Here is a 230,686-nt window from a genome sequence, read left to right as displayed (position 1 = left end):
GTGCAGATCTTGGAGGGCTTCGGAGATTTCCTCCCGGGTTTCTCCCATGCCGAGAATCAGGTTGGATTTGGTGATCATCCCGTGGTTGCGGCCCTGGGTCAGCACATCCATGGACCGCTCGTACCGGAATGCGGGGCGGATCCTGCGGAAGATCCGCGGCACAGTTTCCACGTTATGGGCGAAGACCTCCGGCTTGGCCTCACAGATTGCGGCGATGTTCTCCGGTTTGCCGGAGAAGTCGGGGATCAGGATCTCGACTCCCGTGCCCGGGTTCAGCTGGTGGATCTGGCGGATGGTCTCGGCATAGAGCCACACCCCTCCATCGGGAAGGTCATCGCGAGCCACCCCCGTGACCGTGGCGTAGCGCAGCTGCATCTCGCGGACCGACTCTGCCACCTGCAGCGGCTCTGCCTCATCCAGCGGAGCTGGGCGGCCTGTGTCGATCTCGCAGAAGTCGCACCGGCGTGTACAGGCTGAGCCGCCTATGAGGAAGGTCGCTTCGCGGTCCTCCCAGCACTCAAAGATATTGGGGCAGCCGGCTTCCTCACAGACCGTGTGGAGCCCCTTGCCGCCGACACGTTTCTTCATATCGGCGAATTCGGGACCCATCTTCACTTTGGTGCGCATCCATTCAGGCTTGCGCTCGACCGGCACGGCCGCGTTTTTCGCCTCCACCCGAAGCATTCTGCGGCCTTCGGGGGCGATGGTTCCTGTTCCTGCCGCAGCTGGGGCGCATCCACTCAACGTGAGACCTCTTCCTTGGGCGTTGACTCTCGGCCAGCGGTGTCCATGGCGCAGGGGCCGACACTGACCGCCGGCTCCCCTGACGAGATGTAACGCGGCAGCACCGACTCCAATTCCTCAGTCACCCGTGGGGCGATGTCGGCAGGGGTGACCGTCCGTCCCAGCTCTGCGCTGATAGTGGTGGTCCCCGCGTCGCTGATGCCGCAGGGAATGATGTTCCCGAAGGGCGCAAGGTCATTGGAGCAGTTCAGCGCAAAGCCGTGCATTGTCACCGAGCGATGCACGCGGATGCCGATCGCGGCGATCTTGCGCACGTCCCCGCCGTCGGTGAGCCACACTCCCGAGCGGCCCTCGACGCGGCTTGCGCCGATGCCGTAGTCCTCGGCCAGGATACGGATCAGAGTATTCTCCAGGGCGCACACATAGTCCTTGACGGCGCTGCGGTCCCGCAGCCGCAGCAGTGGGTAGCCGACCAGCTGCCCCCGACCGTGCCAGGTGAGTTTCCCACCCCGGTCTACGTCAATGACCGGGGTGCCGTCCTGCGGACGATCCTGGGGCTCAGTGCGCTTCCCAGCGGTGTACACGTCGGCGTGCTCGAGCATCAGCAGTGTCGAGTCTGCCGCACCGGTGAGAATCTGGGAATGCAGCTGGCGCTGCAACTCCCAGGCGTGCTCGTAGTCGACAAGCTCAGGATCGAAACCAAGGTACCGAGTCTGCATTGCGGTCATGTGCATAGCCTACGCCTATCCGCGCCTTGACAAGGCGCACTACCGGCTGCCCCCGCTGTTGTGGATAACTTCTGCGGTCCCGGCGAATTCGGTGCATTCTGAGGAGATGCACCACGACCTCACCCCCGGCTGGACGTCTCATACAGCTCCGATACCTCCGCGGGTCGCCGGTATGGTCACCGAGCGGCTGCTGGGAATTGGGGGTCGCAGCGCCGTCTGGCTGGTCCAGTGCCGTCTGCCCAGCGCATCGGCCATCATATGGGCGGGCCCGAACCCGCCGGACAGGCTCGCCCTGAAGGTGCCGTTGTCCACCGGGCGGAGCTCACCGCCGCTGCGCTCGGCACAGCGCGAGCTGGAGGCAATGCTCCCACTGGTCCATGAGTTTATGGTCCGACCCTGGGGCCTGGTGACCACTGCCGAGAATCAGACGGCTCTGCTGCTGGAGGCCTGCACAGCGGGGTCGCTGGGTCAGCTGCGCCGCTCGGCGGGGCCCCTGAGCCCCGGCCAGTGCGTGACTGCCCTGACCCCGGTGGCGCAGGCGTTGGCTCATCTGCACGAACGCGGAGCCGCACACGGGGACGTCACTGCGGCGAACATTCTGCTCACACCGGAGGGTCGTCCCGCGTTGGGGGACCTGGGGGACGCGGTGCTGCTGGGCATGGACGCTGCCTATGGCACGGCCGAAGACGATGTCAGAGCGCTCGGGTCTGTGGCATGGGGCTGCCTTACCGGCAGAGAGCCGGAACCAGCACCACGCCGAGTACCGCTGCAGAGCCTGGTCCCGGGAGCCGGGGACGAGCTCACAGAACTTCTCGAAGCCTCGCTCAGTCCCCATCCGGCGGATCGGCCCCTGGCCGGAGAGTTTGCCGCTGAGCTCTACTCAGCGGTGCGCGCGGACCCGTTGGACCTGCTGCCAGCAGTCGACGACGCCACGCTGGCGGAGTTGCCGACGGTGCTGACCGGATCCGGTACTGGCAGGAACGGGGAGCGCTTTGCTGGACGCGTTGCCGACCTGTGGCACCGGGTGCGGCGGTGCCTGCGCAGAAGGCGGTGAGGACCCCGACTTCTGGGGCCCTCACCGCCTCGCAGGATTGGGTCAGTGCTACAGGCCCAGCTGGGCTTCGAAGCTGCCTTCCTCCAGCCGGCTCTTCAGCGTCTGCAGGAACCTCCCGGCGTCTGCTCCGTCGACGATCCGGTGATCGTAGGTCAGAGACAGGTACATCATGTGCCGGATGCCGATGCTTTCTTGTCCGTCAGCATCGGTGACGACCATAGGTCGCTTCACGATGGCCCCTGGGCCGAGGATGGCAACCTGTGGCTGATTGATGATCGGAGTGTCAAACAGGGCGCCGAAGGAACCAAGATTGGTGATGGTGAAGGTCCCGCCGGAGAGCTCCTCCGGACCGATCTTGTTTTCCCGGGTCCGTTTGGCCACATCCGCGATCTTCTTGGCCATGCCAGCCAGGGACAGGTCTCCGGCATCGGCGATGACGGGAACCATCAGTCCCTTCTCCGTGTCCACGGCGAAGCTGAGGTGCTCGGCGTCGTGGTATGTGATCTGTTTCTGGTCCTGGCTGTACTCGGCGTTCAGCACGGGGTGCTGCTTGAGCGCCTCGGTCACGGCCACGGCGATGAAAGCCAGATAGGTCAGGTTCGCGCCGTTGTTTTCCTTGAACGCGTCCTTCGCCTTGGCACGCAGATTCACGATTCGGGTCATATCGACCTCGTGGACCTGGGTCAGCTGCGCGGATACCTCCAAGGACTCGTTCATGCGCTGCGCGATGACCTGTCGAATGCGCGGGGCCTTCTCAGTGGTCCCACGCTTGACAGTGTCGACCTTGCCCTGCGGCGTGGCACTGGAGGCGGACGGTGCCGCAGCAGCCGTATCATCGGTCTTCTTGGCCTTGGCTGCGTCGAGCACGTCCTGCTTCCGGATGCGGCCTCCGACTCCGGTGCCGGAGACGTCGGACAGGTCCACACCTTCCTGCTTCGCCAGGCGCCGCACGATGGGGGTGACATATCCCTCGGCTGAGGTGTCCTCAGCGGCAGGTGCGGACTTCGCCGACTGCTCGCCCGTCGGCTGCGACTCAGGCTCCGGCGTCGATGGTTTCGCGGGCTCGCTCTCTGGTTCCGGCTCAGGGGACTTCTCCGGCTCCGGCTCTGCGGCTTCCTCGGCTTCGGGCGTCGGCTCTTCGGACTCCGCTGCCGGTGCGGCGCCGGAGCCGACCAGCGCCAGCACTGCACCGACCTCGACGGTCTCGTCCTCGGCGACCTTCAGCTCCTGGACCGTGCCGGCCACGGGGGAGGGGACCTCTGTGTCCACCTTGTCAGTGGACACTTCCAGCAGCGGTTGATCGACCTCCACCTCGTCACCGACATCCACCAACCAGCGGGTGACTGTTCCTTCGGTCACCGACTCGCCCAGGGCCGGCAGTGTGACCTCTTGGGAGTCGCCGCCGGTGTCACTGGCGGGACTCTGCTCCTCCGGAGTGGCCTCACTGCCACCAGATTCACCGGCGGCCGGCACGGGTGCCTCCTCCTCGGCCGCCTGTTCGGTCTGCTCGGGCTCCTCAGCCTCAGTGGCCGCCTCTTCAGCCTCGGCGTCGTCGCTGTCAGCTGATTGGCCCGAGTCGCCGCCGGAGCCGTCTCCGATCTTGATCAGGGGTGCGCCCACCTCCACGGTCTCATCTTCGGCGGCCAGCAGTTCGTCGACTGTGCCTGCCACCGGTGAGGGGACTTCAGTGTCCACTTTGTCAGTGGAGACCTCAACAATTGGCTGGTCTACCTCCACCTGATCACCGACCTCGACGAGCCAGCGGGTGATAGTGCCTTCGGTGACTGACTCACCGAGTGCGGGAAGATTGACGGTCTCAGACATTGGTCCGGCTCCTACTCATGAATTCTCGTGGATGCTTCTCAGCCGTGGAGGGGGTGGCCGAAGAGCGCCATGGCGGCCTCTCCGAGGGCCTCGTTCTGGGTGGGGTGTGCGTGAACCAGCGTCGCCACGTCCTCAGGGTAGGCCTCCCAATTGACGATCAGCTGCGCTTCACCGATCTGCTCGCCGATGCGGGTGCCAATGCCGTGCACTCCGACAATCGGACCGTCCTTGACCGAGATCATCTTGATGATTCCGGCGGTGCCGAGAATGGAGGACTTGCCGTTGCCGGCCAGGTTGTACTCGATCACATCGATGCCGTCTTTGCCGAACTTCTCCTCAGCCATGGGCTGGGTGTAGCCGATGGACATGATTTCCGGCTCCGAGTAGGTGACTTTGGGGATGTTGATGTCCTCCACGGGGATCGGATTGTTTCCTGCGATCTCCTCCGCCACAAAGATCCCGTGCTGGTACCCGCGGTGCGCCAGCTGCAGGCCTGGAACGATGTCGCCGACGGCGTAGATGTTGCCCACGCCGGTGTGCAGACGCTTATCCGTCATCACGAAGCCGCGGTCCAGGGTGATGCCCTGATCCTCCAGGCCCAAGCCCTCGGTGACGGGGCCGCGGCCGACGGCCACGAGGCAGATCTCGGCCTCGAACGTCTTGCCGTCCTCGAGAGTCACTTTGACGCCGTCGGAGGTCTCTTCCACATCTTTGAAGAAGGTGCCGACGTTGAACTTGATGCCGCGCTTCTTGAAGCTGCGCTCCATCACCTTGATGATCGAAGGGTCCTCATTGGGCACCAGATGAGGCAGACCTTCAATGATGGTCACCTCCACGCCGTAGGACCTCCACGCGGATGCGAACTCCGAGCCGATCACCCCTCCGCCGAGCACGATGGCTGATTTCGGCGTGTGCTCGAGCTCCAGGGCCTGTGTGGAAGTGATGATCTTCTCCGACAGCGGCAGCCCGAAGGTCTTCGAGGTCGAACCGGTGGCAAGCACAATGTTCTTCGCCTTGTAGGTGGTGCCTCCCACCTCTACCTCGTTCTTGGAGACTAGCTTGCCCTCGCCCTCGATGACCTGGACCTTGCGCATTTTCAGCAGCCCGGTCAGGCCCTTGAACTTCCCGGCGACGATACCGTCCTTGTACTCCTTGATCTTGGCCATATCGACGCCGTTGAAATCAACATCGACCCCGTACTTCTGGGAGGAGCGGGCCTCGTCGGCGATCTCGGCGGCGTGCAAATACGCCTTGGTCGGGATGCATCCGGTGTGCAGACACGTGCCGCCCAGTTTGCTCTTCTCGACGAGGGCGACGGAATAGCCGTGCTGGACGCTGCGCAGCGCTGCCGCATAACCGGCACTGCCACCTCCGAGGACCAGTACGTCAAATTCTTCAGACACGAGTCAGGCTCCTTTGTGGGTGAGAGGTTAGTGGCTTCATTGCTTGCTCGTCAGACTATCAGCGGCCCAGACCCTCAAGGTAGGAGATCAGGGTGCGCACGGTCACACCGGTGCCGCCCTTCGGCACGTAGTGATAGGCGGACTTGTCGTTGAAGGCGGGACCAGCCAAGTCGATGTGCGCCCACGGAATCCGCTGGGAGTCGGCGTCGAGCGCGTCCTTATCGGCATCGGCCCGGTTCGGAACGAATTCCCGGAGGAAGGCTGCCGCGTTGAGCATCCCGCCCTCTCGGGCGCCGAGGTTGGTCAGGTCCGCCACGGTGGACTCGAACCCGCTCAGGGCCTCTTCAGGAATGGGCATGGCCCAGTGTGACTCTCCGGCGCTCTCTGATGCTGCGACAATGCTTTCGCGCAACTGGTCCTGGCCCATGACTCCCACGGTGCGCAGTCCCAAGGCAATCATCTGCGCCCCCGTCAGGGTGGCGACGTCGATGATCGCATCTGGGTTCTCCTCGCCGGCGGCGACAATGCCGTCAGCCATCACCAGGCGACCCTCGGCGTCAGTGTTGAGCACCTCCACGGTCTTGCCGCCGTAGATAGTGATCACGTCCTCCGGGCGCTGCGCGGTGGAGGAAGGCATGTTCTCCGCCAGGCAGAGCCACCCAGTGACTTTCACCGGCAGATCCAAGTCTGCTGCTGCCCGGACGACGGCGGCCACCGTGGCGGCCCCCGCCATGTCCAGCTTCATGGTGGTCATGGCATTCGAGGGCTTCAGTGAGATGCCACCGGTGTCAAAGGTGATGCCCTTGCCGACCAGCGCCACGTGCGCCACCGGGCGGGACGGGGCGTGCTCGACCCGCACCAGCCGTGGTTTGCGGGCGGAGCCGTTCCCCACCCCCAGGAGGCCGCCGAAGCCCTCCTTCTCCAGCTCCTTGTGGTCCCACACTTTGATCTTGAGTTTGGTGCCCTTTGCGTTGGCCTTGACCTCATCGGCGAAGGACTCCGGGTAGAGGTGGCTGGGGGGAGTGTTGACCAAGTCGCGGGTGGCGCGCACCGCGGCTGCGACGACCCCGGCGCGTGCCACTGCCGACTTCGTATGCTTCTCTCGAAGCTCGGTCAGCACCGTGATGTGCGAAACCGGGGTTTTTGTCCTGTCTGATTCCGATCCCTTGAAATGTGGGAAGTTGTAGGCACCGAGCGCGGCACCTTCAGCGATCGCGGCGACCTGCTCCACGGTGGAGGCAGGCAGGGCGAAGGCGACAGAGTCGGCGGCGGAAAGCTGCCGGACCGCCGAACCAGCGGCGCGACGCAGCGCCTCAGCCGAGACACCGCCGTCGGGCTCGCCGGTGAGCTTTCCCACTCCCACCAGAACCAGCGTCTCCGACTGGTAGCCGTCCACCCCGGGCAGGCGCAGCAATTGATCGGCGGCACCTGACGCCCCCAGGGCCTGCAGCGAGTCCGACACCCCCTTGGCGGCCTTCTCAGCCAACGGGTTGGGCAGCAGCACTGGCCCGTCGGGGCCCTTCGCGACGCCCAAGACCAGAGCGTCAGCGTCAACTTTCTGAACTGCGGAGGATACGGCGGTCACTGTGGGGACGAATTCACTAATCACGGATCCGATCCTATCCGGATTCGCGGACTGCATGTCGTTCCGGCCGGGAATGCGATGCTATGGAGAAACTGTTATCCCACTGATAGCGCTGCACACACCGAACACACCACCGCACGCAAGGGGAGGATCCACAGCCGGTGAACGATCCCTATGAGTTTGATCTGCTGCACCTGCACACCGAGGATTCCGACAACGACCCGGGGGCCGAGTCCTCCGCGACCGATGTCGTTCTCCACGGTGAACACCGTGCTGGCCCGCGGCTGCCGATGGTGGTTTCCGTAGCAGGGCACACCGATGCCGGTTCCCTCTCCGAGCAGCTGGCCGAGGGGCTCCTGGGCACGCTCAACCATCGACAGGTGGCCAGTTTTGATGTGGACGAGCTTTTCGACTATCGCTCCCGGCGGCCGCAGGTCACTTTCACTGAGAACAGGTTCTCCGACTACCGCGGGCCCCGGCTGGACATCTTCGAGGTGCGCGACGCCATGGACCGTCCATTCCTCCTGCTCACCGGTGACGAACCGGACTTCCAGTGGGAGAGAGTGGCCGAGACGGTGCTGAAGCTGATCCAGCAGCTGGACGTCAGTCTCGTGGTCACGGTGGATTCGCTGGGTCTGCCCACACCGCACACCCGGCCGGTGGGGGTCACCGCCCACGGGAACCGGCGAGACCTCATCGAAGGCATATCAACCTGGTCGCCCAATGCTCAGATTGAAGCTGGTCTGTCGCAGATGCTGGAGCTGCGGGTTGATGAGGCCGGCCGCGACGTCGTCGGCTACACGATGCATGTGCCGCACTATCTGGCCTCCGGCCGTTATCCGCAGGTGGCGGTGGCGGCCTTGGAGTACGCGGGGGCAGCGTGTGAGCTGATGCTGCCCACAGATGAGCTGCGTGAGGCAGCGCGAACGGTGGAGGCCGACATCTCGCGCCAGGTGGAGCAGGCTCCTGAGATCGCCCAGCTGGTCCAGAAGCTGGAGGCCAACTTTGACCAGTTCTCCTCCACTGCCCAGCGCTCCCTGCTGGTCAAACACGACGACGTGGTGCCCGACGCTGAAGAACTGGGCGCAGCCGTCGAGGAGTTTCTGCGCAGCCGGCCCGAAGATGTCAAGCCCGGCACCGAAGAGCAAATACCGCCCCCGGGGGCGGACGACGACGGCGACACCCCCGGGCAGCCGAGCGGCTAGGTTCTCCCCAGCGACCCGTGCGGCACCACGACCCGCCGGAGATTGCACAGCAGGGCCGTCCTGTGCGGCGGCGGGCGCCGGCCCTCCAGAATCCTGGAGGTCATGAGCGATGCACCTAGACCACATGACTCCCACCAAGCAGATCCGGGCCACCCGGCACCTCCCGCTGCGCCACCGCTGAATATTGAGCGTCCCGGGGACGCACTGGCGCTGGTGCAGCACACGTTCGGGCGCCTACCCGCTGACTCACTGGTCATCATCGGCTTCCGTGCCGGGATCACCGGCGGACACCTGCGAGTCGACCTCGCTTCGGTACGTCAGCGGCCGGAACAGATGGGAGAACAGTGCGCAGAATGGATCGCCGGACCGGCGGCAGAGCCGGTTCCGAACGCAGCCATGGCACTCATCTTCGACACCGCACCGGCCGTATCGGATGCGGCCGACCGGTACATGCCCATGCTGAGGGCCTTGCAAGCCGGTCTGCTGGAACGTGCGGAGGCGCCACTGGTTCAGGTGTGGCACATTGAACAAGGCTATATCCGTGACTATCACACCGGTGCCGATAAGCGCAGTGGCGGCCCGTCAGGGGAGCACGCGGAGTCGGCCCTGAATCAGACGCTGCAGCGGATTCCGAGCCTGGAGACCACCCGTGCCCGCAGTCCCCAGGAGGCACTGACGCGGTTCCTCGCCCCCAACCCGCTGGCAGCAGCCGAGCAGCAGACACGGGTCCGGCAGCATCAGGCACCGCCTCCCACCAGGGGAGAGGCCGTGATCGCGCTCTGGGAAGCAGCTCTGGGGCGGTCTCTGCGTGAGGGGACAACCCACCACGCCGCCGACGCCGGGTGGATCCATCACTCCCCGGAGCAGGCGGCGGCTCTGCTGCGCACTTTGGAGGACCCTGATCATGTGGAGCTGCTGATGGCGCTGACGGTCACCAACGTTGAGGCCGTGGGGCGCATCCACCAGCGGGGCAAAGCCGATCCGGGTGCTGGCGCGCTCATCGATGCAGCCTGGGGGGTGGCCGGGGCACCGCCGCAGTGGCCCCGGGTGGAGTCCCTGGTGGCATTGCTGCGCCAACTTCTGCCTTATGCCCAGCAGCTGCAGCGCGCACAGCTCTTAGGTCTGCGCGCCTGGGTGGAATGGCTGCGCGGAAGCGGGAGCACTGCCTCGGCGTTCGCCGAGACGGTGCGCGAGCAGCACCCAGAGTTGTGGCGCAGCACTACCGCGCCGCCGCTGGCCCGCAGCGTGCTGGCCTGCATCAGTGCCCTCGGGGTGTGCCCATGGGCTCAGGACAAAGCCTCCAGTTACTCCTGGTGGTCTTCTCGGCAATAAGATTTTTCCGCGCCGGGGGAATGTATCGGGCACTGGCGGCGTTGGACCCCGTGTAAGACCCTGCAACCTGGGGCGGATTCTGTTCCGACCCGGTACTTGACAGGGTCATAGGCGCGTTGAGCGCCTGCACCTTTAGTAAACGAGACGGAAGGTCATCGTGCCCACTACTGCGTCGAAGTCCACCAAAAAGACTGCCGCCGCTGAGGAGTCCGAGAAGCCCGCCGCCAAGAAGTCGACTCGCAAGACCACGAGCAAGAAGACTTCACAGGCCGGCGGCGCATCTGGTTCAGCCTCCGCTAAGAACACCCCTGCACCGACGTCCACTCCAGCGAAGAAGACTGGCGGACGGAAGAAAGCCGCTGATCCCGTCGATGAAATCCTCGCCGAGGAAGAGCACTCGCCCACCGAGGCTCTGGAGTCAGCTGTGGCTAAAGCTGAAGAGTCCGGTGAGGACGCCGAGAAGATCATGGAGCCGAAGTCCGGTGCCAATGAGGAAGACGGTTCGGGCCGCGGCTTTGTCATTTCGAACGCCGACGACGACGACGCTCCGGCTGTTCAAGTCGTCTCCGCTGGTGCCACAGCAGACCCGGTCAAGGACTACCTCAAGCAGATCGGTAAGGTCGCGCTGCTCAACGCCGAACAGGAAGTTGACCTGGCGCTGCGCATTGAAGCCGGCCTCTTCGCTGAGCACAAGTTGAAAAACGAAGCCATTGAGGACAAACGGCTCAGACGAGACTACGAGCTGGTAGTTGCCGATGGGCGCAAGGCCAAGAACCACCTGCTGGAGGCAAACCTGCGGCTAGTGGTCTCCCTGGCAAAGCGCTACACCGGCCGCGGAATGCTTTTCCTGGACCTCATCCAGGAAGGCAACCTGGGTCTGATCCGAGCGGTGGAGAAGTTCGACTACACCAAAGGCTTCAAGTTCTCCACCTACGCCACCTGGTGGATCCGACAAGCCATCACCCGTGCGATGGCTGACCAAGCTCGGACGATCCGTATCCCGGTGCATATGGTGGAAGTCATCAACAAGTTGGCCCGGGTGCAGCGTCAGATGCTCCAAGACCTCGGGCGCGAGCCCGCACCTGAGGAGCTGGCAGCCGAGCTGGACATGACCCCTGAAAAGGTGGTGGAAGTCCAGAAATACGGTCGTGAACCGATCTCCCTGCACACGCCGCTGGGCGAAGACGGCGACTCCGAGTTCGGGGACCTCATCGAAGACTCCGAAGCAGTGGTGCCCTCGGACGCGGTGAGCTTCACCTTGCTGCAGGAGCAGCTGCACTCGGTCCTGGACACCCTGGCCGAGCGGGAAGCAGGAGTGGTCGCCATGCGCTTCGGCCTCACCGACGGCCAGCCGAAGACTTTAGACGAAATCGGAAAAGTCTATGGGGTGACTCGTGAGCGTATAAGGCAGATCGAGTCCAAGACCATGTCGAAGCTGCGCCATCCAAGCCGCAGCCAGGTGCTCAGAGATTACCTGGACTGATCCCCATGGTCGTGGTGAGGCCCGCGTCTCACCGGCTTAGCAGGCCCGGACAACTGAAAACAGACAACTGAACACAGATGAAGAGATCCCCCGGAGTTTTCCTCCGGGGGATCTCTTCATCTGGGCGGACACCGAGGCCGCCGCGCGTCAGTTGATTCGGGCCGACTCGTCAATCCACTCGACAGTCTGCGGACGAAGGCTCGCCTCCACATCACGGCCATGGTGATTGCAGAAGATGAGCGCCCCTCCGGAGGCGAGCACAGCACGAATATAGGCCTGAGCCCCGCAGCGATCGCAGCGGTCAAGGGCAGTCAGCGTGGGGGTGACATCGAGGGTGCTGGATGAAGCTGTCATGCTCGTCGCCTCCTAGCGTTGCGTGATGGTCTTACCTATACAACCACGCCGGGAGGCAGTACATTCACGTTTTGTGTGCCACAGGCGCGCCTTTCGCCACCGGCGAATGCCCGCAGGCCCCGGCGGCGCTTCTGCGAGCGGACGGGCAGGCGGCGTCGTAGCCTGGTATCAAGTTCTGTTCACCCAACCCTGGAGGCATCTGTTGGCTCAGCGCGACGAGTACAGCGCCCGGCACCTATCGGTCCTGGAAGGTCTGGAAGCAGTGCGGAAACGCCCCGGAATGTACATCGGCTCCACCGACTCACGGGGTTTGATGCACTGCGTGTGGGAAATCATTGACAACGCCGTCGATGAGGCGCTGGCCGGGCACGCCTCCAATATCCGCATCACTCTCCACCCGGACGACTCTGTCGAAGTCACCGATGACGGTCGAGGGATCCCAGTCGACATTGAGCCGCGTACCGGGCTCTCTGGATTGGAGGTGGTCTTCACCAAACTCCACGCCGGCGGAAAATTCGGCGGCGGCTCCTACAACGCGGTGGGAGGTCTGCACGGGGTCGGGGCCTCGGTGGTCAATGCACTGTCCGCTCGGCTGGATGCCCACGTCACCCGCGGTGGGAAGATCCACACGATGAGCTTCCGGAGGGGGGAGCCGGGCACATTCTCCGGCAATAAGCCGGCCGACGCATTCACCCCGGCCGAAGAGGGCTCACCGCTGGAAGTCACCGGACGGGCCAAGCGGGGCCAGACTGGGACCACCGTCCGCTACTGGGCAGACCGGGAGATTTTCACTCCCGAAGCCCAGTTCCTGGAGCAGGAGCTGGTAGATCGGGCCAGACAGACCGCCTTCCTGGTCCCGGGTCTGCGAATTGTCATCCATGACCGTCGCGGTGCTGAGCACCTGGAGGAGGTTTTTCATTACGACGGTGGCATCAGCGAGTTCGTCGACCACCTCAGCACGGACTCACCGGTGACCGATATCTGGCGGATCCAGGGCCACGGGAGATTTTCCGAACGCATCTCCGTGGAGGGGGTGATGACCGATGTGGAACGTGACTGCGAGGTAGATATCGCGTTGCGTTGGGGCGTCGGTTACGACACCACGCTGAAATCATTCGTCAACATCATTGCCACGCCCAAAGGCGGCACACATGTCACCGGATTTGAACAGGCTCTGGTCAAGGTGTTCCGGAAAGTCATCGAGGCGAACACCCGGCGTCTGAAGGCCGGCAATGACAAAGTCGACAAAGACGACGTTCTGGCAGGCCTGACTGCCGTGATGACCGTCCGCATCGCAGAGCCGCAGTTTGAGGGCCAGACCAAGGAGATCCTCGGCACCCCGGCGGCGAAGCAGATTGTCAACAAGGTGGTCTCCGAGGCGCTGGAGCAGCGCCTGACCTCATCCAAACGGGCCGACAAGCACCAAGCCACCGCAGTGCTGGAGAAGGTGGTGGCCGAGATGAAGTCCCGCATCGCGGCCCGCCAGCACAAGGAGACGCAGCGGCGGAAGAACGCGCTGGAGAATTCGACTATGCCAGCCAAACTGGTGGAGTGCCGAAACAAGGACGTCAGCTCCAGTGAGCTGTTCATTGTGGAGGGCGACTCCGCACTTGGCACCGCCAAGCTCGCACGCACCTCAGACTTCCAGGCGCTGCTTCCTATCCGCGGCAAGATCCTCAATGTTCAGAAGGCGTCTGTGGCCGATATGCTCTCCAATACCGAGTGCGCGGCTCTGCTGCAAGTCATCGGAGCAGGCTCAGGCCGCACCTTTGACCTGGAACTGGCACGTTACGGCAAGGTGGTGCTGATGACCGACGCCGACGTCGACGGAGCCCACATCCGCACTCTGCTGCTGACGCTGTTCTTCCGGTACATGCGACCAATGATTGAGGCAGGGCGAGTCTTTGCGGCAGTGCCTCCGCTGCACCGCGTAGAGATCATCAATTCTGGCAGACAGCCCAACGAGGTCCGCTACACCTACTCTGAGAGTGAGCTTGTGACACTGCTGTCGGATCTGGAGAGGTCCGACCGGCGCTATAAGGAGCCTATCCAGCGGTACAAGGGACTCGGGGAGATGGATGCCGACCAATTGTCCGAGACGACCATGGACCCTGTCCACCGATCCTTGCGCCGGATCCGCGTGGAGGATGCCGAGGCAGCCGAGCGGGTGTTTGATCTCCTCATGGGCTCAGTGGTGGCCCCCCGCAAGGAGTTCATCATTGACGGTGCCGCAGCGTTGGACCGCGAGAAGATTGATGCGTAACTCCGCCGGCCTCAATTTCTACGCGTGGTAGAACAAGGTAGACTGTCCCAGTGACCGATTTGAGCACTCGTATGCCTGGCGACCCAGCTGCTGCGACGGCCGCGACGCCAGGGAAGCGACTCGGTTTCAAACGCAAGGCTGCGGCGTATCTGTCGCTCACCAAGCCCCGCGTCATTGAGCTGCTCTTGGTCACCACGCTGCCCACGATGTTCTTCGCCCAGGGTGGGTTGCCGAACTTCTGGCTGGCATTGGCGACAATGGTCGGCGGCGCGTTCGCCGCCGGGTCCGCAGGAGCGTTCAACTGCTATCTCGACCGGGACATGGACCGGCTGATGAACCGGACCAAGAAACGACCACTGGTCACCGGGGAGCTCACTCCGCGAGAGGCAGTGGTTTTCGCCTCAGTCCTCGGGGTGGCTGCGCTGACGGTGCTGTGGGTCGGAGCGAACCCGCTGGCCGCGGGTCTCGGGGCACTGGCCATGTTCTTCTACGTGGTGATCTACACCATGGTGTTGAAGCGCCGGACGGAGCAGAACATTATTTGGGGGGGCTTAGCGGGGTGCTTCCCAGTGCTCATTGCCTGGGCGGCTGTCCGCGAGGCTGTCGAATGGCCTGCTGTAGTGCTGTTCTTCATCATCTTCCTGTGGACCCCGCCTCACTACTGGCCGCTCTCGATGAAGTACCGCACGGATTACCAGACCGCGGAGGTGCCGATGCTGGGCGCCATCGCTTCGGCAAAGACAGTCTCGGTGCAAGTGGTGCTCTACTCCTGGGCCACTGTGGCGTGTTCGCTGCTGCTCATCCCGCTGGGCTGGGCCGGCGTCACCTACACGGCGTTCGCCCTCGTGGCGGGGGCGTGGTTCATCTATGAATCTCACGTGCTCTACCGGCGGGCGCAGAACGAATCGCTGACGGACAAGCGTGCTATGAAGCTTTTCCACTTATCCATCCTTTACCTCACGATGCTCTTTATTGGACTCTGGATCGACCCATTCGTGGGTAGTCCGCTGATGGGCTGATGTCAGACTTCGCCGTTGCGTGCCGCGAGCGCGGTGTCTCGGCAAACGGCCCTGTCCTGTTGCCTGAGACCACGTGTAGAGTCAGGGCACCTGCGCTTATCGCACTGACCGGGGCCAACGGCACTGGGAAGTCGGCGCTGCTGTAGTCTCTCGCCAGACGCCAGCTGCCCAGCACCGGGGGCTGTCTGATCAAGTTACAGGCACCCTACGAGGTTGCACCAATGTTCCGGGCCTCAGGGGCCTCGCTGATCGACCTCCCTCGATGGCCCGTGATATGACTTTTCTGGAGTAGCTGGCTCTGGTGCAGGTCTCTTGGCGGCGCAACGACGCGGAGGCCTTCAGCTCCGCAGAAGACACTCTGAACAGCTGGCCATTTCGGTCCTGGGCGAAGTTTCCCCATGAGCTCTCCGCGGGTCAGCTCCAGGTCTTCGCAGTCGCGCTTGGAGGATAGGAGTGGTTGGCACTTCGGGTCCGGTGGGTTGTGTGTGATCTCGTGACTTCGTGGACGCCGAATCTCATCTCTTCGTGGGTGGAATCTAGTGGTTGTTGCAACGGTCTGAATTTCACGAGTTGCAATGGTAAGTGGCTATTCACCGTTGAGCGTGGAATCCTTGGTGGTGGTGGTGGATCCTGCGGCGTCGGCGTGTCTGCCTCATTCTGGTGCCGAGGATACGCGACTGATAGCTGCGTTGGTTCCGGAATCCTCGGCCAGTGTGCTTGATCTGTTTGATCCCCGTATTCGCCGCTTCTGTCCTCGCATTGGTAACCGGGGCGCGGACGAAGACTTTGATTTCGGTCCACCACTTCGCGACGGTGGCCGCGAGCTTATCGGTCTCTACCATATCGGCTGCAGCCACGGCCATTTCGAAGTCGATCCTTGCGTTCTGGGCTGGCGGGATGTCTGTGGCGGCCACGACGCGGCGTAGATGTTCTTTCACTACCCAGGCGGCAGCGACCTGCTCGGCATCGTTGGCGGATAGCGTGAGTGGGTAGCGCTAGTCCGCGTACCTGGTTGCGCGATTCTGGGTATCTGGTTGCGGTTGTGGACTGCTTAGGAGTGGCGGCGCCGGTCAGCGCCGGTTTTCCTATAAAGGAGGGTGGCCACGTATGGCTGACTACAGGGCGATTATGTCCTTGCTGTTGGAGTCTCGTTCGTATCGGCAGACCGTTGATCGCGGTGGTCTGCCTGTCACACACTGGGAANATCGGCAGACCGTTGATCGCGGTGGTCTGCCTGTCACACACTGGGAAACCATGACCATTACAGAGAATCCAGAACGTGATGAACGTGCTGCTCGGCAGGAAGAGATCGCGGATCAGCTGAAGCTCTCTGCAGCGTTGAATGAGATCTTCGCGAAGATGGATGCAGGCCAACCTCCCACCGGCGATGATGGGAGCCGGAGGGCAGCCCACAGATCAAGCTAAGGACAGACCCCAAGTCACTGGGGTCGTCCGTCAAATCGAGAGTCACTCCGACTTGACTCGTGCCATTTTTCCTTAGATCGGTTGGCAGCTGCCGTGGATCCGCATGAGGGCGGCGACGAGCTGTGAAATGTAGGCACTAATTGGGTAGCTCTGTTTGCGCTTCCGGGCCTGCTCAGTGGTGCAGGAAAGCCCTTCAGGTTGCTGCAGGGACGTGATGCTATAAGGAAGTTGAGCCCTTGAAGAGCGAAGACGGTGAGCCCCCTGGTTTTGAGCACCACCGGCCACCGCGAGGTCTCCGGAACGTGCCCGTGATTTCACAAAGGCATGGTGGCCCACCGCGAGCGGTTCGATGAGTAGTATTGGTAGACATCAGTACCGGTGGTAGGAGGGTTGCAGGCCGTAGACCGGAGTGTCCAGACCTTCATACCTGGCCTTGAGCTGAATGGCAAGGTACTTCGAATAGTGTCGTGACTGATGCAGGTTCCCACCGTGGAACCAGAGATTCTGCACATTAGTCGGTTTCCACATATTCCGCAGCTCGCCCTCCCAGGGGCCGGGGTCCCGTGTGGTGTCTGAGCCATAACCCCAGCACTTGCCCACCTCTTCGGCGACCTCAGCAGAGATGATATCGCGCAGCCACTCGTTCATGGACCCGTAGCCGGTGGCGTACACCACGAGGTCGGCAGGAAGTTCGGTGCCATCCTCCAGGACAACAGCATTCTTGGTCAGACGATCCACCTGTCCTGCAGCCAAGTTGATCTCACCGTCAATGACCAGCTGAGACGCTCCCACATCGATGTAGTATCCCGAACCTCGGCGCAGATACTTTACGAAGAGTCCTGAGCCGTCCTCTCCAAAGTCCAGCTCAAACCCAGCCTTCTCCAGCTCTCGGTAGAAATCGGAGTCCCGCTCGCGGATAGCGTCGAACGCCTCGCGCTGCACATCTGGAAGAAGCCGGTACGGCCAGGAGGCGAAGAGCCGGTCCGCCCGGTGCGCGTCGACGCCCTGGGCCACAGCATCCTCCGAGTACAGCGGACCCAAAACCACATCCATCAGCGAGTCGCTTCTTACGATATGGGTGGACGAGCGCTGCACCATGGTGACCTCCGCGCCCTGCTCCCAGAGTGAGGCGCAGATGTCGTGGGCGGAGTTGTTGGAGCCGACCACCACGGCGCGCTTGTTTCGGTACTGCACGCCTCCGCGGTGGGCCGAGGAATGGTGCTGTTCACCCCGGAACTCGTCCTGCCCGGGAAACTCTGGAGTTCGTGGGTATCCGGAGACGCCGAGGGCAAAAATCAGGTGGGTGGGGGTCAGGGTCACATGCTCCCCAGCACGGTCGACGTGCACTCGCCAATGTCCGGCCTGGTCATCCCACTGTGCGTCAGTGCAGGTGGTTTTGGACCAATAGTTGAGCTCCATGAGGTCCACATAGTGCTTCAACCAGTCGGCAACTTTGTCCTTGGACGGGAACACCGGCCAATTGTCGGGAAAGTTCAGATAGGGAAGGTGGTCGTACCACACCGGATCGTGCAGATGCAGAGACTTGTAACGGTTCCGCCAGGCATCGCCGGGAGCCTCGTAACGGTCGACTACCAGGGTAGGAACGCCTACATTGTGCAACCGGGCTGCGAGCCCGATGCCGCCCTGGCCGCCGCCGACCACCAAGGCATAGGGCTGTTGACTGTGACCCATGGACGCATGCTGCTGGGACCGCTGTTCCAGCCAGGTCTTGCGCCCCCGGTGTATGCGGTGCTGCACACCGAGCGGCCGCCGTGGGCCGACGGGCTCCTCATAACCGGTGAGTTCTTCAGCCAGGGTCAGGAGGGTCCAAGCCCGACCGTCACGGACCCGTACCAGGCCCATGCCCCGTACCGTCTCAGTGTCGAACCCCAACCAGGCGGTGACCGTGCCGTCGTCATCCTCTTCTGCCGGTTCAAGCAACTGCCAGCTTCCCGCCCCAGTGCGTTGGGCAGTTGCGACGGCCAGGTCCTGGATCTCCGCAGTCCCTTCTGCAGTGTACAGATTCCAGGTGAAGGCAACGAAGTCCCGCCAGAACCCATTTGGTTCGAAACACTTCGCCGCTGCCTCGGCGTCGTCGTTCTCCAGCGCGACGCTGAAATTGTCCAACCAGTCTTGGGCGATGCTGTCCGCTGTCTTCATAGTGTTGTTCCTTCCAGTCAGAGATCGATTTTCCCTGTTCACCTGCACTGTTCTTAGTGCCGCACAGCACGTAAGGTGTGATGTGCACCACTTGTAGGGATACACTATGGGCAGGAGGGTCGCATGTCCGTTGCAGCTCAGGTGGGGGAGAACCCGACGGCCTGGGATCGGTGCCGCAGAGCGGGTGTGAGCAGGGAGCTGACCGCCCCCCTGCGTTTCAGCTCCGCATCTGAGACCGAAGAACGACGACGCCGCAACCCGCTGAGCTCTGTTGCCGCCCCGGTGAGCAACGCTCTCAGGTTGGCGACGAGCCGTGATCATGTGCTGATTCTCACCGACGCCATAGGCAATGTGATCACTCGATCCGGCACTGCAATCGCTCTGGATGCCGCTGGCCGCATCGGGTTTGAAGAGGGTGCGCAGTGGTCAGAGGCCAGTGTGGGGACAAATGCCATCTCCGAAGCACTTCGGCTCAGCGAAGCGGCATATGTTTCAGGCGAAGGGCATTTCGCCTATTCGCATGCCAGCTGGACCTGTATGGCTGCGCCAATCTATAGCCCGGGCACTGGTGCGCTGCTTGGTGTTCTTGATGTTTCAGGTCCGCGGGACCAGCTTGATCAGGATGTGGTGTCCATGGTGCGGATGACTGCACAACTGACCCAAGAGATGCTTCGAGTTGTCCTGCCTGACCAGCAGAGCTCAGACACAGTTCGCCTGCGGCTGCTGGGCGCCCGGCCTTCCGTGCGCATAGGAGGCCGAGCGTGGCAGAAACTTTCGCTGCGTTCGGCGGAGATCCTGGCGCTGCTCTGCTCCCGGACGCGTGGGTTCACCTCAGCTGAGCTTGCCCATGAGCTCTACGGTGACGAAGGAAGGCCCGGCACTGTCAGGGCGGAGCTGCACCGTCTGCGCAAACGACTGGGACCGGTTATCAGCTCGGAGCCGTATCGGTTCGCCGAGGCTTTCTGCGCGGTCTCCGATGTCCATGATGTGGAGGACGCGTTGGCCCGGCAGGACATGGAGGCACTTCTGGACTGCTATACCCAACCGCTGCTGCCCGCCTCAGCTGGCGAGCAGCTGATCCGATGGCGGGCCCTGCTGGACAGCCAAGCGAATCAGCTGCTCGCCGACTACGGCAGTGCCACTCAGCGCGCACAATGGGCGCAGACGGAGATGGCGTGGAAGCCGACGGCCTGAGGCTTGGGGGTTATGCGCCGTAGTCGATGACTACCCGCCCGTCGATCTTGCCGTGATGCATTTCGTCCAGCACCGCGTTGACGTCCCCCAAGGGGCGCTTGGAGTATGTGGGGTGGATCAGGCCGCGGGCGTAGAAGTCCAGTGCCTCGACCATGTCCTGACGTGTTCCGACAATTGAACCGCGGATGGTCAGACCCTTGAGCACAATGTCGAAGATCGGCGCCGGGAACTCGCCCGGAGGCAGTCCGTTGAAGACGATAGTTCCCCCGCGGCGGGTCATGTTGATCGCCTGGCCGAAGGCACTGGGGTGGACCGCTGTGACCAGTACGCCGTGCGTGCCGCCGACCTGCTCCTGAATCTCGTGGGCGGGGTCCGTGCCTTTCGCGTTCAGGGCGACCTCGGCACCGTGCTTCTTGGCAAGTGCAAGTTTGTCATCGGCGATATCCACAGCGACCACGCGCATCCCCATGGCTACTGCATACTGAACGGCAATGTGGCCCAGCCCGCCGATGCCGGAGATGGCCACCCACTGTCCGGGGCGAACGCCAGTCATCTTCAGCGCCTTGTAGACGGTAACCCCGGCGCAGAGCAGCGGGGCGATCTCGTGGGGATCTGCGCCATCTGGAATCGCTGCCGCATAACGAGCATCAACCAACATGTACTGCCCGAAGGACCCGTCGGTGGAGTACCCGCCGTTGAGCTGATCTTCGCAGAGCGTCTCCCAGCCGGTGCGGCAGTACTCACAGGAACCGCAAGCGGTCCACAGCCATGCATTGCCGACTGTTTGTCCCACGTGGAGGTTTGTGACATCCTCACCGAGCTTCTCGACAATGCCGACTCCTTCGTGCCCTGGAATGAACGGTGGTGAGGGCTTCACCGGCCAGTCCCCGTCCCTGGCATGCAGGTCGGTGTGGCATACCCCAGAGGCGATAAGCTTCACCAAGGCCTGCTGCGGGCCGGGCTCCGGAAGTGGGACATCCGCGGTGACGTTCAACTCCTGGCCGAAGTCCTCGACGACGGCTGCTGTCATGGTGCTCATAGCTGCTCCTCAGTTCGTAGGGGTGGGGAGAATCTGTGCACCTGTGATGCTAGTCACTGCGGCGTAACATCACCGTTGCATCCGGGCAACCAGAGCGGCCCGGCGGGGCGACTCTGCCGGCAGGACGTCCAGGGCCGTATAGATGACCTCCTCATCGGAGGCCGACTCTGCGAGCTGCAGGTATCGCCAGATCTCATCACCTGAACCGTCAGAGAGTATCGTTTCTCGCAGCAGGGTGCTCAGCTGATGCCGAAGATCCCGGATTCCAGGGGCCTCTGACTCAGGAAGAAGCGCCCCGCCGTAGGCATCCAGGGCGGAGCTGCGATCTCCTGCGGTCAGCGTCTGCACCACCCGCAGTGCGTCAAGATCCACCTCTCGGGAAAGCCGGTACGGCTTTGAGTGCAGTTCGATCTGGCGAGCCGTCGGGATGTCGGCAAGCATCCGGCGCAGGCGCGACATCTCGACCCGGAGTGTCACCTCATGGCCGGTGGCACCGTAGAGCATCTCTGAAAGCTCCGCGGCGGTCAAACCCTCACCGCGCCGGTGCTGCTGCCAGGCCAGCAGAGTCAGTATCTCCGCGTGGCGCAGGCTCAGGGCCCCGGAGGCGGTCGCATTCCTCAGCTGCGGATGCCGCGTGCCCAGGGTCACCAGTTGGGGCCGTGTAGTATCCAGCGGCAGCACTTTCAGTTCGGCCTCTGCCGCTGAGACGGCGGCATAGATCAGCGGGAGCGCATGAGTGGCTACTGCACGTTCATCTCCGGTGAGATCCACCACGCCCAGCAGTTCGCCGTTGTGCGGGTTGTGAATAGGTGCCGCGGAGCAGGAGAACTGGTGGACCGTATAGGCAAAGTGCTCCTCCTGATGCACTTGTACGCCGCGATTGGTGGCCAGCGCCATCCCCGGGGCCGAGGTTCCGATCGCCTCCTCGGACCACAGCGCACCGGGCTGGAACGCGGAGGATTCTGCCCGACGCAGAGTGGAGCGGTCGCCGTCGACCCACAGCAGCCGGCCCGAGGCATCACCGATCCCGATAATGAGTCCGGCATCGGCTGCCGGCTGTCTCAGCAGACGGTCAAAGATGGGAAAGACCAGGCGAAGCGGATGCTCACTGCGGTAGGCGTCGAGGTCGGCGTCCCCCAGCTCGACCGGTGCCAAGGCAGTTCCCGGATCCTGTAGAAACTGGGCCGAACGGTGCCAGGAAGCCCGCAACTCGGGGTTGAGCGCACTCCAAGTATGCGGCTGGTCAGGGACAGCTCTCATATCCACTCCCTTCGACGACTAGGAGTGTGCCTGGGGTCACAGTTGCCCTCACTATAGGCCACCACGCACTCTTTCGGCTATGCAACGGTGCTGCAACCTCGCGGAGGATACGGTTATCCTGTACGTGACGCCAATCACATTTTGCAGAGGAGTTTTCATGACCGTCTATGCACAGCCGGGAACCGAAGGCAGCGTTGTCACCTTCAAGTCCCGCTACGAGAACTACATCGGCGGCGAGTGGGTTGCGCCGGTTAAGGGCCAGTACTTCGAGAACCCGTCGCCCGTCACGGGCAAGGCATTCACGGAGGTTGCCCGGTCCACAGCCGAGGATATCGAGGCGGCTCTCGATGCCGCCCATAAGGCCGCGCCCGCATGGGGCAAGACCTCGGTGGCCGAGCGAGCGGTGATCCTCAACAAGATTGCTGACCGTATCGAAGAGAACCTTGAGATGCTCGCTGTGGTGGAAACATGGGACAACGGAAAGGCGATTCGGGAGCCTCTGGCAGCCGACCTGCCGCTGGCGGTCGATCACTTCCGCTATTTCGCGGGTGCGATTCGAGCGCAGGAGGGCGGCAACAGCGAGATTGACGCCACCACTGTGGCCTATCACTTCCATGAGCCGCTGGGGGTTGTGGGCCAGATCATTCCGTGGAACTTCCCGATCCTGATGGCAGTCTGGAAGCTCGCACCGGCCCTGGCCGCCGGAAACGCTGTGATCCTGAAACCTGCTGAGCAGACGCCGGCTTCGATCCTGGTGCTGATGGAGATTGTCGGAGACCTCCTTCCGGCTGGGGTGGTCAACGTCGTCAACGGATTCGGAACAGAGGCGGGGGCGCCGCTGGCCTCCAGCCCGCGCGTCCGAAAGATCGCGTTCACAGGAGAGACCACGACCGGACGGCTGATCATGCAGTACGCCAGTCAGAACCTCATTCCGGTCACACTGGAGCTCGGCGGTAAGTCTCCCAACATCTTCTTCGAGGACGTGGCAGCTCGCGACGACGCCTTCTATGACAAGGCTCTGGAAGGCTTCACGATGTTCGCCCTCAATCAGGGCGAGGTGTGCACCTGCCCCTCCCGGGCGCTCATCCAGTCCACCATCATTGATGACTTCCTCGATGCCGCGGTGGAGCGCACCCGAGCGGTGGTCCAGGGCAATCCGCTGGACACTGACACTCAGGTGGGCGCGCAGGCGTCGAATGACCAGCTGGAGAAGATCCTCTCCTATCTTGATATCGGTCAGAAGGAGGGCGCAGAGGTCCTCATTGGCGGGCATCAGGCGAAGCTCGACGGCGACCTCGCCGAAGGGTACTACGTGGAGCCGACGATCTTCCGAGGTGAGAACTCCATGCGGATCTTCCAGGAGGAGATCTTCGGGCCCGTGGTCTCTGTCACGGACTTCTCCGACTACGACGACGCCATCTCGCTCGCCAATGACACGCTGTACGGCCTCGGAGCCGGAGTGTGGTCCAGGGAGCAGAACATCGCTTACCGGGCAGGACGGGATATCCAGGCCGGGCGGGTCTGGACCAACTGTTATCACCAGTACCCGGCCCACGCAGCATTCGGCGGGTATAAGCAGTCAGGCATCGGAAGGGAGAACCACCTGATGATGCTCGATCACTATCAGCAGACCAAGAACCTGCTGGTGAGCTATTCCGAGGACAAACTCGGATTCTTCTAAACCTCCCGTAGTGACCCACCTGAGAGAAGGGAGCCCGCCATGGGTGCTGAGCGTGTTGCAGTGACAGATGATGCTGCCGCTCTGCTCCGTCAGCTTCGTGACGAGCACGGCCAGCCGCTGATGTTCCACCAATCCGGAGGATGCTGCGACGGCTCAGCACCCATGTGCTACACCCAGGGCACATTCATGACTGGGCCTCAGGACGTCCTGCTGGGGGAGCTTGAGCCCGGCACTCCGGAACCTGTGCCGGTGTGGATCTCCAAACCGCAGTTCGAGTACTGGTCCCACACCCACATCACCATCGATGTCACCAAGGGTCGCGGCTCAGGATTCAGCATCGAGGTCCCGACGGGGAACAGGTTCATCGTGCGCTCCCGCCTCTTCACCGAGGAGGAGACGGACAGCCTCGCACCTGTGACGCACGGTTCACTGATGTGATGACCGCCCGGGGTCAGATGACTCCCTGGGCGAGCATAGCGTCTGCCACCTGGATGAAGCCGGCGATATTGGCACCCGTCACGTAGTCACCCGGAGCTCCGTACTCGTCAGCGGTCTCGGCGCATCGGCTATGGATATTCTCCATGATCTCGAACAGTCGCTGCTCGGTGTATTCACCTGTCCAGGTATCACGACTAGCGTTCTGCTGCATCTCCAGCGCAGAGGTCGCCACCCCGCCGGCATTAGCCGCCTTGCCTGGTCCGAACAGGACGCCAGCCTCCTGCAGCGCATCGATCGCACTCGGTGTGGTGGGCATGTTCGCGCCCTCAGCTACTGCACGCACCCCACCCGCGATCAGGATGGCGGCGTCGTCCTTATCGAGCTCGTTCTGTGTGGCGCACGGCAGCGCGACGTCCACCGGCAGCCTCTCGGCCACGGACCAGACGTTCCTACCCTCCAGGTACTCGGCGCTGGCACGCCGGTCGGCGTACTCACTGATGCGGCCGCGCCGTTCCTGCTTGATCTCCTGCAGCAGGGGCAGATCGATGCCCTCAGCGTCATAGATGCTGCCGGAGGAGTCCGATGCTGCCACTACTGTGCCGCCCAGTTCGTGGACCTTCTCAATGGCGTAGATCGCCACATTGCCGGACCCGGAGACCAGCACCGTTCTGTCCTCGAATCCGCGCCCAGTGGCCCGGAGCATGTGCTCGGTGAAGAAGACGGTGCCGTAGCCGGTGGCCTCGGTGCGCAGCAGCGACCCGCCCCAGGTGACCCCCTTGCCGGTGATTACACCCGCCTCATACCGGTTGGCGATGCGCTTGTACTGGCCGAAGAGGTATCCGATTTCACGGCGTCCGACGCCGATGTCTCCGGCCGGGACATCCAGTTTGTCACCCAAGTGCCGGTAGGCCTCAGTCATGAACGACTGACAGAACCGCATGATCTCGGCGTCGCTGCGGCCCTTGGGGTCGAAGTCGCTGCCGCCTTTGCCGCCGCCGATGGGCAGGCCGGTCAGCGCGTTCTTGAACACCTGCTCGAACCCGAGGAACTTCACCGTGCCAAGCAGCACATCGGGGTGGAAGCGCAGCCCGCCCTTGTAGGGGCCCAGCGCCGAGTTGTACTGGACCCGGAATCCGCGGTTGATCCTTACCGTGCCGTCGTCTTCGGTCCACGGCACCCGGAAGATGATTTGGCGCTCAGGTTCGCACAGCCGCTCCAGGATCGAGGCCTCCACATACTCGGGGTGCCGAGTCAGCAGCTGGGGCAGCGAGTCGAAGACCTCTCTGACAGCTTGATGGAACTCGTGTTCCCCCGGGTTGCGGCTGGTGACCTGCTTAAAAACTGCTTCGATCCGCTGGCGGCTGGGACTCACTGGTGCCCTCTCTGGACGTTTCCATAAACAAAGGGCCATGCTATCCGCTGCGCTCGGAGGCCGATCAGATGTGACGCCAGAAGCGACCGGGAGGGTGCCTTACCGCTGGGGCAGCACTACACCTGGTAAGTGCCAGATTGCACAGCTCGGTCCCTGGGCGCGCAGCTGCACACCCGTGGCGGAGGTGATCAGTTCGGCGGTTCCCCAGAGTCGCGTGGCCGTCTGCGCCCCGGGCAGCTCCTCGGCCAGGTCCACGCAGTGGAGTTCACCGGCGGAGGGGGCTGCCGCAAAGACCACCAGTGATTCCGCGCTGGACTCCCGGAGGAATGCCACGCTGTGGTCATCGGTGTGCAGCCAGCGCATCCCGCCGTCGCGCAGCGCGCGGTGCTGTTTCCGCAGACTGATCAGCTCGCGGTAGAGCTCCATCCGGTGGCATAGATCGGGTGCGTTCAGCTGGGTCCACGGCAGGGGAGTGCGGCTGAGTTCACCGTCTGCCCCACGAAGGCCGAACTCGTCACCGGCGAAGACCGTCGGCAGCCCAGGCAGCGTCATTTGCAGGGCCACGGCAGTCGGCGCTGTGCCTGGGGCGGCGTGCTGCGCAAAGCGGGCGGTGTCGTGGGTGTCCAGCGGGTTCATATTCGCCAGCCGGACCCGCCAGGGGATGGGAGCGTTGAACGTGTCGACAGCGGAGGCGAAGTCTGCGGCCGTGCCCGCTGGGATTCCGCCGGCTGGCTGGCCGAAGAACCACGGCACAGTCTCCTCGGTGTTTTCTGCCGTACGGTACGGGGTCGGCTGGGGTGCGGAGAGCCATTGCCAGAGCGGTCGGGTGAAGGACGGGTAGGTCATTGCGCCGTGCCAGGCGTCTCCTGTCAGATCACTGGTGGCGTCATTGGTGGATTCGGCCAGCAGCGCTGAATCGGGCTTGACCTGCTCCATGGTGCGCCGCAGAAGCGTTCTGACCTCCTGGTTGAGATCCACCTCGCGCAGCCGCCCGGTCATATTTGCCACGTCGATGCGCCACCCGTCGAGGTTGAACGGCGGTTGCAGCCATTTCGCCACCACGGAGCCGGGGCCGTCGATGAACGCCTCACGCAGTTGCGGGGACGCCCAGTTGAATTTGGGCAGTGACGCCGTGCCCAACCAGGATTCATACTGAGCATCGGCGGTCTCATCAGAGAAGTAGTAGAAGCTGCGCTCCGGAGCCGAAGGATCGCGGCGGGCGCGCTGAAACCACTCGTGACCGTTCCCAGAGTGGTTCAGCGTCAGGTCTCCGATGACCTTGATGCCCCGGTGGTGGGCGGCGTCGATGAGGCGGATCAAGGCCTCATCCCCGCCCAGGTGTGGATCCACGGTGGTGAAGCTGGCGGCGTCGTAGCGGTGATTCGACGCTGCAGGGAAGAAGGGCGTGAGGTAGATGATCCCCACCCCCAAGTTCTCCAGGTACCCCAGCTTCTCGGTGATCCCGTCGAGCTCACCTCCGTAGAACTGGCGGACGCGGGAGGGCATCACCGGATCGACAGGATCCTGCCAGTCTGCTGGCTCGGCCCAGGCCGGGTCGGAGCGGGTGGGTCCACGTGCTGAGGTGGCGAAGCGGTCCGGGAAGATCTGGTACATGACCGAATGGGTCAGCCAGTCCGGCGGGCCGGGGCGGGTCACGAGACTGAAATCCGCGGCGTCGAGCACTTCGCCGGTGTGCACCCCAGCCTGATTGACCCATTCCACCTCTGGGGCGCTGACCGTGGCGGAGCGGACCAGCATCCAGCGGTAGCCGTGCCGGGGGTTGGCCACCGTGATCTGAGCCTCCCACCACTGCCAGCCGTCTACGCTTCCAAGGTCGTGGGCGGAGTCCCAGTGCGGCTCGTGGTCAGGATTGGAGCGCACCAGCACGCTGTCCAGCGCAGGGTAGCTGTCCGGGACCCGCAGGCGGAGGGTCACCGTTTCTCCCAGCGCTGGCTCCTGCGTGGAGACATAGAGTGCGGAGCCGTCATGGTGCGGCTGCGGCGGGCGGGTCACTTCACGCTCCCGGCGGTGAGCCCGGAGACGATGTAGCGCTGCAGCAGCAGGAACAGAGCCACCGGGATCACGGCGGCGAGCACCGCACCGGCAGCAAAGACTGACCAGTTCTGCGAGGTCTCCTGGGAGATGAACTGAAAGAGGCCCACCGCAAGGGTCTGCCGCTCCGGGTCGCGCAGCAGCACCGAGGCGATGACGAACTCGCTGAGTGTGGCCACCAGGGAGAGCAGGGCCACGACCGCCAGGATCGGTGATACCAGGGGGAGAATGATGGTGAAGAAGATCCTCGCGTGGCCGGCACCGTCAATGTGTGCGGCCTCGTCAATAGAGGTGGGGACGGTGTTGAAGAATCCGTACATCAGGTACGTGTTGACCCCCAGTGCCCCGCCGAGATAAACCATGATCAGACCGATTTGGCTGTTGAGCCCGAGCCCGGGGAAGACCTCGCTGATGCCCATCATCAACAGAAAGATCGCCACCATCGCCAGCAGCTGCGGGAACATCTGCACCAGCACCAGCGTGATCAGTCCCATCCGCCGCCCGGTGAAACGCATCCGGGAGAACGCGTAGGCGGCCAGTGCTCCCAGCAGCACCGATCCTGCCGACGCCGAGAGCCCAATGACCAGCGTATTGAGGAACCACGCCGCATAGGGCTGTTGCGGCCGGTTGAACAGTTCCACATAGCTGCCCAGGCTGACGTTGCTGAACAGTGAGTTCGCAGAGATCAGTGTCCCACCCGGGTTCAACGACGCGGAGAGCACGTACACCAGGGGGAAGACGGAGAAGACCACGACAGCTGCCCCGACTAAGTGCCGCCACCCCGTCTCGCGCCACCACTTCCTGAACGGACGCCGCGTCAGCGGCGCACTTTCGGAGGTGCGCTTCCGATACCAGCGCCGGCTCTCGGGGCCGCTGGGCTGAGCAGGCGCGGCGGCGGGGAGCGTGGATCCAGGAGCTGTCACGGCCATATCAGTTCAGCTCCTCCAGGGCTTTGGTTCTGCGGAATGCCACCACCGAAATGGTGCCGACAATGATGAAGATCAGGATCGAGAAGGCGCTGGCGAGCCCGTAGTCTGCTTGAGCGCCGACGAAGGCCACCTTGTAGACCATGGAGATCAGGATGTCGGTGGAGCCCACACTGACTCCGGCCGAGACATCCCGGGGACCGCCACCGGTAAGCATGTAGACCAGATTGAAGTTGTTGAAGTTGAAGGCGAAGGAGCTGATCAGCAGCGGAGCCAGCGCGGTCAGGAGTAGGGGAAGTTTGATGCTGCGGAAGGCCTGGAACGGTTTCGCCCCATCCACCTGAGCAGCTTCGCTGAGCTCCTCCGGAATGGACTGCAGCGCGCCGGTGCAGACCAGGAACATATACGGAAATCCCAGCCACAGGTTGACGATGAGGATGCTGATCTTGGCCAGCCAGGGGTCTGTCAGCCAGGGAATGGCGGCTCCGCCGAAGAGGACATTGTTCAGAAAGCCGAACTCCTGATTCATCATGCCCGCCCAGACCAGGGCGGAGAGGAAGCCGGGGAAGGCGTAGGGCAGGATCATCACCAGGCGGTAGTACTTCCGGGAGGTCATTCGCTTGTCGTTGAACACCATGGCCAGGAACAGGCCCAGCGCAAAGGTGGTGGCCACCGACAGGAAGGCGAAGGCAAAGGTCCACAATGTCACGTAGATCAGGGGGCCGCGGATGGACTCCTCCGTCACGGCGCGAACGAAGTTGTCCATGCCGACATTGATCCGCCACCCCGGCAGTAGCTGGTCACCGTCTTCGGCGATGAATGCTCCTTCACCCGTGTCACGGTAGACCGTACCGGTCTCCGAACTGGTCATGGTGTCGGCAGCTTCGTCGTAGATATACCTCGACGTGTAGACGTAGGCCCGCTGACCGTCCTGGGTTCGCAGGTATCCGTCGTTGGGATCCTCGCTGATCGCTACGGAGAGGTCGGTGATCTCAGTCTGGCGCTCGAGCAGCTGATGGAACTCCAGGACCTCGAAACCCTCCGCGGCGACCACGCGCCCGTCCTCCACGGTGGCCTGGTCCGTCGGCTCCAGCGGCTGCTCCGCACTGCCGATCAGGATCTCGTCATCGGCGGAGACCACCGCCAGATACAGCTGGTCGGTGGTCAGAAGCTCTCCTGCCTCCTCCAGCACCGACACCTGATAGGTGGGGGAGTCCGGGACCCGGTCCTGGGACTGGAGCATGATGGCTTGGATGGCGTGATCTTTGGTGGAGTTGTGACCGGTGCCGTAGTTGGTGAAAGCTACGTAACCGGAATAGAGCACCACGAAGATCTGAAAGATGAGCAGAAAGACCAGCCCCGGCGCGAGGTACTTGGCTGGAAGCACGCCGCGCTTGAGGTAGATCCAAGTCAGCGCGGCGGCTCCGATGATGACCAGCGAGCCCACCAGCCACCGCTCAATCATGAACAGCACAAGCGCCGCGTAGACGGCAGTGGCGCAGAGCAGGCTGAGCACAACGATCTTGAACAGCATCAGCTTCCACCCGGAGGAGGTCGCTTCAATGAGGGTTGAGGCCTGCTTCTGCCGACGGGCCCGCCTCCGTGACGTCTCCCGCACTGGCCTGCTGGTGGTGGACCCGTCAGCCATGGACTACTCCGTGGCCTCGGCGATGTCCTCAGCCATCTGCTCCCACAGCTGCGCTGGGTCACCCTCACCATTGATGATGGCTGCCTGGCTGGCGCCCCAGTAGTCCCACACGGCACCCATTTCTGGGATTGCCGGCATCGGCACCGCCTCGGCTCCGACTGCGCCGAAGCCGGCCACGATCTCATCGTCAGCCATCGCGGCGTCGAAGGCCTCCGTCAGGGCCGGGGCACGGCCGCCGACCTCGTAGAGCGACTGTTGGATCTCGGGGGAACCGACGTAGTCGACCAAGAAGGTGGTGGCGGCCAGCGTGTTCTCACTCTGGGCTGAGAGGAAGAATCCCTGGACCCCAGCAAAGGGCTGAGCATCTTCCTCTCCAGCGGCTGGGATGGGATCGACCGCAAGATTGATGCCCGCTTCCTCGGCCGCAGGAACGTTCCACGGTCCGGTGAGCAGGAAGGGGGACTCCCCGTCGATGAAGTTTTCCCGTGCCAGGTCTCCGTCGATGTTGGTGCTCAGGGTCCCTGCCTCGCCCTGGTCAGCGAGCCACTCGGCAAATTCGATGCCGCCCTCGTTGCCGATCGTCAGCTCCTCGGCGTTGTAGCTGCCGTCGCTGTTCTGTCCGAACACCGGTGCACCAAAGGACATCTGGAATGGGTAGAGGTGGTAGGGGTCCGCCGTCTGGGCATCGAGCCCGACCAGGAAGGGGTAGGTGGCTCCGGAGGTTTCACCGAGTTCGATCATCTCGTCGAAGGAGCCGGGTGCCTCGTTCACCAGGTCAGCGTTGCGCAGCAGGGCGATGTTCTCAATGGAGTAGGGGACTCCGTAGACCTGCCCGTCGTAGGTCCAGGCTTCAATCGCGACGTCTTCAAAGTCTTCAGCTGCATCACCGAGCTCCACCGGGGCGACGACCCCGTTGGTCACCAGTACTCCGAGCCAGTCGTGAGCGCCGACGGCGATGTCGGGGCCCTCCCCGGTGGGGACTTGAGAGACGAATTGGTCGCGCACCTCAGCGAAGTCCTGCTGCACCAGGTTGACGGTGATGCCAGTGTCGGCTTCAAAGTCTGCGGCGGCCTCGGCCAGCACATCGGCACGGTCGGAGTCGACCCACACGCTCAGCTCCCCAGAGGCTTCCGGGGCCGCAGCGCCGTCGTCGCCTGCTTCCTCATCCGCGCTGGCAGCGTCATCTGCGCCGCCACAGCCAGTGAGCGCCAGTGCAGCCACGCTGAGTACTGCAGAGAACCGGAAAATGTCTGGGGCGGGTGTCTTCATGATGTGCCTCTCGTGAGTGGGTGGTGACGCCTCGGCCGTACTCGGCGCGTGCAAGCGCTTCCAGTATGAACACTGAATGTGATCTATGCAACTCTCATTGGCATGAAACGTTAGGCGGGAAAACCCAAGCGCATGAAGGATGAGAGTGCACTGAGGGACGATAGGTGGTGTATGGAATCGCTTCCATATATGGTGTAAAGATGACCTCACCGTATGACGAGCATCACACCGCCGAATCTGGACCAGGCCATGAGTGGTGGCGCAGTGCAGTGATCTATCAGATCTACCCCCGGTCATTTACTGATGCCAGCGGCAACGGCGTCGGGGACTTGGCGGGGGCTACTGCGCGGCTTCCCGAGCTGCGGGAGCTCGGCATCGATGCCATCTGGCTGAGCCCCTTCATGACCTCGCCTCAGAAAGACGCCGGATACGACGTCGCCGACTACTGCGACGTGGACCCGATTTTCGGCACCTTGGCAGATTTCGACACCCTGCTGGCCCAGGCGCATGCCCACGGCATTCGGATCATTGTGGACTTGGTGCCGAACCACTCCTCTGATCAGCATCCGTGGTTCCAGGAAGCGCTCAACTCGGTACCGGGAAGCCCCGCCCGGAATCGCTACATTTTCCGCGACGGTACCGGTGAACAGGGGGAGCACCCGCCGAACAATTGGCAGTCGATCTTTGGCGGGGCGGCGTGGACCCGCGTGCGCGAAGCTGACGGATCCCCCGGGCAGTGGTACCTGCACCTGTTCGACTCCAGCCAGCCCGACTTTGACTGGTCGAATGAGGAGGTCAAGGCAGAATTTCGCAGAATTTTGCGTTTCTGGCTCGACAGGGGAGTGGACGGCTTCCGGGTCGACGTCGCCCACGGACTCGTCAAGGACCAGGACTTGCCAAACTATTCGCCGGACGAGGCGACGGCTTCCATGGGCGGGGAAGCGGAACCCGCTCCGTATTTCGAGCAGCCAGCGGTCCACGACGTGTATCGGGACTGGCGAACTGTGCTCGAGGAGTATGACGGCGACCGGGCGCTCTGCGGTGAGGCATGGGTCTCTTCGGTGGAGAAGATGGCGCTGTGGGTCCGACCCGACGAGATGCACCAAACGTTCAACTTCGAGTACCTTCTGGCCCCGTGGGACGCCGCAGAGCTGCGTTCGATCATTACTCGGTCGATTGCGGCATTTGCAGAGGTCGGCGCACCGGGGACGTGGGTGCTGTCCAATCATGACGTGGTGCGTCACGCCACGCGATTGTCGCTGCAGGAGGATAATCCGCAGGGCAGCGGCATCGGTCCGGACTTCCCGGGTGTCCCCTCCCGCGAGGCGGCCCTGCCCCGGGCGCAGGCAGCCACCGCACTGATGCTGGCGCTGCCCGGCTCGGCGTACTTGTACCAGGGCGAGGAGCTCGGGCTCGACGAGGTCCACGATCTGCCTGCGCAGGCGCGTCAGGACCCCACGTGGTTCCGCACCCAGGGACAGAAATATGGCCGCGATGGCTGCCGGGTCCCGCTGCCGTGGGAAGCTGACCAGCCCGCCTTTGGCTTCAGTGCCACCGGCCGCAGCTGGCTGCCCCAGCCAGAACGCTGGCGAGAAGCTGCCCGCGACCTCCAGCGCCAGGATGAGACCTCCCCCTTGCAGCTGTACCGGAAGCTGTTGCGGCTTCGGGCGCAGTACAGTCTGGGAGGCGGCACACTGGATTGGGAGCCGGGCTACCCGGACGGTGTGGTGGCGTTCCGCAACGGCCGCGTGCTGGTGCTGGCCAACGTCAGTGCAGCCGCAGTCCTCTTGCCAAGTGAGGCGCGCACACTGATCTCCAGCCGGCCTCTCAGCGGCGATCATGTGCCAGCAGACACCACGGTATGGTTAGAGCTTCCGGGTAAGAGCTGAAGGGACGGCGCCGCTGTGGTCAGTCTGGATGAAGTCGCCCAAGCGGCAGGCGTCTCGCCGGCGACCGCCTCACGAGCGCTCAGTGGGCGGGGCCACGTCTCCCCGGCGACCCGCCAGCGAGTCAGCGACGCAGCGGAGCAGCTTGGCTACGTGGTCTCTTCTGCTGCCTCCACCCTGGCGTCTGGGCGCAGCAGAAGCATTGGGGTGATGATCCCCGACCTTCACCGCTGGTTCTTCAATACCGTGCTCACCGGCATCTCAGACACGCTGACTCGTTCAGGATACGACCTGACCCTCTACAACGTCACTGGCGATGTTCAGCTCCGTCGGGAGATCTTTCGTGCGTTTCTCCGTCGACGGCGGGTCGATGGAGTCATCGTGATCGCCTTGGAGCTCGACGCATGGGAGACCCAGCAGCTCAAGGACCTGGGCCTGCCCGTGATTGTGCTTGGAGGCTCACTCCCGGATTTGCCGAGCATGGCCATTGACGATCGCGCGGTGACCCAGTTGGCCACTGAGCACCTTGTGGCCCTGGGCCACCGTCATATCGGCTACATTGGCGGCGAAGCGGCGTTCGACGTCGACTACCACGTGCCCAGCAGACGACGTGAGGGGTTCCTGTGGGGACTACGGCAGCACGGCATCACCCCTGATGAGTCCTTGGTGCAGGAAGCAGACTTCACCATTGCAGGAGGATACGCCGCGGCCAAACAGCTCTACGGCTCACCGGCCAACCAGATGACAGCGTTGGTGGCCGCATCCGACGAGATGGCCATCGGTGCGCTGTTGGCCGCCAGGGATCTGGGGATCGCCGTGCCGCAGCAGATGTCTGTGGTCGGTATCGACGGTCACGAATTGGGCGGACTGTTTCAGCTCACTACGGTGGACCAGCAGCCAGCCAGTCAGGGGCGCACCGCGGCCGAGCATATGCTCAGACGCGTGGAAAGCGATGAGGAGTTCACCATCGATCTCCCCTATACGCTGCTGGTGCGCGGCAGCACGGCGGCGCCAACGCATTCCGTACCGAGTTCAGACTAGTCCGCCACACCTGCCCGGCGGCGTGTAGTCCGATTGGCATGATGCGAATAGCGCGGCAGCCAGCGCTGCATGCCAGCTGCCGCCAACGGGCCTACGGCTGCCGCGGCCCACACGCCGGCGGCCAGCGAGCCAGCCGCAGCGCCCGCAGCCAGAATCAGCGGGCCGGCACCGAGACCAATGTCCGTCAACAGCCGCCAAGCCCCCAAGAATTGCGGCCGGGCCTCAGCGGGCGAGACGTCGGACGAGATGGTCATCATGATGCCTGAGCCCCAGCCATTGGCAAATCCCAGCAGCATCGCAACACCAGCCAGTCCCGCGCCGGTCGAGGTCAGCGGAAACAGCGCCATGGAGATGCCCAACATGGTCATAGCCGGCACCCCGACCCACAGCCGTCCCCACCGGTCCATCACTCTGCCGGCCGGGTAGAACAGCAGCATGTCAATGCCCCCAGCCAGGCCGAACAGCAACGAGATGGTGGTGGGGTCGAGGCCAATGTACTCACCCCACAGCGGGATCACCTGCTGACGGGCGCCGCGTATGGCGCCCACTAGCATGCCCACCGAGCCCAAGGTCGCGAGCATGGCGCGGTGGTCGCCCAAGACTTTCCAGAATCTGGGCTTCGTGATCTCCTGGGTGGCCGAGCTCACGGCGCCCTGAGGTTGTTCAGGCCGAGGCGTGCGAGCCAGCCAGACAGTCACGGTGGCGGCCAGAGCAGTGGCTGCGGCAAGATAAAATACTGCACCCATCGCAGAGAAGTGAATGACGCCTGCACCCAGAAACGGGCCGACAAACTGCCCGATGCGGTGCACGCCCCCGAGAGTCGACAGGACCGTCGCCCGGTTACCCACCGGGGTCACGGCGGTGAGATAGGAGTGCCGAGCCAGGTGGAAGACGGCGTTGCACGCCCCGACCAACAGCACCGCGATGGCCAGGGTGATCACCGATGGTGCCAGTGCCGCGCTGAGGAACCCCAGTGCGGCCACGGACCCAGCGGCGAGCATGGCCCGGCGGTCTCCGATCTTCGCCGCGAGTTGACCCGCCGGCAGATCAGCCAGGATCTGTCCCACCGGCAGCATGGCGGCGACCACCCCAGCGGTGGCGAGGGTGGCGCCGCGCTCCACGCTGTAGGGTGCCAGGATTGGCAGCAGAGCACCGATGCCCGTGCTGAAGATGAACGCCGGGATCAGAGCGCCCAGCACCACCTCGCGGAAGGGAAAGGTGGGGGTCATGGAGGAGCGCTTCACGGCAATCCACAATACTCCTCACCGGGCTGGGCGCAGCTGGCGGCCTCAGAGCCGCCTGTCAGCTGGGAATGAATTTTCAAGAGCGGGCTTCAGCCTGCGGTTAGGCTGTCAGGAGAGGAAGCCGACCCTGGCTCCGAGACACGGCTGAAGGAGGGAACCGAGACCGCTATGAGTTCACCGGCCCAGCGCTACGCAGAATCCCGACGACGCGCGGCGGAGGCCAAGACGGAGCTGGGCGCGTTCAAGTCGAGACAATCCTTTGAGCTCGACGAGTTCCAGCTTCAGGCCTGCCGACACCTCGAGGCCGGAAAAGCGGTGCTGGTGGCAGCTCCCACCGGGGCAGGTAAGACCATTGTGGGGGAATTCGCCGTCCATCTTGCCCTGGCCCTGGGGAAAAAGGCCTTCTACACCACGCCTATTAAGGCGCTGAGCAACCAGAAGTTCCAGGAGTTGCGTGACATCTACGGCCCGGAACGTGTGGGCCTGCTCACCGGGGACACCTCAATTAACTCCGAGGCTGAGGTGGTGGTCATGACTACCGAGGTGCTGCGGAATATGCTGTACCAGGATTCCTTGACCCTCGAAGACTTGGGCTTCGTGGTCATGGACGAAGTCCACTACCTGGCTGATCGTTTCCGCGGTGCGGTATGGGAGGAAGTGATCATTCACCTTCCTGAGGCGGTGCAGGTCGCAGCCCTGTCGGCCACAGTGTCCAACGCCGAAGAGTTCGGCGCGTGGCTGGATACGGTGCGCGGCGAGACTGCGGTGGTGGTATCTGAGCACCGTCCGGTTCCGCTGTGGCAGCACATGATGGTCGACTACCAGCTTCACGACCTGTTCGTACTGGACTCGCCGCATGACAGCGCTGATCCTGGGCCTGAGCGTGGAGGGGCGCCGGAGGCGCCAGTCCAGGCCCAACTTGTCAATCCGGAACTCCAACGGCTGGCCCACTTCGCCCAGGCTCCTGCCTCTCGGCGTTCGGGGGGACATCGGGGACGGGGCCGGGGCCGTCGCGATCGGCGTGCAGGCGCTGGCCCTGCTGGCCAGCAGGCTGGGGGAGAGGTCTCACGTCTCTCCGGCTCGCCCAAGGGGGCGCCCCGCCTGAGCCGTCCACGCATGATCCGGGCACTGGACCGCGATGGACTGCTGCCGTGCATCACATTTATCTTTTCCCGGGCAGGATGTGAGGCGGCCGTGGAGCAGTGCCTGCATCACGGCATCCGACTGACCAACTCTCAGGAGTCGAAGGAAATCGCCTCCCGGGTTGAGGAGATGGGATGGGAGCTGCCCGCGGAGGACCTGTCCGTGCTCGGCTTTGACAGTTTCCGGCAGGCCCTGATCAACGGCGTCGCCGCCCATCATGCTGGCATGCTCCCCCCTTTCAAAGAGCTGGTGGAGAATCTCTACGCTGAAGGTCTGCTGAAAATTGTCTTCGCCACCGAGACTCTCGCATTGGGGATCAACATGCCCGCCCGAACGGTGGTGCTGGAGAAGCTGGACAAGTTCAACGGGGAAAGCCACCAAGACATTACGCCGGGGGAGTACACCCAGCTCACAGGTCGCGCCGGACGCCGCGGAATCGACGTGGAGGGCCACGCGGTGGTGATCTGGCAGCCTGGCATGGACCCCCGCCAAGTGGCCGGGCTGGCCTCCAAACGCACCTACCCGCTGAACTCCAGCTTCAGCCCCAGCTACAACATGGCAGTCAATCTCACCGCCCAATTCGGGCGCCGACGAGCCCGCACCATCCTGGAGTCCTCATTCGCGCAGTTCCAAGCTGACCGGGCTGTCGTCGGACTGGCCCGAGACGTGGCCAAACGTGAGGCCTCACTGGCCGGCTACCAGGAGTCCATGACGTGTCACCTGGGCTCCTTCGTGGAGTACGACGAGCTGCGCAGGAAGCTCAACGCCCAGCAGAAGGACCAGGCGAAGGCCCGGTCCCGCCAGCGACGCAGAGAGGTCGTTCGCGTGCTCAGCGCACTGGAGCCCGGAGACGTCATCGAGGTGGGCGGTCGCCGCCGCCTGGGCGAGTGCCTGGTGGTCCATTCCGCTCCGGAACACGACCCGCGCCCCGGTGTCATCACCTCCGATGGGAAGCTGCGCAGCGTCACCGTCGAAGATTTTTCCCAGCCGCCTGAAGTGCTGACCAGCATCCGACTGCCCCGGAAGCCCCAGGTGAAGGTGCCGAAAATCCGGCGGGATCTGGCCTCTGCCATGCGCAGCGCACTGCGGGACCGCAGACCCCCACGCAGCAGCGCACCGCAGCCGGGCTTCAGCTTCAGCGAGGACCGAGGCAGCGAGGATGGTCTCGAGGTGGAAGAGCTGCAGGCGAACCTGCGCCGGCACCCGTGCCATTCGTGCCCAGATCGGGAAACGCACGCCCGGTGGGCCGACCGATGGTGGAAGCTGCGCCGGGAGACCGACCAGTTGAAGGCCAAGATCGACAGGCGCACTGGGTCTATCGCCAAGACCTTTGACCGAGTGTGCGGCGTACTCTTCGAACTGGGCCACCTCCAGGCCGCTGATCAGGACATGCTGCCAGCCGCTGATCCCTTGCCGGAGGAGTTCGACGCTGAGGAATTTCTGGTCACGGAGCGCGGACAGCGGCTTCGCCGGATCTACGGCGAACGTGACCTCTTGACCGAGTTACTGATGGATCGAGGAGTGCTCAGCCAGCTCAGCGCCGAGGAGCTGGCGTCCTACTCCACTCTGCTGGTCTACCAAGCCAAGCGGGAGGACGAAGGGGCGATGCCGCAGCTGCCCTCGAAGAAACTCGCTCAGGCGGTGCGGGCCGGGATTGAAGTTCACGCTGAGCTTGAATCCCTGGAGAAACGGCACCATCTTGAGCCGACTGCCGCCCCGGAGCTGGGGCTCGCAGTGCCGATGTACCACTGGGCGGCCGGTGAGAGCCTTCGAACGGCGCTGAGTGACTCTCCCCTTGCCGCGGGTGATTTTGTCCGCTGGGCCAAGCAGTGCATTGATGTGCTGGACCAACTGTCTGCGGTGCCCACCGCGAGTGCGAAATTCGCGAATCGATGCCGGGAAGCCGTTGACCTGATTTCCAGAGGAGTGGTCTCATACTCCTCGGTGACCTATCAATCCATTGAGGAAGATTTTGACGACGATAACTTCGACAGTTTCTGAGCCTGCACCTCACCCCCCGCAGCTGCTGTTCAACGCCACCGTTCACTCCACGGCGGAACCGTATGCCGAGGCGATGATGGTGGAAAGGGGCCAGGTTGCTTGGTTGGGGTCCGACGAGACTGCTGAGCAGATGCAGCACGCGGGCCTGGTCACCTCTGATCTAGATCGCGGGTTCCTCGCTCCCGGGTTCGTGGGGGTGGCCGGGCTGACGCTCGGTGAGCTCAGCCCCGGGACTGTAGCTGACGTGCTTGATGTCGCCGCTCACCACCTCGGCTATTCGGCATTGCGCCTGCGCATTGACCTGACGGTTGAGGACATTACCGCCGAACGCAGTGCCATCACAGGCCAGCACCTGGTAGAGGCACTCCAGGTTGCTGCCGGGCACCCGGTGGAAGTGTGGCCGGTGCTGCACCTCCACCGGGTAGAAGCCGACGGAGGTGCCCCCTCCATCGGTCCGGTCAATACACTCCTGGACCTCCTCGAGGCATGGGAGCTGCCGGGCCGCTCACCGGCAGTTCAGCTGACTTTCGGGGAAATCCTGCCCAACCTGTTAGGAGTGCGCTCATGGTGTGCCGAAGCAGGACGGCAGCTGCTGCTGGAATGTACCGCCACCGAGCCCAGCGTCGTCGTCGACGCGACAGTCACCTCGCAGAAACACCTTCGGGAGCTGAAACAAGGACCCTCGCCTGCCACTCCGACGGTTCTGGTGGGATTCGACACCGCCGACCGCGCCCAGTGGGAAGGCCTGCTCAACACTGGAGTTCACGTATTGCTCACAGGCCCGGGGCACTTGGCCACAGCCCTCAGCGTCGGCGTGCCGACCTCAGCTGCCCCACCTGAGGGGCAGAACCCATGGCAGCTGGTGACAGATCACGTTTACCAACCGAGCGATCCCGTGTCTGCGCGAGCCGGGTTCAACGCTCAGACCAGGGGTGCATACCGTTCACTGCCGGATGCGCCGCCGCTGGGCGGCCAGCTCAGTCTCGGCGCCGAAGCCACTTATTGCGTCTGGGAGGTCGAGCAGCTCTCAGTCCAGACCCCGGGATCCACCATCTCGGCGTGGAGCACGGACACTCGAGCACGCACACCGCTGCTGCCGCACCTGGACGGAGAAACGCTTCCCCGACTGGTCAGCACTGTCATCCAGGGGCGGTAAATTGGAAACCATGAAGCCCTTGACCATCATCCCCACCTACAACGAGATCGACTCCCTTCCCACTGTGGTGGACCGGCTGCGGGCAGCCGTGCCGGAGTCTGATGTGCTGATCGTCGATGACAACAGCCCCGACGGCACGGGGGAGCTGGCTGACCAGATGAGTGCACAGGATGCTCAGATTCACGTCCTGCACCGAACCCAGAAGAACGGTTTAGGCGGGGCATACCTCGCGGGCTTCTCCTGGGGGCTGGCCCGCGAGTACGACGTATTCGTGGAGCTCGACGCCGACGGCTCACACCAGCCTGAACAGTTGCCGGACCTGCTGGGTGCGGTGGATGAGGCCGACTTGGTGATCGGTTCGCGGTGGGTCAGCGGCGGCTCTGTGGTGAACTGGCCCCTCCACCGAGAGCTGATCTCACGGGCTGGAAGCACGTATTCGAGAGTTCTCCTCGGGCTGCGGGTGCGCGACATCACCGCCGGGTTCCGGGTCTTCCGCCGCAGTCTCTTGGAGGAGATCGACCTCGGCGCTATCGAGTCGGTGGGCTACGGCTTCCAGGTGGATATGACGTTCCGCACTGCCCGGCTGGGAAAGACCATCAAGGAAGTGCCGATTACCTTTGTGGAGCGGACGCTGGGAGAGTCCAAGATGAGCGGAGATATTGTGGCCGAAGCGGTGCTCAATGTCACCAAGTGGGGGCTCTCCGCGCGCGCAAAGGCCCTGGCCGCAAGAGCCAGGGCCTTCAGCCGATAGCGCGTGATCAGACTTTTTCGCCGCGTTTTCCGCGCAGGATCTTCAGCCGATCGTTGAGAATCTCCTCAAGCTCCTCCTCGCTGCGGCGCTCCAGGAGCATGTCCCAGTGGGTGCGCACGGGCTTATCCGGCTCTGCGGCAGGGGCCTCACCCTCAGCGAGCACCCCGACTTTCCCCGCAGAGGACGTCCAAGTGGCCGGAATATCAGCGTCTGCGGCGAAGGTGACGGTAATCTTCTCACCGTCTTCACAGACGTAATCGACGTTCTGTCGGGGTGCCGGTTCGACACCGGACTCGGTCTCCATGGACTGGGCGCCCAGGCGCATTCCGCGCAGGCTGCGGTCGCTCATGGCTGCTCCTTCTGACTTAGCTGGACAGGGCTGTACTCTTTCCGTCCCAACGGCGTCGGCGGCTCAGTTATTCCGCTCGTGGGAGGTGGCAGGGCCGTCCTCGGGCTCCTCCGGGAGGTGGTCCGGATCGAGATCAGGCTCCTCCACCGGGGGAGCGGTCTCCGCTACGCGCCGCAGGGCTGCTGCACTGTCCTCTTCCAGCCCCGGCACGCCGGAGCCTCGGGCCGCGCTGGCATTGCCGTGCTCGGCCTTCCGGGCTTCCTCCTCGAGCTCTTTGGAGCTCAAGTAGCTCGAATGGTCATCCGTCACCGAGGTGGACCGGGCTGATTCGGCAAGATCAGCGATCGCTGAAGAGATCCCAGGCCTGCCGGTGGCACCAGAGGCTTCTTCCGTGCGACGTTTCCGCAGACGCTCAGCACGGGATTCCAGTGCCTTTTCGCGCTCTTCGAAGGAGAGGCCGCTGCTGTCGTCTTTGCTGCCGAAAGCGCCCGACAGTGACTTCAGGGCTTCGCCGAACTCACCCGGGATGACAAACATCGTATTGGACTCGGACTTGGCCATCTCTGGCAGTGTCTGCAGGTACTGATAGGAGAGCAGCTCCGGGCTTGGCTCAGAGGCGTGCACTGCGTTGAAGACCGTCTCGATGGCCTGGGCCTCCGCATTGGCGGCCAGGATTCTTGACTGCGCGTCACCCTCAGCCTGCAGAATCGCGGCCTGACGCTCACCCTCAGCGTTGAGGATGGAGGACTGCTTGTTGCCTTCTGCGGTGAGAATGGCGGCGCGGCGACTGCGCTCCGCCCGCATCTGCTGCTCCATGGAGTCCTGGATGCTGTGCGGGGGGTCAATAGCCTTCAGCTCCACTCGGGCGACTCGGATGCCCCAGCGTCCTGTGACCTTGTCCAGCTCACCGCGCAGCATCGAGTTGATCTGGTCCCGCGAGGTCAGGGCTTCTTCGAGGTTCATCCCGCCCACCACATTGCGCAGCGTGGTCGTGGTCAGCTGTTCCACGGCAACGATGTAGTTCTGGATCTCATAGGTGGCGGCCTTGGGGTCAGTGATCTGGAAGTAGACGACCGTGTCGATGGAGACCACCAGGTTGTCCTCAGTGATCACAGGCTGGGGCGGGAAGGAGACCACCTGTTCGCGCATGTCCAACATCGGAAGCAGCCGGTCGATGAACGGCACCAGCAGCGTAAGGCCGGGACCCTGGGTGCGCTGGTACTTTCCGAGCCGTTCGATAATGCCAGCCCGGGCCTGGGGAACGATGCGGACGCTTTGAGCGAGCACCACCACCACGAAGGCCACGAGCGCCAGGAGTACCACGATTACGACAATTTCAGGCATGTCTGCCATCCGTCCTTTTGGGTTGCGGGTCAGTCTTCACGGGTCTGGGGATCATCCCACTGAATGCTGGAGGTCGGCTTCAGGTAGACGGTGGCTCCGTCCACCGATTCCACCACTGCGGGGGTGCCAGGCTCAATCTGGAACGGTCCGGCCGCGCGGGCTGTCCATGTATCACCGTCAACCTCGGCCAGCCCGGATAGCTCCGTGACGGCTTCCAGGGCCTGAGCTTCCATGCCCGCCATGCGGTCAATATTGGTCAGCTGCTCGGCCGAGCCCTTCTTCAGGTGCTTCAGAGCAATGGGCCGCACCGCACCCAACATCAGCAGAGCGGTCACCGAGCCCACCACCACCTGCATCCAGAGTTCGCCACCGGCCAGTGAGACCATCATGGCGGCCAGTGCGCCCACCGCGAGCATGAGGAACATCAGGTCCAGCAGAAAAGACTCGACGACGGCGAGCACGAACGTCAGTGCCAGCCACGCCGCCCAGAGGTTTTCGCCGAACCACTCGATCATGCTCAACCTCCCGGTTCTGCGGTCCCGGCGTACTCCCAGACCTTGTCCACCAACTGTAGCGAGCAGAACCGGGCAACGTCGAGGTTGTCCCTGCGCGGTGGGCAGACCGGACCTTCGGCGGGCGGCCCCGCCACCATACATTAGTCCGATAATCTACATTATGTCAGGTTGTCGGGAGGGCGAGGGCGATCATTCGCAGTATGGAACCGAGGGCACACAACCTCGACAAGGTTTTTTGGTGTGGCCGAGGCGTCGTCGACCGTGACTGTAATCTGGCTGCATGGTCTCCGCTGCACTCTTGCTTACCGATGCCGTGCTGGTGGTGCTGTTCGCGATCGCCGGCAATTACGCGCATGACAGTGGGCTCTCGGCAGCGGCCGTCAGCGGCACCGCCTGGCCGTTCCTGGCCGGACTTGTCCTGGCCTGGCTGCTGAGCTCATCGTGGACGCGGCCCTCTCAGGTCTGGCCCGCCGGGGTGGTCGCAGTAATCCTTACCGTGGTGGTGGGCCTGTCGCTGCGGGTGCTCTTCACCGACGGTGGTGCTGAGCTCTCCTTCATCCTGGTGGCCACGGGCACACTGGGCGTTCTTCTGCTGGCCCGTCGGCTGGTCACCGCGCGCTGGCTGGCTGCGGCGCAGCCCGAGGCCGCGGACCCTCGGTGACTCTGCCCAAACCTTCGGCTTATGTCCAGAGAGTCTCCAGGCAGATGTCGCTAACGTAGGAATGGTTCGAAGCACGCCGCGTCAACCTCACCGTTCAAGGAGGACGCCATGAAAGCTGTGACCTGGCAAGGAACCCGCAAAGCCTCTGTCGAGACCGTTCCGGACCCCACCATCCAACGGCCCAATGACGCCATTATCGAAGTCACCTCCACCGCTATCTGCGGCTCCGACATTCACCTCTTCGAAGTCCTGGGTCCCTTTATGACTCCAGGAGACATTGTTGGCCATGAGCCGATGGGTCGCGTGGTGGAGGCGGGGCCGGACAGCAATCTCCGGCCGGACGACCGAGTGGTGGTTCCCTTCCAGATCGCCTGCGGCGACTGCTTTTTCTGCGCCAAGGGGCTGCAGACCCAGTGCGAGACCACCCAGGTCCGCGACCAAGGCTCCGGGGCACCGCTGTTCGGGTACTCCCAGCTGTACGGCTCCGTCCCCGGGGCACAGGCCCAGTACCTGCGTGTGCCGCATGCCGACTATGGCCCGATCAAGGTCAGTGATGAGCTGCCGGACCACCGGTATCTGTTTCTCTCCGACGTCCTGCCCACCGCCTGGCAAGCCGTGGCCTACGCTCACCGCTCCCCCGGAGACTCGGTGGCGGTACTGGGGCTGGGCCCCATCGGACAGTTCGCCGCACGCATCGCGCAGCATCAGGGACTGACCGTCTACGCCATTGATCCGGTGCCCGAACGCCGGGAGATGGCAGCCCGGCAGGGCATCCTGGTCCATGACAATACTGACGCCTCACTGACCGCGATCCGTGAGGCTACCCAGGGCCGCGGCCCCGACGCCGTGATCGATGCTGTGGGGATGGAAGCCCACGGCGACGCGCAGTCCGCTTTTGCGAAGTTCGCCCAACGGACAGTGCAGTACCTGCCCGACAAGCTCGGGCAGTCAGTGATGGGCAAAGCTGGAATGGACCGACTGGCTGCGCTGTACACCGGAATTGATCTGGTCCGCCGCGGAGGCACATTGAGTCTTTCCGGGGTCTACGGGGGTCAAGCCTCCCCCCTGCCGATGCTTTCGCTGTTCGACAAGCAGATCCAGATCACTATGGGCCAGGCCAACGTCAAACGGTGGGTGGACGATCTCCTCCCGCTGGTTGAGGACCCCCGTGATCCGCTCGGGGTGGACGATTTCGTGACCCACCGTCTCCCCCTGGACCGAGCCCCGGAGGCCTACGAGATGTTCCAGAAGAAGGCAGACGGGTGCATCAAGGTCGTCCTGGAACCACAACCCGTGCGCTGAGACCGCCGCCGCTGACATCAAAGGAGCATTATGACTGACAAAGCACAGCACGACCCCCGGACCAAACATCACGACCATGACCTACCCGCCCATGCCGACACCGGCCAGCCAGGGCTGACCTCAGAGATGAGCCCCCGGCCCGACCACGGTGAAGACAGCTATGTGGGCTCCGGCCGACTGAAGGGCAAACGGGCCCTCATCACCGGAGGCGACTCCGGAATCGGACGCGCGGTGGCCCTGGCTTATGCCCGCGAGGGCGCTGATGTGGCCATTGGCTACCTCCCTCAGGAGCAGGCAGACGCTGAGACTTCAGCGGACCTCATTCGTGAAGCGGGACAGAAGCCGGCACTGTGTCCGGGGGACCTCACTGAGCAGGGGGCGGCCGAGAAGCTGGTCCAGACCGCGGTTGAGGAACTGGGCGGGCTCGACGTCGTGGTGCTCAATGCGGCCTATCAGCGCGCGCGCACTGACTTTGCCGACACCCCTATGGCAGAGGTCGAGAAGGTCTTCGGCACCAACTTGGTCTCGCATATCGCCGTAGCCCAAGCCGCGGTGCCCCACTTGCAGCCGGGTGCCTCGATTATTACGACCACCTCGATCCAGGCTGCCGGGCCTGCTCCCCCGCTCTTCGACTACGCCATGACGAAGGCCGCCCAAGTTGCCTTCACCGAAGTGCTGGCCACCGAGCTGGGCACCAAAGGCATCCGGGTCAACGCGGTGGCTCCGGGGCCCATCTGGACTCCCCTGATTCCAGCCACAGGTTTTCCTGAGGACAAAGTGCAGGAATTCGGGCAGGACACCCCCACCGGCCGACCGGGTCAACCGGCCGAGCTTGCTGGGGCCTACGTGTACCTGGCCTCGGAGCAGGCCAGCTACACCTCTGGCGCGGTGATTCCGGTCACCGGGGGCAAACCATTTACAGGAGGATGAGAATTATGGCTGAGCAGAAACGTTCCAGCGTCAAGGACGAAGAGCTCTATGAAAAGCTCCGCGAGGAGCAGGGGTATTCCAAGGAGAAGGCCGCACGCATCGCCAACTCCGCGAATCAGGAGGGGCGCTCCACCCAAGGGAAGAAGGGAGGCACGTCCCCTCAGTACGAGGACTGGACGGTGGAGGAGCTCCGCGATCGAGCCAAGGAGCTCGACCTCACCGGCTACTCCCAAAAGAACAAGGATGAGCTGATCGACATGTTGCGCAACCACTGACTCTGCGTCAGTTACGGCAATGGGAGCGGATTCAGATGCGAGACCGCCAGGTTTCCGTTCCGTGAGTCCAAGTAGTAAAGCTGTGCGACCACCGGCTTATCGGACTCGACCATGAGCCCGTAGGGACGGTCGAGGCGGACCGCTTCCGGGTCGATCAGATCATTGATGCGCTGGTGCTTGACGCGCTGGGAATCGACCAGAATCTCGTAGGGTCCCACCGGCTCCGCGTCCTCGTAGTACACGGTGAGCTCTACGCAGGCTGGCTCGTTCCCCGTGTTGAGCAGGCACAGCGTATTCCGTGAGGTGAAGTCCGGTTCGAACCCGGTGCTTCGACTGGGGGTGAACCCGGCTGAAAACACCCACCTCCTGCCTCCCCAGCCGCTGGCAGCGTCGTTCTCGTTCTTCCACGACAGGGCCATCACATCTCCTCACCGAACAGCTCGCGCAGGTAGTCGTTCATGTACACAGCTTCGGGGTCCAAAGTCTTGCGGATGGCCTGAAATGAGTCCCACTGCGGATACAGCGCCGCCAGCTCAGGCCCCTTGAGCCGGTGCTTCTTCCCCCAATGAGGGCGACCTTCGAACCTCCAGAACAGGGGTTCAACGTCATCGAAGTACCGCTGGAACGGCAGGGTGTTGTTTTGCAGCAGAGCGATCGTCATTGACGGCGCTCCCCGCCGGTACTCCGCCTCAGTATTCGACAGCATTGCGTGATCAGGGGCAATTGTGCGCACCAGCACCCGCCAACCCACCTCAGCGCGGTGCGCTGATTTCACCCGTTCCCGTACATAACGGAAGGCCGTAAGTTCCGGATCGAACGGGAGCATGTACTCCATCTCCTCAAAGCGGAGCATCCGATCGTTGGGAATAATTTCATAATTGGGTCCGGTGACGTCCTTCTTCAGTTCGCTGTAGGGCTCGCCCCGCGGCGTCAGCTCCGGCTCATCGCCGGGCTTATTAAGAGTGCGCACCTGGGCGAGGTCGCTGCGCGGATACCAATAGAAATCCATGCTGCGATTCGTGCTGACCAGCTCGGCGTAGTTCTCCAGCACCCAATCAATGTGGGTGATCCAGTTCAGCCGGTGAAGGTGATGAGCTTCCTCCACCCGTAGGGTCAGGGAGGTCAGGACGCCCAGCGACCCCAACGAGACCTGCACGGCACGCAGCAGCTGGTCGGCATCCAGGTCCTCACGCGGGACGCCGGCGTCGAGGCCGAAGGGCATCTCCACTCCCCTGCCATTGACCAGGAGGCCGCCCAGGACAGTCGAGGAGAGATTTCCCAGCGTAATGCCCGACCCATGAGTACCAGTGGAGACGGCGCCAGCGATGGACTGATAGTCCACATCACCGAGGTTCTCCATGGCCAATCCATGCTGGGCCAGCTGCTCCCCCAGGTCCCGCAGACCTGTCCCCGGTAGCACTTTGGCCCAGCCGGCCTCGGCATCGACCTCGGTCATCCCCGTCAGCTTGTCCAAGGAGAGCAGCACATCCGCGGTGCTGAAAATGGGGGTCGAGGAATGACCCGATCCCACCGGACGCACCGTCGCCCCGCGGCTGGCGGCCCGTGTGACCACAGTGCGCAGCTGCTTGACGCTCTTCGGGGCAGCGATGGTCGCCGGAGTGCAGCTGATCGACCCGGACCAGTTCCTAAATTCCTGTGCCACTCATCACTCCCCCGCCTAGGACTGAGCGGCTGCGTCTGCTGTCGCTTTGTCTTTGGTGTACTCCAGCTGACCCAAGCTGCCGGACAGCACATCCTCCGCGGTGACCTGATGGTCCTTCACCGAAGAGGTCCATCCGCCCCACTGAGCAGCATCCAAGGAGTCGCCGTTGTGGCCGAGACTCTTCAGCCGCTGGTTTTCGGCATCAGTGAAGTCCTGGGCAGCTAGGGGCTTGAGGTGGGCCACGTCGGCGGCGGAGAGTCCCAGTTGCTCCCCGACCCGCTTGCCGTAATCGTCATGAACCATGAAGAAGTGCCACACCATGCGTTGCTGGACATCGGGCTCGCAATCTGAGAGCAGCGTGCCCATGACCGTGACAAGCTCATCGCGCTCCCAATCTTCGATGGTGCTGTACCGCCCACGAGCCTGGACGTAATCGTTGGTGCGCTCAATGGTGGACTGCTGGACTTGGCCACTGACCTGGGGCGGATTGTGCGGCTTTCTTGGCGCCTCCTGAAGCCCGTTGTGCATGCTGGGTTCGTAGTTGACATGGGAATTCTGCCCCGGTGCTATATCCGTGTGGTAACTCATCGGACCACCGCGTTGGTGAGTGTGGACTTTTCCGTTAACGCCCTGGGGGAAATTCACCGGAAGCTGCAGGTAGTTCGGGCCCACTCGGTAGCGCTGGGTATCGGAGTAACTGAAAGTGCGACCAACCAGCATCTTGTCGTCTGAAAAGTCCAGGCCGTCCACTAGGACGCCGGTGCCCATGGCGATCTGCTCGTTCTCATTGTGAAAGTCCTGAATATTCCTATTCAGGGTCATCGTTCCGACGTGTCTCAGCGGGAAATCGTCTTCGGGCCAGATCTTGGTGTCGTCCAGCGGGTCCCACTCAAGTTCTGGGTGGGCGTGGTCCTCCATGAGCTGCACATACAGATCCCACTGTGGGAAGTCCCCGCGTTCGATGGCTTCGTAGAGGTCCTTCGATGCCGATCCCAGTTCCTGGGCCTGGACATTGGCCGCCTCACCCTCGGTCAGTGAGGCCACCCCTTGGCGGGGCAACCAGTGATATTTCACCAGGACGGTCTCACCCTGATTGTTGACCATCTTGTAGGTGTTGACACCGAAACCTTCCATATGACGGTAGGTCGCTGGTATCCCCCGGGGGCTGAACAGATGCGTGAGCATGTGCATTGACTCTGGAGATTGGCTCATGAAGTCAAAGATGCGGTTGGGCTCCTGCCGAAAGGTGATCGGATCGGGCTTCAACGAGTGGATCACATCGGGGAACTTCAGGGCGTCCCGGATGAAGAACACCGGCAGATTGTTGCCCACCAGGTCCCAGTTCCCGTCCTCGGTGTAGAACTTCACGGCGAAACCGCGCGGATCCCGGGCGACTTCTGTGGAGTCCCGGCCACCAATGACAGTAGAGAAGCGAACCGCCAGTTCCGTGGTCTTCCCTGGTTCCTGAAAGAGTCGAGCCCGGGTGTAAGTCGATGCTGGCTCATCACCGATCTTGCCGGTGGCCTCGAACTCGCCGTAGGCCACGAACCCGCGGGCGTGAACCACACGTTCCGGGATGCGTTCGCGATCGAAGTGGCTGATCTTCTCCAGGAAATGGTAGTTCTCCAGCGTGGCCGGCCCTCGAGAGCCGACCGTGCGCTGATCTTGGTTGTTCGGCACCGGGTGACCCTGGCGGGTAGTGAGTATTGGGTCGTCAGTCATAGCACTCCTTTGTTCCCCATGTGGTGGGACGGACATCCTCAGCCTAACCTTTTTACGAGTATCTCAAAAAAGTGATAGCCCCTGATGAGGCAGCCTCCGCCGCGGTCGAAGCTGAAGGGAGACCGTGGCTCACTCCTCGGACAGCGTTGCATGGTCGGTGCGGAAGACTCTGGGGCGAGCATAGGCATGAACCCGATGCAAATGCTCCCGCTGGTCATCCGCAGCCTCGATCAGCTGCTCGAACACTGCACGATCCACTCCGAGCTCCGCAGCATAGTCAGAAAGCACCTCCCACCCTTGACGCTTGGCGGTGACAGCTCCCAACATCAACTCGGTCTCCAGCACCAAAGCCGCCGGAGACCGCTTCAACGGCCTGGCATAGGGTTTGACCCTGCTCAGCCGCTCCCCCAGCCACAGCGCCGGGGCGGCCACTGCCGGGCGCGAAAACCCCTGACTCTGGATAAGCCGGCTCAGCCACTGATGTTCTGAGCCGACAGCTTCTGCCACCTGGGACAGCTCCGGGTAGACAGGCGTGTCCTCAAAAGCGGCTGCCATCGCTTGGATGCGATTCAGTCCTGCGGTCGCACCTGCCAGATGATCAGCCATGTAGCTGCGCAGCAGGCCGGTATCGATCCCGGAGGGAAGCTGATGGTCCTCAGCCGGCAGCGGGTGTTCGGTCAAGGCGGATATGCTGCGGGGGCGCAGCGGGATCGAGCCGCGTCCGGCTCCGTCTGCCATAGCCTCCAACATCTCGCTCAAAGCCTCGGTGCCGGAGTATTCCGGATTCCATCCCAATGTGGACCGGGCACGTGAGATGTCCATAATCGGTGCCCGGCGTGCCATTTCCAGCCACCCCTCATCCATGGGCAGCAGCCGTGCGCGGTGAAGTGATCTGACCAGCGGCTTCAGTGGCGCAAACGGTACAGTGATGCTGGCTTTACCCTCGCGACCCGAAATCACAGAGGCGAGTGCTTCACCGGTGAGCACATCATCGGCGGCAATATTGAATGCGCCCCGAGCGCCCTGAATGACCGCTTCGGCATAGGCCTTGGCGACGTCGCGGGCGTGTACTGCCTGAGCTCGGATGCCGCTGGGCATAGGCACCACCGGTGGCCGCACCATGGTCAAAAGTTGCACCGGGGCCAGGTGTCCCAGGAAGTAGCGCTGAATCTCCGATCCCGACCCGGCCTGGAAGATCAGTCCGGGACGGAGCCGCGCCAGGGCTGTTCCCGGATGCTGCGCCTCAAACGCATCCATCACTCGCTCTTGGGCTGCTTTGTCCTCGCTGTAGTGCGAGCCGGGGATGCCCTCCGTGGGCCAAGATTCGTCACGTGGGTGATCATCCTCCACTGGAGAATAGGCCCCCACGGAGGAGGCCACCGCTATTCTCTCCACACCAGCCTCGGCTGCGGCCTGAAGGACGTGCTTAGTCCCGTGGACATTCACCCGGCGCAGCAGCTCCCGCTGGGAATTTGGCTGAATCAGCCACGCCAGATGGATCACCGCATCTGCACCGGAGAAAAGCTCGGTCAGGGCTGCTGTGGACTCCGGGTGCTGGATATCCACGCTGTCCCACTCCGCATGGCAGAACGGTTCAGCCTCAGCATCCGGCAGACGTCGGGCAAGCCCAAGAATTGAGGTGATCTCCGAGCGGACAGAGAGTTCCTCCAGCACGGCAGAACCGACGTTTCCAGTAGCTCCCACAACAACGACGCGCATATGCTCTCCTCCCCTGGCGTGTTTGCTCTCTTATTCAGCCGACCACGCTGACCTGAGCTTTCCCCGGACAGCGGCTGCGTGTGTGGTGCCTGCAGAGGGAATGGGAGCGTCTCCAGGGTGGGACATAAGCTCTGCATTGCTATCGAATCTATGTTCGAATACGATGGGTGCTCCGCGCTTCCCATCAGGTTCGCGCCATGATGCTAGGAGCCTGACAATGACAGCACATCTTCATTCTCCCTCCGCACCGTTGGAGCTGCGGCAACGCTTCGGCTCACCTCCTACGGTGACACGGTTGGTCTCGGCAGAAACAGCTGCGGCCTATGCACAGAGGAGGTCATCCGAAGAGGTCACCGAACCGTCTGCAGAGCGGATCACCGAGCATGTGGACGTGGTCCTCAGTGAGCGGGGCCTTCCGGTGCACTTGTGGTGGCGCGAACGTGGTTATGACGTGATCGCCGAACCTCTCCGCTGGTTCGCACGCCGCCGTTGGTGGGCTGAGGACGCCCGCGCCGAACGAGGACGGGCCGGTTTGGTGTCCCAGGAGGTGTGGCGGATTCAAATACAGGACCCGTGCACCGCGGAGCGGAGCACCGTGGATCTTGGCAGAAGTGTGCCGGCTGAGCGGTGGCGGCTGCTGCGCATCCACGCGTCTCCGCAGGAGACCGAGGCGGTGGAATGACCTTCACCCACCTCCATGTGGCAAGCTGCTTCTCGAGCCATTACGGCACAGCCACCCCTGGGGAGCTGGCAGCGGCCGCAGCCGCCGGAGGAGCCGAAGCCTTGGCCCTGACCGACCGGGACGGCCTCTATGGGGCAGTCCAACATATTGATGCCTGCACTGAGCACGGATTGAAGCCCCTTCTGGGAGCAGACCTTGCGGTGAAGGATCATGGACGTGTCACTGTGTTGGCCCATGGCAGCAAAGCCGGTTACACCGCGCTGTGTCAGGCCGTCTCAGCCGCCCATGAGGGCACCTCGGCGGTCACCAGCGGCCCGGAAGTGGCACTTTCCCGTGCGCGCCTGGCACAGCTGTCACTGCCTGCCAGCTCTGAGTCACCTCGGCTGTTCATCCTTTTGGGGGTCGAATCCGATATTGGCAGACTGGCGGCGGCCCGAGACTACCGTGGAGCCAGGACAGCACTGCGGCAATGGCGCCAGGCACTCGGGGCGGCGGTCTATGTGGAACTTGTCTCTCATCTGGCTCCCCCGGGTGAGGAACTCTCCACCGCCCATGCCGCCCGCATGCTCTCGGCTGCGGCCGCCTGCCGGGTCCCCACAGTACTGACCAATGCGGTACGGCTGCGCCGTGCCGATGAAGCGGCCACAGCAGATGTGCTGGATGCGGTGCGTGTACTCAGCAGTTTGGATTCCGCGCCCTTACAGCCCAATGACCAGGGCTGGCTCAAACCTGAAGCTGAGATGCACCGCCTCGCCGCAGAGATCTGTGATGCCAGTACAGTGGCTGCCGATCCGGAAGACATTCTCTCTGTCACCGAGGAATTGGCCCGCAGCTGCCAGCTCGACCCCACAGAACATATGACATACGGGGTGCCGAAGATCCCGGAGGCACACGTGATCGGCATTGCGCGGCCTGCAGATGAGGAACTGCGGTTTCGGTGCGAACAGGGTCTCGGCCAGCGGCTGGCGGAACCTCAGGTTCGTCAGCGGCTGGAACACGAGTTGGCGATCATCGAAGAGCTGGGATTCTCCTCCTATTTCCTCACTGTCGCGGAGGTCGTGCGGCTCATCCATGAGCTCGGTGTGCGGTGTGCAGCCCGCGGCTCTGGGGTCTCCTCCCTGGTGGTCCATGCTTTGGGGATCAGCCCTATCGACCCTCTCTCACATGGGCTGATCTTTGAGCGGTTTCTCTCCCAGCGCCGTGCCACGCTGCCCGATATTGACATTGACGTGGAGTCTGCGCGACGCCACGAGATCTATCAGCGAGTCTTTGACCGGTTCGGCAGAGAACGAGTGACTCTGATGAGCATGCAGAATGCTTATCGGATCCGCGGAGCGGTCCGTGATGCGGGCATGGCGCTGGGGCTTCCTGATGAGGAGCTTGATCAGCTGGCAGAAATCATGTGGCGCTTCCCCGCCCGGGAGTTCCGGCAGGCATTGGAAGAGAAGCCGGAATTGAAACAGCTGGCTCAACGCATTGAGACCGAACGGGTCTCCGGGCGGACGCAGTTGGATCTGCTGGTGGATCTCACCGAACGTCTCGACCGCCTCCCCCGGCACATCTCCACCCATCCCTGTGGGGTGATCCTGGGTGACAAAGACCTGCTGCGGCTCACACCTGTGCAGCCCAGCGGTGTCACCGGCCTGCCGATGAGCCAATTCGGCAAAGATGATATGGATTCGGCAGGCTTCATCAAACTCGATATCTTGGGTGTGCGCATGCAGTCGGCCATCGCGCACTGCCTGAGCGAGATAGAACGCACCAGCGGTGAACACATCGATCTCAATACGATCAGTTTTCAGGATCAGAGGACCTTTGACCTGATCCAATCCACCCACACCCTGGGTTGTTTCCAAATTGAGTCGCCGGGTCAGCGGGAGCTGATTGGGAAACTCATTCCAGCCTCCCTGGAGGACCTGATCCTCGATATCTCCCTCTTTCGCCCCGGACCCATGGGGGCAGGGATGGTCAGGCCGTTTCTCGAGCGACGCCACGGCTTTGAATCCATTCGCTATCCACATCCCGATCTCATCCACATCTTGGAGGAGACCTGTGGCGTCATCGTCTATCACGAGCAGGTGCTGCGTATCTTCGACACCATGACCGACTGTGGCTTGGCCACTGCGGATGTGCTGCGTCGCGCATTGTCCCAGGAGCACACAAGCGCCGAGGTGGAGTCTTATTTCCGCACCAGGACAGCAGCGCGCGGGTATGGACAGGAGGTGATCGATCAGGTGTGGCGTCAGTTGGCCAGCTTCGGCTCGTTCGGTTTCTGCAAGGCCCATGCTGCTGCGTTCGCTGTCCCCACCTACCAGTCCGCATGGCTGAAAACCCATTATCCGGCTGCTTTTATGACCGGGCTGTTTGAACATGACCCTGGGATGTATCCCCTGCGGCTGCTGGTCGCGGAGGCGCGCCGCCTCCAGATTCCCCTGCTTCCGATGGACGTGAACCGATCGAAGGGGCACTACCGGCTGGAGAAGCTTCCGACGACCCCTCCCCTGGAGCCCCCGGCAGATCCCACCTGGGGGATTCGCATGGCGCTGACGACGCTCAAAGGGATCTCCGCCGCTGAGATACGGCGCCTCGAAAAAGAACAGCCCTTCCACTCACTGGCCGATCTGCGGGACCGCGCCAAGCCACGGTTCAACACCATGAAGTCTCTGGCAAAAGTGGGGGCGCTGGACTCTTTCCTCTCCGCGGGAACAGCTCGCAACCGGCGCAATGACCTCTTCGCGTGGATCGAGCGCACTGGCCAGCGGAAAGCTCAGCAGAGACGCCCCCCTCTTGCGGCGGGGCAGCTGGCTCTGCCACTGACAGATACGGAGACCAGCAACCTTCCTGCCAGCCGACCGGGCCCGACTGACACCGAAGTGCTGGCCACCGAACTGGACCTGACCAGTGTGGACCTCACAGATCATGTGATGAGCGTGCACTGGGAGCAGCTGACCCGCGCAGGTGTCACCTTTGCTAAGGATCTGCTGCACCAGCGCAGTGGTGCCACTGTGTGCGTGGCGGGGATCCGAGTCGCTACCCAAACGCCTCCGATGGCCTCAGGCAAACGAGTGGTCTTCATCTCCTTGGACGACGGTACCGGGGTGGTGGACTTGTCCTTCTTCGAAGAAGGTCAGGCTCACACAGGCGAGGCCCTGTTCGCAGCCAGAATGCTCATGGCGGAGGGCACGATACGCCGCACCGGCCCCCGAGCGGTCACCGTTCAGGCCACCCGGGCCTGGGACTTGCAGGAGTCCAGCAGCTGAGCCTTGACGAACACGCTGATGCTCTCCCTCACACACGCAGGCGCCCCACCTGGCCGCAGCCAGACGGGGCGCCTGCGTGTGATGCTAGGGCGAGGGCCGGACCTCTAATGTCCGGGGTCGGCCCGCCCGCAGGTTCAGCCGGTCACTTGCTGTCGACCAGCTGCCGAAGCACATACTGGAGAATGCCGCCGTTGCGATAGTAATTGGCCTCACCGGGAGTATCGATGCGAACCACTGCATCGAACTCCACAGCAGAACCGTCTTCCCGAGAAGCGGTCACATGCACCGTCTCCGGGATCTCACCGTCGTTGAGCTTGGTGATGTTGGAGATGCTGAAGGTCTCGAAACCGGTCAGTCCCAGCGTCTCTGCAGACTCCCCTTCGGGGAACTGCAGCGGCAGCACACCCATACCAATCAGGTTCGAGCGGTGGATCCGTTCGAAGGACTCCACGATCACCGCCCGGACCCCCAGCAGGCTGGTGCCTTTGGCGGCCCAGTCGCGGGATGAGCCGGAGCCGTACTCCTTGCCGCCCAGGACCACCAGCGGAATGCCAGCCTCCTGGTAGTTCATCGCCGCATCGTAGACGTAGGCCTGCTCACCGTCCTTGGTGAAGTCACGGGTGAAACCGCCTTCGACGCCGTCGAGCAGCTCGTTCTTGATCCGGATGTTGGCGAAAGTGCCGCGGATCATGACCTCATGGTTGCCGCGCCGCGAGCCGTAGGAGTTGAAGTCTTTGCGCTCCACGCCGTTCTCCAGCAGGTACCGCCCCGCAGGAGTGTCAGACTTGAAGGACCCAGCCGGGGAGATGTGGTCGGTGGTCACCGAATCGCCCAGCTTCAGCAGCACCCGAGCTCCTTCAATGTCGCTCACTGGTGCCGGCTCCAGCTCCAAGCCCTCGAAGTAGGGGGCTTTGCGCACATAGGTGGAGTTCTCATCCCAGGTGAACGTGTCTCCCTCCGGGGTGTCCAGTGACTGCCACCGGTGGTCGCCGTCGAAGATCGAGCCGTACTTGGAGGTGAACATCTCCGTGTCGATGGAGTCCTCAATGATCTTCTCGACCTCAATGGGGTCGGGCCAGATATCGCGCAGATACACATCTTCTCCCTCCGAGTTCTGACCGAGTGGGTCGTTCTCAAAGTCGAAGTCCATAGTGCCTGCCAGAGCGTAGGCCACCACCAGCGGAGGTGAGGCCAGGTAATTCATCTTCACATCGGGGTTGATTCGACCTTCGAAGTTGCGGTTGCCCGAGAGCACCGAGGTCACAGCCAAGTCCTGCTCCTGTACGGTCTTGGAGATCTCTTCCTCCAGCGGACCGGAGTTGCCGATGCAGGTAGTGCAGCCGTATCCCACCACGAAGAACCCGATCTTCTCGAGGTACTCAATCAGCCCGGACTTTTCGTAGTAGTCGGTGACCACCTTGGATCCGGGTGCGATCGATGTTTTCACCCATGGCTTCTGCGTCAGCCCTTGGGCGACCGCGTTGCGCGCCAGGACTCCGGCTGCCAGCATCACGTTCGGGTTGGAAGTATTGGTGCAGGAGGTGATCGAGGCGATCGACACCGCACCGTGGTCCAGATTGAACTCGCGCCCATCGGGCATCGCCACCGGGACGGGATTCGACGGACGGCCCACCACAGGTTCAGCATTGGGGTCCATCTGCCGCGGCTTATCCGCCGGGTCCTGAGTCTCATCCGGGGTGTGGGAGGGAGCGTCAGAGCCGGGGAAAGACTCCGCTGACGCTTCGTCGGCCTTGCCGTTGATCGCGTCGCTGACGGCGGCGGTCTCTTCGGCGACGTAGTTGTGGATGTCCTTGCGGAACTGTTCCTTGGCATCGGTGAGCTCAATGCGGTCCTGAGGACGCTTCGGGCCCGCGATGGAGGGCACCACAGTGGAGAGGTCCAGCTTCAGCTGCTCGGAGAAGCGAAGCTTCCGCGCCGGGTCGTGCCACATCCCCTGCTCTTTGGCGTAGGCCTCGACCAGTGAGAGCTCCTCCTCGGTGCGTCCGGTCAGCCGCAGGTAGTTGATGGTGACCTCATCGATCGGGAACATCGCCGCAGTGGAACCGAACTCCGGAGACATGTTTCCGATGGTGGCACGGTTGGCCAGTGGCACCTCGGCCACACCCTCGCCGAAGAACTCGACAAACTTGCCCACCACGCCATGCTCACGGAGCATCTGGGTGATAGTGAGCACCACGTCGGTGGCGGTGGCGCCAGCAGGTATCTGGCCGGAGAGCTCAAAGCCCACCACACGAGGGATGAGCATCGAGATTGGCTGACCGAGCATAGCGGCCTCAGCCTCGATGCCGCCGACTCCCCAGCCCAGCACGCCGAGGCCGTTTTCCATGGTGGTGTGCGAGTCGGTTCCGACGCAGGTGTCCGGGTACGCCCGCAGCGACCCGCCGACCTCCCGGGTCATCACCACGCGGGCCAGGGACTCGATGTTCACCTGGTGCACGATGCCCATACCGGGAGGGACGACTTTGAAATCGTCAAACGCGGTCTGACCCCAGCGCAGGAACTGGTAGCGCTCTCCATTGCGCTGGTACTCGATATCCATGTTGCGTTCAATGGCATCGGCGTTGCCGAAGGAGTCAATCTGAACGGAGTGGTCGATGACCATCTCAGCCGGTGCCAAAGGGTTGATCTTGGCTGGGTCGCCGCCGAGATCAGCCACGGCCTCACGCATGGTGGCCAAGTCCACCACGCAGGGCACGCCGGTGAAGTCCTGCATCAGGACCCGCCCGGGGGTGAACTGGATCTCGGTGTTTGGCTGGGCTGTCTCGTCCCACTGCCCGAGGGCTTTGATGTGCTCAGCGGTGACATTCTCACCGTCTTCAGTGCGCAGGAGATTCTCCAGCAGCACCTTCAAGCTGTACGGGAGGGATTCGTGACCCTCAACCGTGTTGAGTCGAAAGATTTCATAATCGGCGCCGTCGACGTTGAGTACGCCTTGTGCTCCGAAACTGTCCACTGTGCTCACGCTTAGACTCCTTAGTCTTGTTGGAGGGCTGCCACAGCGCTTGGGTGCGCGCTCATCGCTCACCATCCTACTCATACCGCTGGGCCGGGCGGCTTAGGTGAGGCTCACCGCCGACACACACCCTTCAGGAGCGTTCGAACAGGGCGACCGATTCCATGTGGTGGGTGTTCGGGTAGAGGTCCAGCAGCGCAATATCCTTCAGGACCCATCCGAGGTCACAGAGTGCTTTGGCATCGCGGGCAAAGGACGCCGGGTCACAGGAGACATAAATGATCTGTCCCGGGTTTGCGGCGTCGATCCCGGTCAGGACTCGCTTATCGGCACCGGCACGCGGCGGATCCAGCACCACCAGATCGGTAGTGGTCAGTCGGCTGGCAGTGCTCTCGGCGGTCGCCTGCACGACCTCCACGTGGCTCATGCCGGCGAACAGTGCCCGCGCGGCGTCGGAGGTCGGCGATGCGGCCTCTACCGAGAGGACCTGACCTGCTGGTCCCGTCCTGGAGGCGGCCCAGGCAGTGAAGAGCCCGGCACCGGCGTAAAGGTCGATGGCCGATCCGCCAGGTGGCAACTGCGCCATGCGGTCCACGGTGCTCACCAGAGCACTGGGCGCGCTGCGGTGAATCTGCCAGAAGCCTTCCGGCGCCAAGGTCACCGCGGCGCGGCCGTTGACCGGGGTCGGCAGCGGTTCTTCGATCGTGGGCTCCCCGGTGAGCACGCGATAGTCTATGAGCGCCGGCTGCAGCTGATTGTACCGACGTGGTTTGCGGGCAGAGGCCCGTTCGGAAGCCAGAATGATGCTGGCGATGCCGGGTGTGGAATCAGCGAGGTCCAGCAGCCGTCGCTCGAGACCCGCGGCGGCCTCCGAATCGCTCGCCCCCTCCAGTCGGACGACCAGCGCCAGCGGCTGGTCCCCCCCGGGGGCCACCACATCGACGCTGCGGGCCCCGGCAAAGCTCCAGGAGAAGATGCCCGAGGCGCCCACCGACTCCACTGCCAACGGCATAGACCGCAGCGGAATCAGTTCGTGCGACCGGCTGGGTTTCATGGCCAGTGACCCCCCGGAGACACTGAAACTTGCCCGGGTGCGCCAATGCATCCCAGCGGCATCCGTCCCAGGCAGGTGCTCCACGGTGAGGTCACCTTCGGGACCCATATGCTCAGTGTCGAGAGTGGTGATATCGATGCCGCCGATCCGCTGCATGGTGCTGCGGAAGACCTGGGACTTCAGCCGTCGCTGATGGATGTCAGTGATGTGACCGTAGTCGGCACCACCCACCGGCGGCTGACCGTGATCATAGGCGCGCAGCGCGTCGGCCTGCTTCCACGGGTGGCGGCGGCGATGATCCGAGGCATCCAGCACGTCGACCGCATCGGCACGCCAGAAGCGCGAGGAGCTGGTCCCATCGGTCACCACCGCCCGCACCGTCTCCCCCGGAACCGCATGGCGGACAAAAACAACTCTGCCTTCATGCCGGGCGACACAGTGACCGCCGTGGGACATCTGTCCCACCGTCAGCGTCAGTATCTGGTGTCCGGTCATTGGGCTCGGCTCGGCTCGCGTTCCCGGGTGATCATCCATCCCAACCACAGGGCGAAGGCGTACAGCGGGACCCCCATGACGACACGGGTGACACCCAGAGCTGTCTCGTGATCAGCGAAGTACAGCGGCAGCTGCACCGCCAGGCGAGAGGCCAGCACCGCGGTGATGAGCCACGTGGCCACCGCATAGCTGCGCCGGCGCAGGGCGTCCTGCCGCCACTGCATACCCTCACCCCGGATGACGCCGAAGACCACACCCATCAGCGGCCACTTCACCGCAATGGAGGTCACCAGCGCCACAATGTAAGCGACGTTGATGAAGAATCCTGGGACGTAGTACCCGCGGGCCTCACCCGAAAAGTGCGCAAAGGCAGCGCAGATCAGCACCCCGGCCAGGCCGGAGAGAGATTGCACAAGGCTCCCCCGCTGCGCAATGCGCACCACTGCAAAGAGCACACCCACGGCGATGGCAAGAATGATGGCAAGGGGGAGGTCGCCAACAACGAGGTATGCGGTGAGGAAGCTGGTGGCAGGCAGTGCAGCCTCAATGATGCCTCGCCAGCCGCCCACCGAACCCATGACGTCGAGTGAGCCGTCCTCGCGGGTGCTCAGCCTGCGCGCTGCCGAATCCGACAGCTGCTGCCCCAGGGGTTCCTGCGAGGTCATGGGTTCTTGCCGTCGCGGGACGCGCCGGAGTCACCGCCCTGCCCGGCCGCAGCGACCCCATTTGCGCGGTTCCGCTGTGCGCTGGCGGCCACGCGCTTTGCCCCCTCCGGTGACTTAAGTTTCAGAAGTTCGCGCGGCGGGAGCGGGTCCTCCCCGCGGACCACCACGATGCGGGAGAAGAGCTCTTCGACTCCGGCGGAGGCTTTGCGGTCCAATGCCCCGCGGCCCCCGATGACCCCGCGCAGGAACCACCGGCTGCCTTCGCTGCCGATGAAGCGCGCTGCCCGCCACCCCTGACGCCCATCCTTGAGCACCGTCGGCACGCGTGCGTGCAGCTCCTTGCCGAACCGGCCCTCGAGTACTCGGGCGCGACCCTTCTGCTTGGTCACCGACTCCTGAATCTGCTCGCGCACGTCCTTCCAGACTCCGCCCGACTTAGGCGCCGAGAAGGCCTGCAGCTGAATACTGGCCTGGCCGATGGTGATGGTCAGCGACACCACGCGTTTGGTCTTCTGGTCGATGTCCAGCCGGATCTTCTGTCCCCGGGCGGCCGGAACCAGGATGGCGCCAAAGTCGAGGTAACCCTTTGAGGTGTCCACCTCCTTGGCGTCGTGTGGGCCTTGGCCCGGTGTGAACGTCGAGGCAGGGGGGCGGTTCTGCTGGGCAGGCTCTTCCGCAGCGGAGTCGGTCACTGCCTCCTGATCGCCGGTGACCGCGTCACCGTTGTCAGTGACCTCAGCTTCGGTAATCTCGACCTCAGACTCGTCAGCGTCCGACTCGGAGGCGAGGGCTTCCTTGATGGTCGCCGGCTGCTGCGGCTGATCCTTCTTCTTCTTGCCGAAGAGCATGAAACTCCTTATCGCTGGTGGGCGTACTGGTCTGGGGCCGAACTCAGGCCGCTGGATCCGAAACCGCCCACGCCGCGGGAGGTCTCGGGCAGCGTGTCGACGGGAATGAATTGTGCCTGTGCCACTTCTTGGAGGACGAGCTGGGCGATGCGATCTCCGCGGGTGAAGCTGACCGACTCGGACGGGTCGGTGTTGATCATCAGTATCTTCAGCTCACCACGGTAGCCGGAGTCCACCGTGCCCGGTGCGTTGACAATGCTGATTCCGTGCCGGGCTGCCAATCCGCTGCGCGGGTGCACCAGGCCAACCCAGCCGGAGGGTATCGCGACGGCGAGCCCTGTGGGCACCATTCGCCGCTGCCCCGGGGCCAGGGTGAAGTCTTCCGCGGTGACCAGATCAGCGCCTGCGTCGTCGGCGTGGGCGTAGTACGGCAGAGGCAGCTGGGGGTCGAGCTGCTGCAGCGGGACTGGAATGCTTTTCACGTTGTATGAGTCTACCGTCAAGCCTGCCACTCATTCTGTGGCGGACCTCAATTCCATGCGACGATAGAGCCTATGAGTGATTCGGTGCACTACGTCGAAAAGTTGTGGCCAGCGTGGTGGATCTGGGCAGCCGGGGTGATCATCGGCGCATCGTTCTCCACCATCTTCTTTCCCATTGGCACCGGCCCAGGTGTGGTGGCGCTGTTCGCGGGAGTCGCCGTCTGCACAGCGGCGCTGTGGGCAGTGACTCCTCGCATCGAAGTCACGGAGCACACACTCAAAGTAGGCCGCGCCCAGATCGAGCGCCGCTTCTTGGGGCACGTGGTCGCCCACCGCGGCGGCGCCGCCCGGGAGCAGCTGGGACCAGGGTTCGACGCGCGCAGCTACCAGTGCATACGCGGATGGATCGATCCGGTCGTCACCGCCCAGATCACCGATGATCGGGACGCGACGCCCTATTGGCTGTTTTCTACTCGACAGCCGGAGAGGCTCCTGGCGGCTCTGGGATCCGAGGAGCCGGTGCAGACCAGCGGCGTCTCAGTCAGTGAAGACTGAGTCAGTAACAGACTGAGCGCCGCCGCGGTCTTGCCGCCGGGAAGGAGGCGCGCTCAGTCCTCGCAGTCTTTGCAGACCAGGCCGTTGGGGCCCTGGATGGCCTGCGACCGGTGCCTGACCAGGAAGCAGGAGGTACAGGTGAACTCGTCGGACTGGGCGGGAAGCACACGCACCTGAAGCTCTTCGTCTGAGAGGTCGGCACCGGGCAGCTCGAATCCTTCGGCGGCCTCGGTCTCATCCTCGTCCACCACAGCGGACTGGCGGTTGGTGGAGCGGTTCTTCAGCTCTTCGATCGAGTCTTCATTGACGTCGTCGTCGTTCTTGCGCGGGGCATCGTAATCGGTCGCCATATCAGGTGCTCCAATGGTGGTTTGTGCGTGTTTCTCCCAGGTCGGTGCAGGCCCGGCACACGAGTGAGGTCGCACAGATTGTGTCGTATCACGACTCTTGTGACAAGTCGGAGTCACCAGGTTACGGGTTCCATCCTTCCAGGTGGGGTTGAGCTGCGCCCCCTTCAACTGGGGTGCACCGCGATACAGTGGCCCCAACAAGTGACCACACCACCGATTTCACACGGAGGACACTGCTGATGCAGGATCTGCGGATCGTGGGGGTCGACCCTGGGACGCAACACCAGACACCCCGGCTGCTGCTCTCTGACGGGTCCGACGCCGAGTACGGCCTCCCGGTGGATGAATCGCTGCGTGCCGCTTTGGCCCGCGCCTCCGCTCCCCGCGATCCGAAGGCGGAACCGCCGGCCCTCTCCCCGCGCGCCATTCAGGCCAGGCTCCGTGGCGGAGCCACCGTGGAGGAGGTGGTGGCAGATTCGGGGCTGAGCCGGGAGCACATCCTGCGCTACGCCGGGCCGGTGACCGATGAGCGGGCCTACCGCGCCGCGCGGGCAAGGGAAACGGTGGTGGCACGGGCCTCCACAGCTGAGCAGCATAGGTTGGCTTTCGGCGATGCGCCGGCGACCTTGGAGGCGATGGTGATGGTGCGGCTGCGTGCGATGGGGGTGACACTGGAGTCGATGAGCTGGGACGCGTGGCGGCGGGAGGACGGCCGATGGGCGGTCACCTGCAACTTTGATGCGGCCTCCTCGGAGACTCATGCCGCTGGCATCGGCCAGCAGCCACCGGCGGAGTGGACCTTCGACCCCGCAGCGCGCACGGTGCGCCCGGAGAACAAATGGGCCGAGTCGCTCAGCGCGCTGCCGCCGACCACGCGCGCCGCCGCCAGCTCCCGGCGGCTGGCCGCGGTGGACAAGCCATTCAATGTTGATGATCACCAGACCTCCCCGACTCCCGGCACTCCGGAACCGCCAGCGCAACCGGTGCCGTCCACCGGCGACGGCGCCGACCACGAGGACCTGCTAGACATTCTGCGCGCGCGCCGGGGTCAGCGGCTGGGAACCGATGCCTCGGGCGATGACAAGCTCGCCACCCTACTGACCCGTGACGAGCAACCGGTCCGTCCGCCGGCCGAGGAGCAACGCACCGACACCCTTCCCGGTCTGGAGGAGGACACAGCGGAGCCGGTGACTACCGATGACGACGGCGAGACCGACAGCACTGATGCGTGGGGATTCAGCTACGACGAAAACTCGGCAGAGGCGCCGGGTCCCTCCGCCGAGTCGGATGAGGAGGAGGCTGATCCGCCGCGGCGGAAAAAGCGCAGCTCCTCCCGGCGCCCGACGATGCCCCGGTGGGACGATATTCTCTTCGGCCACAAGGAGTAAGCCCCCTTGAGGTTTTTCAGCTGACGAATCCCCGGCCGGTGAGCTCCAGCAGCGGCACCCGCCGCTCAGCCTCAGTGAGCGAACCGTGCTGGCCCACCATCTTCAGCGGCCCCGGGCCGGTCCGTGTGGTGTGGAACAGCGCCAGCGGGGCGTGCGCCGCGACTAGCACGTCACCGATGCGATCACCCACCTGCTCCTCCACGGTGCCGAACCACCCCTTGGCGATCGCCTCCTGCCGAGTCAGCACCCAGGCCTGCTCGCCGTAGGCGTCCCGCCAGCGATCCGCGATGCCCTCCGGGTGGGCTCCCTGAGCCGCGTAGAGGTGCAGAAAACGAGGCTCGCCGCCGGTGTGCGCCACACCAGCCAAGAGGTCAGTGCGCGCGCTGAAGTCGATCCGGAACTCTTCAGCGATATTGACCATCCCGTGATCGGCGGTGAGCAGCACGGTGACCTGCTGCCCGAAATCGTGGGCGAGCCTCTGGCAGAACCGTGACGCTGCAGCGTCGAGGGCCTCCAAAGCTGTGAGCCATGCATCGGACCCTGCCCCGGTGCGGTGACCGGTCTTATCCAGCTCGTCGACGTAAAGGTACACCAGCAGCGGATCAGCGCGCCCGCGCTGCAGCCTCCCTGGGCCAGGGCGGTGGCTGCGGATCCAGTCCGCTGCCAGGGCGAACCGCTGCTCCAGGGCCTGCGCGCCGGCAAAGTCGCCCCCTCGCAGGGCCGCGTGCGTCAAGGCAGAGTCACGGAACTGTGGCCGCGAGGAGGTCACGACCCGCACCCCGGAAGCAGCGGCACGCTCAAACACGGTGGGATGGGGCTGCCACTGGAGTGGATCAAGGTCGTGGTCCCACTGACCCAGCATGTTGACCACTCGGCCCAGTTCAGGTGCGAAGACGTCATAGCCGACCAAGCCGTGCTGGCCGGTGGCCAGACCGGTGCCGAGGCTGGCCAGTGAGGCCGCCGTGGTGGTCGGTGCTCCGGTGTCCAGAACCTGGGCAGCGCGGGGGTTCCGCCAGGCGGAGGCCAGGAACCGCGCGTGCCCGGAGTGCGCCGCCAGAAGCTGGTCACCCAGCCCGTCGGCCAACACCACCACGGCGATGCTGGCCGGCGGGAGGCCAAGCCGATCAGTGAAAGGCTCCACCCCCAGCGCAGCGGCGGCCGAGGTCATCACATGCCGCAGATGCCCCCCGGCGCTCTCTGGGGGCAGCGGCACGGAACTCATCGGCACCCTCAGCGTGAGTACTTCACGGTGGCTCGGCGCAGGGCCCGCACAAAGCTGCGCGCCTCATCCACCGCGGTGTCACCCTCAGCGGTCGCGGCGATGCGCAGGCTGACATCTTCAGGGACCACCGTGCCAGTCTCCCCGTGATCGGCCACGCACTCCGGATTGCCGCAGTCTGCCGGCATCGCATCAAACCGGGCGCTGCCGGTCCAGTTGATGTTCAGCGACACCTCGGCAAGGCCGCGGTCGGGACGGAACTCATCGGGACGGCGGTGAACCTCCGAGAGAATCAGGGAGCGCAGCCGCACCACCGGAACGACTTCAGTGGAGATGCGTGCCACGACCTCCGAGGGACCGGAGGGACCGGAGTCCTCATGCTGAAACGGGCGGTCCTCCTCAGCGTCATGGTCGTCCAGGTGCGCGACCACCATGACGTCTTCAGCCAGGACCAGGACTGTGATGTGCCGGTGGACCTCTTCGAAGTCGAAATGGGTGTCAACGTGAACGATCTGCTGTTCGGGGGGACGGCCGTCGAGGGCCTCCGTTACGGTGTGGTGGACCAGGGTCGGATAAAACCCGCCGCGGTCGATGGCCTCTTTCAGAGAGACAGTGGATGTGCCCATAGCCCTCCATAGTATCGTTGGCGGCCCTGCGCATTTCCGCAGCCCCCAGGTTTCGATTCGCAGCTGACTGCCGGATTCTGGATAATGGACCGGTGCTTGAATACCAGAGCGACGGAAACGCGACATTCCATCACCGCAATGCCGCGCTGCTGTCCGTAGCCGAGGTTGAGGCGCCGGAGGTGCTGACCTCCAAACAGCTTGATCAGCGGCTCGCCGACGCTCTGAAGAGACTCAGGCTGCCCACCGGTCTGCTGCAGCGGGTGGCCGGTGTGCGCGCCCGGCGGAACTGGCGCGCAGATGGTGATGTACGTGCCGGAACGGTCCAAGCGGGGCGCAAAGCCCTCGACGCCGCGGGCGTGAACCCCGCTGAGGTGTCGATGATGATCAACACCTCAGTCAGCCGAGAGCACCTGGAGCCCTCGGTGGCCGTGGGCCTGCACCATGACTTAGGGCTGCCGAGTTCGGCCATGAACTTTGACATCACCAACGCCTGTCTGGGATTCGTCAACGCCATCACGCTGGCCAGCTCCCTTATTGATGCCGGTCAGGTCAAGTACGTGCTGATTGTCAATGGCGAAGACGCGCGTAAGGTCCAGGACGCCACCATCGCCCGGATCAACTCCCTGGAGGAGGGCCTCTCCCGCGAGGATTTCATGAGCGAGTTCGCCTCGCTGACGCTGGGCTGCGGTGCCGCCGCCGCGGTGGTCGGCCCGGCTGATGCACACCCGGAAGGGCACCGGATCATCGGCGGAGTCACCCGTGCGGCCACCCAGCACCACGGCCTCTGCGTCGGCGACCACCGGGGGATGTTCACCGACGCCCGCGGGCTGCTGGATGGAGGTCTGGAATTGGTCATGGATGCCTGGAAGGACGCCAAGGCACACTTCGACTGGCAGCAGATGGACTCCTACGTCACCCATCAGGTCTCCCAGCTGCACACCTCCTCGATCATCAAGGCCGCCAAGCTCGACAAGAAGCGTGTGCCGGTGACCTATCCCGAACTCGGCAATGTGGGCCCGGCTTCCCTGCCGATCACTCTCGCCCGCGAAGCGGATGCCGGCAGTTTGTCCGCAGGAGCCCGGGTGTTGTGCATGGGGGTCGGCTCAGGGCTCAACACCGCCATGGTTGAGATCCAATGGTGAACTGGTGGCGTCCCCTCCCGGCCCGGAGTGCGCGCCTTCCCGCGGACACGCTGACAACGACGCCGCTGCCGGGTCTGGACTCGCACTGGTCCCGCCTGGTCACCACCCAGTCCTCTGACGGCGAGCACATTTTTCACGTCCTGGACACCGGTCCGGTGCTGGAGGCTCGCGGCATCCGACCCACCGGAACCATCCTCGCCGTGCACGGCAACCCCACCTGGTCCTACCTGTGGCGAGGGGTTCTGGAGGCCTCCGTGGAGCAGGCTGGGCCGCATGCTGCCTGGAGGGTGATCGCGCCGGATCAGCTGGATATGGGGTTCTCCGACCGGCTGGCTCACCCCGAGCCGCCGTCCCCGGAAGCCTCCAGCTACCGAAGGTTCGGCCAGCGACTTGACGACCTCGACGCGCTGGGCGAGGCGCTGAACATTGACACCGACCAGCCAGTGGTGACGCTCGGCCACGACTGGGGCGGCACCATCTCCCTGGCCTGGGCGGTGCGCAACAGCGCCGTGGTGGACGCCGTGGTCACACTCAACACTGCCGTGGACCACCCGGTGCAGGAGTCGGTGCCGCCGGCGCTGCGTGCCGCAATGGCCCCCGGGGTGCTGCCCAGCTCCACGGTGCTCAGCGACGCCTTCCTTCGGGTGACGCTGGGCCTGGCCGAGGGTGGATTGCCCCAGGAAGTGGCCGCAGCGTACCGCGCTCCGTACGTCTCCCGCTACGGCCGGGGTGGCATCGGCGGATTCGTCGCTGACATTCCCGCCGCCGCCGACCACGCCTCGCGGCCGGTACTCGACGAGTATTCAGCGGGACTGCGCCGGTGGAACAAACCCGCGTTACTGATGTGGGGCCCCAAAGATCCCGTCTTCCGGGACCGCTATCTCCACGACCTCATGGACCGCCTCCCAGAGGCTGACCTGCACCGCTTCGAGGGAGCCGGGCACCTGCTGGCAGAGGACCGCGACATTGCGAAGGTGCTTTTCACCTGGTTGGGTGACACATTTCACACCACCGCTGCAGACAGCGCAGCCTCAGCTCCGGCAGCCGAAGCCAGCACCGGGCTGCACCAGCAGCTGGAGCAGATGGCGGTCTCGTGGCGGCGCGACTCCCCCGCTGTGGTGCAGCTGGCAGCCGATGGGACAGACCAACTTACGTGGGCGCAGCTGAAGTCGCAGGTCGACTCGCTGGCCACCGGGTTCTACGAACAAGGCATGCGCAGCGGCGATCGGGTGAGCCTGCTGGTGCAGCCGGGAAACCAGCTGACCGCCATTCTCTACGCTTGCCTGCGGCTCGGAGCAGTGGCCGTGGTCGCTGACGCCGGCCTAGGGCTGAAGGGCATGACCCGGGCTGTCCGCAGCGCCTGGCCCGATTGGGTCATCGGGGAAAAACCCGGCCTTGCCGTGGCCAGGGCCCTGCACTGGCCCGGCCGGCGGATCAGCGTGCAGGCCCTGGGCCCCCGAACAGCACGACTCGTCCGCGCCGAGGCGTCGGTGGAGCGGCTGCTGCGCCGCGGGACCTCACACGCATTGCAGGAGATCCCGGTACCGGGCCCGGAGGCAGCGGCGGCCATCCTGTTCACCTCCGGCTCCACCGGTCCGGCCAAAGGCGTGATCTACACCCACAGTCGGCTCGGTGCTCTGGTGGCGCTGCTGCGGCGTACCTTCGCGGTCCACCCGGGGTCGTCCCTGATCGCTGGCTTCGCTCCCTTCGCCCTGTTGGGACCCGCCATTGGGGCGACGTCGGTGACCCCGGATATGACGGTCACCAAACCCGCCACCCTGACCGCCCGCGCCGTGGCTTCGGCCGCCGCAGCCGGGGAGGCCACCATGTTTTTCGGCTCCCCTGCAGCACTGGCCAACGTGGTGGCCACTTCCGAGGAGCTGACCGCCGAGCAGACCGCGGCACTGCGCCGGATCCGGCTCGTGCTCTCCGCCGGGGCCCCCGTGCCGGTGGAACTGCTGGACCAGGTGCAGCAGCTGTTTCCCGAGGCCGAGCTGCACACCCCGTACGGGATGACCGAAGGGCTGCTGCAGACCGACATCACCCGAGAACGGATTCACACCGCAAAGGAAACCCAGCAGCACGGCGTCTGTGTGGGCCAACCTGTCGAGGGGGTGGAGTTCGCCGTGGCGCCGCTGGACGAGCTCGGCAGAGCGGCAGAAGACCTCAGCGATCCGGACAACGCGCCCGGTGTGCTCAGTGAGATCGTGGTCTCCGCGGCGCACCTGAAGGCGGGCTACGACCGCCTGTGGCTCACCGACCGGGAGTCCCGCCGTGACCGGCACCGCGGGCTGCTGTGGCACCGCACCGGGGATATCGGCCACTTCGACACCTCTGGCAGGCTATGGATCCAGGGCAGGCTCCACCATGTCATCACCACGCCTGCAGGCCCTATCGGTCCCGGAGTCGTCGAAACCGCAGTGGACGCGCTGACGGAGGTGTCACGTTCAGCAGCCGTTGGCGTGGGCCCGCGCGGAACCCAAGCCGTCGTCGTCATCCTTGAGCCCGCCCCCGGGTGCAGCCTCTCCGTGGGGGCTTCCCCGCTGGCTGTGCCGGAGGTGAGCCGTGCGGTACGCAACGCAGTGGGCGACGTCGTAGTGGCCGCGGTGTTAGTGGTGGACAGCCTTCCCACCGACATCCGGCACAATTCCAAGATTGACCGCACCGCTCTGGCTGCGTGGGCCGAAGCCGTGCTGGCCGGCGAGAGGGCGGCAGCACCATGACACGCTCACTTCCCGCTGAGGTCCTCCCCCCGTCCCGAGTTCTGGTCACGGGGGCCTCCGGTCTGCTGGGACGAAGCGTCGCCGCCCGGCTGGCCGCACTGGGCTACCAGGTGACCACCTTCCAGCGCAGTGCCTCCGCACTGCCGGAGGTCCGCGAGGTCCGCGGATCGCTCACCGATGCCCACGCTGTGCAGGAGGCGGTGGAAGGTCAGGATGCCATCATTCATATGGCCGCCAAAGTCTCGGTGTCCGGTCCCCGGGAAGACTTCGACCGGATCAACATTCTGGGCACCGAACACCTCTTCAACGCCGCGTGGGCGGCGGGGGTGGACAATGTGCTGCATGTGTCCTCGCCTTCAGTCGCCCATTCCGGAAGCTCACTTGTCGGCGCGCAGGCAGGAGTCGCCGACCCTGAACACGCCGTCGGCCACTATGCGCGGACCAAAGCGGAAGCGGAGCTGATTGCCGAAGCCCGCGGCTCGGTGGGCATCAACGTCCTCATCATGCGGCCTCACCTGGTGTGGGGCCCCGGCGACGGACAGCTGACCAAACGCATCGTTGACCGAGCCAAGGCCGGCCGGCTGCCGTTGTTGGGCACCGGAGCCGCCCTGGTCGACACTCTCTACATCGACAACGCAGTTGACGCCTTTGTCGCAGGACTGCGCCGCCTTCCTCAGATTGCGGCGCTGCCCGCCGCTGACCGCCGACTGGTGGTCACCAACGGAGAACCCCGACCAATCGGTGAGCTGATGATGGGGATCGCCGAAGCCGGTGGTGCCCGCCGACCGTCGCTGCGGGTACCCCCTGGTCTAGCCAAAGCGGCGGGGTCTGTGGTGGAGAAGGTCTGGGCAATGACCGGGCCGCACGACGACGAGCCGCCGATGACCAAATTCCTGGCAGAGCAGCTCTCCACCGCCCACTGGTTCGATCAGCGGCATACTCGCACGGTGCTCGACTGGGCGCCTCGGGTGAGCATCGACCAAGGACTGGACAATCTCGCCAGACACGTGGAACGGACCGGCGGGGTCCTGTGAGCTCCCACGTTCAGTAGCGCGAAATCGCGCGCCGCGCGGAATCGGTGCGCTGCTGCGGATTGGCGATATCCACGGTGGCGTGGAGGATGCTGACCCCCTCCGGAGAGGCCAGCAGCGGAGAGAGTTGGATGTTGGCTACCTGAGGGTGGTTGTCCTTCAACGTCGCGACCCGCTGCACGGTTTCACCCAGTGCGTCGAAGTCGACACCGGGCACGCCCTGGTAGCCGAAGAGCTTCTTCGCCGCTTTGGGCGTGCCCAGCAGGCGGGAGATGTCCCGGTCGGTCAGCGGAGGGACCGCGTGCGCCCAGTCGTCGAGCAGATCCACCGCATCTCCGGACATGCCGAAGGACAGCACCGGCCCGATCATGGGATCTTCGATCGCGCGGACAATGCAACCTTGCCCGGTGGGGGCCATGGACTGCACCTCCAGCCCCGGGCTGCCGTACTTGGCCAGCTGCCGGCGCATATCGGAGATCACCCGGCGCAGCATTGCTTCCGAATCGATGTTCAACTGGACCCCACCCAGGTCAAGCCTGTGGCGGAGATAGACATTGGTGGACTTCACCGCCACCGGATAGCCCAGCTCCTGCGCTGCTGCGGCGGCTGCGTCGGGAGTGTCTGAGGACTTCGACGGCAGCACCGAGAGTCCGTAGGGAGCCAGTAGCTGCTGAGTCTCCGCCTGGGTGAGTCGGCGCAGGGCCGCGCCCTCGACGCTCTCCAGCCAACCGGAAAGCAGCGCATCCGCGGTCCGGGCAGCTTTGGTCCCTTCCAGCCCCTCGGGTATGAGGGTCTCCCCCACCCCCTGGGCACGCCACGTCTGGTAGCGCACGATCTTTGCCAGCGCAGAGATGGATCGCGCCGGTGAGGAGAAGATCGGCACCCCCTGCTGCAGCGCTGAGGTTTCCAGCACCGGCCCGGCGTGGCCGATGTAGTTCAGCGGCACGTCGGCGTCGAGCGTCCCGATCAGTGACATCACCATCGGTTTGGCATACTTCTGGGCGGTCAGGGAGATGGCCCTGGAATGATCCTGGTGCTCTCCGGTAATGGTGGGTTGGAGGCAGACTGCCACGGAGTCGACCTCCTCGTCCTCAAAGAGTTGCTCCAGTGCGGTGGTGAGACTCTGCTCTGCTCGAGGCCGTGGCTGGTCCAGATTCAGATCACCGATCACCGTGGTGGGTTTCAGTCCGTTGGCCTCTCCCGCATCCGCCAGCAGCCGAGACACCGCCGGGGAATTGGACAGGATGCCCAGGGCATGGCCCACCGGCAGCGGCTGTGTCGCCAGCACCTCCAGGACATCCATCAGCGAGTCGTGATTGCCCGTCTGGATGACCCCGGAATTGGTCAGCATCGCATCCACGGCGCTCAGCGGAGCCCGGGAGAGGCGCACCTCGTGCCCGGGGGGCAAGCGGTGGCCCATCAGATCGGTGGTGGCGACGACGACAGGTTTGGTCAGCGAGAGCCTGCGGGCGATCCGTGAGAACTTCCGCGGATTCCCGAAGGACTCCAAGTAGATCCCCACCGCCCGGGTGGCGTCGTCGTCCTCGAAGTACTGCATGGCGTCATTGCCGGAGAGGTCGGCGCGATTGCCAGCTGAGATGACTGCCGAAAGGCCCAGCTGCCGACGGTGGGCTTGAGCATAGAGCGAAATCCCCATCGACGCCGACTGACTGAACAGGCCCACCCCGCCGGCCACCGGCATCACCGGAGACAGCGATGCGTTAAGCGAGACGGCCGCCGAGGTATTGATCAGCCCTGCGGAGGCTGGTCCGATGACTCGCATCCCCCACCGGCGCGCCAATCGCACCACTTCTCGCTGCTGGTCGGTATCGGTACTGGTGACGATAAGCATCCCCTTGACCCCGCGGCGGCCGCAGTCAGCGACCACCTCGAGCAGCTCCTCGGGCGGGACAGCGACCACCGCCAGATCAATGTCCTGTTTGATGTGGGCCAAGGAGGAAAAGGCCGGAGCCCCGGCAACTTCGAATGCCTCGGGATTAACCGAATGCACGCCGCCGGTGAAACGCCCTTCGATGATGTTCTGCACCAAGTGATGGCCCACGGAGCCGTACTCGCGTGACGCGCCGATGACCGCCACATGCTGGGGGGCCAGCAGCTCCCCCACGCTGCGGGCTTCCGCCCGGTGTTCGCGGGCTTCCATCACAGCCCGGGAGCGGTCGGTGGGGTCGATCGGGAACTCCAGCAACACCACCCCGTCCTCATACTTGCGCTGGACCTCATAGCCGGCTTCGGAGAAGACCGCGAGCATCTTCCGATTCTCTGGCAGGACCTCGGCAGAGAACCGCTCCAGGCCACGTTCGCGGCCGGCTGCGGCCAGGTGCTCCAACAGCACCGACCCCAGTCCTCTGCCCTGATGGCGGTCCGAGATGTTGAAGGAGACCTCTGCCTCCGTGGTGTCCCCAATGGTGTCGAATCCCCCTACGCCGATGATCTCGTCATCGAGCAGGACTACCATCGATACCCGGCGGACATGATCCACATTGGTGAAACGTTCGAGTTCTTTATCTGTCAAAGTGGACTTATAGGTGAAGTACCGCAGGTAAATGGACGATTCCGACTGGGCGGCGTGCATCCGCTGTAGGCGCTCCGCGTCCTGAGGACCCACCGGTCGCAGATGCGCCGCTGCCCCATCGCGAAGCACAACATCTGCTTCCCAATGGGCCGGATATCCGCTGACTTTCGGCTTATCACCCATAAGATCAAGACTAACCAGATAACTGCCCGCATACGAGACGAAGGACAGCCTCCACTTCTTATGGCTCGTCGCCCTGCTGCCGCTGCGCCCGTGACGCCTCCGGAAAACATCACCGATATCGACGTCTCTTCGGAGATGGAGACCTCGTTCCTGGAGTACGCCTATTCGGTGATCTACTCGCGCGCGTTGCCGGACGCGCGGGACGGGCTGAAGCCGGTTCAGCGGAGAATCCTCTACATGATGGCGCAGATGGGCCTGCGCCCCGAGAAGGGGCATGTGAAATCGGCTCGCGTGGTCGGTGAAGTCATGGGAAAGCTGCACCCGCATGGGGACTCGGCCATCTACGATGCCTTGGTCCGGATGGCTCAGTCGTGGGCGCTGCGCCTGCCGTTGGTGGACGGTCACGGCAATTTCGGGTCTCTCGACGACGGCCCCGCCGCCCCGCGCTACACCGAGGCGCGGATGGCACAGGCAGCCCTGGCCATGACCGCGGACCTCGATGAGGACGTGGTGGACTTCGAACCCAACTACGACAACCAGTTCACTCAGCCGGAAGTCCTGCCCTCAGCTTTTCCGAACCTGCTGGTCAACGGTGCCTCCGGGATCGCAGTGGGGATGGCCACCAATATGGCGCCGCACAATCTGCGTGAGGTGGTCAGCGGCGCCCGGCACCTGATTCTCCATCCGGAAGCCACGCTGGAAGACATCATGACCCATATCCCAGGGCCGGATATGCCCTCCGGGGGTCGGATCACTGGGCTGGACGGGGTGTACGAGGCCTACCGGACAGGCCGGGGCAGCTTCCGGATCCGGGCGAAGGCGAGCATCGAGCAGGTCACGGCCCGCCGCAGCGGAATTGTCATCACCGAGCTGCCGTATATGGTCGGCCCCGAAACCATCATCGCCAAGATCAAAGAGGCCGCGCAGGCCAAGAAACTTGTCGGCATCTCCGATGTGTTGGACCTCACCGACCGTAAGCACGGCACGCGAATGGTGATTGAGCTCAAGGCAGGCTTTGATCCGAAAGCGGTGCTCGCCCAGCTCTATCGGTACACGCCGCTGGAAACCAATTTCGGCATCAATAACGTGGCACTTGTCAATGATCAGCCGCGCACACTGGGATTGCTGGAACTGCTCCAGGTGTACGTCGACCACCGAATCAAGGTGGTGCGGCGGCGCACCAGCCACCGATTGAGCAAGCGCCAGCATCGGCTTCACCTGGTGGAGGGCCTGCTGGTCGCCATCCTGGACATCGACCAGGTCATCCAGATTATTCGTGCGGCTGACAACTCGGCAGCAGCGCGTACGCGGCTGATGACCATCTTCGACCTCACGGAGCTCCAGGCGGACCACATCCTGGAGCTGCGCCTGCGCCAGCTGACCCGATATTCGACCCTGGAGTTGGAGCAGGAGCAGCAGAAGCTCCAGGAGGAAATCGCTCAGCTGACCGCCATCCTGGACTCCGATGCTCTGCTTCGCACCACAGTGGCTGATGAGCTCCAAGAGGTCGCTGACCGCCACGGCGACGACCGGCGCACTGAGCTCCTCGACGCCGAGGCGGAGCCCGCGGTGACAGCCTCCACCGGACCGACGTCAGGGAAGAGCCCGGCCGAGTCGGATTCGCTTGAGATTCCCGATGCGCCATGCTGGGTGATGCTTTCGGACTCCGGAATGCTGGCCCGGACCACCGATCGTGCTTCACTGCTGCACCCCTCGCGCCGGCGCCGGCATGATGTGCTCCGCTCCCTGGTGGCCACTACCTCCCGAGGGCAGGTCGGTGCGGTCACCAGCGACGGCCGGATGGTCCGCCTGCCCGTGATGGAGATGCCTCCTGTGGAGGTGGTGGGCGGGACTGTGAACCTCAACCAGGGCGGCAAGATCAAGGACTTCATGGCCGGGAGCCTGCAACTGCAGAAGAAGGAGCAGGTGGTCGCACTTGTGCCGCTGGACCGGGTGGTGGCGGTGGCCACCGCCGCTGGCCGGGTCAAACGGGTCAATCCGGACTATCCGCTGAACCGGGAACAGTGGGAGATCATCACGCTGAAGGATCAGGACCAGGTGGTCGGCGCCTCGGTCGCCGCCGAGGACGACGATGAGCTGGTGTTCCTCTCGGGTGCCGCGCAGCTGCTGCGCTTCCCAGCCTCACACGTCCGTCCTCAGGGACGCACGGGCTCGGGGGTGGCCGGAATGAAACTGAGCGCCGCCGATGCCGTCATTGGTTTCAGCGTGGTACCTGCAGCCGCCGCAGCGACGCCCGCAGGTGCGGTCGTGGTCACCTGCTCCTCCGGTGCAGAGACTCTTGAAGGGCTGGGCCAGGCCACAGTGAAGGTCACCGACCTCGCTGAGTTCCCGGCCAAGGGCCGCGCCACCGGAGGCGTCCGAGCGCACCGCTTCCTCCGCGGCGAGGACCACCTCACACTGGGGTCGGCGGTGCTGGCACCTGCGTTAGCAGCCGATCGCCGGGGTGCTGCGCGGACCCTGCCTGCGGAACTGGTTCGCCGCGACGGGTCCGGAATAATGGTGGATCAGCCCATCGATGCCGTGGGCTCCAGCCCGGAGGCACTGTCATCGGCGGCGCTGAGCTGGGCCGACGCGTAAGCGCGACGCGCCGCCACACTTCTACGGCGTGTAGAAACTTCACGTCGATGGGAGTATCCTGGTCCAATAATGACTCGGTCCAAAAGGAGCACAAACAGCATGGCTTCACTCGGTGAGCTTGAGCGTTCAGTCATGAGTCTCCTCTGGGACTCGGCGCAGCCGCTGAGCGCCAATGAGGTCTGTGAGCTGTTGGATGAGGACTTGGCCGTCACCACCGTGCTGACTGTACTGGCCCGGTTGGAGAAGAAAGGCATGGTCCGCCGTGAGCGCGCCTCCCGGCCCCACCGGTACGCTGCGGTGGCCTCCCGGGAGGAGCACACCGTGGAGATGCTCAATGAGGTCCTTGGCACGGTTCCAGACCGGGAAGTGGTCCTCGCCCGTTTTATCGGCAGCGTCTCCGACTCCGAAGCTGCGGCACTGCGCCGAATCCTCGGCTGAAGTGTGCCGATTCCGCCTGCCAAATAGACTGGTGCGGTGGAAGCTCTAGCATTGTTCCTGGCCGCCCTAGCGGCTGTCCTTGCAGTGCCTGTGCCGAAGTTTCTCCACACGGCCTCATTCCGAGCCCGTTCCCCATGGGTAGCCATGGTCCTCTGGCAAGCGATCGCCCTGGCCGGGGGCCTGTCTATGGTGGGCGCACCAATCGTCTATGGTCTCGCGCCCTTGGGTGCAAGCGTCCCGGAGAGCCTCGGAGCCGCCGCTACACTCGCGTTGGCAGAGAATACGGCCGCAGCAGCCCCGCCAGAGCTGCGTGCCTGGCACATCTTCGCACTCTGCGCGGGTGTGCTGCTGGCCGGGCACCTCCTGCTGACTCTGGCTCGCACGTACTTCCGTGTACTGGGTGCCCGTCGCAGGCATCGGCAACTGGTGGACCTGCTCTCGACTCCCCTGACCAATACCCGAGATGAGGCGGACACTCAGGTCATTGAGCACCAGACGCCGCTGGCCTACTGCCTGCCCGGCCGCACCCACGCCAGCTCGGTCACGGTGCTGTCTCGAGGTCTGCTGGAGACGCTGAGCGCCCCGGAACTGGAGGCGGTGGTCGCGCATGAACAGACACACCTCAGGCAGCGCCACCATCTGCTGACCATGGCCTTTGAAGCGTGGTACCGGGCGCTGCCGTGGCTGCCGACGAACCGGTACGGCCGGGAGGCGGTGCTGGAGTTGACCGAGATGCTCGCCGACGACGGTGCGCTGCGTCATTGCTCCCCGGAGACTCTCCTGCGGTCATTGGCCCTGAGCTCCGTGGAGGCGCCGCAACAGCCGGAGGCACCCATCGGGGAAAGCAGGGACTGCTCCGATGGGCCTGGCACCCCCGCGGCGCTGATCACCGGTGCCCGGCTGCAGCGGCTGCTGGCACCTCCGGCACCGCTGGGGCCGCTGGCGACCTCCAGCACACTGCTCGCCTCAGCAGCGCTGTTGGGTGTCCCCACCGGTCTGCTCCTGCTGAGCTAGCCGTCATGACCTGTCACGTTGGTCGATATGGTGGCGGCAGGCTGGTGCCGCAGCGGGCATCGCCCTCCCCTTGGTCAGTGTGCGATGACATCGCTCCATCTCACCGCGGGTCTGCGGGGTGTGTGGCCGAGTCCGGCAGTGCCTGATCCCGAGCTCGTCGCATATGACCGCAGCCCGGGTCAGCACCGCAGCGGCTGTCGCGGCAGTCTCATCGTCGTGGACCTCGGCCTCGGCCACACGGGACCGGTCTCGACGTGCAGCAGCTCCCCGAACCGCGCCATCAGCGACAGATCTCACATCCGACGCTCTTAGGCACGAGGGTGGGGTGGAGAACGCACGGAAATGACAGTCGTCGGCGTGCCAGTGTTCAGATGCACGGATCACACTGCCTCAACCCACGTGCTCGATGGGTACAGCTAGCCGACCGACCCGCCCCAGCTCTGCTCAGCGGGAGCGGGCCAAGAAGTCTTCGGCGCCGCCCACCAGTTCCGTATGAGCCTGCTCCAAGCCAGGCTTGCCGACCATCGCCGCAATCTCAGCAGCGAACTCTTCCACCGAATACAGCTTGCCGGCAGCCTCCCGGCGAGCCTCGATCGCACCCGGCTCAGCTCGGTTGAGCAGGGTCGCGGTAATCGTTCCTTCAATCATGTCTCCGGAGACCACCGTCAGGATGATGCCGCGCTCGTCCAACTCAGGGACCATCTCGCGCAACGCGTCCTCGCCGGCGCGCTTGGAACGGGCCACCGGTTCATAGGCGTCCATCGTGGAGACATCGTGAATGAAATGCGCCTGGTGGCTGGTGACGAAGATGATCTGCCCGCCGCGTGGCATCACCTGCATCGCCGCCTTGACCATGTTGACCTGAGCGTCACGGTTCAGACTCAGCGCATAGTTTTCGCCACGGTCAGTTTCCATACCGCCTGAGGCGTTCAGAATCAGCAGGTCCAGGGAGCCGAAGTGCTCGACGGCAGCGTTGATCAGCGCATCAGTGCCCTCCTGCTCTGTGAGGTCCGCCTGAACGGCAACGGCCTGGCCGCCGGCCTCCTGAATTCCTTTGACCACCTTGTTGGCGCGCGGGGCCTTTGCCCGGTAGTTCACCACCACACCGGCTCCCCGTTGTCCGATGAGTTGGGCGGTGGCTGCGCCGATCCCCCGGGAAGAACCGGTGATGATGGCACCTTTGCCTGCAAGGTCTCTGGTTCCCATAACGTCCTCTTTCTGCTTGCGGAATGACATCGGTGTGCTCAGTGGCCCATGCCCAGGCCGCCGTCGACCGGGATGACAGCGCCGGAGATGTAACCCGCCTCGTCCCCGGAGAGCCAGCGGACCACCTTGGCCACCTCCTCGACCTCAGCAAAGCGTCCCGCGGGAATGTTGCCCAGGTACTTCTGCTGAGTCTGCTCGTCCAGGGCATCGGTCATATCGGAGCGGACGAAACCGGGGGCGACGACGTTGGCGGTGATGCCTCTGCCGCCCAGCTCCCGCGTCAGCGAGCGGGCCATTCCTACCAGCGCCGACTTCGACGCGGAGTAGTTGATCTGCCCGGGGGACCCATAAAGCCCCACCACAGATCCGATGAGAATGACGCGACCCCGCCGCAGCCGCAGCATACCTTTCGAAGCCCGTTTCAGTACCCGGAAAGCACCGGTGAGGTTCGTGTCGAGGACATCGGTGAAATCGTCCTCGCTCATGCGCAGCAGCAGCCCATCCCGAGTGATTCCTGCGTTGGCGACCAGCACCTCCACCGGTCCATGGGCTTCCTCCACGGTCTTAAAGGCGGCGTCGATGCTGGCCGAGTCGGTCACATCGGCCGCGACGCCCAGCGCGCCTTCCGGGGCCTCGCCGGTGCGGGTGGTGACAGCCACTTTGTCACCATTGGCAAGAAACTCCTCAGCGATGGCGCGGCCTATACCGCGGTTGCCGCCGGTCACCAGTACAGATCGTTCACTCATGGGGACTCCTCATCCAGTGCAGAATTACTCGCCCACCACCCTACGTGAGACTGGAACCTACCCACTGGTACGCCGCGGAGAGCCGCGTGCAGCTGGAGACTCTGACAGCCCGTTCTACAGCGCGTAGAATGAGAAGATGACCAAACCGGTCCACTCCATCACGGACGCGCCGCTGAAGCACAGTGTAGAGCAGCGTTCCCGGATGGTCCGCTACTCGGTAGCCATGTCGATCCGCATCGTCTGCTTTATCCTGGCGGCGGTGGTCGGCGTCGTATGGCAGAGCTGGTGGGCGGTTGCCTTCGTGGTCGCCGCCGCCGTGCTGCCCTATGTGGCGGTGGTCAACGCCAATGCTGGGGGCGACCGCTACATGGCGCAGCGGGAAGCTGCTGGATTGGATCAGCGCCCTAGGCTGACCGCTGGCCGGGAGGATCCCCTGATGTGGTGGGAAGAAGGCGAGACAGAGCCCCCACAGCCGCGCAGCGACCACCCGGACGTGATCCCCGGACAGCTCGACACAATCGACAGCGACCAGGAGGAGCAGCGCTGATGGACCTCTTAGGTGCATTGAGCTCCGATCAGCAGGGCCCCGAGGTGCCGCAGTGCTCCCGCAAAGGGTGTGTGGCACCGGCCGACTGGCAGGTGAAGTGGAACAACCCCAAGATCCACAGCCCGGAGCGGCGCAAGATCTGGCTCGCCTGCCACGAGCACCGCCCCTGGCTGGAGTCATTCCTGCAAGCCCGGCTGTTCTGGCGTAGCACCGACCCCCTCAAACACGCCCCTGGTGGGGCCGAGGCCAACCTGTGAGGGCCCGGTACGCGTTCCTGCTGTCTCCGGTGTGGATGGGCTGGCTCGCCGTGTGCGTCCTGTTCTGCGTCGCCTGCTACATGCTGGGCCAGTGGCAGCTGGACCGCCGTGATGCAGCGCTGGAGGAGATCAACCGGGTGGTCGCCAATTATGACGAGGACCCAGTCCCCTACGCTCAGGCCCGCGACCTATTCGCCGCCGGTGACGCCGGTGATGAGTGGACAGTGGTGCAGCTGCGCGGGCAGTACCTGGAGGAGGACTCACTCTTGGCCCGCAACCGCGGCCACGGCGGCCAGGTGGGGTACGAGCAGCTTGTCCCTTTCCGGGACTCGACAACGGGCGACGTCGTCATCATCTCCCGCGGTTGGCTGCCCACCTCAAGCGCCGATGGGTCCGTCCCAGCATCCAACCCGGACCCGCCCGGCGGGGACGTGGAGGTCACGGCGCGGCTGAAGCCTGGTGAACCGGACATCGACCGTGGAGCCCCCGCCGGCCAACTGGCATCGATCGACCTCACCGAGTATCAGGAACAGGTTAGTTATCCGCTGGTTCAGGGCGCCTACGCCCTCATGGCTGCGGAAACCCCGGAACCGGCTGAAGCCCCCCACCAGTTGGCCCGCCCCAGCCTGGACGAAGGTCCGCACCTGAGCTACTCCATGCAGTGGGTGGCCTTCGGCTTGCTCAGCTTCGTCGGGTGGGGCTACGCCGCCCGCGTTCATCGGCGCAACCTGGACCTCGACGAGCACCAGGAGTCCGCAGACGAGGACGATTATGGTGCCTCGCCGGATGCGCGGTTGGAGAGGCTGGAGCGTGCCCGGCGTGCCAAGGAGCTGCGCCGTCGGCAGACTGGCCGCTACTCAGATGAGGATGCCGAAGACGCCTGGGTCGATAGTCGGCTCACGCCAAGGTGACCAGGTCCTCATACTCTTTGGTGTAGAGGTCCTCGACCCCGTCCGGGAGCAGCACCACTCGCTCCGGGTCCAGGGCCTCGACCGCCCCGGGATCGTGCGAGACCAGCACCACAGCACCCTCATAGGTGCGCAGGGCGGCAAGAATCTCGTCACGCGAGGCGGGGTCGAGGTTGTTGGTCGGTTCGTCCAGCACCAGGACATTCGCGCTGGAGGCGACGAGTGTCGCCAGGGCCAACCGCGTCTTTTCACCTCCAGAGAGTACTCCGGCAGGTTTGGCGACGTCGTCGCCGGAAAAGAGGAAGGAGCCCAGGATTTTGCGCTGCTCCGTGTCAGTGAGGAATGGCGCAGCGGTCTTCATGTTCTCCAACACGGAGCGGCTGGTGTCCAAGGTGTCGTGCTCCTGGGCGAAGTAGCCCAGCTTCAGCCCGTGCCCGGAGATGATACGGCCTGAGTCCGGCTCGGAGACCCCTGCCAGCATCCGTAGCAAGGTGGTCTTGCCGGCACCGTTGTAACCGAGCACCACCACGCGTGAACCCCGATCGATTGCCAGGTCGAGTCCCGTGAAGATTTCCAGCGAGCCGTAGGACTTGGAGAGCGCCTCGGCCATCAGAGGGGTCTTGCCGCACGGCTGTGGTTTCGGGAAACGGATATTGGCGATCCGATCTGCCTGCCGCTCACCCTCGAGGCCCGCCATCATGCGGTCTGCCCGTTTGAACATCGACTGAGCGGCAGTCGCCTTCGTGGCCTTTGCGCGCATCTTTTCCGCCTGGGCGCGCAGCGCTGTGGCCTTCTTCTCTGCATTGGCAAATTCCCGCTTGCGGCGGGCCTCGTCCTGCTCACGCTGCACCAGATACTTCCGCCAGCCCATGTTGTACTCATCGACGGTCATGCGCATCGCATCCAGATACAGCACCTTGTTCACGGTGGACTCGATCAGCTCCACATCGTGGGAGATGATCAGTACACCGCCGTGGAAACGCTGCAGATAGTCCCGGAGCCAGACGATGGAGTCAGCGTCCAAGTGGTTGGTCGGCTCATCCAACAGCAGGGTGTCAGCATCGGAGAAAAGGATCCTGGCCAGTTCCACCCGACGACGCTGCCCACCGGAGAGGGTGTGCAGCGGCTGCAGCAGAATCCGGTCGGGAAGGTCCAGATTCTTGCAGATGATCGCCGCCTCAGATTCAGCAGTGTAGCCTCCTGCTGCCTGAAACCGCGCTTGGAGATTGTCATACCGGCGCATGGCCTTCTGCTGGACGGCCTCATTGGCCGAGGTCATATCCTCTTCGGCCTGGAGAAGTTTGGCCGAGACCACGTCGAGTTCCCGAGCGGACAAAATCCTGTCCCGGGCCGTCTGGTCCATGTTCTCCACTCGAGGGTCCTGCGGCAGGTAGCCGATGGATCCACGGCGCTCGATGTGCCCGGCGGCAGGCTGGGCGGCACCGGCCATGACCTTGGTCATGGTGGTTTTTCCGGCGCCGTTGCGGCCCACCAAGCCGATCTTGTCCCCGGGGTCGATACGGAAGCTGACCCCATCCATCAGTAGACGGGCGCCGGCACGCAGCTCGAGATTGGAAACGCTGATCAACGGTGAGGGGTCCTCTGTGCAGAAAATGGGTGGTGACAGATGGCACAGCACGTCGGAGACGCCCGCCCGGGGCATCTCCGAAACGTGTGCAGTGTGCGGTGGTTCAGATGTTGAACCCGAGAGCTCTCATCTGCTCCTTGCCATCGTCAGTGATCTTCTCCGGGCCCCACGGCGGCATCCATACCCAATTCAGGCGCCACTCGTCGACCATGGTGCCGACATGCTGGCCCACCTGCTCCTCCAGTACATCCGTGAGGGGGCAGGCAGCGGTGGTCAGCGTCATATCAATGACCAGTGCGCCGTCGTCCTCATAGCGCAGACCGTAGAGCAGCCCGAGGTCGACAATATTGATCCCCAGCTCGGGGTCAATGACCTCTTTGAGCGCCTCTTCGACGTCCTCCAGCGGGGCCTGGGTGGTAGTTTCACTCATCGATTCTTCCTTCCCGTGGTGTCTACGGGCGTTAACGTTGGTTTGGTCTCCACTATGCCTGAGTCTGCGGTGGCTGGCCAGAGGCGCCGGTGTGGTGCCGGGCCTGGGCGAGGGCTTCGCGCAGGGCCATCCACCCAAGCAGTGCGCACTTGACGCGCGCTGAGTACCGTCCTACTCCGGTGAAGGCGCTCAGATCCTCCAGCAGCTCCATCTTCTCCGGGGTGAGCTCATGGCCGCGGTTATGGATGAGTTCACGGAACGTCTCCCCCAACTGCTCGGCCTGCTCCAGCGGCTCGCCGTCCACCATCTCGTACATCAGCGACAGCGAGGCTTGGGAGATCGAGCAGCCTTTGCCGCTCCAAGCCAGCTGGGCCAAGCGCTGGCCCTCGAGGCTGACCTGGACTGTGCATTCGTCCCCACAGGTCGGGTTGACCTGGAATGACGCTCCGTGGGGGGAGTCCAGCTCTCCCTCCCCCGAGCGAGCTTTGGAGTGATCGAGGATGACCTGCTGGTAGAGCTGCTCCATGGCGCTGGAGCCTGCCGAATTAGGCAAAGAACTTCACCACCTGGTGCAACCCCTTGACGAAGGCCTCAACGTCCGCCGTCGTCGTGTAGACACCCGCAGAGGCGCGGGTGGAGGCGTGGACTCCGAACCTCCGGTGCACCGGCTGGGCGCAGTGATGGCCCACACGCACTGCGATGCCCTGGTCGTCGAGCACCTGGCCGACATCATGGGGGTGGACCCCGGGGACGTCAAAGGCGATCACGGCAAGCCGCTGTGCGCTGCTGGTTGGGCCCAGGAGGCGGACTCCGGGAACCTCCGCGAGGCCCTCGAGCAGCAGCTGGCCCATATGGTCCTCGTGCGCTGCGAGGCGCTCCATGCCGACGGCACTGAGATAGTCGACAGCTGCGTGCATCCCCACCGTCTGGGCGACCATCTGGGTGCCCGCTTCGAAGCGCTGGGGTGGGGGCATGAACGTGGTCTCCTCCATAGTGACCACTTCCACCATGGAACCTCCGGTGAGAAACGGCGGCAGAGCCTGCAGGAGCTCCTCGCGACCGTAGAGCGCGCCGACCCCGGTGGGGCCCAGCATCTTGTGACCGGAGAAGGCTGCGAAGTCCACACCCAGATCATGGAGGTCCACGGGCATGTGAGCTGCCGACTGGCAAGCGTCGAGTACCGTGTAGGCGCCCACCGACTTCGCGCGCTCCACGACGGGGGCGACCTCGGTGACCGCCCCGGTCACGTTGGAGGCGTGAGTGAAGGCGACCACCCGGGTCCGGTCAGTGATGACCGAGAGCTGCTCCAGGTCCAATCGGCCCTCGGGTGTGACGGGGATCCACCTCAGCTTCGCACCGGTCTTCGCTGCCAGTTCCTGCCACGGCACCAGATTCGCGTGGTGTTCCAGCTCCGTGACGACGATCTCGTCACCGGGCGCCAACTTGAAGCGGGCGGCGTCGGCACCGCCCCGACCCAGGGAGGCGTTGAGAAACCCGTGGGACACCAAGTTGAGCGCTTCGGTGGCGTTCTTGGTCCAGACAATCTCACCGAAGTCTGCCCCCACAAAAGCGGCCACGGCGGAGCGGGCAGATTCGAACGCCTCAGTGGCCTCTTCAGCAATCTGGTGAGCGCCGCGGTGCACTGCCGCATTATGCCGCTCATTGAAGGCCCGCTCGGCGTCGAGCACTTGGCCCGGCTTCTGACTGGTGGCTCCGGTGTCCAAGTACACCAGCGGCTTCCCCTCCCGCACCGTCCGGCTCAGGAGGGGAAAGTCACCTGCGAGATCAAGCAGATCAGTCACAGTGGGGAAACCTCAGACCGAGGCCGCAGCAGAAGCCAGGAAACGGTCGTACCCGTTGGCTTCGAGCTCGTCGGCCAGTTCAGGACCACCCTGCTCGGCGACCTTGCCGTCCACGAACACGTGGACGAAGCTGGGCTTGATGTAGTTGAGGATGCGGGTGTAGTGGGTGATCAGCAGGGTGCCCATATTGTTTTCCTGGTGCGCCCGGTTCACTCCTTCAGAAACCACCCGGAGGGCGTCGATGTCGAGGCCGGAGTCGGTCTCGTCCAGAACGGCGAACTTGGGCTTGAACAGCTCCAGCTGCAGGATCTCCACGCGCTTCTTCTCGCCGCCGGAGAACCCTTCGTTGACGTTGCGGTTGGCGAAGTCGGCATCGATGCGCAGCGTCTCCATGGCCTGCTTGACCTCTTTGGTCCAGGTCCGGAGTTTGGGCGCTTCACCGTCGATCGCGGTCTTGGCGGTGCGCAGAAAGTTCGTCATGGTGACGCCCGGCACCTCAACCGGGTACTGCATAGCCAGGAAGAGGCCCGCCTGGGCGCGCTCATCGGGTCCCATCTCCAGGACGTCTTCGCCGTCCAAGAGAATTTCGCCCTTGGTGACCTCATACCGCGGGTGACCCGCGATGGTGGAGGCAAGGGTGGACTTCCCAGAGCCGTTGGGGCCCATGATGGCGTGAATCTCGCCGGAATTGATTGTCAGTGAGACTCCCTTGAGGATGTCCTTGGTTCCCTGGTCGGTCTCAATGGAGACGTGCAGGTCCTTGATCTCGAGAGTAGACATTGGTGTTCGGGTCCTTTGCTTGAAAGTTCTTCGTTAAAGGGGCAGGGCGGGCTCAGTGACCTGAGATGCGCAGTTCACGTTCCAGGTCATCGGCCAGGGACTCCCTGATGGAAGGCACCTCAATCTTCTGCACGATCTCGTTCAGGAACCCGCGCACCACTAGCTGACGGGCGATGTCCTCGGGAATTCCACGAGACATGAGGTAGAAGAGGTGGTTGTCGTCGAACCGACCGGTGGATGAGGCGTGTCCGGCGCCTTCGATAAGGCCGGTTTCGATCTCCAGGTTGGGGACTGAGTCAGCGCGAGCCCCGTCGGTCAGCACCAGGTTCTGGTTCTTCTCGTAGGAGTCGGTGCCTTCGGCTTCCTTGCGGATGAGCACATCGCCGACCCACACACTGCGGGCGGTCGCGCCCTGCAGTGCGCCCTTGTACAGCACATCAGAGCTGTTGCGCGGAGAGTTGTGATCCACAAAAGTGCGGTGTTCGATGTGCTGACCGGCATCTGCGAAGTAGAGACCGTACATCTGCGCAGTAGCGCCCTCAGCGGCGTAGCGGAAGTTGGTGTTGAGCCGGACGGTGCTGCCACCCAGGGTGACAGCGACGTGCTTGTACGTGGCGTCCTTGCCGACCTCAGCGTCGTGCTGGCCGACGTGGACGGCGTCATCCTCCCACCGCTGGAGGGAGATCAGGCTCACAGTCGCACCGTCGCCGACCTTGACCTCCACATTGCCGTTGAAGTCGGCGCTGCCGCGGTGTTCGAGGACCACGACGGCGCGGGAGTGGGGCTCCGCCTCGATCACGATGTGCCCGTTGGCGCGGGCACCGGCTGCTCGTCCGGTGATGTCAACACGAATGGGTTCAGCCACTTCTGTATTCTGCGTGACCTTCAGGTGCAGGGCGCGTTCTGCGTTCCTGTACCCGACCACCGCGGCACGGTCTGCCGGTTGCAGCACGTCACCGCGCGGAGCATCACCATGGCCGAGGGAGGAGACCTCCACGCCCTCGACTGTGCCGCTGACCTGGTAGTTCACGGCTTCCTGGTCTGTCCCGGCGCCCTGAGTGGGAGTATCGCTGAGTACACCGGCGAGCTTCTTCAAGGGTGTGAAGCGCCACTCCTCTTCGCGTCCGGTGGGCTCCGGGAAGTGGGCCAAGTCGAACCCGGTGTGCCGGTTAGCGCGCGAGCCCGCTCCGGCAGTGACCTCCTTGGGCTTGCCCAGCCCACCGTGACTGTGGTCGGCAGCGGAATTTGTCTCAGCGGCGAGGTTTTCGCCTTCTTCGGTGAACCCGGGAATGGAGATGCGGCGTTGGCCGACCTCCACTCCGGCGACCTTCTCAGGGGTTTCTGTCATGTGTTCTCTGATCCCTTTGTTTTCTCTTCAGGCAGGACTGTATACGGCGACATCGAGTAAGCGCAGCGCGCGAACTAGCCGACGGAGCCTTCCATCTGCAGCTCGATAAGACGGTTGAGCTCCAGCGCGTACTCCATGGGCAGCTCCCGGGCGATCGGTTCGATGAAGCCGCGCACGATCATGGCCATGGCTTCGTCTTCGGCCAGCCCGCGGGACATGAGGTAGAACAGCTGGTCCTCGGAGACCTTGGAGACGGTCGCCTCATGGCCGAGGGTGACGTCATCCTCACGAATATCGATATAGGGGTAGGTGTCCGTCTTGGAGATGGTGTCCACCAGGAGGGCGTCACAGACCACCGAATTCGCCGACCCCTTGGCCTCGGGGTTGATCTGGACCAGCCCACGGTAGGAGGCGCGGCCGCCAGATCGTGCCACTGACTTGGACACGATGGAGCTGGAGGTGTTCGGGGCCATATGGACCATCTTGGAGCCGGTGTCCTGATGCTGGCCGGCACCGGCAAACGCGACCGAAAGGGTCTCCCCCTTGGCATGTTCGCCAGTGAGGTACACCGCCGGGTACTTCATAGTGACTTTGGACCCGATGTTGCCGTCGATCCACTCCATCGTCCCGCCGGCGTCCACCACCGCGCGCTTGGTGACGAGGTTGTAGACGTTGGTGGACCAGTTCTGGATGGTCGTGTAACGCACGCGGGCGTTCTTCTTTACAATGATTTCCACCACAGCGGAGTGCAGTGAATCAGTGTTGTAGATCGGGGCCGTGCAGCCTTCGATGTAGTGGACGTAGGAGTCCTCATCGGCGATGATCAGGGTCCGCTCAAACTGACCCATGTTCTCGGTGTTGATCCGGAAGTAGGCCTGCAGTGGGATCTCCACATGAACACCCTTGGGCACGTAGACGAAGCTGCCTCCGGACCATACCGCGGTGTTCAGTGCGGCGAACTTATTGTCCCCGACAGGAATCACCGAGCCGAAGTACTCCTCGAAGAATTCGGGGTGCTCCTTCAGGGCGGTGTCGGTGTCCATAAAGATGACACCCTGCTCCTCAAGATCCTCGCGAATCTGGTGGTAGACCACTTCTGACTCGTATTGAGCCGCCACGCCGGAGACCAGCCGCTCGCGCTCAGCTTCGGGGATACCGAGCTTCTCGTAGGTGTTCCGGATGTCCTCCGGCAGATCTTCCCAGGTCTGGGCCTGCTTCTCGGTGGAACGAACGAAGTACTTGATGTTGTCAAAGTCAATGTCTGACAGGTCGGCACCCCAGGTGGGCTGGGGCTTGCGCTCGAAGTACCGCAGACCCTTCTTCCGCAGCTTCAGCATCCACTCCGGCTCGGACTTCTTGCTTGAGATGTCTTCGACGACACTGGTGTCGATTCCGCGCCGCGCTGCGGCGCCGGCGGTGTCCGAATCGGCCCAACCATACTCGTAGGTGCCCAGACCCTTCAGCTCAGGGTTGTCATCCAGCACCTTCTGAATGACGCTGGGATCCTCGGTGTGACGCAGAACTTCCTCTGCTCGTGCAATCTGCTCGGTCATGACAACCTCTCTTGTTGACGCGGGGAAATCACGATTCTCTTACGACCGGCGGTACGTCCGGTCTGTGAAGTCTCTTGTGCACCGGCTCGGGCGCTGTCTGCGCGGGCGGCGGCTAGCCGTTCGCGGCCTACCGGCACATGTGTGGTGCATACGTGGGCCCCGGCGGCCTGGGTGGAGAGCCTGCGCACATCGACATCCAGCAGCCGAGCGATCATCGCAGTCTCCTCTTCACAGAACACCGGATGGGCGGCAGCTATTTCCCGCACCGGGCAGTGCCCTTGGCACAACTGGGTCGACTGCATGGCCAGCAGCGGGTTGTCCCGGCCCACCAAACGTGTGAAGCCGGCGAAGCCATCAGCGCTGAACAGGGTGGACAGTTTTTCAGTCCGCTCATCCAGATCTTGGATCTGCTCAAGCTGCGGAGCGTAGCGCTGCTCGAAATCAGCGAAGTATGCCTCTGCCAGCGATTTCGCCGCGGCATCTTTGTCATCGTCATCGATGACGGCCAGCGCGGTGCGCACTAGGCGGAGGTAGTCGTCACCGAGCTCTTGCTGGCCACGGGAGGAGATCACGTAACGGCGAGAGGGTCGCCCCGCGCCCTGGCGCCGGCTGGAGACTGCCTTGATCTCCACGAGGCCCTGTTCCGTCATCGCATCCAGGTGTCGCCGCACTGCTGCCGCGGTGAGATCCAGCTCGCGGCCCAGCTGGGCGGCGCTGATCGGCCCTTTTTCCACGACGAGCTGCAGCACCCGCTGCCGCGTGGTGCCGTCGAGCTCCCGCGCGTCCGCATCGGGCGCAGCGGAAGCAGCGTCGCCGTCGAATTTCATGACTCAATTGTGACCTATTCAGAACTAGCGGTCTAGCAAGGCCACCCTAAAGAGCGTGCTGATCCGCTTCTGCTGCCACGTATCTGTCCAGGTCCCCGGATTCTACGGCGCGTAGAAAACGTTAGACTATGGCGGTGTCCTTCTCCCCCGCCTGTTTGCATCTCGCCAACGTGCGCTATGCCGTCGGCACCGCCTCCTCCGCCCGGGGAGTGACAGAGATCCTCGCAGGCGTGGATCTGACTGCTCGGCAGGGTGAAGTGACTGTGATCATCGGACCCAACGGTGCAGGCAAGACCACGACCCTCTCCTGCGCCCAGGGTCTACTGCGACCTTCGGCGGGAACCGTGCAGCTGCTCGGCCAGGACCCTTACCGGGCCGGGGCCCAGCTGCGCGCCCGCGTAGGTGTCATGCTCCAAGACGGTGGCCTCCCCCAGTCGGTCAAACCGCGCACCCTGCTGAAGCATGTGGCTACCCTCCACCGCGATCCCTGGCCGTTGGAAGACCTGATCGAACGTCTGGACCTCTCCGCGTTCTTGGGCACCACCATCCGGCGCCTCTCCGGCGGACAGAAGCAGCGGGTGGCGCTGGCCGCGGCCCTGATCGGCGACCCCGAGCTGGTTTTCCTCGACGAACCGTCTGCCGGGCTGGACCCACAGTCGCGACAACTGGTCTTTGCGCTCATTGAGCACCTGCGCAGCAGCGGAATCGGGATCGTGCTCACCACGCATCTTCTGGAAGAGGCTCAGCACTTGGCGGATGCCGTGTACATCCTCAAAGACGGTGCCGTGGTGCGCCACGGGACCGTCTCCGAACTCACCGGCTCCGCAGGGGAACAGCACAGCAGTGCGGTGCGCCGGTTGAGCTTTGCCGCGCCCCGGGCCGTGACCCGCGCAGAGCTCGACGACGCGCCCTTCGCCCTCGAGCTTGACAGCCACGCCAACCGGGCAGGAGCCCGCTGGGGGGTCCCGTCAATCACCTCGCCAGCGGACCTGACCGAACTGGCTCGATGGTGGGAGCGCAACGGCCTGTTTCCCGCTGAGATAAGCTTCGAAGCCCGCACGCTGGAGGACGTCTTCTGGGAGGTGTCGTCACCGTGAGTGCCCCTGACACCGAGGCACAGCGCCGTTCCCAGCCAGCTGCAGCGCACCGCCGGATTCTTGCACATGGTCTCTACGAAGCGCGCCTGACCCTTCGCAACGGCGAACAGCTCCTCGTCTCCCTGATCCTGCCGCTGCTGGTGCTCTTGGGACTGCACCGGGCTCACGCCGTCACCGACGTCGTTCCCGGAATCGACATCATCACCCCGGGGGTGCTGAGTCTGGCGGTGATGGCCTCGGCGTTCACCGGCGCGGCCATCGCCACCGGCTTCGAACGCCAGTATGGTGTGCTGGCCTATCTGGCGACCACTCCCCTGGGGGCCACCGGCCTGATCCTGGGGAAGTCCCTCGCAGTCCTGTGCGTCATCGCTGTCCAGGTGGTGGTGCTCGGTGCCTCAGGAGCGGTTTTGGGCTGGTCCCCAGAACCGCTGGGCATCCTGTGGCTTGCGGTCGTACTCGTCATCGGCGCCGCGGCCTTCACCGCGTTGGGCCTGCTGCTGGCCGGGACGGTCCGCGCGGAGGCCACCCTGGCTCTGGCGAATGTGGCCTGGGTGCTCATGGGAGCCGCCGGGGGCGCTGTGCTGCCGCTGGACCACCACGGCGCGGGCGCGCTGCTGCTGGCGCTGCCCTCTGCGGCGCTGGGTGAGGCCGTCCGCGGCGCAACTGTGGACGGTCACCTGGCCGCAGTTCCTGTCCTGATCCTCGCCACCTGGGCACTGGTGGCAATAGCCGCAGCACGGAAGTGGTTCACATGGAAGTAATCCGCCGCCGCCTCCCCGGGCGTATCTCCCGACTGACGAAGGCTCTTGCCTGGGCCACTTTGATCTCCAACATCGGCATCATCCTCACCGGCGGGGCAGTCCGGCTCACCGATTCCGGGCTGGGATGCCCCGAGTGGCCGCGCTGCACTGCTGACTCCTGGGTCTCAACTCCTGAAATGGGCATCCACGGCGCCATCGAGTTCGGGAACCGTCTCCTGACCTATGTGCTGATCCTGATCAGCGTCGCCATGTTTCTGGCCGTTATCAGACTCTGGTCCAGCCACCGGGCGCTGGTGGTACGCACGATCATCATCGGATTCGGCATTCCGCTGCAGGGCATCATCGGGGGAATCACCGTCTGGACGAACCTCAACCCCTGGGTGGTGGCGCTGCACTTCCTGGCATCTGCCGGCCTGGTGCTGATCGCCACTCAGCTACTGACCAGGATCAACGCTGAACTGGCCCACCGCGGTGAGCCGGGACATCCCATTGTCGACGGGCAAACCAGCAACCTGACTCGCTCCATGGCCGGTGTCGTGCTGGTCACCGCGTGGGTGTCCCTAGTGCTGGGCACAATCGTCACCGGGACCGGACCGCATGCCGGCGACCCGAACTCTCCGCGGCACAACTTCGAACTGCATCTGGTCACCCAGCTGCATGTGGTCCCGGTCTACATGCTCTGCGCCGCTGCGGTCGTCATTGTGGTGGCCCAGACCCGTCTGAAGACCTCCACCCACCAGCACCGAGCGGCATGGTTCCTCATAGCGATCATTGTGACCCAGGGCGCATTGGGTTACTGGCAGTACTTTGCTGGCCTCCCCATCGGCTTAGTCTGGCTGCATATGCTGGGCTCCGCCCTCACGATGGTCGCCGCAACCCAGGTGTTCGATCGTTACCGCGCCCGTTACCTCACCCGTGGCCTGCGACCGTCCGGAACTGCGGACTATCGCAGCGCGGTGTCGTCGAAGACCGTAATGCTGCCGGAGTAATTGGCCACCCATACACTCCCGGTCGATGCATCGTAGGTGACGCCGATCGGCCGGTGCCCGGTGCTGCGCCGGTCGATCTCCTCCAGAGTGCCAGCGTCGAACTTGGAGACGGTGTCCTCAAAGTAATTCACCACGTACAGGGCGGTGCCGTCTGCGGAGATGTCCATGGTCCGTGCTTCGCGCCCGGTGTCGGCAGTGTGGATCACTTCGTCCGTGCTGGTGTCGAAGGCCAGCAGCAGGTCTGAACGGCTGAAGGTCACATAGAGCACATCAGATTCAGGTGACAGGACCAGATGACGCGGTAGCTCGGCGCCGCGGTGAATGACCTCAGCGCTGCCGGTGTCTAGGTCCACCTTCCACAACTCGTTGGCATACATGGCCGCCACGTACGCGGTGCGATTGTCCGGCATCACCGCGATCCCGCGGGGCTGGGAGCTCAGCGGCACGCGCCGTTCCTCCACCCCAGTGGCCGTCTCGATCACCGAGAGGTCGAAGTCGCACCAGTTCGTCACCAGCAGCCGCGACTCATCCGGCGTCAGCGCCTGGGCCTTGGGTACCCGGCCCACCTCGATGAACTGGTCCCATCCTTCCTCCTGGACGCTGTACCGGAAGACTGCCGAGGGAGCCACGGCCGAGCCATTGCGGCAGTCGTCGTAGGCCGCGGCTCCCAACCCGGCCAGACGATACTGCGAGACGTAGGCGTACTCTCCGTCGGCTGTCCACGTGGCTTCCACGGGCGCACCCTGCACAGTGTCGGGGTAGCCTTCCAGGCCGAAGCTGCTCGGACTGACGCTGCCGGGCAGTTCCTGGATCAGGTCACCGGTCCGCGTGTCATACACCGTCACGGAGTTGTGATACATCATGTTATTGGCGATGGCCAGACCGTGATCGTTGGCCACCACTGATTTCGGGCTCATGGCGGGTTCACTGATCGTGCCCACGGGCTCAAGCGAGGTGCTGCTGGCACGGGGCAGCTCCGCAGGGTGGGCTTCCGTCAAGGAGGTCTCCCCAGGTTCTTGATCCGCAGGCGCATCTCCGGTGGGGCTGCCGGTGTCATATTCTGCCTCCGGCACCGCAACGGTCATCGGTGCGCTCTGCGGCTCAGGCGCCTCGGGGGCCACCGCGCAGGAACTGGTCACGAGGACTCCCATAAACCCTAAAGCGCCTACGGTTCGCCTCATGAAGTGCCTCACATGATGACCTGTACTGTCCCCGTCATTCTGTCATGCAACCCGCGCCCATCTGGGGAGATCACCAGCGCCGGGATGACCAGCAGCAGCAGGAGCCCCCGCAATGAGGCCCAGTGCGGCCCTGGGACTGTTGCGGCCTGGCTCTTGTGGAGGCGGACCACCTGCAGCCGAACCAGCCGCTTGCCCGGGGAGACCCCGAGGAAGCCCACCATCAGTGCGTGGAACAGCAGGAAGACACCGAGGGTGACCCAGACATCGGAGTTGAACCAGGCCAAAGAGATGACGGAGGCAATGCCCCAGTCGATGAACAGCGCCAAGACCCGCCGCCCCCATGGGGCCAGTGCCCCGGGGCCAGATGGTGGGAGCCCCAGCGTGTCCCCCGGGTACCCGGAGGAGGCCCCGTCGTTCTGAAATCCCTTCGTACTCACAACGCACCAGTCTACGGCCAGGACCAGCGTGAAGACTCTGTAACATGTTCGAAACATTTGTGTGACGGGCGAGAAACTCAAACCTCTGTAGGGTAAGTACCGGTAACCCCGTACGCGAACTCGCCGAAGGAGCTCATCGCTCATGTTCTCAAGCCCTCAGGAAGTCCTGGATTTCATCGAGAAGGAGGGCGTCCAATTCGTCGATGTCCGCTTCACCGATCTGCCCGGTCTGCAGCACCACTTCAACGTACCTGCACACACCGTGGACCTCGACTTCTTCGAAGACGGCCAGCTCTTTGACGGGTCCTCCATCCGTGGCTTCCAGGGCATTCAGGACTCTGATATGCAGCTGATCCCGGACCCCTCGACTGCCTATGTGGACGAGTACCGCCAAGCCAAGACCCTGATCATGACGTTCTCCATCGTCAACCCCCGCACAGGTGACCCCTATGCGCGCGATCCCCGTGGTGTGGCTCAGAAGGCGGAGGAGTACCTGGCCTCTTCCGGCATTGCCGACACCGCCTTCTTCGGCCCCGAGGCCGAATTCTTCCTCTTCGACAAAGTGGCGTTCAAGTCATCGCCGGAGCACTCCTTCTACTCCCTCGACTCCAAGGAAGCGATCTGGGGGTCAGCAGACGAGTTCGCCGAAGGACCCGGCGGACACAAGATGGCCACCAAGGGTGGGTACTACCCGGTCTCCCCGCAGGACCAGTCGGCTGAGGTCCGCGACGAGATCGTGCTGGCCCTGGAGCGCGCAGGCCTGTCTGTGGAGCGTTCACATCATGAGGTCGGCGGCCCCGGGCAGCAGGAGATCAACTACAAGTTCAACACCCTGACTCTCTCAGCTGACGACGTCCAAAAGTTCAAGTACGTGGTGAAGAACACTGCTGCGAACTACGGCATGGCTGCCACGTTTATGCCTAAGCCCATCTTCGGCGAGAATGGCTCAGGGATGCACGTCCACCAGTCCCTGTGGTCCGAGGGCGAGCCGCTGTTCTTCTCCGAGACCGGATACGCGAACCTCTCTGACACCGCACGGTGGTACATCGGCGGACTGCTCAAGCATGCCCACGCACTGCTGGCCTTCACCAATCCCACGGTCAACTCATACAAGCGCCTGGTGAAGGGCTATGAGGCCCCGGTTTCACTGGTGTACTCCCAGGGGAACCGCTCGGCTGCGATTCGTATCCCGATCACTGGCTCGAACCCCAAGGCGAAGCGCCTGGAGTTCCGTGCACCGGACGCCTCGGGCAACCCGTACCTGGCCTTCTCTGCCATGCTCATGGCCGGGCTGGACGGCATCAAGAACCGGATTGAGCCGCACGAGCCGGTGGACAAAGACCTCTACGAGCTCCCCCCGGAGGAGCTGAAGAACATTCCGCAGGCTCCGGCCACCCTGGATGAGGCATTGGCAGCCCTGGAGGCCGACCACGACTTCCTGCTTGAAGGCGGCGTGTTCACTGCTGAACTGATCGAGGCCTGGATCGAGTACAAGCGGGAAGAAGAGATTGAGCCGCTGAATCTGCGCCCGAATCCCTACGAATTCGAGCTCTACTTCAGCGTGTGACCCACTTGCGCCTAAGTGCCCCGCGCAGCAAGCAGTGATGCAGTTGCTGCGCGGGGCACTTGGTGTCTGGCCTCAGTTGTCAACCTCCGCCTCCTGCTCATCCTTCGTCTCCGTGGAGTGAGGATCGTGTGCCTCGGCAATGTCCCCCTGCGCGTCCTGAACCGGGGCAGCGCCATCTTCGGTGTCGCGACCGGTCCAGACCTTGATGACCCCCCAGGCCGCGGCCGCCAGCGGGACCGCGAGTACGGCACCCACAATGCCGCTCAGTACCGTGCCGCCGGTCAGCGCCATCAGGATCACCAATGCGTGCAGGTGCAGAGTCTGGGCCATGACCACCGGCTGCAGGAAGTTGCTCTCCAGCTGTTGGACCACGATGACCACCGCCAGCACGATCAGCGCAACTACCGGGCCATTGGCGACCAGGGCCACCAGGGTCGCAAGCGCACCTGCGACGGTGGCACCGACGATCGGGATAAAGCCGCCAAGGAACACGATGACGCCCAGCGGCAGGGCCAGCGGCACCTGCAGGATCAGCAGAGCCACAGTAATACCTACAGCGTCAGCAGCAGCAATAATGGCAGTCCCTCGGATATAGCCGCCAAAGATGTGCTGAACCTGATCCCCTGACGCGATCCATTTCTCCCGGACGTGCAGCGGTGTCCAGGAAATGAAGAACGCCCAGATGCGGTCGCCGTCTTTGAGGAAGAAGAACAGGAAGATCAGCAGGAGAATCAACCCGGTGAAGAAGGTGCCGGCGGCACTGATCGTCATGACCGCGCCGGTGCCGAATTCAGCGCTGGTCAGAAATGCCGTCACCGTCTCAATAGCATCGTCAATCTGTTCCTGATCGACGGTGAGACCGACATCCCCCATTACGTCCTCAGCCACCTGGCGCAGCTGGTTGAACCCCTCGACCGCTTGCTTCACAAGGTTCGGCCACTCATTGATGACCGAGAAGACCAGACCGGTGCCGACGCCGCCCAGCACGAGCAGAGCACCGAGAAAGACCGCCCAGGCGGCGAGCACATTCGACATGATTCGGCGTGACCGACGCACCAAGGGCCACAGCGCGCAGGCCAGGATGATCGCGATCAGCGTGGGGATCACGACCACTGTGAGACCCAGTAGGGCGAAAACAAGCGCGCCTGCGACTGTGCCGACAAGCAGCAGCTGCGCTGCCCGGATCCCCAGCCGGCCTAATGTGTCCGTCCACATTCCCGTGACGGTGAACGTGGGCCCGGGCCGGCGACCAGTCGGCACTTCGCTGGGGGTGTGCTTCACCGTTGCCTCCCGGAGGTCCGTAGTTCGCGACTGAGGCCCACAATACTCCTCACCGAGGGTGTGAAATTCACCTCCAAGACGTCCAGGACCGAACTGTGCGTCGTCAATTCGACCGCCGCGCGGGTGTGGCCGTCCGGGGAGCTCCCTGTCCGCTGCCGGAGGCAGATTGCGCGGGCCAGATTATGAAGGGCCTATGGCGCCTGGGCGTGCCGAATGCAGCTCTGGTGAAGCAACATTCCGCCGCACGCTGGGAACTTTCTTGTGTGTCGACAGCGCACGCAGAGCACTCACGATGGCGACCAAGTCCACGACCTCCTGTAACAGGGCACCTGCTACTGCCGGCAGGTAGCCCACAGCAGCTACCAGCATTAAAGCTACCGAGATGACTATGCCCAACCAGATGCTCTGCAGGGCGATACGGACGGTGCGTTTCGAGATGTCAATCACGTCAGGCAGTCGGGCCAGGCTGTCGGAGGTAATGACGGCCGAAGCCGACTCACTGGCCGCCGTCGCCCCTCGGGCACCCATGGCCACCCCGACGTCGGAGGCCGCCAATACCGGAGCATCGTTAATCCCGTCTCCCACCATCAGGACCGGGCGAGAAGTGTTCGACTGCACCACTTCCACCTTCTGCTGGGGCGTCATCTCCGCGTAGATCCGTTGGATGCCGACCGCGTCCCCGACAGAGCGTGCCGTGGATTCCACGTCACCGGTCACCATGAAGATGTCGGTGATGCCTTGCTCCCGCAGGAGCTTCAACGTCTCCGAGGCATCCTCCCTCACCGGGTCCGAGAGCAGCAACACTCCTGCCAATTTGCCAGCGACGGCGACATGCACCGCCGCGACGCCGGGCTCCAAGTTCAATTCCGGGTCGTGATCGGTGACCTCCTGCACGAAACGTGCTTTACCGACTCTTACCTCAGATCCGTCAGCCAACACGGCAGCCACCCCGTTGGTGGCAAGTTCCTCCGCTGAGCGGACCGGCGGCAGATCCAATCCCTGCTCTCGGGCCACCCTTATGATCGGCTCGGCAAAGACATGCACTGAGTACTGCTCGGCGGCTGCGGCGTGCGCCAACGTGTCTGCCGCCGAGCGACTGTATCCGCGAATGCCGGTGACAACCGGGCGTCCCTGGGTCAGCGTCCCGGTCTTGTCCAAGCCAGCAGCTCGGAGCCGGGCCAGTTTCTCTGACGTCCCACCTTCCTTAACGATGACGTTGACTCGGGCAGCGGAGCTCATGCCACCCATGAACGCCACTGGCGCAGCGATGAGCAACGGGCAGGGTGTAGCGACCACCAATACCTCGGCAAATCGCACTGGGTCACCGGAGAGGTACCACGCGATTCCGGCTATCAACAGGGATACTGCGGTGAAGGGTACCGCGTAGCGATCTGCCAACCGAACAATGGGTGCCCGGGAGGCCACCGCCTCCCGGACCAGTTGGACGATGGAGGCATAGTGGGAATCAGCTGCCGTGGCTGTGGCCCGCATGGAAAAAGTTTCGCTCCCATTGACCGCTCCGGAGAGCACCTGGGCACCTCTGAGCCGAGTCACCGGGATGGGCTCCCCGGTCACTGAGGATTCATCCACCGTTGCCCGTTCCGAAAGCACCACCCCGTCAACCGGCAACACTTCGGACGACCGCACCAACAGAACGTCACCGACCTGGACGTCATCGACCGGGATACGCACGATCTGACCGTCCTGTGGTTTCCTCCGGTGAGCGAAGGCCGGGGCTCTGCTGATCAATGTATCCAGTTCCCGGCTGGCCTTATTCTCTGCCATTTTCTCCAAGGCCTCACCCCCGGTAAGCATGAGCACGATGATGAGTCCGGCCAAGTATTCCCCGACAAGTACCGTGGCCACCATTGCCACAACTGCGAGGATGTCCAAGCCCCAATGCCCGCGCATCATGTGCTTTATCATGTCCTTGGCGGTGACCGCCACGACAAATGCAATCACCCCGGTGGCGAGAATGGCCACTGACTGATCGTGGCCGAGAACTAAGAGGATGCCAGCGACCAACAGCGCCCCGGCCGCCAGCAGCACCATGGGGTGAGCTAGTCGATAGTGGGAGCGACCCATAACCAAACTGTAGCCCATGGTCCCCGGGCCCCAGATGCTCCACGAAAGCCAGGGACTGAGACGGACGGGCTAGCTCCGCCAAGGCAATTGCCAGCAATCCGGTACAGTGCTGATCAGCCCCTTTGACCCGCCAGTGAACCTGCCGGCGCACTGACCGGCTCTACCGGTCCGCAGAGATCGCAGAAGAGAGACGACGCCGTTGACGACTTACTTCACCAGCGACCAGCACATCGGCCACGCCAATATCATCCGCTACTGCGACAGGCCCGTCAGCGATCTCGATGACATGGACCAGATGCTGATCAGCCGGTGGAACGAGACGGTCAGCGCCGAAGACGAAGTCTGGGTGCTGGGCGATTACGCGATGAAGGATTACGCCCGCGGGCTCAGCCTCCTTCCACAACTCAATGGCACCAAATACTTGGTCATCGGCAATCATGAACGCTGCTCCCCCACACAGCGCGACGGGCATCTGCACCTGCCGGCGTACCTGGAAGCTGGATTCACCGTTGCGGTGACCCAGGCCGAAACGTATCTGCCGCCGGTGACTCCCGACGGCGAGGAGCTGCGGGTTCTCCTCTCGCACTACCCCTACAGCGGGGAGTCCCACAGCCAACAGGACCGCCACGAACGATTCCGCTACCGAGATTTGGGCCATCCGCTCCTCTGCGGTCACGTCCACACCGAATGGCAGACCCAGCTCACGCCCCGGGGATCAGTCCAGGTCAATGTCGGGGTGGATCAGTGGGACTTCAGGCCCGTGAGTGCAGCCGAGGTGCACCGGACGATTCTGGCTGCCGCACCAGACGATTCCGCTGTCAGCTGAGGTGGAGCCGGATGAACCTCCGGTGCCGTCCTGGTTGTACCGACTATGACTGCCACTGCCTCGCGGCCACTGTCCCTGCTGGACCTCGCCCGCGTCCGTAACCACGAATCCATCTCCGAAGGGTTCGCTCGCTCGCTTCGCCTGGCCCAGACGGCAGACTCTCTGGGCTACACCAGGATCTGGTTCGCTGAGCACCACAACATGCCGCACGTGGCCAGTTCCGCCACCGCCCTACTGATCCAGCACATTGCCGCAGGCACCACACAGGTGCGAGTGGGGGCCGGTGGGATCATGCTGCCCAACCACTCACCGTTGGTGATCGCCGAGCAATTCGGGACCTTGGAGACGCTGTTTCCCGGGCGGATTGACCTGGGACTGGGGCGGGCGCCGGGCACCGACGGTGCCACCGTACGTGCTCTGCGCCGAGACGGCACCGAGGCCGACAGATTCCCCGAAGACGTCATGGAGCTCGCCGCCTACCTCGCAGGACACAGCCGGGTTCCCGGCGTCGAAGCATACCCGGGGCGCGCTACCCACGTGCCTTTGTACATTCTGGGATCCTCCCTCTACGGCGCGCAATTGGCCGGGCGGCTGGGCCTCCCCTTTGCCTTCGCCAGCCACTTCGCCCCACAGCTGCTGGAGCAGGCGGCTCATACATATCGTGAGAGCTTCACCGCCGAAGGGTTTCTCCATTGTCCCGACGCCCAACCGCACTTCATCGCCGCAGCGAATGTCATCGCACATGAGGACCCCGCCACGGCGCGGCAGCAGCGGCGCAAGGCCGAGGACGGGTGGATCCGCACCATGCTGGGCCGCCACAAGCAGCTCAGCTCCGAGGACGTGACTCAGCTGCGGGACCACCCGGCCGGGCAGCAGGTGCTCGGGATGCTCACCAGAACGATCGCCGGGACTCAGGATGAAGTGGTGCAGTGGTTGGACGAATTTGCCGACCAGGTGGGCGCCGACGAGCTCATGCTGGTGAATATGGCCCCTGATGAGGAGGTTCAGCACCGGACTCTCGCGCTGCTGGCACCTGAGCCCGGTGGCTGACACTCCGATAGGGTCGGGACATGACTTCAGTGACGGTGCCGATCGAACTCCGGTGGGGCGACCAGGATCCCTATGGCCATGTCAACAATGTGACCGTGCTGCGAATCCTGGAAGAGGCCCGAGCCCGGGCATTCTGGAACGCCCCAGGCCAGTCCGGAGGCGCAGCCGTCTTCCCGCCGCTGGAGCCCAGCGAACAGGTCTGGGCGCTGGTGGCGGACTTTCAGCTCAAGTATCGCCAACAGCTGCCCTACCAGAGGGAACCAGTGCAGGTGGCCATGTCGGTCCCAAGGGTCGGCGGCGCGAGCTTCACCATTGACTATGCGGTGACCCTCAGTGCCGCCGAGAAGTCGCCGCGAGTCACCGCGCAGTCCACGCTTGTCCTGGTCGACCGGGATTCTGGCAGACCGCAACGCCTCACCGCGCAGCTGAGACGGCGCCTCGCGGACTTCGCGCCGGAAGCCTCCACTCAGTCCGCGGAGTAGAAGTGCTGTTCGAACACCTGACGGGCCCGGCGAGTGGTGCGCAGGTAGTGGTCCTCGAACTCGGCTGAGCATCCGGGACCGAATCCGCACCAGCGGGAAACTGCCTCGAGGTCACGGCGTGAGCTGGGCAGCACATCCGCCGCCCTGGCCGACCAGATCATGATCCCGGACCGCACCTGGGTGCACAGCCTCCAGGCCTCTGCCAGCGTGTCAGCATCAGCAGGAGCCATCAGCTTCGCCTCAACAAGCCCGTCCAGTGTCTGCAGTGTCCCGGTGGTACGCAGCCCTTGGTGCTGATGCGCGTACTGGAGCTGATACAGCTGTACCAACCACTCCACATCCGAGAGTCCGCCCCGTCCCAATTTCACGTGCCGGGACGGGTCAGCGCCGCGGGGCAGCCGCTCCGCCTCCACTCTGGCCTTGATTCGGCGGATTTCTCTCAGCTGCTGATTCGTTGGAGGCTCCCCATAACGGACGTCATCGACCAGCTCCATGAAGTCGACCGCCAGCCAGTCGGAGCCGGCCGCTGGTCTGGCTCGCAGGAGAGCCTGCCGCTCCCATACGTCCATCCAACGCCGGTAGTACTCCTCGTAGGACTCCAGAGACCTCGACAACGGTCCACGCTTGCCCTCCGGGCGGAGATCAGCGTCGAGCTGAAGGGCAAACTCACCGCGGATGGCCGGCTTCACGGGTTTGGAGAGCAGCTGCGTGAGTTTCTGCGCCAGTTTCTGGGCCTGTTTGTCGGCTGCTGCCTTATCCGCGCTCTCCACCGGGCGATGCACGAACATGGCGTCCATGTCAGAGCCGTAGCTGATTTCCTGGCCTCCTTGCCGCCCCATGGCAATGACCAAGAAATCTACCAGCCTGCCCTCCGAGGCGAAGACTTCCTCCTCCGCCACGCGCAGTGCGCCCAGCGTGGTCACGCGGTCCACATCGGCCAACGCGGCCCCCACACTCGACTGATCCCTCAGGCCACAGGCGTCAGAGATGGCGATGCGCAGCTGCTCGCGCTGCCGGATCAGCCTTGCGAGGCGGACCGCGGTCTGCGCAGCACCTTCATGCCGCTGCAGGGCGTTCTGCATCTCAGTCCAGAGGGTCTCGAAACTGCGCGGCGCCAGCGCGTCGTCGTCCCCCAGCCATTTGGCGGACTCCGGGAGGTGTTCGAGCATGTCGGAGATGAACCGTGAACTGGTCAGCAGCTGGCAGAGCCTCTCGGCAGCCACTGAGGAGTCCCTCAACATCGTCAAGTACCAGGGACTGGTGCCCAGCGACTCGCTGAGCCGGCGGAAGGCCAGCAGTCCGTAATCCGGATCCACCCCCTCGGCGAACCACCCCAGCATCATCGGCAGAATTCGCTTCTGCAGAGTCGCTTTCCTCGAGACCCCGGCGGTGAGCGACTCGATATGGCGCAGAGCCCCATCGGCGTCGCCGAATCCCAATGCCGAGAGCCGATCGGCGACCGCCGCCGCGGAGAGCCGGACCTCGTCCTCGGACAGCACAGCGGTGGTGGAGAGCAACGGACGGTAGAAGATGGTCTCGTGGAAGGTGGAAACCTCTCGCACGACCCGCTGCCACTCCTGAAGCACATCCTTCGGCCCGGCCCGGCGGGACTGTCCTGGTCCCCGGACAGCATGAGCCAACGCACGTAGGGCTGCATCCTGAACCGGCATCAGATGCGTCCGGCGCATATCCGACATCTGAATGCGATGCTCATACAGCCGCAGCTGCCGGTAGCACCGGCTCATCGCCTCCTGGTCCTTGCTGGAGACGTACTCTCCGGTCCCGAGGGCCTCGATAGCAGAGAGCGTGTCGCGCATCCGGAGGTTGTCATCGACCCGACCGTGGACGAGTTGCAACAGCTGAACGGTGAATTCGATATCGCGCAAGCCGCCCCGGCCCAGTTTGATCTCCCGGTCCGCCGTACTGTGGGGAATGTTGCTGAAGACCCGGCGGCGCATGGCCTGGACGTCCTGGACGAACCCCTCCCGCGCGGCGGCCTGCCAGACCAGCGGACCCATCGCCTCCATGTACTCTTCGCCGAGGCGCGCATTGCCTGCAATGGGACGGGCCTTCAGCAGGGCTTGGAACTCCCACCCTGAGGCCCACCGCCGGTAGTACTCTCGGTGCGAGTCCACCGTGCGTGACAGTGGCCCGTCCCGACCTTCGGGACGCAGATTGGCATCGACTTCCCACAGGGCCGGTTCCCCGTCGGAGGCCATAATGACTTTGGTCATCCCGCTGGCCAAGACCGCCGCCAGCTCACTGGCATCTGCGGCGTCGAGGCCCTCCGGGGACCGGTGGGCGAAGATCACATCCACATCAGAGATGTAGTTCAGCTCCCCTGCACCACACTTGCCCATTCCGATCACTGCGAGCTGCAGGTCTCCGGCCTCAGTTCGGCGTGCGCTGAGCTGCGCGCGGCTCACTGCGAGGGCGGCATCGATGGCCGCAGCGGCGAGATCCGCCAGCTGGCGCGCCACCAGCGGCATATAGTCGAGGGGGTCTGCGACGGTGAGGTCGCGCAGAGCGATGCGCGTCAGTTCGCGGCGGTAGGCAATGCGCAGCGCAGTCCCGGCGTTTCGGGCGGTGAAGTCCTCGTCGAGTGCGGCCAGCGGGTCCTCCAGGTCCGGTTCAGCCCGTACGGCTTCCATCAGTGTCCCGCGCAGAGCGGGCGCGGCAGAATCGATGGTCGGCTGGTCGTCGCCGGTGGGGGCACTTTCGAACAGAATGCTGGTCTGACCTGGGTGGCGTATGAGGAATTCGGCCAGGGCCTGGGAGGTACCCAGCAGCCTGATCAGCGGCACAGCCTGCCTGTACCCGGAGGACTCCGCTGCGTCAGTGAAAAGTTCCTGCACCTGAGGGGCACGTTCCAACAGCCGGATCAGCAGCAGCAACGCCTGATCCGCATCGGGCGCCTCGCGCAGGGTGCGGGTCAGTGCGCCAGCGTCGATCTCCTCCAGCTGGGGCTCGGCCAAGAACTTCTGTGCACGCTCCAGGTCCTGAAAACCGGCGGCAATCAGTTCCCGCGCAGGGGGCGCCTCAGCGGAGGTGCTCACACGGCATCACCGGTGCACCACACTGTTCAGACCATCCCCAGGTAGGTGTTGATCTCATACGGCGAGACGTTCACCCGGTACTCGTCCCACTCCTGGCGCTTATTGCGCAGCAGGTTCTCAAACACCTGCTCGCCCAGGACGCTGGCGACCAGCTCCGAATCCTCCATCTGGCGGATGGCGTCATGGAGAGTTCCCGGCAATGGTTTCAGCCCCAAGACCTTGCGCTCCGCAGTGGTCAGCGACCACACATCCTCGGTGACATGCTCGGAAAGCTCGTAGCCTTCCTCGATGCCCTTGAGCCCGGCACCGATGACCATCGCATAGGCCAGGTACGGATTGGCCGCGGAGTCGATGCCGCGGAACTCCACACGGGCTGAGCCGCCCTTCGTCGGTTTGTAGAGCGGGACGCGAATGAGCGCCGAACGGTTGTTGTGACCCCAGGAGACGTGGCTGGGCGCCTCTCCCCCGCCCCACAGCCGCTTGTACGAGTTCACGAACTGGTTGGTCACCGCGGTGAACTCCGGCGCGTGCGTGAGGATGCCCGCTATGAACTGCCGTGCCGTGTTGGAGAGGTTGAACTCGGCGTTGGGTGTGAAGAACGCGTTGGTGTCACCTTCAAAGAGGCTGAAATGAGTGTGCATGGCCGAGCCGGGGTGCTCACTGAAGGGTTTCGGCATGAATGTGGCGTACTTGCCGTGGGCCAGCGCTACCTCTTTGGCGATGGTCCGGAAGGTGAGGATGTTGTCGGCGGTGGTGAGCGCGTCAGCGTAGCGCAGGTCAATCTCATTCTGGCCGGGGCCCACTTCATTGTGGCTGAACTCCACGGAGATCCCCACCGCTTCCAACATATTCACGGTATGTCTGCGCAGATCCTGAGCCACCGAACCGGTGATGTGGTCGAAGTACCCGGAACGGTCAGCAGGCACCGGCCGCCCGTTGCTGTCCATTTCTTCCGAATCCAGCAGATAGAACTCGATCTCGGGATGGGTGTAGCAGGTGAACCCCATCTGAGCAGCGGCGTCGAGCTGGCGGCGCAGCACGTACCGGGGGTCGCCCACAGCTGCTTCCTGGTCAGGGGTGAGGATGTCACAGAACATTCGGGCGGTGGGCTCGTCCTCGCTCCGCCACGGAAGAATCTGGAAGCTGGACGGATCCGGCTTCAGCAGCATGTCTGATTCAAAGACGCGGGAGAGCCCCTCAATGGAGGAGCCGTCAAAGCCGAGGCCTTCCGCGAAGGCGCCCTCCACTTCCGCAGGCGCCAGTGCCACTGACTTCAGGGCTCCCACCACGTCGGAGAACCACAGGCGGACGAAGCGGACATCGCGCTCCTCGATGGTGCGCAGTACAAACTCCTGCTGCCGATCCATGCTGATATTCCGCCTCCTGAAGTAGGTGCTGCCTCAACCATGCCCAACTCTACCCAACACGCCGCAGCCACCGGAGTAGTCTGGAGCTTATGTCCCATGACGAACACGCAGCCCCGTATACGGGCCCCCAGGCGGGGACCGCGGCCAGAGCTCCCAAGCGGATCCGCACCCATCATCTGCAGCGGTTCAAGCAGCAGCAGCAGAAGTTCGCCATGCTCACCGCCTATGACGCCATGATGGCCAATGTGTTCGACGAAGCGGGCATCGAAGTCCTGCTGGTCGGCGACTCTGCGGCCAATGTGATGCAGGGCCGGGAATCAACTCTTGGTATTACCGTCGATGAGCTGCTCGTCTACGCCAAGTCCGTGGTCAACGGGGTCAGCCGCGCCCTGGTGGTAGCAGACCTGCCCTTCGGCAGCTATCAGGCCTCACCTGAGCAAGCCGTCCACACCGCAGTGCGCTTCATGAAGGAGGCCGGGGTTCATGCGGTGAAGATGGAGGCTCACGGGGCCACGGTCCCGCATGTGAAGGCCGTGGTCGACGCCGGCATACCGGTGATGGCACACAGCGGCTTCACCCCGCAGTCAGAGCATCAGCTGGGGGGATTCCGGGTCCAGGGCCGCGGAGAGCAGGCCCGGAAAGTGTTGGACGATGCGCGAGCCCTCCAGGACGCAGGAGCTTTCTGCCTGCTGGTGGAGATGATTCCGGCCGAGCTCACCACCGAGCTTGAGGCGGCTCTGACCATCCCGACCATCGGTATCGGTGCCGGCTCCGGGGCAACCGGTCAGGTGCTGGTTTGGCAGGACATGCTGGGTCTCAACACCGGTCGGCTGCCGCGGTTCGTGAAGCAGTACGCCGACCTGCGCAGCATCATCACAGATGCGACCCAGAATTTCCGCCGCGACGTGGTTCAAGGCACCTTCCCCGCACAGGAGCACACCTTCTGAAGCCGGTGGTGGGCACCTGAGCGCCTCAGGCGTCGTCGTCCTCTTCTTCCCACTCCTCATTGCGCTGCTGCACCTTCTCCAGCGCTTGCGCCGCCTCTGCATGAGTCTTGTACGGTCCCAACAGGTGCTTCCACGAGGATTGGGGCCCGTGTTCGACCTGCCCGGTGCTCAGGTTGTACCAATATTCAGTCACCTGTCCAGACTACGCCCTCCGCCGGAGCGGCCGATAGGATTTGCGCTATGGCTTCCGCACCCTCCCACGCACCAGTCGGCACCCTAGCCCCCGGAACCCTGACTCCGGAGCGGAAGGTTCCCGAGCACATTTCCCGCCCGGATTATGTGGGCCTTGCCGAACCGCCGAAGTACACCGGCCCCGATGCATTCGACAGCGCCACCGTGCAGCGAATCCGCCGGGCCGGTCAGCTGGCTGCGGAATGCATGATCGCCACCGGAGAGCTGATCCGTCCCGGGGTCACCACCGATGAGCTCGACGCTTTCGCCCACAACTACCTGGTGGAGCGCGGCGCGTATCCCTCCTGCCTGCTCTACAGGGGGTTCCCGAAATCCATCTGCACCTCCATCAACGAGGTCATCTGCCACGGGATCCCCGACTCCACGGTGCTGCAGGAGGGCGACATCGTGAATCTGGACATCACCGCGTTCCTCGACGGGGCCCATGGTGATCACAACGTCACGTTCCTGGTCGGTGAGGTCGATGAGGAGTCCCGACTGCTGGTGGAACGCACCCATGAGGCCATGATGCGTGGCATCAAGGCGGTTAAGCCCGGCAGGCCGATCAACGTCATCGGCCGTGCGATTGAATCCTACGCCCGGCGGTTCAACTACGGGGTGGTCCGTGAGTTCATTGGGCACGGGGTGGGTCCGGCTTTCCACACCGGCCTGGTCATTCCACATTACGACGCCGCCCCTGACTATGGGCAGCCGATCGAACCCGGAATGGTCTTCACTATTGAGCCGATGCTCACTTTGGGGACACGGCACTGGGACCTGTGGGAGGACGGCTGGACGGCGGTGACCCGCGATCGGCGGCGCACCGCACAGTTCGAGCACACAATCCTCGCCACCGAGCACGGAGCCGAGATTCTCACCAGCCCCTCCGGCTGAGGCGTCCGCGCTGACTGGCCGGGGCACGCTATTCTGTTCGTTGAATCACTGCGGTGCAGCGTGGCGCCGGTCCGCCTTTTTGACTGATCTTGGAGAGTCATGACCAAACCAGATACGCTCGCGCCCGCTGCCCAGGCCGTGGGTCCCCTCAGCGCAGCCCTTCCTCCCCTCCCGCAGCGCGCCATCGGCATCGACGTCGGCGGCACCGGCATCAAGGGGGGAATAGTCAACCTCAGGAAGGGCAAGCTCACCGGGGAGCGCTTCCGCATACCCACCCCTCAGCCGGCCACACCCGAAGCTGTCGCCGGAGTGATCGCCGAGGTGCTTGATGAGCTCCTCTCCCGGGATAAGGCCCCTTCGGCCGAGGAGCTCAGCGTGGGCGTCACCCTACCCGGGATCGTCATTGACAATGTGGTGCTCTCGGCGGCGAATATCGACGAATCGTGGTTGGAGTGCGACACCACGGAGCTGCTGAAGGATTTCCCGGGCCGGATATCCACCCTCAACGACGCCGACGCCGCCGGTCTGGCCGAAGCCCGCTACGGGGCCGGTGCCAACAGACCCGGCACCATCATGACAGTCACCCTGGGCACGGGAGTGGGCACCGCACTGGTCCATGATGGGGTCCTGGTGCCCAACTCAGAGCTGGGACACCTGGAATTTGAGGGAGCCAAGCCCGCCGAGGCCAAAGTCTCCGCCTCAGCTCGGGAGCGCCTGAACATGCCGTGGCCGGAATACGGGGAGACGCTGCGTCGGTTCTTGGTCCATGTTGAACGCATCCAGCCGGTGAGCCAGTTCATCATCGGAGGCGGCATTTCCAAGCGCAGTGAGGACTTTCTGCCCTTCGTCACCGGACTGCGGGCGGAGGTTGTGCCCGCCCAACTGACCAACAACGCCGGTATCGTCGGCGCCGCCCTCTATGCTGCTGAGCGCGCGCGGTTGGCCGCTGCAAATGCGCTGGGGTCAGCAGAATGAGCCCTGCTCCGGATCCGTCCAAGACGGCGGTTCAGCGCTCATTTGCTATGATTGTGGATCGTGCCGATCGCGGCACTTGCGCCGATAGCTCAGTTGGTTAGAGCACTGCGTTTACACCGCAGGTGTCGGGAGTTCGAGTCTCTCTCGGCGCACCATTGTGACGGACTGGGTTGAGTTCCGTTCAACGGGTCGGGCGCGGTGCGCACAGTCACTCCGGCTCCAGGTGGTTCACCGCCGGTCCCTCCAGCACCTGGCCGTCAGCGGCGAATCTTGACGCGTGCAGCGGACAGTCCCAGGAGCACTCGGCGTCGTTCCACGTCACCACCCCTCCCATATGCGGGCACACCGCAGAGACGCGCCGCGTCACGCCGTCCACCGTGGAGACACCTACGGGCCGGCCGTGGACTCGACCGACCGTGCCCTGACCCTCGCCGGGAGGGTCATCGGGCAGGGCGTGCAGCTCCGTCTGGATCCAATCCCGGGTCATACGCGCCCCAATGGATGCATTGTCCTTGGCTGCGGTGGCAAGCCCCTTCACCGACGGGGGACGCTGCGACAGTGCCTGCGCCCACGGCATGTGCCCGCCGAGAATCTGGCCGGTGATCGCCAACGCCGCAGCCACCCCGTTGGTCATGCCCCATTTGTTGAACCCGGTGGCCACATAGATACGGCCTCCACTTTGCGGCAGCAGGCCGAAGTACGGCACAGAATCGGCCGGTTGGTAGTCCTGGGCGGACCAGGCGTGAGTGCGCTGCGCACCGGGGAAGCGCCGCTGGGTCCAACTCTCTAAGTCTCGCTGCGCTGCCGCCGGGGAACCGGCCCGTCCCACCTGATGGCCGTTGCCGCCGACCAGCAGCAGCTCCTCGCCGTTGACCGGGGCCGAACGCAGACTCCGCCCGGGCTGATCCAGCCCTAAGTACATTCCCTGCGGCACCGTCATCCCCTGGGGCAATCGGTAAGCCTGGGCGTAGGAGCGCAGCCCTTTCATCCTGGCGAAGTGGCCACCGCGGTCCAGAGCGGGGGCACCAGTGGCCAGCACCACCTGATCGGCTGAGAACTCCCCGGCGGAGGTCTTGACCACTACGGGTTTGCCCGTCGTTGCGCCCTGCATCCGTATGCCCTGTGCAATGTGTCCGCCGCGCTCCACCAGTTCCTCAGCCAGGCTCTGCAGCACCGCAAGGGGGTGGATCTGCGCCTGGTCCTTGAGCTCCACCGCGGCGCCTACCGCGTAGGGCAGCTCAGCCGGTTCTGCCCAGGCGGCGTCGAGTCCCGCCTGGTGGCAGGCATCGAGCTCCTCCTCCAACGAGCCTGCTGAATCTTCGGCGTAGATGTACGCCGGCCGGTCCTGATACTCCACCCCGCGGTCCTGGAGGTACCTCAGAAGCCATGACTGTGCCTCCCTGTTGCCTTCCACATAGGCCTGGAGCGTCTCCACCGAGCGGGCGGAGAGGATCGCGGCGAGGTTACCGCCCTGCAGCAGAGACACCTTGCCGGTGGTGTGACCTGTCGCCACAGCGCCGACGCTGCGGGCTTCCAGCACCAACACCTGGTGACCGGCTCGAGCGAGCAGCACGGCCGTGGTCAGACCCGTCAAGCCCGCCCCCACCACCACGGAGTCCCACTGGGAACCGGGGGTGACGGGTTCCTGACCAGGGAGACTCACAGATTGGGTGTCAAACCACAGTGAACTCATGAGGGCGCCTTCCAACGGGGGCAACGGGTCTCCCATCCTCGGGAGGCTGACTGGACAGCGCCGTGACGTGACCTCTGAGGGGCCTGAACCTTTCCGCGATACACGCGAATTTCAGTCTGCGACGCTGGTCCGGTATCGTTAGGCGGTCGGGTTGTAGTGACCCGTGCGTCGTAGGAACGTTCTTCAGCCGGACCGGTGATCACCGGGCTCGGGCTTCATGGCAGTGGTCTTCTCGCGGCGACCTGAGTGCACCGCCCGGTGCATCCACGACCGCCAGTCTCTGGGTTGTACGGCTATGTGCTGTGCCTTCGTGCTGGCCCATTTGAAAGGCATCCGCCATCTCTGACAATCCGAAAACTTTCGTCGACCTCGGTGTGCCCACAGCGCTGGTTCGCGCATTGGCTGCCGACGGAAAGTTCCAAGCTTTTCCCATCCAGGAACAAACCCTTCCCGATACACTCTCCGGCCGCGATGTGCTTGGCCGTGGCAAGACCGGCTCGGGCAAGACCCTGGCATTCTCCATTCCGCTGGTTGCTCAACTAGCCGGGACGTCCGGTCAGCCGCGCAAGCCGCGCGGACTGGTTCTCGCTCCGACCCGTGAGCTGGCCACCCAGATCAACGCCGTGCTTGAACCGCTGGCCGCTGAATACAGCCTGCGCACCACCACAGTCTTCGGTGGGGTGAGCCAGAAACACCAGGTCGACGCGCTGCGCCGCGGGGTAGATATCCTCGTCGCCTGCCCCGGCAGATTGGAAGATCTGCTCGAGCAGGGCCAGCTGACCCTCGATGCAGTGCAGGTCACCGTGCTCGACGAAGCTGACCACATGGCTGACCTCGGTTTTCTTCCCGGGGTGACGCGTATTCTGGCGAAGACTCCGAAGCAGGGTCAGCGGATGTTCTTCTCTGCCACTTTGGACAACGGAGTCGACAAGCTGGTCAAGCGCTTCCTGCACGACGAACTGCTCCACTCAGTGGATGAGGCTACCTCTCCGGTTTCCGCTATGACTCATCACGTGTTCGAAGTTCCTCCAGAGGAGAAGAAGCCGCTGGTGAAGGCGCTGGCCTCCGGCACCGGCAAGCGCATTTTGTTCACCCGGACCAAGCACCAGGCGAAGAAGTTGGCCAAGCAGCTCACTGCTGATGGCACTCCGGCGGTGGATCTTCACGGGAATCTTTCGCAGAATCAGCGCGATCGCAATCTCGCGGCGTTCGGCGGCGGAGATGTGCGGGTCCTGGTCGCCACCGATGTCGCGGCCCGGGGTGTCCACGTGGATTCGGTGGAACTCGTGGTCCATGTGGATCCCCCAGCTGAGCACAAGGCGTACCTGCACCGCTCCGGACGCACCGCACGCGCCGGAAGCAGCGGCGACGTCGTGACAGTGATGCTGCCCGAGCAGCGCCACGACACCCAAGCCCTGCTGCGCAAGGCTGCCATTAAGGCCCAGCCGTTGACAGTGACCAGCAGTTCACCTGCGGTGGCAGAGCTGGTGGGTGACGTGGCGGAGTACGTGAAACCTGCTGTCCATACCGCCCCGCAGCAACGCAGCTCAGCACCCCGGGGCGGGCGGGGCCCCGCTTCACGGGCACGGCGAAACCAGCCGGGTCGCAGGTCCACGCAGTCCAGACGCGTCAAGAGTTGAGCAGGTGACTCTCCGGCATTCACGCTAGGGCCCTGGTGCCACCCATGCCACCATAGGTACCGTGCTGAAGCTCAGCGAAGAGCCAGGCGTAGGTCTCATCGGCAGGAGTTGGGTGGCTGAATGCTTACGAAGTATCTGGTCCGCGTGCCCGGGCCCCCTTGGTTGCTGGCCGTGGTGGCGATCTTCGCCATCCAGCTCACCTCGGCCCTGTCGGTGCCGCTGATTGAGCTGGTCGGACCCGGTGGGACCGCCTGGCTGCGGCTGAGTATGGGGGCATTGCTGATGCTGGCGTTGGTCCCGCCTCCGCTTCGCTCACTGCGGCGCGGCGATGCCCCCGTCCTGCTGGGCCTCGGCATCGGGATGGGGCTGACTACCGTAGCCTTTCTGGCCGCCATTGAGCGGATTCCGCTGGGAACGGCGGTCGCGATTGAGTTTCTCGGACCGCTCACCGTGGCGGCGGTACGCAGCGGGAGTCTGCGGACTACAGTCTGGCCTGTGCTGGCTCTCGGCGGTGTGGTGCTTCTGACCGAACCCTGGCATTCAGAGTTCGACGTCGTCGGCGTCGGCTTCGCTCTCCTCGCCGGCATCGGCTGGGGCACTTACATTGTGCTGCTGCAGAAAGTCGGCGACCGGTTCACCGGAGCGGGCGTGCTGTCCGCCACCCTTCCGGTGGCAGCGGTGACCGCAGGAGTCATCGGTTGGCCGCAGGCGGCCGGACATATCGATGGACGGGTCCTGCTGATCGCCCTGGGACTGGCGCTGCTGGCCCCCGTGGCCCAGTTTGTCCTGGAACTGGCGGCGCTGCGCCGAATGACTGCCACCGCCTTCGGCACCCTGATGGCATTAGAACCTGCCGCTGCGCTGATCCTCGGGCTGGTCATCCTCGCGCAGCTGCCCTCTGCCTTGCAGTACGTGGGGATCATGCTGGTGGTAGTGGCTGGGGCATGCGCCCAAAGGGGCGGCCTGCGTGCTCCTCCGCTGACCACCGGTCCGGTCCCCCTACCGGAACCCAGGCGTCCCACCGATTGACGCTTAGACGCACCCACGCCTGAGGCCTTGGACGCGAGCCCCGGTAGAAAACGAAAAACCCGCCTCAGCGGGCGGGTTTCTCGACAATACTATGGGTGGAGCATATCGGACTCGAACCGATGACCTTCTGCATGCCATGCAGACGCGCTACCAGCTGCGCCAATGCCCCCTATTTTGGTGTGGTTCCCGCCGTGTTCTCCACGTTGGCAACCCCTATACGTTACACCGCCGGAGGAGCGGCCGGCAAATTCAGCTTCACCTTCGGCACATCGGCGTAGAGCCGGTCGAGCCCATAGACGGCACGCTCCTGTTCGTGCTGAACATGGACCACCATGTGTCCGTAATCCAGGAGCACCCAGGTGCCGGAGTCTCTGCCTTCGCGCCGCAGCGGAGCGGAATCGTGAACCGTCTTCAGCTGCTTTTCGATCTCCTCACAGATCGCACCGATCTGCCGCTCGGACGGTGCCGAACAGACCAGGAACGCATCGGTGATGCCCAGGCGCTCTCCGACGTCGTAGCCTTCGATGTTGGTGGCCAACTTGTCGCTGGCAGCAGCGGCTGCGGTGCGCAGCTCAGCAAGTACAGTATCTGGGACAGTCATCAGTGCCATTCAGTCTAGAAGAGTACAAAAGCAACAGTCGCGAGGGCGATAAGCAGCAGCAGTCCCAGCACAATCGCAGTCCACATCAGGAACCGCTGCTGATCTGCTTGCCGCGCGGTAGCGTCAATCATCTTGTTTAGGTCTAACCCGTGGGCGCCCTGGGCGTGCACCGGCTCAATCTGACCGGTGGCATACTGCATTTCCTCAGGGTCCTGCGCCAAGGAGTCGCGCACCATCTTCTCAGTGAGGATCTGCGATTCCGGGCGCTCACGGCTGCGCCGACGCCGTTCCTGCTCGGCCTTGGCGTGCTTCTTGCGCATCCGCTCTTGATTGGCCTGCATGGCCTTCGCCGCCAGTGACTGCTGCCGCTTCAGCAGTTCAGGGTCTACGGTGTTGGCGTCTTCTACCTTTGCGATCTCGGCATTGGTCGCATCGAGCTCGGCCAGAAGTTCTGGACTCAGCCGTGGAATGGACTGGGTCTCCTTGAGCATCCGCCGGACCCGCCGCGTTTCCGCCATCCGAGCCGCGGTATTCTCCGGCTTGGTCGCCTCGTCCTGAGCAGCGGCAGGCGGGTCCTGACTCGGAAGGTCCTGCGTGGGAAGCGCCTGCTGCACAGCGGCATCGGCGATCTCCTCCTCCGGGCGTGCCGGGGCTTCCTCGGGCTCCGGAAGCGGTGCAGGCTCCTCTTGCTCCGGCAGCTCGGCCTCGTCGGCGGTGTCCTCCGCGTCCGCCTCCTCGGCAGTCTCCTCCGCTGCATCCTCGGCGGGGTCATCCGTTAGGGGCTCAACTGCCGGGGAGGCCTCAATAGCCACCTCGGGCTCTTCGGGGAGTTCGTCACTTTCCGACGCGGCGGTGGCCTGCACCGCGCGGGCCAGTTCATCCTCGGCCGGCGCAGAGCCTGCGCCCTCTGTGGCGTTGTCTGACTCCTCCTGAGCGTCATGCTGTGCAGCCAGCTCAGCTTCCCGGCGGCGGCGCAGCTCTTTGCGCGAAACCGGCAGATAGCGCTCCCGGAGCTGCTCTCCATTGGCTGCGTGCTGCTCAGTCGTGTCTGCGCTCATGCGGAACCCTCCCGGTGGTGTTGCTCCATGGTATGCCCTGGTGGCGCGTCACTCGGGCGTGCGCCGGGACCAGCCTGGTAGAGCTTGTGCTTATTGATGTACTGGACCACGCCGTCAGGAACCAAGTACCAAACAGGATCACCGGCTTGACCGCGCGCCCGGAGGTCGGTGGAGCTGATCGCCATGGCGGGGATTTCCATCAGGGAGATGTTTTCGGCGCGCCCGAAGTCTTCGCTGCGGTACCCGGGACGGGTCACCGAGACAAAGTGCGCAAGTTCCCACAACTCCTCGACGTTCTTCCACGACATGATCTGGGCCATGGCGTCAGCGCCGGTGATGAAGAAGAGATCGGCATCGCTGTACATGGCCCGGAAATCACGCAGCGTGTCGATGGTGTAGGTGGTGCCGCCACGGTCGATATCCACACGGGAGACGGAGAACCTCGGATTGGAGGCAGTGGCGATCACCGTCAGCAGGTACCGGTGCTCAGCTGAGGTGACACGTCTGCCCGCTTTCTGCCACGGCTCACCGGTGGGAACGAAGATTACCTCATCCAGGCTGTACTCCGCGGCCACTTCTGAGGCGGCCACCAGGTGACCGTGGTGGATGGGGTCGAAGGTCCCGCCCATGATTCCGAGACGTCGTCTTCGACCTTCCGAGCCGGCCCCGGCGGGGGTGCTGACAGGCGGTGTCAAGTCAGTGGTGGCCCTGGGGGTCAGCCGGGAGTTCCTTGCCCTTACCCGAGAATGCGAGGGTGATCAGCAAGCTCAGCATGAGCAGCGCAAATATGATGATGCCATACCAATGAGCTGGCATGGGCAACTCATAGCCGTTGTACGGATCGGCCAGCAGTGCAAGAACGGGCAGGTTCATACCTCTCCCTTAGGACGCAGTGTCAGGATCTGAGACGAGTCTACTAGGAAACTGCGCCATTTCTGGTATGTCGTCGCTCAACGGACCTGCCCCTCTCCACGGACGATCCATTTGGTGGTGGTCAGCTCGGCCATCCCCATGGGGCCCCGGGCGTGAGTCTTCTGCGTAGAGATCCCCACCTCTGCGCCCAAACCGAATTCCCCGCCGTCGGTGAAGCGGGTGGAGGCATTGACGATCACTGCCGCGGCATCGACCTCGGCAATGAACCGTTCTGCAGAGGAGACCGAGTCCGTGACGATCGCCTCGGTGTGCCCGGTGCTGTAGTTGCGAATGTGGCTGATCGCCTCGTCCATGGAATCGACCACGGCCACCGACATCTGCAGGTCCAGGAACTCGGTGCGGTGGTGCTCCTCAGTGACTGAACCGACCTGCGCCGTTGCCCCCTCGGGCATCCACTGCGCCGCCCTGGAGTCGACGTGCAGGGCGACGCCGCCGCGGGCCAGAGCGGCCAGCGCTTCTCTGCCAGCCCGCTCTGCCTGGGCATGAAGCAGCAGGGTCTCGGCGGCGTTGCACACGCTGGGCCGGTGCGTCTTGGCATTGACGACGATGTCCCTGGCCATCTGCGGGTCCGCTGTGGCGTCGACGTAGACGTGAACGTTGCCTTCACCGGTCTCAATGACAGGAACCTTGGAGTTGTTGACCACATGCTGGATCAGCTCCCGTCCCCCACGAGGAATGAGCACATCCACACTGCCTCGAGTGTTCATCAGCTCCGTGGCACCCTCCCGCCCGAACGGGTCGATGGTCTGCACGGCATCCACCGGGACCCCCACAGACCGCAAGGCCTCACGGATAATACTCAGCAGCATCTTATTGGTGGTCAGCGCCGCCGAGCCGCCGCGCAGAATGACCGCGTTGCCTGACTTCAGCGCCAGCGCAGCAATGTCGACTGTGACATTGGGCCGGGCCTCATATATGACCCCGATGACGCCGAGCGGTACGGCGACTTGGCTGAGCCTCAGCCCATTGGGCAGGGTGCGGCCCTGGATGACACGCCCCACCGGATCGTCCAATCCGATGATCTCCTCCACGGCGCACGCGAGGCTCTCGATCCGGTCTTTGGTCAGCCGAAGCCGGTCCTGCAGCGCTGCTGAGAGGCCACTTTCGCGTCCCCGGGTCAGGTCCTCTTCATTGGCTTTGATCAACGCTGCCCTGGAGTCGCGCAGGCCCTCGGCCAGGGCGGCCAGGGCCCGGTCCTTGTGGCGCCGGTCCATCCTCCCCAGGGGTCGGGACGCCTCTCGCGCCCGGCGGCTGATCTCGGCGATTTCGGAACCTTGCAGTGCTGCGGTCATGCTGTTACCTCCACTCGAGCCATATCATCAGTATGAATCACCGGCCGCTGGTAGTCCTCCCCGAGCTGTTCAGCCAGCTCGGCAGTCTTCTTGCCACGCATCATCCGCACTTCGGCAGCCGAGTAGGAGGTAACCCCCCGGGCTCTGACCTGCCCGTCCGGACTGAGGATTTCAACGACGTCGCCAGCTTCAAAACTTCCCGAGACCTCAGTGATTCCTGCCGCAAGCAGGGACCTGCGGCGCTCCGCGACGGCGCTGACCGCCCCCTGGTCGATGGTGATGCGGCCCTTGGTATGGGCAAGATGAGCTAACCAGGCAGATCGCGCACCGCGACGTCTCCCCCGAGGGAGAAACAGGGTCCCGATCTCCTCGCCGGCGAAGAGCCGTTCGGCGTTGGCGGCGGAGGTCAGGCGAGCCGGAATGCCGTGCGCTGTGACGATCTGGGCGGCCTCCACCTTCGTCACCATGCCGCCAGTCCCGATCCCGGCTCGGCCGCGGGGGCCCAGGGTGACCCCGTTGAGGTCCTCGGTCTGCGCCACCTGGGAAATCGGCTTACCGCCCTCAGCGGGCGGCCCGTCGTAGAGCGCGTCGACATCGGAGAGCAGCACCAGGCCGTCGGCTTGAATAAGGTTGGCGGTGAGTGCGGCCAATCGGTCGTTGTCACCGAAGCGGATTTCAGCGGTGGCCACGGCGTCATTCTCATTGATGATCGGCACCACTCCCAGTGCCAGCAGCTTTTCCAGTGCGCGCAGTGCGTTGACGTAGGTGGCGCGACGAGTGAGGTCCTCGACAGTCAGCAGCAGCTGCCCCACTTCTGCTCCATGGTGCCCGAAAGCTCGCGAATAGTGCGCCATCAGCTGGCCCTGACCCACGGCGGCAGCGGCCTGCTGCGTGGCTAGATCCTGCGGCCGGCGTTCCAGCTTCAGCGGCGCCAGCCCAGCGGCGATGGCCCCGGATGAGACCAGCACGATTTCGGTCCCGCGGCTGCGCAGTTTCTGACAGGCATCGGCGAGCCGGTTCAGCGCCTGGACGCTGATGCCGCCGTTGAGGGTGGTGAGGCTGGAGGAGCCGACTTTGATGACCAGACGTCTGGCCTCAGTGATGAACGTCACCGCTCCTCCACACTCTCGGTCTCACCAGCGGTGTAGAGCTCGTTCATCTCCTCGCGCACCTGCCGTTTGGTGGCCCGCCGCTCGGCCTGCTCCTGCTTCTTCTCCGCACGGGTGGGCCGGTGCTGATCCTCAAATCGCAGATCTGTCCCGCGTGCACCCAGGTGCTCAGCACCCGCAGCCATAGTGGGTTCCCAGTCGAAGACGACGCCGTCCTCCTCCGCGCCGACGACCACCGATTCTCCGGGCACGGCTCCGAGCCGGAACAGCTCATCCTCGATGCCGATCGCCTGCAGTCGGTCGGCCAGGTAGCCCACCGCCTCATCATTGTTGAAGTCAGTCTGCAGAATCCAGCGTTCAGGTTTGGTGCCGCGAACACGCCAGAGCGGCTCGCCGCCCTTCTCCTGACGGGTGATGGTGAACCCTTTGTCATTGACCGCTTTGGGCCGGACAGTCACCGGTACCGGGGCAGCCTCCACCTGCTGCTCGGCCCGGGCCTGTTCCACGAGCCCCGCCATGGCGAAGCTGAGTTCGCGGAGCCCCTTACGGGAGACCGCTGAGATCTCGAAAACCCGGTAACCGCGCTCTTCTAAGGTGCTGCGGACGAGGTCCGCCATCTCCTGACCGTCCGGGAGATCCGTCTTGTTCAGCGCCACCAGCCTCGGCCGTTCCGTCAGCGGTAGACCATCGGCGGCATAGGCGGCCAGCTCCTGCTCGATGGCATCGAGGTCGCCCACAGGATCACGATCGGTCTCCAGGGTCCCGCAGTCGAGCACATGGACAAGTGCTGCACAGCGCTCCACGTGACGGAGGAACTCGTGGCCGAGCCCCTTGCCCTCAGCGGCCCCCGGAATCAGCCCAGGGACGTCGGCAACAGTGAAGCGGGTCTCCCCTGCCTCCACAACACCGAGATTCGGCACCAGGGTGGTGAAGGGGTAATCAGCGATCTTGGGCCGGGCAGCTGAGAGGGCCGCGATCAGGCTCGACTTGCCTGCCGAGGGGAATCCGACCAGCGCCACGTCCGCGACAGACTTCACTTCCAGCACCACGTCGACTTGCTGGCCGGGGGTGCCCAGCAGCGCGAACCCGGGTGCCTTCCGCCGCCTGGAAGCCAGAGCCGCATTGCCCAACCCACCGATTCCGCCCTCGGCGATGCGTGCCCGTGCACCAGCGCCAACGAGATCTGCGATCACCACCCCCTGGCGGTCGGTGACGACGGTACCGTCGGGCACACTCAGTTCCAAGGTCGCGCCGCGGTGCCCGTGACGCAGGCTCCCGCGGCCCACACCCCCGTTCTCCGCCCGGCGATGCGGCCGGTGGTGGTAATCCAGCAGCGTGGTGGTGTTGGGATCGACCACCAGCTCCACATGTCCGCCGTCCCCGCCGTTGCCGCCGTCGGGGCCTCCCAGGGGCTTGAACTTCTCTCGGTGCACCGAGACGCAGCCGCTGCCCCCGTCCCCGCCGGCGGCATGGAGCACCACCCGGTCGACGAAATGTGCCATTGCTGGATCCCCTTTGACTGTGGTCTTCAAGATACAAAAAGGCCCGGCGAGCGATGCTCCGCCGGGCCTTTCGACGGGACTGCGCCCGTCGGTGAAACTCTGCTGGGCCGGCTCAGCCGACCGGTGGAACGATGTTGACGACTTTGCGGCCGCGCTTGTTGCCAAACTCGACAGCACCGTCAGCAAGGGCGAACAGGGTGTCGTCCCCGCCGCGGCCCACATTGGTGCCGGGGTGGAACTTGGTTCCGCGCTGGCGGATGAGGATCTCACCAGCGGAGACGGCCTGGCCGCCGAAACGCTTCACACCGAGGCGCTGGGCGTTGGAGTCGCGACCGTTGCGAGTTGAGCTCGCACCTTTCTTATGTGCCATGGAACTTTACCTCTCAGGAATGGGAAATCTGGAACCAGTCTACCGCCCGATTCAGGCGATCGAGGTGACCTTCACGCGCGTCAGCTCAGAACGGTGACCCTGCCGCTTGTGGTAGCCGGTCTTGTTCTTGAACTTATGAATGACGATCTTCTTACCGCGAAGGTTCTCCTGAACCTCGGCGGTGACAGTGACCTTGGACAGCGCGTCGGCAGAGGTGGTGACCTCATCCCCGTCGACCAGCATCACTGCTGGCAGCTCGATGGTGCTGCCTGCCTCGGCCTCGACGCGGTCGAGGGTCACGTGGTCTCCGACGGAAACCTTCTCCTGGCGGCCGCCTGCGCGGACAATCGCGTACACCACTTGGGACTCACTTCTCTCGTTGAACGTGCATGAAAAAGTATCTGGGCGCAGAACAGCGCCAGCGATTCAGTCTACTCAGACTTATTCCCCTGAGCAAGTTCTTCGGCGCTGACCCCGACACCCAGCATGATCGGCTCGGTGGCTGGCTGGTCAGTGTCGGACTTCTTCGCAGCAGAAGCGGCGAATGACGCTTCCGATCCTTGAACCGGGGTCTTGATCTCAGTGACCTCCCCTGAGCTGCCCTGAGCTGATCCAGCCGCGCGCCGGCCGCGACGTCGGCTCCGAGTCTCCAGAGCTGACTCGAGATCCCCGAGGGAAGCGGCTGGCTTCTTCTGTGCTGAGGGCTCCCCGCCGCGGGGAAGCTCCACCGACTCCCCACCAATGGTCAGGGTCGGTGACGACTCAGGCTTTTCAGCCTCATCAGGCTCTGGGCGAGACTCAGCCTCACCCTCGGACTTCGCTGAACCGTTGGTGGCAGCTGCGACTTTCGCCATGCCCTGGGAGGCCTTTTCCAGCTTCTCCATCTCTTTGGGGTCTGGCTGGTGGCCGGCGTCGTCGTTCTTCTTCCCGCGCTTCTTCCGCTTCTTAGCGCTCTTCCCGGAAGGCTCGGCGGAGGCGTAGGAGGGCCGGTGCTCGACCGGCTCCGGATGGGTGATGATCCCCCGCCCGGCGCAGTGTTCGCATTCGCTGGAGAAGACCTCGAGCAGCCCTGTGCCCATGCGCTTCCGCGTCATTTGAACCAGTCCCAGGCTGGTGACTTCCGCCACTTGGTGCTTGGTCCGATCCCGGCCCAGGCACTCCACAAGCCGCCGGAGCACCAGGTCACGGTTGGATTCGAGCACCATATCGATGAAGTCAACGACGATGATGCCGCCGATGTCCCGCAGCCGCAGCTGGCGGACAAGCTCCTCGGCAGCCTCCAGGTTGTTCTTGGTGACGGTCTCCTCCAGGTTTCCGCCCGATCCGGTGAACTTCCCGGTATTGACGTCCACGACAGTCATGGCTTCGGTGCGGTCAAAGACCAGCGAGCCGCCCGAGGGCAGCTTGACGTTGCGGTCCAGGGCCTTATTGAGCTGCTCATCGATTCGGTGATGGCCGAAGATGTCATCGGGCCCCTGCTCCTGCGGCTCCCATTTGCTGCACCGGTCCAGCAGGTGGGGCGCGACGTAGGTGACGTAGGCCTCAATGTTGTCCCAGGTCTCATCGCCCTGGACTTCCATCGCGGAGAAGTCCTCGTTGAAGACGTCGCGCACCACTTTGATCGTCAGGTCCGGCTCAGCGTAGAGAAGTTCGGGGGCCAGTACTTTCTTGTCCTGCGCCTGGCTCTGGATGGTTTCCCACAGTGATCGCAGCCGGTTGATGTCATTGGTGAGTTCCTGCTCGGAGGCACCCTCAGCAGCGGTGCGCACGATCACACCGGCGTTGGAGGGCAGCTGCTCCTTGAGGATCTTTTTCAGCCGCGCGCGCTCAGTGTCCGGAAGCTTCCGCGAGATGCCGGTCATGGACCCACCGGGGACGAACACCAGGTACCGGCCTGGCAGCGACACTTGGCTTGTCAATCGCGCACCCTTGTGCCCCACCGGATCTTTGGTGACCTGCACCAGTACCGAATCGCCGGACTTGAGGGCATTTTCGATCTTGCGGGGGGCGTTGCCGATATTGGCACCCTCCCAGTCGACCTCACCGGCGTACAACACGGCGTTGCGGCCGCGCCCAATGTCGACGAAGGCCGCCTCCATGGACGGCAGCACATTTTGCACCTTGCCCAGGTAGACGTTGCCGATCAGCGAGTCCTGGGTGGTGTGGCTGACGTAGTGCTCAGCCAGTATGCCGTCTTCAAGGACACCGATCTGGATGCGCTCCCCCCGCTGACGCACAATCATCTTTCGGTCCACGGATTCACGGCGAGCCAGAAATTCTGCCTCGGTCACAATGCCGCGGCGGCGACCGCCGTCCCGGGAGGCACGACGGCGCTGCCGCTTCGCCTCCAGCCGGGTCGAACCCTTTACACCGGTGACCTGGTCAGCGGAGTCACCGGATGTCTCTCGTCCGGACCGGATCCTGGTGACGGTGTGGCCGTCTTCCGAATCTTCCTCGATCTCCATATCCGAGGACCCGCGGCGGCGGCGGCGCTTCTTGCGAATCACCTGAGCGTCGGAGGAGCTGTCATCCGGACTCTGTTCGGTATCGTCTTCGGCGTCCTGGCCGGTATCGTCCTGGTTCTCCCCTGAGCGATTCCGGCTCCGCCCGCCCCGGCGGCGCTTGCGGCGATTTTTGCGGTTGCCCCCGTCACTGTCACCATTCTGAGCATCCTCACCGTCCGAGGATCCCTGGTTGCCCTCTTCGCCGCTGCCCTGCTGCTCCTGCTGGCCACTGCCCTTCTGGGGAGTGTCCTTGGGAGCATTGTCGCGTTGGCTGCCGTCGTCGCGTTGGCTGCTGTCCCGTTGGCTGCTGTCCTTGCGCGTGTCATCTTCGCGCTTTGAGGAGTCAACGTTCTTGGTCTTTTTCGGCGCGGCGGGGACCTTGGAGAGGTCAGGGGCCTGGAACATGACGTCCATGGGATCGGCCGGCACGGGGTCAACCGCCTTCTCTGCGGTCGCCTCAGCTCCTGGATGTCCCGGTTCGGGCGCGGAGAAGGGATTGAAGACTTCGTCGGGTTCGTTGGCGCTGGTTGTCATTAAAAGGTTCTGCTCCCGCCGTGGCCTGCGCTGCCACACTCGGCGAGCCCACGACTTGTGTCGGTGGTCGGGTCACCGGTTACGGTGCTCGCGCCGGGCGCTGCCGGTCTCCAACTGCGGAGACAGCGCGCTCTGCTCAACGAAAGCCACGTCCCGGTCACGCGCGAGGGTCAGAGGCGGCATCTTGCTTGTCTTCGTACTGCCGTGCGGACTCATCTCTGCCCACGACGGGTGCCGACCGTGCCGTTCTTCGCGTGTGAAAGCCTTCTCGAAGGTCCAGGTGTGGTCTGAACCTCCAATAACCTCAGTATCGCACAGTATTGAACAGCGCACAGGGGCCGATGCGGCTGCCGGGTCCGCCGCGCAGTGTCTGCCGAGAGTGAGATTGATCGCGTTAAGGCCCCTGTTGGGGCCTGGCCTCAAGGTTGCGCGCGTACCATAGTGGGATGTCCGCTTCGCTTGATACCCAGGATCCTCAGCGCGAGGAGACTGTGGCCCCCGGGCGTGTCCTTCCCATGTTTGCACGGCCTCACGCCTTTGCTATGTGGCTCCTCGTGACCGGACTCGTGGGTGCAGTCGCCAGCTTCCTGCTGCTCTACGAACGAATTCGACTGTGGAACGATCCGCAACACGTCACAGCATGTGATGTGAACCCCTGGGTCTCCTGCGGAGAAGTCATGCAGTCCTGGCAGGCGGCGACCTTCGGATTCCCCAACATCTTCCTCGGTGTGGTCGGCTTCCCTGTGTTGATCGGTGTGGCCGTGACCATCTGGGCCACTCAGGGGAGGCTTCCGTCCTGGTACTACCTCGGACTGCAGGCGGGTGCAGTCTTCGCCTTCGGTTTCTGCGTGTGGCTCTGGTACTCAGCAGTCTTCCGCATCGGTGTACTGTGCCCCTACTGCATGATCGTCTGGGCGGCGGTGATTCCGCTGGTCGGCGTCACCACTGCGCGCAATGTGATCCATGGCGTCCTCCCTGTTTCTGAGACCGTGAAGCGAGTCACCCGAGACTGGTGGTGGGTCGCCGTCGTCGTCCTGTTCCTGATCGTCATCGGCTCGATCCTGCTGAACTTCAGTGAGGCTGTGACCTACTCATTGTGAGGTCCCAGGTCTGGGCGTAGACCTCCAGCAGCGCTGACTCGACCTGATCCACTGTCACGGAGGGCGCGACGTCGTCGGCCGCCCCGGCTGTGAGCGGGTCCCACTCCAATCCGAGAGCGTCATAGGTGTCGGTGAGCACCCGCCGAATCGTTGACCCGTCCTCCACGATGATGGAGGAGGAGAACAGCCAGCCAGTGGCGATCTGCCGCTGCGCGGTGCCGATCAGTTTGACGCGGAGGTCGGGGGCCTCCACGTGCACTCCGTGCACCGAGTGTTCCCCATAGCAGTACTCATCGGGCAGCGGTCCGATTCGGGCGTCAATGCCGGCCTGAATAAGGGCTTCCGTATAGAGCTCCGCAAAGGCAGAGAACCGAGCCTGGGACTCCCGGACGGGGTCGCGGGTCGGCTCAATGTGGTCCACGATGAGCGAGCCCTCATTGTAGGCAGCAGCCCGGCCCCCCGCCCGGCGGATCACGGGAGTGAAGCCCAGGTCCCGGCACGCCTGCTGTGCGGCGTCAAAACCGGGGAGCTTCCGGTCCCGTTGCCCGAAGGCCACGGTGGGCCACGGCCGGTAGATGCGCACCATAGGTGGAACTGCCTCGGGATGCGCCGCGTCAATGGCGTACTTCCGTGTCCCCTCCAGCAGCCTGAGACCCTCCTCCAAGTCCGCCACCGCGCCACGAGACTCACGGGGGCGATACAGGAGGAGTTCACCGGGTGTGGACATGACTCAAGAGTCTAGATCACCGCAGGATCAGGCTGCCTGATGGGTGGCTTTCGCACACTCATCTGGCCGTTCTCCACCCACTGCCGGGGACGCTCGGGCTTTCGTCCCAGCCCTGGGTAGAAGCCCCAGCCCCTTCATCGCGTGATGATCGTGGCAGAGCACCGCGGAGTTTTCCGCGCTTGTGGCCCCACCTTTCTCAAATGCTGTGATGTGATCTACCTCTGCCTGCTGGCCGGGCACGACGCAGCCAGGGGCCTGGCATGTGCCATCCCGAATGACGACCGCCTGCCGCAGGTTCCCGGCAAAGAACCTGGACTGCGAGGCTGAGCCGAGCAGGTCAGGCAATTGTTCGGCCCTATGCCTCAACTCTTCGATGGGATTGTTCCGGCCGAACTTCACTACCCGGCTGATCTGCGGATCGCCTGCGGAATCCGGACTAGGGGTCACCAGCGCGCCGTAGTATTCATGCGCGGCTTCTGGGTCTTCGGCCAGTCGACGAGCTGCTTCCGCGGGAAGCGTGAACGCCCGGTCCTCGCTGATTGCGGGGGCGTCGCTGTGGCCTGTGAGAGTTGCTGCAGGGATGAGAATACTGATCCGCCCACGGGTCGGCGTTGGGGCCCTCTCCCCTGGCTGACCGCCCTGGTGAGTCGCGCACCCCTTGGTCACCCATCCGGCGAAGACATCTGCCATCCGTTGGGAGTAAGTGCGCTCATCGGCGGCCTCCTTGCGCGGAATGGTCCGCACCGAGGCATGCAGTTGTTGCTCCAGTGGCCCAACCACCTCTGTGGGCAGGAGTGCCTCAATGCGACTCATGCCCTCGGGAAAGTGCCTGAAATCCACTCGCCGACGGGCCTTGGCTCGGGTGTACCTCTCCTGATGGCCCGAGGTGTCCAGTTCTGCGACGCGCCGGGCCAACCAGCGTTGGAGCGTCTTCGGGTTAGCTTGTGGTGCACGCTCAGCGATCTCCTGATCAACAACCGTCAGTATCTGGTCCCGCAGCCGGTCCTTCCCGGAAGTGGTTTCTATGACGTCGCCCACCAGGCAGACGGCCTTCTGCGCCCGGTCGAAGTCAATCTCCCCGGCGCAGTACAAGTCCCACGTGTGTGGCAGATGTTCGGCAAGAAACTCCGCGGTGTCCATCAACCGCCGCACGCTAGCCTCCGTCATTCCCAGAAGCACCGCTGCGTCTCGGTAGATGGCCTTCAGTATCGTTCGCTGATTCAGCACATGTGCAGCGGAACTCTCGGCAGCTTTGCGCCTCTTATAGGCGAGGAGGTGCGCAATCCGCGCCGCCTGAGCTCGCCGAACCGCAACCTCCTGCTTCCAGGCAGCCGCTAACTCTGGCTGAGTCGCCAACTCGGCATACCCCTGGGGCAGCTGCGGTGCTGGAGTGTTGCGGTGTTCCTTCATGTTTCAACGCTATCGCGAGGGTAGGAGATGCTCCCGGTCCGGTCAGGACTCAGCGACGCGGTGTGCCCGCACGGACACTGGAGAGGCAGCGCAGGCGGATCGGCGTAAAATTCAGAGTGGGAAGGAGCCATCCATGAAGGACTGGCAGGAAGTCGTTCGGACCGTGTTCGCGCGGCACAGTAATCCGTGGAGTATGTGGACCCGGTGGGCGAGCACACCGCTGGTGCTGGTGCCGGTGTGGCGACGCAGCGGACGCGACGCCGCGCTGGTCGGACTGTGGATGGCGCTCAACCCGGTGGTTTTCGGCAAACCCGCAGACGACCGGGCGTGGTCCACTCGCGCGGCGCTCGGCGAGGAGCAGTGGCTGGCCGACCGGCCGAGGGACACCGCGATGGTGGTCAACGTCGCCGCCACGGCTTCCCTGCTGGCCGCCGTAATCGCGGCACATCAGCGCCGCGCATTACCAGCCGCAGCTGCAGTCACGCTGGAGATGGGTTTGCTGATGGTCTACTGGGAGCTGATGGTGCGTTACTACGACCGCAAAGGTGGGGCCCACCAGCCGTCCCAGTGATGACTTCCGACTCTAGGGCGTGTCTCCTATTTGCGTAGCCAGGCCACGACTGCGCAGAGGACTGCGGTGGCCCGGTAGGTGATGGCCAACTTCTCGTAGCGGGTAGCGATGCCGCGCCATTGCTTGGCCAGTCCGAAGTGCCGCTCCACGACATTGCGTCCTTTGTAGAGGTCAGCATCGAAGGCTGGTGGACGGCCCCCGGCGGCGCCTTTGTTCTTTCGGGAGGCCTTCTCGTTGGACTTCTGCGGGATCACCACCTTGATGCCCCGGCCGGTGAGGTAGTCGCGAATGATGCTGTTGGAGTAGGCCTTATCAGCGATCACCGCATCCGGTCGTGTCCTGGGCCGTCCTACCCCGATCCTGGGGACCCGGATATCGTCGATGACCTCGGTGAACACCGCCCCGTCGTTGCGCTGACCGGCGGTGAGCAGAATCGCGATCGGCATGCCCTTGGCGTCCACCGCGGCGTGCAGCTTCGAGGACAGCCCACCGCGGGAACGGCCTACCGCATGGCCTTCAGGCTCGGTAGTCCGCGGATTCTTGTGATTCCAACGAGCCCCCTGTGGGTTGGTCAGGGCGGGTGGTGTTGGTGCCGTGCTGGTGAGCACGGCTGATGGTCGAGTCCACTGAGATCTTCCAGTCGATTTCTCCGCCAGCATCAGCTTCAGCCAGCAGTGCGGCTAGAACTTTGTCCCAGGTTCCGTCAGCAGCGTAGCGGCGGTGCCGCTTCCAAGCGGTCTGCCAGGGCCCGAAAGGTTCCCGTGGCAAGTCACGCCAGGGGATCCCTGTCCTGGCACGGAAGATCATCGCTTCGACGACCTTGCGGGAGTCCTCGAACGGCCGACCTTTACGGCCTTCGTTGGAGGGCAGCAGAGGCTCGATCCTGGCCCACTGGTCATCGGTGAGCTTACGCCAGGGGATCCCTGTCCTGGCACGGAAGATCATCGCTTCGACGACCTTGCGGGAGTCCTCGAACGGCCGACCTTTACGGCCTTCGTTGGAGGGCAGCAGAGGCTCGATCCTGGCCCACTGGTCATCGGTGAGCTGCTGGCAACGAGAAGCGGTGGAAGTGGCCATGACTCCACCCTGCCGCAGAAATCACCTCACATATGGGAGACATGCCCTAGAAGTCCCAGTCTTCGTCCTCGGTCTCGACCGCCTTACCGATGACGTAGGAGCTTCCTGAGCCGGAGAAGAAGTCGTGATTCTCATCGGCGTTGGGGCTCAGCGCAGAGAGAATCGCGGGGTTGACGTTGGTGACATCGGAGGGGAACATCGCCTCGTAACCCAGGTTCATCAGCGCCTTGTTGGCGTTGTAGTGCAGGAACTTCTTGACGTCCTCGCTCAGGCCCACCCCGTCGTAGAGGTCATGGGTGTACTGGACCTCATTCTCGTAGAGCTCGAACAGCAGATCGAAGGTGTAGTCCTTCAGCTCCTGACGGCGTTCTTCCGTCTCCAGCTCCAGTGCCCGCTGGTACTTGTACCCGATGTAGTAGCCGTGTACGGCCTCATCGCGGATGATCAGCCGGATGATATCGGCGGTGTTAGTCAGCTTCGCCCGGGATGACCAGTGCATCGGCAGGTAGAACCCGGAGTAGAACAGAAAGGATTCCAAGATCGTGGAAGCGACCCGCTTCTTCATCCCGTCCTGGCCGTGGTAGTAGTCCATGACGATCTGCGCCTTGCGCTGCAGATTCGGGTTTTCCTTGGACCAGCGGAAGGCGTCGTCAATGTCCTTGGTGGAGCACAGTGTGGAGAAGATCTGCGAATACGACTTCGCGTGCACGCTCTCCATGAACGCGATGTTGGTCAGCACCGCCTCTTCATGCTGAGTCAGCGAGTGCGGAATCAGCGCCACCGCACCCACAGTGCCCTGGATGGTGTCCAGCAGAGTCAGCCCGGTGAAGACGCGCATAGTGAGCGTCTTCTCCTCCTCGGTGAGCGTCGCCCAGGACTGCACATCATTGGACACCGGCACCTTCTCCGGCAGCCAGAAGTTGTTCACCAGCCGGTTCCATACCTCGCCGTCCTTCTCGTCTGGCAGGCGATTCCAGTTGATCGCCTCGACGTGGGAGAGCAGCGTTGATGGGGTTTCGTTCGTCACTGAAGTGGTCACCTCGGGTCCGGTCCTTCTCTCAGGTGGTGCGTGTGCGGTGCGGGGGTCTGGCGCCTACAGCATGCAGGAGACACAGCCCTCAACTTCTGTACCCTCCAGGGCCAGCTGGCGCAGCCGGATGTAGTAGAGGGTCTTGATGCCCTTCTTCCACGCGTAGATCTGCGCCTTGTTGATGTCGCGGGTGGTGGCGGTGTCCTTGAAGAACAGCGTCAGACTCAGGCCCTGGTCCACATGTTGGGTGGCTGCGGCATAGGTGTCAATAATCTTCTCGTACCCGATCTCATAGGCATCCTGGTAGTACTCCAGGTTGTCATTGGTCAGGTACGGTGCCGGGTAGTACACCCGCCCGATCTTGCCCTCTTTGCGGATCTCAATCTTGGAGGCCACTGGGTGAATCGAGCTGGTGGAGTTGTTGATGTAGCTGATGGAGCCGGTGGGCGGAACCGCCTGCAGGTTCTGGTTGTAGATCCCGTGGGTCTGGACCTCTGCCTTGAGCCGGCGCCAATCTTCCTGAGTAGGAATGTGCACGTGAGCAAACAGTTCACGAACAGTCGAGGTCTGCGGCTCCCACACCTGCTCGGTGTACTTGTCAAAGAACTCACCGGTGGCGTACTTGGAGTCCTCAAACCCGTCGAAGGTCTCACCGGTCTCCTTAGCGATGGCGTTGGAGGCCCGCAGGCAGTGGTACAGCACGGTGTAGAAGTACACATTGGTGAAGTCCAGGCCCTCTTCTGAGCCGTAGTGGACTCGTTCGCGGGCCAGGTAGCCGTGCAGGTTCATCTGGCCCAGCCCGATGGCGTGGCTTCGCTTATTCCCCTCAGCGATGGAGGGCACCGACTCGATGTAGGACATATCGGAGACTGCCGTCAGGGACCGGATGGCGGTTTCGATTGTCTGGCCGAAGTCCGGGGAGTCCATGGTTTTGGCGATGTTCAGCGAACCCAGGTTGCAGGAGATGTCCTTGCCGATTGTCTGGTAGCCCAAATCGGCGGCGTACTCGCTGGGTTCGGAAACCTGCAGGATCTCCGAGCACAGGTTGGACATGGTGATCCGCCCAGCGATCGGGTTAGCGCGGTTCACGGTGTCTTCGAACATGATGTACGGGTAACCGGACTCGAACTGGATCTCTGCCAGGGTCTGGAAGAACTCACGGGCGTTGATCTTGGTCTTGCGGATGCGGGCGTCGTCGAGCATCTCGTAGTACTTCTCCGTGACCGAGATCTCCGAAAACGGTGCACCGTAGACGCGTTCTACGTCGTAGGGGCTGAAGAGGTACATGTCTTCATTCTTCTTCGCCAGCTCGAAAGTGATGTCCGGCACCACCACGCCCAGCGAGAGCGTCTTGATGCGGATCTTCTCGTCCGCATTCTCTCGCTTGGTGTCCAGGAACCGGAAGATGTCCGGGTGGTGGGCGTTGAGGTAGACCGCGCCGGCCCCCTGGCGTGCACCGAGCTGGTTGGCGTAGCTGAAGGAGTCTTCCAGCAGCTTCATCACCGGGATCACGCCTGATGACTGGTTCTCAATCTGCTTGATGGGGGCGCCGTGCTCGCGAATATTGGTCAGTGACAGTGCGACGCCGCCTCCCCGCTTGGACAGCTGGAGAGCGGAGTTGATGCCGCGAGCGATGGACTCCATATTGTCTTCAATGCGCAGCAGGAAACAGCTGACCAGCTCTCCGCGCTGCTTCTTTCCCGCATTGAGGAAGGTGGGAGTGGCCGGCTGGAACCGTCCGGCAACAATCTCCTCCATCAGCTGCAGCGCGAGCTGCTCGCTGCCGCGGGCCAGGTAGAGCGCGACCATGCACACCCGGTCCTCGAAGCGCTCCAGGTACCGCTTGCCGTCGAAGGTCTTCAGGGCGTAGGAGGTGTAGAACTTGAACGCTCCCAGGAAGGTCGGGAAGCGGAACTTCCTGGCGTAGGCGGTGTCCCAGAGCTGGTGGATGAACTCGCGGGAGTAGAGGTCCAGGGTCTCCTGCTCGTAGTAGTCGTGCTCCACCAGGTACTTCAGCTTCTCGTCGAGGTCGTGGAAGAAGACGGTGTTGACGTTGACGTTGTCCAAGAAGTACTTGCGGGCGGCCAGCTGGTCTGCCTCGAACTGGATCTCCCCATGTGCTCCGTACAGGTTGAGCATGGCGTTGAGATCCTGGTAGCCCAGCTCGGCCCATTCCGGCGGCATGTCCTTGGCCAGTGTGGAATCGACTACGCGGCTGCGAGGCTTGACTGCTGTTTCCAAAACTCTTCCAATCCCTTGTGGACTTTGGACACGTCCTCTTGGGTGCCCATCAGCTCGAACCTGTACAGGTGTGGAACCTTGCATTTTTGAGCGACGATGTCGCCAGCTATGCAGTAGCTGTCATGAAAATTCGTGTTGCCAGCACCGATGACACCCCGTAGCAGCGCCCGGTTGGACGCGACGTTGAGGAACTTGATCACCTGCTTCGGCACCGACCCATGGCCGCCGTCAGCACCATAGGTGGGAAGCATGAGCACGAATGGTTCAGTGGCGTACAGCGTCTCACTGTGTGTGTGCAGTGGAAGCCGAGCCGTTGCTTCCTCGGGAAGACCCAGCTTCTCCACGAAGCGGTGCGTGTTGTTCGACACCGAGGAGAAGTAGATCAGCTGTGCTGAGGTGCGCATTGGTTGCCCTCCTCACTGCGAGGGTTTGTCAGGCTACTGCTGCCTGGGGGGCGCTGCCCTGGCTGGCAAGCTCCGAGATCTTGTCCGGACGGAACCCTGACCAGTGGTCGGAGTCAGTGATGACCACCGGGGCCTGCATGTAGCCCAGGGCGCGGACCCGCTCCAGGGCCTCGGAGTCCTGAGAGATGTCCACCGTCTTGTACGTGACACCATTCTTGTCCAGCGCCCGATAGGTGGCGTTGCACTGGACGCAGGCGGGCTTGGTGTAGATGGTGACGCTCATGGAGGAAGGTCCCTTCGGGTGTAGTTCCGCATCTCAGGAAATCTGTGTCGCTAAGTTCCGGTTCCGGTCCGTAGCTACACCTCAATACTACATCTTGTGTCGGCGTAAGTCATTAGCCACTAGATGCTGTACTCACAGCGATGTAGTTATCCACCGCTTGTGCACAATGGGGTGTGGAGCGCCTGGGGCATCACCACGGGGATGCAGGCTGATGGGCCAGCAACTCTCCACAGCTGATCCCACAGGTACAGTCCGAAAATCCACTTCAGCTACGGCGTGTCGCAGAGGGCGGGAGCTAGGGCAGCGCACCGGTCCTGGTGCCTCAGGGGACGGCCGGGTGCGCCGCGATGAGCTTGGCGGCTACTGCATCATCGGTGACCTGTTCCGCCTGTTGCACAGCGTCCACGTGGGCCGTATAGGCGGCCTGCTCGGCCGCAGCACGCTCGCGGCTCCACCCGAGCCGGGGGGCTGCGATCTCCAGAATCTCCGGCACTGCACTCAGCCCGCGGTCGCTGAACTGGTGGTTCATGCGCGTCCGTCGGGCCATGATGTCATCCAGGTGCAAGGCCCCCTCCGCAGAAACCGCATAGGCGACCTCAGCGCGCAGGTATGACGGAGCGCCACGCAGCGGCTCGGCCAAGTCCGGCTGCTCGTCGATCAGCGCGATCAGCTCACCGAGCAGCGATCCGTACCGATTCAACAGCCGGTCGGTCCGCTCGGCGTCCCACCCGTAGCGCTGAGCAAGTTCCTCGGCACGGCCGGCCCATTCGCCGTACCCCTGCCCGCCCAGCAGCGGCAGGGCCTCAGTGATGGAGGCGCGGTCTTGGAACGTGCCCTCGATGGCGAAATTCACCACATCCTCGGCCATCACCCGGAAGGTGGTCAGTTTGCCACCGGCGACGCCGGTCAGCCCGGGTGCCAGCTGAATCACCGTGTGTTCGCGGGAGACTTTGGCCGAGGCGGATTCGTCTGTTTCGACCGGCTGCACCAATGGCCTCAGGCCAGCCCAGGTGGCCAGCACATCCTCCCGCGTCAGGTTCTCCCCCAGCACCGCATTTGCGTGCTCCAGGACGTAGTCGATATCTGAGCCTGTGGCCGCTGGGGAGTCGACCGCCTCGCGCCAGGCGGTGTCGGTGGTGCCGATTGACCACACGTCACGCAGTGGGATCAGGAACAGCACAGACTTCTCTGTCTGGGTGATCACCCCGACGGTGCCCTCGGCTGCGATGCGCTCCCGCGGGACGGTGATGTGAATGCCCTTCGACGCCAGTACGCGCAGCCCTGAGGTGGTCCGGGCAGACTGCTGCGCCTCGCCGCTCCAGACTCCCGCAGCCAAGATGATCTCTTTGGCGTAGACGTCAGACTCGTCGCCGGTGAGCCGGTCCCGGATCCGGACTCCGGTGACCCGCTGCTCGGCCTCCGGGGCGCTGCCGGCGTCGTCGCGGAGGTAGGAGATCACCTCCGTGCGGGAGGCTACTGCTGCTCCCAGGCTGTGTGCGGAGCGGGCAAGAGTCAGCACCAGCCGGGCGTCGTCGACTTGGGCGTCATAGTATTCCAACGCGCCGTGGTATTTTTCCCCGTCCAATCCCGCAAAACGCTTGCGCAGCCCGGCGCGCCCCAGGTGCCGGTGGAACGGCACGGCGCGTCCTTTGTGACCGCGCAGCCGTGAGGAGCCGGAGGCCAGCGTGTCGTAGAGCGTCACCCCGGAACCGATGAACGCTCGGTCCTTCACCGGTGTGGTGAACGGAAAGATGAACGGCAGCGGGCGCACCAGGTGGGGTGCCAGTCTGCGCAGCAACAGGTCGCGTTCGCGCAGCGCCTCAGCCACTAGTTTGAAGTCCAGCATCTGAAGGTATCGGAGCCCACCGTGGATCAGCTGCGAGGATCGGGAGGAGGTGCCTTCCGCGAAGTCGCGTGCCTCCACCAGCCCAGTGTTCAGACCTCGGCCGGCGGCGTCGAATGCCGCTGAGGCGCCCACCACGCCTCCGCCGATCACAAGGACGTCCAAGGGCTCCGCCCCGGGTTCAGAGGTGGCGCGCAGGCGGTGGAGTGCGTCTTGGCGGGCGGCGGCATTGAGCGACTTCGGCTTCACACTCCAAGGGTACAAGGCCTCCCGGGTGACCCAATCGTGACCTTCTAGCCTCTTCCCAGATGCGCCGACTAGACTCAAGAATTGAACAAGTATGACTTGCACCTACCTTGTACACGAGGAGAAAGCTATGTCCTCTGGCGTGACGCCGACTGAGGAGATCCCCGCCGACGAGCTGGTCCGACAGGCTGATGGAGCCGTGTACCGGCAGTTGTTGGATCAGCTGAACTCCAACGCACAGCAGCACGGTGAGCCGGACGCCGTACAGCGGATGGCCGAGATCCGCCGCCAGCTCACCGAGTTTCAGCTGCACTACAAATTCGGTATGGACGAGGTGCTGACCAAGATCAATGTGTTGCGCGAGGAGTTCGAGCACACCCGCGACTACTCCCCCATTGAGCACGTCAACTACCGGTTGAAGTCGCTGGAGCGCATTCTGGACAAGGTTCGCCGCTACGGCTGCGAACCCACGCTGGAGGGGATCCGGCACTCCATCCGGGACATCGCCGGGATCCGGATCACCACCAGCTTCGTCTCCGATGCGTTTTGGGTGGCGGAGATGCTGTGCAGCCAGCCGGATCTGCGTGTGGTGGAGGTCAAGGACTACATCCGCCGGCCCAAGCCCAACGGCTATCAGAGCCTGCACGTGATTCTGCAGGTGCCGGTCTACCTGTCCAACCGCACTGAGTTCGTCTACGTGGAAGTCCAGATCCGCACTGTCGCGATGGACTTCTGGGCCTCTTTGGAGCACAAGATCTACTACACCTATGACGGTGAGGTCCCCTCCGACATTCTCGACGAGCTGCGCGATGCCGCCGTTCAGGCTGCCGCTCTGGACACCCAGATGGCAGAGATCCGGGATAAGGTCACCGCTCTGCGGGAGCAGGCGCCGGCCTCCGGGCAGGGTGCCACCGGCCCGACCCCGGCTGACCGTCCCGATCCGGCGCATTGGTTCCGTGGAAGCGACGACGCGACGGGTCCAGTAGGTCCGGAGCCGCCGGTCTTCACCTGGCAGCAGGCGCAGAAGCGCAGCAACTGAGGTCTGCCAGCGTCACGGGAAGTGGTTGATGGGGCCGTTGCCGTGTCCCACATTCAGCTGCGCTGCGCCGTACAGCGCCCGCTGCATCCAGTCTTTCACCGCGTCCAAGCTGGCCTGCCAGCTCAGCCCCCGAGCGCGCAGCGTGGCGAAGGCAGCGGAGACGGAGCAGCCGGTGCCGTGGGTATTGGTGGTCTCGATCCGCTCAGTGGCCACCGAGTAGGCTTCCGGCCGGCGGCCACCCTGAAGCGGGAACACCAGGCTGTCAGTCACCTGTGGTCCGGACATGTGCCCGCCCTTGGCCAGCACCACCGTTTGGTGGGCGTCGGCGACACGTTGGGCTTGCCGCAGCAGCTCAGCAGACGACGACGCCGGCTCTGCTGCTGCCAGGATGGCCAGTTCAGGAACATTCGGCGTGACCAGGTCCGCCCGGTGGAGGAAGTCGATGAGGGACGATTCGGCGTCGCTGTTGAGCAGTCGGTCCCCGCTGGTGGCGACCATCACCGGGTCCACCACCAGTGTGGGCGCACCGCCGTCGGCGAAGGTCGAGTCCCACCACCGTGAGACGGTGTCGATGATCTCTTCTGTGCCCAACATCCCGGTCTTGGCCGCGTGGATGGTGACGTCATCGCTGACGGCCTCCAGCTGGGCGAGCAGAAAGTCCACCGGCGGGGCGTGAATGGCCCGTACACCCTGGGTATTCTGCGCCACCAGGGCAGTGACCACACACATGCCGTAACCCCCATGGGCGGCGAAAGACTTCAGGTCCGCCTGTATCCCGGCGCCGCCGGTGGGGTCGGTCCCCGCGATCGACAAGATGTTGGGTATCCCCATGCGCAGTCCCTTCGTACGTACTAACGTGACAGGTTCAACGGGTGTGTTCTCAGCGCCTCGGCGCACCCCGTGCTGAGGACTTACGGTATCAGTCGATGACGCGGTGGGTGCCGTCGCGGCGGGGGTCGTCAGCGCCGCTGATGGTGCCGGAATCGTGGTCGATCACCAGCGCCTGGACGGAGCCGAAGCTGGACGGGGGCCACTCTTCGATGCTCCACCCGAGGTCCTCCAGGTCATCGCGCAGCGCTCCCGGCTGACCTTCCTCGAGGAACAGCTGGCTCTCCTCTGCTCGGAAGCGGGGAGATTCCACTGCGGCCTGCAGGTCGCTGCCCTGCAGCGCCCACTGCGACAGGACCGTGCCCAGCGCCGGCAGGATCTGCATGCCCCCCGGAGTGCCTATGGCCATCACTGGCAGCGCGTCCTGATTCAGGACCATAGTGGGGTTGGACCACGTCACCGTCCGCCGGCCCGGTTCGGGCTGGTTGGCTGGTGAGTCGATGTCCGAGAACCGTTTCAGCGCGTTGTTGAGGAAGTAGCCGTCCACTTCCTGCCCCGAGCCCCAGAAATCCGTGACCGTGTTGGTCATGGAGACCGTGAGCCCCGCCTCATCGACTGCCGAGATATGAGTGGTGTTGGCATGAGCGGAGGCCTCAGGACCGCCGGATGCTGCCTGTGGCTGCCCGGAGGGCCCTTCCGGCTGGAGCTGTGCGTTAGCGCGGGGGTCGGTGAGCTCCTCCACGGGGACGTCCACTGCCACAGGGTCGCCGAGATCGTTGAGGATGGTCTCTTCTGCCGCGCTCCACGCCCGGGACTGAGCATCGATGTATTCCGCGGAGTCCGCAGCCATGCTCTCGACACCGTCCGCTTCGGCGATCTGCAGCATCTGGATCAGGGCCGCGCCGGGCAGTGGCGGCGGCGCAGACACCACCTGGTATTCGCCGAACTCGCCCATCACCGGTTCGGAGGTGGCGACCTCGTACTCCGCTAGGGATTCCTCGTCGACACCCCGGACCTGATCGGCGAGTGACTCGGCGAGCTGACCAGTATAGAAGTCCTCCCAACCGACCTCGGCCAGACGCTGCAGTGTCTGCTCCAATTCCGGCTGAACCAGCGTCTCAGAGGCGCCGAGGGGGTCACCATCCGGGTAGAACACCTCCAGGTCGGCCAGATGATCGGGGCCAGCGCCGGACTCTATGCGTTCACTGAGGTACTCAGAGACCGTGAACCCCTCCCCCGCAAGTTCGATTGCCGGCGCCATCACCTGCTCCCACTCCAGATCCCCATAGTCCTGGTGCAGCTGGCCCATGCCGGCGACGAAGCCGGGCACCCCGGTGCCTGAGGCGGGGATGTCGCCGCTGGTGTTGACCACTTCTCGGTAGTCGTAGAAGATCGGTTCGTCGTCTGGGCCAGCGATGATGACTGAGCCCCCTCCCCCGATACCGGAGGCCACGGGCTCCAGCACACCGATAGCAAAGGCTGCGGCGATGGTGGCGTCGACGGCATTGCCGCCCTGATCCAGGATCTCTTCAGCGGCGTCGACCGCCTGTTCATGGCCTGCACTGATACCGTGCCCCTGCAGCCTGGCAGCCTCATCCTGGTCGGGCTGGTCGGGCTCTGGCTGGGCTGTCTCTTCCGGGGCGTCGTCGGTGGGCTCCTCCGGAGCCTGTTCAGTGGGCTCCGCTTCTGTGGTCGCTGGCGGGCTGGGCTCGTCCTCCACGATGCCGCACGAGGCCGCCAGCAGGCACACCGCCGTCAGCGGAGTCAGCACGGAAGATGTTGTGGGTGTCAGTGTCATCACCTCTTGAGAACGTTTGGCAGTCGGAGCAGAATTTCGAGGGGGCCGCGTGTGGCGAACGCCCGCCACACAATACACACCACGGTGATCATTGCGATGATGGCGCCGCTGACCAGCAGGCCACGGTGCGGATTGTCAGAGGCCGGCCGGACCAGTGCGGCGATGGCGACCAGGTGCAGACAGTAGGCGGTCAGGGCCAACTGGCCGGTCACAATGAGCGGATGCGCCGCCCGGCCAAGCCGCGGGGTCACCACCAGCAGCAGACCGATCGCCAGTACGGCAGTGCCCACAGCGGAGATCAGCCACAGCGGCATCTGAGAATGTCCGGCGGCCAGCAGCAGATGGTCTGCGGCAATCTGATCGGGGTCAGGCTCCCCCATCAGCCAGATCAGTATCCCGGAGACGAGGGTGCACACGAGTGCGGTGAGTGCCCCGGAGAGAATGAGGAGCCGGTGCACCGCTGTGCTGCGCAGATCCAGCCGCCCCAGCCACATGCCGAACAAGAAGGGAGCCACCCACACAATCAGGGGGTAGGGACCGGTGAGCAGGATCGACGTCGCCGAATCCAGCGGGGGCCGGCCCACTGCCGCAGCATCTCCCTGCAGATCCAACACGCTGTGCAGCCAGATATAGATCACCGGACCCAATACGGTCATCACCGCAGCCGCGCTCAGCAGCCACCCAGTCGGCAGTCGAAGCGCCGCCAGTGCAGTGACGAACAGCGCTGCGTAGAGCATCAATATGACATTGACCCCCGTGGGCAGCTGCTGCAGTGCCAGGCCCAGAACCAGCAGCACTGCGGCCCGCCACCCCAGATTCCGGCCCAGCGGTGCGGACTTCGCTCGGAGACTGGCGCCCAGGATGGTGACTCCCACCCCGGCGAGGACGATAAACAGGATGGCCGCCCGGCCGTGGAGCAGCGTCACGATCAGTGCTGGTACACCACCGGATTCCGCAGAGCCCACATTGACAATGATCATGCCGAAGATTGCCAGGGCACGGGTCGCGTCAAGGGCGGTCAGGCGAGCTGTGGACGCTCCCTGTGCAGGCTTCTCCAGTTGGGTCATCGGGGACAATATAGCCCGTCGACCTCCTCAGCGGCTTGTGCGGGAGGCCGGCGGAACTATGGCGGGTAGGCCACCCCGGTACCGGTCACCTGCAGCCCCACAGTCTCGCCCACCTCTAGCGGCTCAGCATTGAGCTGCCGGACCAGCACTTCCTCCTCGCGGCCGTGGATCCGCACCAGGGCGGTGGTGTCATGGCCGAAGTAATCAGCGTCCAGGACCAGCCCCAGCACTCCCTGGCCCGGCGCCTTGACCGCGATCTGCTCCGGGCGCAGCAGGAGACTGGCGAACCCTGTGGGTGCCTCGTTGCGCAGCGGGACGGTGCCCAGGGAACACTCCGCTGACCCCTTCGAGACATAGGATTCCAGGACCACGGCCTCACCGAGGAACTGAGCGGTGCCGAGGTCGGCGGGGAGGGCATAGATGTCCTCCGGGGCTCCGGCCTGCCGGAGGGTGCCGTCCTGGAGCACGGCGACGGTGTCGGCGAAGGACAGTGCCTCATCCTGATCATGGGTCACCAGCAGGGCGGTGGTCCCGGTGGAGCGCAGCACGCGCTGCACGGCTTTGCGGGTCCGTTCGCGCAGCCCGGCGTCCAGGGCGGAGAACGGTTCGTCAAGCAGAATGATCTGCGGACTGCGGCCCAGGGCCCGGGCCAGGGCGACCCGCTGTTGCTGGCCCCCGGAGAGCTGGTCCGGACGGCGGTTCGCGTAGTCCTCCGGCAGGCTCACCAGGTCGAGCAGCTCCGCCACACGTTCCCGGGTCCGCTGAGACCGCGGCAGGCCGAAGGAGACATTGCCGCCAACGCTGAGGTGGGGGAAGAGGCCGCCGTCCTGCGCCACGAGCCCGATGGAGCGACGGTGGGCCGGTTTGGCGGTGATGTCCGCCTCATCCAGCTGCACGGTGCCAGCATCGGGGCGCAGAAAGCCAGCCACAATGCGCAGCAGTGATGTCTTACCCGAGCCCGAGGGGCCGACAATGGCGGTGGAGGTTCCGGCCGGACAGGTCAGCGTGACGTCGTGCAGCACCTCATGCTGGCCGTAGCTGTGGCTGATGTGCCTCAGGTGCAATGCGCCAGCGGTGGCACTGATACTCACTTTTCCTCCTTGAGCAGTCGGGAAATCATCAGCCACGCAGGAATGGCGGCCAAGAGGACCAGCAGGACGGCGAACGGCGCCGCTGCTGCGAGGGAATCATTTCCGGTGTAGGTCCACAGCCGGGTGGCCAGGGTGTCGAAACCGGTGGGGCGCAGCATCAGTGTTGCCGGCAGCTCCTTGATGACGGTGAGCATCACCAGCAGGAATCCGGACCCGATGCCGGGTGCCATCAGGGGAAGTGTGACGCGCAGATACGCAGTCAGTGACGACTTCCCCAGGGCGCGTGCTGCTTCTTCCAGCTCGGCCGGTGCGCTCAGTGCCGCCGCAACTGCGGGCCCCAGCGCCAGTGGCAGCATCAGCGTGCAGTAGGCCAGGACCAGCAGCCAAGTGGTCTGGTACAGGGCCGGCACCACGGAGATGCCCAGCATGACCACCGCGAGGCCGATCACCACGCCAGGCAGCGAGTGGGCGAGGTAGGCCAGCCTTTCCAAGCCTCGGGCGAGCAGGGAGCCGCGCCGTGCGATGTACAGTGCCAGCGGAACTGCCAGGATGGTGGTGGCCGCGGCGCCGAGCGCGGCGACCCAGAGGGAGTTGCCGAAGGCCCCGGCGACTTCGGCGATCGAGCCGGGTGTGGAGACTCCGCGGTATGACCAGTAGGCCAGAGCCGTACCGGGAACCACGAGACTGATGAAGACCACCGCCCATGCCAGGCCCAAAGCGGGGATCGCCCACCGGCCCATATTCAGGCGCATCGGGGCGGAGCCGCCATCGGTGCCGATGGCCGCATAGCGGGTGGAGGTGCGCCGAAACCGGCCTTCCACCAGCAGCACCACCATGGTGAGCACCAGCAGCACCGATGACAGTGCGATCCCACCGAGACGGTCGAATCCCATGGAGAAACTGGTGAACACTGCGCGGGTGAAGGTGTCCAGGCGCAGGATGGACACGGCTCCGAAGTCCGCCACCACGTAGATGGCGCAGAGCAGCCCGCCAGAGGTGATGGCGGGCGCGGACTGACGGACCGTCACCGTGAAGAACGTGTTGACCGGTCCACGCCCCAGCGCCCGAGCCGCCTCTTCCTGGGCCGGTCCTACCCGCATCAGTGCTGCGGCTGCGGGCAGGAAGACATAGGGGTAGGTCACCGTGGTGATCACCACCGTGGCGGCGAAGAAGCCTTCGAAGGTGGTGCCCGGGTTGAGAAGTTGGTTCATCGACTGCCACCCGAAGGCGGCCACATAACTGGGTATCGCCAAGGGCAGGGCGGCGGCGACCGCCAGGGACCGCCGCAACGGTATCGAGGTTCTGGTGACCAGCACCGCCATCCCGACGCCGATGACTAGGCACAGACCGGTCACCGCCCCGGTCAGCGCCAGTGAGGTGCTGGCCAGGCGTGCGCTGCGTGCGCTGAAGACCGCGTCGAGAAAGTCCGCAGCGGGGTACTCGGTGGCCCGGAGGACCAGGTAGAACAACGGCAGCAGCGCCACACCGGTGGTCAGGCAGGCCAGCACCCCCAGCCACCATGGCGCTCCTGATCTGCTGCCTCGCTTGAAGGGCCTGCGCCGGCGGCCCTGACGCTCGGGGCCCGGGGCGGAAGGCACGGCGGGGCCGCCTGGCTGACTCGGCCAGGCGACCCGCTGCTGGGCAGCTTCCGCGACAGTAGTGATGGGTTAGCCCGCCATTCCGGCTTCAGTGATCAGCTGGATTGTCGATTCGAGGTCGTCAAGCTGATTCAGGTCAATGTCCGGCACATCGAGATCGTCCAGTGCCGGCATTCCCTCGGGAGCATCGAAGCCGTCGATCATGGCATACTCTGCGGTCTCCTCCACAAAGTACTGTTGACCCTCCTGGGAGAGGAAGTACTCCAACAGCTGGGCAGCAGCGTCATTGTCGGGATTCAGGATCCCGGCCCCGGCCACATTCATCAGGGCCCCAACGTTTCCATCAGGGAACAGATGGTTGGCGGCGGGCAGCTCATCAACGTCGACTCCGCGTTCCTCGGCTTGGGCGTAGAGGTAGTAGTGGTTGACCAGGCCCATCTCGACGGCCCCGTCAATGACATCGGAGACGATCACGCCGTTCTTCTCACGGTACTGCGGATCGTTGTCCGCCATCTGCTCCAGCCAGTCCTTTGCGGCGTCGTCGCCCTCTGTGACACGCAGCGCGGTGACGAAGGACTGGAAGGACGCGTTGGTGGGAGCGATCGCCACCCGGCCTTCGTACTCGGGACCGGTGAGCTCTTCGACCGTTTCGGGAAGGTCGGACTCATCCACCATATCGGTGTTGTATATCAAGGTCCGCAGGCGTCCGGAGACGCCTACCCACGTGTCTGCGTCGTCGCGGTAAATTTCCGGCACCTGCTCCAGCACGTCCTGATCCAGTTCGGCGAAGAGGCCCTCCTGCGCCACAGCACCGAGCGCGCCGGCGTCCTGGGCCAGGAAGAGGTCGGCTGGGCTGGCCTCGCCCTCCTCGAGCAGCTGTGCGGCGAGTTCGGCGGTGTCACCGAAGCGGACGTCCACCTCAATCCCGGTTTCCTCCTCGAACTGGTCGACCAGCGGCTGGATCAGCTCTTCGTTGCGTCCGGAGTAGAGCACGAGGCTGTCGCCTTCAGCTCCCCCGGCTGCGTCACCGTCGTTGCCTCCTGTGGTGTCCTGGTCGTCTCCGCAAGCGGTGAGCACCAATGCGGAGGCCGCGGCGACAGCGGCTGCCGCCCGGGTCATACGAATCATTCTTCGGGGTCCTTTCCAAGTGACCATAGGTTCCCTTGGGTGCGAGTGCGGAGCCTCCCCTGTGGAAGCCCGATTAACAACTATACGTCACAAGTCCATTTGCTAATTATGTTACGTAGTTGAGGTCACCCTAAAGCAGCAGCACCGCGACCAGGGGAAGGGTCAGCAGTGAGACCCCGGTGGTCCCCACGAGCACCGCCGCCGCCATGCGACCGTCACGGTCGTACTGTTCAGAGAAGATGAACGCCGTGGTCGACGACGGCGTAGCAGCCAGAATGATGAGGGTCCCGGCCCAGACTGGGCCCAGGGAGTCATAGAACGGCAGCACAGCCAACCAGGTCAGCACGGGCAGCACCAGCAGCTTCACAGAGGTGCCGATACCCACCGGCAGCAGCGGCACCGCCCCGCTGCGCACTCCCTGAAGCGCCGGGTGCAGGGCCAGGCCGACGCACACCAGCGCCAGTGGCACCGCGGTGGCACCGAGCATCGCGACCGGCTCGTCGAACAGTGCAGGCATGCTGAAGGGGGTCAGCACCACCAGCAGCGAAAGGCCCATGAACCAGAACACCGGGTTCTGCAGCAGGCCGCGGCGAAGGATGGGCCACAGCTGGAGCCGCCACAGTTGGCCGAAGGACCCTGCGGCACCTTCGCGCTGCCGGGTCAGCACGGCAGTACGGACCAGAGGGTAGGCGTTCATGAAGAAAATGTTGTGCAGCATGTGCACGATCCCTGCGGTCAGGCCGGCCTCGGGCCCCAGCAGACCCACGGATATGGGGATCCCGAAGTAGCCCACGTTGCCGAAACTGCCGGCCAGCGACACGGGTGCGGCCAGCTCTTTGGACAGCCCGCCCAGGCCGCGGCACAGGTAGTACAACCCCACCGCGAGCAGCGGTGTCACTGTCAGCACGATCAGCGGCACCGCCAGCGGGAAGCTCTGTACCTCCGGGGCGGAGACGATGGAGGTGTAGAGGAAGCAGGGCAGGGCGAAATAGAACACGAAGGCGTTGAGGTAAGGCGCTCCCTCTCGGAACCGGGTGCCGAAGCCGGCGGCGAAGCCGACCAGGATCAGTACGAACAGCGGGGCTATGACCCCCAGCATTTCACCCATCGGCGGCCGTTCTGCTCGGCGTATGCGGCTCTGCCTTGCTCAGCCACGGCAGAGCGTCCGCGCAGGGGCCCACCGGGCCGGCCAGCGGATCAGCAGTGGGCCTGCGCAGAATATCGCGCACCACCAGGACCAGGATCCAGATCAGGGCTGCCATATGGGCGGCGATGCCGAGCCCGTAGAGCACCTCGAAGATGTAGTGCCCGCCGCCGACGGCGCCGTCTGAGGTGATCTTGGCGCTGATCAGCCACACGCTGAGCCAATGGAAGACTTCGGCGCCCTGCCAGGTGAGAAAGACCGCCGGCCGCGGCAGCGCCAGCACCACCAGCGGGATCAGCCATATGACGAACTGCGGGGAGTACACCTTCCCCAGTAGGACGAAGCACCCCACAATCAGCAGACACAGCTGCGCTGTGGTGGGCCGGTGCGCTGCCGCCAGACCCAGCCAGGCAATGGCCACACAGCACAGCAGGAACAGCCCGTTGGAGAGCAGGGAGAATGTCTCTCCGGACCACCCGGTCGGCGTCAGGGCCAACCACACCGAGGAGAACCCCGGTTCGCGGGCGGAGGAGAAGCGGTAAAAGGTCGCCCACTGTTCCGGCTGGGTCAGCATGAACGGCGCATTGACCGCCAGCCAGGTCACCGCGGCGGCGCACACCGTCAGCGCCAGCGTCCGCCATTGCCCGGTCCGCACGCAGAGGACAATCATCGCCCCCAGGAACAGCAGCGGATACAGCTTCATCGCCGTGCCCAGGCCGATCAGCGCCCCCGCCAGCACAGGACGGCGGCGCCCCCAGGCCAGCAGCGCCGCCGCACCCAGGAACACCGCCCACATGTCCCAGTTGATGGACACGGTGAGAATGATGCCCGGAGCCAGGGCAACCAGGAGTGCGTGACGGCGTCGCTCTGGTGGCAGCGACAGTGCGGTGACCAGCACCAGGCCAACCCAGCACACCATCACTGCCAAGTGGTTGAGATCGTGGAATGCCAGCAGGCGCTCCCCCGTGGCACCCTCGCCCGGTATCACTGCCGCAATCACCCCGGCGACCATCCCGATCAGCACCGGGTACTCCATGGTTTCTGCGTCCGAGACGTCATCGATGAATGGGAATGCGCCGTCTGCCAGGCCGCGCTCTGCGAACAGCAGCGGGAAATCCGAATAACACAGAGCCAGGTGTTGTCCGGGGTCGGTCCAGCCATTGATCCGGCACCATTGCACAGCCACCACTGACAGCAACGCGCCGATGAAGGTGGCGGTGAGCAGGACGATGACCGCACGGGCGGAAAGCTGTGGGGCAGCCATTGCTCACCGGTCCTTTCGGCAGATGTCGGAGGCCGACCAGGAGGACTCCGGGGCGGAGAGGTCACGCAGGCGCATCCAGCCCTGGGCCGCGTTCCACCGGGCGGAGGGTCGGTTCCGGCGGAACAGTGTGGTGGTATTGGGGTCGATAAAAATGATGTAGAGCAGATACCCCGCCGCCACTGCGGAGGCCACCGCCTGCACCAGCAGCGAATCCACCCACTGCACCACCGACAGCTGGCCCACCATGGCCAGCAGGGTCATGATCGTCAGCAGCAGAGTGACAAGCTTCAGGATCATGCCGCGATAAACGTGGACCACGGCGAAGAGGGGAAGGAGCCATAGCACATACCACGGCTGGATCACCGAGGAGGTCAGCACCACGACAGTCAAGCCGTAGCCTGCCCAGAGGACAGGGTTCCCAATCCGAGGCTGCAGCAGCATCAGTGCCAGGACCGCAGCTGAGACCAGCCGGGCTGCCGTGTAGAACCAACTGGCGACGACGCCGTGGTCGGGGCCGCCGAGCAGCTCCACCGACCAGCCCAGGCCCAGGCCCAGAAGGCCTACCGGGGCGCCCTGCAGCACAGCCGCACCTGCGCCCAACGCGGTAGTGAACCAGCCGGTGCCCACACCGATCAGCCAGCCGCCGCCGAATAGCAGCACCGCGCCAAGCACGCCGACCAGGGCCCATTCGCGGATGCGGTGGAGGTAGTTCTCTGTCTTTTCCAGCGCCAGCAGCGCAGCGAAGGGCAGCACCACCAGGGCGATAGGTTTGATGGCCACTGCACCGATCAGCAGCAGTGCCGCAGCAAGGCGCTTGCCGCGCAGGGCGTACCAGATTCCGGCCAGCATGAGGCCGATCATCAGCGCATCATTGTGCGCGGCGGGGATGAAGACCAGCAGGCTCAGCGGATTGAGCAGGCAGAGCCAGATCGCCCAGGACGGCTGGGCACCGAACATTATGGCCAGGCGGGGAATGATCAGCAGCATGAGCACGACGCCGAACACCGCCAGCAGCCGGAACAGCAGCACAGAGAGCTCCGGGACTCCGCCGGTGAGCACCCAGATGCCTTGGGCCAGCAGAAGGAACAGCGGACCGTAGGGAGAGGGTGACTCGGCCCAAAGATCATCTGCCCCCACCCCGAACCAGCCGGGCAGCTCGGAGACTCCCGCCTCGTAGGGGTTCTGGCCTGCGGCGAGCAGGCCGCCCTGGGCCAGGTAGGAGAAGACGTCCCGGGAGAAGATGGGGAAACAGGCGAGCATGGGTGCGCCCCAGAGCAGCGCGGCGCGGCGCATGGTGGCAAGCGCAGTGGGATCGTCCCATCCGGTGATCCGCTGAGACAACCGCAGCCAGGAGCGCAGCAGCAGCAGGGCACCGACCACCAGAAGCACCGCGCAGGTGATGGCCCCGGCGGTGGTGGTGCGCAGCGGAAGCAATGCGTGGTGCAGCGGCATCCACGACCCCGAGACCATCAGCAGCCAGCCCACGCCCCAGGAGCCGACCATGATCATCACCGCCGCCAGTAGACCCTGACGCAGCGTATGGGAAATCTCACCCTCGGGCCCCCCGATCAGCCAGGAGGTGCCCCGGAAGCTGCCCAGTGCCTCCCGAGCGGCGTCGGCGGTGCGCGAAGCACGGTTAAGGAGCAGCGGGATCACGACTCAACACTACCGAGCGAGCCTTGGCGTCCAGGAACCAAATGAGCGTGACGCCTGCCACGGAGACTGCCGCCGAGATCAGCACCATCATCAGGTCCGCCTGCAGAAATTGATGGACGAACAGCTGATCCGCCGCCCCAAACGCCAAGAAGAAACCGGTGACGCCGACCGTCAGCGCCAGCGGCCAGCGCCTGCGGCCTCCGGTGAGGTGACCGGCGGCCGCGAAGAGCGGCAGGATCCAGAGCAAGTACCAGGGCTGAATCAGCGGGGACAGCAGCACCACCGCGGCGAAGGCCCACATCATGCGGTGGAATGCGCGGTGCTGCTCGCCGCGGAACATCAGCCACAGCACCACCACCACCGAGCACATCCTCCCGAGGGTTCCAGCGACGTCGTAGACGATGTCCGGAGAGTGTCCCAGCAGCAGCCACAACCCCGCCAGCGGGGTGACCAAAATCGTCAGCGGAGCCCAGAAGGATGCGCCCGATCCCGTACCGGCCAGCACGCTCACCCAGTCCAGCCCGAAACCGCCCAGTGCCCCGAGCCCAGCCAGAATGGCGCCGGTCAGCCCGGCGGTCAGCATCCAGTAGCTGAGCCGGGCCGGCCAGCTGGCTCGGGTGCCGGCCCACAGCAGACCGATGAAGGGCAGCATCACCAGGGTGATCAGTTTGGTCCCGATGGAGGCCGCCATCAGCACCAGTGCCAGCAGCCCTAAGACCCAGTGAGCTCCGCCCCGGCGGCGTCCAGCGCCGATTGCGCACCACGTGCCGGCCAGTGCCAGTCCGACCATCAGCGCATCATTGTGGGCACTGGAGATGAAACTGATGATCAGCAGGGGGTTAGCACCGACCACCCATTGAGCCCGGACCGGGTCAGTGCCCATCTGTTCAGCGAGTTTGGGAACAAAGATCAGGATCAGCGCCACGCCGGCGACACAGACCAGCCGAAAGAGCAGAACTGCGAGTTCGGCGGAGTCTGCGGAGACCCGCATCACCCCGGCTGCGATCCACAGAAACAGCGGGCCATAGGGCGTGGCGTCCTCCGCCCAGCCGATGTCAGTCCCCCGCTGGAACCAATTGTCCAGAGAAGAGACGCCGGTGATGTACGGGTTTTCACCTGCCAGGATCAGCCTCCCCTGGTTCACATAGGCGAAGACGTCACGGGAGAAGATCGGCACTGCCAGCAGCTGTGGCGAGGTCCAGGCCAGAGCCGCAGCAGTGACCACACGCAACGACACGGCAAGGTGCTTCAGGCGCAGCCAGGCGTGGAACAGCACCCAGCAGCCGGCAGTCAGTGCCACAACGGACAGCGCCACACCGAACATTTCGCTTCGGAGCCATATCAATAGCGGCAGGCGGGTGAGCGGGGCGTCGGCAGCGAACCACCCCACACCCAGGGACCCGCAGAGGATCAGCAGCGAACCGGCAAGGCCGTAACCGATCACTGTACGCGCCTGAAGTGTCACCGCAGAGAGTCTACTTGGCGCGCTCTGCTGCCCCGGGTGGGTAGAGTGTCTGTCCGTGAATGAATCCACTGCCCACATGACCCCTGCCGGTGCTGGCGACTGGTCCGGCCGTATGGTCTGGATCGACTGTGAGATGACCGGCCTGAGCCCTGAGAAAGACGTACTCATCGAGGTGGCGGCGCTCGTCACCGACGCTGAGCTCGAAGTGCTCGGCGAGGGGGTCGAAGCGGTGATTCGCCCGGAGCCGGAGGCACTGGCAGGTATGGAGAAGGTGGTGCGCGATATGCACACTGAGTCCGGGCTGCTGGCCGAGCTTGAAGATGGTGTCGCCGTGGAGACGGCGGAGAAGCGAGTCCTGGAGTACGTGCAGCAGTGGGTCCCGGAGGCCGGCGTCGCTCCCCTGGCGGGGAATTCGGTCCATGCAGACCGCGCGTTTCTGCGGCTGGAAATGCCCACCCTGACCCAGCACTTGCATTACCGGATCGTGGATGTCTCCACCCTGAAGGAGCTGGCCTCCCGGTGGTATCCCGAGGCGAAAGCCAGCGCGCCGAAAAAGACCGGGAACCACCGCGCCATGGGCGATATCTTGGACTCGATTGCGGAGCTGCGGCACTACCGGGAGCAGATGCTGCGCTGAACTCGCTCCGGAAGCGATTCCGGTGTATCCTGTACAGGTTGCTTTTTTGCGAAGTGAGAGCTTCGGCAGAAGCGCATGGTGGGTGTAGCTCAGCTGGTAGAGCATCGCGTTGTGGTCGCGAGGGTCGCGGGTTCAAGCCCCGTCACTCACCCCAAAGGTCCCAGGAAGCAACGGGACATCCGAGGTAATCGGTTCGGAAAGTGATCTGAGCCGATAGTCTGGTGCCTCGGCTTCACCGGCACTTCGTTGTACGTCTTCCACCCCAAGACCTCACGAGCGCCAGACAGTTTCCATTCGATTACAAAACCCGGAATGGTGCAGACTTCGGACCACTGCGCCGGGTAGCGTTGATTCATGGAAGCCTTTATCGCTTTCTATCACCAGCTGCTCTGGTTGTCTGTGCTGTCCGGAACCGTCTTTCTGCTGATGGCGTTCGCGCTGTGCTTGGGCTGTTGGCTCAGGCGCCGATAGCTGAGTTCACACACGACAACTTTTCCTCGAAGCCGGCCGCGGCGGGGCCACCGCCCGACCGATTCCATCTCCGACCCCTCACCTACTTTGGACTTTGGGCGTATGGGACCGGACATACGCCTCCGGCCCCTGTCACTGGTCCCACCGATCCTGAGGCACGCCTCTGACGGTGATCCAGCCAGCCCTACGGCGGCTCTCCGCTCGTCCCCGCGCGGTGGTGGGTCACCCCTTATTGAGAGGAAAAGACGATGACCACGAACTCTTCACAACCTGCCACCTCGCTGAGTGAGCCCGAACGGCTGTCTGCCTGGCAGCGCTTCAAGCGGTGGCCTCTTGTGGCCCGTATCGGCACGATGGGATGCGGCGGACTCATCGCACTCTTCGGTGCGTTGCTGATATTGGCGCTCATTGTGCCGAGCGCAGAGCCCGAAGGTGTGGACGAAATACGCGCTGGTCAGGAGCAGGACCGCGAGGACACCGAGGAGGCGGAACGGCAGGCAGAGCAGGATGCTGAGGCCGAACGGCTGGCTGAGGAAGAAGCCGCAACAGCTGAAGCGGAACGCGAAGCCGAAGAGGCTCGCCAGGCCGAAGCGGACGCAGAGGAGGAGGCTCAGCGGGAAGCAGAACGGGAAGCTGAGCAGGAAGCAGAGCGCGAACGCGAGGCTGAAGAGGCCGCCGCTGCAGAGGAGGACGCAGCAGAGGCAGGCTCCGCAGCCGAGGAAACGTCGGGTCAGCGGAATGCCAGAGAGTCCGCGACGTCATACCTGAATTTCACCGCCTTTTCCCGTGAAGGGCTCATTGCACAGCTCGAGTTCGAGGGCTTCAGCGCAGAAGACGCCGAGTACGCTGTGGACGCTATTGACGTCGACTGGTACGAGCAGGCGGTGTTGTCAGCTGAGTCCTACCTGGACTACACGTCGTTTTCACTTCAGGGCCTGATCGACCAATTGGAGTTCGAGGGTTTTACCGCCGAACAGGCCCAGCACGGAGCTCAAGAGGCGTACTGACTCACCACTCACCCCCGTGCTGCGCTGTCGTGCTGCGTGCTGACCCGGAATTTCTCGCGAGAGGCCCGATGCACTAGGACCGAATGGGGACCCCACTTGGTAAACTCGATAGTGACGGTGATGGCTCTCACAGGCGGGGGGTCGCCATAATCGTCGAAGGCGGAAAGACCCCCGGGGAAGGCCTTCATGAAAAACCGCGTTGATCCCCAGGCGGTGCAGAGTCCTATCGATTCCTCCGAACGCGGCCTCGGTGTGGTCGCAGGGTTCGATGGGTCCGGGGGAAGTCTGCTGGCCCTTAATTACGCCGCACGCGCCGCCCGGCGCCGCAACTCTCTGCTCACGGTCATCACCGCCTTCAAGGTGCCGGCCATGATCTACACCACCTATGCGGCTCTTCCCGCTGACCGTGAGGACGAGATGAGGCAACGGGTTGCCGACGACACTTTGCAGCAAGCCCGGGCCTACCTCAGTGAGTATCCCGGGGAAGTCTCGTACCGAGCGGTGCGGGGAGACGCCGCGGGCGTGATGGTGGAGGCCTCTGCCGCAGCGGACCTGGTGGTCATCGGCGCACGTGGCCGCGGAGGGTTCCTCAGCCGACTGCTCGGCTCCGTGGCGTCAGCGCTGCCCGCGCACTCACACTGCCCCACTGTGGTCGTGCCGCGCCACTACCGTGGCGGGAACGCGGAAGGACGTGAAAAGTTCTACCCCCGCAACGACGACCTGCCGGTGGTGGTGGGGATGGACGGTTCGCAGCACAGTCGATACGCCGCACTGGCGGCAGCCCAGGCCGCGCAGGATCGCAGCACCTCCCTTCATATGCTCATGGCGCTGCCCTCACTCGAAAGGTGGTTGGTCTGGTACCCCGAGCTCGACGAAGCCGATGAGCACGCGCTGAAACGACGGAAAACCGCCATTGAGGCCTCCCTGGAGACTGATGCGCAGTGGTTGCGGTCCCACTTCCCGCAGCTCGAAGTCACAGCCTCGGTCGCCAGCGGGGATCCCATCCCCATCTTGGAACGCGCCAGCGGTGAAGCTCAACTGACGGTTCTTGGCACCCGCGGCCGGGGAGGCTTGGCCAGCACCCTGCTCGGCTCAGTGTCCAAGGGCACCCTCCTGCACGCCCGTGGTCCCGTGATGATCGTGCCCGAGGGAGCCGATCAACGATTGGAGAGCCATCCTGAGAATTCCGACTGAACGCGTCGAGACGGAACCCGGAAGTGTCGCAATACAGCGCCTCATAATCGTGACCGAGTGGGCACGCATCACGTAAAGTTCAAAGTGTTTCTGACGGTACTGAATGTAGTTTCGTCTCTGAGTCACTCCTGTGAAGAGGTCACGTCATGACTGCGTCCTATAACCCGTATTATCCCGACCAGCAGGCCCCTCCAGCACCCAAGGGAGTCGGTATCGCCGCCATGGTGCTGGGAATAGTGTCAGTCGTTCTGGCATTCATCCCGCTCATCGGGCTGCTGAGCTTCCTGCTCGGCCCACTTGCCGTGGTATTGGGGATCGTTGCTATTGCCAAACATCGTGGAGAGGGCCAAGGGATCGCAGGGGTAGTCACCGGCGCCATCGGCACTATCTTTGCCATCGCTGGGCTGCTGATCACCGGAGCGTTCTTCACCTCGGCGGAGGACGAGCTGCTGCGTCTGGAAGAGGAGGCGCGCAGCGTGGACCCTGAGGATGAGGAGGAGGTCGCCGAACTCGAACAGGAAGTTCAGGACCAGCAGGAGGAGGTCGCAGACGAGCGGGAAACACCCGAACAGACCGGTGACGCGGCAGGCCAAGGCACCCGTGAGGATCCCTTGCCACTCGGTGAGACGGTCGCCGACGACGAATGGGAAGTCACCGTGCACAGCGTCGAGAGGGACGCTGATGATGCAATCGCGGCGGAAAACCCATACAACGACCCAGCTCCGGACGGGATGACTTACATTCTGGTCAATATCAGCGCAACGTACCTCGGTGAGGGCTCTGATTCTCCCATGATGGGGGTGGAGCTCGCCTACGTCAGCAGCACTGGTGAAACCTCCGCCAGCTACGACTACATTGTGGTCACCCCGGACTCATTCGACGACTTCGCCGAGCTCTACACCGGGGGCACCGAAACCGGAAATGTGGCCCTTGCTGTGCCGCCCGACGACGACGGCACACTGCGCGTGCGTTTGGGTTTCCTCGACACCACGGACTACTTCTTCGCAGCCTCGGACTGAGCCGGTAGCTCCGAGGCAGGCATATGAGTCAACCTAGCCAGCGGTAGGCAGCGCCCCGAACCGCTGGACCGGGCTCACTTCTTGCCTGCGCCAAATCCTCTCGAGTATTGCGTGGGCACGTAGGGCAGCGAATGACCGAAGTGTTGGGCGGCACGCAGGCCAAAGTGCGGGTCCCGCAGAGCCTCACGCCCAATAAGCACCACATCCGCCTGTCCCGTGAAAAGGATGTGCTCGGCCTGCACCGGATCCGTAATCAGGCCCACCGCCGCCACCGGCATCCCGGTCTGCGTCCCGATGGCGGCTGCCAGCGGCACCTGGTAGCCCGGCCCCACGGGAAACCGGACGGGAACATTGCCTCCGCTGGAGACGTCAATCAAGTCGACACCGTGGTCTTTGAGCCACTGCGCCAGTTCGACCGTGTCATCCAGGGTTAGTCCTTCCTCCACCCAGTCGGTGGCAGAGACCCGGACCAGCACAGGGACCTGTGGCCCCACCTGGGTTCGGACGGCGTCGACCACCTCGAGCAGGAGCCGCGCCCGGCCGGCCAGGGAGCCGCCATAGGCGTCGTTGCGAGTGTTGCTCAGTGGTGACAGAAACTCATGAAGCAGGTACCCATGTGCGGCGTGAATCTCGATGAGGTCGAATCCGGCGCGCAACGCCCGCTCAGCGGATGCGGCAAAGGCCGCGACGATCCGGCTGATGCCTGCCGAATCGAGCGCCTGGGGTGCCTCCAGCCCCTGGAACGGCTCTTCAGTGGAGCCTAGGGTCTGCCAGCCACCCTGGCCGCGGGGAACGGACCCTGACTCTTCTGCAAACGGTCCAAAAGTAGAGGCTTTGCGGCCCGCGTGGGCCAGTTGGATACCCGCCGACGCTCCCTGGGAGTGGACGAAGCTGACGATACGCTTCAGCGCTTCCTCCTGTTCGTCGCTCCACAGTCCCAGATCCTCCGGTGAGATCCGCCCTTCAGCTGTCACGCTGGTGGCTTCGGCGATCACGGCACCGGCACCGCCGCGCGCAAAGGACCCCAGGTGCGCCAGATGCCAATCCGTGGCCACCCCGTCCTGAGCAAATGCAGAGTACTGGCACATCGGCGGAATCCAAATGCGATTGCGCACAGTGTGGCCGCGCAACGTAATGGGCTCGAACAGCTTCGGCTGCACACGATTCATCAGCGGGAGTTCCTTCCGGTTCGGTATCCACCGTGTCCAACGCGGCTCAGCTGGTTCCATTCCCGCTTCGACAAGCACTCAGCGTGCAGCGGAATCACTTCGCGCCAGGAGGTCTCGCACCGCCGGGGCCACCTGCTCGGTCAGCAGCGGAGCCAGGTGGGCGGCCGGGGCCAAGGAGAGCAAGGGGACCCACAAGATTTCGGCGATCTCAGCAGCTGGCTCCAATGCCTCCAGCGACTCGGGGGCGGCGTCGCCGGGGACGAGGAAGTTGTGGCAGGCCACCACAGTGTTCTCTTCATTGGCCGCTGGGGCATAGAAGGTGCCCATGTCCTGCAGACGCGCAGGGTCCAGGCAAAGACCAATTTCCTCAGCGACCTCCCGGACTGCGGTCTGCTGCGGCGTCTCCCCCGGCTCGGGCTTTCCCCCAGGTTGCATGAAGCGGTGGGTTCCAGCTTTGCGCACCGTGAGCACTCGCTGCCGCTGGTCAAGAATGATCACGGCCGCGACCCGGATGATACCAGGCTCTGTCACCCGGACCCCCAGCGGGGGGCCCGGGCTGGCCGGTTCCGAGAGAGGCTCCATGTCACCCTCCATCTCAGAGCCCCTGGCCCGCGTCCCACAACCGTTCGGATGTGCCGGTCAGCAGAGCATCAAGTGAGGTCGCCTGGGCGTCGGTCAAGGAGGCCACATAGTCAATGATGCCCCTGCCCTGGGCGTGCCGGCGCATGCTGGGCTCATCAGTGGCGTCCAGCATGTCCGGGTCCTCCTTGCCCAGCCGAAACATATCTTCCGTGGCAAGTTCCACCAGGTCCACCAGCCGACGCGGAGCACGCCGTGCATCATGAGCGTCGGCCAGCCATGCATCAAATCCGAAGACGAGCCGCTTCAGCAGGCGAGCCTGCCCACGCTGGTAGACGGTCAAATCAGGACGGTCCAGGATGAACCGCTCGTGGAGGAACTTCAACACCGCCACCTCATGCCAGGCCGCAGTATTGAGGGTGACGTGCCCGGAGCGCACTGCCGGTTCGGCATGGACCTCTACCGACTTCTGCAGGTAGCTGATCCAGCTTGCGGTGAACGTCGCCAAGGACCGCTCGGCCGCACGGGAGCCGTCGAAGGGCGCGACCAGCAACCCGTCAACGACATCCTCGCTGACTCTGGCCACCGCGTGGGCGAAGACGTCCTCATCAGCAATCCACTGATCCTTGGTCTGCAGCTTCCGCCACAGCAGCTCCAGTGAGCGCCCGGGCAGGCGCAGAGTCCCATTGAGCTCACCGTTGGTGAGTCGGCTCAAGTGCAACCGGTCGGCACGCCATGCCTTGAACTCTGCCGAGATGGCCGCCTGGTTCAGCAAGCCAGCACGGTAGAAGTCGTCAAGGTCATGCAGGGAATAGGCGATGTCATCGGCCACGTCCATCACCGAACATTCCACGGTCTGTTGGCGGGGACGGATCTGCGGGTAAGCCGCACGTGCGCTGCGCAGACTGTGCAGGTCCAGGGTGTAGACGGCGAACTTCTTGGCCCCGGTTCCACCCACGGGCGCCAGTCCACGTTCGAGTTCGGGTCCGGCCTCCAGGCCTGCGCCCTCGGCCCGCGTCCACGGGTATTTCAGCACCGCAGAGCGCACCGCAGCAGTCAGGTTGAGTCCTGCATCCTCCCGGTCGTACTGGTCCAGCCGGGTGAGAATCCGAAAACTCTGAGCATTGCCTTCGAACCCTTCGGACAGCCCGAAGTGCTCCCGGGCCAACCGGTCCAGGGCCTGCTCGCCCAGGTGGCCGAACGGCGGGTGGCCGACGTCGTGCGCGCAGGCTGCCGCTTGGACGACCACAGGATGACATCCGCCCAAGTGCTCCAGCGTCTCCGCTGCGCGGCCCGGGGTGGAGGAGACGGAGACTGCGATGGCTCGGGCTACTGCCGCCACCTTCAGCGAATGCGTCAGCCGGTTGTGGATAGCCATGCCGGCCCCAGTTTGGGAAATCACCTGAGTGACCGCAGACAGACGGGAAAAGTACGGGGAGAACCGTATACGTTCCAGGTCGGCGCGAAACTCCGGCCAGCGCTCCAGGCGCTGATACTCATCCAGTGTCTCTGGCGCGTCGCGATGAAGTCGGGGATCCGTATGCTCAGTCATCCGGTCGATCGCATCCTGTTCCTGTCGTTGTCTCGCCGTCGCTCAGCGAACCAGCGGTGGTGGTTCGAGTCTAGGGCCGGCCTGGCCCCGTGACCTTCGATGATGTGGAAGCATAAACCGCATGAATGAACTCTATGTGGGCTCAGAGGTGGGGCGGCTGCGCGAGGTCATTGTGCACCGTCCTGGCACCGAGCTGCTGCGGCTGACCCCAGAAACGAAGGAAGAGCTGCTCTTCGACGACCTCATGTGGGTTCGCCGGGCCCAGGAGGAACATGATCAGTTCTCCGAAGCGCTGGAGTCCACCGGCACCGAGGTGCTCCACCTGGATGTCCTGCTGCGGGAGACACTGGCCGTGACAGAGGCCAGAAACTTCATCCTGGACCTGACGTTCGATGAACGCCTGCACGGCCCCGCCGCGGCTCCGGTGCTGCGCCAGGTCGCCAGCCAACTCGACGGCGCGGCCCTGGCCGAGCTGGTCATCGGAGGGCTGACAAAGCGGGAGCTGCTGGAGCTCACCGATGAACCCCGGTCAATAGTGCTGCACTCCATGGGCCCAGATGACTTGGTGGTGGCACCGCTGCCCAATCACCTCTTTGCCCGTGATGCCTCCTGCTGGGTCTATGACGGGGTGGCGGTCAATTCCATGCAAAAGCCGGCGCGGATGCGTGAAGCGGTCACGTACGAAGCCGTCTACCGCTGGCACCCCCGCTTCGCTTCAGCACCCTTCCAACGGTGGGCCGACGGACTCAGCGATGCCCAGGCCACCGTCGAAGGCGGTGACGTGCTCGTCCTCGGCAACGGAGCGGTGCTCATCGGAATGAGCGAACGCACCACCCCGCAAGGTGTGGAACGGATCGCCCGGCGGCTTTTTGCGGCTGGCTCGGCGGACCGAGTGGTAGCCCTGGATCTGCCCAAGGCCCGGTCGTTCATGCACCTGGACACCGTGATGACCATGGTCGATGAGCGATCTTTCATCGAATATGCCGGTCTGGGCGAGCTTCCCTCCTATACGATCACCCCGCGCAGCGGCACCGGCGGCACGCCCGTGGAGGTGGAGCTGAACATCGCCGACCATGCACCCGGTCACGCCCACCGAGCCATCGCCGACGCACTGGGCCTGCATGGGCTGCGGATCCTCACCGCTGAACAGGATCTGCATTCGGCGGCCCGGGAGCAGTGGGATGACGGGTGCAACGCTTTGGCAGTGTCCCCCGGGGTGGTCATCACCTACGATCGCACTCCCACATCAAATGCTTTCCTGCGCGAATCTGGCATCGAAGTCATCGAAGTCCCTGGTGGAGAACTGGGCCGCGGTCGGGGCGGACCGAGGTGCATGAGCTGTCCCACGCTCCGAGACCCGCTGTGAGGGCCGCCCGCGAACGCGAGATTCACAGAAAACTCACAGAAACTAAGATCACAGGATGATAACGTCGCTTCTTCCCTGATTTTTCGGGGTTTTTGCTCCGAGCGAAGTGCGAGACCCCCGGTTGACGTGACCATTCTGAGACCCTTTACTAGACTGCGGACATTGAAAGTGATGTTGGCGTGACATTTTCCTTCCCCACCGCTGACGTCACTGAACCAGATCATCAACCTCTGTGAGGAAACCAATCTTTATGAAGACCACCACCCCCACTTGGAAAAAGTTCGTCGGCAGCTCTGTGGCTGCTGCTGCCCTGGCCGGCGGTGCCGTTGTGGCGCAGGCTCCTGTCGCCAACGCCCAGAGTGACTGGGACCGTCTGGCCGAGTGCGAGTCCGGCGGCAACTGGTCCATCAACACCGGCAACGGCTTCTACGGCGGCCTGCAGTTCATGAAGGCCACCTGGGACTCCATGGGCGGCCAGCAGTACGCCGAGTACCCGCACCAGGCGACTCGCGACCAGCAGATCGCCGTGGCCACCGAGCTTCAGGCCCAGTACGGCTGGGGCCAGTGGCCAGCATGCTCAGCCAGCCTGGGCCTCTCCGGCAGCCCCAGCGGCGGCAGCGGAAGCACCGCTGCGTCTTCCGGCTCCGACCAGCAGCAGGAGCAGGCACCTCAGCAGGAGGAAGCTCCCCAGGAGCAGGCACCTGAGCCGCAGCCTGAGCCCGAGCCGCAGCCCGAGCCCGAGCCGCAGCCTGAGCCGGCCCCTGCAGCTTCCGGTGACTTCTCCGCACAGCCGAACACTGATGTGCAGCTCTCCGGTGAGGTCTACACCATTCAGTCCGGCGACACACTGGGCTCCATTGCCGATGCGCTGGGCCTGGAATGGACTGACATCTGGGGCGCCAACGTCGATCAGGTCGAAGATCCTAACCTGATCTTCGTCGGCGACCAGCTCCAGCTGCCTGTCGTCAGCGGCTAAGCTGAGCAGTCACTCTAAAGGCACAGGTTTCAGCGCCTCCTCCGTGAGACTGAAAACGACAGTGCCATGCTCATCGGTGCGGTACGTGGCGGTGCCTAGCTCGTCCAGGGCCGCCACTACCGCACCGGATGGGTGCCCATAAGAATTCTCCTCCCCCACACCGATCAGTGCCACAGCCGGATCGGAATGCTCCAAGACGGCGGTTCCGCCGTTGGCGGCACCATGGTGGGAGACTTTCAAAATATCGACGGCGCTGGGTAGAGCATCGCGGGCCAGCAGCATCCCCGCAACCTCCTGCTCCAGATCGCCGAGTGTCAGCAGGCGCAGCGGGTCGATCGCGGATCCGACTGCGCCTGCTGGCGTTTCAGCCGCCCACAGTTCGAAGTGCACCACAAGTGAGTTGTCGTTGGTGTTGGAGTGGTAGTCTGCGGCGGACCAGACCTGCCAGCTCACCGGGTAATCCCCCTCATGGGTGAGCGTCTGACCCACCCTGCCGCGGGCCTCCGGGGCATCCAATGCTGTACCTCCGAGCTCTTCCACGGCCTCGGTGACACTCCACCCGGCAGCTCCTGAATAGAGGATCTCACCAATCCCGGCGGCTTGGGCGACTCCGGCAGTGCCCCCGTAATGGTCGAGGTGGTCATGGGTGATCATCAGAATCTCCACCTCATTGATTCGCAGCTTGGTCAAGCATGCTGCAGCCATATCTGGCTCCTCCCCAGCATCGACCACTATTCCTGCGTACTCCCCGGTCCGGACTACGAGCATGTCTCCCTGTCCGACGTCGCAGAGCGCCAATCTCCACTGTTCCGGGAGTGCGGAACCGAAAAGCACACCTTGCAGAGAAGCTAGCGGGATCACTACGGCCGTCAGCACCCCGACAGCTGAGGACAGGACAGCCCGCTCCCACCCTCGAGGGCGGCCCCGCGCCTCAATGAGCATGCGGCACACCACCAGTGCCGCCGCCGTATAGATTCCCGCCGCCACCCACCCGGTATGCCCCGCAGGCCACGGGGCCAGTGCATGCGGCATGGCTGCGGCGGCGTAGCCCACCTCAGCAATGCCGGCACCCGGGAGCCCTGCGAGCCACAGCAGCACAGCGGAGAGTTCGGGCAGCGTGGTGGAGAGCACGGCAGCCAAAGTTCCCGGGACCGTCACCAGCGGCAGCAGGGGCCCGGCCACGATATTGGCCGGGATGCTGTAGAGCGTGACTCCCTCTGCGATGGGCAGCAGCACGGGTGTGACAAACAGTTGCGCCGAGACGGCCAGCGCCAACGCAGCCGCCATGAATCTCGGCATCCGCTGAGCGAAGAGCCCCTTGAGCCGGGCCCCGATCAGGACGATGCCCGCGGTGGCCGCCACCGAAAGTTGGAAGGCGGCGGCGACGCCGAACCACGGATCATAGACCAGCAGCAGGATCACGCACAGGCACAGCAGTGATGAGGACGCTCGGCCCCGCCCGGCGAAGACGGCCAGTGCCCCGATCGATCCCATGACTGCGGCGCGGATCACGCTGGGTGCTGGTTGGACCAGCATGACGAAGAGCGCCAGCCCCGTCAGCAGCAGCGGTAGTGTGGTCCACCGTGGTATGCGCAGGATGCGGCCCAAGCCCAGCAGTGCCCCCATCACCAAAGCGCAGTGCGTGCCAGAGACCACCGTCATATGCGTCAGTCCCGCGACGCGCATCGCCTCTGTCAGCTCCTGGGACTGCCCCGAGCGGTCTCCCAGGATGACCCCGGGCAGCAGAGCCGGAGCCTCCCCGACCGCCGAGGACGAATGCTCCACCGTGGCCTGACGCAGATCGGTGAAGGTCTCAGCCACGCCCGTGACGCGGTCCGGCTGCTGCCGAACCGGTTCCTCCGTGCCCCACGGCCGCATGACAGCAGTCGAACGTTCGGCCGAATCGGTGGCCGATAGGAGCATCTTTGAGGTGTAACGATGCCCGGCGCGCAGCTCCGTGTCAGTGAATACCACCGCGTGGGCCCGGACCGGTTGGTCGTTCTCACCGAAGCTGAGCACTGCGGCGTCACTGCGGTATCCGTCCCCGCTGCGCTGCTGGACGGGCGAGGCGTCGCGCGTGACGCGGAACGTCACACTTATCGGGGTAGGCGACTCCACTGCCTCGGACCAACCGGATTCCTCGTGAGTGTGCTGGGTCTGGGCAGCAGAGAGCGTGACCGCGGCAGCGACACCGACGCTCAGCGCCAGATGCAGCAGGACTGTTCCACCACGGTCTCTCATGACCCAGCGTTCCCCATGCGCGTGGGCCGGGCACTTCCTTCGGCCCAGCAGTGCGGCACTCGCGCAACCGAGCGAGGCCGCCACGAGTGCACCCCCGAGGTGCAGCGACACGCTTCCTGAGCTGTGGACTGCGACCAGGGCCGCAGCCCACCCCGCCAATGCCGCCGGCAGCAGTCTCAGGTCGAGCCTGTTCCGCTGCATCGGGACACTCACCAGGTGACGTCATCGGCGATATTTTCAATGATGGCAGGACCGATTCCACTGACAGCAGCCAGCTCCTCCAGGGAGCTGAAACCCTGGTGATCCTCTCGGTAGCTGATGATCCGTTCGGCCAGGGCTGGTCCGATGCCGGAGAGCTGTTCAAGCTCTGCGGCATCAGCGGAGTTCAGATTCACCGGTCCGCTGGCGGGCTCACCCGAGCCTGACTCGGCGGCCTCCGCTGGCGGGGGCAGCTGTCCTGAGTCCAGTTCTTCGGCGGTCGGCACGTAGATCATGGAGCCGTCGAGCACCGGGGCGGCAAGGTTCGCGCCCTCGGCAGCGGCTTCACGGAGCAGACCGCCTGCGGCTTCCACCGCGTCGGCGACTCTGTCTCCGGGCTGCAGGTGCACCACCTGGGGATGGCGCACCGCCCCGGCCACATGCACCACAACGGGCTCATGCGGGCCTTCGGTCACAGCTTCGTCCTGCTGCGGCTGGTCGTCCTCCGGCTCGTCCTGATGCGACTCGGGGTCCTCCCGGGGGCGCGGCTCGGATGCCTCGTCAAAGGTCGGCGGTTCCGGTAGTGCCTGCCGAGAGGGGGCGGCAGTGACCCAGGAGACTGCGATCCAGGTCAGCAGCCCGACGATGAGCATCATCACCGCGCCACGCCGCAGCGCAAAGCGGACGGGCGCCCCATGGGCCTCCTGTCGCTGTGCTCTGCGGCGTTCTCGGCGGCTCAGCAGCGTCTCCGGTTCTGGCTGTGCACCGTAGGACTCCATGGGTGTCAAACTAGTTCTCTGACGGATGCTCCTCCGGATTCCATGACACCAGTGGGGACCGCCCGGCGCGGCGCTGGGCGGTGATATGAGGGGTGGGGAGAACGCTGGGCGGGCCGCTGCTGTCCGGCGGACCGGGGCTCAGCCGCCGGCGGTGACGCTGACGCCCAGGGCTCCCAGCCCAAGGTGCGCCGCTAGGCCCGGGGGAAATTCGACGACCGGTACCGGCTGTGGGGAGTGCGGTTGGAGCTCGGCGGCGAGGTCTGCTGCCTCGCCGGGGTTGCCGCAGCACTGCACACCGATCCGGGGGCGGGACAGCGTCTCGGCGTAGGCGGTGGCGGTCTCTGACATCCGCTGAAGGGCTCGCGGCATCGAATGGGTCCGCTCCAGTAGCACCACCTCCCCCTCTCGGAGCGCCAGCAGGGGTTTGACACGCATCACCGAGCCCAGCACCGAGGCGACCCGGTTGATGCGGCCACCGCGCCGCAGCTGCTCCAGGCTGGGGACTGCGAAGAAGGACCGAGAGCTCTGCGCCACGGTCTCTGCCGTATGCACGACCTCGTTCTGTGTCCCACCCAGGCGGGCGGTCATCGCTGCGGCGATCACTGCGTGTCCGAGGCTGAGGCCAGCTTGCCCAGAGTCGACCACCGTCACCGGTAGGGGCGCCTCAGCCGAGGCCAGGGTGGCCGCATCCACGGTCCCCGAGAGTTTCGCCGAAAGGTGGATCGAGACCACCGCGGCAAATCCGTCCCGGTGCAGCTGCTGGTAGGTCTCGGCGAGGCGCCCGGGAGAGGGCCTGGAGGTCCGCACCGGGAGCCCTTGGGCCAATGCGATCGGGAGGTCCCGCGCCAGCTCAGCTGAGGACTCCGGATAGATCTGGCCAGGCTGTGGGTGCGCATCAATCATCACAGGGATGGGCACCACACGAACGTGCTCGGCCAGAGTCCCCAGCTGCAGCTCACCAGTGGCGGCGTCGAGGGGAAGACTGCACGCTGCGTCCGTGACCACCGCGGTCCGGCCGCGGACCCGCCGCAGGGCAGGTTTGCGTCCGCGCAGCGCGGCCCGCTTAGCGTGCAGCTCATTCTCCAGGGCCTGAACCCAGGCATCAGTGTCCATCAGGGCCTCAGCGTCAGCCTGTGTGGCTACCCGGTGACGACATTGACGAGTTTGGGCGCGCGGACAATGACTTTGCGAACACCGCCGTCGTCGGCAATGTATTTCTGGATCTTCGGCAGCGACAGTGCCTGCTGCTCCAGCTCCTGCTCGGTGATGTCCACCGGCACCTGCAGCTTATCCCGCAGCTTTCCGCGGACCTGGACCACTGCGGTGATGGTGTCCTGGACCAGCAGAGCCTCCTCATAGGCGGGCCAGGCAGAGTTTGCCACGGAGGACTCCCGGCCGAGCTTGGCCCACATGTCCTCAGCAGTGTAGGGCGCCACCAGCGACAGCGCCTGCGCGGTGAATTCGGCCGCTTCGCGGACCGCCGGATCGGCCGGCCCCGCACCTGAGTCGATCTCCTTGCGCGCAGCGTTGACCAGCTCCATCACTCGGGCGATCACCACGTTGTACTTCTGGTCGTCCAACAGCGCTTGGGCATCAGCGATTGTCCGGTGGGTGACCGCGCGCAGCCGCTGCGCCCCGGCGCGTGAGTCCACCCCTGGTGCGCTGGTGACGTCCTGGGCCAGTCGCCAGGCTCGGGCCAAGAACTTCTGGCTCGCCGCGGGGCTGACGTCGGCCCAGTCCACATCGTCCTCCGGCGGGGAGGCGAAGACCATGGTCAGGCGGACGGCGTCGACGCCGTACTCATCGAGCTGCTCCCCCAGATCGACGCCGTTGCCCAGGGACTTGGACATGGCTTTACCTCCGTTGAGCACCTGCCCCTGATTCAGCAGCGCGCGGAACGGCTCCACAAAGTGAATAAGCCCCATGTCATGCAGTGCCTTGGTGATGAACCGTGAGTAGAGCAGGTGCAGAATGGCGTGCTCCACGCCGCCGACGTACTGGTCCACCGGCAGCCAGTGGTTGGTCGCATCGGTGGGGAAGATGGCTTCTGTGGAGGTGGGGTCGATGTAGCGCAGGTAGTACCAGGACGAGTCCACGAAAGTGTCCATGGTGTCAGTGTCCCGGCTCGCAGCTGCTCCGCACCGCGGGCACGGCACATTGACCCAGTCGGCATTGGAGGCCAGCGGTGACTGGCCCTTCGGGGCGAGCTGCTCGCCGCGCATATCGGTGGGCAGCTTCACCGGAAGCTGGTCCTCGGGGACGGGGACTTCCCCGCAGCCGGGGCAGTGGATGATCGGGATCGGCGCTCCCCAGAACCGCTGGCGCGAGACCAGCCAATCGCGGAGCCGGAAGTTGATGGTGCTGCGGCCAGCGCCTTGATCTTCGAGCCATTCGATGATGGTGGCCTTGGCCTGCTCCACCTCCATGCCGTTCAGGGAGATGTCCCCGTGGGCAGAATTGATCGCCTCCCCAGCACCGGTGTAGGCCTCGCCCTCGAAATCCTCGGGCGGCTGCACGGTGCGCACAATCGGCAGGTCGAAGGTCTTGGCGAATTCCCAGTCTCGTTGGTCCTGACCCGGTACCCCCATCACCGCGCCGGTGCCGTAGTCCGCCAGCACGTAGTCGGTGGCGTAGACCGGCATCTGCGCTCCGGTGGCCGGGTTGGTGGCGTGCACGCCGAGGAACACCCCGGTCTTCTTCCGGTCGGTGGCCTGACGCTCGATGTCCGAGACAGATTTCAGCTGCTCCCGGTAAGCCTCCAGCTCGCCCAGGTGTTGGTCGGTGACCAGCTCTGTGGCCAGTGGCGCGTCAGCGGCCACCACAAAGAACGTGGCACCGAAGAGGGTGTCGGGCCGGGTGGTGAAGACGGTCACGGTGTGGCCACCGTCGATGGCGAAGTCTACGTGGGCGCCCTCGGACCGCCCGATCCAGTTCCGCTGCATCGCCAGAACCCGCTCGGGCCACGTGCCCTCCAGCTGCTCCATATCGTCCAGCAGCCGGTCGGCGTAGTCAGTGATCTTGAAGTACCACTGGTTGAGGGACTTCTTCGTCACCGGGGTCCCGCACCGCTCGCAGACCCCGGCGACGACCTGTTCGTTGGCCAGCACAGTCTGACAGGAGGGACACCAGTTGACCGGGGAGTCCTTGCGGTAGGCCAGGCCCTGCTCGTAGAGCTTCAGGAACAGCCACTGGGTCCACCGATAGTAGAGCTCATCGGAGGTGTGCAGCCGGCGGGTCCAGTCGGCGCTGATGGCGTAGCGCTTGAAGCTGGCGGCCTGGGTGTCGATGTTGCGGTAGGTCCACTCAGCTGGATGTGCGTTGTTCTTGATGGCGGCGTTCTCCGCGGGAAGTCCGAAGGAGTCCCACCCGACCGGGTGCAGCACGTTGTACCCGCGCAGGCGCCAGTAGCGGGCCGGGATGTCGCCGATGGCGAAGGCCTCCGCGTGCCCCATGTGCAGGTCCCCTGAGGGGTAGGGGAACATGTCGCAGACGTACTTCTTGGGCCGCTCGTCCTCGGATTGAGCAACGAAGGTCCCGTCCTGCTCCCAGAACGGCAGCCAGGTGGCCTCGATCGTTCGGAAGTCGTAGGACTGCTTTTCAGCGGTTTCGCTCACAGGTGCGCACCTTACACAGTTCACGGATATTCGACTCAGAACAGTCTAGAGGGTCAGCAGAGTCGCTACGCTGTCCCTCGTGGGAAATACACGGCCGACGACGCAGCCCCGCTTCCTTCCCGCGCCTTGGGCCGAGTACCCCCGGCGCTCACCGGAGAAGCTGAAGATCCCCATCCGCAGCGAGGCCCAGGGGCAGAAGGTCGCCGGCGAGGTGGCAGTCTGGAGATACGCCCCGCAGGGCCCAGCTGCCGGGGCAGCACGGCTTCTGCTGATCCACGGCTTCCGCGGCGACCATCACGGTATGCAGCTCATCGCCGACGGGCTGCCGGAGTTCGAGGTGCTGGTGCCGGATCTGCCCGGGTATGGGCAGTCTCCCCCGCTGTCCCAGGTGGATGCCGGGCCCCTGCAGCATTCGGTGGAACTCTACGCCGCAGCGGTGGATGGTCTGGCCCAGGCGCTTCACCTGGGTGCTGGCGACGTGCTGATGGGGCACTCATTCGGGACCATCGTCTGTGCCGCCCATTGCGTCCAGCACCATCGGGGCTGGGCCGGTGTGGTGCTCAGCGCCCCGATCAGTGACAGTATCTTCCGCGGCCGGCTGCTCCCGGGTGCCGCTGCCGTGGAGATGTATTACCGCCTGTGCCAGGTGCTTCCCGAAGCTGCAGCCGATGCCGTGCTGCGATCGCCGGCAGCGCTGGAGGTGATGAACTTCACGTTGGGCGTGGGGTGGGATGACGATCTGAAGGCTTTCGTGAAGGATCAGCACCGGCAGTTTTTCGGCGGCTACTGGGACCGGCGGACGCTGCTGGAGTCCTACCGCGCCTCCAGCCGGCATACTGTCTCTCAGTACGCTCCGAGCGTGGAGGCGCCTGTGCTGCTGCTGGCCGGCTCGCAGGACAGCCTGAGCACGCCTGCGGGCCTGCGTGGTCTGCGGGATCTGTTGCCCCACGCTCAGCTGGAGATCATTCGTGGTGCTGGTCATCTGGTGCACTATGAGAAACCCGCCCAGCTGGCCCGGTCGGTCCGGCGGTTTGTCGGAACAGTCGGCTCCTGAAGCGTCTGAAACCCACGCAGCTGATCAGAACTGCAGTGCCGGGGTGTCGTCGACTGCTATGCGCAGGGCCTTGCCTTGGCCTGCCGAATAGGCCGAACCGGTGCGCCGGGCTCGGGTGACTTCGGCGATCACCTCAGCGGCCTGGGCATAGCTGAAGAACAGCATCCAGCGGTGTGTGCCCTCGCTGACCGGAGCGGGACCCACCCACTCCAATCCCGCTGGGAGGCGCACCTGGGTGACGAAGCTCTCCGCGTCCTGGCCCTGGCCGGTGACAGTGAGCATCCGCACCGCAGGGGGCAGTCCCAGCTCCAGCCTGCGGTACAGCTCCCGGCGGGCGTAACCTGTCGGGTCCCACCGGACCAAGGCGCCGGTGAGCTCGGGGTCCTCGGCAGTGACCACCACCGCCCCGCCGCTGCCGCGAGCACGGACCAGAGATGCGGCGGAGAACCACCGGGCCAGCACCTGGCGGGGCACGTCGAGCCCTTCTCTGGCCAATTGCGCATCACCGTCAAGCAGCAGGGCTGCTGCGTAGCCGTCCGGGGCGACCGGTTCGACTCCGGGGGTGCTGATGACCAGCGCAGGCCGGTCGGGGACCTTGGAGACCGGATGATCACTGGTGGAAGAGATCACCGGCAGGTTCGGAAATGCCCTACCCAGCTCCTGGGCGGTGCGGTCAGCCCCCACCGCCCCTGCCCGGAAGCGTCCTTCGCCGCACTCTGGGCACCGGTGGCCCCTTTGGTGCAGGCCACACCAGCGGCAGCACAGCGTGTCGGACTGGCCGAAGTGGCCAGGCAGCGCCAAGGGACCGTGGCACTCAGGGCACCGCTGGCGTGAGCGGCACCGCTCACAGAGCACCGCGGGAATGAATCCGGTCCGTCCGACCTGAACCAGGACCGGGCCGCGCTCGAGACCCTCGCGAGCAGTCCGGTACGCCACCCCGGGAAGCCGGGCGCGCTGCAGCGTCGGGTCGCGCTCCTGCTGATAGGAGTCCCGTGCTGCGGTGACCAGCGGCGTCCCCGCAGCACGCAGGTCCCGCACCGGGGTCCGCTCGCTGAGCCACCCACGTTCGACCAGCCGCTGGATCTCCAGGCTGCGCGAGGTGGAGAGGAACTGCAGCCCCGCTCCGGTGTGCACGCTGCGCAGCAGCGCGACTTCACGGGTGTGGTGATAGGGGGCCCGCGGCTCCAGGTGGCTGGAATCGTGGTCGTCGAACACCAGAATCTGCGCCGGCTCGACCACGGGGGCGAATATTGCCGAGCGTGTGCCCACCGCAACCCGCGCGTGCCCGAACCGAAGGCGCAGATAGGACCGGTACCGTGGGGTCGGTCCCATCTCCGCGGTCAGCTGTGCCACTTCTGATACCCCCAAGTCACCTTCCAGCAGCGGCCGCACGCGGTCGACGTCGCGCTGGTCGGGGAGGACGACGATGACGCTTCTGCCAGCAGACCGTGCCTGCTGCACCGCCTGGACGACCATGCTGGGCCATCCATCAGCGCCGAAGGACTGCAGTGCCAGCGCCGCCTCACGCGGCCCGTGATTGACGGTCGTCTCCGCCGGCGGGGGCGCCTCGGAGCCGACGAATTCCTGCTCCACACGTGCGGCGCGCTGTGGAATAGCCGCACGCAGCACATCTGCGGTCACTCCGGCGTAACGGTGGGCGACCTCACGGCAGAGCATGAGAATCTCCGCCGAGAGCAGGGGCAGCGGGGTGACGACTTTGCTGATTGGGGAGAGCCTCGGGGCGGTGGTGCTCGCCGCGCGGCTGACCACATAGCCGGAGAGCTCGCGGGAGGAGAAGCGCACTTTGACCCGGGATCCGACCACCGCTTGGGTGTCCATCTCTGCAGGGACTGCGTAGTCGAAAACCCGGTCCAGGTGCGGCACCGGCGACTCCAGCAGCACCTGGGCCACCGGTTGGTCCGCAGCCGTGCCAGGGGGCAGTCTGGCTGCCGGCGCCGGGGCGAGTGCCTCCAGCAGGGCTGGCTGCTCACCCTCACGGTCGGTCACGTCCGGTCACCTCCTCCGTCCGCAGCGATCCTATCCTGAGGCACTGACATGCCGGAGGTGCGATGTAGGCAGCCTGGTTCGGTGCGCGGCCGCAGCCGCCGCTCAGCCGGCGCTCAGGCGCCGAAGTGTGAACGCAGCTCCTCCACACGGTTGAGCTGCTCCCACGGGAACTCCGGCCGGCCGAAGTGCCCGTTCTTCGCGGTCTCTGTATAAATGGGGCGCTTCAGGTCGAGGTCCTCGATGATGCCCAGCGGGCGCAGGTCGAACACCTCCCCGATAGCCTTGGAGATTGCTGCCGGATCCACGTGCTCGGTGCCGAAGGTTTCGACGTAGATGCCCACCGGGTGCGCCCGGCCGATGGCGTAGGCGATCTGAATCTCCGCGCGGTCGGCGAGGCCTGCAGCCACCACGTTCTTCGCTACCCAGCGCATCGCGTAGGTGGCAGACCTGTCGACCTTGGAGGGGTCTTTTCCGGAGAACGCGCCACCGCCGTGCCGGGCGAATCCACCGTAGGTGTCAACGATGATCTTGCGTCCGGTCAGACCTGCGTCACCGACCGGCCCCCCCACGACGAACGGACCTGAGGGGTTGATGATCTCTTCCAGCCCGTTTGTATCCAACCCTGAATCAGCAATGACCGGGGCGATCACAGCCTCGGAGATGTCGGAGTGCAGCTGCTGCTGACTGGTCTCCTGGGTGTGTTGGGTGGAGACCACCACAGTGCCCAGAGAGACTGGTCTTGCGCCGTCGTATCCGATGGTGACCTGGGTCTTCCCGTCAGGACGCAGGTAATCCAGCTGACCCTCCTGACGGACTCTGGTCAGTTGTGCAGAGAGCCGGTGGGCCAATGCGATGGGGGTGGGCATGTAGGTCTCGGTCTCATTGGTGGCGTAGCCGAACATGATGCCCTGGTCGCCGGCCCCCTGCGCCGCACGGGGGTCATGAGCCCCGGAACGTGCTTCCAGGGAGTTGAACACTCCTCCGGCGATATCGGGCGACTGTTGCCCGATGGAAATCGACACTCCGCACCGGGCGCCGTCGAACCCGTTGGCTGAGGAGTCATACCCGATGCCGAGCAGGGTGGAGCGGACGATCTGCGGAATTTCCACATAAGCGTTGGTGGTGACCTCACCTGCGACGTGCACCAGGCCGGTGGTGGTCAGCGCCTCGACCGCGACCCGGGAGTCGGGGTCTTCTGCCAGCAGGGCATCAAGGATGGCGTCAGAGACCTGGTCGCAGATCTTGTCGGGGTGCCCGATCGTCACTGACTCGGAGGAAAACAGGCGCAGGAAGTCTGGAGAGCTCACCGGGTTATCCTAACCTGCACCGTAGGCTCGCACCGCGTGGGTGTCATATGGCGCAACGCGTGGGCTCAGCCTCAACCTTCGGGCATGCTCAGCAGCCGGGCTGCCTGTGCAACCACCGCTTCTGCCGCTTGGGCTTTGCTGCCGGTGACGTGCAGCGGGTGAGCCTCACCGAGCATCCGTTGCGCGTGCTCGGAGGCCAGGATGTGGATTTCGGTGGTGTCCTGGCCGAAGACCAGGTTTTCACCGACGTGGTTGAGCACCAGCAGGTCACAGCCCTTGCGCGCCAGTTTCTGCTCAGCCAGCTCAAGCGGAGCGTGGGTGTCGTCGCCCGTTTCAGCAGCGAAGCCGACGATGACCTCAGGACCGCCGCCGCTCTGTGCGCGCCGTTGGACCACCTCGGCGAGGATGTCGGGGTTGCGCTGCAGTTGGATCACCGGATCTGCCGCATCGTCAGTCTTCTTGATCTTGGTCGTGGTGTACCCGGCGGGACGGAAGTCCGCCACCGCAGCGGCCATGATCAGCACATCCGACTCTGCCGCGTGGTCAAGTACAGCGGCGTGCATCTGCTCGGTGGTTTCCGCCGAGATTGTGTCGATACCGCCGAGGTCGACGCCCGAGGCCATGGACCCCGCGACGAGAGTGACCTCCGCCCCCGCTGCCTGGGCCGCCCGCGCCAGTGCCAGGCCTTGTTTGCCGGAGGAGCGGTTGCCCAAGAATCGCACGGGATCCAACGGTTCGCGGGTGCCGCCGGCGGAGACGAGCACACGCCGACCGTTCAGCGTGCCTGCAGGCAGTGACTCGGCGTGGTCCGGCTCGAGCAGCTGCTGCACACGGGCGTAGATCTCAGACGGCTCGGGCATTCGTCCAGGCCCAGAGTCTTTCCCGGTCAGCCTGCCCACGGCGGGCTCCATGACCTCAATCCCGCGAGCCCGAAGACCGGCCACATTCTCGCGCGTCGCGGCATTGCGCCACATCTCGGTGTGCATTGCCGGCACTAGGAGAGTCGGGGCCTCTGTGGCTAGGAGGGTGGTTGTCATTAAGTCATCTGCCATACCGGCGCGGATCTTCGCGAGGAGATCCGCAGTCGCCGGTGCCACCACCACGAGGTCTGCCTCCTGGCCCAACCGCACATGGCGGACCTCGTCCACACCTTCGAAGACCGTGGTGCTGACTGGGCGACCGCTGATGGCTTCCCAGGTGGCCCGTCCCACAAACTCGAGGGAGCTGGAGGTGGGGATCACATCGACCTGATGGCCGTCTTCCTTCAGCAGCCGGGCCAGGTGCACCGACTTATAGGCGGCGATACCCGCCGAGACGCCTAGGACTATGCGCATAGGGGCGCGCCGGGTCAGGCTGCGGTGGCCTCAGCTGCCGGCTTTTGGACCAGGAGGTCCTCGTTGATCTCCCGCAGGGCAATCGAGAGTGGCTTCTCATTGAGCTTGGTCTCCACCAGGGGCCCGATGTGCTCGAAGAGCCCTTCGTGCAGCTGAGCGTAGTAGTTGTTGATCTGGCGGGCCCGCTTGGAGGCGAAAAGCACCAGCGAGTACTTCGAATCGGCCTTCGTCATGAGGTCGTCGATCCGCGGGTCAATGATGCCTTCGAGCTTCTCAGTCACTCAGATTCCTTAAGCGTTGGTCGTCAGTGCGATGCCCATATGGGCAATGAGTTCACGTGCGGCTCTGTCGATGTCGTCATTGATGATGGTGACATCGAATTCTGGTTCCGCCGCGAGTTCTATTCTAGCGGTTTCCAATCTGCGCTGTTGTTCCTCCTCAGACTCCGTTCCACGTCCGATGAGGCGGTGGACCAGATCCTCAAAACTGGGCGGTGCCAAGAAGACGAACTGAGCGGCCCGCAGCTTCGCGCGGACTTGGCGTGCGCCTTGAAGATCAATCTCCAGCAGCACGTTCTTTCCCTGCTCAAGGGCCTCTTCCACCGTCGACGTCAGGGTCCCGTAACGGTGCCGCTGGTGAACCACGGCCCATTCCAGGAAAGCATCCTGGGCCAGGAGTTCATCGAAACGCTCATCGCTGATGAACAGGTAATCCTCCCCGTGGACCTCCCCCGGGCGTGCGGGCCGGGTGGTGGCGGAGACGGAGAAGTGGACCTGCGGATAGGTGGTGCGAATATACCGACTCAGTGTGGACTTTCCCACTGAGGTGGGTCCGGCGAGGACAGTGACCTGTGGGGAGGAGGCTGGGGAGGACATCAGCTCAATTCTGCCAGATGCTCTGTCAGCGCCCGACGCTGCTTCACCCCGAGGCCGCCCAACCGTCGGGTGACCGAGACCCCGTGGTCCTCCAGAATCTTGGTCGCGGTGACTCGGCCGACTCCGGGCAGAGCCTCCAGGAGCTCAATGGTCTTCAGCCGTGCGATGGCTTCAGAGGAGTCGGCGCGCTCCAGAACCTGGGTGAAGCTGAGCGCTCCGGCACCGAATCCGCGCTTGACCTCGGCCCGCTCGGCGCGGGCTGCCAGAGCCTTCTGCCGTGCCGTGTCACGTTCCTGCTGGGTGAGTTCTCGCAGGGCCACCGGACCCCTCCTTCACATAGGTCGTTCCCCTTTTGGTTCTTTCCTTGGGCAGAATCTAGCCGCAATCTGCGTCAGGGGCAATAGGACGTGACACGGGCTCCCCGTCAATAGGCGGTGTCACCGCAAGTCAGCGCGTGCCTGCTCAATATTTGAGACAATCTCGGAGGTGTGAGGCCCGCCGCTGAGGATGGCACGGGAGGAGTTGACCAGCACTTGGTCCCAGGCGGGCCCGAAGCTGCGTCGCATGCCCGCGGCGGTCGCGCCCTGGGCCCCATAGCCCGGTGCGAGCAGCGGGGGCCGGCCTGCGACCAGGTCGATTCCGTGCTCCTGGGCCAGATGCGCTGTGGTGGCCCCGACCACAAGGCCGATGCTGCCGAGTCCGTTGTGCCCGGGCATGGAAGCGTTGGAAGCTTGGACCGAGCGGACAATTCCTCCAGCGACACAGTCCCCGGAGGGGTCCCGGGCCAGCTGGACCTGTTGGCCTTCAGCGTTGGAGGTCAGTGCCAGGACGAACAGTCCGGCACCGTACACTTCGGCGGCGTGCACGGCTGGCTGCAGGGTGGCGAATCCCAGATAGGGGCTGACGGTCAGCGCGTCCGCCCCGAAATCCCTGCTGGGGTTGAGCCAGGCCTCCGCATAGGCCTCCATCGTCGACCCGATGTCGCCGCGCTTGGCATCGGCAATGACTAACAGGCCCGCAGCTTTCCCCGCCGCAATCACCTCTGCCAACGCTTCCAGACCCCGAACCCCGTAGCGTTCGAAGCAGGCCACCTGCGGTTTTATCACCCCGACCCGCCCTGCCGAGGCGTCGATGACGCGCAATGCGCATTCCCGGAGGCCTCGGGCGTCATCAGTCAGCCCCCAGGCGGCGAGGATGCCCGGGTGCGGATCCACGCCGACGCAGAGGGGACCGAATGTTTCACGCGCTTGTGTCAGCCGGGCACCGAAGGTGCTCATGCGCCACCGGCTACTGCTAAGCCGGCTCGGTGCAGCGCGGCGGCGTGCTCCTGCAGGGAGGTCACCGACCAGCTGTGGGTGCGCTGAGCTTCGATGGCCTGAAGCGCGGCTCCGAACTCCGCAATGGTGGTCACTACTGGGATGCCCAGGCTGGTGGCGGCCGCACGGATTTCGTAACCGTCGCTGCGGGCGTCTCCCCCGGAGGGCGTGTTGATGATCAGTGCGATCTCTCCGGCTTCGACCAGCGGCAGCACCGTCCCGGCACTCTCCGGCGTGTCGGCGATCTTGTCAACCACCTCACAGGTGATGCCGTTGCGGCGCAGCACATCAGCGGTGCCGCCGGTAGAGATGATGTCGAACCCGAGGTCGGCAAGGCGCTTGACCGGCATGATGACACCGCGTTTGTCCCGGTTGGCCACGGAGACGAACGCTTTGCCCGAGGTGGGCAGCGGATTGTTCGCCGCCAGCTGCGACTTGGCGAATGCGGTGTCGAAGTGGGAGTCGATGCCCATCACCTCGCCGGTGGAGCGCATCTCCGGTCCCAACAGCGAATCCACCACCCGGCCCTGGGGGGTGCGGAACCTGGCGAAGGGAAGCACTGCTTCTTTCACAGCCACCGGCGCGGAGGGCGGCAGCAGTGACCCGTCCCCGTGCTGGGGCAGCAAGCCTCCGCGCATCTGCTCGATGCTGACCCCGGTGCCGATCAGCGCCGCAGCCTTGGCCAACTGCACTCCTGTGGCTTTGGAGACGAACGGCACCGTGCGGGAGGCCCGCGGATTGGCTTCGATGACGTAGAGCACATCAGAGGCCACCGCAAACTGGATGTTGATCAGCCCACGGACTCCGACGCCGGCGGCGATCGCGGCAGTGGCTTCTCTCACACGCTGCAGCACATCTGGTCCCAGGGTGATCGGCGGCAGCACACAGGCGGAATCCCCGGAGTGGATCCCGGCCTCCTCGATGTGTTCCATAATGCCGCCCAGGTACAGATCCTGACCGTCGAACAGGGCGTCGACGTCGACCTCGATGGCGTCTTCCAGGAACCGGTCAACCAGGACCGGGTGTGCCGCGGTCACCTCGGTGGCGTTGGCGATGTAACGCTCCAGGCCTGGCTCGTCGTAGACGATCTCCATGCCCCGGCCGCCCAGCACATAGCTGGGGCGCACCAAGACCGGATATCCGACGGAGTCCGCGACCGCCTTCGCGTCGTCGAAGCTCACCGCAGTGCCGTTTTTGGGCGCGATCAGACCGGCTGACTGGAGCACCTGGTCGAAGGCACCGCGGTGTTCTGCCAGGTCGATGGACTCGGGACTGGTGCCCAGCACGGGCACTCCCGCATCAGCTAGCTGCTGGGCCAGTTTGAGCGGGGTCTGGCCGCCGAGCTGCACGAACACCCCGGCCACTCCCCCGGTCCGCTGCTCGGCGGCGATGACCTCGAGAACATCCTCCAGGGTCAGCGGCTCAAAGTAGAGCCGGGTGGAGACGTCGTAGTCGGTGGAGACCGTTTCGGGATTGCAGTTGATCATCACGGTTTCGTAACCGGCCTCGCGCAGTGCCATGGTGGCGTGCACACAGGAGTAGTCGAATTCGATCCCCTGCCCGATCCGGTTCGGGCCCGAGCCGAGGATGACCACCGAGGGGCTCTGATGCTCCGCGATCTCATCCTCTTGGTCGTAGCTGGAGTAGTGGTATGGAGTGTAGGCAGGAAACTCTGCCGCACAGGTGTCGACCGTCTTGTAGACCGGCCGGATCCCCAGCGCGTGCCGCACTCCGCGCACCACCGCCGCGTCCATGGCCCGGAGCTGACCAATCTGCTCATCCGAGAAGCCGTGCCGCTTGGCGGTCTTCAATACTGTGACGTCAAGGCTTTCAGCGGCCTGAACCTGCTGGGCGGTCTCATTGATCAGCGCCAGCTGATCCACGTACCAGGGGTCAATGCCGGTGATGCGGTGGATCTCTTCCGGGGCAACACCGGCGAGCAGGGCCTGCTGCACGTGGTAGATGCGGTCGGTGGTGGCGGTGGCCATCCCCTCCAGCAGCTCCGGCACCGACGCCTCGCCACTGGGGGTGAAGCTGAACTCGCTGCCGCGCTGCTCCAATGAGCGCAGGGCCTTCTGGAGAGCTTCGGTGAAGTTGCGTCCGATCGCCATCGCCTCACCCACCGACTTCATGGTGGTGGTCAGCGTAGGGTCGGCGGCGGGGAACTTCTCGAAGGCAAACCGGGGGACCTTGACCACCACGTAGTCGAGGGTCGGTTCGAAACTGGCGGGGGTCTTCTTGGTGATGTCGTTGGGGATCTCATCCAGGGTGTAGCCGACCGCGAGTTTGGTGGCGATCTTCGCAATGGCGAAACCCGTGGCCTTGGAGGCCAGCGCGGAGGACCTGCTGACTCGGGGGTTCATCTCGATGACCACCACACGTCCGGTCTTCGGGTCCACGGCGAACTGGATATTGCACCCGCCGGTGGCTACGCCGACTTCCCGGATGACGTTGATGGAGATATCCCGCAGCTTCTGGTATTCCCGGTCGGTGAGGGTCATGGAGGGGGCGACAGTGATGGAGTCACCGGTGTGCACACCCACCGGGTCCAGGTTTTCTATGGTGCAGACGACCACCACGTTGTCGTTGGCGTCGCGCATCATCTCCAATTCGTACTCTTTCCACCCCAGGATGGATTCCTCCAGGAGGACCTCTGTGGTGGGCGAGTACTGCAGTCCAGCACCGGCGATCCGGCGCAGGTCCTGTTCGTCGTAGGCCATGCCGGAGCCGAGTCCGCCCATGGTGAAGCTGGGCCGGACCACCATGGGGTAGCCGAGTTCCTCAGCGGCCTGCAGCGCCTCCTCCATGGAGTGGACGATGCGGCTGCTGGCGGATTCGCCCCCAGAACGCTCCACCACACCTTTGAACTTCTGCCGGTCCTCTCCCAGCTCGATGGCAGCGATATTGGCGCCAATGAGTTCGACGTCGTACTCCTCGAGCACTCCCTGCTTGTCCAGTGCGATCGCAGCGTTCAGCGCGGTCTGCCCGCCCAGCGTGGGCAGCAGAGCGTCGGGACGCTCCTTGGCGATGATCTTGGCGATGACCTCAGGGCTGATGGGCTCCACATAGGTGGCGTCGGCGAACTCTGGGTCAGTCATGATGGTGGCCGGGTTGGAATTGACCAGGATCACCCGAATGCCCTCTTCTTTGAGCACTCGCAGCGCCTGGGTGCCGGAGTAGTCGAACTCAGCGGCCTGGCCGATCACGATGGGACCGGATCCGATCACCAGCACAGAGTTCAGGTCAGTGCGTTTAGGCATTCTGGTGCTCCTTCATCAGGTCCACGAAGCGGTCGAAGAGGTAGGCGGAGTCATGGGGCCCGGCCGCCGCCTCGGGGTGGTACTGCACGCTGAAGGCCGGGAGGTCCATGCAGCGCAGACCCTCGACGACGCCGTCGTTGAGACTCGAGTGGCTCACCTGGACCCGGCCGAAGCGGGACTCCGGAGCGGAGACGGTCTCGCCGATGGGAGCCTCGACGGCGAACCCGTGGTTCTGGCTGGTGATCTCCACCTTCCCGGTGGTGTGGTCCATCACCGGCTGGTTGATCCCCCGGTGGCCGAAGGGCAGCTTATAGGTCCCGAACCCGAGCGCACGTCCTAAGATCTGGTTTCCGAAACAGATGCCGAAGAACGGGATCCGAGCGTCGAGGACTTCGCGCAGCAGTCCGACCTGCGTCTCGGCAGTGGCGGGATCCCCTGGTCCGTTGGAAAGGAACACCCCGTCGGGGTTGAGCTGCTCAATGTCTGCATAGGTGGTGGTCGCAGGCAGCACGTGCACACGCAGTCCACGCTCGGCCATCCGCACCGGGGTCATTGTCTTGATGCCGAGATCGATGGCGGCCACTGTGGCGATCGGGGCGGAGTCCCACCCATGGTCTGCGGGGTCGATCACATACGGCTGGGCGGAGGTGACTTCCTCGGCCAGGCGGGCGCCGAGCATATCGGGCTGAGACCGCACCGCCTCCAACAGTTCCGGCAGCGCCCGGCGCTGGCCTGAATCGTCGTAGAGCCCCTGGGCCGAGAAGATGCCTGCGCGCATCGAGCCACGGTCGCGCAGGCGCCGGGTGACCGCCCGGGTATCAATGTCTTTGATTCCCACCACGCCCTGCTCGGTCAGCTCCTCGGCCAGGGTGCGCACTGACCGCCAGTTGGAGGGCAGCCTGGCGGCATCCCGGACTGCGTAGCCGGCCACCCAGATGCGGCGGGACTCCGGATCTTCGTCATTGACCCCGGTGTTGCCGATGTGTGGGGCGGTCTGGACCACGATCTGGCGGGCGTAGCTGGGGTCAGTGAGGGTCTCCTGGTATCCGGTCATCCCGGTGGCGAAGACCGCCTCTCCCAGCGTGGTGCCGCGGGCGCCGTAGGCGCTGCCCTCATAGGCGGTACCGTCTTCGAGCACCAGCAGCGCTGCGCCGGTCTCCGCGGCGATGCGGGTCTCTTCTGCTCCCGGTGATGTCCCGGGAGTGCGAGGGTCGCTCATATGGTGGTCTCTCCTTCAGTCAGGTCGTTCAACGCCCGGACCAGCGCCCGGCCCTCATCGGATCGGCGTGGCCGGAACCCCGTGTCCACGTGGGTTGCTCCCAGCCGCCAGCCGAGGATCACCACTCCGTCCTTCTCCACGAACTTTCCGATCATTCCTCGGTCGGTGCGTGCGTGGACCAGGTCAGCGGCAGGGATGAAGATGTTGCGCACCCCGGAGCGGAAGATGGCGGCACCGGTGGGGTGGACCTCGACTCGGCCGGTGGTGCGCAGGCCCAATTCGTGGACGGCGATCCGATCCAGGTACTGCCCTCCTCTGACCGTACCGATGACCATCCCTTCCGCCGCAGCCTGGGGGGTGGCCTCCAGCAGATCGGCGGGGACGTCCAGGGGCCCCGGGAACTCTGTCTGCCGGCGCTTCCGGTTTCGCCATCCGAGCCAGATCAGCGCGCAGAAGACCGCGACCACACCCAGGGCGGCCCACAGGAAGTTCAGGTACGTCCCGGTCATCTCCGGGGCCCGCGTCAGCACTGGTGTCACGGAGGCTGTCCAGGAGCTCATGCAGCGCCTCCTGCACTGCGTGGGCCGGTCAGCTGGCTGTTGAGCATCACCGGCACCCCGCCCAGGAAGGTGTGGCGCACCTGGCCGGGAAGTTCTACACCCCGGAACGGTGAGTTGCGGCCTTTGGTGGCGTGGGTCTCCGGGTGGATCGTGGTGGAGGCATCAGCGTCGACCAGGATGATGTTGGCTGGCTCCCCGGCGGCGATCGGGCGACCCTGGTGGGTGTGGCCGTAGATCTCAGCCGGACGGGTGGAGGTGATCTCAGCGAAGCGCTGCCAGTCGATCAGCCCGGTGTTGATCATTGCGTGCTGAACTGCCGGCAGGGCAGTCTCCAGGCCAGTCATTCCCATGGCGGCTTGGTTCCATTCGCATTCTTTGGCCTGTTCCGGGTGCGGGGCGTGGTCGGTGCCGATGACGTCGATGACCCCTTCAGCAAGTGCCTCGCGCAGCGCCTGGGTGTCCGCTTCGGTGCGCAATGGTGGGTTGACCTTGTACACCGGGTCGTAGCTGCGGACCAGTTCGTCGGTGAGCAGCAGGTGGTGCGGAGTGACCTCGGCGGTGACTTGGATGCCGCGCTGTTTGGCCCAGCGGATGATTTCCACCGATCCCTTGGTGGAGACGTGGCAGATGTGGATCCGGGCACCCACATAGTCGGCCAGCAGCACATCGCGGGCGATGATGGCTTCTTCGGCGACAGCGGGCCAGCCGGGCAGCCCGAGGGTGGCGGAGACTTTGCCCTCATTCATCTGGGCCGCGTGGTCGGTGTCCCAGCCGGTCAGGTCGGCGTCCTGTGCGTGCTGGGCCACGAAGCCGTCAATGGTCTTCACGTATTCCATGGCCCGGCGCATCAGTTGGGCGTTGGTGACACAGTGTCCGTCATCGGAAAACATGCGCACCTGTGCGGAGGACTCCGCCATCGCGCCCAGTTCTGCCAAGACCTTGCCCTGCAGGCCGCGGGTGATCGCCCCCACCGGGTACACCTCTGTCCAGCCCGCCTGCTGACCGAGCCGGTGGACCTGCTCGACGACGCCGGCGGTGTCAGCCACCGGTGAGGAGTTCGCCATTGCGTGCACCGCGGTGAAGCCTCCTTTGGCAGCTGCGCGGCTTCCCGTCTCCACCGTTTCGGCGTCCTCACGGCCCGGTTCGCGCAGGTGCACGTGCAGATCGACCATCCCGGGCAGGGCAATCAGCCCGCTGGCGTCAATGGTCTCCAGCGGAGCCTGGTCCTGCGGTGCAGTCTCCGCCGCACCGACGCTGGCGATGATCCCGTCGCGGACGACGAGGTCCTCCGGGGCGCCGCCGAGGATACTGGCCCCACGGATAAGGTAGTGCGGCCCGGGGGCCGGCTGGACCGCTAACCGGGCGGTGGTGGGTTCACTCATCAAGGCTCCCGTCGGGTTGACGTTGGGACAGTAGGAGGTGCAGCACCGCCATACGGACGGCGACGCCGTGGGCGACCTGGTCCAGGATTCTGGATTGGGGGGAATCCGCCGCTGCGGCGGAGATCTCCACCCCACGGTTCATCGGTCCGGGGTGCAGAATCAGCGCCGGGGAGTCTGTGGCGCCCAGCCGCAGTTGCTCCACCAGCGCGAGCCGCTCATCGGTCAGTCCCCAGCGCCGGGTGTACTCCGCGGCAGTGGGGAAGAAAGCTCCCCCCATGCGCTCTGCCTGGACGCGCAGCATCATCACCGCGTCGGGAGCTTCGCGGAGAGCCTCATCCAGGCTGTAATGAATGGTCACCGGCCACGTTTCCGCACCGTAGGGCAGCAGCGTCGCCGGTGCAGCCAGGTGCACCTCCGCTCCCAGGGTGCGCAGCAGCCACACGTTGGAGCGGGCCACCCGGGAGTGGACGATATCGCCCACGATCAGCACCCGCATACCGGCGAGGTTCCGGCCGCGGGGATTTTCGCCGTGGGCGCGGCTCCATCCTCGGCGCAGGGTGAGCGCGTCCAGCAGAGCTTGGGTGGGGTGTTCGTGAGTGCCATCGCCGGCGTTGACCACGGCGGCGTCGGTCCAGTCAGAGGCGGCCAGCTGGGCGGCCGCTCCGGAAGCGCTGTGGCGAATGACAATGGCGTCGGCACCCATGGCGTCCAGCGTCTGGACGGTGTCCTTCAACGACTCCCCCTTCGAGACGGAGGAGCCTTTGGCGGAGAAGTTCATCACATCGGCTGAGAGGCGCTTGGCTGCAGCCTCAAAGGAGATGCGGGTGCGGGTGGAGTCCTCGAAGAACAGGTTGACCACAGTGCGTCCGCGCAGTGTGGGCAGCTTCTTGACCTCTCGGGAGGACACTGCAGTCATCTCCTCGGCGGTGTCGAGGATCGCCAGCGCGTCACGGTGGGCAAGAGCTTGGGTGTCCAGCAGATGCTTCATCGGATGATCACCACCTGTTCCTCGCCCGCCGGAAGTCCGTCTATCTCCGCCAGGCGCACGCCCACCCGTTCGCTGCGGGAGGTCGGGATGTTCTTGCCGACGTGGTCAGCCCGCAGTGGTAACTCGCGGTGTCCGCGGTCGACCAGTACGGCCAGCCGGACCGCTTGCGGCCGCCCGTAGTCGGACAGGGCGTCCAGCGCTGCTCTGACGGTCCTTCCCGAATAGAGCACATCGTCGACCAGGACCACGGTGCGCCCGTCGATTCCGCGGGCGGGAAGCTGGGTCGGTTCAGGGGTGCGGGCTGCTGAGTTGCGCAGGTCGTCGCGGTACATGGTGACATCCAGCGAGCCGACCGAGGCAACCGGGTCGAAGTCCGGGTCGATGGCGGCCAGCTTGGCGCCCAGGCGCTGTGCCAGTGGCACGCCGCGGCGCGGGATGCCACAGATGATCAGTTCGCCGACGCCGCGCTGGGCTTCGACGATCTCATGGGCGATGCGGGTCAGGGCACGGTCAATATCGGCCGCTGTCATCACCGTTGCGGTCTCAGGTGAGCGGGTCACGCTGCGACTCCTTCCTCGCCTCACAGGACGATCATTAAAGGAGCTTCGAGATGTGTCTGCGTCAGCCTATCAGGTGCCCCGCTCGGCTCAGCCCAGCGTGGGTTTGAGCTTCTGCAGTCTGCCGAGTACGCCATTGACGAACCCTGGGGATTCGTCGGTGGAGAGTTTGCGCACCAAGGTCACCGCCTCGGCCACGGCCACCCCGTCGGGGATCTCCTCATTGTGAAGCAGCTCCCAGGCCCCGATCCGCAGTGCCACCAGGTCCACTGGGGGCATCCGGTCAAGGGTCCACCCGCGGGCATAGGTGGCCAACAGTTCATCGATCTCTTCACGATGCTCGGTGACACCGTCGATGAGGGTGCGCACGTATTCATTGACGACCAGCTCCCCCTTCTCCACCCGGGTGGTCAGCACGAGATGGGGGTCCATGCTGCGCTGCTGGGCCTCGAAGAGGACCTCTAATGCCCGCTGCCGGGCTTTGCTTCGTTTTGCCACAGTGCTAGTCGTTGACCCGGCCGAGGTACTCGGAGCTGCGGGTGTCGACTTTGACCTTGGTGCCCTGCTCCACGAACAGCGGCACCTGGATCTCGTGCCCGGTCTCCAGGGTGGCCGGCTTGGTGCCGGCTTTGGAACGGTCGCCCTGCAGGCCGGGGTCAGTCTGGGTGACCTCCAGGACCACTGATGGGGGCATCTCCAGGTACAGCGGTGTGCCCTCGTTGATCGCGATCGAGACCTGCTGGGACTCCAGCAGGAAGTTGGCGGCGTCGCCCACGGTGGCCGCCGGCACAGTGATCTGGTCGAAGTCACGCAGGTCCATGAAGACGAAGTCTTCGCCGTCCTGATACAGGTACTGGTAGTCAGAGCGGTCCACGGTGGCCAGTTCGATCTTTGCCCCGGCGTTGAACGTCTTGTCCACCACCTTGCCGGAGGTGATGTTCCTCAGCTTGGTGCGGATGAATGCCCCGCCCTTGCCCGGCTTGACGTGCTGGAACTCAAGGGTGTTCCACAGTTGGCCCTCCAGCTTGAGCACAGAGCCGTTCTTGATGTCATTGGAAGTTGCCACGGGTTCGTCTTACCTTCTGTTTGTCACGGTGTGGTGGCCCCGGGTCTACCGGATGCCAACGGTCCATCCTACAGGCTGCAGCCTAAGCCACCCTCAGAGCGAGATGGTGGTGGTGGAAGCTGGTTCAGCAATCTCCTGATAGGTCGCGAACAGGATGGAGGGGTCGGGGATCTCCACAGTCGCCGGGGAGCCCACCGCGTTCAGCAGCACGAACCGCAGCGTCTCACCGCGGTTCTTCTTATCCCGCCGGATGCCCTCCAGGAGCTGGTTCCAGCGGTCGTCCCGGTAGGTGGTGGGCAGTCCCAGACTGGTGAGAATCTCGCGGTGCCGGTCCGCCTCAGCGTCCGAGAGGCGTCCGAGGCTGCGGGCCAGTTCGGCGGCAAAGACCATACCGACGGAGATAGCGGCCCCGTGACGCCATTGATACCGCTCAGCCAGTTCGATCGCATGGCCCAGGGTGTGGCCGTAGTTCAGCGACTCACGGAGGTTGGACTCGCGTACGTCGCGTCCGACCACCTCGGCTTTGACCCGGATGGAGCGCTCCAGGAGTTCTCGCAGCTCTGCGGAGTCCCACTGCTGAACGGCCTCCGGGGCGCGTTCAATAATGCGCAGAATCTCTTCATCAGCAATGAATCCACATTTGACCACCTCCGCCAGTCCCGCGACCAGCTCATTGCGGGGCAGGGTGGCCAAGGTCTCCAGGTCGGCCAGCACCCCGGCGGGCTGGTGGAAGGCGCCGACCAGATTCTTTCCCTCAGCGGTGTTGATCCCGGTCTTGCCGCCTACCGCGGCGTCGACCATGCCCAGCAGCGTGGTGGGCATGTGGACAATCCGTATCCCGCGCAACCACGTGGCGGCGACGAAGCCGGCCACGTCAGTGACCGCACCGCCACCGACCGAGACGATGGCGTCTGATCGGGTGAAGTCGTTCTGGCCCAGCACCTGCCAGCAGAACGCGGCGACCTGGATGTGCTTGCCCTCTTCCGCATCGGGGATCTCTGCGGTCACTGCCTGATACCCGGCCTTTTCCAGGTCTTCGCGCACCACATCGCCGGTGGCGCGCAGCGCGCGGGGATGGATGACCAGGACCCGCTCTGCCTGGGGCCCCACCATGCCGGGAAGCTGCGCCAGCAGGCCCTCTCCGACGACGACGCCGTAGCCCAGCTCCTGCCCCCCGGCACCTGTTCCTTCGCCGACTGTGATGACAGTGGGTTCGGTACTCATCGTTCTCTCCTCATGGCCTCAATGATGGTTTCGGCTCGGTCTTCGATCGTGGTCTCCGTGGCGCTGACAATGAGGTCGGCGCATTCGCGGTAGAGCGGTTCCCGTTCCGCGTAGATGTGTTTCCAGCGCTCGATCGGTGGTGCTGAGGTGCCCTCGGTGAGCACCGGACGGGTCGCGGCGTCGCCGATTCTGGCCTTCGCCTGCGCCTCAGTGACATCGAGCATTACGACGAACTGCGACTTCAGCAGCTCGCGGGTAGCCGCGGACATGACGGAGCCACCGCCCAAGCTGACCACGGAGGGGCGGGGCGAGTCCAGCAGCTGCGCCACCAGGCGCTCCTCGGCTGCGCGGAAGGCTTCCTCACCGTGGACGGAGAAATACTCACGGATGGGCCCGTGCCGGGCGACGAAAAAATGGTCGGTGTCCACATGCGGGCGGCCCAGCCGCCGGGCAAGTGCGGCCCCCACAGTCGATTTGCCCGACCCCATGGGGCCGATCAGGACAATATTGCTCATCAGGGCTGCATGGCTGCCGGGGCCTGCAGCGGGTCGCCTTCGTGTCCGCTGGCCTCCGGATCAGCGCCGATTGCCGGGAGCGATTCGAGGTAGCTGTGCAGGTTCCGGGAGACTTCGGGGAGGCTGTCTCCGCCGAATTTCTCCAGCACGGCCTGAGCCAGGATGAGCTGGACCATGGCTTCAGCCACCACTCCGGCCGCCGGCACGGCGCAGACATCGCTGCGCTGATGGTGCGCGGTGGTGTTCTCTCCGCTGGCCACGTCGACAGTGCGCAGAGCTTTCGGGACTGTAGCGATGGGTTTCATAGCGGCCCGGACCCGGAGGGTCCCGCCGATGCTCATCCCGCTCTCGATGCCCCCAGCCCGGTTGGTGGTGCGCACTGCCCGGCCTTCGGTGTTGAGCTCGATCTCGTCGTGGGCTTCGGATCCCAGGCGGGCCGCGGTGCGAAACCCGTCTCCGACCTCGACCCCTTTGATGGCCTGGATGCCCATGAGAGCTCCGGCCAGGCGTGCATCAAGTCGGCGGTCCCAGTGCACATAGCTGCCGAGCCCCGGGGGCAGTCCGTCCACGACCACTTCCACGACCCCGCCCAGGGTCTCGCCTGCTTTGTGGGCGGCGTCGACCGCAGCAACCATGGCCTCGGAGGTGGCAGCGTGGAAGCAGCGCAGCGGGTCCGCGTCGAGGGCGTCCACGTCGGCGGCAGCTGGCACGGGGGCATCCTCAGGTGCCGCGACGCTGCCGATGGCGACCGTATGCGCCACACTGGTGATACCCAGGGAGTTCAGCAGCTGGTTGGCGGCCGCCCCGAGCGCCACGCGGGTCGCTGTCTCCCGGGCGGAGGCCCGCTCCAGCACCGGCCGGGCTTCGGCGAAGCCGTACTTCTGCATCCCGGTGAAGTCGGCGTGTCCGGGCCGTGGTCTGGTCAGTGGGGCGTTGCGCGCCAGCCCCTGAATCTCTTCTGGGTCCACGGGGTCAGCGGACATGACCTTGTCCCACTTGGGCCACTCCGTGTTGGCGATTTCGATAGCAACAGGTCCGCCCATGGTCACTCCGTGGCGCACACCGCCGAGCAGCTGCACTTGGTCCTGCTCGAACTTCATGCGTGCCCCCCGGCCATATCCGAGCCGGCGGCGGGCCAGGGCACGCTGCACATCAGCGGTGGTGAGATCTATCCCGGCAGGCAGCCCTTCGATGATGCCGACGAGGGACTTGCCGTGGGATTCTCCGGAGGTGAGCCAACGCAACATGGGGTTCATCCTAACGGTCCAGCGCCTCGGCTCCCTCATGGAGGCCGATGGCCGACCGCATCTTGCGCACCATCATGAAGTGATCAGCGTCGTTCTGGATGGCCGCCGGGTTCCACGTATTCTCCGTGAACAGCTCTACCTGGCGGACTGCCTGATGCAGCAGCATCTCCAGACCGCTGGTGACGGCCCAGCCGCGCTGCATCCAGGCGTGGGCCAGCGCCGAAGGCCAGGGGTCGTAGGCGACGTCGAGCAGCACGGGCTGGGGTTCGCAGTGGGCCGGCAGCTGGGTCGCAAGGGTGTCCGCTGCCCGTGGCGGCAAGGTGGAGACCACCACGTCCAGCCTCCGGTGGTGGAGGTCCTCGCCCAGCGCGGTGAGCGGACGAATGGTCAGCTTCAGCCCGAGCTGTCGGGCGAGCACAGCCGAGGCCTCAGCACGCTGCTCATTGCGCGCGTAGAGCAGCACCTGACGCGCCCGCAGTTCTGCTGCCGCCGCCAGAGCTGCGGCGGCGGTGCCGCCTGCGCCGAGCACCGCGAAGGTGGCATCCGCCGGCTGCTGCGGCGTGATGCCCTGCTCGCCCAACGCCTGAACGATCCCGTCAACGTCAGTGTTCTCCCCCCGCAGCGTGCGGCGGCCCTCCGAGTCCTGACCGATGAGCACAGTGTTGAGCACCCCCAGGGTTTGGACGCGGTCAGAGATGTGGTTCATATGCGGCACCATCGCCGCTTTCAGCGGCATTGTGACCGACCACCCCAGCCAGTCCGGCTCGTTCGCCCGCTGGCTCAGGAAGTCCCCGACCGTGGACTCATCAACCTCGTACCGGGTGTAGCGGATGTCCACGCCCAAGTGCTCATAGGCAGCGGCGTGCAACTGGGGGGAACGGGAGTGGCTGATCGGTGAGCCGAGCACCGCCGCCCTGCGCTGCGGAGCACTGCGGCTCATCCGTCAAACTCATCCTCTGCTGCGTCCACGTCCCCGGGCCCACAGGCTCCCTCGTTCTCCCGGCAGAACTCCAGGAACTCTTCGGTGTCCTCCTGGTGCGCCGCGTAGGTTTCGTTGAACCGTGTCTCTCCGGTGATCGGGTTCACGGTGACCCAGTAGAAGGCTCCCGTCTCGGCCGGGTCGGCGGCAGCGGTGACGGTATCGGCCACCGGCACGCCGATGGGGCCTGGTGGGAGCCCAGGGTGCACGTAGGTGTTGTACTCGTTCTCCGCATTCAGGCGCTCTTCCTCCGGGAAGTGCAGATCTCCGGAGAGCCCAATGCCGTAATTCACCGCAGCGTCGATCTGCAGCAGACCGTCGGTCTCGGTCTGATCCGGCTCGAGCCGGTTCTCGATGGCGCCGGCCATGATCCGGTAGTCCTCCAGCCGCTCCTCGCGGGGACGCTCATCACTGATGGTGTTGTTCGCCTCGGCAGTGATCAGCGAGGCAATGATGATCGTCTCCCACTGCTCATCGGGGTCGGTGACGCCGAGGTCTTCGAGCCGCTCCAGGGTGGGGTCGACGATCATCTGGATGATGTCCTCGGCGGAGGCGTCCACCGGGGGCTCGTACTCGCCGGCGGCGAGGAAGCCTTCAAGATCCTCTGCCTGGTCGGGGAGGCCGAACTGTTGGGGGTCCTCATTGAGTTCGCGCAGGTCCTCCCGGGGTATCTGCGCCCCTTCAGCGATGGCATCCAGGGTGTCGTCGAGTCGGAATCCGGCGTTGATGTTGATGTACCCGACCTGCTGACCATCACCGAAGATGACTTCCACCGCCTCGGCTGCGGGCATCTGCTCCCGCATGGTCAGCGTCTCGGCATGGTAGTTCGCCTCGGGGTCGAGGTCCTCCAGCGCCTCCTGGAACGCCTCGGGGCCGGCGATGATCTCTTCATCCACAAGGCGATTCTGGATGGAGGCCAGCCCCTCATTGGGGTAGATTTGGAACTCCACTTCATCGCCTGCGACGGTTTCATAATCGGCGATTTCGTCCCCGCCGAGCAGGGACTGCACGATCATGACAAAGGCGACCATGAGTGTCGCGAAACCAAGCAGCGCAACGGTCAGGGTGATGTTGCGGCGGCGGCGCTTGGCCCGGCGCTTCCGAAGCAGGGCGTGATTGACCCGCCCCTCGACCGGCGCCACAGTTTGATACCCGCGGCCGTACCCGGAGGCGCTGACCAGAATCGGGGTGCCGTGCTCGTCGTGGTCGAGGTGGTCCTCGTCGTAGGCCTCGTCCCAGTCGAGCTCTTCGTGCTCGTCGTAGTCGTACTCTGGGGGCAGCTGGTCGTACTCCGGGGAGCGCGCCGAGGGTGGAGCGACCACCTCTTCGAACGGTGTGGACGGCGAACCCGTCATCGGTATCTGTTCGGGCTCGGGCGCGCCGTCGGTTCGCGACGGGGTCTGTGTGTCCAGGGCGGGGGCGGCCGAGGGCGGGACCGCAGCTGCACCGGTGGCCGGCTGCTGCCTGCTCGGCTTCTCTGGTGCCTGGGTGCGCTGCGCCTGGCTCACCGGCGGGACCGCGGGATGCTCCTGGGTCTGCTGCCGGCGTTCCCGGCGGGATCTGAATCCGGGGCTCGGAGACCCAGGCTCCGGCTTCGCGGACGCTCCTGCGGCGGTGGTCCGGCCGGTGGAAGCTGGGGTGCTGCGGCGTTCGTCCTTGGGGGTGGTGGTCTCCTGATCGAAGAGATTCGGCCCCCGCCCGGTGCTCTCCTCAGCTGCTCCCGAGGCGGTGGAGGAGCTGCTCAGGCGCCGTACCGCCGATTCGCGCTCCCGCTGCGCAGCCCGCTCCCGTTCCCGCGATTCCCGTATTTCCCGGCGACGACGGCGCGACCCCACTTCGGGGGATTGTTCATCGCTCACGCAATTCCTCGCTGGACAGGTAGACGGCAGGACGGGTCAGGGCTCAACGCAAGCCTAGTTGGCAGACCTAGCAAGTGTAATCTATCTGTTATCTCAGCTCGAGGTGAGCATCTGAAGCCAGCTGCGGCGTGCCGCAAGAGCTTCCTCCGCCTCACGCTTGAGCTTGTCGTCGCCGTCCGAGTCTGCCTGGGCGACATCGGTCTCCAACTGTGAGATGGTCTCCTCCAACTGGTCAATCATCTGCGACTGCCGGTCGTTCCGCGCTGATTCCCTGGGACTGCGGGTGGCGCCTTCGGCTTCACGGAAGGCCTCCTGGACCTCCCCGATAGCCCGTTCCATGCGTTTGACGTCGCCGCGGGGGACTTTGCCGGCGGCGTCCCAGGCCTCAATGAGCGTAAAGTAGCGTTCGCGCACCGCCTCTGGCTTGGTGAAGGGCATCAGCTCCCGGAGCTTGCCGAGGATCTCCTCCTTCTTCTTCAGGTTCTCCGCATATTCGGCGTCAACTTTCGCATTGGCCGCATCGCGGGCTGAGAAGAACACATCCTGAGCGGCTCGGAACCGTGCCCACTGAGCGTCCTCCGTCTTGCGAGGACCCCGGCCTTGCTCCTTCCACCGGTCCATCAGCCGGTGGTACGCCTTGGTGGTGGGACCGAAATCCGTGGAGTGCTGCAGCTTCTCGGCTTCTGCGATCAGCTCCTCTTTGGCCCTCTTAATGTCCGCGGCTTCTTTGTCCCGGCGGACGAAGAACCCCTTGCGGTGACGCTCGAAGGTGCTCCGCGCCTCCCGGAACCGCTTCCAAAGTGGATCTTCCACGGGTTTGGGGAGCCTGGGCGGAGTGCGCTGTTCAGTCTTCCACTGCTCGAAGAGCTCGCTCATCCGTTCCTGGGCCGACTTCCAGTGCTGACGGTCCGGGTCTGCCGCGGCAAGCTCTTCGGCGGCGCGCACAATCTCTTCCCGCACTGCGACCTTGGCGCTCAGCGCCTCGTCAGTCTGCTTCTTCTCCGCAGCCGCGATCCCCTCAATGCCCTCAGTGATCTCTTCGAGAATTCCCCGCAGACCGGCGACGTCGCCGACCCATGTGCCACCCTCAAGCTCTTTGCTCAACGTGGCGCGGCTGGAGCGCAGCGCACTGGCAGAGTCCGCCTGGGTGGCCACTCGCGCGCGCAGCAACAGCGCCCGGTTGTAGAGGTCGTCGAACTTGCGGGTGAAGTACTGCAGCGCGGCCTCGGCGTCACCGGCGGAGAACTGCCCCACATAGGCTTCCTCCGCGCCCTCCGAGGTGGGGAGGACGTATACGTGGCCTTCCTCGTCCACCCGGGTGCGTGCGCGCACCTCGTCCAGTGAGCTTTGATGATAGTTCGGCTTGATAGCAGGACTCATCCCACCAGGTTACCGCGACAGGCCGTACTCTGTGCCGTACCCGTATGATGGTGTGGTTTGGCAGGACCCACCGCAGAAGGAGTGTTGAGCACCTATGGCACGCAAGGCCTCTCTCTCAGGCTACCTGGAGCTGCTGCCGGCTGAACGGTTCGCAGAGCTGCATGTGCTTGACACCCTGCGTGAGGTGTTCGAGGCCCATGGGTTCTCGCCCTTGGAGACCCGGGCGGTGGAGACGGTGGAGACTCTGCTGCAGAAGGGGGAGATCGATCAGGAGATCTATGCGATCTCCCGGCTTCAGGAGGAGGAGCGTTCCGGCCGGGAAGCCAAGCTGGCGCTGCGCTTTGACAATACTGTGCCCTTTGCCCGCTACGTCACGGAGAACGCAGGTCACCTAGCCTTCCCTTTCCGCCGGTACCAGATTCAGAAAGTGTGGCGCGGCGAGCGGCCGCAGGCCGGCCGGTTCAGGGAGTTCTCGCAGGCAGATATTGACATCGTCGGCGACGGCGCGCTGCCCTTCCGGTGCGATGTGGAGATCGTGGTCGTGATGGCCCGCGCCCTGGAAGCGCTGCGGATCGGTGACTTTACGCTGCGGGTCAACAACCGGAAACTCTCCGAAGGCTTCTACCGGACTATCGGGCTCACCAACACGCCTGCTGCGCTCCGGGTGGTCGACAAACTGGAGAAGATAGGCCCCCTCCGCGTGGCTGAGGAGCTGCGCGAGACGGCAGGGGCCTCTGCGGAGCAGGCCGAGCTGGCGCTACAGCTGGCCCAGATCCGCACCTCGGACTGCACGTTTGCCGATAAGGTCCGCCAGCTGGCCGGGGATCGGCCGGCGGATCTCTTGCAGCAGGGCCTGGACGAGCTGACCGAGCTGATGAGCGAGCTCAACGCGCGAGTGCCCGGCCGGGCGGTGGCAGATCTGTCCATCGCGCGCGGCTTGGACTACTACACCGGCACCGTGGTCGAGACCGTGTTGCACGGTCATGAGGATCTCGGTTCCATCTGTTCGGGCGGGCGGTATGAGTCCTTGGCATCCGCAGGCAAACGGGTGTTTCCCGGTGTCGGACTCTCCATTGGGGTGACCCGGCTGCTCTCAGCCCTGATCAGTTCTGGTGAGCTGGCGTCGTCGCGCTCTGTGCCGACCGTGGTCTATGTCACTCTCCGCTCGGACGACGACTGGGGCCCCGCCCAGGATGTGGCTGACCAGCTGCGCCGCCGGGGCATCAGCGCGGAGGTGGCACTGAGCGCGGAGAAATTCGGCAAACAGATCAAGTACGCCGACCGGCGCGGCATCCCCTATGTATGGTTCACTGACGAGCTCGGCCGGCACGAGGTCAAAGATATCCGCTCCGGGTCGCAGGAATCGGTGGACCCCAGCAGCTGGGCTCCGCCGACTGAGGACCTGACCCCCCAGATCATCCGTAAGACTGAAGGACTTTAAGGAAGGACGCTGTGCTCCGCACTCACACCACCGGCGAGATCAACGCCGAGCTGATTGGCCAGACCGTCACACTGACCGGCTGGGTCGCCCGCCGCCGGGACCATGGGGGCGTGGCCTTCCTGGACCTGCGCGATGCCCAGGGCGTGGCCCAGGTGGTGGTGCGTGAGGAGGAGGATTTCGACCCCCTGCGCAATGAGTTCGTGCTCCAGGTCACCGGGGTGGTTGAGCGCCGCCCGGCCGGCAACGAGAACCCGCAGCTGAGCTCCGGCGATGTGGAAGTGATCGCGGAGACCACCAAGGTGCTCAACCCGGCGGCGGCACTGCCTTTCCAGATTGATGACCACGTGGAAGTCGGTGAGGAGGCTCGCCTGCGCCACCGCTACCTGGACCTCCGCCGCCGTGGCCCGGCTCAGGCCATGCGGCTGCGTTCGGAGGCCAATCGAGTTGCTCGGGAGGTCCTGCACCGCCGCGGCTACCTGGAGGTGGAGACACCCACGCTGACCCGTTCCACCCCTGAAGGTGCGCGCGACTTTGTGGTCCCCGCGCGGCTGAACCCGGGCTCCTGGTACGCCCTGCCCCAGTCGCCGCAGCTTTTCAAGCAGCTGCTGCAGGTCGGCGGGGTGGAAAAGTACTACCAGCTGGCCCGGTGCTACCGGGACGAGGACTTCCGAGCTGACCGGCAGCCGGAGTTCACGCAGTTGGACATTGAGGCCAGCTTCGTGGAGCAGGAGGACGTGATCGCCCTGGTGGAGGAGGTCACCCGGGAGCTCTGGAGACTGATCGGTGCCGAGATTCAGGCTCCCTTCCCGCACATCACCTACCGCGAGGCTATGCAGCGCTACGGCACGGATAAGCCGGATCTGCGGTTCGGTCTGGAGCTCACCGAGCTCACCGAGTACTTCCGGGAGACGCCCTTCCGGGTCTTCCGCGCCGCCTACGTGGGTGCAGTGGTCATGCCCGGTGGGGCAGCGCAGCCGCGACGGACCCTGGACGCGTGGCAGGAATGGGCCAAGCAGCGCGGCGCGAAAGGGTTGGCCTATGTCTTGGTGCAGGAGGACGGACAGCTCGGCGGCCCCGTGGCCAAGAACCTCTCCGAGTCCGAGAAGGCTGGGCTGGCCGATGCTGTGGGCGCTGAACCTGGTGACTGCATCTTCTTCGCCGCTGATAAGCCGGCAGCCGCCCGCAGCCTCTTGGGCGCAGCGCGCAATGAGATTGCCCAGCGGCTGGGGCTGATCGAGCCTGGCAGCTGGTCCTTCGTATGGGTGGTGGATGCACCCATGTTCGAGCCCACAGATGATGCTCAGGCCGCCGGCGACGTGGCCGTGGGCTCAGGGGCGTGGACAGCGGTGCACCACGCCTTCACCGCGCCGAAGCCGGAATTTGAGGAGACGTTCGACACTGACCCGGGCGAGGCCCTGGCTTACGCCTACGATCTGGTCTGCAACGGCAACGAGATTGGCGGGGGGTCCATCCGTATTCACCGTCAGGACGTGCAGGAGCGTGTCTTCCAGGTGATGGGTCTGGCGCCTGAGGAAGCCAGGGAGAAGTTCGGGTTTCTGCTCGACGCCTTCAAGTACGGTGCTCCCCCGCACGGCGGATTCGCTTTCGGCTGGGACCGCGTGGTTGCTCTGCTGGCCGGTGAAGAGTCCATCCGGGAAGTCATCGCCTTCCCCAAGACCGGCGCGGGATATGACCCGCTGACTGCTGCCCCGGCACCGATCACCTCTCAGCAGCGCAAAGAGGCCGGGGTGGACGCCCGGCCTGCTCCCAAGGGTGCGGCCACCCAATAGGATAGGCAGCGGGGCATGGCCCACCATGCCCGTTGAAACTCTGCTGAGGAGGCCTCCGAGCTGATGAGTGACCACAAGCCTGAGCTGACCCGGCTGCAGCAGCAGATGCGGCCCAGCGCTGAGCGGTACGCTCAGCTGCGGCCGCTGGTCCTGGGTGAATCCGCACCGGATCACGACGGCGGCAGCGCGACGTCATCGCCGGAGTTCAGTGACGAGACCATCCGCGCCAAAACCGGACACGACTGGCAGGAGTGGGTGGCCCTGATAGACGCCGGGCCGGGACGGGACGCCGGTCACACCGCCATCGCCACCTGGGTGGGCGAGGAGCACGGGGTCCCCGGCTGGTGGGCCCAGGGGGTGACCGTGGGATATGAGCGGATCACGGGGCGGCGCCTGCCCGGTGAGATGCCGGACGGAACGTTCACGATCTCACGCTCCAAGACCATTGGACTGGAGTGGACACAGCTGCGCGGACTGCTGGACGACCCGGCCGCCAGATCCGCGCTGCTGCCGGCGATGATTGCCGACGAACGGTCCAAGCCGGGGGTGAAGGCACCGAAGTTCACGCTCACCGATCCTGAGACCCGGACTGGTCTGGGTGTCCTCCAGTTCAGCAGTGTTCCCGCGAAAGCAGGGGGCAGACTCACCGTGACTCACGAGAAACTCTCCTCCCCCGAGCGGGCTGAAGCGTGGAAGCAGTTCTGGGCGGCATGGCTCGATGACCTTGCCGCGGTGGATTGACGCGACCCATGACAGGCGATCTGTTCAGCGCACCTGAGGGCGACGACCACTCCGGGCGTGACACCGCTCCACGTGCCGCGCGGCGGCACACGCCCCTGGCGGTCCGGATGCGCCCGCACAGCCTCGATGACATCGTCGGACAGCAGCATCTGCTCGGCGGCGGTTCGCCCCTGCGGGTCCTGGCTGAGGGGAACACCGGACCCGCCGGGGCCAGCTCCGTGATCCTCTACGGTCCGCCCGGGACCGGGAAGACGACGATTGCGCATGTGGTGGCCCGCGGCGGCGCACGGAAGTTCGTAGAGCTCTCCGCCATCCGCGCCGGAGTGAAGGATGTCCGGCAGGTGATGGATCAGGCCCTTGAGGACCGGGACCTGCGGCAGGTGACCACTGTGCTGTTCCTCGACGAGATCCACCGCTTCAACAAGGCACAGCAGGACGCCTTGCTCCCCGGGGTGGAGAACGGCTGGGTCATTCTGATCGCCGCGACCACCGAGAACCCCTCCTTCAGTGTGGTGGCACCGCTGCTGTCCCGGTCACTTCTGCTGACCCTGACTCCGCTGACCCGAGAGGACCTCTCCGGCCTGGTCGACCGCGCCCTGGCCTCGGAACGCGGCCTCGACGCGGCATTCGACCTTGACCCGGCGGCCCGAGCCCACATACTGCGCGTCTCCGGCGGCGACGCCCGTCGAGTGCTGACCACGCTGGAGGCCGCAGCAGCAGTAGCACGCGGCCGAGACTCAGTGCACATCACGGCCGAGGATGCGCAGCAGGCGGCCGACTTCGCGGTCCAGCGCTACGACAAGGACGGTGACCAGCACTATGACGTGATTTCAGCGTTCATCAAGTCGCTGCGCGGTTCCGATGTGGACGCTGCCCTGCATTACCTCGCCCGGATGATTGTTGCCGGAGAGGATCCGCGATTCATCGCCCGACGGTTGGTGATCGCCGCCGCTGAGGAAGTCGCCATGGCTGACCCGACCGCACTGCAGACTGCCATCGCCGCAGCAGACGCAGTACAACGGATCGGCATGCCTGAAGGGCGGATACCCCTGGCCCAGGCCACCGTGCACATCGCCACCGCACCGAAGTCCAACGCCGCCTATAAAGCCCTCGACGCCGCAATCGCTGATGTGCGTGCCGGCCGGGGTGGCGCGGTGCCGCCGCACCTGCGTGACAGTCACTACGCCGGTGCCGCACGCCTGGGTCACGGCAAAGAGTACATCTACGCCCATGACCAGCCGCACCATGTCGCTCGCCAGCAGTACCCACCGGATGATCTCATCGGGGTGGACTACTACTCCCCCACCGAGAACGGCAATGAACGTGCGGTGAGTCAGCGCCTGCTCCGGCTGCGTGACATTGTGCGTGGTCGCCCGAACTGACCACAAAGCTGCGGGCCCGCCCCCGAAAGGGAGCGGGCCCGCAGCTTCAGTGATTCATCACCGATGGTCAGTGGATGAGCCAGCCGTAATGGCCTGCCGGGATTCTGCCGCCTCCAGCGCAGCCGGGCCGTGGCCGTGGTGGCTCATCACTTCCAGGTACTCCTCGCGGCTGACGGGGACAACCCGGTCTTCGAACCAGATGCGGTTCAGCCGCGCCCGGAGCTTCTCCAGGGCCGTGATCTTGCCCTTGGCATTGGGACGCGGGCCGCTCGGCGCCGGCGCCTCGTAGGACACCAGGGTCCACAGCTCGTACTCGTTGGGGAGCTTGTGCTTCTCGTGGAACTCACCGTCGGCGCTGACTTCAATCACGCCCGCCTCATGGCCGTGCAGGGCCACCTCGCGGTCTTTCCGCTGCAGTGCCAGACAGATGCGTTTGGTCAATATGTAGGCAATGATCGGCCCCAGGAAGAACGCTGCACGCAGCCAGTAGATGACGTCATTCAGCGACAGGGCGAAGTGCGTAGCCATCAGGTCCGAGGACGCCGCACCCCACATCACGAGGTACCACACCACCATGGCCACACCGAATGCGGTCCGGGTCGGAGCATTGCGTGGACGGTCCAACAGGTGGTGCTCACGCTTATCACCGGTGATCCAGGTCTCCAGCCACGGCCAGACGAACACGCCCAGCAGCAGCAGCGTGATCGGAATCATCGGCACCAGCACCGGAGTCGCTATCGCATTCCCACCCCACGGTGTGGGCAGGACGAACTCCAGCGGTATGTTCCCGATGAAACCGGGCATAATGCGCAGCACGCCGTCGAACCAGCCGATATACCAGTCCGGCTGCGTACCAGCCTGAACTGGTGAGGGATCGTACGGCCCGTAGTTCCACAGTGCGTTGATCTGGAACGTGCCCGCCAGCAGGCTGAGCACCCCCAGCACAATGAAGAAGAATCCTCCGGCTTTGGCGGCGTAGACCGGCCCGATGGGGTAGCCGACAACATTGCGTTCGGTGCGGCCGGGACCGGGGTACTGCGTGTGCTTGTGCATCACGACCATGAACAGGTGCACCGCGATGAGAATCAGAAGCAGCGCCGGAATGATGAAAATGTGCAGGGCGTAGAGCCGCGGGATGACCTCATTGCCGGGGAACTCGCCGCCGAAGAGGAAGAACGAGGTGTAGGTGCCGACCACCGGAATAGCTTTGAGCATACCGTCGATGATCCGCAGACCGTTGCCGGAGAGAACCTCGTCAGGCAGGGAGTAGCCGGTGAAGCCAGCTCCGAGTCCGAGGATCAGCAGCGATGCGCCCACCACCCAGTTCAGCTCGCGGGGCTTCCGGAAGGCGCCGGTGAAGAACACGCGGATCATGTGCACGCTCATGGCCAGGACGAACATCAGCGCGCCCCAGTGGTGCAGCTGGCGCATGAACAGGCCGCCACGGACGTCAAAGCTCAGCTCCAGCGAAGTGGCATAAGCCATCGACATCTCCAGCCCCTGCAGTGGGGCGTAGGAGCCGGAGTACCGGGTGGTCGCCATCGAGGGGTCGAACCAGAACGTCAGGAAGGCCCCGGAAATGACCGTGATGATGAAGCTGTAGAGGGCCACTTCACCGAACATGAATGTCCAGTGATCGGGGAACACCTTGCGTCCGAATTCGCGCACCATGCTGGTGCCGCCGACGCGGGTGTCCACGTAGTTGGCAATCCTGCCGGTGTTCGATTTGGGCTGGTACTCATTGACCTCGAGGTACTCGTCCTCGGTGTATGTCTGTTTTGAGGCGCTCATGCGGGAAAGTCACCTTCCGGATCAGTGTGGCCGCGCTCCCAGTAGGTCGGCCCGACAGGCTCAGTGAAGTCGCTGCGGGCGATGAGGAAGCCTTCATCGTCGACGGTGATCGGCAGCTGAGGCAGCGGACGACCGGCGGGGCCGAAGGTCACTTTGAACTCTTCGGAGGCATCGAATGTGGACTGGTGGCACGGGCACAGCAGGTGGTGGGTGTGCCGTTCGTAGAGGGCCACCGGGCATCCCACATGGGTGCACACTTTGGAGCAGGCAATGATGCCGTCGTGGCCCCAGTCCTCCCGGCCCGGGGTGGGCTCCTTGAGGTCATCCGGGTTCAGCCGCATCAGCAGGACCACGGCCTTGGCCTTCTCAGCCAGCCGGTCCCCGTGAGACTCGATCTCACGCAGATTCTCCGGAATCACATGCATCGCCGAACCGATAGTGAGGTCAGAGGCCCGGATCGGGGTGCCGGTGGGGTCCCGGACCAAGCGCACCCCTTCGTCCCACAGGGAGTGCCGCATCCGCTCGACGCCGAAGTCCTCGGTGCGGTCCAAGTCACGGAAAAGCACCACGGCCGGCAGCGGTGCCAGCAGCGCCGCGGCAATCATCGTGTTGCGCAGCAGCGGGCGCCGTTTGATCTGCGTTTCCTCGATGATCCCGGTGACGATCTCCTCCGCCTCGGCCCGGTCAGCTTCGGTACGCAGCGGCTTGCGGGCCTCGGTGACCTCGTGGTCGGGCATCAGTGTCTTGGCCCAGTGGACGATCCCCAGGCCGATTCCGAGCATGGCCAGAGCTGTGCCGACGCCGATGAGCGTGTTCTGTACCCGCAGGGCGGTCATACCCTCGAAGTAGTCGTCGAACTGGTCCATTCTCGCCACGGCGAAGTACCCGACGAAGAACATGAGGGTACCGATGATGGAGACGATAAACATCGCGGCGACCTGGCGCTCACTGCGCTTTGCGGCCTTCTCGTCAACATCGGCCAAACGAGGGCGGTGCGGCGGCAGCCCGGGGTTGTCGATGGCATAACCGCCCGAGGTCCCGTCACCGGCTTTGACGACGGCGGTTGAGTCACCGTTACCGTGCTCGGCCATATGGTTTTCGTCCTTTGCTGTTTCTCAAGTGCGGTCTAGGTGCGTGTGGTGGGTCGTGAGCCTAGGAGGACCGTGAGGTCAGCCAGACCATGGAGCCGACCAGGAGGGCAAGCCCGAGGGTCCAGATCAACAGACCTTCGGAGACTGGGCCGAGGAAGCCTAGCGAGAAGCCCCCTGGGGAGCCCTGCTTCTCGTAGGTCTTCAGGAAGGCGATGATGTCGCGCTTGTCCTCGGGCGGGATGTTGGCATCGTTGAAGACCGGCATGTTCTGCGGGCCGGTGGTCATGGCGGTGTAGATGTGCACTGCGTCGACACCGTGGAGGCTGGGGGCGTACTTCCCCTCGGTCAGCGCTCCACCGGCGCCGGCGGCGTTGTGGCACATGGCGCAGTTGATGCGGAAGAGCTCTCCGCCGCGCGCTGGATCGCCTTGGTCCACATCGAGCCACTCGTCGTCGGGGATCCCGGGGCCCGCGCCCAGCGAGGCAACGTAGGCGGCCAACTGGGTGGTCTGCTCCTCATTGAACTGCGGCGGCTTCTGCTGCGCCTGGGGGCCCTGCATCTGCATCGGCATGCGCCCGGTGCCGACCTGGAACTCGACAGACGCCGCACCGACGCCCACCAGTGAGGGCCCAGCATCTGAGCCCTCTGCGTTCATGCCGTGACAGGTGGCGCAGTTGGCCACGAACAGCCGCTCGCCCTCCTCGACCTGTTCGGAGCTGAAACCGTCAGGGGTGTTCGACGCCTGCGCCTGGTTCACCGTGGTCGCGGCAGCATAGAGCCCGCCGGTCAGCAGCAGACCAAGGAGGAGCAGCGCCACGAACGCGAACGGGTGGCGGCGCTTCTGAGAGAGTGCCTTCACTTCAGCCGGTTCCTTTTCTTCTCGGTGCGATTCAAGAGACTTGGGTGGCCCGCGCGGGTCAGACCAGGAGCGGGAGGATGTAGACGACACCGAACAGTGCGATCCAGACCACATCCACAAAGTGCCAGTAGTACGAGATGACGACGGCGGCTGAGGCTTCCTTATGGGTGAACTTCACGCTGAAGTATGCCCGCGCAATCACGTACAGGAAGGCGAACAGACCGCCGAGGACGTGCAGGCCGTGGAAACCGGTGGTGATGTAGAACGCCGAGCCGAACGCGTTGGTCTGGATGGAGACCCCATGGGAGACCAGGACGGCGAACTCGTAGGACTGACCGGCGATGAAGATTGTGCCCAGCAGGAAGGAGAGGATGTACCACTCCACCATCCCCCAAGACTTCATACTCAGCGGCCCACCGGTGCGGCGGGGCTGGTGGCGTTCGGCAGCGAAGACACCGAACTGCGCTGTCACGGAGCTCGCGACCAGGATGACGGTGATCAGCGTGGCCAGGGGCAGATCCAGTCGCTGACTGTACTCAGCCCACATGGCGGGCTGAGTGGAGCGCAGTGTGAAGAACATGGCGAACAGGCCAGCGAAGAACATGAGCTCACTGGTCAGCCACACCATGGTTCCCACGGAGACCATGTTCGGGCGGTTCGGCAGAGTTCGTGCCGGCGCGGCGGGGGCTTGGGTTGCAGACGTCACGGACCCATTATGGCCTGAAATCGTCACCGTTCGCATGCTGGAACAGCGGTGTGGCGCGGGGCAGCTTCGCAGGGTTTGCGCTGTTTCCGCGTCATTCCTGGGATCGAGGGCACACCGGTGGCGTGAAAGTTGCGCAAATATTTCTACAGCGTGTCGAAAAACCACTGGCGCTGCACGTCCGCATGGTGGCTATTGTGGAGCATATGAGTGTTGACAGCATGACGTGGCCGGAGCTCTTGGAGACTCTGCTGGCCGGCAATGATCTCACCGCCGAGACGGCCCGGTGGGCGATGGACCACTTGATGAGCGGGGAACTCGACGAACCTCGCATTGCCGGATTTCTGGTGGCACTGCGGGCCAAGGGTGAGACCGGGCCGGAGCTCCTGGGGCTGTCCGAGTCCATGATGAACAGGGCGGTGCAGATTTCCGTCCAGGGGCCGACTCTGGACATCGTGGGCACCGGCGGGGACCGGCTGGGTACGGTCAACATCTCGACGATGAGTTCGCTGGTGGCTGTGGGCGCTGGAGCCCGGGTCATCAAACACGGCAACCGCGGAGCGTCCACCACGGCCGGTGCGGCAGACGTAATCGAGGCACTTGGGGTGAATCTGGATGTGCCGACGCAGCGGGTCGCCGCAGCGGCCCAGGCTCTGGGCATCACGTTCTTGTTCGCACAGAAGTTTCATCCTGCGATGCGCCACGTCATGGGGACTCGCAAATCGCTCGGCATCCGTACCGTGTTCAACTTCCTGGGCCCCATCTCCAATCCGGCGCGCCCTACAGCGCAGGCTCTGGGCTGCGCAAGCCAGGCGCTTGCCCCGCAGATGGCCCAGTCGCTGGCCGCACGCGGCACCCAGGCGCTGGTGTTTCGCGGACAGGACGGCCGGGACAAGATCACCACCTCGGCGGCCACCGACATTTGGGAGGTCCGCGATGGGTCCATCACGCACTCCGAGCTGCAGCCCGAGCACGTAGGCATTGAACGCTGTGAGATCACCGCACTGCGCGGCGGCGCCGCAGCGCAGAACGCACAGATCGTTCGCGACGTCCTGGAAGGTACTGCTGGCCCGGTCCGGGACGCTGTGGTGCTCAATGCCGCCGCCGGGCTGGCCGCCCTGGATCCGTCGGCGGAGGATGACCTGGTGACCCGGTTGAAGATGCAGATGGAGCGGGCGGCAGAATCAATCGACTCTGGGGCAGCGGCCCGGGTGCTGCGTGAGTGGGTGGCCTTCTCTCAGGCCTGAACGGTCACCGAGAGTTCTCTGGCTCCTCGCCGGCGTCGTCGTCGTGTCCGAACGGGTCGGGGTCGACTCCTGGGAGCCATGAGTGCCCCGGAGTGTTCCACTCTTCGCGCTTGACGACCTTCTTCCACCGCTTGGCGTAACGGGGCCCTAGCCGGTTGACGTAGAGGTAGCCGTCGAGGTGGTCATACTCATGCTGAAGGATCCGCGCGAACCAGCCGGTTGCCTCGAACCGCACGGTCTCCCCCTGCGGGTCCAGTCCGGAGATCTCCACGTGGTCACTGCGCTTGAGCGGGAAGCTGTAGCCCGGCGCGGAGAGACACCCCTCGACTTCCTCTTCCGGGTCGGGGGCCTCCTGGGAGACCCTTCCGATCAGCCGCAGGGTGGGGTTGATGAGCACCCCGCGGGTGGGGGCCTGCCCTGTGTCGGGATACTTCCAGTTGAAAATGCGCAGACCGACCCCGATTTGGGGGGCGGCCAACCCGACTCCGCGTGAGGCTTCGAGAGTGTCATCCATATCAGCGATGAGCTGCTGGATGTCCTCGTCAATGCTGCGTACCGGCTCGGCTCGGCGGTGCAGAACCGGTTCGCCGTGAATGACTATGGGGCGTACGGCCATACGGCCGGCTCCTCTCAGTGGACAGGAACGCTCGGCAGGTGGTGGTGAACCTGCCGAGCGTGCACCTGTCAGTGGGCGTAGGTCTTTCGGTTTCCTTCCATGACCCACCCGGTGACGAAGAAGACTGCCGGTATGCATGCCAGGAAGAAGACCCACCAGTCAATGGCGAGGCCGAAGAACAAGAACGCCAGACTGAAGCCCAGTCCCAACGGCCACCAGCTCCACGGGAAGAAGTCCCCGTAGTTGCCCGCCATGTCGGCGACCTCGCCTTCCGGGTTGTCGCTGTCCAGCGCACCGTGGTGCTTGCTGGTGGACCGCAGGTACCACCAGAGCATGAAGCCCAGTCCTGCGGTGAGCAGCAGCAGCGGGAACCCTGCCAGCTCGCCGAACCCGGTGAGGAAGCCGTAGATGAAGGCGACGACGAGGCAGAAGACCCCGATTCCGCCGAAGATGACGCCATTAGTCTTCATCAGATACCCGCCTTATCTTTCTGGTCGGCAGGCCCGAAGACCTTGCCGGCCGGAGTGCTGACACTGTGCCGATCCGACAGCTCCGGGTGGTGGAGGTCAAGCGCCGGGCGCTCCGACCGGATCCGCGGCAGGGAGTAGAAGTTGTGCCGCGGGGGCGGGCAGCTAGTCGCCCATTCCAGAGACCCGCCGAAGCCCCACGGATCGTCCACCAGCACCTTCTTGCCCTTGCGGTGGGTGATCCACACGTTCCAGAAGAACGGAATGAGTGAGGCGCCCAGGAGCATCGAGAACACGGTGGAGAACTGGTTCATGCCGGTGAAGCCGTCCTCGACCATGTAGTCGGCGTACCGCCGCGGCATGCCCATCACACCAAGCCAGTGCTGGATCATGAACGTGCCGTGGAAGCCGATGAACAGCATCCAGAAGTTGATCTTGCCGAGCCGTTCGTTGAGCATCTTGCCCGTCCACTTCGGCCACCAGAAGTAAAAGCCTGCGAACATCGCGAAGACCACAGTGCCGAAGACCACGTAGTGGAAGTGAGCCACGACGAAGTAGGTGTCAGAGACGTTGAAGTTCAGCGGCGGAGACGCCAGGATGATTCCGGTCAGCCCCCCGAAGAGGAAGGTCACCAGGAACCCGAGACTCCAGAGCATGGGCGTCTCAAAGGTGATGGAACCGCGCCACATGGTGCCGATCCAGTTGAAGAACTTCACCCCTGTCGGCACTGCGATCAGCATGGTCATCAGCGCGAAGAACGGAAGCATCACGGCGCCGGTGACGTACATGTGGTGCGCCCAGACCGTGACAGAGAGCGCTGCGATGGCGATGGTGGCGTACACCAGCCCCTTGTACCCGAAGATGGGTTTGCGGCTGAAGACCGGCAGGATCTCCGAGATGATGCCGAAGAAGGGCAGGGCGATGATGTACACCTCCGGGTGTCCGAAGAACCAGAAGAGATGCTGCCAGAGGATCGCTCCACCGGACTCGGGATCGAAGATGTGGCCGCCGAAGCGCCGATCGAGTCCGAGACCGAACAGCGCCGCCGCCAGCGGGGGGAACGCCATCAGGACCAGGATCGAGGTCACCAGCGTGTTCCAGGTGAAGATCGGCATCCGCCACATGGTCATACCCGGGGCGCGCATGCAGATGATGGTGGTGATGAAGTTGACGCCGCCGGCGATGGTGCCGAAACCGGTCAGCGCCAGCCCGAACACCCAGAGGTCTCCGCCGACGCCGGGAGAGTATGTCGTGTCGGAGAGCGGAGCATAGGCGAACCATCCGAAGGAGGCCGCACCCTGAGGTGTGAGGAAACCGGCCACAGCCACAGCTGAGCCGAAGAGGAACAGCCAAAAGGCAAGGGCGTTCAAGCGCGGGAAAGCAACATCCGGGGCGCCGATCTGCAGCGGCATGATGACATTTGCGAAGCCGGCAAAGAGCGGAGTGGCGAACATGAGCAGCATGACCGTGCCGTGCATGGTGAACAGCTGGTTGTACTGCTCCTTGGTCTGCAGGAACTGCATCCCGGGCTCGAAGAGTTCTGCACGAATGATCAGCGCCATGACGCCGCCGAGGCAGAAGAAGATGAACGAGGTGATCAGGTACATGTACCCGATGGTCTTATGGTCCGTGGTGGTCAGCCAGCTGACCACGATCTTTCCCTTGGAGACGGGGACGGAGCGCGAGACCTCGCGTGCGTCGTCGGAAGAATATTCCATAGTGGTCATGATCAGTCGTCCCCTCCGGTCAGAACGTCGGAGTCGTGGAGATTGGGGTTGCGGTTGTACTCATCGCCGAGGTGACCTTCATTGAGTCCGTCGAGGTACTGCGTGAACTCCTCCTCCTCGACCACAGCGACGTTGAACAGCATCTCGGAGTGATACTCCCCGCAGAGCTCGGCGCATTTGCCGTCGAAAACGCCGGTTTCCTGCGGGTTGAGATAGATATAGTTGGTGCGCCCGGGAATCATATCGCGCTTCTGGAGGAAGGCCGGGACCCAGAATGAGTGAATGACGTCGCGGGACTTCAGCTCGAAAGTGATGTCGTGATCGACCGGGAGGTAGATGGTCGGCAGCGTCTCGCGCACACCTTCTTCTCCGGTGAGGTGCGCCTGGACCCCGGTGTCGTAGACCTCGTACTCCGTGCCGTTGGCTGCCGTGTACGTGTAGTTCCAGTCCCACGACCACTGCTTGCCGTAGACCTCGATGGTCATATCGGGATTTTCGTAGGGCTCATCGATCGAGCGCTGGACCTGGTCCGTGTAGAAGAAGAACACCGCCACCATGACCAGCGGCACCAGGGTGTACATGATCTCCAGTGGGATGTTGTAAGCCAGCTGGCGGGGATAGCCGGTCTCCCCTTTTCTGCGCCGATAGGCGACCATGCACCAGAGCATCAGCCCCCAGGTCAGCACACCCACGGCCAGAGCGGCGATCCAAGAATTGACCCATAGGTCCGTGATCTCGGGTGTGTTGGACGTGGTGTCGCGGTCACCAGGCAGCCAGCCGCGGCGCGCAGGGTTATCCTCTGCACATGCGGTGAGCACAAGGAGCGCCACACCGGCCAGGGCCAGCGACTTCGCCATGCGGCTGAAGCTGCCGGTTCGTTTCTGCGAAGAACTCACAGACGGCCCTTCCTCTTTCAGTTGTGTGCGAGTGAATCGCGCACTATCACTTGGGTCTCAACCACTGCCAGGGCAGTGATCAGCGACATCTTTACGCTGGAGCTAAGACTACTACGAGATGTAGAGGGAGCGCTGGACCGCGACACCCCGCGAGCTACTCCTCACACGCAGAAACCCGCGCCCCACCGGGGGACGCGGGTTTCAATATGACTTCTACATTACGTAGTAGAAGCTCAGTGCACTCAGTGGAAGGAGTCCCCGCAGGCGCATGAGCCGCCAGCATTGGGGTTGTCGATGGTGAAGCCCTGCTTGGAGATGGAGTCCTCAAAGTCGATGGAGGCCCCCTCCAGGTACGGCACGCTCATCTTGTCGACGACGACTTCGACGCCGTCGAACTCGCGGAGGGCGTCACCGTCCAGGGTGCGCTCATCGAAGTAGAGCTGATAGATCAGTCCGCTGCAACCGCCGGGCTGGACTGCCACGCGCAACCGCAGATCGGTCCGGCCCTCCTGCTCCAGGAGCGACTTGACCTTCTGGCTGGCCGTCTCAGACAGCTCGACTTTGTGGGCGGCGAAACCCTCTACCTCGGAGCCGCGGATTTCGGCGGTGTTGTCGGACGCGGTGGTTTCCGGTGTGGCAGTGCTCATTGTTTCCCCTTACATCATGGTCTGCAGCCAGTGCCTCTATGCACAGTACCAACGTCGGGTCCCACCACGTCATTCCCGCAGTCTCGAGCGCGCCAGTACACTGGTCAGGTGCTTGGTTTCAGAAAAAAGAGTCAGTCCGACGGCGCCGCCCACGAAGAGGCTGCCCCCGCCCCCGAGGCAGATGCGCGTCCCGCCGATCAGCGGCGACGTACCCCGGAGAAGAAAGGGGTCCCGACCCCGAAGCGCCGGGATCAGGAAGCTGCGCGCCGGCGCCCGCTGGTGCACAATGACCGCAAGGCAGCCCGCGCAGCTCAGCGAAAGGCCATCCAGGAGCAGCGGGCGAAAATGCGCCAAGCGATGGAGACCGGGGAGGAGCGCTACCTCCCAGTGCGCGACCGTGGGCCGCAGAAGCGGTGGGCCCGCGACTACGTGGATGCCCGGCACGGCATCGGCGAATGGCTGCTCATTCTGGTGCTGATCTTCCTCTTCGCCTCCTTCCTTCTCACCGACGAGACGCGGGCACTGACCTCCTACCTGCTGTTCATCCTGATGCTGGCAGTCTTCGTCGAGTTGTTCTGGGTGGGGCGGAAGGTCCGTCAGGGACTGGAGGCCAAGTTCGGTCCCGGAAATGTGGAGAAGGGCACGCGCTTCTACGCCGCGATGCGCACGCTGCAGATGCGTCGACTACGCCTGCCGAAGCCGATGGTCAACCGAGGCGAATTTCCCAGTTAGCGGGCCCCGGCCTGACCGCCGGCGGCCGTGCTAGACCGCGGTCAGCCGGCGTATCCTCTTCAGTCCCTTGTTGATGCGGTGGGCCCAGAGCGGCCCTTCGTAGACGAACGCGGTGTAGCCCTGGACCAGCGTCGCCCCCAGACGAAGCCGTTCGCTCACATCTTCAGCGCTGACCACGCCACCCACGGAAATCACCGTGACGTGCTCCGGTAACCGGCTGCGTAGACGCACCAGGACTTCTTTGGAACGCTCGCTGAGTACGGGTCCGCTCAGCCCCCCGGCACCTGCGGCGGCCACCTCGTCCTCCGGACTGCGCAGGCCCTGGCGGGAGATGGTCGTGTTCGTGGCGATAATGCCGTCCAGGCGCATCTCGGTGACCAGGTCCGCCACAGCGTCGACATCGGCGTCTGCCAAGTCGGGAGAAATCTTGACCAGCAGGGGCACGTGCCGCCCCGCGGCGGCGTCGGCCTCGTCTCCCACTGCGCGCAGCAGGGGGCGCAGCGCCTCAATGTCCTGCAGCTGCCGCAGGCCCGGCGTATTGGGTGAGGAGACATTGACCACCAGGTAATCCGCCACAGGCGCCAGCGTGCTGGCTGAGTGCAGGTAGTCGTCCACCGCCCCCTCCAGCGGCACGATCTTCGTCTTGCCGATGTTCACACCCACCACCGGAGTGTGCCGCCCAGCGCGTTTGAGCCGGGTGATGCGCTCCGCGGTGCGTTCCAACCTGCGCCGCGCGGCCCCGGCGCCGTCATTGTTGAACCCCATCCGGTTGATCAGCGCCCGGTCCTTCACCAGTCGGACCAGACGTGGAGCGGGATTGCCCGGCTGGGCTTGGGCGGTCACGGTGCCGATTTCGATATGCCCGAACCCCAGCGCGGCCAGCGGCAGCACGGAGAATGCGCCCTTGTCGAAACCGGCGGCGAGTCCGAACGGTGAGGGGAATGTGAGGCCCAGCGCTTCGGTGCGCAGCGCGGGATCTGGCGCGGTGATCTTCTCCAGCAGCACCCCGGCGCCGCACCGGTGAGCCCACCGCAGACCAGCGACCACCAGGTGGTGCGCACGCTCGGGGTCCATGCGGGTGAACAGGTGGCGGAAGGCGAGCTGATACACAGGAACCGGCATGCCCCCGATCCTATCCCCCACCCAGCTGACACCCAGGCGTGCTTCGCTAGACTTTCGTCTTATGACGGTCGAGCACGAGGAAGAGATTCGCAAGCCCTCCAGCGTTACCGCGGACGCGGCGCAGAATGAGACCGTTGACCACCCTGCCGAGGCGGTGCCGATGGGGCCGGACACCCCCGGCGAGCAGCTGCTGGAGGACACTCCTGCGGAGGAATGGGTGGAGGATTACCTTTCGGGCTGCGTGCGGATGACGTTGCCGCTGGGTGAGGACTTTGAGGGTCCAGTCAGCGCGACCCTGGTGCGCTGCGAGCAGGACCCGGAGCCAGAGGCCGCGCTGCCGCCGGTGCTGCAGATCCACGGGTGGACCGACTATTTCTACAATCTGCCGATGGCCCACCAGTGGGCCGGGCGGGGCCACCGCTTCTACGCTCTGGATCTGCGGAAGTACGGGCGAAGCCTGCGCGAACACCAAACGCCGGGCCATATTGAGGACCTCACTGAGTACGACGCCGAGATCAACGCCGCTTGTGCGGTGATCGCCGCGGAGAATCCCCACCTTCCCGCTCCGGTCATCAACGCCCACTCCACCGGGGGGCTGGTGGCCGCGCTCTGGGCCGAACGGCACCCGGAGGCCACCTCGGCGCTGGTGCTGAACTCCCCATGGTTGGAGCTGGCCGGCCACTCCCCTGCGCGAGCTGCTGCGGAGGGCATTGTTACGCCGCTGACTCGGGTGAACCCGACCGCGGAGCTGAAGGTGCCCCGGCCGGAGAATTACTGGCAGTCGCTCTCGGTCGAAGCCCAGGGTGAGTGGGAGCTGCACCCGCGCTGGCGGCCGCGTGCCTCATTTCCGATGACGATGGGGTGGCTGAAAGCGGTCTTCGCTGGGCATCGCCGGGTGCGCCAAGGCCTGAACCTGGACACTCCGGTTCTGGTGCTGCTGGCTGAGAAGTCCATCATCCGCACCCAGTGGAACGAGCAGTTCCAGGAGAGCGACAGCGTGCTGGATGTGGAACTGCTGGCTCGCCGGTCGCATAAGCTCAGCCGCATGGTGACAATCGTGCGGATCCCCCGGGCGATGCACGATGTGTTCGCCTCAGCCGAGGACGTGCGCAATTCCGCGTTCCGGGAGACGTCCAAATGGTTGCGGGGTTACGTCGGCTGAGCTCTCAGCTGTCTTGGACTTGGTCGACGGCGGCGCCGTAGCGCCGGTCCCGCTGGGCGTAAACCTCGATGGCCTCCCACAAGGTGGTGCGGTCAACATCCGGCCAGAGCGTGTCCATGAAGACGAACTCCGCATATGCCGACTGCCAGAGCAGGAAGTTGCTCAGCCGCTGCTCCCCTGATGAGCGCAGGAAGAGGTCCACATCCGGCACGTGAGGCTGGTTCAGGTGTGCGGAGATGGTGGATTCGCGGATCCTCTTGGGGTCCAGCTCACCGCGTGCGGCACGGTCAGCGATTCGCCGGACGGCGTCTGTGATTTCCGCCCGGCCTCCGTAGTTCACGCACATGGTCAGCGTCACCCCCGTATTGTTCCGGGTCAGCTCCTCCGCTGCCTGAAGCTCCTTGATGACGGAACGCCACAGCTTGGGCTGCCGGCCGTTCCAGCGGATGCGCACCCCCCAGGAGTTGAGGACTTCACGCTGGCGGCGCAGCACATCCCGCGAATAGCTCATGATGAAGCGCACTTCTTCGGGTGAACGTTTCCAGTTCTCGGTGGAAAAGCCGTAGACGCTGACATGTTCGACGCCGATATCGATGGCGCCTGCCATCACTTCCATCAGGCTGTGCTCACCGGCCCGGTGACCTTCAGTGCGCGGCAGGCCACGCTGATTGGCCCAGCGGCCGTTTCCATCCATCACTACCGCCACATGCCGCGGAATCAGCTCAGCGGGCAAGGCGGGCGCGGTGGCTCCCCCAGGGTGCGGCCAGGGATCCTGGTAGCGGGCGGCGTCGTGCTGGGGTCCACGGGAAGTCACAGGGTTCATTGTGCCAGTGTTCCTGCAGGCTCAGTGCGAGAAGGCCCGCAGGGAGGTCAGCCTCCGCTCCAGATGATGCTGGGTGTAGTCGGTGACCACCCCCACCGCCTCATGACGGATGTCCGCCGCTGCGGAACCCGTGGCGCTCCACTGGCCATGCTGCAGCGCGTGGAGGAACTCTACGGTGCCGGTGGGCAGGTTGCGGGTGCCGGGGGGACGGCAGGCCGAGCAGACCGGGCCACCAGCGGAGGGGTGGAATCCGTTGTGCGCGCCAGGCTCTCCGCAGCTGACGCAGGAGGTCCAGGTCACCGCCCAGCCTGCTTCGCTCAGGGCGCGCAGCAGGTAGGACCCCAGGACCAGGTCCGGGCTGTGCACGCCCCGGGACAGGGCCGAGTAGGCCCCATGGAGCAGATCGAACTGCGCCCGTTCGGCGGGGGCGCCGGTGTCGGTCAGCCGCTCGGCGACCTCTGACATGGCTGAGGCGGCGGTGTACTTGTCATAGTCTGCGGCGATCATCGTGCCGTAGGAGCTCCGGGACTGAGCCTGCGTGACGATGTCCAGGTTGCGGCCGTGGACGAATTGCACGTCCGCCACCATGAATGGCTCCAGGGTGGCGCCGAACTTGGAGGAGGTGCGCCGCACACCTTTGGCGACGGCGCGCACGAGTCCGTTGAACGCCGTAAGCACGGTGATGATACGGTCCGCCTCGCCGAGCTTCTGGGTGCGCAGCACAATCCCGATGTCCCGATAGCTGCGCGAGGCGAAGGTGGAGCCGACCATGCCTCTCAGCATATGACGAGGGCCGTGCTGCGTGGCAGCGCCACCGCCCAAGGCCGGCAGGCTGGCGGACCGGTGGGCACCGCGGCCGGCGGGTCGGCGGACCGGTGGGCATCGCGGCCGGCGAGTGGGCGGATCGGCCGGCACCGCGGCCAGTGGGTCGCCGGGCCGGTGGGCACCGCGGTCGGCGAGTGAACCCCGGGCGGCGGGTTGCAGCTCCATCCCTGCCCGCCCCGCGCCCAGCTCCGGCGGCTCCTCCTGCGCCCAGGCGCTCTCCAACCCTCACCGCGGCCTCCCACCCCGTACCCAGATAGCTCTCCAACACCCGGACGCTCTCCAACCCCGCATCCCGATCGCCGCGCCGCCCGGTACAGATGTCAGATCCGACGTTCTCAGGGACGGGCGTGGGGCTGAGAACGCACGGAATTGACATTCGTGGCGTGGCGCGGGGTGGGTCCCGGTCCCCACGGCCGGGCCGGCCGGGCCGGTGGGGTCGCGAGGTCGGGCCGGTGGGGCCAGAAGGCCGGGCGGCCGGCGGGTGGGGGCAGGCGGAGGTGCGGCCGGTGGGATCAGCCGGGTGGCAGGTTTGCCGAGGTGGCCGCCCCGGCCGAGGTGGCCGCGGGCCGGGTGCTTAGGCGTCGCGGAGGGCCCGGTTCACCGCGGAGAAGACCGCCTGGAGGGAGGCCAACGTGGTGTTGTAGTCGATCCCCACACCCCAGAGGACACGGTCCCCCAGCGCGAGTTCCACGAAGCTCGCCGCCTGGGCGTCGCCGCCGGAGCTCATGGCGTGTTCGGTGTAGTCCAGCAGGCGGACGTCCACACCGTCGGCAGCCAGGATGCGCAGCAGGGCATCGATCGGGCCGTTGCCCACACCGGTGACCTTGCGCATGGTGCCGTTGGTCTTCAGCTCCAGGTCCATGGAGAAGCCGCCGTCGGCAGTGGAGGAGGTTTCCACGGTGCCCAGCCGGTAGTGCCCCCACTGCTTGCCGCCTTCCTCCACGGGGAGGTACTCGTCCTGGAACATCTGCCAGATTTCGTCCGGGGTGACTTCGCCGCCTTGGACGTCGGCCCGGCGCTGAATGACCCCGGAGAACTCGATCTGCGCCCGGCGCGGCAGGTCAATGCCGCGTTCGGCCTTCAGCACGTAGGAGACCCCGCCCTTGCCGGACTGGGAGTTGACCCGGATGACGGCCTCGTAGCTGCGGCCGATGTCCTTCGGGTCGATCGGCAGATAGGGCACGCCCCAGGTGATGTCCTCGCGCGGGCGCCCCTCGGCCGCGGCGCGGGCATCCATATGCGCGAACCCCTTGTTGATGGCGTCCTGGTGCGAGCCCGAGAACGCCGTGAAGACCAGGTCCCCGCCGTAGGGTGAACGCTCCGGGACCGGCATCTGATTGCAGTGCTCCACAGTCCGCCGGATCTCGTCCATATTCCGGAAGTCGATCTGCGGGTCCACCCCCTGGCTGAAGAGGTTCATGCCCAGGGTCACCAGGTCCACGTTTCCGGTGCGCTCGCCGTTGCCGAACAGGCAGCCTTCAATCCGGTCAGCACCCGCCTTGTAGCCCAGCTCCGCAGCGGCCACGCCGGTGCCCCGGTCATTGTGCGGGTGCAGCGACAGGATGATGGCCTCACGAGGATGCAGGTGGCGGTGCATCCACTCGATGGAGTCCGCGTACACGTCAGGGGTGGCCATCTCCACCGTGGCGGGCAGGTTGACGATCACCGGCTTCTCGGCGGTGGCGCCGAGAACTCCGACCACCTCGTTGGAGATATGCGCGGCGAAGTCCAGTTCCGTTCCGGTGAAGGACTCCGGGCTGTACTGGTAGACCACGTCGGTGGCCGGGTGGTCGGCCATCAGCTGCTCTTCGAACTTCTTGCACAGCCGGGCCCCGGTGGTGGCGATGTCCACGATCCCGGCGCGATCCTGCTTGAAGACCACCTCGCGCTGCAGGATCGAGGTGGAGTTGTAGAGGTGGACGATCGCCCGGGGCGCCCCAGCAATCGCCTCGAAGGTGCGCTCAATCAGGTGCTCGCGGCACTGGGTGAGCACCTGAATGTAGACGTCCTCGGGGATCTTGTCCTGCTCAATGAGCTGCCGGACAAAGTCGAAGTCGGTCTGCGATGCGGAGGGGAAGCCCACTTCAATCTCTTTGTAACCCATGCTGACCAGCAGATCGAACATCCGGTGCTTGCGCTCCGGGCTCATCGGGTCGATCAGTGCCTGGTTGCCGTCACGCAGGTCCACCGCGCACCACCGAGGCGCCGACGTGATCTGCTGGTCCGGCCAGGTCCGGTCGGGAAGCGAGACGGTGATCTGGTCCTGGAACGGCAGGTACCGGTGGTACGGCATTGGAGAGGGTTTCTGTGTGCTGCGCATGGCGGAGGTCCTTCAGTCTGGGGGTGCTTTGCGGTGAAGGCCGAGTGACCCGGATCAGTATCCGGTAGGACTCCGCAGCGGGGATCCGGCCTCAGGAAGCTCTTGCCCGTGGCTCAGCGCGGCGCAAGCTCTTCCCCGCTGCGGCGGAGAAGCAGTAGCTCTAGTAGCGCGCGCTGCCCAATTGTCTGCACCCTGTGAATCTAACACATATGACGACGACGCCTCAGCTGAGTCGGTCCCCCGCAGCACCCTCAGTGCCCGGTGAGGGAGTTCAGCAGGAAGTGGCGCAGCTCGTGGTACGCCGGATCCTGGTCGAGATTCTCCACCTCGCGGGGTCGGGAGAACGGCACCGAGATGTCGTGCACGATGCGTGCGCTGGGCCCGGCGCCCATGACCAGGATCCGATCGGAGAGCAGAAGCGCCTCGTCCACATCATGAGTGACCATGATGAAGGTCCGTTTCTGCTTCTCACAGAGGTCAAGGAGCTGAAGCTGAAGTTCGTGCCGGGTCAGCGCGTCCAGCGCTCCGAGCGGTTCGTCCAGCAGCATCACCTGCGGCTCCAGGGCAAAGGCCCGGGCAATCCCTACCCGCTGCTGCATCCCTCCGGAGAGCTGGTGAGGCCGCCGGTCGGCTGCATGGCTGAGGTTGACCAGATCGAGGTATTCGTCTGCCAGCGACGCCAATTCCTGTTTGCTGCGCTTGGTGCGGGGATCAGTTTCCAGGGCGAAGATCACATTCTGCCTCGCGGACATCCACGGCAGCAGCACATGCTGCTGGAACACGATCCCGAGTTCGCGGCTGGGAGCGTCAATGGGGCGGCCGGCCAGCCGGATGGTTCCCTCGTCAGCTGACTCGAGTCCGGCGATCATCTTGAGAATCGTGGACTTTCCGCATCCGGAGGGCCCAATAATGGTGATGAACTCGCCTTCGTGGATATCCACGTCTGTGGTTCCCACCACAGGCTGAAATCCTTTCTTCCGGTCGTTGAACCCTTTGGTGATGCCTTCGATCTTCATCACGGGTTCGCGTTCCAGCTGGGTGGGGCTCAGGGCAGTCATCATGTCAGGCATGTCAGTCTCTCCTTAGGTGTTCAGGCTTTGGGGACAAGGCGTTGAAGCTGGGCGATGGAGCGGTCGAGCACGAAGCCGACGCCGCCAATAATCACGATGGCCACCACGATGCTCGGCGTATTGAGCGCGTTCCACTCATTCCAGACGAAGTGACCCATTCCGCGGCCGCCGACGATCATCTCGGCAGCCACAATGACGAGCCACGCGGTGGACAGTGCGGTGCGCAGCCCGATGACGATCGCGGGGAGGGTGGCCGGCAGCAGCACCTTGAAGATGCGTGTCTTGGTGTCGGTCTCCAACGACTTCGCCAAGTCCAGGAACAGCGGGTTGACTCTTCGCACGCCGTCGATGGTGGAAATCAGAATGGGCCAGATGGCTGCCATGAAGATCACGAAGATGGCGGTCATCTGCGAATCGCGCAGCAGTGCCAGGCCCAGCGGAAGCCATGCCAGCGGGGAGACCGGACGCAGCACCTGGATGAATGGGTCCAGACCGTCGTTGATGACTCGGGACGTCCCCAGCAGCAGGCCCAGCGGCACCGCGACGAGCGCGGCCAGCCCGAAGCCCAGCAGCACCCGCTGCAGGGACGCCACCAGGTGGTAGAAAATGCCCACATTATTGGGGCCGTCGAGCATGAAGGCGTCGGTGAGCATTTCGGTCAGCCTGTCCCACGTGGCAGCTGGCGTAGGTGCGAGCCCGCCGTCGTCGAGTCCTGCTGTGGTGATGTGCCAGACACTGACAAACCCGATGAAGAACAGGAGGAACAGCGCGGTGGTCCGCACCCGGTTACGGCTGCGTTGGAGCCTGGACCGGTGCCGCAGCGCCTCGGGCGCCGTGGTGCTGTCTTTGGGAGGTGTAGGGGCTGTGCTGGTGGGGAGGCTCATGCGTTCACCTGTTTCTCAGTCCATGGCAGGGGGTCTGCGGGGTCAAAAGTTCTTCCGATGATGGACTCGGTCCGCCGCGGTGTGGTGTCAGCTCCGAGCGCTTGGAGTATGGGGGTGGCAGTCTCGATGTCAAGGACTTCGCGGGCGGCCGTGCGGTAGTCAGCGGCAGAGCGATAGCCGGTGGTGGGCGCGAGGTCCCAGCGCTGCAGCTGGGTCAGGGCCCAGATGGCGTAGGTTTCGTGGGGGAAGGGGCGGAAAGCGATCCGGTCCTCCACGGACTGCTGACTGCCCTGACCGTCGTCGAACTCTCCGGTGAGCACCGCAGAGAGCACCGCCGGGTCCTGGCTGAGGAAAGCCCGCCCGGCCATTGTCTCGGCGGCGACGCCGCGGTGGTCGGCTTGGTCGGTCCAGACCGCCGAGTCGCCGATGGCGCGCAGCAGTGTGGAGTACGCGTTCGGGTATGCGCTGGCGAAGTCATCGGCCACAGTGAAGCTGCAGCACGGGTGTCCGTCCCAGAGGTCTTTGGAGAGCATGTGGAGGTAGCCGGCTCCGATGGCGACCGCCCGCTGGTTGAAGGGGTCTGGTGCGAGGAAGCCGTCGATATCCCCCACGTTGAGCGAGGCGACCATATCCGAGGGTCGCATCACTTGGATGCCGACGTCGTAGTCCGGGTCCAGCCCTCCGAGTGCGAGGTAGTCGCGCAGCAGCAGGTTGTGACCCGAGTAGTCGAACGGCACTGCAATGGTCAGTCCGCGGAAATCTGCGGCGTGCTGGACCCGACCCATGTGCTGGGTGCCCAGGGTGATGGCTTGACCGTTGACGTTGGTGATGTAGGGCAGTCGGGAATCTCGCTGGCCCGCCGCGAACTCATGATGGATACCCAGCGGCATCGGAATGAGCATCTGGGTGGCATCGAGCTCTCCGGCGACGTAGGCGATCCAGAGTTCGCCCCAGCCGGTGTAGCGCTGCAGCGTCACATTGAGGCCGTACTGCTCGAAGATGCCCATAGCTGCGGCATTGATGATGGGCGATGAACAGGTGATAGGCACGAATCCGATGGTGATGTCCCGGATCTCAGGCTCACCGGCGGGTTCCAGCGACGCGGCAAAGTTCACGCCCAGCGGGTTGATGTTAGGGCTTGCCGAAGAGGACGCGCATCCGGAGAGCAGGCCGGCGCCCAGGGCCCCGGTGCCGAAGGCCAGCAGTTTGCGCCGTGAGAGGTGACGGTGTCCCACGGTCACCACTTGTAGTCGAGGAACTTGCCGTCAAAGGTCACGACGACGCGGTCACCGTCGGGGTCTTGGCGGCGCTGGATGTTCAGCTGGAAATTGATGGCGCTCATGATCCCATCACCGAATTCCTCGTGGATGAGTTCCTTGATGGCGGGCCCATAGACGGTCAGCGCTTCATGAAAGCGGTAGATGGTGGGGTCGGTGGTGACATCGTCGTTCAGCGGTCCCCGGTAGGGCTGCATCTGCAGGGCTTCGACGACGTCGTCATCGACGTTCAGCAGCTCCTGGACCTTGGTTGCCTGGCTGGCTGTCATGGGGTGACCACCCAGCAGTGCGGCGGTGCTCCACTCTTTGTCGCAGCCGAGCTCGTCGGCGATCTGGGCCCACGTCAAACCCGCCCGGTGCCGGGCGAGGCGGATGTGTTCGGCGGCGTCGCGCTTGCTGACCATGGGTTTCACTGTGTCTCTGACTCCTCGTTGGCGGGTGGGAGCGGTGCCGCTCCAGTGCAGACATCAAGCTAGAGCGGCACCGAACGCCACAACAAGGCAATTTGCGCCTTTCGCCCGAAAATTCACGCTCATGTATTCAAATTAACCCTCCTGAAACATTCAGGTATGTTGCGTGAAACAGGGCGTTCATAGTGTCAGGAGCAGCCGTTATGGCAGGGAAAGGACGCACTCACCATGAACCTCAACAGCCCCGGGCTGCTGCACTCTGTGATCGAGGCCGCGCCCGTGCCGCTGTGGCTGATCGAGCCCGATGGCTCTGTTGCGCTGGTGAATGAAGCCGCCGCCACGGTGCTGGGCTATCCTCAGCGCCGCGGCCTCATCGGTCGATCCAGCCACCAGACCCTGCACCCTCGGCGTGCCGACGGATCGCCCTACCCGGGGCACAGCTGCCTCATTGTCAACGCGGTGGGTTCTGTCCAGCGCAGTCACACCGAGGAGTTCATTGACCGCCGGGGCCGGACCGTCCCGGTCCGTTGGAGGCTCCGGGAGCTTCCGGACTCACAGTTCAAGCTGCTGAGTTTCACTCCCCGGGCTACACAGCCGCAACAACTCCTGGGGCCCACCTCGGGGGGCAAGGTGACTTTTGACCAGATCCGGAGCTACATCGAATCCCACTGCGCTGATCCCGCCCTTGACCCGCAGCAGCTGGCTGAGCGGGCCGGGGTGTCGCTGCGGACTCTGCAGTCGGTGTTCTCCGCCCACGACACCTCCCCCGCTGTGGAGATCCGGCGAGCCAGGCTGCTGTATGGTCACGGCCTGCTTCAAGAGGGCAGGGGCGTGACGGAGACTGCTCACGCCTGCGGCTTCCGTGACGTCAGCACGTTCCGGCGCGCCTACCGCCAGGCCTTCCGCCGCCCTCCCTCAGCCACCAAAGCGGACCCGGGGAGCGGAGGTCCCCAGTGACTCGGCACGGCCGCCGGTGACAGGCCCTGGAGTCAGAAGCCCAGCCGGTTGAGCTTCTTGGGGTCGCGCTGCCACTCTTTGGTGACCTTGACGTGAAGGTCCAGGTAGACCGGTGTGCCCAAGAGCTTCTTGATGCCTTCACGGGCCGTGCTGCCGATCTGCTTGAGCCGGGATCCGCCACGGCCAATGATGATCGCCTTCTGCGAGTTGCGCTCCACGTGGATGGTGGCATGAACGTCGAGCAGCGGCTTGTCCTCCGGACGCCCCGGACGCGGCAGCATCTCTTCGACAGTGACCGCGATCGAGTGCGGCAGCTCGTCCCGGACGTCCTCCAGCGCGGCTTCCCGCACCAGCTCCGCAATCATCACCCGCTCCGGCTCATCGGTGAGGTCTCCGCTGGGGTAGAGCGGCGGCGACTTCGGCATCATGGCGATCAGCTCGTCGGTGACGACATCGGTCTGCTCGCCTGCGACCGCTGAGACCGGGATGATGGCGCTGAAACCTGCCGCCTGCTGCCCTTCCCCGGAGAGGTGCTCACGGCCCAGCTGGTCCACTGCGATCAGCTGCTCGGCGAGCGCCGAACGCGGGATCGTGTCGGTCTTCGTCACCAGGGCCACCACCGGCTTGTGCGGCAGTTTGTGCAGCTGGCCTGCGATGAAACGGTCCCCCGGGCCGATCTTCTCGTCGGCGGGGAGGCAGAAGCCCACCACATCGACTTCACTCAGGGTGTCAATCACCAGGTCATTGAGCCGGGACCCCAGCAGCGTGCGGGGCCGGTGCAGCCCGGGGGTGTCGACCAGCACCAGCTGCGCACCCGGGGACTGGGCAGTCTGCGGCCGGTGCACGATCCCCCGGATGGTGTGCCGCGTGGTCTGCGGCTTGGAGCTGGTGATGGCGACCTTCTCACCCACCAGCGCATTGGTCAGGGTGGACTTGCCCGCATTGGGGCGGCCCACAAAGGACACGAACCCGGCCCGGTACTCCTCATCGTGCTCCGGGAACTCCGGCAGCAGCTGATCTGTCATCTGGTCCACCTATCTGGAAGCTTCGGCTGGCGCTCGGTCGGAGTCGTCACGGGTGGCGTCATCCTCGTCTCCGGTGCCGACCCCGCCGCGTGCACCTCGGCGGTCCTCGTGCTCCCAGGCCAAGACGTGGGTAACGCGGTTCCGGCGGCCCCCGAGCCGGTCAGCGTGGAGGACCACGCCCTCGATCTCCACCTCGGATCCTGCGATCGGCACCCGGCCGAGCATTTTGGCCAACAGCCCACCCACGGTGTCCACGTCCTCCTCATGGTCCAGGTCCAGGCCGAACTGCTCGGCGAAGTCGTCGACGCTCATACGCGCTGAGAGCCGCAGCACTCCGTCGTCCAGGGTTTCCACCTCGGCATCTTCACGGTCGTACTCGTCCACGATTTCACCGACCAGCTCTTCAATGAGGTCCTCCATGGTGACCAGGCCGGCGGTGCCGCCGTATTCGTCGAAGACGATCGCCACGTGGGTGGATTCTCGCTGCAGCTCCTCCAGGAACTCGCCGACCGACTTGGACTCAGGCACGTAGCGGACATCGCGCTGCAGCTCCTCCACTCGGATCGAGGCAGAGGTGCGCCCGGCGTAGGCGCTGGGGGCCCGGCCGATCCGCAACATGTGCTCCAGAAAGGCGACGTCTTTGAGATAGACCATGCCGGTGATGTCGTCCGCGGAGCCGCGGGTGACCGGCATCCGTGAGAAGCCCGACCCCAGGAACAGTGTCATGGCCTCGTCGAGATCGGCATCAGCCTCCACGGTGACCATATCGGTCCGTGGGACCATGACTGACCGAACCCGGGTGGTGGACATGTCCAGCACGGACTCGATCAGCTCTGCCTCGGAGTCTTCAATGACATCGGATTCATTGGCCCGGGCGATGTACTCCAGGAGTTCGTCGTCGTCGAAGAAACCCTGGTCACTGGCAGTGCCGGGGAGGATCCTGCCCCCTGCCGCCGCCAGCCACACCGGCATGGGCCCTAACGAGATCCGCAGCCCGCGGACCATCCGCGCGGTGGCTGAGGCCAGCCGGAGGTGGTGGGCCCGGCCGATCTTCCGTGGCGAGACTGCTGCCGTGAGCACCCCGATCACGGCCAGGACTGTCCCGGCCAGCACCGCGCCCAGTTCCACATCACCGGTGAGCCGGACCGCTGAGATGGTGATCAGCACAATGGCTGCTGTGGTGAGCACCCAGCGCCAGATCTGCAGGGCCAGGGTGTGCGGCACCGGCTGGCCCAGGATGTGCTTCACCGCCCGCGAGCCGTCACGGGCGGCAATGTCTTCTGCCTCTTTTCGGGTCAGCCGGATGAAGGCGGCCTCGGCGGTAGAGAGCAGGAAGACCAGTCCGGCGGCCGCCACGGCCCCGCCGATCAGCAGTGCGGTGATCACCCCGGGGTCCCCTCCCCCGCGGTCGGCACGGGACTGGGCCGTCCCAAGTACTTCTCCAGAAGCTGTGCCTGCAGGCTGAACATCCGGGCTCGTTCGGCAGGTTCGTGGTGGTCGTGGCCCAACAGGTGCAGCACCCCATGGGTGGTGAGCAGCAGCAGCTCATCCCCCAGGGAGTGTCCTGCCGCGGCTGCTTGAGCGGCGGCCACAGCGGGACAGAGCACGACGTCGCCCAGCACTCCGGTGCGCACGGGCGCCTCCGGGGTGCCTTCGGTGAGCTCATCCATGGGGAAGCTCAGCACGTCCGTGGGGCCAGGAAGGTTCATCCACTGCAGGTGCAGGTCTTCCATCTCCTGCTCCTCCACCAGCCTCACGGCGAGTTCCACCTCTGCCCTCAGATGCAGTTCGGCGTAGAGGAACGCGACGAGGTCCAAGAGGTCGGCACAGTGCTCGGCGGTGATGAGGGGACTGCCGGAGGCATCGTCGACGGTAACGGTCATCGGCGTCTGCCGCCCCCTCGGTGGCTGGCCGGCTGGGCGTTCTGGTGCTTCTCGTAGGCGTCGACGATCCGCCCCACCAGCTCGTGGCGGACCACGTCCTGGGACCCGAACCGGGTGATGGCGATGTCCTCCACACCGTCGAGGATGTCCAGAACGGTGCGCAGTCCTGAGTCCGTTCCGCGCGGAAGGTCCACCTGGGTGATGTCCCCGGTGACCACGACTTTGGAGTTGAATCCCAGCCGGGTCAGGAACATTTTCATCTGCTCAGCGGTGGTGTTCTGCGCCTCATCCAGGATGATGAACGAATCGTTGAGGGTGCGCCCGCGCATATAGGCCAGCGGGGCGACCTCTATGGTCCCGGCGGCCATCAGCTGGGGGATCGATTCGGGCTCGATCATGTCGTAGAGCGCGTCATAGAGGGGGCGAAGGTAGGGGTCGATCTTGTCGTTGAGCGAACCGGGGAGGTACCCCAGCTTCTCCCCTGCCTCAACGGCCGGGCGGGTGAGGATGATCCGGTTGATTTCCTTGGCCTGCAGCGCCTGCACGGCTTTGGCCATCGCCAGGTAGGTCTTGCCCGTGCCTGCCGGTCCGATCCCGAAGATGACGGTGGCCTCGTCGATGGTCTCCACGTAGGTCTGCTGGTTGCCGGTCTTCGGCCGGATGGTGCGGCCACGGTGGGAGAGGATGTTCGTGGCGACCATCCGGGCGCTGGTGGGAGCGTCTTGGGCGCGCACCATGGTGGTGATCTGTTCGACGATCTCCTCGGTGGCGGTGGTTCCGGAGGCGGCCAGCGTTTTCAGCTGCGTGAGGACCTCCACGATGGGGTTGACCTGGGAGGCTGTCCCGCTGACGGTGATCAGCTGGTCGCGGAGTCCGATGCTGGCCTCCGGGTAGAGCCCAGCGAGGATCTGAAGCGCCACGTCCTGCACACCGAGAGTGCGGAACATGGTCTCGGCGTCGGCGAAGTGCACCTCGCGTTTGAAGGACGTGGGGGTGACAGTCTCGGTAATGTGATGCCTCACTTGGTTGGGTTCTGTGGTGCTTTTAGGATACGTGGGTTCCTCCGGCGTGCCTACGGCTGGTCCCACCGGCCCAGCAGCAGTTGGGTCGCTGCGATCGCGGCCGGCCCCGCGGTGGAGCTGCGCAGCACGGTCGGGCCCAGCCTGGCGGTCAGAGTCCCTGCTGCGGTGAGCTGCTGGAGCTCACCGGTACTGATTCCGCCCTCCGGGCCCACCAGCAGGTACAGTTCAGTGATCTCCGGCTCCGTCGGCAGCGCCGTCAGGTCAGTCAGCGCCAGCTCAGCAAGCACACTGCGCAGCGGCGTGTGGTCGACCTCGTGCAGGGCCACTGCCGCGGCCGTAGGACTGCGCTGGAGCAGCTGGCAGTACTGGGCGGTGGTGTGCAGCTCGCGCACCTCCGGGATGGCGGTGCGCCGGGTCTGCTTGGCCGCGCTGCGCACGGTGCTGACCCATTCGGCGTGCTTCTTGACCTCGCGGCCGGGTTTCCACCGGGCCACCGAGCGTGCCGCCTCCCAGGGAATGATCGCATCCACCCCGAGTTCGGTGGCCGACTCCACCGCCTGGAGGTCACGTTTGTCCTTGGCCAGCGCCTGCACCAGCACCAGCCGCGGCGGCCGCACCTGCTCATCCTGGACGGTGCGCACCTGAACGGTGAGTTCACCGGTGCCTGCCCGGATCACGACGCCGTCAACCCGCCTGCTCCTGGTGTCAGAGAGCACAATGGGCTCTCCCGTCCCGAGCCGCATCACCGTGGCTGCGTGGTGCCCCTCCGCACCGGTGACCTCAACAGTGGCCCCGGGCTCTGCGTGATCAAGCGCACCCGGGCCCAGGTGGAACAGCGGTGCGGTCACACCGATTCCCACGCCTCGCGAAGCTTGGCGAACATTCCCTTGTGCTCGGTGCTGGACTCGCCGGGCTTTTCGCCACGCTCTTCGGCCAGCATTCGCAGCAGCTCCTTCTGTTTGTCGGAGAGCCTGCTCGGGGTCTCGACCTTCAGATGCACCTTCAGGTCTCCGCGTCCGGTCCCCCGCAGGTGGGTGACGCCCTTGCCGCGCAGGGTGAGCACCTCTCCGGACTGGGTGCCGGGGCGGACCTCGAGGCTCTCCTCGCCGTCGAAGGTGTCCAGGTTGATGTGGGTGCCCAGGGCGGCAGCAGTCATGGGCACGTTGACCGTGGCGTGGAGATCGTTGCCGCGGCGGGTGAAGACGCTGTGCGGGCGAATGTCGATCTCGATGAACAGGTCACCAGCGGGGCCGCCGGCGATGCCAGCCTCACCCTCACCGGCAAGGTGGATCCTGTTGCCGCGGTCGACCCCGGCGGGGACTTTGACCTTCAGGGTCTTGCGCTCCCGCGCCCGGCCCTGACCGTCACACTCCTGGCAGGGGTCTTCGATGATGTTGCCGAAGCCGGAGCAGCGCGGACAGGTCTGAGTCTGGATCACGGTGCCCAGAATGGAGCGCATGGGCCGCTGGGTCTGGCCGGCTCCGTGGCAGTCCGGGCAGGTGGTCGGCGAGGTGCCAGGGCGCATGCAGGAGCCGTTGCAGACGGTGCAGGTCACCGCCGTCTCCACTTCCACCTCTTTGGTGACACCGAAGACGGCGTCGCGCAGATCGATGCGCACTCGGATCAGCGAATCCTGACCTCGCCGGGTGCGGGAGGCCGGCCCGGCGGAGCCGCCGCCGAAGAAGGTTTCGAAAATGTCGCCGAACCCGCCGAAGCCGCCTCCGGCCCCGCCGAAGCCGGCGGGACGCCCGTTGGGGTCACCGGTGGTGTCGTAGCTCTGCCGCTTCTGCGGGTCAGAGAGCACCTCATAGGCCCGGCCGAGAATCTTGAACTGCTCCTCGGCGTCGTCGGCCTGGTTGACGTCGGGGTGCAGACGCCGCGCCTTTTTGCGGTAGGCCTTCTTGATGTCCTCAGTGGATGCGCTGCGGTCAACGCCGAGCGCCTCGTAGTAGTCAGTTGGCATGTCGTGCGGTTCTCATCCTTCGGAAAGTATTCTGGACAGGTAGCGTGCCATGGCGCGCACAGCCGACATTGTGGAGCCGTAGTCCATGCGGGTCGGGCCGACCACGCCGAGCTTGGCCCCGTTGCCGCCGGATTTCCCCGTGGCGTACTCAGCGGCCACCACCGCAGTGTCCTGCAGTGATTCGTGGGAGGTCTCTTGACCGATCCGTACTGAGAGGCCGCGCCGGTCGTGCTGCATCTCGTGCAGCAGCCGCAGCAGCACCACTTGTTCCTCAAGCGCCTCAAGGATAGGTCCAATCGATGGTCCCAGGTCTCCACCCGACTTGGCGAGGTTAGCAGTACCGGCCATGATGATGCGATCCACGCGTCCACTCTCCAAGATGGTCTCCACTGCCTGGGCAATCACCGCCATCGTGGGCTGCAGGGCCGGTTCCACCGCGGAGATCAGCGCGTCCACGGGGATCGGCACCGCTGAGGCGGAGCGCCTGTAGAGCTGTTCGGAGACCTTCAGACCGATCCGGTGCAGGGATTCCTCATCGACTGTTTCGGCGAGTGTGACCATCCGCTGCTCCACTTTCCCTGTGGAGAGAATCACAATCACCAGCGCCTTCTGGGCGGACATAGGGACTACGTCGACGTGCCGGATGGTCGCGGAGGTGTGCTGCGGGTGCTGGATCACGGCCACCTGGTTGGTCAGCATCGCCAGCAGGCGCACCGTCTGCTCCATGGTGGCATCGGGGTCGTCGGCGGTTTCGGCCAGAATCTCCATGGCACGGCGCTCTGCCCGGGACAGGGGCCGCACCTCTGTGATGCGGTCCACGAACAGCCGGTATCCCAGGTCCGTGGGGATGCGCCCAGCGGAGGTGTGCGGCGCCACTATGAGCCCTTCTTCCTCCAGCTGCGCCATATCGTTGCGGATGGTGGCCGGGGAGACTTCCAGGCTGCGCCGCTCCACCAGCGCTTTGGACCCCACCGGTTCCCGGGTCTGGACGTAGTCTTCCACGATCGCGCGCAGCACCTGCAGTCGCCTGGTACTGGTATCGGACATGGAACCTCCTGGCACTCTCAACGCTCGACTGCTAATTCTACAATGTCAGTCATGAGTACGCCTTTTCCCACCGACTGGAGCTCCTGGGGAGCCCAGGACGTTTCAGCACGACGCCGCTCCCAGCAGCGCACGCTGCCTCAAGTCGCTGCCGCACCGGGGTTGGAGGTGGAGGAACGCAGCTCCGGCTGGGTCGGCGTCGTGGTTGGCGTGGAGGCCTCTGGTGGCATGAAAGTGGTGCGCCTGCGCGACTACGACGGCAGGGAGCGGGCCTTTCCCCTGGGCTTCGGCTTTCTGGTGGAGGAGCAGCCGGTGGAGCTGATCGCTCCGGTGCGCACCGCACGCCCGGCCGGCCCGCAGCGCACGGCGTCCGGATCCTTCGCCGCGGAGACTCCTCAGCGGGCGCGCACCGCCCGCGCTTCGCGCATCTGGGTGGAGGGCACCCATGATGCCGAATTGGTGGAGAAGGTCTGGGGCGAGGACCTGCGGTCTGAAGGCATCGTCGTCGAGCCCCTGCACGGAGCTGATGATCTGGTGGCGGCCGTTCGCGCATTCCAGCCCGGCCCCGAGCGGCGGATCGGTGTGCTGCTCGATCATCTGGTGCCCGGCTCAAAGGAGTCGCGGATCGCGGCGGAGACAATGCAGCAGGCCGGAGCCGCGGGCAATGTACTGGTCCTGGGTCACCCCTATGTAGACGTCTGGCAGGCGGTGAAGCCCGAACGGGTGGGGCTGCGGGCCTGGCCGGAGGTCCCGCGAGGCACAGATATCAAGGTCGGAACCCTCCGGGCGCTGGGGCTGCCTGCGGCAAGCCAGCGGGACATCGCCCACGGGTGGAAACAGATTCTTGCCCGGGTGCGCAGCTATGCAGACCTCGAGCCGAGCCTGCTGGGCCGGGTAGAGGAGCTCATCGACTTCGTGACTGTCCCCTGATATTCGGGGCACCGACAGGAACACACCTGGCTCAGGTCAGCCGATATTAAGGTCGGCGATTTATCATTAGACCATTCGCCCCCGACCCCGAGAAGTCCAGGAAGGCAAGAGAAGCTCAGTGACGACACAGAACGGCAAACAGAGGGCCGCTGCCAGCGGTGCTCGACCCTCCGAGCCAGCACCCATGCTGAGCCGCGAGGAAGACACCCGCTGGGCGATGCTGTCGCACTTCGGCGCAGTCGCCGGCTGTATTCCCTCGCTGATCATCTACCTGCTGTTCCGGGAGCGCGGCCCGTTTACTGCTCAGGAGTCGAAAGAGGCGCTGAACTTCACCTTGCCGCTGACTGTGCTGGTTCTGCTCTGCTACGGCTTAGCGTTCATTCCAGCGATTGCAGCCATCGCTGGCATCGCCGGGGTGATCGTGTGGGCTTATATGGCGATCTCCGGTCTGATTGGCGGCACCGAGTGCAATAAGGGGCGGCCCTACCGTTATCCGGTGAACCTGCGCCTGGTGCGCTGAGCCACCGTTCTAGGCCACGCTCCACAGCAGGCCTGCGGCGATAATCGCTATGGTCCAGCTGACAAAGCTGCCCACCAGGAAGTACTCGGCTTTGTTGCCCTCTGCCCGGTCCTGGTGCATCTCTGGGAAACGGATGATCCCTTTGGCTGCGATCAGACCTGCCGCTACCGGGTAGGCTCCGGCGACCAGCAGGCCGGTCAGCGTGATTCTTTCCAGCGGGCCGATCCAGCGTCCGCCTTTGAGCTGGGGCTTGCGCACCAGCAGTTCGGACTCTGCCGCGCTGCGGCCATGTTTTTCCGCGCTCAGGGCCAGCCGCACCACAGCATTGGCGCTGACCACGTGGAACAGCGCCACCCCGGCAGCCAATGCGGCCAGCTCCGTGTCGAACCGGCCCACCGCAGGTACCGGCACCACCTCGCCGGCCGGTGCCACGGTGTCACCGAGAACGGTGAGCCCGCCGCAGAGCAGCACAAAGACCAGGACTTGTGGGGCGGTGCCCCGGACCGATCCGGTGGGTTGCCGGACGGAGATGGTGTGGAACCACAGCAGGGCCGGAATCCCGCACAGCGCCACCGCCCACCAGGGAATACCAGTCAGCAGGCCCGTGGCCAGCAGCACCAGAGCCGCCACTCCGCCCAGCGCTGCGATGGTGCCGAAGGTCCCTGTCTGCAGCAGGGAGCGCAGGATGTCGCCTAAGCCGATGATGACCAGGATTGCCGCCAACAGCAACACAGTGTGTCCTCCTTCCTTTCCCCGTTGATCAGGACAGCATTCTGAAACCCTCCAGGAGTGCTGCGGCTCCTGACTCCCGCAACAGCTTGGACACTGCCGGCTGGGAGACTCCGTGTTCGGCGGCGACGTGTTTCTGGCTCGCCCCCTGAGCCACACTCCGAGCATAGTCCCGGGCACGGACACTGAGTCCGTCCAGAAGCTGATCCCGGGTCAGCAGGTAGGCGTTGACGGTGACGTCCTGCTCGGGTGTCTCGCTGATGAACCAGCTGCGCAGGAAGGGGAACCGCCGCTGCTGCACGGTGACGGACTCGATGGCTTCCCGGGCGCGCCACCAGCCGGGCCCGTCCTCGATGCGCTCTGAGGTGCGGCTGGGCACGCTGCCCACCTCCCCCTGGCCCAGCCCGAAGCGCAGCAGCGGTCCCTGCTGCGGCAGCAGGCCGGCGAAGAGCGTGGCCCGCAGCGCGGCGTGGCGGGATGGGTAGAGGGCTTGGAACTCGTCGCCTACTGTGGCGTGGAAGTCCTGGACGGGGGGAGCTACCTTGGAGATGCGGGCCAGGGTGTCCTCCACCGCGCGCTGGACCTCGTACCGGTCCGGATGCTCCCGGGAGCCGATGACATCAGCGATGAGCGCCACGGGTACAGTCATGAAATAACCATATCAGGTTATATTTGACATATATAACCCTATAAGGTTGTTACGAGTGGGCGAGGCGGCGGGTCACCGCATCGGCCAGCAGCCGGCCGTTCAGCGTCAGCACCACGCGACCCAGCGGGAACTCCGCCGAGGGGCCCGCCGCGCCGGCCTCGGCCAGACCCTCCTGAACCAGCTGATGCACCTGCTCAGCGGTGATGGGGGCGGCCGCCCCCTGTCGGATCTGGGGCAGGGCGTTGAACTTCGCCACATCTAGCCCCTCGGCAATCCGCAGCCGCAGCATAAGGTGCTCCAAGACCTGGGCCTGCGCATCGAGCAGCTCCCGGCCGTGCCCCGGGGAGACGCCCTGCTGGACACGCTGCGCATAAGGTGCCGGATGTTTGACGTTCCACCATCGCATGCCTGCCAGATGCGAGTGCGCCCCCGGGCCCGCCCCCCACCAGTCCGTGTCCTGCCAGTAGTGCAGGTTGTGCTTGGACCGGGTGTGGGGTCCGCGGGAGAAGTTGGAGACCTCGTACCACTGGTAGCCGGCGGCGCTGAGCAGCTGGTCGGTGACCACGTACTTATCCGCCTGATCATCGGGATCGATATCCGCCAGCTCGCCGCGCCGGATCTTGGCGGCCATGGCCGTGCCGTCCTCCACAATCAGCGAGTATGCGCTGATGTGGTCCGGCTGCAGTTCCACAGCAGTCTCGAGACTGCGCTTCCAGTCCTGCAGCGACTCCCCCGGTGTGCCGTAGATGAGATCCAGCGAGGTCTGCAGTCCCGCCGCACGCGCCGCCGCGTGCGCGGCGGGCACGTTCTGCGGATCGTGGGTGCGGTCCAAGGTCTTCAGCACATGCGGCACAGCCGACTGCATGCCTATGCTCAGCCGGGTGAAACCCGCTTCGGCGAGCATCTGCGCTGATTCCGCGCTGACCGTGTCAGGGTTGGCCTCGGTGGTGACCTCAGCCCCGGCCGCGAAACCGAAAAGCTCCTGGGCCCGGCGGAGGATCAGCGCGAGGTCTTCGGCGGGCAGCAGTGTGGGGGTCCCGCCGCCGAAGAAGACGGTGGACAGGGCACGCTGTGGGGCCCCGGCGGCGTCGAGCGTGGTGCGCGCGAACTCCAGTTCGCCCACCACGGTCTCCGGGTAGGACTGTCGGGAGGCCCCTGGGCCCAGATCTGCGGCAGTGTAGGTGTTGAAGTCGCAGTATCCGCAGCGGACCGAGCAGAAGGGAATGTGCACGTAGAGCCCGAACGGCGTCTCCCCCCGCCCCGGCAGTGCGCGCCGCACCTCAGGGGGGAATCCGCCGTCGGCGGGCACCGGGTCACCCAGTGGCAGGGATGCCGGCATACGCCACCACGGTCACTTCTTGGCCTTCTCCTTGGCTTTGCCCTCGTCTGAGCTCAGCGCGGCGATGAACGCTTCCTGCGGCACCTCCACGGTGCCGACCATCTTCATCCGCTTCTTGCCCTCCTTCTGCTTCTCCAGCAGCTTGCGCTTGCGGCTGATGTCGCCGCCGTAGCACTTGGAGAGGACGTCCTTGCGGATGGCTCGGATGTTTTCGCGGGCGATGATGCGGGAGCCGATGGCGGCCTGGATGGGCACCTCGAACTGCTGACGCGGGATGAGGTCTTTGAGCTTGGAGGCCATCTTCACCCCGTAGGCGTAGGCGTGGTCCCGGTGGGTGATGGCGCTGAATGCGTCGACCCGGTCACCCTGGAGCAGGATCTCCACTTTGACCAGGTCAGCGGCTTGGTCGCCGGAGGCCTGCCAGTTCAGCGAGGCGTAACCTTTGGTGCGGGATTTCAGCTGGTCGAAGAAGTCGAAGACGATCTCCGCCAGGGGCATGGTGTAGCGTATCTCGACCCGCTCCTCGGAGAGGTAGTCCATCCCGTCCATGGAGCCGCGCCGGGCCTGGCACAGTTCCATCACCGCCCCGATGTACTCCGCGGGGACAATGATGGTGGCATCCACAATCGGTTCACGAATCTCGGCGATCTTCCCGTCGGGGAACTCTGAGGGGTTGGTCACCTCGTGCCGCTCCCCGGATTCGTCGGTGACCTGGTAGATGACGTTCGGGGCGGTGGAGATCAGGTCTAGGTTGTACTCCTGCTCCAGGCGCTCCCGGGTGATCTCCAAGTGCAGCAGCCCCAGGAATCCCACGCGGAAGCCGAAGCCCAGTGCGGTGGAGGTCTCGGGTTCAAAGTTCAGGGCGGCGTCGTTGAGCTGAAGCTTTTCCAGCGCTTCCCGCAGGACCGGGAAGTCCGAGCCGTCGAGCGGGAAGAGCCCGGAGAACACCATGGGCTTGGGCTCCTGATACCCGCCGATGATGGACTCGGCGGGCCGGGCCGCAGAGGTCACGGTGTCCCCGACCTTGGACTGCCGCACATCCTTCACCCCGGTGATGAGGTATCCGACCTCACCGACGCCGAGGCCGTCGGTGGCCTCCGGCTCGGGGCTGGAGACACCGATCTCCAACAGCTCATGGGTGGCTCCGGTGGACATCATCTTGATCTTCTCGCGGCGCCCGAGCTGACCGTCGGTGACCCGTACGAAGGTCACCACCCCCCGGTAGGTGTCGTAGACGGAGTCAAAGATCATCGCCCGCGCCGGGGCCTCGGCGTCTCCCTCGGGGGCGGGGACCTCCTCGACAATCCGGTCCAGCAAGTCCTCGACCCCTTCTCCGGTCTTGCCGGAGACCCGCAGGACCTCGGAGGAATCACAGCCGATCAGGTGGGCCAGCTCCTCGGCATACTTATCCGGCATGGCCGCCGGCAGGTCGATCTTGTTGAGCACTGGGATGATCGCCAGCTCGTGCTCCATTGCCAGGTAGAGGTTGGCCAGCGTCTGCGCTTCGATGCCCTGAGCGGCGTCGACCAACAGGATGGCACCTTCGCAGGCGGCCAAGGAGCGGGAGACCTCGTAGCTGAAGTCCACATGCCCGGGGGTGTCGATCATGTGGAAGGCGTAGGTCTGTCCCTGGCAGTCCCAGGGCATGCGCACTGCCTGGGACTTGATGGTGATCCCGCGTTCGCGCTCGATGTCCATCCGGTCCAGGTACTGGGCCTTCATCTGGCGGGGTTCAACGACCCCGGTAAGCTGCAGCATCCGGTCGGCGAGGGTGGATTTGCCGTGGTCGATATGCGCGATGATGCAGAAGTTGCGGATCGCGCGGGGGGAGGTCTGAGCGGGCACCAGTGGTGTGCTGGCCTTCGGACTCACGTGTTCAATCCGTCCTTCGCGTAGGGGTCAGTCCATCATAAAGCTAAGGCCCCGCACGGTTTCACGTGCGAGGCCCCGGCTGAAGTGTCGGTTCAGACCGACTGCACCAGGTGCGCGATGCCGGACTTCCGGTTAGCGGCCTGGTTCTTGTGGATGACACCTTTGGAGACCGCCTTGTCCAGCTTGCGGCTGGCCTCCCGGTTGGCGATGACTGCGGCGTCCTTGTCACCAGCGTCGACGGCAGTGCGGACCTTCTTGATAGCGGTCTTGATGTCGGACTTGACCGCCTGGTTGCGCTGACGGCGCTTTTCGTTGGTGATGACGCGCTTCTTCTGCGACTTGATGTTTGCCACGGGTGAATTCCTTAAGGTTCTTGTGCTTATTCTGGCGAGCACTGTCCTGACGCCCCCAGTGGGGGCGCGGCGACGACGGAAGTTTTCAGTGGTGTGGGGCACCTTGGCGATCCACGCTGGGCTCTTCAGGTAGAGGGGCCCATGAGCTCAGCGTGCTGTTTGCCGTCGCCGGACAGCGCAGGGGCCATCATCGACCCCGGACACTAGCACCATATCTTAGCAGACTGGCACCTCAGGCGACTCATTGGGACAGCTGATCGGTGATGCGGGAGATGGCCTTCTCCACGGCGTACTCCGGGGTTCTGGAGACACCTTTGACCTCCGCATCAGCCTGCGCCACCGCCTCCACCGCCTCAGCGGCCTGCCGTGGGCCCCATCGGCGGGCGGCCTCGGCAGCCTGTTTCAGTTGCCAGGGCGCCAGCTTCAGAGTCTGAGCCAACTCGGCCTGCGAGCCGCGGTGGTCCACCAGGGCTGCGACCTGCCGCGCCTTCATAGCCAGCGCGGCGGTGACCGCGACCGGTGACACCCCGGTGGCGATCGCGTGCCGGTACAGCCGCAAGGCGGACTCTCCCCGCCCCGCGAACGTGGCGTCAGCGACCTTGAAGGCTGAGGCCTCCACACGGCCTCCGAAGTACTTGTCGACGTGCTCCGCGGTGATCTCCGCCGGAACATCGCGCATCAGCTGCTGGCACGCGCTGCCCAGATCCGACAGCGTGGAACCGGCTGCGGAGACCAGTGCGCGGGCGGCGTCCGGATGGATCACCCGCTGTGCGGCGCGGAACTCTTGGCGGACGAAGTCGAGTTTGTCATTGTCGCTCTTCACGGTGGAGCAGTCGACGACGACGCCCCGGGCGCTGAGCGCATCCACCAGCTTCTTGCCCCGGTTGCCGCCGCTGTGCCGGCACACCAGGGTGACCTCGGGGTCGGCCGGCTCGTCCAGGAAGCGGAGCATGTCTTCGAGGAAGATCTCGTTCATCTGGGCCAGATCCTCGGCCACAATCAGCCGCGGCTCTCCGAAAAGTGAGGGCGAAGCCAAGGTGGTCAGCTCTCCGCGAGTGGCCTCGGCGGCGTCGAACCGGGTGTATTCCAGGTCTGGGTGGCGGGCTTTCAGCACCGCACGGACCCGGTCCAGAGCGCGGGTGGCCACATAGTCCTCTGGGCCCTTCAACAGCATCAGCGCAGCCGGTTCCACGGTGCGGAAGTCCGCTTCCGGTGCGCGGCGGGATGATCGGGGCGGCATAGTGGGATCCTATCGGGACGAACCGGACCGGGAGGTCTACCCGGCCTGGTCCTGGCGGAGTTCGCGGACAGCGCTGAGCACCTCGGCGAGGTCACGGGAAGTGGAGAACTCAGCCGCGACCCTCCGGTGCAGGCGCAGCTGGTCATCGAGGATCCAGGTCTCCCGGCGCGGGCAGCCCTTCTGCGCGTCGAAGGCGCCATAGGCCTCTGCCGCGGCGCCATGGGGCCAGAAGTCACTGAGCAGGTCGAACTCCACCCCACCGAGCTCGTCGGCATAGGCGCGCAGGGTGTGGA

Annotated in this window: 200 protein-coding genes, 3 tRNA genes and 4 pseudogenes (2 of these 207 only partly in view); 67 read left to right on the top strand and 140 right to left on the bottom strand. The window is 64.5% G+C overall.

Going from position 1 to position 230,686, the window contains the following annotated elements:
* Together lipA and lipB are read right to left on the bottom strand one after the other, a co-directional pair.
* Positions 1–684: the 5' portion of a lipoyl synthase gene (lipA, locus tag FEF27_RS02790; protein WP_138169344.1), read on the bottom strand. The gene continues 297 nt to the left of window position 1, outside the view; the window shows 684 of its 981 coding nt (coding positions 1–684); its start codon is at positions 682–684; the stop codon falls past the left edge of the window.
* A gap of 56 nt (positions 685–740) precedes the next feature.
* Positions 741–1,472, bottom strand: a complete 732-nt coding sequence (lipB, locus tag FEF27_RS02785; protein WP_138169292.1) for a lipoyl(octanoyl) transferase LipB — start codon at positions 1,470–1,472, stop codon at positions 741–743.
* On the opposite strand from lipB, the gene FEF27_RS02780 reads away from it, so the two are divergent.
* A complete protein-coding gene (locus FEF27_RS02780; RefSeq protein ID WP_138169291.1) occupies positions 1,471–2,526 on the top strand; it encodes a protein kinase domain-containing protein in 1,056 nt (351 codons plus the stop codon). The two genes, lipB and FEF27_RS02780, sit on opposite strands and share 2 nt — an antisense overlap.
* A 48-nt stretch (positions 2,527–2,574) precedes the next feature.
* On the opposite strand, the gene sucB is transcribed toward FEF27_RS02780, so the two are convergent.
* Genes sucB through FEF27_RS02765 form a run of 3 tightly spaced genes read right to left on the bottom strand, consistent with a single transcriptional unit; the run spans position 2,575 to position 7,362 of the window.
* Complete coding sequence (gene sucB, locus FEF27_RS02775) at positions 2,575–4,350, bottom strand: 2-oxoglutarate dehydrogenase, E2 component, dihydrolipoamide succinyltransferase (protein WP_138169290.1); 1,776 nt, start codon at positions 4,348–4,350, stop codon at positions 2,575–2,577.
* 38 nt (positions 4,351–4,388) lie between these two features.
* A complete protein-coding gene (gene lpdA / locus FEF27_RS02770; protein ID WP_138169289.1) occupies positions 4,389–5,753 on the bottom strand; it encodes a dihydrolipoyl dehydrogenase in 1,365 nt (454 codons plus the stop codon).
* Positions 5,754–5,811: 58 nt separating this feature from the next.
* Positions 5,812–7,362 (bottom strand): leucyl aminopeptidase, encoded by a 1,551-nt coding sequence (locus FEF27_RS02765; RefSeq protein ID WP_424991663.1) that lies wholly within the window; start codon positions 7,360–7,362, stop codon positions 5,812–5,814.
* Positions 7,363–7,499: 137 nt separating this feature from the next.
* On the opposite strand from FEF27_RS02765, the gene FEF27_RS02760 reads away from it, so the two are divergent.
* The 3 genes from FEF27_RS02760 to FEF27_RS02750 all read left to right on the top strand — a co-directional run bounded on the left by FEF27_RS02760 (position 7,500) and on the right by FEF27_RS02750 (position 11,358).
* Positions 7,500–8,543 carry a PAC2 family protein gene (locus tag FEF27_RS02760; RefSeq protein ID WP_243728985.1) on the top strand — a complete coding sequence of 348 codons (1,044 nt, stop codon included), beginning with the start codon at positions 7,500–7,502 and terminating at the stop codon, positions 8,541–8,543.
* Positions 8,544–8,645: 102 nt separating this feature from the next.
* Complete coding sequence (locus FEF27_RS02755; protein WP_138169287.1) at positions 8,646–9,875, top strand: DUF4192 family protein; 1,230 nt, start codon at positions 8,646–8,648, stop codon at positions 9,873–9,875.
* 157 nt (positions 9,876–10,032) lie between these two features.
* Entirely contained in the window at positions 10,033–11,358 is a 1,326-nt protein-coding gene (locus FEF27_RS02750; RefSeq protein WP_138169286.1) for an RNA polymerase sigma factor, read from the top strand.
* A gap of 147 nt (positions 11,359–11,505) precedes the next feature.
* On the opposite strand, the gene FEF27_RS02745 is transcribed toward FEF27_RS02750, so the two are convergent.
* A complete protein-coding gene (locus tag FEF27_RS02745; protein WP_138169285.1) occupies positions 11,506–11,712 on the bottom strand; it encodes a DUF7455 domain-containing protein in 207 nt (68 codons plus the stop codon).
* 202 nt (positions 11,713–11,914) lie between these two features.
* On the opposite strand from FEF27_RS02745, the gene FEF27_RS02740 reads away from it, so the two are divergent.
* Both FEF27_RS02740 and FEF27_RS02735 read left to right on the top strand, forming a co-directional pair.
* Positions 11,915–13,975: a DNA gyrase/topoisomerase IV subunit B gene (locus FEF27_RS02740; protein ID WP_138169284.1), complete on the top strand. Its 2,061-nt coding sequence runs from the start codon at positions 11,915–11,917 to the stop codon at positions 13,973–13,975.
* A 71-nt stretch (positions 13,976–14,046) separates the two neighbouring features.
* Positions 14,047–14,994 carry a heme o synthase gene (locus FEF27_RS02735; RefSeq protein ID WP_138169342.1) on the top strand — a complete coding sequence of 316 codons (948 nt, stop codon included), beginning with the start codon at positions 14,047–14,049 and terminating at the stop codon, positions 14,992–14,994.
* 590 nt (positions 14,995–15,584) lie between these two features.
* On the opposite strand, the pseudogene FEF27_RS02730 reads toward FEF27_RS02735, so the two are convergent.
* Positions 15,585–15,956 (bottom strand): annotated as a pseudogene (locus FEF27_RS02730) (transposase); the annotation flags it as partial.
* 292 nt (positions 15,957–16,248) lie between these two features.
* Here FEF27_RS02730 and FEF27_RS13270 point away from each other — a divergent pair.
* Positions 16,249–16,419 (top strand): hypothetical protein, encoded by a 171-nt coding sequence (locus tag FEF27_RS13270; protein WP_166429887.1) that lies wholly within the window; start codon positions 16,249–16,251, stop codon positions 16,417–16,419.
* 369 nt (positions 16,420–16,788) lie between these two features.
* Here FEF27_RS13270 and FEF27_RS02725 read toward each other — a convergent pair whose 3' ends face one another.
* Positions 16,789–18,579 (bottom strand): flavin-containing monooxygenase, encoded by a 1,791-nt coding sequence (locus tag FEF27_RS02725; protein WP_138169282.1) that lies wholly within the window; start codon positions 18,577–18,579, stop codon positions 16,789–16,791.
* 123 nt (positions 18,580–18,702) lie between these two features.
* Here FEF27_RS02725 and FEF27_RS02720 point away from each other — a divergent pair, with 123 nt between their 5' ends.
* Positions 18,703–19,773, top strand: a complete 1,071-nt coding sequence (locus FEF27_RS02720; RefSeq protein WP_138169281.1) for a helix-turn-helix domain-containing protein — start codon at positions 18,703–18,705, stop codon at positions 19,771–19,773.
* A gap of 10 nt (positions 19,774–19,783) precedes the next feature.
* On the opposite strand, the gene adhP is transcribed toward FEF27_RS02720, so the two are convergent.
* Together adhP and FEF27_RS02710 are read right to left on the bottom strand one after the other, a co-directional pair.
* Complete coding sequence (adhP, locus tag FEF27_RS02715; RefSeq protein ID WP_138169280.1) at positions 19,784–20,812, bottom strand: alcohol dehydrogenase AdhP; 1,029 nt, start codon at positions 20,810–20,812, stop codon at positions 19,784–19,786.
* Between the two features lie 69 nt (positions 20,813–20,881).
* Positions 20,882–22,072, bottom strand: coding sequence for a helix-turn-helix domain-containing protein (locus FEF27_RS02710; RefSeq protein WP_138169279.1), 1,191 nt, complete (start codon positions 22,070–22,072; stop codon positions 20,882–20,884).
* A 157-nt stretch (positions 22,073–22,229) separates the two neighbouring features.
* Here FEF27_RS02710 and exaC point away from each other — a divergent pair, with 157 nt between their 5' ends.
* On the top strand, positions 22,230–23,753 hold the full coding sequence (gene exaC / locus FEF27_RS02705; protein WP_138169278.1) for an acetaldehyde dehydrogenase ExaC: 1,524 nt from the start codon (positions 22,230–22,232) through the stop codon (positions 23,751–23,753).
* A gap of 39 nt (positions 23,754–23,792) precedes the next feature.
* Positions 23,793–24,191 (top strand): DUF779 domain-containing protein, encoded by a 399-nt coding sequence (locus FEF27_RS02700; protein ID WP_138169277.1) that lies wholly within the window; start codon positions 23,793–23,795, stop codon positions 24,189–24,191.
* A gap of 13 nt (positions 24,192–24,204) precedes the next feature.
* On the opposite strand, the gene gdhA is transcribed toward FEF27_RS02700, so the two are convergent.
* From gdhA to FEF27_RS02675, 5 genes are all read right to left on the bottom strand, one after another.
* Positions 24,205–25,563, bottom strand: coding sequence for an NADP-specific glutamate dehydrogenase (gene gdhA / locus FEF27_RS02695; RefSeq protein WP_424991662.1), 1,359 nt, complete (start codon positions 25,561–25,563; stop codon positions 24,205–24,207).
* A gap of 99 nt (positions 25,564–25,662) precedes the next feature.
* On the bottom strand, positions 25,663–27,576 hold the full coding sequence (locus FEF27_RS02690; protein ID WP_138169275.1) for a glycoside hydrolase family 13 protein: 1,914 nt from the start codon (positions 27,574–27,576) through the stop codon (positions 25,663–25,665).
* A complete protein-coding gene (locus FEF27_RS02685; RefSeq protein ID WP_138169274.1) occupies positions 27,573–28,544 on the bottom strand; it encodes a sugar ABC transporter permease in 972 nt (323 codons plus the stop codon). Before FEF27_RS02685 ends, FEF27_RS02690 begins: the two co-directional genes overlap by 4 nt.
* Position 28,545: 1 nt before the next feature.
* Positions 28,546–30,189, bottom strand: a complete 1,644-nt coding sequence (locus FEF27_RS02680) for an ABC transporter permease subunit (RefSeq protein WP_138169273.1) — start codon at positions 30,187–30,189, stop codon at positions 28,546–28,548.
* A gap of 3 nt (positions 30,190–30,192) precedes the next feature.
* The gene (locus FEF27_RS02675) at positions 30,193–31,458 is read right to left on the bottom strand and encodes a sugar ABC transporter substrate-binding protein (RefSeq protein WP_138169272.1); all 1,266 of its coding nucleotides are present in this window, start codon (positions 31,456–31,458) and stop codon (positions 30,193–30,195) included.
* 200 nt (positions 31,459–31,658) lie between these two features.
* Here FEF27_RS02675 and FEF27_RS02670 point away from each other — a divergent pair, with 200 nt between their 5' ends.
* The gene (locus tag FEF27_RS02670; protein WP_138169271.1) at positions 31,659–33,347 is read left to right on the top strand and encodes a glycoside hydrolase family 13 protein; all 1,689 of its coding nucleotides are present in this window, start codon (positions 31,659–31,661) and stop codon (positions 33,345–33,347) included.
* 15 nt (positions 33,348–33,362) lie between these two features.
* Positions 33,363–34,385 carry a LacI family DNA-binding transcriptional regulator gene (locus FEF27_RS02665; protein WP_138169270.1) on the top strand — a complete coding sequence of 341 codons (1,023 nt, stop codon included), beginning with the start codon at positions 33,363–33,365 and terminating at the stop codon, positions 34,383–34,385.
* On the opposite strand, the gene FEF27_RS02660 is transcribed toward FEF27_RS02665, so the two are convergent.
* The gene (locus tag FEF27_RS02660; RefSeq protein WP_243728980.1) at positions 34,382–35,629 is read right to left on the bottom strand and encodes an MFS transporter; all 1,248 of its coding nucleotides are present in this window, start codon (positions 35,627–35,629) and stop codon (positions 34,382–34,384) included. The two genes, FEF27_RS02665 and FEF27_RS02660, sit on opposite strands and share 4 nt — an antisense overlap.
* Before the next feature lie 168 nt (positions 35,630–35,797).
* Here FEF27_RS02660 and FEF27_RS02655 point away from each other — a divergent pair, with 168 nt between their 5' ends.
* From FEF27_RS02655 to FEF27_RS02645, 3 genes are read left to right on the top strand one after another with little or no spacing between them, the layout of a single operon-like run.
* Positions 35,798–38,773 (top strand): DEAD/DEAH box helicase, encoded by a 2,976-nt coding sequence (locus FEF27_RS02655; RefSeq protein ID WP_138169269.1) that lies wholly within the window; start codon positions 35,798–35,800, stop codon positions 38,771–38,773.
* Complete coding sequence (locus FEF27_RS02650; RefSeq protein WP_138169268.1) at positions 38,745–39,929, top strand: hypothetical protein; 1,185 nt, start codon at positions 38,745–38,747, stop codon at positions 39,927–39,929. Before FEF27_RS02655 ends, FEF27_RS02650 begins: the two co-directional genes overlap by 29 nt.
* 10 nt (positions 39,930–39,939) lie before the next feature.
* Complete coding sequence (locus FEF27_RS02645) at positions 39,940–40,680, top strand: polyprenol monophosphomannose synthase (RefSeq protein ID WP_138169267.1); 741 nt, start codon at positions 39,940–39,942, stop codon at positions 40,678–40,680.
* A gap of 7 nt (positions 40,681–40,687) precedes the next feature.
* Here FEF27_RS02645 and FEF27_RS02640 read toward each other — a convergent pair whose 3' ends face one another.
* The 3 genes from FEF27_RS02640 to FEF27_RS02630 all read right to left on the bottom strand — a co-directional run bounded on the left by FEF27_RS02640 (position 40,688) and on the right by FEF27_RS02630 (position 42,888).
* Complete coding sequence (locus FEF27_RS02640) at positions 40,688–41,029, bottom strand: RNA polymerase-binding protein RbpA (RefSeq protein WP_138169266.1); 342 nt, start codon at positions 41,027–41,029, stop codon at positions 40,688–40,690.
* 63 nt (positions 41,030–41,092) lie between these two features.
* Positions 41,093–42,373 carry an SPFH domain-containing protein gene (locus tag FEF27_RS02635; protein ID WP_138169265.1) on the bottom strand — a complete coding sequence of 427 codons (1,281 nt, stop codon included), beginning with the start codon at positions 42,371–42,373 and terminating at the stop codon, positions 41,093–41,095.
* Between the two features lie 29 nt (positions 42,374–42,402).
* On the bottom strand, positions 42,403–42,888 hold the full coding sequence (locus tag FEF27_RS02630; protein ID WP_138169264.1) for an NfeD family protein: 486 nt from the start codon (positions 42,886–42,888) through the stop codon (positions 42,403–42,405).
* A 280-nt stretch (positions 42,889–43,168) separates the two neighbouring features.
* On the opposite strand from FEF27_RS02630, the gene FEF27_RS02625 reads away from it, so the two are divergent.
* The 4 genes from FEF27_RS02625 (at position 43,169) to FEF27_RS02610 (ending at position 46,056) form a co-directional block, all read left to right on the top strand.
* Entirely contained in the window at positions 43,169–43,549 is a 381-nt protein-coding gene (locus FEF27_RS02625) for a DUF3054 domain-containing protein (protein WP_138169263.1), read from the top strand.
* Between the two features lie 108 nt (positions 43,550–43,657).
* On the top strand, positions 43,658–44,851 hold the full coding sequence (locus FEF27_RS02620; protein WP_138169262.1) for an alcohol dehydrogenase catalytic domain-containing protein: 1,194 nt from the start codon (positions 43,658–43,660) through the stop codon (positions 44,849–44,851).
* Positions 44,852–44,881: 30 nt separating this feature from the next.
* Positions 44,882–45,781: an SDR family oxidoreductase gene (locus FEF27_RS02615; RefSeq protein WP_138169261.1), complete on the top strand. Its 900-nt coding sequence runs from the start codon at positions 44,882–44,884 to the stop codon at positions 45,779–45,781.
* A 5-nt stretch (positions 45,782–45,786) separates the two neighbouring features.
* Positions 45,787–46,056 (top strand): DUF7218 family protein, encoded by a 270-nt coding sequence (locus FEF27_RS02610; RefSeq protein ID WP_138169260.1) that lies wholly within the window; start codon positions 45,787–45,789, stop codon positions 46,054–46,056.
* An 11-nt stretch (positions 46,057–46,067) separates the two neighbouring features.
* Here the strand turns inward: FEF27_RS02610 and FEF27_RS02605 are convergent, their stop codons facing one another.
* The 4 genes from FEF27_RS02605 to FEF27_RS02590 all read right to left on the bottom strand — a co-directional run bounded on the left by FEF27_RS02605 (position 46,068) and on the right by FEF27_RS02590 (position 51,160).
* Positions 46,068–46,475: a sensory rhodopsin transducer gene (locus tag FEF27_RS02605; protein WP_138169259.1), complete on the bottom strand. Its 408-nt coding sequence runs from the start codon at positions 46,473–46,475 to the stop codon at positions 46,068–46,070.
* Entirely contained in the window at positions 46,475–47,719 is a 1,245-nt protein-coding gene (locus tag FEF27_RS02600; protein WP_138169258.1) for a D-arabinono-1,4-lactone oxidase, read from the bottom strand. Before FEF27_RS02600 ends, FEF27_RS02605 begins: the two co-directional genes overlap by 1 nt.
* Positions 47,720–47,734: 15 nt before the next feature.
* A complete protein-coding gene (locus FEF27_RS02595) occupies positions 47,735–49,441 on the bottom strand; it encodes a catalase (protein WP_138169257.1) in 1,707 nt (568 codons plus the stop codon).
* A gap of 129 nt (positions 49,442–49,570) precedes the next feature.
* On the bottom strand, positions 49,571–51,160 hold the full coding sequence (locus tag FEF27_RS02590) for an NAD-dependent epimerase/dehydratase family protein (RefSeq protein WP_138169256.1): 1,590 nt from the start codon (positions 51,158–51,160) through the stop codon (positions 49,571–49,573).
* A gap of 217 nt (positions 51,161–51,377) precedes the next feature.
* Here FEF27_RS02590 and FEF27_RS02585 point away from each other — a divergent pair, with 217 nt between their 5' ends.
* On the top strand, positions 51,378–51,842 hold the full coding sequence (locus FEF27_RS02585; RefSeq protein ID WP_243728979.1) for a hypothetical protein: 465 nt from the start codon (positions 51,378–51,380) through the stop codon (positions 51,840–51,842).
* Positions 51,839–55,102: a DNA polymerase III subunit alpha gene (locus FEF27_RS02580; protein ID WP_138169255.1), complete on the top strand. Its 3,264-nt coding sequence runs from the start codon at positions 51,839–51,841 to the stop codon at positions 55,100–55,102. Before FEF27_RS02585 ends, FEF27_RS02580 begins: the two co-directional genes overlap by 4 nt.
* Positions 55,103–55,244: 142 nt before the next feature.
* Here the strand turns inward: FEF27_RS02580 and FEF27_RS02575 are convergent, their stop codons facing one another.
* The 5 genes from FEF27_RS02575 to dut form a co-directional block, all read right to left on the bottom strand.
* A complete protein-coding gene (locus tag FEF27_RS02575) occupies positions 55,245–58,085 on the bottom strand; it encodes an aconitate hydratase (protein ID WP_138169254.1) in 2,841 nt (946 codons plus the stop codon).
* 124 nt (positions 58,086–58,209) lie between these two features.
* The gene (locus tag FEF27_RS02570) at positions 58,210–59,625 is read right to left on the bottom strand and encodes a class I SAM-dependent RNA methyltransferase (RefSeq protein ID WP_166429886.1); all 1,416 of its coding nucleotides are present in this window, start codon (positions 59,623–59,625) and stop codon (positions 58,210–58,212) included.
* Positions 59,622–60,290 carry a DUF3159 domain-containing protein gene (locus FEF27_RS02565; RefSeq protein WP_138169252.1) on the bottom strand — a complete coding sequence of 223 codons (669 nt, stop codon included), beginning with the start codon at positions 60,288–60,290 and terminating at the stop codon, positions 59,622–59,624. The genes FEF27_RS02570 and FEF27_RS02565 overlap by 4 nt, the downstream gene beginning before the upstream one ends.
* The gene (locus tag FEF27_RS02560) at positions 60,287–61,138 is read right to left on the bottom strand and encodes a DUF3710 domain-containing protein (protein WP_138169251.1); all 852 of its coding nucleotides are present in this window, start codon (positions 61,136–61,138) and stop codon (positions 60,287–60,289) included. The genes FEF27_RS02565 and FEF27_RS02560 overlap by 4 nt, the downstream gene beginning before the upstream one ends.
* Before the next feature lie 8 nt (positions 61,139–61,146).
* The gene (gene dut / locus FEF27_RS02555; protein WP_138169250.1) at positions 61,147–61,620 is read right to left on the bottom strand and encodes a dUTP diphosphatase; all 474 of its coding nucleotides are present in this window, start codon (positions 61,618–61,620) and stop codon (positions 61,147–61,149) included.
* Positions 61,621–61,692: 72 nt separating this feature from the next.
* On the opposite strand from dut, the gene FEF27_RS02550 reads away from it, so the two are divergent.
* On the top strand, positions 61,693–62,175 hold the full coding sequence (locus tag FEF27_RS02550; RefSeq protein ID WP_138169249.1) for a DUF3093 domain-containing protein: 483 nt from the start codon (positions 61,693–61,695) through the stop codon (positions 62,173–62,175).
* A gap of 53 nt (positions 62,176–62,228) precedes the next feature.
* On the opposite strand, the gene FEF27_RS02545 is transcribed toward FEF27_RS02550, so the two are convergent.
* Complete coding sequence (locus tag FEF27_RS02545; protein ID WP_138169248.1) at positions 62,229–62,525, bottom strand: DUF4193 domain-containing protein; 297 nt, start codon at positions 62,523–62,525, stop codon at positions 62,229–62,231.
* Between the two features lie 239 nt (positions 62,526–62,764).
* On the opposite strand from FEF27_RS02545, the gene sepH reads away from it, so the two are divergent.
* Positions 62,765–63,913: a septation protein SepH gene (gene sepH, locus FEF27_RS02540; RefSeq protein WP_138169247.1), complete on the top strand. Its 1,149-nt coding sequence runs from the start codon at positions 62,765–62,767 to the stop codon at positions 63,911–63,913.
* Between the two features lie 16 nt (positions 63,914–63,929).
* Here sepH and FEF27_RS02535 read toward each other — a convergent pair whose 3' ends face one another.
* Together FEF27_RS02535 and FEF27_RS02530 are read right to left on the bottom strand one after the other, a co-directional pair.
* On the bottom strand, positions 63,930–65,135 hold the full coding sequence (locus FEF27_RS02535) for an alkaline phosphatase family protein (RefSeq protein WP_138169246.1): 1,206 nt from the start codon (positions 65,133–65,135) through the stop codon (positions 63,930–63,932).
* 8 nt (positions 65,136–65,143) lie between these two features.
* Positions 65,144–65,758 (bottom strand): DUF5998 family protein, encoded by a 615-nt coding sequence (locus FEF27_RS02530; RefSeq protein WP_138169245.1) that lies wholly within the window; start codon positions 65,756–65,758, stop codon positions 65,144–65,146.
* Between the two features lie 92 nt (positions 65,759–65,850).
* On the opposite strand from FEF27_RS02530, the gene FEF27_RS02525 reads away from it, so the two are divergent.
* From FEF27_RS02525 to FEF27_RS02515, 3 genes are read left to right on the top strand one after another with little or no spacing between them, the layout of a single operon-like run.
* The gene (locus FEF27_RS02525) at positions 65,851–66,900 is read left to right on the top strand and encodes a 3-oxoacyl-ACP synthase III (RefSeq protein ID WP_138169244.1); all 1,050 of its coding nucleotides are present in this window, start codon (positions 65,851–65,853) and stop codon (positions 66,898–66,900) included.
* Positions 66,894–69,623 (top strand): alpha/beta fold hydrolase, encoded by a 2,730-nt coding sequence (locus FEF27_RS02520; RefSeq protein ID WP_138169243.1) that lies wholly within the window; start codon positions 66,894–66,896, stop codon positions 69,621–69,623. The genes FEF27_RS02525 and FEF27_RS02520 overlap by 7 nt, the downstream gene beginning before the upstream one ends.
* Complete coding sequence (locus FEF27_RS02515; protein ID WP_138169242.1) at positions 69,620–70,657, top strand: NAD-dependent epimerase/dehydratase family protein; 1,038 nt, start codon at positions 69,620–69,622, stop codon at positions 70,655–70,657. Before FEF27_RS02520 ends, FEF27_RS02515 begins: the two co-directional genes overlap by 4 nt.
* Before the next feature lie 10 nt (positions 70,658–70,667).
* Here the strand turns inward: FEF27_RS02515 and FEF27_RS02510 are convergent, their stop codons facing one another.
* Complete coding sequence (locus tag FEF27_RS02510; RefSeq protein ID WP_138169241.1) at positions 70,668–73,370, bottom strand: bifunctional acetate--CoA ligase family protein/GNAT family N-acetyltransferase; 2,703 nt, start codon at positions 73,368–73,370, stop codon at positions 70,668–70,670.
* Positions 73,371–73,430: 60 nt separating this feature from the next.
* Between FEF27_RS02510 and FEF27_RS02505 the strand changes: the two genes are divergently transcribed.
* The 3 genes from FEF27_RS02505 (at position 73,431) to FEF27_RS02495 (ending at position 77,420) form a co-directional block, all read left to right on the top strand.
* Positions 73,431–75,968, top strand: coding sequence for a DNA gyrase/topoisomerase IV subunit A (locus FEF27_RS02505; protein WP_138169240.1), 2,538 nt, complete (start codon positions 73,431–73,433; stop codon positions 75,966–75,968).
* A 99-nt stretch (positions 75,969–76,067) separates the two neighbouring features.
* The gene (locus FEF27_RS02500; protein WP_138169239.1) at positions 76,068–76,406 is read left to right on the top strand and encodes a BlaI/MecI/CopY family transcriptional regulator; all 339 of its coding nucleotides are present in this window, start codon (positions 76,068–76,070) and stop codon (positions 76,404–76,406) included.
* Between the two features lie 36 nt (positions 76,407–76,442).
* A complete protein-coding gene (locus FEF27_RS02495) occupies positions 76,443–77,420 on the top strand; it encodes a M56 family metallopeptidase (RefSeq protein ID WP_243728977.1) in 978 nt (325 codons plus the stop codon).
* A gap of 40 nt (positions 77,421–77,460) precedes the next feature.
* Here the strand turns inward: FEF27_RS02495 and FEF27_RS13575 are convergent.
* The 3 genes and pseudogenes from FEF27_RS13575 to fabG form a co-directional block, all read right to left on the bottom strand.
* Positions 77,461–77,669, bottom strand: a pseudogene (locus FEF27_RS13575) (IS481 family transposase); the annotation flags it as partial.
* A 195-nt stretch (positions 77,670–77,864) separates the two neighbouring features.
* A complete protein-coding gene (locus tag FEF27_RS02485; RefSeq protein ID WP_138169237.1) occupies positions 77,865–78,626 on the bottom strand; it encodes an SDR family oxidoreductase in 762 nt (253 codons plus the stop codon).
* Between the two features lie 38 nt (positions 78,627–78,664).
* On the bottom strand, positions 78,665–79,372 hold the full coding sequence (fabG, locus tag FEF27_RS02480) for a 3-oxoacyl-ACP reductase FabG (RefSeq protein ID WP_138169236.1): 708 nt from the start codon (positions 79,370–79,372) through the stop codon (positions 78,665–78,667).
* Positions 79,373–79,508: 136 nt separating this feature from the next.
* Between fabG and FEF27_RS02475 the strand changes: the two genes are divergently transcribed.
* Genes FEF27_RS02475 through FEF27_RS02465 form a run of 3 tightly spaced genes read left to right on the top strand, consistent with a single transcriptional unit; the run spans position 79,509 to position 81,087 of the window.
* Complete coding sequence (locus FEF27_RS02475; protein WP_138169235.1) at positions 79,509–79,919, top strand: DUF3099 domain-containing protein; 411 nt, start codon at positions 79,509–79,511, stop codon at positions 79,917–79,919.
* Complete coding sequence (locus FEF27_RS02470; protein WP_138169234.1) at positions 79,919–80,176, top strand: acetone carboxylase; 258 nt, start codon at positions 79,919–79,921, stop codon at positions 80,174–80,176. The genes FEF27_RS02475 and FEF27_RS02470 overlap by 1 nt, the downstream gene beginning before the upstream one ends.
* Positions 80,173–81,087, top strand: a complete 915-nt coding sequence (locus FEF27_RS02465) for an SURF1 family cytochrome oxidase biogenesis protein (RefSeq protein ID WP_243728975.1) — start codon at positions 80,173–80,175, stop codon at positions 81,085–81,087. The genes FEF27_RS02470 and FEF27_RS02465 overlap by 4 nt, the downstream gene beginning before the upstream one ends.
* Here the strand turns inward: FEF27_RS02465 and FEF27_RS02460 are convergent.
* From FEF27_RS02460 to FEF27_RS02425, 8 genes are all read right to left on the bottom strand, one after another.
* On the bottom strand, positions 81,074–82,672 hold the full coding sequence (locus tag FEF27_RS02460; RefSeq protein WP_138169233.1) for an ABC-F family ATP-binding cassette domain-containing protein: 1,599 nt from the start codon (positions 82,670–82,672) through the stop codon (positions 81,074–81,076). The genes FEF27_RS02465 and FEF27_RS02460 overlap by 14 nt on opposite strands.
* Positions 82,673–82,775: 103 nt before the next feature.
* On the bottom strand, positions 82,776–83,102 hold the full coding sequence (locus FEF27_RS02455; protein ID WP_138169232.1) for a metal-sulfur cluster assembly factor: 327 nt from the start codon (positions 83,100–83,102) through the stop codon (positions 82,776–82,778).
* A gap of 52 nt (positions 83,103–83,154) precedes the next feature.
* Positions 83,155–83,655 carry a Fe-S cluster assembly sulfur transfer protein SufU gene (gene sufU, locus FEF27_RS02450; RefSeq protein ID WP_243728973.1) on the bottom strand — a complete coding sequence of 167 codons (501 nt, stop codon included), beginning with the start codon at positions 83,653–83,655 and terminating at the stop codon, positions 83,155–83,157.
* The gene (locus tag FEF27_RS02445) at positions 83,648–84,904 is read right to left on the bottom strand and encodes a SufS family cysteine desulfurase (RefSeq protein ID WP_138169231.1); all 1,257 of its coding nucleotides are present in this window, start codon (positions 84,902–84,904) and stop codon (positions 83,648–83,650) included. The genes sufU and FEF27_RS02445 overlap by 8 nt, the downstream gene beginning before the upstream one ends.
* A 12-nt stretch (positions 84,905–84,916) precedes the next feature.
* A complete protein-coding gene (sufC, locus tag FEF27_RS02440; protein ID WP_138169230.1) occupies positions 84,917–85,684 on the bottom strand; it encodes a Fe-S cluster assembly ATPase SufC in 768 nt (255 codons plus the stop codon).
* A 52-nt stretch (positions 85,685–85,736) separates the two neighbouring features.
* Positions 85,737–87,032, bottom strand: coding sequence for a Fe-S cluster assembly protein SufD (gene sufD / locus FEF27_RS02435; protein WP_138169229.1), 1,296 nt, complete (start codon positions 87,030–87,032; stop codon positions 85,737–85,739).
* A 74-nt stretch (positions 87,033–87,106) separates the two neighbouring features.
* Positions 87,107–88,585 carry a Fe-S cluster assembly protein SufB gene (gene sufB / locus FEF27_RS02430; RefSeq protein WP_138169228.1) on the bottom strand — a complete coding sequence of 493 codons (1,479 nt, stop codon included), beginning with the start codon at positions 88,583–88,585 and terminating at the stop codon, positions 87,107–87,109.
* Positions 88,582–89,412, bottom strand: coding sequence for a helix-turn-helix transcriptional regulator (locus tag FEF27_RS02425; protein WP_138169227.1), 831 nt, complete (start codon positions 89,410–89,412; stop codon positions 88,582–88,584). Before FEF27_RS02425 ends, sufB begins: the two co-directional genes overlap by 4 nt.
* Before the next feature lie 134 nt (positions 89,413–89,546).
* Between FEF27_RS02425 and FEF27_RS02420 the strand changes: the two genes are divergently transcribed.
* The 3 genes from FEF27_RS02420 to FEF27_RS02410 are packed head-to-tail and all read left to right on the top strand — an operon-like array spanning position 89,547 to position 92,259.
* Complete coding sequence (locus FEF27_RS02420) at positions 89,547–90,509, top strand: ABC transporter ATP-binding protein (RefSeq protein WP_243728972.1); 963 nt, start codon at positions 89,547–89,549, stop codon at positions 90,507–90,509.
* Complete coding sequence (locus tag FEF27_RS02415) at positions 90,506–91,270, top strand: ABC transporter permease (RefSeq protein WP_138169226.1); 765 nt, start codon at positions 90,506–90,508, stop codon at positions 91,268–91,270. The genes FEF27_RS02420 and FEF27_RS02415 overlap by 4 nt, the downstream gene beginning before the upstream one ends.
* On the top strand, positions 91,261–92,259 hold the full coding sequence (locus FEF27_RS02410; protein ID WP_138169225.1) for a COX15/CtaA family protein: 999 nt from the start codon (positions 91,261–91,263) through the stop codon (positions 92,257–92,259). Before FEF27_RS02415 ends, FEF27_RS02410 begins: the two co-directional genes overlap by 10 nt.
* Here FEF27_RS02410 and FEF27_RS02405 read toward each other — a convergent pair.
* Positions 92,214–93,398 (bottom strand): YncE family protein, encoded by a 1,185-nt coding sequence (locus FEF27_RS02405; protein WP_138169224.1) that lies wholly within the window; start codon positions 93,396–93,398, stop codon positions 92,214–92,216. The genes FEF27_RS02410 and FEF27_RS02405 overlap by 46 nt on opposite strands.
* A gap of 50 nt (positions 93,399–93,448) precedes the next feature.
* Positions 93,449–93,877, bottom strand: coding sequence for an RDD family protein (locus FEF27_RS02400; protein ID WP_208009588.1), 429 nt, complete (start codon positions 93,875–93,877; stop codon positions 93,449–93,451).
* Positions 93,878–94,019: 142 nt separating this feature from the next.
* Here FEF27_RS02400 and glnA (FEF27_RS02395) point away from each other — a divergent pair, with 142 nt between their 5' ends.
* On the top strand, positions 94,020–95,444 hold the full coding sequence (glnA, locus tag FEF27_RS02395; protein WP_138169223.1) for a type I glutamate--ammonia ligase: 1,425 nt from the start codon (positions 94,020–94,022) through the stop codon (positions 95,442–95,444).
* 72 nt (positions 95,445–95,516) lie between these two features.
* On the opposite strand, the gene FEF27_RS02390 is transcribed toward glnA (FEF27_RS02395), so the two are convergent.
* Together FEF27_RS02390 and FEF27_RS02385 are read right to left on the bottom strand one after the other, a co-directional pair.
* Positions 95,517–96,725, bottom strand: a complete 1,209-nt coding sequence (locus FEF27_RS02390; protein WP_243728971.1) for an AI-2E family transporter — start codon at positions 96,723–96,725, stop codon at positions 95,517–95,519.
* A 180-nt stretch (positions 96,726–96,905) separates the two neighbouring features.
* Positions 96,906–98,810 (bottom strand): heavy metal translocating P-type ATPase, encoded by a 1,905-nt coding sequence (locus tag FEF27_RS02385; protein WP_138169222.1) that lies wholly within the window; start codon positions 98,808–98,810, stop codon positions 96,906–96,908.
* 199 nt (positions 98,811–99,009) lie between these two features.
* Between FEF27_RS02385 and FEF27_RS02380 the strand changes: the two genes are divergently transcribed.
* Genes FEF27_RS02380 through FEF27_RS02370 form a run of 3 tightly spaced genes read left to right on the top strand, consistent with a single transcriptional unit; the run spans position 99,010 to position 101,168 of the window.
* The gene (locus FEF27_RS02380) at positions 99,010–99,636 is read left to right on the top strand and encodes a metallophosphoesterase (protein ID WP_138169221.1); all 627 of its coding nucleotides are present in this window, start codon (positions 99,010–99,012) and stop codon (positions 99,634–99,636) included.
* Between the two features lie 45 nt (positions 99,637–99,681).
* Positions 99,682–100,686, top strand: coding sequence for an LLM class flavin-dependent oxidoreductase (locus tag FEF27_RS02375; protein WP_138169220.1), 1,005 nt, complete (start codon positions 99,682–99,684; stop codon positions 100,684–100,686).
* A gap of 20 nt (positions 100,687–100,706) precedes the next feature.
* On the top strand, positions 100,707–101,168 hold the full coding sequence (locus FEF27_RS02370) for an acyl-CoA thioesterase (RefSeq protein ID WP_138169219.1): 462 nt from the start codon (positions 100,707–100,709) through the stop codon (positions 101,166–101,168).
* On the opposite strand, the gene FEF27_RS02365 is transcribed toward FEF27_RS02370, so the two are convergent.
* Positions 101,153–104,224 (bottom strand): bifunctional [glutamine synthetase] adenylyltransferase/[glutamine synthetase]-adenylyl-L-tyrosine phosphorylase, encoded by a 3,072-nt coding sequence (locus FEF27_RS02365; RefSeq protein ID WP_138169218.1) that lies wholly within the window; start codon positions 104,222–104,224, stop codon positions 101,153–101,155. The two genes, FEF27_RS02370 and FEF27_RS02365, sit on opposite strands and share 16 nt — an antisense overlap.
* 26 nt (positions 104,225–104,250) lie before the next feature.
* Positions 104,251–105,591 carry a type I glutamate--ammonia ligase gene (gene glnA, locus FEF27_RS02360; RefSeq protein WP_138169217.1) on the bottom strand — a complete coding sequence of 447 codons (1,341 nt, stop codon included), beginning with the start codon at positions 105,589–105,591 and terminating at the stop codon, positions 104,251–104,253.
* Between the two features lie 89 nt (positions 105,592–105,680).
* On the opposite strand from glnA (FEF27_RS02360), the gene panB reads away from it, so the two are divergent.
* Positions 105,681–106,538 carry a 3-methyl-2-oxobutanoate hydroxymethyltransferase gene (gene panB / locus FEF27_RS02355; protein ID WP_138169216.1) on the top strand — a complete coding sequence of 286 codons (858 nt, stop codon included), beginning with the start codon at positions 105,681–105,683 and terminating at the stop codon, positions 106,536–106,538.
* A 25-nt stretch (positions 106,539–106,563) separates the two neighbouring features.
* On the opposite strand, the gene FEF27_RS02350 is transcribed toward panB, so the two are convergent.
* The gene (locus FEF27_RS02350) at positions 106,564–106,731 is read right to left on the bottom strand and encodes an SPOR domain-containing protein (protein ID WP_138169215.1); all 168 of its coding nucleotides are present in this window, start codon (positions 106,729–106,731) and stop codon (positions 106,564–106,566) included.
* 47 nt (positions 106,732–106,778) lie between these two features.
* Here FEF27_RS02350 and map point away from each other — a divergent pair, with 47 nt between their 5' ends.
* The 3 genes from map (at position 106,779) to FEF27_RS02335 (ending at position 108,793) form a co-directional block, all read left to right on the top strand.
* Complete coding sequence (gene map, locus FEF27_RS02345; protein WP_138169214.1) at positions 106,779–107,663, top strand: type I methionyl aminopeptidase; 885 nt, start codon at positions 106,779–106,781, stop codon at positions 107,661–107,663.
* A gap of 99 nt (positions 107,664–107,762) precedes the next feature.
* Complete coding sequence (gene ppgK, locus FEF27_RS02340; RefSeq protein ID WP_138169213.1) at positions 107,763–108,638, top strand: polyphosphate--glucose phosphotransferase; 876 nt, start codon at positions 107,763–107,765, stop codon at positions 108,636–108,638.
* 78 nt (positions 108,639–108,716) lie between these two features.
* Positions 108,717–108,793: transfer RNA gene (locus FEF27_RS02335), tRNA-Val, on the top strand.
* A gap of 53 nt (positions 108,794–108,846) precedes the next feature.
* On the opposite strand, the gene FEF27_RS02330 is transcribed toward FEF27_RS02335, so the two are convergent.
* Positions 108,847–110,301 carry an FAD-dependent oxidoreductase gene (locus FEF27_RS02330; RefSeq protein ID WP_341805610.1) on the bottom strand — a complete coding sequence of 485 codons (1,455 nt, stop codon included), beginning with the start codon at positions 110,299–110,301 and terminating at the stop codon, positions 108,847–108,849.
* A gap of 368 nt (positions 110,302–110,669) precedes the next feature.
* On the opposite strand from FEF27_RS02330, the pseudogene FEF27_RS02325 reads away from it, so the two are divergent.
* Both FEF27_RS02325 and FEF27_RS02320 read left to right on the top strand, forming a co-directional pair.
* A pseudogene (locus tag FEF27_RS02325) lies at positions 110,670–111,938 on the top strand (DEAD/DEAH box helicase); the annotation flags it as partial.
* Positions 111,939–112,091: 153 nt separating this feature from the next.
* Positions 112,092–113,000, top strand: coding sequence for an EamA family transporter (locus FEF27_RS02320; RefSeq protein WP_138169210.1), 909 nt, complete (start codon positions 112,092–112,094; stop codon positions 112,998–113,000).
* Between the two features lie 96 nt (positions 113,001–113,096).
* Here the strand turns inward: FEF27_RS02320 and FEF27_RS02315 are convergent.
* The 11 genes from FEF27_RS02315 to FEF27_RS02270 form a co-directional block, all read right to left on the bottom strand.
* A tRNA-Ala gene (locus tag FEF27_RS02315) sits at positions 113,097–113,169 on the bottom strand.
* A 51-nt stretch (positions 113,170–113,220) separates the two neighbouring features.
* Positions 113,221–113,601 (bottom strand): ribosome silencing factor, encoded by a 381-nt coding sequence (rsfS, locus tag FEF27_RS02310; RefSeq protein WP_138169209.1) that lies wholly within the window; start codon positions 113,599–113,601, stop codon positions 113,221–113,223.
* A 14-nt stretch (positions 113,602–113,615) separates the two neighbouring features.
* Positions 113,616–114,659 carry a hypothetical protein gene (locus FEF27_RS02305; protein ID WP_138169208.1) on the bottom strand — a complete coding sequence of 348 codons (1,044 nt, stop codon included), beginning with the start codon at positions 114,657–114,659 and terminating at the stop codon, positions 113,616–113,618.
* Complete coding sequence (gene nadD, locus FEF27_RS02300) at positions 114,656–115,354, bottom strand: nicotinate-nucleotide adenylyltransferase (RefSeq protein ID WP_279526776.1); 699 nt, start codon at positions 115,352–115,354, stop codon at positions 114,656–114,658. The genes FEF27_RS02305 and nadD overlap by 4 nt, the downstream gene beginning before the upstream one ends.
* Before the next feature lies 1 nt (position 115,355).
* Positions 115,356–115,532: a hypothetical protein gene (locus FEF27_RS13265; protein ID WP_166429884.1), complete on the bottom strand. Its 177-nt coding sequence runs from the start codon at positions 115,530–115,532 to the stop codon at positions 115,356–115,358.
* A 77-nt stretch (positions 115,533–115,609) separates the two neighbouring features.
* Positions 115,610–116,884, bottom strand: coding sequence for a glutamate-5-semialdehyde dehydrogenase (locus FEF27_RS02295; RefSeq protein WP_138169206.1), 1,275 nt, complete (start codon positions 116,882–116,884; stop codon positions 115,610–115,612).
* A complete protein-coding gene (gene proB / locus FEF27_RS02290; protein WP_138169205.1) occupies positions 116,881–117,996 on the bottom strand; it encodes a glutamate 5-kinase in 1,116 nt (371 codons plus the stop codon). Before proB ends, FEF27_RS02295 begins: the two co-directional genes overlap by 4 nt.
* Entirely contained in the window at positions 117,993–119,495 is a 1,503-nt protein-coding gene (gene obgE, locus FEF27_RS02285) for a GTPase ObgE (RefSeq protein ID WP_138169204.1), read from the bottom strand. The genes proB and obgE overlap by 4 nt, the downstream gene beginning before the upstream one ends.
* A 112-nt stretch (positions 119,496–119,607) precedes the next feature.
* Complete coding sequence (gene rpmA, locus FEF27_RS02280) at positions 119,608–119,865, bottom strand: 50S ribosomal protein L27 (protein ID WP_138169203.1); 258 nt, start codon at positions 119,863–119,865, stop codon at positions 119,608–119,610.
* Between the two features lie 51 nt (positions 119,866–119,916).
* Positions 119,917–120,225, bottom strand: coding sequence for a 50S ribosomal protein L21 (gene rplU, locus FEF27_RS02275; RefSeq protein ID WP_138169202.1), 309 nt, complete (start codon positions 120,223–120,225; stop codon positions 119,917–119,919).
* Positions 120,226–120,296: 71 nt separating this feature from the next.
* Positions 120,297–122,903, bottom strand: a complete 2,607-nt coding sequence (locus tag FEF27_RS02270; RefSeq protein ID WP_138169201.1) for an Rne/Rng family ribonuclease — start codon at positions 122,901–122,903, stop codon at positions 120,297–120,299.
* Positions 122,904–123,349: 446 nt separating this feature from the next.
* Here FEF27_RS02270 and FEF27_RS02265 point away from each other — a divergent pair, with 446 nt between their 5' ends.
* Entirely contained in the window at positions 123,350–124,003 is a 654-nt protein-coding gene (locus FEF27_RS02265; RefSeq protein ID WP_138169200.1) for a vitamin K epoxide reductase family protein, read from the top strand.
* Here FEF27_RS02265 and FEF27_RS02260 read toward each other — a convergent pair.
* Together FEF27_RS02260 and FEF27_RS02255 are read right to left on the bottom strand one after the other, a co-directional pair.
* Positions 123,975–124,730 carry a lipoate--protein ligase family protein gene (locus FEF27_RS02260; protein ID WP_138169199.1) on the bottom strand — a complete coding sequence of 252 codons (756 nt, stop codon included), beginning with the start codon at positions 124,728–124,730 and terminating at the stop codon, positions 123,975–123,977. The two genes, FEF27_RS02265 and FEF27_RS02260, sit on opposite strands and share 29 nt — an antisense overlap.
* 27 nt (positions 124,731–124,757) lie before the next feature.
* The gene (locus FEF27_RS02255; protein ID WP_138169198.1) at positions 124,758–126,140 is read right to left on the bottom strand and encodes an HNH endonuclease signature motif containing protein; all 1,383 of its coding nucleotides are present in this window, start codon (positions 126,138–126,140) and stop codon (positions 124,758–124,760) included.
* Between the two features lie 133 nt (positions 126,141–126,273).
* Here FEF27_RS02255 and FEF27_RS02250 point away from each other — a divergent pair, with 133 nt between their 5' ends.
* Positions 126,274–126,711 (top strand): DUF6653 family protein, encoded by a 438-nt coding sequence (locus FEF27_RS02250; RefSeq protein ID WP_138169197.1) that lies wholly within the window; start codon positions 126,274–126,276, stop codon positions 126,709–126,711.
* Between the two features lie 26 nt (positions 126,712–126,737).
* Here the strand turns inward: FEF27_RS02250 and FEF27_RS02245 are convergent.
* The 7 genes and pseudogenes from FEF27_RS02245 to FEF27_RS02220 form a co-directional block, all read right to left on the bottom strand.
* Positions 126,738–127,656 (bottom strand): IS5 family transposase gene (locus tag FEF27_RS02245; RefSeq protein WP_208009613.1). Its coding sequence is split into 2 segments (ribosomal slippage): positions 126,738–127,271 and positions 127,273–127,656, totalling 918 coding nucleotides; the frame shifts between segments, so codons are not numbered across the junction.
* 18 nt (positions 127,657–127,674) lie between these two features.
* A pseudogene (locus FEF27_RS13455) lies at positions 127,675–127,788 on the bottom strand (IS5/IS1182 family transposase); the annotation flags it as partial.
* 46 nt (positions 127,789–127,834) lie between these two features.
* Positions 127,835–128,815: a class 1b ribonucleoside-diphosphate reductase subunit beta gene (nrdF, locus tag FEF27_RS02240; RefSeq protein WP_138169196.1), complete on the bottom strand. Its 981-nt coding sequence runs from the start codon at positions 128,813–128,815 to the stop codon at positions 127,835–127,837.
* A gap of 66 nt (positions 128,816–128,881) precedes the next feature.
* Positions 128,882–131,002, bottom strand: a complete 2,121-nt coding sequence (gene nrdE / locus FEF27_RS02235) for a class 1b ribonucleoside-diphosphate reductase subunit alpha (protein ID WP_138169333.1) — start codon at positions 131,000–131,002, stop codon at positions 128,882–128,884.
* A 23-nt stretch (positions 131,003–131,025) separates the two neighbouring features.
* Positions 131,026–131,463, bottom strand: a complete 438-nt coding sequence (gene nrdI, locus FEF27_RS02230) for a class Ib ribonucleoside-diphosphate reductase assembly flavoprotein NrdI (RefSeq protein WP_138169195.1) — start codon at positions 131,461–131,463, stop codon at positions 131,026–131,028.
* A 28-nt stretch (positions 131,464–131,491) separates the two neighbouring features.
* Positions 131,492–131,746 (bottom strand): glutaredoxin-like protein NrdH, encoded by a 255-nt coding sequence (gene nrdH / locus FEF27_RS02225; RefSeq protein ID WP_138169194.1) that lies wholly within the window; start codon positions 131,744–131,746, stop codon positions 131,492–131,494.
* 322 nt (positions 131,747–132,068) lie between these two features.
* Positions 132,069–133,838 (bottom strand): glycerol-3-phosphate dehydrogenase/oxidase, encoded by a 1,770-nt coding sequence (locus FEF27_RS02220; protein ID WP_138169193.1) that lies wholly within the window; start codon positions 133,836–133,838, stop codon positions 132,069–132,071.
* Positions 133,839–133,965: 127 nt separating this feature from the next.
* On the opposite strand from FEF27_RS02220, the gene FEF27_RS02215 reads away from it, so the two are divergent.
* Entirely contained in the window at positions 133,966–134,874 is a 909-nt protein-coding gene (locus tag FEF27_RS02215; RefSeq protein ID WP_208009584.1) for a GTP pyrophosphokinase, read from the top strand.
* A gap of 12 nt (positions 134,875–134,886) precedes the next feature.
* Here the strand turns inward: FEF27_RS02215 and thiD are convergent, their stop codons facing one another.
* The 10 genes from thiD to mptB (FEF27_RS02165) form a co-directional block, all read right to left on the bottom strand.
* On the bottom strand, positions 134,887–135,705 hold the full coding sequence (gene thiD / locus FEF27_RS02210; protein WP_138169192.1) for a bifunctional hydroxymethylpyrimidine kinase/phosphomethylpyrimidine kinase: 819 nt from the start codon (positions 135,703–135,705) through the stop codon (positions 134,887–134,889).
* Between the two features lie 88 nt (positions 135,706–135,793).
* Positions 135,794–137,500, bottom strand: a complete 1,707-nt coding sequence (locus FEF27_RS02205; RefSeq protein ID WP_138169191.1) for a gamma-glutamyltransferase family protein — start codon at positions 137,498–137,500, stop codon at positions 135,794–135,796.
* Positions 137,500–138,567 (bottom strand): DUF418 domain-containing protein, encoded by a 1,068-nt coding sequence (locus tag FEF27_RS02200; protein WP_138169190.1) that lies wholly within the window; start codon positions 138,565–138,567, stop codon positions 137,500–137,502. Before FEF27_RS02200 ends, FEF27_RS02205 begins: the two co-directional genes overlap by 1 nt.
* Before the next feature lie 56 nt (positions 138,568–138,623).
* Entirely contained in the window at positions 138,624–139,658 is a 1,035-nt protein-coding gene (locus FEF27_RS02195; RefSeq protein ID WP_166429883.1) for an ABC transporter ATP-binding protein, read from the bottom strand.
* The gene (locus tag FEF27_RS02190; RefSeq protein ID WP_208009582.1) at positions 139,655–141,256 is read right to left on the bottom strand and encodes an ABC transporter permease; all 1,602 of its coding nucleotides are present in this window, start codon (positions 141,254–141,256) and stop codon (positions 139,655–139,657) included. Before FEF27_RS02190 ends, FEF27_RS02195 begins: the two co-directional genes overlap by 4 nt.
* A 69-nt stretch (positions 141,257–141,325) precedes the next feature.
* Positions 141,326–142,384 (bottom strand): iron ABC transporter substrate-binding protein, encoded by a 1,059-nt coding sequence (locus tag FEF27_RS02185; RefSeq protein WP_138169188.1) that lies wholly within the window; start codon positions 142,382–142,384, stop codon positions 141,326–141,328.
* Positions 142,385–142,514: 130 nt separating this feature from the next.
* The gene (locus tag FEF27_RS02180) at positions 142,515–143,492 is read right to left on the bottom strand and encodes an AEC family transporter (protein WP_138169187.1); all 978 of its coding nucleotides are present in this window, start codon (positions 143,490–143,492) and stop codon (positions 142,515–142,517) included.
* Positions 143,485–144,792 carry a glycosyltransferase family 87 protein gene (locus FEF27_RS02175; RefSeq protein ID WP_138169186.1) on the bottom strand — a complete coding sequence of 436 codons (1,308 nt, stop codon included), beginning with the start codon at positions 144,790–144,792 and terminating at the stop codon, positions 143,485–143,487. Before FEF27_RS02175 ends, FEF27_RS02180 begins: the two co-directional genes overlap by 8 nt.
* A gap of 3 nt (positions 144,793–144,795) precedes the next feature.
* On the bottom strand, positions 144,796–146,448 hold the full coding sequence (gene mptB / locus FEF27_RS02170; RefSeq protein WP_138169185.1) for a polyprenol phosphomannose-dependent alpha 1,6 mannosyltransferase MptB: 1,653 nt from the start codon (positions 146,446–146,448) through the stop codon (positions 144,796–144,798).
* Complete coding sequence (mptB, locus tag FEF27_RS02165; protein WP_279526775.1) at positions 146,429–147,991, bottom strand: polyprenol phosphomannose-dependent alpha 1,6 mannosyltransferase MptB; 1,563 nt, start codon at positions 147,989–147,991, stop codon at positions 146,429–146,431. The genes mptB (FEF27_RS02170) and mptB (FEF27_RS02165) overlap by 20 nt, the downstream gene beginning before the upstream one ends.
* On the opposite strand from mptB (FEF27_RS02165), the gene orn reads away from it, so the two are divergent.
* From orn to FEF27_RS02140, 5 genes are all read left to right on the top strand, one after another.
* Positions 147,969–148,550, top strand: coding sequence for an oligoribonuclease (gene orn, locus FEF27_RS02160; RefSeq protein ID WP_341805599.1), 582 nt, complete (start codon positions 147,969–147,971; stop codon positions 148,548–148,550). The two genes, mptB (FEF27_RS02165) and orn, sit on opposite strands and share 23 nt — an antisense overlap.
* Before the next feature lie 78 nt (positions 148,551–148,628).
* Positions 148,629–148,704: transfer RNA gene (locus FEF27_RS02155), tRNA-His, on the top strand.
* A 565-nt stretch (positions 148,705–149,269) separates the two neighbouring features.
* Positions 149,270–150,028, top strand: a complete 759-nt coding sequence (locus FEF27_RS02150; RefSeq protein ID WP_243728969.1) for an Ltp family lipoprotein — start codon at positions 149,270–149,272, stop codon at positions 150,026–150,028.
* Positions 150,029–150,214: 186 nt separating this feature from the next.
* On the top strand, positions 150,215–151,222 hold the full coding sequence (locus tag FEF27_RS02145) for a universal stress protein (protein WP_138169183.1): 1,008 nt from the start codon (positions 150,215–150,217) through the stop codon (positions 151,220–151,222).
* A 146-nt stretch (positions 151,223–151,368) separates the two neighbouring features.
* Complete coding sequence (locus FEF27_RS02140) at positions 151,369–152,241, top strand: DUF4190 domain-containing protein (protein ID WP_138169182.1); 873 nt, start codon at positions 151,369–151,371, stop codon at positions 152,239–152,241.
* A 74-nt stretch (positions 152,242–152,315) separates the two neighbouring features.
* Here the strand turns inward: FEF27_RS02140 and FEF27_RS02135 are convergent, their stop codons facing one another.
* The 3 genes from FEF27_RS02135 to FEF27_RS02125 form a co-directional block, all read right to left on the bottom strand.
* On the bottom strand, positions 152,316–153,410 hold the full coding sequence (locus FEF27_RS02135; RefSeq protein WP_424991661.1) for an NADH:flavin oxidoreductase/NADH oxidase: 1,095 nt from the start codon (positions 153,408–153,410) through the stop codon (positions 152,316–152,318).
* 78 nt (positions 153,411–153,488) lie between these two features.
* Complete coding sequence (locus FEF27_RS02130) at positions 153,489–153,992, bottom strand: NUDIX hydrolase (RefSeq protein ID WP_166429882.1); 504 nt, start codon at positions 153,990–153,992, stop codon at positions 153,489–153,491.
* A gap of 13 nt (positions 153,993–154,005) precedes the next feature.
* Entirely contained in the window at positions 154,006–155,541 is a 1,536-nt protein-coding gene (locus FEF27_RS02125; RefSeq protein WP_138169181.1) for a deoxyguanosinetriphosphate triphosphohydrolase family protein, read from the bottom strand.
* A 121-nt stretch (positions 155,542–155,662) separates the two neighbouring features.
* Between FEF27_RS02125 and FEF27_RS02120 the strand changes: the two genes are divergently transcribed.
* The gene (locus FEF27_RS02120; RefSeq protein ID WP_138169180.1) at positions 155,663–156,907 is read left to right on the top strand and encodes an arginine deiminase; all 1,245 of its coding nucleotides are present in this window, start codon (positions 155,663–155,665) and stop codon (positions 156,905–156,907) included.
* A 250-nt stretch (positions 156,908–157,157) separates the two neighbouring features.
* Positions 157,158–157,883, top strand: coding sequence for a LysM peptidoglycan-binding domain-containing protein (locus tag FEF27_RS02115; RefSeq protein ID WP_138169179.1), 726 nt, complete (start codon positions 157,158–157,160; stop codon positions 157,881–157,883).
* 9 nt (positions 157,884–157,892) lie between these two features.
* Here FEF27_RS02115 and FEF27_RS02110 read toward each other — a convergent pair whose 3' ends face one another.
* The 4 genes from FEF27_RS02110 to leuS form a co-directional block, all read right to left on the bottom strand.
* Complete coding sequence (locus tag FEF27_RS02110) at positions 157,893–160,124, bottom strand: ComEC/Rec2 family competence protein (protein ID WP_166429881.1); 2,232 nt, start codon at positions 160,122–160,124, stop codon at positions 157,893–157,895.
* Between the two features lie 209 nt (positions 160,125–160,333).
* Entirely contained in the window at positions 160,334–161,101 is a 768-nt protein-coding gene (locus tag FEF27_RS02105) for a ComEA family DNA-binding protein (protein WP_138169177.1), read from the bottom strand.
* Positions 161,102–161,239: 138 nt separating this feature from the next.
* The gene (locus tag FEF27_RS02100) at positions 161,240–162,214 is read right to left on the bottom strand and encodes a DegV family protein (protein ID WP_138169176.1); all 975 of its coding nucleotides are present in this window, start codon (positions 162,212–162,214) and stop codon (positions 161,240–161,242) included.
* Between the two features lie 26 nt (positions 162,215–162,240).
* A complete protein-coding gene (gene leuS / locus FEF27_RS02095) occupies positions 162,241–164,754 on the bottom strand; it encodes a leucine--tRNA ligase (protein WP_424991665.1) in 2,514 nt (837 codons plus the stop codon).
* Between the two features lie 40 nt (positions 164,755–164,794).
* On the opposite strand from leuS, the gene FEF27_RS02090 reads away from it, so the two are divergent.
* The gene (locus FEF27_RS02090; RefSeq protein ID WP_138169174.1) at positions 164,795–165,769 is read left to right on the top strand and encodes an alpha/beta fold hydrolase; all 975 of its coding nucleotides are present in this window, start codon (positions 164,795–164,797) and stop codon (positions 165,767–165,769) included.
* 24 nt (positions 165,770–165,793) lie between these two features.
* On the opposite strand, the gene FEF27_RS02085 is transcribed toward FEF27_RS02090, so the two are convergent.
* The 21 genes from FEF27_RS02085 to FEF27_RS01985 form a co-directional block, all read right to left on the bottom strand.
* On the bottom strand, positions 165,794–167,776 hold the full coding sequence (locus tag FEF27_RS02085) for a primosomal protein N' family DNA-binding protein (RefSeq protein ID WP_138169173.1): 1,983 nt from the start codon (positions 167,774–167,776) through the stop codon (positions 165,794–165,796).
* Positions 167,777–167,889: 113 nt separating this feature from the next.
* Positions 167,890–169,083, bottom strand: coding sequence for a methionine adenosyltransferase (gene metK, locus FEF27_RS02080; RefSeq protein ID WP_138169172.1), 1,194 nt, complete (start codon positions 169,081–169,083; stop codon positions 167,890–167,892).
* 71 nt (positions 169,084–169,154) lie between these two features.
* Complete coding sequence (gene coaBC / locus FEF27_RS02075) at positions 169,155–170,417, bottom strand: bifunctional phosphopantothenoylcysteine decarboxylase/phosphopantothenate--cysteine ligase CoaBC (protein WP_138169171.1); 1,263 nt, start codon at positions 170,415–170,417, stop codon at positions 169,155–169,157.
* Positions 170,418–170,431: 14 nt separating this feature from the next.
* Positions 170,432–170,698 carry a DNA-directed RNA polymerase subunit omega gene (gene rpoZ / locus FEF27_RS02070; RefSeq protein ID WP_138169170.1) on the bottom strand — a complete coding sequence of 89 codons (267 nt, stop codon included), beginning with the start codon at positions 170,696–170,698 and terminating at the stop codon, positions 170,432–170,434.
* Between the two features lie 9 nt (positions 170,699–170,707).
* Positions 170,708–171,292, bottom strand: a complete 585-nt coding sequence (gmk, locus tag FEF27_RS02065; protein ID WP_138169169.1) for a guanylate kinase — start codon at positions 171,290–171,292, stop codon at positions 170,708–170,710.
* Positions 171,292–171,612, bottom strand: coding sequence for an integration host factor, actinobacterial type (gene mihF, locus FEF27_RS02060; RefSeq protein ID WP_138169168.1), 321 nt, complete (start codon positions 171,610–171,612; stop codon positions 171,292–171,294). The genes gmk and mihF overlap by 1 nt, the downstream gene beginning before the upstream one ends.
* A 117-nt stretch (positions 171,613–171,729) precedes the next feature.
* Positions 171,730–172,569 carry an orotidine-5'-phosphate decarboxylase gene (gene pyrF, locus FEF27_RS02055; RefSeq protein ID WP_138169167.1) on the bottom strand — a complete coding sequence of 280 codons (840 nt, stop codon included), beginning with the start codon at positions 172,567–172,569 and terminating at the stop codon, positions 171,730–171,732.
* Positions 172,566–175,868 (bottom strand): carbamoyl-phosphate synthase large subunit, encoded by a 3,303-nt coding sequence (gene carB / locus FEF27_RS02050; protein ID WP_138169166.1) that lies wholly within the window; start codon positions 175,866–175,868, stop codon positions 172,566–172,568. Before carB ends, pyrF begins: the two co-directional genes overlap by 4 nt.
* Complete coding sequence (gene carA, locus FEF27_RS02045) at positions 175,861–177,087, bottom strand: glutamine-hydrolyzing carbamoyl-phosphate synthase small subunit (RefSeq protein WP_138169165.1); 1,227 nt, start codon at positions 177,085–177,087, stop codon at positions 175,861–175,863. The genes carB and carA overlap by 8 nt, the downstream gene beginning before the upstream one ends.
* Positions 177,084–177,647 carry a PH-like domain-containing protein gene (locus tag FEF27_RS02040; RefSeq protein WP_138169164.1) on the bottom strand — a complete coding sequence of 188 codons (564 nt, stop codon included), beginning with the start codon at positions 177,645–177,647 and terminating at the stop codon, positions 177,084–177,086. The genes carA and FEF27_RS02040 overlap by 4 nt, the downstream gene beginning before the upstream one ends.
* The gene (locus FEF27_RS02035) at positions 177,644–179,029 is read right to left on the bottom strand and encodes a dihydroorotase (protein WP_138169163.1); all 1,386 of its coding nucleotides are present in this window, start codon (positions 179,027–179,029) and stop codon (positions 177,644–177,646) included. Before FEF27_RS02035 ends, FEF27_RS02040 begins: the two co-directional genes overlap by 4 nt.
* Positions 179,022–180,017, bottom strand: coding sequence for an aspartate carbamoyltransferase catalytic subunit (locus FEF27_RS02030; RefSeq protein ID WP_138169162.1), 996 nt, complete (start codon positions 180,015–180,017; stop codon positions 179,022–179,024). The genes FEF27_RS02035 and FEF27_RS02030 overlap by 8 nt, the downstream gene beginning before the upstream one ends.
* On the bottom strand, positions 180,014–180,577 hold the full coding sequence (gene pyrR, locus FEF27_RS02025) for a bifunctional pyr operon transcriptional regulator/uracil phosphoribosyltransferase PyrR (RefSeq protein WP_138169161.1): 564 nt from the start codon (positions 180,575–180,577) through the stop codon (positions 180,014–180,016). Before pyrR ends, FEF27_RS02030 begins: the two co-directional genes overlap by 4 nt.
* 87 nt (positions 180,578–180,664) lie before the next feature.
* Positions 180,665–181,072: a transcription antitermination factor NusB gene (nusB, locus tag FEF27_RS02020; protein WP_138169160.1), complete on the bottom strand. Its 408-nt coding sequence runs from the start codon at positions 181,070–181,072 to the stop codon at positions 180,665–180,667.
* A 4-nt stretch (positions 181,073–181,076) separates the two neighbouring features.
* On the bottom strand, positions 181,077–181,640 hold the full coding sequence (gene efp / locus FEF27_RS02015; RefSeq protein WP_138169159.1) for an elongation factor P: 564 nt from the start codon (positions 181,638–181,640) through the stop codon (positions 181,077–181,079).
* A gap of 93 nt (positions 181,641–181,733) precedes the next feature.
* On the bottom strand, positions 181,734–182,864 hold the full coding sequence (gene aroB, locus FEF27_RS02010) for a 3-dehydroquinate synthase (RefSeq protein WP_138169158.1): 1,131 nt from the start codon (positions 182,862–182,864) through the stop codon (positions 181,734–181,736).
* The gene (locus tag FEF27_RS02005) at positions 182,861–183,379 is read right to left on the bottom strand and encodes a shikimate kinase (protein ID WP_138169157.1); all 519 of its coding nucleotides are present in this window, start codon (positions 183,377–183,379) and stop codon (positions 182,861–182,863) included. The genes aroB and FEF27_RS02005 overlap by 4 nt, the downstream gene beginning before the upstream one ends.
* Positions 183,379–184,626: a chorismate synthase gene (gene aroC, locus FEF27_RS02000; RefSeq protein ID WP_138169156.1), complete on the bottom strand. Its 1,248-nt coding sequence runs from the start codon at positions 184,624–184,626 to the stop codon at positions 183,379–183,381. The genes FEF27_RS02005 and aroC overlap by 1 nt, the downstream gene beginning before the upstream one ends.
* A gap of 10 nt (positions 184,627–184,636) precedes the next feature.
* Positions 184,637–185,566, bottom strand: a complete 930-nt coding sequence (locus tag FEF27_RS01995) for a shikimate dehydrogenase (protein WP_138169155.1) — start codon at positions 185,564–185,566, stop codon at positions 184,637–184,639.
* Positions 185,563–187,464, bottom strand: a complete 1,902-nt coding sequence (locus FEF27_RS01990) for an endolytic transglycosylase MltG (protein ID WP_138169154.1) — start codon at positions 187,462–187,464, stop codon at positions 185,563–185,565. The genes FEF27_RS01995 and FEF27_RS01990 overlap by 4 nt, the downstream gene beginning before the upstream one ends.
* A 93-nt stretch (positions 187,465–187,557) precedes the next feature.
* Entirely contained in the window at positions 187,558–188,844 is a 1,287-nt protein-coding gene (locus FEF27_RS01985) for a DUF349 domain-containing protein (protein ID WP_138169153.1), read from the bottom strand.
* Between the two features lie 94 nt (positions 188,845–188,938).
* Here FEF27_RS01985 and hisS point away from each other — a divergent pair, with 94 nt between their 5' ends.
* From hisS to FEF27_RS01965, 4 genes are all read left to right on the top strand, one after another.
* Positions 188,939–190,285: a histidine--tRNA ligase gene (hisS, locus tag FEF27_RS01980; protein WP_138169152.1), complete on the top strand. Its 1,347-nt coding sequence runs from the start codon at positions 188,939–188,941 to the stop codon at positions 190,283–190,285.
* 11 nt (positions 190,286–190,296) lie between these two features.
* A complete protein-coding gene (gene aspS, locus FEF27_RS01975; protein WP_138169151.1) occupies positions 190,297–192,075 on the top strand; it encodes an aspartate--tRNA ligase in 1,779 nt (592 codons plus the stop codon).
* A gap of 63 nt (positions 192,076–192,138) precedes the next feature.
* Positions 192,139–192,816: a DUF4287 domain-containing protein gene (locus FEF27_RS01970; RefSeq protein WP_138169150.1), complete on the top strand. Its 678-nt coding sequence runs from the start codon at positions 192,139–192,141 to the stop codon at positions 192,814–192,816.
* A gap of 8 nt (positions 192,817–192,824) precedes the next feature.
* Positions 192,825–194,198: a replication-associated recombination protein A gene (locus FEF27_RS01965; RefSeq protein WP_138169149.1), complete on the top strand. Its 1,374-nt coding sequence runs from the start codon at positions 192,825–192,827 to the stop codon at positions 194,196–194,198.
* Between the two features lie 57 nt (positions 194,199–194,255).
* On the opposite strand, the gene qcrB is transcribed toward FEF27_RS01965, so the two are convergent.
* The 4 genes from qcrB to ctaE all read right to left on the bottom strand — a co-directional run bounded on the left by qcrB (position 194,256) and on the right by ctaE (position 198,645).
* On the bottom strand, positions 194,256–195,989 hold the full coding sequence (qcrB, locus tag FEF27_RS01960) for a cytochrome bc1 complex cytochrome b subunit (protein WP_138169148.1): 1,734 nt from the start codon (positions 195,987–195,989) through the stop codon (positions 194,256–194,258).
* Complete coding sequence (gene qcrA, locus FEF27_RS01955; RefSeq protein WP_138169147.1) at positions 195,986–197,080, bottom strand: cytochrome bc1 complex Rieske iron-sulfur subunit; 1,095 nt, start codon at positions 197,078–197,080, stop codon at positions 195,986–195,988. The genes qcrB and qcrA overlap by 4 nt, the downstream gene beginning before the upstream one ends.
* Before the next feature lie 61 nt (positions 197,081–197,141).
* Complete coding sequence (qcrC, locus tag FEF27_RS01950) at positions 197,142–197,939, bottom strand: cytochrome bc1 complex diheme cytochrome c subunit (protein ID WP_138169146.1); 798 nt, start codon at positions 197,937–197,939, stop codon at positions 197,142–197,144.
* Positions 197,940–197,997: 58 nt separating this feature from the next.
* Positions 197,998–198,645 carry an aa3-type cytochrome oxidase subunit III gene (gene ctaE, locus FEF27_RS01945; RefSeq protein WP_243728967.1) on the bottom strand — a complete coding sequence of 216 codons (648 nt, stop codon included), beginning with the start codon at positions 198,643–198,645 and terminating at the stop codon, positions 197,998–198,000.
* Between the two features lie 203 nt (positions 198,646–198,848).
* On the opposite strand from ctaE, the gene trpD reads away from it, so the two are divergent.
* Positions 198,849–199,889: an anthranilate phosphoribosyltransferase gene (gene trpD / locus FEF27_RS01940; protein WP_138169145.1), complete on the top strand. Its 1,041-nt coding sequence runs from the start codon at positions 198,849–198,851 to the stop codon at positions 199,887–199,889.
* A 4-nt stretch (positions 199,890–199,893) separates the two neighbouring features.
* Here the strand turns inward: trpD and def are convergent, their stop codons facing one another.
* The 5 genes from def to FEF27_RS01915 all read right to left on the bottom strand — a co-directional run bounded on the left by def (position 199,894) and on the right by FEF27_RS01915 (position 204,242).
* A complete protein-coding gene (gene def / locus FEF27_RS01935; RefSeq protein WP_138169144.1) occupies positions 199,894–200,505 on the bottom strand; it encodes a peptide deformylase in 612 nt (203 codons plus the stop codon).
* 68 nt (positions 200,506–200,573) lie between these two features.
* Positions 200,574–200,975 (bottom strand): aa3-type cytochrome oxidase subunit IV, encoded by a 402-nt coding sequence (gene ctaF / locus FEF27_RS01930; protein WP_138169143.1) that lies wholly within the window; start codon positions 200,973–200,975, stop codon positions 200,574–200,576.
* Complete coding sequence (gene ctaD / locus FEF27_RS01925; protein WP_138169142.1) at positions 200,975–202,699, bottom strand: aa3-type cytochrome oxidase subunit I; 1,725 nt, start codon at positions 202,697–202,699, stop codon at positions 200,975–200,977. The genes ctaF and ctaD overlap by 1 nt, the downstream gene beginning before the upstream one ends.
* 2 nt (positions 202,700–202,701) lie before the next feature.
* Complete coding sequence (gene ctaC, locus FEF27_RS01920; protein WP_138169325.1) at positions 202,702–203,556, bottom strand: aa3-type cytochrome oxidase subunit II; 855 nt, start codon at positions 203,554–203,556, stop codon at positions 202,702–202,704.
* A 281-nt stretch (positions 203,557–203,837) separates the two neighbouring features.
* Entirely contained in the window at positions 203,838–204,242 is a 405-nt protein-coding gene (locus FEF27_RS01915; protein ID WP_138169141.1) for a HesB/IscA family protein, read from the bottom strand.
* 108 nt (positions 204,243–204,350) lie between these two features.
* Between FEF27_RS01915 and FEF27_RS01910 the strand changes: the two genes are divergently transcribed.
* On the top strand, positions 204,351–204,974 hold the full coding sequence (locus FEF27_RS01910; RefSeq protein WP_138169140.1) for a DUF3043 domain-containing protein: 624 nt from the start codon (positions 204,351–204,353) through the stop codon (positions 204,972–204,974).
* A gap of 30 nt (positions 204,975–205,004) precedes the next feature.
* Here the strand turns inward: FEF27_RS01910 and FEF27_RS01905 are convergent, their stop codons facing one another.
* Positions 205,005–206,096, bottom strand: coding sequence for a quinone-dependent dihydroorotate dehydrogenase (locus tag FEF27_RS01905; protein WP_138169139.1), 1,092 nt, complete (start codon positions 206,094–206,096; stop codon positions 205,005–205,007).
* 61 nt (positions 206,097–206,157) lie between these two features.
* On the opposite strand from FEF27_RS01905, the gene FEF27_RS01900 reads away from it, so the two are divergent.
* Positions 206,158–207,258, top strand: coding sequence for an alpha/beta hydrolase (locus FEF27_RS01900; protein WP_243728965.1), 1,101 nt, complete (start codon positions 206,158–206,160; stop codon positions 207,256–207,258).
* Between the two features lie 4 nt (positions 207,259–207,262).
* On the opposite strand, the gene FEF27_RS01895 is transcribed toward FEF27_RS01900, so the two are convergent.
* Positions 207,263–208,081, bottom strand: a complete 819-nt coding sequence (locus tag FEF27_RS01895) for an isoprenyl transferase (protein WP_138169138.1) — start codon at positions 208,079–208,081, stop codon at positions 207,263–207,265.
* Positions 208,082–208,102: 21 nt separating this feature from the next.
* Complete coding sequence (gene recO, locus FEF27_RS01890) at positions 208,103–208,852, bottom strand: DNA repair protein RecO (RefSeq protein WP_138169137.1); 750 nt, start codon at positions 208,850–208,852, stop codon at positions 208,103–208,105.
* Positions 208,853–208,864: 12 nt separating this feature from the next.
* Here recO and FEF27_RS01885 point away from each other — a divergent pair, with 12 nt between their 5' ends.
* Positions 208,865–209,044, top strand: coding sequence for a hypothetical protein (locus FEF27_RS01885; RefSeq protein ID WP_138169136.1), 180 nt, complete (start codon positions 208,865–208,867; stop codon positions 209,042–209,044).
* Between the two features lie 436 nt (positions 209,045–209,480).
* Here the strand turns inward: FEF27_RS01885 and leuA are convergent, their stop codons facing one another.
* The 5 genes from leuA to cynS form a co-directional block, all read right to left on the bottom strand.
* Positions 209,481–211,226 (bottom strand): 2-isopropylmalate synthase, encoded by a 1,746-nt coding sequence (leuA, locus tag FEF27_RS01880; protein WP_138169135.1) that lies wholly within the window; start codon positions 211,224–211,226, stop codon positions 209,481–209,483.
* A gap of 251 nt (positions 211,227–211,477) precedes the next feature.
* The gene (locus FEF27_RS01875; RefSeq protein ID WP_208009580.1) at positions 211,478–212,296 is read right to left on the bottom strand and encodes an ABC transporter ATP-binding protein; all 819 of its coding nucleotides are present in this window, start codon (positions 212,294–212,296) and stop codon (positions 211,478–211,480) included.
* A 20-nt stretch (positions 212,297–212,316) separates the two neighbouring features.
* Positions 212,317–213,180: an ABC transporter permease gene (locus tag FEF27_RS01870; protein WP_138169134.1), complete on the bottom strand. Its 864-nt coding sequence runs from the start codon at positions 213,178–213,180 to the stop codon at positions 212,317–212,319.
* On the bottom strand, positions 213,177–214,415 hold the full coding sequence (locus FEF27_RS01865; protein ID WP_166429879.1) for an ABC transporter substrate-binding protein: 1,239 nt from the start codon (positions 214,413–214,415) through the stop codon (positions 213,177–213,179). Before FEF27_RS01865 ends, FEF27_RS01870 begins: the two co-directional genes overlap by 4 nt.
* Before the next feature lie 2 nt (positions 214,416–214,417).
* Complete coding sequence (gene cynS / locus FEF27_RS01860; protein ID WP_208009578.1) at positions 214,418–214,861, bottom strand: cyanase; 444 nt, start codon at positions 214,859–214,861, stop codon at positions 214,418–214,420.
* A 234-nt stretch (positions 214,862–215,095) separates the two neighbouring features.
* On the opposite strand from cynS, the gene FEF27_RS01855 reads away from it, so the two are divergent.
* On the top strand, positions 215,096–215,824 hold the full coding sequence (locus FEF27_RS01855; RefSeq protein WP_138169131.1) for an AraC family transcriptional regulator: 729 nt from the start codon (positions 215,096–215,098) through the stop codon (positions 215,822–215,824).
* Positions 215,825–215,856: 32 nt separating this feature from the next.
* Here FEF27_RS01855 and era read toward each other — a convergent pair whose 3' ends face one another.
* Genes era through hrcA form a run of 7 tightly spaced genes read right to left on the bottom strand, consistent with a single transcriptional unit; the run spans position 215,857 to position 222,764 of the window.
* A complete protein-coding gene (gene era, locus FEF27_RS01850; protein WP_138169130.1) occupies positions 215,857–216,849 on the bottom strand; it encodes a GTPase Era in 993 nt (330 codons plus the stop codon).
* Between the two features lie 9 nt (positions 216,850–216,858).
* Positions 216,859–218,235 (bottom strand): hemolysin family protein, encoded by a 1,377-nt coding sequence (locus FEF27_RS01845; RefSeq protein ID WP_138169129.1) that lies wholly within the window; start codon positions 218,233–218,235, stop codon positions 216,859–216,861.
* A complete protein-coding gene (gene ybeY / locus FEF27_RS01840) occupies positions 218,232–218,732 on the bottom strand; it encodes an rRNA maturation RNase YbeY (RefSeq protein WP_138169128.1) in 501 nt (166 codons plus the stop codon). The genes FEF27_RS01845 and ybeY overlap by 4 nt, the downstream gene beginning before the upstream one ends.
* Complete coding sequence (locus FEF27_RS01835) at positions 218,729–219,754, bottom strand: PhoH family protein (protein ID WP_424991660.1); 1,026 nt, start codon at positions 219,752–219,754, stop codon at positions 218,729–218,731. The genes ybeY and FEF27_RS01835 overlap by 4 nt, the downstream gene beginning before the upstream one ends.
* Positions 219,755–219,804: 50 nt before the next feature.
* Positions 219,805–220,602 (bottom strand): 16S rRNA (uracil(1498)-N(3))-methyltransferase, encoded by a 798-nt coding sequence (locus tag FEF27_RS01830; protein ID WP_138169127.1) that lies wholly within the window; start codon positions 220,600–220,602, stop codon positions 219,805–219,807.
* Positions 220,599–221,717, bottom strand: a complete 1,119-nt coding sequence (gene dnaJ / locus FEF27_RS01825) for a molecular chaperone DnaJ (RefSeq protein ID WP_138169126.1) — start codon at positions 221,715–221,717, stop codon at positions 220,599–220,601. Before dnaJ ends, FEF27_RS01830 begins: the two co-directional genes overlap by 4 nt.
* Positions 221,718–221,729: 12 nt before the next feature.
* Positions 221,730–222,764 carry a heat-inducible transcriptional repressor HrcA gene (hrcA, locus tag FEF27_RS01820; protein ID WP_138169125.1) on the bottom strand — a complete coding sequence of 345 codons (1,035 nt, stop codon included), beginning with the start codon at positions 222,762–222,764 and terminating at the stop codon, positions 221,730–221,732.
* 51 nt (positions 222,765–222,815) lie between these two features.
* Here hrcA and FEF27_RS01815 point away from each other — a divergent pair, with 51 nt between their 5' ends.
* Complete coding sequence (locus FEF27_RS01815) at positions 222,816–223,691, top strand: DUF3097 family protein (protein ID WP_138169124.1); 876 nt, start codon at positions 222,816–222,818, stop codon at positions 223,689–223,691.
* 118 nt (positions 223,692–223,809) lie between these two features.
* On the top strand, positions 223,810–224,211 hold the full coding sequence (locus tag FEF27_RS01810) for a DUF4870 domain-containing protein (protein WP_243728961.1): 402 nt from the start codon (positions 223,810–223,812) through the stop codon (positions 224,209–224,211).
* A gap of 9 nt (positions 224,212–224,220) precedes the next feature.
* Here the strand turns inward: FEF27_RS01810 and FEF27_RS01805 are convergent, their stop codons facing one another.
* The 7 genes from FEF27_RS01805 to FEF27_RS01775 all read right to left on the bottom strand — a co-directional run.
* On the bottom strand, positions 224,221–224,943 hold the full coding sequence (locus tag FEF27_RS01805; protein WP_138169123.1) for a hypothetical protein: 723 nt from the start codon (positions 224,941–224,943) through the stop codon (positions 224,221–224,223).
* Positions 224,944–224,971: 28 nt separating this feature from the next.
* Positions 224,972–225,589: a SatD family protein gene (locus tag FEF27_RS01800; RefSeq protein WP_138169122.1), complete on the bottom strand. Its 618-nt coding sequence runs from the start codon at positions 225,587–225,589 to the stop codon at positions 224,972–224,974.
* A 49-nt stretch (positions 225,590–225,638) separates the two neighbouring features.
* Entirely contained in the window at positions 225,639–226,928 is a 1,290-nt protein-coding gene (gene hemW / locus FEF27_RS01795; protein WP_138169121.1) for a radical SAM family heme chaperone HemW, read from the bottom strand.
* Between the two features lie 12 nt (positions 226,929–226,940).
* Positions 226,941–228,800 carry a translation elongation factor 4 gene (lepA, locus tag FEF27_RS01790; RefSeq protein WP_138169120.1) on the bottom strand — a complete coding sequence of 620 codons (1,860 nt, stop codon included), beginning with the start codon at positions 228,798–228,800 and terminating at the stop codon, positions 226,941–226,943.
* A gap of 92 nt (positions 228,801–228,892) precedes the next feature.
* Positions 228,893–229,153, bottom strand: coding sequence for a 30S ribosomal protein S20 (gene rpsT, locus FEF27_RS01785; protein WP_138169119.1), 261 nt, complete (start codon positions 229,151–229,153; stop codon positions 228,893–228,895).
* A gap of 241 nt (positions 229,154–229,394) precedes the next feature.
* On the bottom strand, positions 229,395–230,393 hold the full coding sequence (gene holA, locus FEF27_RS01780) for a DNA polymerase III subunit delta (RefSeq protein WP_138169118.1): 999 nt from the start codon (positions 230,391–230,393) through the stop codon (positions 229,395–229,397).
* Positions 230,394–230,429: 36 nt separating this feature from the next.
* Positions 230,430–230,686, bottom strand: partial view of a redoxin domain-containing protein gene (locus FEF27_RS01775; protein ID WP_166429878.1) — the 3' portion only. 235 nt of this gene lie beyond the right edge of the window; the window shows 257 of its 492 coding nt (coding positions 236–492); the start codon falls outside the window, past its right edge; its stop codon occupies positions 230,430–230,432.

Source organism: Nesterenkonia sphaerica, from assembly GCF_005771565.1.
GTDB classification, from domain to species: Bacteria; Actinomycetota; Actinomycetes; order Actinomycetales; family Micrococcaceae; genus Nesterenkonia; species Nesterenkonia sphaerica.
The sequence above is the reverse complement of the archived record's forward strand: the minus strand, read 5'-3'. Positions and strand labels throughout refer to the sequence as shown.

What these genes read in the sequence shown, in the direction of transcription:
- FEF27_RS01995 (WP_138169155.1), bottom strand. Translation starts at nt 185,566, where the DNA reads ATGAGCCGCAGTGCTCCGCAGCGCAGGGCGGCGGTGCTCGGCTCACCG.
- FEF27_RS02175 (WP_138169186.1), bottom strand. Translation starts at nt 144,792, where the DNA reads ATGGCTGCCCCACAGCTTTCCGCCCGTGCGGTCATCGTCCTGCTCACC.
- FEF27_RS01800 (WP_138169122.1), bottom strand. Translation starts at nt 225,589, where the DNA reads ATGACTGTACCCGTGGCGCTCATCGCTGATGTCATCGGCTCCCGGGAG.
- FEF27_RS01965 (WP_138169149.1), top strand. Translation starts at nt 192,825, where the DNA reads ATGACAGGCGATCTGTTCAGCGCACCTGAGGGCGACGACCACTCCGGG.
- adhP (WP_138169280.1), bottom strand. Translation starts at nt 20,812, where the DNA reads ATGAGCACCATGACAGCAGCCGTCGTCGAGGACTTCGGCCAGGAGTTG.
- FEF27_RS02005 (WP_138169157.1), bottom strand. Translation starts at nt 183,379, where the DNA reads ATGAGCAATATTGTCCTGATCGGCCCCATGGGGTCGGGCAAATCGACT.
- era (WP_138169130.1), bottom strand. Translation starts at nt 216,849, where the DNA reads ATGACAGATCAGCTGCTGCCGGAGTTCCCGGAGCACGATGAGGAGTAC.
- fabG (WP_138169236.1), bottom strand. Translation starts at nt 79,372, where the DNA reads ATGAGTGAACGATCTGTACTGGTGACCGGCGGCAACCGCGGTATAGGC.
- glnA (WP_138169223.1), top strand. Translation starts at nt 94,020, where the DNA reads ATGTTCTCAAGCCCTCAGGAAGTCCTGGATTTCATCGAGAAGGAGGGC.
- FEF27_RS02530 (WP_138169245.1), bottom strand. Translation starts at nt 65,758, where the DNA reads ATGGGCACATCCACTGTCTCTCTGAAAGAGGCCATCGACCGCGGCGGG.
- FEF27_RS02700 (WP_138169277.1), top strand. Translation starts at nt 23,793, where the DNA reads ATGGGTGCTGAGCGTGTTGCAGTGACAGATGATGCTGCCGCTCTGCTC.
- ctaD (WP_138169142.1), bottom strand. Translation starts at nt 202,699, where the DNA reads ATGACCACTATGGAATATTCTTCCGACGACGCACGCGAGGTCTCGCGC.
- sufD (WP_138169229.1), bottom strand. Translation starts at nt 87,032, where the DNA reads ATGACAGAAACCCCTGAGAAGGTCGCCGGAGTGGAGGTCGGCCAACGC.
- panB (WP_138169216.1), top strand. Translation starts at nt 105,681, where the DNA reads ATGTCCCATGACGAACACGCAGCCCCGTATACGGGCCCCCAGGCGGGG.
- FEF27_RS02135 (WP_424991661.1), bottom strand. Translation starts at nt 153,410, where the DNA reads ATGAATCGTGTGCAGCCGAAGCTGTTCGAGCCCATTACGTTGCGCGGC.
- FEF27_RS02180 (WP_138169187.1), bottom strand. Translation starts at nt 143,492, where the DNA reads ATGGGTGAAATGCTGGGGGTCATAGCCCCGCTGTTCGTACTGATCCTG.
- FEF27_RS02455 (WP_138169232.1), bottom strand. Translation starts at nt 83,102, where the DNA reads ATGAGTGAAACTACCACCCAGGCCCCGCTGGAGGACGTCGAAGAGGCG.
- nrdI (WP_138169195.1), bottom strand. Translation starts at nt 131,463, where the DNA reads ATGCGCACCTCAGCACAGCTGATCTACTTCTCCTCGGTGTCGAACAAC.
- FEF27_RS01970 (WP_138169150.1), top strand. Translation starts at nt 192,139, where the DNA reads ATGAGTGACCACAAGCCTGAGCTGACCCGGCTGCAGCAGCAGATGCGG.
- carB (WP_138169166.1), bottom strand. Translation starts at nt 175,868, where the DNA reads ATGCCTAAACGCACTGACCTGAACTCTGTGCTGGTGATCGGATCCGGT.
- FEF27_RS01885 (WP_138169136.1), top strand. Translation starts at nt 208,865, where the DNA reads ATGACGAGGGCCGTGCTGCGTGGCAGCGCCACCGCCCAAGGCCGGCAG.
- FEF27_RS02640 (WP_138169266.1), bottom strand. Translation starts at nt 41,029, where the DNA reads ATGAGCGACCGCAGCCTGCGCGGAATGCGCCTGGGCGCCCAGTCCATG.
- FEF27_RS02745 (WP_138169285.1), bottom strand. Translation starts at nt 11,712, where the DNA reads ATGACAGCTTCATCCAGCACCCTCGATGTCACCCCCACGCTGACTGCC.
- FEF27_RS02545 (WP_138169248.1), bottom strand. Translation starts at nt 62,525, where the DNA reads ATGGCGACCGATTACGATGCCCCGCGCAAGAACGACGACGACGTCAAT.
- FEF27_RS01985 (WP_138169153.1), bottom strand. Translation starts at nt 188,844, where the DNA reads ATGAGTCCTGCTATCAAGCCGAACTATCATCAAAGCTCACTGGACGAG.
- FEF27_RS01870 (WP_138169134.1), bottom strand. Translation starts at nt 213,180, where the DNA reads ATGAGCCTCCCCACCAGCACAGCCCCTACACCTCCCAAAGACAGCACC.
- exaC (WP_138169278.1), top strand. Translation starts at nt 22,230, where the DNA reads ATGACCGTCTATGCACAGCCGGGAACCGAAGGCAGCGTTGTCACCTTC.
- FEF27_RS02295 (WP_138169206.1), bottom strand. Translation starts at nt 116,884, where the DNA reads ATGACCGCAGCACTGCAAGGTTCCGAAATCGCCGAGATCAGCCGCCGG.
- FEF27_RS02385 (WP_138169222.1), bottom strand. Translation starts at nt 98,810, where the DNA reads ATGGGTCGCTCCCACTATCGACTAGCTCACCCCATGGTGCTGCTGGCG.
- FEF27_RS02720 (WP_138169281.1), top strand. Translation starts at nt 18,703, where the DNA reads ATGTCCGTTGCAGCTCAGGTGGGGGAGAACCCGACGGCCTGGGATCGG.
- hrcA (WP_138169125.1), bottom strand. Translation starts at nt 222,764, where the DNA reads ATGTCCGATACCAGTACCAGGCGACTGCAGGTGCTGCGCGCGATCGTG.
- FEF27_RS02200 (WP_138169190.1), bottom strand. Translation starts at nt 138,567, where the DNA reads ATGACCCAACTGGAGAAGCCTGCACAGGGAGCGTCCACAGCTCGCCTG.
- trpD (WP_138169145.1), top strand. Translation starts at nt 198,849, where the DNA reads ATGAGTGTTGACAGCATGACGTGGCCGGAGCTCTTGGAGACTCTGCTG.
- cynS (WP_208009578.1), bottom strand. Translation starts at nt 214,861, where the DNA reads ATGGTCAGCAAGCGCGACGCCGCCGAACACATCCGCCTCGCCCGGCAC.
- FEF27_RS02120 (WP_138169180.1), top strand. Translation starts at nt 155,663, where the DNA reads ATGAATGAACTCTATGTGGGCTCAGAGGTGGGGCGGCTGCGCGAGGTC.
- FEF27_RS02250 (WP_138169197.1), top strand. Translation starts at nt 126,274, where the DNA reads ATGAAGGACTGGCAGGAAGTCGTTCGGACCGTGTTCGCGCGGCACAGT.
- nrdH (WP_138169194.1), bottom strand. Translation starts at nt 131,746, where the DNA reads ATGAGCGTCACCATCTACACCAAGCCCGCCTGCGTCCAGTGCAACGCC.
- FEF27_RS02470 (WP_138169234.1), top strand. Translation starts at nt 79,919, where the DNA reads ATGGACCTCTTAGGTGCATTGAGCTCCGATCAGCAGGGCCCCGAGGTG.
- FEF27_RS02125 (WP_138169181.1), bottom strand. Translation starts at nt 155,541, where the DNA reads ATGACTGAGCATACGGATCCCCGACTTCATCGCGACGCGCCAGAGACA.
- FEF27_RS02040 (WP_138169164.1), bottom strand. Translation starts at nt 177,647, where the DNA reads ATGAGCTCCTGGACAGCCTCCGTGACACCAGTGCTGACGCGGGCCCCG.
- FEF27_RS01895 (WP_138169138.1), bottom strand. Translation starts at nt 208,081, where the DNA reads ATGAACCCTGTGACTTCCCGTGGACCCCAGCACGACGCCGCCCGCTAC.
- FEF27_RS02535 (WP_138169246.1), bottom strand. Translation starts at nt 65,135, where the DNA reads ATGAGTTCCGTGCCGCTGCCCCCAGAGAGCGCCGGGGGGCATCTGCGG.
- FEF27_RS02270 (WP_138169201.1), bottom strand. Translation starts at nt 122,903, where the DNA reads ATGACAACCAGCGCCAACGAACCCGACGAAGTCTTCAATCCCTTCTCC.
- holA (WP_138169118.1), bottom strand. Translation starts at nt 230,393, where the DNA reads ATGCCGCCCCGATCATCCCGCCGCGCACCGGAAGCGGACTTCCGCACC.
- FEF27_RS02615 (WP_138169261.1), top strand. Translation starts at nt 44,882, where the DNA reads ATGACTGACAAAGCACAGCACGACCCCCGGACCAAACATCACGACCAT.
- FEF27_RS02680 (WP_138169273.1), bottom strand. Translation starts at nt 30,189, where the DNA reads ATGGCTGACGGGTCCACCACCAGCAGGCCAGTGCGGGAGACGTCACGG.
- carA (WP_138169165.1), bottom strand. Translation starts at nt 177,087, where the DNA reads ATGAGCGACCCTCGCACTCCCGGGACATCACCGGGAGCAGAAGAGACC.
- FEF27_RS02605 (WP_138169259.1), bottom strand. Translation starts at nt 46,475, where the DNA reads ATGGCCCTGTCGTGGAAGAACGAGAACGACGCTGCCAGCGGCTGGGGA.
- FEF27_RS02485 (WP_138169237.1), bottom strand. Translation starts at nt 78,626, where the DNA reads ATGGGAACCAGAGACCTTGCAGGCAAAGGTGCCATCATCACCGGTTCT.
- FEF27_RS02100 (WP_138169176.1), bottom strand. Translation starts at nt 162,214, where the DNA reads ATGGACACTGATGCCTGGGTTCAGGCCCTGGAGAATGAGCTGCACGCT.
- qcrA (WP_138169147.1), bottom strand. Translation starts at nt 197,080, where the DNA reads ATGGCCGAGCACGGTAACGGTGACTCAACCGCCGTCGTCAAAGCCGGT.
- FEF27_RS02320 (WP_138169210.1), top strand. Translation starts at nt 112,092, where the DNA reads ATGCTTACGAAGTATCTGGTCCGCGTGCCCGGGCCCCCTTGGTTGCTG.
- recO (WP_138169137.1), bottom strand. Translation starts at nt 208,852, where the DNA reads ATGGTCGGCTCCACCTTCGCCTCGCGCAGCTATCGGGACATCGGGATT.
- FEF27_RS02265 (WP_138169200.1), top strand. Translation starts at nt 123,350, where the DNA reads ATGTCCGCTTCGCTTGATACCCAGGATCCTCAGCGCGAGGAGACTGTG.
- FEF27_RS02580 (WP_138169255.1), top strand. Translation starts at nt 51,839, where the DNA reads ATGACCTTCACCCACCTCCATGTGGCAAGCTGCTTCTCGAGCCATTAC.
- hisS (WP_138169152.1), top strand. Translation starts at nt 188,939, where the DNA reads ATGGCACGCAAGGCCTCTCTCTCAGGCTACCTGGAGCTGCTGCCGGCT.
- FEF27_RS02130 (WP_166429882.1), bottom strand. Translation starts at nt 153,992, where the DNA reads ATGGAGCCTCTCTCGGAACCGGCCAGCCCGGGCCCCCCGCTGGGGGTC.
- FEF27_RS02110 (WP_166429881.1), bottom strand. Translation starts at nt 160,124, where the DNA reads ATGAGAGACCGTGGTGGAACAGTCCTGCTGCATCTGGCGCTGAGCGTC.
- dnaJ (WP_138169126.1), bottom strand. Translation starts at nt 221,717, where the DNA reads ATGCCAACTGACTACTACGAGGCGCTCGGCGTTGACCGCAGCGCATCC.
- FEF27_RS02610 (WP_138169260.1), top strand. Translation starts at nt 45,787, where the DNA reads ATGGCTGAGCAGAAACGTTCCAGCGTCAAGGACGAAGAGCTCTATGAA.
- FEF27_RS02565 (WP_138169252.1), bottom strand. Translation starts at nt 60,290, where the DNA reads ATGACCTCGCAGGAACCCCTGGGGCAGCAGCTGTCGGATTCGGCAGCG.
- rsfS (WP_138169209.1), bottom strand. Translation starts at nt 113,601, where the DNA reads ATGACTGTCCCAGATACTGTACTTGCTGAGCTGCGCACCGCAGCCGCT.
- aroB (WP_138169158.1), bottom strand. Translation starts at nt 182,864, where the DNA reads ATGAGTACCGAACCCACTGTCATCACAGTCGGCGAAGGAACAGGTGCC.
- FEF27_RS01905 (WP_138169139.1), bottom strand. Translation starts at nt 206,096, where the DNA reads ATGCCGGTTCCTGTGTATCAGCTCGCCTTCCGCCACCTGTTCACCCGC.
- glnA (WP_138169217.1), bottom strand. Translation starts at nt 105,591, where the DNA reads ATGGATCGGCAGCAGGAGTTTGTACTGCGCACCATCGAGGAGCGCGAT.
- FEF27_RS02570 (WP_166429886.1), bottom strand. Translation starts at nt 59,625, where the DNA reads ATGACCGGACACCAGATACTGACGCTGACGGTGGGACAGATGTCCCAC.
- FEF27_RS02410 (WP_138169225.1), top strand. Translation starts at nt 91,261, where the DNA reads ATGGAAGTAATCCGCCGCCGCCTCCCCGGGCGTATCTCCCGACTGACG.
- obgE (WP_138169204.1), bottom strand. Translation starts at nt 119,495, where the DNA reads ATGGCACATTTCGTCGACCGGGTGGTGCTCCATGCCGCCGGCGGGGAC.
- FEF27_RS02725 (WP_138169282.1), bottom strand. Translation starts at nt 18,579, where the DNA reads ATGAAGACAGCGGACAGCATCGCCCAAGACTGGTTGGACAATTTCAGC.
- sufC (WP_138169230.1), bottom strand. Translation starts at nt 85,684, where the DNA reads ATGTCTACTCTCGAGATCAAGGACCTGCACGTCTCCATTGAGACCGAC.
- FEF27_RS02035 (WP_138169163.1), bottom strand. Translation starts at nt 179,029, where the DNA reads ATGAGTGAACCCACCACCGCCCGGTTAGCGGTCCAGCCGGCCCCCGGG.
- FEF27_RS02475 (WP_138169235.1), top strand. Translation starts at nt 79,509, where the DNA reads ATGACCAAACCGGTCCACTCCATCACGGACGCGCCGCTGAAGCACAGT.
- pyrF (WP_138169167.1), bottom strand. Translation starts at nt 172,569, where the DNA reads ATGAGCACCTTCGGTGCCCGGCTGACACAAGCGCGTGAAACATTCGGT.
- FEF27_RS02585 (WP_243728979.1), top strand. Translation starts at nt 51,378, where the DNA reads ATGACAGCACATCTTCATTCTCCCTCCGCACCGTTGGAGCTGCGGCAA.
- FEF27_RS02255 (WP_138169198.1), bottom strand. Translation starts at nt 126,140, where the DNA reads ATGAAGGAACACCGCAACACTCCAGCACCGCAGCTGCCCCAGGGGTAT.
- ybeY (WP_138169128.1), bottom strand. Translation starts at nt 218,732, where the DNA reads ATGACCGTTACCGTCGACGATGCCTCCGGCAGTCCCCTCATCACCGCC.
- FEF27_RS02115 (WP_138169179.1), top strand. Translation starts at nt 157,158, where the DNA reads ATGAAGACCACCACCCCCACTTGGAAAAAGTTCGTCGGCAGCTCTGTG.
- FEF27_RS02670 (WP_138169271.1), top strand. Translation starts at nt 31,659, where the DNA reads ATGACCTCACCGTATGACGAGCATCACACCGCCGAATCTGGACCAGGC.
- FEF27_RS02625 (WP_138169263.1), top strand. Translation starts at nt 43,169, where the DNA reads ATGGTCTCCGCTGCACTCTTGCTTACCGATGCCGTGCTGGTGGTGCTG.
- FEF27_RS02030 (WP_138169162.1), bottom strand. Translation starts at nt 180,017, where the DNA reads ATGAAGCATCTGCTGGACACCCAAGCTCTTGCCCACCGTGACGCGCTG.
- sepH (WP_138169247.1), top strand. Translation starts at nt 62,765, where the DNA reads ATGCAGGATCTGCGGATCGTGGGGGTCGACCCTGGGACGCAACACCAG.
- FEF27_RS01815 (WP_138169124.1), top strand. Translation starts at nt 222,816, where the DNA reads ATGAGTACGCCTTTTCCCACCGACTGGAGCTCCTGGGGAGCCCAGGAC.
- FEF27_RS02425 (WP_138169227.1), bottom strand. Translation starts at nt 89,412, where the DNA reads ATGAAATTCGACGGCGACGCTGCTTCCGCTGCGCCCGATGCGGACGCG.
- thiD (WP_138169192.1), bottom strand. Translation starts at nt 135,705, where the DNA reads ATGGGGATACCCAACATCTTGTCGATCGCGGGGACCGACCCCACCGGC.
- FEF27_RS02520 (WP_138169243.1), top strand. Translation starts at nt 66,894, where the DNA reads ATGGTGAACTGGTGGCGTCCCCTCCCGGCCCGGAGTGCGCGCCTTCCC.
- FEF27_RS02620 (WP_138169262.1), top strand. Translation starts at nt 43,658, where the DNA reads ATGAAAGCTGTGACCTGGCAAGGAACCCGCAAAGCCTCTGTCGAGACC.
- FEF27_RS02305 (WP_138169208.1), bottom strand. Translation starts at nt 114,659, where the DNA reads ATGAGCGCAGACACGACTGAGCAGCACGCAGCCAATGGAGAGCAGCTC.
- FEF27_RS02550 (WP_138169249.1), top strand. Translation starts at nt 61,693, where the DNA reads ATGAGTGATTCGGTGCACTACGTCGAAAAGTTGTGGCCAGCGTGGTGG.
- sucB (WP_138169290.1), bottom strand. Translation starts at nt 4,350, where the DNA reads ATGTCTGAGACCGTCAATCTTCCCGCACTCGGTGAGTCAGTCACCGAA.
- qcrB (WP_138169148.1), bottom strand. Translation starts at nt 195,989, where the DNA reads ATGAGCGCCTCAAAACAGACATACACCGAGGACGAGTACCTCGAGGTC.
- FEF27_RS01900 (WP_243728965.1), top strand. Translation starts at nt 206,158, where the DNA reads ATGACGGTCGAGCACGAGGAAGAGATTCGCAAGCCCTCCAGCGTTACC.
- FEF27_RS02510 (WP_138169241.1), bottom strand. Translation starts at nt 73,370, where the DNA reads ATGGGTGATAAGCCGAAAGTCAGCGGATATCCGGCCCATTGGGAAGCA.
- FEF27_RS02780 (WP_138169291.1), top strand. Translation starts at nt 1,471, where the DNA reads ATGTGCATAGCCTACGCCTATCCGCGCCTTGACAAGGCGCACTACCGG.
- FEF27_RS01855 (WP_138169131.1), top strand. Translation starts at nt 215,096, where the DNA reads ATGAACCTCAACAGCCCCGGGCTGCTGCACTCTGTGATCGAGGCCGCG.
- FEF27_RS02140 (WP_138169182.1), top strand. Translation starts at nt 151,369, where the DNA reads ATGACTGCGTCCTATAACCCGTATTATCCCGACCAGCAGGCCCCTCCA.
- aroC (WP_138169156.1), bottom strand. Translation starts at nt 184,626, where the DNA reads ATGTTGCGTTGGCTCACCTCCGGAGAATCCCACGGCAAGTCCCTCGTC.
- def (WP_138169144.1), bottom strand. Translation starts at nt 200,505, where the DNA reads ATGGCCGTACGCCCCATAGTCATTCACGGCGAACCGGTTCTGCACCGC.
- FEF27_RS02595 (WP_138169257.1), bottom strand. Translation starts at nt 49,441, where the DNA reads ATGACTGACGACCCAATACTCACTACCCGCCAGGGTCACCCGGTGCCG.
- FEF27_RS02655 (WP_138169269.1), top strand. Translation starts at nt 35,798, where the DNA reads ATGAGTTCACCGGCCCAGCGCTACGCAGAATCCCGACGACGCGCGGCG.
- coaBC (WP_138169171.1), bottom strand. Translation starts at nt 170,417, where the DNA reads ATGCGCATAGTCCTAGGCGTCTCGGCGGGTATCGCCGCCTATAAGTCG.
- ppgK (WP_138169213.1), top strand. Translation starts at nt 107,763, where the DNA reads ATGACCAAACCAGATACGCTCGCGCCCGCTGCCCAGGCCGTGGGTCCC.
- FEF27_RS02205 (WP_138169191.1), bottom strand. Translation starts at nt 137,500, where the DNA reads ATGACACTGACACCCACAACATCTTCCGTGCTGACTCCGCTGACGGCG.
- ctaF (WP_138169143.1), bottom strand. Translation starts at nt 200,975, where the DNA reads ATGAAGACTAATGGCGTCATCTTCGGCGGAATCGGGGTCTTCTGCCTC.
- FEF27_RS02215 (WP_208009584.1), top strand. Translation starts at nt 133,966, where the DNA reads ATGTCCTCTGGCGTGACGCCGACTGAGGAGATCCCCGCCGACGAGCTG.
- FEF27_RS02260 (WP_138169199.1), bottom strand. Translation starts at nt 124,730, where the DNA reads ATGTCCACACCCGGTGAACTCCTCCTGTATCGCCCCCGTGAGTCTCGT.
- gmk (WP_138169169.1), bottom strand. Translation starts at nt 171,292, where the DNA reads ATGTCCTCCCCAGCCTCCTCCCCACAGGTCACTGTCCTCGCCGGACCC.
- FEF27_RS02370 (WP_138169219.1), top strand. Translation starts at nt 100,707, where the DNA reads ATGACTTCAGTGACGGTGCCGATCGAACTCCGGTGGGGCGACCAGGAT.
- ctaC (WP_138169325.1), bottom strand. Translation starts at nt 203,556, where the DNA reads ATGGCGAAGTCGCTGGCCCTGGCCGGTGTGGCGCTCCTTGTGCTCACC.
- FEF27_RS02735 (WP_138169342.1), top strand. Translation starts at nt 14,047, where the DNA reads ATGCCTGGCGACCCAGCTGCTGCGACGGCCGCGACGCCAGGGAAGCGA.
- FEF27_RS02635 (WP_138169265.1), bottom strand. Translation starts at nt 42,373, where the DNA reads ATGCCTGAAATTGTCGTAATCGTGGTACTCCTGGCGCTCGTGGCCTTC.
- mptB (WP_279526775.1), bottom strand. Translation starts at nt 147,991, where the DNA reads ATGTGGGCAGTGGATTCATTCACGGACAGACACTCTACCCACCCGGGG.
- FEF27_RS02755 (WP_138169287.1), top strand. Translation starts at nt 8,646, where the DNA reads ATGAGCGATGCACCTAGACCACATGACTCCCACCAAGCAGATCCGGGC.
- leuA (WP_138169135.1), bottom strand. Translation starts at nt 211,226, where the DNA reads ATGCGCAGCACACAGAAACCCTCTCCAATGCCGTACCACCGGTACCTG.
- FEF27_RS02185 (WP_138169188.1), bottom strand. Translation starts at nt 142,384, where the DNA reads ATGATTCGTATGACCCGGGCGGCAGCCGCTGTCGCCGCGGCCTCCGCA.
- FEF27_RS13265 (WP_166429884.1), bottom strand. Translation starts at nt 115,532, where the DNA reads ATGAACCTGCCCGTTCTTGCACTGCTGGCCGATCCGTACAACGGCTAT.
- nrdE (WP_138169333.1), bottom strand. Translation starts at nt 131,002, where the DNA reads ATGCCGCCGGAATGGGCCGAGCTGGGCTACCAGGATCTCAACGCCATG.
- FEF27_RS02150 (WP_243728969.1), top strand. Translation starts at nt 149,270, where the DNA reads ATGACCACGAACTCTTCACAACCTGCCACCTCGCTGAGTGAGCCCGAA.
- FEF27_RS02500 (WP_138169239.1), top strand. Translation starts at nt 76,068, where the DNA reads ATGGCTTCACTCGGTGAGCTTGAGCGTTCAGTCATGAGTCTCCTCTGG.
- FEF27_RS02375 (WP_138169220.1), top strand. Translation starts at nt 99,682, where the DNA reads ATGACTGCCACTGCCTCGCGGCCACTGTCCCTGCTGGACCTCGCCCGC.
- lipB (WP_138169292.1), bottom strand. Translation starts at nt 1,472, where the DNA reads ATGACCGCAATGCAGACTCGGTACCTTGGTTTCGATCCTGAGCTTGTC.
- FEF27_RS01915 (WP_138169141.1), bottom strand. Translation starts at nt 204,242, where the DNA reads ATGAGCACTGCCACACCGGAAACCACCGCGTCCGACAACACCGCCGAA.
- FEF27_RS13270 (WP_166429887.1), top strand. Translation starts at nt 16,249, where the DNA reads ATGACCATTACAGAGAATCCAGAACGTGATGAACGTGCTGCTCGGCAG.
- FEF27_RS02675 (WP_138169272.1), bottom strand. Translation starts at nt 31,458, where the DNA reads ATGAAGACACCCGCCCCAGACATTTTCCGGTTCTCTGCAGTACTCAGC.
- FEF27_RS02105 (WP_138169177.1), bottom strand. Translation starts at nt 161,101, where the DNA reads ATGGAGTCCTACGGTGCACAGCCAGAACCGGAGACGCTGCTGAGCCGC.
- FEF27_RS02645 (WP_138169267.1), top strand. Translation starts at nt 39,940, where the DNA reads ATGAAGCCCTTGACCATCATCCCCACCTACAACGAGATCGACTCCCTT.
- FEF27_RS02560 (WP_138169251.1), bottom strand. Translation starts at nt 61,138, where the DNA reads ATGCTCTTCGGCAAGAAGAAGAAGGATCAGCCGCAGCAGCCGGCGACC.
- FEF27_RS01875 (WP_208009580.1), bottom strand. Translation starts at nt 212,296, where the DNA reads ATGCCTGACATGATGACTGCCCTGAGCCCCACCCAGCTGGAACGCGAA.
- FEF27_RS02145 (WP_138169183.1), top strand. Translation starts at nt 150,215, where the DNA reads ATGAAAAACCGCGTTGATCCCCAGGCGGTGCAGAGTCCTATCGATTCC.
- FEF27_RS02630 (WP_138169264.1), bottom strand. Translation starts at nt 42,888, where the DNA reads ATGATCGAGTGGTTCGGCGAAAACCTCTGGGCGGCGTGGCTGGCACTG.
- rpmA (WP_138169203.1), bottom strand. Translation starts at nt 119,865, where the DNA reads ATGGCACATAAGAAAGGTGCGAGCTCAACTCGCAACGGTCGCGACTCC.
- FEF27_RS02590 (WP_138169256.1), bottom strand. Translation starts at nt 51,160, where the DNA reads ATGCGCGTCGTTGTTGTGGGAGCTACTGGAAACGTCGGTTCTGCCGTG.
- map (WP_138169214.1), top strand. Translation starts at nt 106,779, where the DNA reads ATGGCTTCCGCACCCTCCCACGCACCAGTCGGCACCCTAGCCCCCGGA.
- FEF27_RS02515 (WP_138169242.1), top strand. Translation starts at nt 69,620, where the DNA reads ATGACACGCTCACTTCCCGCTGAGGTCCTCCCCCCGTCCCGAGTTCTG.
- hemW (WP_138169121.1), bottom strand. Translation starts at nt 226,928, where the DNA reads ATGCCGGCATCCCTGCCACTGGGTGACCCGGTGCCCGCCGACGGCGGA.
- FEF27_RS02710 (WP_138169279.1), bottom strand. Translation starts at nt 22,072, where the DNA reads ATGAGAGCTGTCCCTGACCAGCCGCATACTTGGAGTGCGCTCAACCCC.
- FEF27_RS02505 (WP_138169240.1), top strand. Translation starts at nt 73,431, where the DNA reads ATGGCTCGTCGCCCTGCTGCCGCTGCGCCCGTGACGCCTCCGGAAAAC.
- sufB (WP_138169228.1), bottom strand. Translation starts at nt 88,585, where the DNA reads ATGACCGAGCAGATTGCACGAGCAGAGGAAGTTCTGCGTCACACCGAG.
- FEF27_RS02685 (WP_138169274.1), bottom strand. Translation starts at nt 28,544, where the DNA reads ATGGCCGTGACAGCTCCTGGATCCACGCTCCCCGCCGCCGCGCCTGCT.